The sequence below is a fragment of the Ruegeria sp. MALMAid1280 genome (assembly GCF_049195285.1).
Classification (GTDB): domain Bacteria; phylum Pseudomonadota; class Alphaproteobacteria; order Rhodobacterales; family Rhodobacteraceae; genus Ruegeria.
The window spans coordinates 447434-670267 of sequence record NZ_JBMIRT010000059.1; the positions used below are offsets into that span (position 1 = coordinate 447434).

At 59.1% G+C, this 222834-nt stretch carries 220 protein-coding genes, 4 tRNA genes, 3 pseudogenes and 1 riboswitch (2 of these 228 only partly in view); of the genes and pseudogenes, 119 read left to right on the forward strand and 108 right to left on the reverse strand.

Translation table 11 applies throughout. From position 1 onward, the window contains the following. The 11 genes from ACOQFT_RS19105 to ACOQFT_RS19155 form a co-directional block, all read right to left on the reverse strand. On the reverse strand, positions 1–304 hold the 5' portion of the coding sequence (locus tag ACOQFT_RS19105; RefSeq protein ID WP_421599448.1) for a LysM peptidoglycan-binding domain-containing protein. 362 nt of this gene lie to the left of the window's left edge; only the first 304 of its 666 coding nucleotides appear in the window; it begins with the start codon at positions 302–304; its stop codon lies beyond the left edge, outside the window. A 9-nt stretch (positions 305–313) separates the two neighbouring features. Beyond that, a complete protein-coding gene (locus ACOQFT_RS19110) occupies positions 314–508 on the reverse strand; it encodes a hypothetical protein (protein ID WP_421599449.1) in 195 nt (64 codons plus the stop codon). Positions 509–1734: 1226 nt separating this feature from the next. After that, positions 1735–2160, reverse strand: coding sequence for a phage tail protein (locus ACOQFT_RS19115; protein ID WP_421599450.1), 426 nt, complete (start codon positions 2158–2160; stop codon positions 1735–1737). Positions 2161–2166: 6 nt separating this feature from the next. Then, positions 2167–2355: a DUF6760 family protein gene (locus ACOQFT_RS19120; protein ID WP_421599451.1), complete on the reverse strand. Its 189-nt coding sequence runs from the start codon at positions 2353–2355 to the stop codon at positions 2167–2169. After that, a complete protein-coding gene (locus tag ACOQFT_RS19125) occupies positions 2352–2696 on the reverse strand; it encodes a hypothetical protein (protein WP_421599452.1) in 345 nt (114 codons plus the stop codon). Before ACOQFT_RS19125 ends, ACOQFT_RS19120 begins: the two co-directional genes overlap by 4 nt. A gap of 15 nt (positions 2697–2711) precedes the next feature. Continuing rightward, complete coding sequence (locus tag ACOQFT_RS19130; protein WP_421599453.1) at positions 2712–3155, reverse strand: phage tail protein; 444 nt, start codon at positions 3153–3155, stop codon at positions 2712–2714. Between the two features lie 27 nt (positions 3156–3182). Further along, complete coding sequence (locus ACOQFT_RS19135; RefSeq protein WP_421599454.1) at positions 3183–4709, reverse strand: phage tail sheath family protein; 1527 nt, start codon at positions 4707–4709, stop codon at positions 3183–3185. A gap of 12 nt (positions 4710–4721) precedes the next feature. Beyond that, positions 4722–5816, reverse strand: coding sequence for a hypothetical protein (locus ACOQFT_RS19140; RefSeq protein ID WP_421599455.1), 1095 nt, complete (start codon positions 5814–5816; stop codon positions 4722–4724). A 24-nt stretch (positions 5817–5840) separates the two neighbouring features. Then, positions 5841–6560, reverse strand: a complete 720-nt coding sequence (locus ACOQFT_RS19145) for a hypothetical protein (RefSeq protein WP_421599456.1) — start codon at positions 6558–6560, stop codon at positions 5841–5843. Continuing rightward, positions 6557–7147, reverse strand: a complete 591-nt coding sequence (locus ACOQFT_RS19150; RefSeq protein ID WP_421599457.1) for a DUF4255 domain-containing protein — start codon at positions 7145–7147, stop codon at positions 6557–6559. The genes ACOQFT_RS19145 and ACOQFT_RS19150 overlap by 4 nt, the downstream gene beginning before the upstream one ends. Next, entirely contained in the window at positions 7144–9576 is a 2433-nt protein-coding gene (locus tag ACOQFT_RS19155; RefSeq protein WP_421599458.1) for an ATP-binding protein, read from the reverse strand. Before ACOQFT_RS19155 ends, ACOQFT_RS19150 begins: the two co-directional genes overlap by 4 nt. A gap of 376 nt (positions 9577–9952) precedes the next feature. On the opposite strand from ACOQFT_RS19155, the gene ACOQFT_RS19160 reads away from it, so the two are divergent. After that, positions 9953–10537 (forward strand): DNA-binding response regulator, encoded by a 585-nt coding sequence (locus ACOQFT_RS19160; protein ID WP_421599459.1) that lies wholly within the window; start codon positions 9953–9955, stop codon positions 10535–10537. A 96-nt stretch (positions 10538–10633) separates the two neighbouring features. Then, positions 10634–11347, forward strand: a complete 714-nt coding sequence (locus ACOQFT_RS19165) for an IS6 family transposase (protein ID WP_421599460.1) — start codon at positions 10634–10636, stop codon at positions 11345–11347. 9 nt (positions 11348–11356) lie between these two features. On the opposite strand, the gene ACOQFT_RS19170 is transcribed toward ACOQFT_RS19165, so the two are convergent. Continuing rightward, positions 11357–11812, reverse strand: a complete 456-nt coding sequence (locus ACOQFT_RS19170) for an ABC transporter ATP-binding protein (protein WP_421599461.1) — start codon at positions 11810–11812, stop codon at positions 11357–11359. Positions 11813–11916: 104 nt separating this feature from the next. Continuing rightward, positions 11917–13031, reverse strand: a pseudogene (gene ald / locus ACOQFT_RS19175) (alanine dehydrogenase). Between the two features lie 184 nt (positions 13032–13215). Between ald and ACOQFT_RS19180 the strand changes: the two are divergent. Further along, a complete protein-coding gene (locus tag ACOQFT_RS19180; RefSeq protein WP_421599462.1) occupies positions 13216–14586 on the forward strand; it encodes an aminotransferase in 1371 nt (456 codons plus the stop codon). A 5-nt stretch (positions 14587–14591) separates the two neighbouring features. After that, complete coding sequence (gene aguB / locus ACOQFT_RS19185; RefSeq protein WP_421599463.1) at positions 14592–15473, forward strand: N-carbamoylputrescine amidase; 882 nt, start codon at positions 14592–14594, stop codon at positions 15471–15473. A gap of 83 nt (positions 15474–15556) precedes the next feature. On the opposite strand, the gene ACOQFT_RS19190 is transcribed toward aguB, so the two are convergent. Genes ACOQFT_RS19190 through ACOQFT_RS19205 form a run of 4 tightly spaced genes read right to left on the reverse strand, consistent with a single transcriptional unit; the run spans position 15557 to position 20542 of the window. After that, positions 15557–16663: an agmatine deiminase family protein gene (locus tag ACOQFT_RS19190; RefSeq protein WP_421600069.1), complete on the reverse strand. Its 1107-nt coding sequence runs from the start codon at positions 16661–16663 to the stop codon at positions 15557–15559. Positions 16664–16671: 8 nt separating this feature from the next. Further along, positions 16672–17601, reverse strand: coding sequence for an ABC transporter permease (locus tag ACOQFT_RS19195; RefSeq protein WP_421599464.1), 930 nt, complete (start codon positions 17599–17601; stop codon positions 16672–16674). Then, positions 17598–18605, reverse strand: a complete 1008-nt coding sequence (locus tag ACOQFT_RS19200; protein WP_421599465.1) for an ABC transporter permease — start codon at positions 18603–18605, stop codon at positions 17598–17600. The genes ACOQFT_RS19195 and ACOQFT_RS19200 overlap by 4 nt, the downstream gene beginning before the upstream one ends. 11 nt (positions 18606–18616) lie before the next feature. Beyond that, positions 18617–20542 carry an ABC transporter substrate-binding protein gene (locus ACOQFT_RS19205; protein WP_421599466.1) on the reverse strand — a complete coding sequence of 642 codons (1926 nt, stop codon included), beginning with the start codon at positions 20540–20542 and terminating at the stop codon, positions 18617–18619. On the opposite strand from ACOQFT_RS19205, the gene ACOQFT_RS19210 reads away from it, so the two are divergent. Together ACOQFT_RS19210 and ACOQFT_RS19215 are read left to right on the forward strand one after the other, a co-directional pair. Then, positions 20491–21432 carry an ABC transporter ATP-binding protein gene (locus ACOQFT_RS19210; RefSeq protein ID WP_421599467.1) on the forward strand — a complete coding sequence of 314 codons (942 nt, stop codon included), beginning with the start codon at positions 20491–20493 and terminating at the stop codon, positions 21430–21432. The two genes, ACOQFT_RS19205 and ACOQFT_RS19210, sit on opposite strands and share 52 nt — an antisense overlap. A 43-nt stretch (positions 21433–21475) precedes the next feature. Continuing rightward, positions 21476–22495: an ABC transporter ATP-binding protein gene (locus ACOQFT_RS19215; RefSeq protein WP_421599468.1), complete on the forward strand. Its 1020-nt coding sequence runs from the start codon at positions 21476–21478 to the stop codon at positions 22493–22495. Here ACOQFT_RS19215 and ACOQFT_RS19220 read toward each other — a convergent pair. Further along, positions 22441–23358, reverse strand: a complete 918-nt coding sequence (locus ACOQFT_RS19220; RefSeq protein WP_421599469.1) for a LysR family transcriptional regulator — start codon at positions 23356–23358, stop codon at positions 22441–22443. The two genes, ACOQFT_RS19215 and ACOQFT_RS19220, sit on opposite strands and share 55 nt — an antisense overlap. Positions 23359–23496: 138 nt before the next feature. Here ACOQFT_RS19220 and ACOQFT_RS19225 point away from each other — a divergent pair, with 138 nt between their 5' ends. Genes ACOQFT_RS19225 through ACOQFT_RS19235 form a run of 3 tightly spaced genes read left to right on the forward strand, consistent with a single transcriptional unit; the run spans position 23497 to position 26467 of the window. Continuing rightward, a complete protein-coding gene (locus ACOQFT_RS19225; RefSeq protein WP_421599470.1) occupies positions 23497–24477 on the forward strand; it encodes an agmatine deiminase family protein in 981 nt (326 codons plus the stop codon). Continuing rightward, positions 24474–25523 (forward strand): agmatine deiminase family protein, encoded by a 1050-nt coding sequence (locus ACOQFT_RS19230; RefSeq protein ID WP_421599471.1) that lies wholly within the window; start codon positions 24474–24476, stop codon positions 25521–25523. The genes ACOQFT_RS19225 and ACOQFT_RS19230 overlap by 4 nt, the downstream gene beginning before the upstream one ends. Positions 25524–25546: 23 nt before the next feature. Beyond that, entirely contained in the window at positions 25547–26467 is a 921-nt protein-coding gene (locus tag ACOQFT_RS19235) for a helix-turn-helix transcriptional regulator (RefSeq protein WP_421599472.1), read from the forward strand. A 3-nt stretch (positions 26468–26470) separates the two neighbouring features. Here the strand turns inward: ACOQFT_RS19235 and ACOQFT_RS19240 are convergent, their stop codons facing one another. The 4 genes from ACOQFT_RS19240 to ACOQFT_RS19255 form a co-directional block, all read right to left on the reverse strand. Further along, complete coding sequence (locus ACOQFT_RS19240) at positions 26471–28138, reverse strand: amidohydrolase (protein WP_421599473.1); 1668 nt, start codon at positions 28136–28138, stop codon at positions 26471–26473. 58 nt (positions 28139–28196) lie between these two features. Beyond that, positions 28197–29456, reverse strand: coding sequence for a M20 family metallo-hydrolase (locus ACOQFT_RS19245; RefSeq protein ID WP_421599474.1), 1260 nt, complete (start codon positions 29454–29456; stop codon positions 28197–28199). A gap of 144 nt (positions 29457–29600) precedes the next feature. Beyond that, positions 29601–30902, reverse strand: coding sequence for an NAD(P)/FAD-dependent oxidoreductase (locus tag ACOQFT_RS19250; RefSeq protein ID WP_421599475.1), 1302 nt, complete (start codon positions 30900–30902; stop codon positions 29601–29603). Next, positions 30895–32394: an aldehyde dehydrogenase family protein gene (locus tag ACOQFT_RS19255; RefSeq protein WP_421599476.1), complete on the reverse strand. Its 1500-nt coding sequence runs from the start codon at positions 32392–32394 to the stop codon at positions 30895–30897. The genes ACOQFT_RS19250 and ACOQFT_RS19255 overlap by 8 nt, the downstream gene beginning before the upstream one ends. Positions 32395–32714: 320 nt before the next feature. Between ACOQFT_RS19255 and ACOQFT_RS19260 the strand changes: the two are divergent. The 4 genes and pseudogenes from ACOQFT_RS19260 to ACOQFT_RS19275 all read left to right on the forward strand — a co-directional run. After that, positions 32715–33410 (forward strand): annotated as a pseudogene (locus ACOQFT_RS19260) (IS6 family transposase); the annotation flags it as partial. A gap of 8 nt (positions 33411–33418) precedes the next feature. Continuing rightward, positions 33419–34378 (forward strand): annotated as a pseudogene (locus ACOQFT_RS19265) (TAXI family TRAP transporter solute-binding subunit). Positions 34379–34614: 236 nt separating this feature from the next. Then, positions 34615–34821 (forward strand): hypothetical protein, encoded by a 207-nt coding sequence (locus tag ACOQFT_RS19270; RefSeq protein ID WP_421599477.1) that lies wholly within the window; start codon positions 34615–34617, stop codon positions 34819–34821. Positions 34822–35036: 215 nt separating this feature from the next. Continuing rightward, positions 35037–36449 carry an SPASM domain-containing protein gene (locus ACOQFT_RS19275; RefSeq protein ID WP_421599478.1) on the forward strand — a complete coding sequence of 471 codons (1413 nt, stop codon included), beginning with the start codon at positions 35037–35039 and terminating at the stop codon, positions 36447–36449. A gap of 20 nt (positions 36450–36469) precedes the next feature. Here the strand turns inward: ACOQFT_RS19275 and ACOQFT_RS19280 are convergent, their stop codons facing one another. Next, positions 36470–37429 (reverse strand): radical SAM protein, encoded by a 960-nt coding sequence (locus ACOQFT_RS19280; protein ID WP_421599479.1) that lies wholly within the window; start codon positions 37427–37429, stop codon positions 36470–36472. Positions 37430–37771: 342 nt separating this feature from the next. Between ACOQFT_RS19280 and ACOQFT_RS19285 the strand changes: the two genes are divergently transcribed. The 5 genes from ACOQFT_RS19285 to ACOQFT_RS19305 all read left to right on the forward strand — a co-directional run bounded on the left by ACOQFT_RS19285 (position 37772) and on the right by ACOQFT_RS19305 (position 43561). Next, positions 37772–39571, forward strand: coding sequence for a hypothetical protein (locus tag ACOQFT_RS19285; RefSeq protein ID WP_421599480.1), 1800 nt, complete (start codon positions 37772–37774; stop codon positions 39569–39571). Positions 39572–39652: 81 nt separating this feature from the next. Then, entirely contained in the window at positions 39653–39964 is a 312-nt protein-coding gene (locus tag ACOQFT_RS19290; RefSeq protein WP_421599481.1) for a hypothetical protein, read from the forward strand. Between the two features lie 5 nt (positions 39965–39969). Continuing rightward, positions 39970–41052 (forward strand): hypothetical protein, encoded by a 1083-nt coding sequence (locus tag ACOQFT_RS19295; protein WP_421599482.1) that lies wholly within the window; start codon positions 39970–39972, stop codon positions 41050–41052. Next, a complete protein-coding gene (locus ACOQFT_RS19300; RefSeq protein WP_421599483.1) occupies positions 41049–43112 on the forward strand; it encodes a glycosyltransferase in 2064 nt (687 codons plus the stop codon). The genes ACOQFT_RS19295 and ACOQFT_RS19300 overlap by 4 nt, the downstream gene beginning before the upstream one ends. Next, positions 43109–43561 carry a hypothetical protein gene (locus tag ACOQFT_RS19305; RefSeq protein WP_421599484.1) on the forward strand — a complete coding sequence of 151 codons (453 nt, stop codon included), beginning with the start codon at positions 43109–43111 and terminating at the stop codon, positions 43559–43561. Before ACOQFT_RS19300 ends, ACOQFT_RS19305 begins: the two co-directional genes overlap by 4 nt. A gap of 138 nt (positions 43562–43699) precedes the next feature. Here ACOQFT_RS19305 and ACOQFT_RS19310 read toward each other — a convergent pair whose 3' ends face one another. After that, positions 43700–44164 carry a putative molybdenum carrier protein gene (locus ACOQFT_RS19310; RefSeq protein WP_421599485.1) on the reverse strand — a complete coding sequence of 155 codons (465 nt, stop codon included), beginning with the start codon at positions 44162–44164 and terminating at the stop codon, positions 43700–43702. Positions 44165–44389: 225 nt separating this feature from the next. Here ACOQFT_RS19310 and ACOQFT_RS19315 point away from each other — a divergent pair, with 225 nt between their 5' ends. The 5 genes from ACOQFT_RS19315 to ACOQFT_RS19335 are packed head-to-tail and all read left to right on the forward strand — an operon-like array spanning position 44390 to position 49443. Further along, the gene (locus tag ACOQFT_RS19315) at positions 44390–45313 is read left to right on the forward strand and encodes a hypothetical protein (RefSeq protein ID WP_421599486.1); all 924 of its coding nucleotides are present in this window, start codon (positions 44390–44392) and stop codon (positions 45311–45313) included. Further along, complete coding sequence (locus tag ACOQFT_RS19320; protein ID WP_421599487.1) at positions 45310–46185, forward strand: HesA/MoeB/ThiF family protein; 876 nt, start codon at positions 45310–45312, stop codon at positions 46183–46185. The genes ACOQFT_RS19315 and ACOQFT_RS19320 overlap by 4 nt, the downstream gene beginning before the upstream one ends. After that, positions 46182–47366: a hypothetical protein gene (locus ACOQFT_RS19325; RefSeq protein WP_421599488.1), complete on the forward strand. Its 1185-nt coding sequence runs from the start codon at positions 46182–46184 to the stop codon at positions 47364–47366. The genes ACOQFT_RS19320 and ACOQFT_RS19325 overlap by 4 nt, the downstream gene beginning before the upstream one ends. Then, positions 47363–48469 (forward strand): hypothetical protein, encoded by a 1107-nt coding sequence (locus ACOQFT_RS19330; protein ID WP_421599489.1) that lies wholly within the window; start codon positions 47363–47365, stop codon positions 48467–48469. Before ACOQFT_RS19325 ends, ACOQFT_RS19330 begins: the two co-directional genes overlap by 4 nt. Continuing rightward, positions 48469–49443, forward strand: coding sequence for a hypothetical protein (locus ACOQFT_RS19335; protein WP_421599490.1), 975 nt, complete (start codon positions 48469–48471; stop codon positions 49441–49443). Before ACOQFT_RS19330 ends, ACOQFT_RS19335 begins: the two co-directional genes overlap by 1 nt. Here ACOQFT_RS19335 and ACOQFT_RS19340 read toward each other — a convergent pair. Together ACOQFT_RS19340 and ACOQFT_RS19345 are read right to left on the reverse strand one after the other, a co-directional pair. Beyond that, entirely contained in the window at positions 49440–49730 is a 291-nt protein-coding gene (locus tag ACOQFT_RS19340; RefSeq protein WP_421599491.1) for a YiaA/YiaB family inner membrane protein, read from the reverse strand. The genes ACOQFT_RS19335 and ACOQFT_RS19340 overlap by 4 nt on opposite strands. A 48-nt stretch (positions 49731–49778) precedes the next feature. Beyond that, entirely contained in the window at positions 49779–50480 is a 702-nt protein-coding gene (locus tag ACOQFT_RS19345; protein WP_170441523.1) for a PspA/IM30 family protein, read from the reverse strand. Positions 50481–50677: 197 nt separating this feature from the next. Between ACOQFT_RS19345 and ACOQFT_RS19350 the strand changes: the two genes are divergently transcribed. Then, positions 50678–51196: a TetR-like C-terminal domain-containing protein gene (locus ACOQFT_RS19350; RefSeq protein WP_421599492.1), complete on the forward strand. Its 519-nt coding sequence runs from the start codon at positions 50678–50680 to the stop codon at positions 51194–51196. 97 nt (positions 51197–51293) lie between these two features. Further along, positions 51294–52697: an MATE family efflux transporter gene (locus ACOQFT_RS19355; protein ID WP_421599493.1), complete on the forward strand. Its 1404-nt coding sequence runs from the start codon at positions 51294–51296 to the stop codon at positions 52695–52697. Between the two features lie 5 nt (positions 52698–52702). Here the strand turns inward: ACOQFT_RS19355 and ACOQFT_RS19360 are convergent, their stop codons facing one another. From ACOQFT_RS19360 to ACOQFT_RS19395, 8 genes are all read right to left on the reverse strand, one after another. Beyond that, positions 52703–53800 (reverse strand): M56 family metallopeptidase, encoded by a 1098-nt coding sequence (locus ACOQFT_RS19360; RefSeq protein ID WP_421599494.1) that lies wholly within the window; start codon positions 53798–53800, stop codon positions 52703–52705. Beyond that, complete coding sequence (locus tag ACOQFT_RS19365) at positions 53787–54182, reverse strand: BlaI/MecI/CopY family transcriptional regulator (RefSeq protein ID WP_170324448.1); 396 nt, start codon at positions 54180–54182, stop codon at positions 53787–53789. The genes ACOQFT_RS19360 and ACOQFT_RS19365 overlap by 14 nt, the downstream gene beginning before the upstream one ends. A 66-nt stretch (positions 54183–54248) precedes the next feature. Continuing rightward, positions 54249–54653: a DUF2160 domain-containing protein gene (locus ACOQFT_RS19370; RefSeq protein WP_421599495.1), complete on the reverse strand. Its 405-nt coding sequence runs from the start codon at positions 54651–54653 to the stop codon at positions 54249–54251. A gap of 8 nt (positions 54654–54661) precedes the next feature. Next, positions 54662–55459, reverse strand: coding sequence for a carbohydrate ABC transporter permease (locus tag ACOQFT_RS19375; protein WP_421599496.1), 798 nt, complete (start codon positions 55457–55459; stop codon positions 54662–54664). After that, positions 55456–56319 carry a carbohydrate ABC transporter permease gene (locus ACOQFT_RS19380; protein WP_421599497.1) on the reverse strand — a complete coding sequence of 288 codons (864 nt, stop codon included), beginning with the start codon at positions 56317–56319 and terminating at the stop codon, positions 55456–55458. Before ACOQFT_RS19380 ends, ACOQFT_RS19375 begins: the two co-directional genes overlap by 4 nt. After that, positions 56319–57392 carry an ABC transporter ATP-binding protein gene (locus ACOQFT_RS19385; protein ID WP_421599498.1) on the reverse strand — a complete coding sequence of 358 codons (1074 nt, stop codon included), beginning with the start codon at positions 57390–57392 and terminating at the stop codon, positions 56319–56321. Before ACOQFT_RS19385 ends, ACOQFT_RS19380 begins: the two co-directional genes overlap by 1 nt. Position 57393: 1 nt before the next feature. Further along, a complete protein-coding gene (locus ACOQFT_RS19390) occupies positions 57394–58443 on the reverse strand; it encodes an ABC transporter ATP-binding protein (protein WP_421599499.1) in 1050 nt (349 codons plus the stop codon). An 84-nt stretch (positions 58444–58527) separates the two neighbouring features. Next, complete coding sequence (locus ACOQFT_RS19395) at positions 58528–60267, reverse strand: ABC transporter substrate-binding protein (RefSeq protein ID WP_421599500.1); 1740 nt, start codon at positions 60265–60267, stop codon at positions 58528–58530. 243 nt (positions 60268–60510) lie between these two features. On the opposite strand from ACOQFT_RS19395, the gene ACOQFT_RS19400 reads away from it, so the two are divergent. From ACOQFT_RS19400 to ACOQFT_RS19430, 7 genes are read left to right on the forward strand one after another with little or no spacing between them, the layout of a single operon-like run. After that, on the forward strand, positions 60511–61872 hold the full coding sequence (locus ACOQFT_RS19400; RefSeq protein WP_421599501.1) for a V-type ATP synthase subunit B: 1362 nt from the start codon (positions 60511–60513) through the stop codon (positions 61870–61872). Next, complete coding sequence (locus tag ACOQFT_RS19405) at positions 61850–62455, forward strand: V-type ATP synthase subunit D (RefSeq protein WP_421599502.1); 606 nt, start codon at positions 61850–61852, stop codon at positions 62453–62455. The genes ACOQFT_RS19400 and ACOQFT_RS19405 overlap by 23 nt, the downstream gene beginning before the upstream one ends. After that, positions 62452–64248: a V-type ATP synthase subunit I gene (locus ACOQFT_RS19410; protein WP_421599503.1), complete on the forward strand. Its 1797-nt coding sequence runs from the start codon at positions 62452–62454 to the stop codon at positions 64246–64248. The genes ACOQFT_RS19405 and ACOQFT_RS19410 overlap by 4 nt, the downstream gene beginning before the upstream one ends. Further along, positions 64245–64688 carry an ATP synthase subunit C gene (locus ACOQFT_RS19415; protein WP_421599504.1) on the forward strand — a complete coding sequence of 148 codons (444 nt, stop codon included), beginning with the start codon at positions 64245–64247 and terminating at the stop codon, positions 64686–64688. Before ACOQFT_RS19410 ends, ACOQFT_RS19415 begins: the two co-directional genes overlap by 4 nt. Then, positions 64688–65365: a hypothetical protein gene (locus ACOQFT_RS19420; protein WP_421599505.1), complete on the forward strand. Its 678-nt coding sequence runs from the start codon at positions 64688–64690 to the stop codon at positions 65363–65365. The genes ACOQFT_RS19415 and ACOQFT_RS19420 overlap by 1 nt, the downstream gene beginning before the upstream one ends. A 1-nt stretch (position 65366) precedes the next feature. After that, complete coding sequence (locus tag ACOQFT_RS19425; protein ID WP_421599506.1) at positions 65367–66059, forward strand: hypothetical protein; 693 nt, start codon at positions 65367–65369, stop codon at positions 66057–66059. Next, the gene (locus tag ACOQFT_RS19430; protein WP_421599507.1) at positions 66056–67897 is read left to right on the forward strand and encodes a V-type ATP synthase subunit A; all 1842 of its coding nucleotides are present in this window, start codon (positions 66056–66058) and stop codon (positions 67895–67897) included. The genes ACOQFT_RS19425 and ACOQFT_RS19430 overlap by 4 nt, the downstream gene beginning before the upstream one ends. Positions 67898–67905: 8 nt before the next feature. Here ACOQFT_RS19430 and ACOQFT_RS19435 read toward each other — a convergent pair. From ACOQFT_RS19435 to ACOQFT_RS19460, 6 genes are all read right to left on the reverse strand, one after another. Continuing rightward, a tRNA-Glu gene (locus ACOQFT_RS19435) sits at positions 67906–67980 on the reverse strand. A 22-nt stretch (positions 67981–68002) separates the two neighbouring features. Next, positions 68003–68077 (reverse strand) — tRNA-Glu (locus ACOQFT_RS19440). Between the two features lie 98 nt (positions 68078–68175). Continuing rightward, positions 68176–69918, reverse strand: a complete 1743-nt coding sequence (recJ, locus tag ACOQFT_RS19445; RefSeq protein ID WP_421599508.1) for a single-stranded-DNA-specific exonuclease RecJ — start codon at positions 69916–69918, stop codon at positions 68176–68178. A 94-nt stretch (positions 69919–70012) separates the two neighbouring features. Further along, positions 70013–70996 carry a class II fructose-bisphosphatase gene (gene glpX, locus ACOQFT_RS19450; RefSeq protein ID WP_421599509.1) on the reverse strand — a complete coding sequence of 328 codons (984 nt, stop codon included), beginning with the start codon at positions 70994–70996 and terminating at the stop codon, positions 70013–70015. Positions 70997–71065: 69 nt separating this feature from the next. Continuing rightward, positions 71066–72352 (reverse strand): homoserine dehydrogenase, encoded by a 1287-nt coding sequence (locus ACOQFT_RS19455; protein WP_421599510.1) that lies wholly within the window; start codon positions 72350–72352, stop codon positions 71066–71068. A gap of 128 nt (positions 72353–72480) precedes the next feature. Then, positions 72481–72729 (reverse strand): hypothetical protein, encoded by a 249-nt coding sequence (locus tag ACOQFT_RS19460; protein ID WP_421599511.1) that lies wholly within the window; start codon positions 72727–72729, stop codon positions 72481–72483. 99 nt (positions 72730–72828) lie between these two features. Here ACOQFT_RS19460 and ACOQFT_RS19465 point away from each other — a divergent pair, with 99 nt between their 5' ends. Then, positions 72829–73416, forward strand: a complete 588-nt coding sequence (locus ACOQFT_RS19465; RefSeq protein ID WP_421599512.1) for a TetR/AcrR family transcriptional regulator — start codon at positions 72829–72831, stop codon at positions 73414–73416. Positions 73417–73421: 5 nt separating this feature from the next. Here ACOQFT_RS19465 and ACOQFT_RS19470 read toward each other — a convergent pair whose 3' ends face one another. Then, entirely contained in the window at positions 73422–74333 is a 912-nt protein-coding gene (locus ACOQFT_RS19470; RefSeq protein WP_421599513.1) for a pirin family protein, read from the reverse strand. Positions 74334–74489: 156 nt separating this feature from the next. Here ACOQFT_RS19470 and ACOQFT_RS19475 point away from each other — a divergent pair, with 156 nt between their 5' ends. Next, a complete protein-coding gene (locus ACOQFT_RS19475; protein ID WP_421599514.1) occupies positions 74490–74984 on the forward strand; it encodes a hypothetical protein in 495 nt (164 codons plus the stop codon). Here ACOQFT_RS19475 and ACOQFT_RS19480 read toward each other — a convergent pair. From ACOQFT_RS19480 to ACOQFT_RS19490, 3 genes are read right to left on the reverse strand one after another with little or no spacing between them, the layout of a single operon-like run. Beyond that, complete coding sequence (locus ACOQFT_RS19480) at positions 74932–75552, reverse strand: TadE/TadG family type IV pilus assembly protein (protein ID WP_421599515.1); 621 nt, start codon at positions 75550–75552, stop codon at positions 74932–74934. The genes ACOQFT_RS19475 and ACOQFT_RS19480 overlap by 53 nt on opposite strands. Then, positions 75553–76083, reverse strand: a complete 531-nt coding sequence (locus tag ACOQFT_RS19485; RefSeq protein WP_421599516.1) for a TadE/TadG family type IV pilus assembly protein — start codon at positions 76081–76083, stop codon at positions 75553–75555. Next, the gene (locus tag ACOQFT_RS19490) at positions 76080–77822 is read right to left on the reverse strand and encodes a pilus assembly protein TadG-related protein (protein WP_421599517.1); all 1743 of its coding nucleotides are present in this window, start codon (positions 77820–77822) and stop codon (positions 76080–76082) included. Before ACOQFT_RS19490 ends, ACOQFT_RS19485 begins: the two co-directional genes overlap by 4 nt. 329 nt (positions 77823–78151) lie before the next feature. Between ACOQFT_RS19490 and ACOQFT_RS19495 the strand changes: the two genes are divergently transcribed. The 4 genes from ACOQFT_RS19495 to rpoD all read left to right on the forward strand — a co-directional run bounded on the left by ACOQFT_RS19495 (position 78152) and on the right by rpoD (position 84144). Next, positions 78152–79582 (forward strand): Glu/Leu/Phe/Val family dehydrogenase, encoded by a 1431-nt coding sequence (locus ACOQFT_RS19495; protein ID WP_421599518.1) that lies wholly within the window; start codon positions 78152–78154, stop codon positions 79580–79582. 132 nt (positions 79583–79714) lie between these two features. Further along, positions 79715–80011 carry a hypothetical protein gene (locus ACOQFT_RS19500; protein ID WP_421599519.1) on the forward strand — a complete coding sequence of 99 codons (297 nt, stop codon included), beginning with the start codon at positions 79715–79717 and terminating at the stop codon, positions 80009–80011. A gap of 80 nt (positions 80012–80091) precedes the next feature. Then, on the forward strand, positions 80092–82041 hold the full coding sequence (gene dnaG / locus ACOQFT_RS19505; protein ID WP_421599520.1) for a DNA primase: 1950 nt from the start codon (positions 80092–80094) through the stop codon (positions 82039–82041). Positions 82042–82155: 114 nt separating this feature from the next. Continuing rightward, complete coding sequence (rpoD, locus tag ACOQFT_RS19510) at positions 82156–84144, forward strand: RNA polymerase sigma factor RpoD (protein ID WP_421599521.1); 1989 nt, start codon at positions 82156–82158, stop codon at positions 84142–84144. Positions 84145–84329: 185 nt separating this feature from the next. Here rpoD and ACOQFT_RS19515 read toward each other — a convergent pair whose 3' ends face one another. Continuing rightward, entirely contained in the window at positions 84330–85349 is a 1020-nt protein-coding gene (locus ACOQFT_RS19515) for a helix-turn-helix domain-containing protein (RefSeq protein ID WP_421599522.1), read from the reverse strand. Between the two features lie 327 nt (positions 85350–85676). On the opposite strand from ACOQFT_RS19515, the gene ACOQFT_RS19520 reads away from it, so the two are divergent. The 6 genes from ACOQFT_RS19520 to ribD all read left to right on the forward strand — a co-directional run bounded on the left by ACOQFT_RS19520 (position 85677) and on the right by ribD (position 89264). Continuing rightward, positions 85677–86114 (forward strand): thiol-disulfide oxidoreductase DCC family protein, encoded by a 438-nt coding sequence (locus ACOQFT_RS19520; protein ID WP_421599523.1) that lies wholly within the window; start codon positions 85677–85679, stop codon positions 86112–86114. Then, on the forward strand, positions 86115–86663 hold the full coding sequence (locus ACOQFT_RS19525) for a DUF4166 domain-containing protein (RefSeq protein ID WP_421599524.1): 549 nt from the start codon (positions 86115–86117) through the stop codon (positions 86661–86663). Between the two features lie 72 nt (positions 86664–86735). Further along, complete coding sequence (locus tag ACOQFT_RS19530; RefSeq protein WP_421599525.1) at positions 86736–87143, forward strand: hypothetical protein; 408 nt, start codon at positions 86736–86738, stop codon at positions 87141–87143. An 18-nt stretch (positions 87144–87161) separates the two neighbouring features. Next, positions 87162–87575, forward strand: a complete 414-nt coding sequence (locus ACOQFT_RS19535; protein WP_421599526.1) for a secondary thiamine-phosphate synthase enzyme YjbQ — start codon at positions 87162–87164, stop codon at positions 87573–87575. Between the two features lie 121 nt (positions 87576–87696). Next, positions 87697–88167, forward strand: a complete 471-nt coding sequence (gene nrdR, locus ACOQFT_RS19540; RefSeq protein WP_170324479.1) for a transcriptional regulator NrdR — start codon at positions 87697–87699, stop codon at positions 88165–88167. Continuing rightward, on the forward strand, positions 88164–89264 hold the full coding sequence (gene ribD / locus ACOQFT_RS19545) for a bifunctional diaminohydroxyphosphoribosylaminopyrimidine deaminase/5-amino-6-(5-phosphoribosylamino)uracil reductase RibD (protein ID WP_421599527.1): 1101 nt from the start codon (positions 88164–88166) through the stop codon (positions 89262–89264). The genes nrdR and ribD overlap by 4 nt, the downstream gene beginning before the upstream one ends. Here ribD and ACOQFT_RS19550 read toward each other — a convergent pair. The 3 genes from ACOQFT_RS19550 to ACOQFT_RS19560 form a co-directional block, all read right to left on the reverse strand. Further along, positions 89261–91261, reverse strand: a complete 2001-nt coding sequence (locus ACOQFT_RS19550) for a capsular polysaccharide biosynthesis protein (protein ID WP_421599528.1) — start codon at positions 91259–91261, stop codon at positions 89261–89263. The two genes, ribD and ACOQFT_RS19550, sit on opposite strands and share 4 nt — an antisense overlap. Further along, positions 91261–92358 carry a polysaccharide biosynthesis/export family protein gene (locus tag ACOQFT_RS19555; RefSeq protein ID WP_421599529.1) on the reverse strand — a complete coding sequence of 366 codons (1098 nt, stop codon included), beginning with the start codon at positions 92356–92358 and terminating at the stop codon, positions 91261–91263. The genes ACOQFT_RS19550 and ACOQFT_RS19555 overlap by 1 nt, the downstream gene beginning before the upstream one ends. 124 nt (positions 92359–92482) lie before the next feature. Then, positions 92483–93781 carry a capsule biosynthesis protein gene (locus ACOQFT_RS19560; RefSeq protein ID WP_421599530.1) on the reverse strand — a complete coding sequence of 433 codons (1299 nt, stop codon included), beginning with the start codon at positions 93779–93781 and terminating at the stop codon, positions 92483–92485. Positions 93782–93918: 137 nt separating this feature from the next. Between ACOQFT_RS19560 and ACOQFT_RS19565 the strand changes: the two genes are divergently transcribed. The 6 genes from ACOQFT_RS19565 to ACOQFT_RS19590 all read left to right on the forward strand — a co-directional run bounded on the left by ACOQFT_RS19565 (position 93919) and on the right by ACOQFT_RS19590 (position 98654). Beyond that, on the forward strand, positions 93919–94506 hold the full coding sequence (locus ACOQFT_RS19565) for a riboflavin synthase (protein ID WP_421599531.1): 588 nt from the start codon (positions 93919–93921) through the stop codon (positions 94504–94506). Between the two features lie 109 nt (positions 94507–94615). Continuing rightward, complete coding sequence (gene ribB, locus ACOQFT_RS19570) at positions 94616–95737, forward strand: 3,4-dihydroxy-2-butanone-4-phosphate synthase (RefSeq protein WP_421599532.1); 1122 nt, start codon at positions 94616–94618, stop codon at positions 95735–95737. A 2-nt stretch (positions 95738–95739) separates the two neighbouring features. After that, a complete protein-coding gene (locus ACOQFT_RS19575) occupies positions 95740–96291 on the forward strand; it encodes a 6,7-dimethyl-8-ribityllumazine synthase (protein WP_421599533.1) in 552 nt (183 codons plus the stop codon). Continuing rightward, on the forward strand, positions 96288–96770 hold the full coding sequence (gene nusB, locus ACOQFT_RS19580; protein ID WP_421599534.1) for a transcription antitermination factor NusB: 483 nt from the start codon (positions 96288–96290) through the stop codon (positions 96768–96770). Before ACOQFT_RS19575 ends, nusB begins: the two co-directional genes overlap by 4 nt. Before the next feature lie 59 nt (positions 96771–96829). Next, positions 96830–97126 (forward strand): hypothetical protein, encoded by a 297-nt coding sequence (locus ACOQFT_RS19585; protein ID WP_421599535.1) that lies wholly within the window; start codon positions 96830–96832, stop codon positions 97124–97126. 145 nt (positions 97127–97271) lie between these two features. Continuing rightward, positions 97272–98654, forward strand: coding sequence for a PIG-L family deacetylase (locus ACOQFT_RS19590; RefSeq protein ID WP_421599536.1), 1383 nt, complete (start codon positions 97272–97274; stop codon positions 98652–98654). A 207-nt stretch (positions 98655–98861) separates the two neighbouring features. On the opposite strand, the gene ACOQFT_RS19595 is transcribed toward ACOQFT_RS19590, so the two are convergent. Beyond that, complete coding sequence (locus tag ACOQFT_RS19595) at positions 98862–99287, reverse strand: SRPBCC family protein (RefSeq protein WP_421599537.1); 426 nt, start codon at positions 99285–99287, stop codon at positions 98862–98864. Then, positions 99284–99604 (reverse strand): ArsR/SmtB family transcription factor, encoded by a 321-nt coding sequence (locus tag ACOQFT_RS19600; RefSeq protein WP_421599538.1) that lies wholly within the window; start codon positions 99602–99604, stop codon positions 99284–99286. The genes ACOQFT_RS19595 and ACOQFT_RS19600 overlap by 4 nt, the downstream gene beginning before the upstream one ends. A 113-nt stretch (positions 99605–99717) precedes the next feature. On the opposite strand from ACOQFT_RS19600, the gene ACOQFT_RS19605 reads away from it, so the two are divergent. Continuing rightward, positions 99718–100149, forward strand: coding sequence for an MmcB family DNA repair protein (locus ACOQFT_RS19605; RefSeq protein ID WP_421599539.1), 432 nt, complete (start codon positions 99718–99720; stop codon positions 100147–100149). A 4-nt stretch (positions 100150–100153) separates the two neighbouring features. On the opposite strand, the gene ACOQFT_RS19610 is transcribed toward ACOQFT_RS19605, so the two are convergent. Further along, entirely contained in the window at positions 100154–100342 is a 189-nt protein-coding gene (locus ACOQFT_RS19610; protein WP_421599540.1) for a DUF6324 family protein, read from the reverse strand. Positions 100343–100419: 77 nt separating this feature from the next. Between ACOQFT_RS19610 and ACOQFT_RS19615 the strand changes: the two genes are divergently transcribed. Then, the gene (locus ACOQFT_RS19615; protein ID WP_421599541.1) at positions 100420–100902 is read left to right on the forward strand and encodes a GNAT family N-acetyltransferase; all 483 of its coding nucleotides are present in this window, start codon (positions 100420–100422) and stop codon (positions 100900–100902) included. A 47-nt stretch (positions 100903–100949) separates the two neighbouring features. Further along, a tRNA-His gene (locus ACOQFT_RS19620) sits at positions 100950–101026 on the forward strand. 102 nt (positions 101027–101128) lie between these two features. On the opposite strand, the gene ACOQFT_RS19625 is transcribed toward ACOQFT_RS19620, so the two are convergent. From ACOQFT_RS19625 to secG, 10 genes are all read right to left on the reverse strand, one after another. Next, positions 101129–101935, reverse strand: coding sequence for an ABC transporter permease (locus ACOQFT_RS19625; RefSeq protein WP_421599542.1), 807 nt, complete (start codon positions 101933–101935; stop codon positions 101129–101131). Further along, entirely contained in the window at positions 101932–102819 is an 888-nt protein-coding gene (locus ACOQFT_RS19630; RefSeq protein WP_170442937.1) for an ABC transporter permease subunit, read from the reverse strand. The genes ACOQFT_RS19625 and ACOQFT_RS19630 overlap by 4 nt, the downstream gene beginning before the upstream one ends. Before the next feature lie 69 nt (positions 102820–102888). Continuing rightward, positions 102889–103602 carry a transporter substrate-binding domain-containing protein gene (locus ACOQFT_RS19635; protein WP_421599543.1) on the reverse strand — a complete coding sequence of 238 codons (714 nt, stop codon included), beginning with the start codon at positions 103600–103602 and terminating at the stop codon, positions 102889–102891. Between the two features lie 33 nt (positions 103603–103635). Next, positions 103636–104412: an ABC transporter ATP-binding protein gene (locus ACOQFT_RS19640; protein WP_421599544.1), complete on the reverse strand. Its 777-nt coding sequence runs from the start codon at positions 104410–104412 to the stop codon at positions 103636–103638. Positions 104413–104558: 146 nt separating this feature from the next. Beyond that, on the reverse strand, positions 104559–105281 hold the full coding sequence (locus ACOQFT_RS19645; RefSeq protein ID WP_421600070.1) for a phosphate/phosphite/phosphonate ABC transporter substrate-binding protein: 723 nt from the start codon (positions 105279–105281) through the stop codon (positions 104559–104561). A gap of 5 nt (positions 105282–105286) precedes the next feature. Continuing rightward, positions 105287–105724: a TerB family tellurite resistance protein gene (locus ACOQFT_RS19650; protein WP_421599545.1), complete on the reverse strand. Its 438-nt coding sequence runs from the start codon at positions 105722–105724 to the stop codon at positions 105287–105289. 20 nt (positions 105725–105744) lie between these two features. Continuing rightward, a complete protein-coding gene (locus ACOQFT_RS19655; protein WP_170442938.1) occupies positions 105745–106194 on the reverse strand; it encodes a TerB family tellurite resistance protein in 450 nt (149 codons plus the stop codon). A gap of 122 nt (positions 106195–106316) precedes the next feature. Continuing rightward, positions 106317–107090: an isocitrate lyase/PEP mutase family protein gene (locus ACOQFT_RS19660; protein ID WP_421599546.1), complete on the reverse strand. Its 774-nt coding sequence runs from the start codon at positions 107088–107090 to the stop codon at positions 106317–106319. 103 nt (positions 107091–107193) lie between these two features. Further along, positions 107194–108837, reverse strand: a complete 1644-nt coding sequence (locus tag ACOQFT_RS19665) for a CTP synthase (RefSeq protein ID WP_421599547.1) — start codon at positions 108835–108837, stop codon at positions 107194–107196. 159 nt (positions 108838–108996) lie between these two features. Then, a complete protein-coding gene (secG, locus tag ACOQFT_RS19670) occupies positions 108997–109362 on the reverse strand; it encodes a preprotein translocase subunit SecG (protein WP_421600071.1) in 366 nt (121 codons plus the stop codon). Between the two features lie 151 nt (positions 109363–109513). On the opposite strand from secG, the gene nthA reads away from it, so the two are divergent. From nthA to ACOQFT_RS19695, 5 genes are all read left to right on the forward strand, one after another. Further along, complete coding sequence (nthA, locus tag ACOQFT_RS19675) at positions 109514–110128, forward strand: nitrile hydratase subunit alpha (protein ID WP_421599548.1); 615 nt, start codon at positions 109514–109516, stop codon at positions 110126–110128. Further along, a complete protein-coding gene (gene nthB, locus ACOQFT_RS19680) occupies positions 110125–110802 on the forward strand; it encodes a nitrile hydratase subunit beta (protein ID WP_421599549.1) in 678 nt (225 codons plus the stop codon). The genes nthA and nthB overlap by 4 nt, the downstream gene beginning before the upstream one ends. Further along, positions 110799–111137 (forward strand): nitrile hydratase accessory protein, encoded by a 339-nt coding sequence (locus ACOQFT_RS19685; RefSeq protein WP_421599550.1) that lies wholly within the window; start codon positions 110799–110801, stop codon positions 111135–111137. The genes nthB and ACOQFT_RS19685 overlap by 4 nt, the downstream gene beginning before the upstream one ends. Before the next feature lie 211 nt (positions 111138–111348). Continuing rightward, positions 111349–112644 carry an adenylosuccinate synthase gene (locus tag ACOQFT_RS19690; RefSeq protein WP_421599551.1) on the forward strand — a complete coding sequence of 432 codons (1296 nt, stop codon included), beginning with the start codon at positions 111349–111351 and terminating at the stop codon, positions 112642–112644. Continuing rightward, positions 112644–112889 (forward strand): DUF2842 domain-containing protein, encoded by a 246-nt coding sequence (locus tag ACOQFT_RS19695; RefSeq protein WP_421599552.1) that lies wholly within the window; start codon positions 112644–112646, stop codon positions 112887–112889. Before ACOQFT_RS19690 ends, ACOQFT_RS19695 begins: the two co-directional genes overlap by 1 nt. Before the next feature lie 17 nt (positions 112890–112906). On the opposite strand, the gene ACOQFT_RS19700 is transcribed toward ACOQFT_RS19695, so the two are convergent. Both ACOQFT_RS19700 and ACOQFT_RS19705 read right to left on the reverse strand, forming a co-directional pair. Continuing rightward, entirely contained in the window at positions 112907–113566 is a 660-nt protein-coding gene (locus ACOQFT_RS19700; RefSeq protein ID WP_421599553.1) for a GNAT family N-acetyltransferase, read from the reverse strand. Positions 113567–113592: 26 nt separating this feature from the next. Next, positions 113593–115200: a hypothetical protein gene (locus tag ACOQFT_RS19705; protein WP_421599554.1), complete on the reverse strand. Its 1608-nt coding sequence runs from the start codon at positions 115198–115200 to the stop codon at positions 113593–113595. A gap of 100 nt (positions 115201–115300) precedes the next feature. Here ACOQFT_RS19705 and ACOQFT_RS19710 point away from each other — a divergent pair, with 100 nt between their 5' ends. Further along, a complete protein-coding gene (locus ACOQFT_RS19710; protein ID WP_421599555.1) occupies positions 115301–116026 on the forward strand; it encodes a thiamine diphosphokinase in 726 nt (241 codons plus the stop codon). Here ACOQFT_RS19710 and ACOQFT_RS19715 read toward each other — a convergent pair. Genes ACOQFT_RS19715 through ACOQFT_RS19725 form a run of 3 tightly spaced genes read right to left on the reverse strand, consistent with a single transcriptional unit; the run spans position 116023 to position 118532 of the window. Continuing rightward, complete coding sequence (locus ACOQFT_RS19715; protein WP_421599556.1) at positions 116023–116433, reverse strand: GFA family protein; 411 nt, start codon at positions 116431–116433, stop codon at positions 116023–116025. The genes ACOQFT_RS19710 and ACOQFT_RS19715 overlap by 4 nt on opposite strands. Positions 116434–116455: 22 nt before the next feature. Beyond that, the gene (locus ACOQFT_RS19720) at positions 116456–117829 is read right to left on the reverse strand and encodes an L-serine ammonia-lyase (RefSeq protein ID WP_421599557.1); all 1374 of its coding nucleotides are present in this window, start codon (positions 117827–117829) and stop codon (positions 116456–116458) included. Between the two features lies 1 nt (position 117830). Beyond that, entirely contained in the window at positions 117831–118532 is a 702-nt protein-coding gene (locus tag ACOQFT_RS19725; RefSeq protein WP_421600072.1) for a glutathione S-transferase family protein, read from the reverse strand. 167 nt (positions 118533–118699) lie between these two features. Here ACOQFT_RS19725 and rpiA point away from each other — a divergent pair, with 167 nt between their 5' ends. From rpiA to ACOQFT_RS19755, 6 genes are all read left to right on the forward strand, one after another. Beyond that, positions 118700–119485 (forward strand): ribose-5-phosphate isomerase RpiA, encoded by a 786-nt coding sequence (rpiA, locus tag ACOQFT_RS19730; protein WP_421599558.1) that lies wholly within the window; start codon positions 118700–118702, stop codon positions 119483–119485. A 148-nt stretch (positions 119486–119633) separates the two neighbouring features. Further along, complete coding sequence (gene gor / locus ACOQFT_RS19735; RefSeq protein ID WP_421599559.1) at positions 119634–120992, forward strand: glutathione-disulfide reductase; 1359 nt, start codon at positions 119634–119636, stop codon at positions 120990–120992. Positions 120993–121064: 72 nt separating this feature from the next. Beyond that, the gene (gene hflK / locus ACOQFT_RS19740) at positions 121065–122207 is read left to right on the forward strand and encodes an FtsH protease activity modulator HflK (RefSeq protein ID WP_421599560.1); all 1143 of its coding nucleotides are present in this window, start codon (positions 121065–121067) and stop codon (positions 122205–122207) included. Next, positions 122207–123103, forward strand: coding sequence for a protease modulator HflC (hflC, locus tag ACOQFT_RS19745; RefSeq protein WP_421599561.1), 897 nt, complete (start codon positions 122207–122209; stop codon positions 123101–123103). The genes hflK and hflC overlap by 1 nt, the downstream gene beginning before the upstream one ends. Then, complete coding sequence (locus ACOQFT_RS19750) at positions 123103–123297, forward strand: DUF2065 domain-containing protein (RefSeq protein ID WP_421599562.1); 195 nt, start codon at positions 123103–123105, stop codon at positions 123295–123297. Before hflC ends, ACOQFT_RS19750 begins: the two co-directional genes overlap by 1 nt. Before the next feature lie 185 nt (positions 123298–123482). Further along, on the forward strand, positions 123483–124919 hold the full coding sequence (locus ACOQFT_RS19755) for a DegQ family serine endoprotease (RefSeq protein WP_421600073.1): 1437 nt from the start codon (positions 123483–123485) through the stop codon (positions 124917–124919). 211 nt (positions 124920–125130) lie between these two features. On the opposite strand, the gene ACOQFT_RS19760 is transcribed toward ACOQFT_RS19755, so the two are convergent. The 5 genes from ACOQFT_RS19760 to ACOQFT_RS19780 all read right to left on the reverse strand — a co-directional run bounded on the left by ACOQFT_RS19760 (position 125131) and on the right by ACOQFT_RS19780 (position 129426). Continuing rightward, positions 125131–125799 (reverse strand): Crp/Fnr family transcriptional regulator, encoded by a 669-nt coding sequence (locus ACOQFT_RS19760; protein ID WP_421599563.1) that lies wholly within the window; start codon positions 125797–125799, stop codon positions 125131–125133. A 153-nt stretch (positions 125800–125952) separates the two neighbouring features. After that, on the reverse strand, positions 125953–126558 hold the full coding sequence (locus ACOQFT_RS19765; RefSeq protein ID WP_421599564.1) for an inner membrane-spanning protein YciB: 606 nt from the start codon (positions 126556–126558) through the stop codon (positions 125953–125955). Positions 126559–126574: 16 nt separating this feature from the next. Further along, on the reverse strand, positions 126575–127477 hold the full coding sequence (locus ACOQFT_RS19770) for an EamA family transporter (RefSeq protein ID WP_421599565.1): 903 nt from the start codon (positions 127475–127477) through the stop codon (positions 126575–126577). A gap of 88 nt (positions 127478–127565) precedes the next feature. Beyond that, positions 127566–128729, reverse strand: coding sequence for a signal recognition particle-docking protein FtsY (gene ftsY / locus ACOQFT_RS19775; RefSeq protein WP_421599566.1), 1164 nt, complete (start codon positions 128727–128729; stop codon positions 127566–127568). Between the two features lie 58 nt (positions 128730–128787). Further along, positions 128788–129426, reverse strand: a complete 639-nt coding sequence (locus ACOQFT_RS19780) for a lysoplasmalogenase family protein (protein ID WP_421599567.1) — start codon at positions 129424–129426, stop codon at positions 128788–128790. Positions 129427–129553: 127 nt separating this feature from the next. Between ACOQFT_RS19780 and ACOQFT_RS19785 the strand changes: the two genes are divergently transcribed. Continuing rightward, positions 129554–129946: a hypothetical protein gene (locus ACOQFT_RS19785; RefSeq protein ID WP_421599568.1), complete on the forward strand. Its 393-nt coding sequence runs from the start codon at positions 129554–129556 to the stop codon at positions 129944–129946. A gap of 7 nt (positions 129947–129953) precedes the next feature. Here ACOQFT_RS19785 and xseA read toward each other — a convergent pair whose 3' ends face one another. After that, entirely contained in the window at positions 129954–131447 is a 1494-nt protein-coding gene (gene xseA, locus ACOQFT_RS19790; protein WP_421599569.1) for an exodeoxyribonuclease VII large subunit, read from the reverse strand. Between the two features lie 75 nt (positions 131448–131522). On the opposite strand from xseA, the gene purD reads away from it, so the two are divergent. Then, positions 131523–132785 (forward strand): phosphoribosylamine--glycine ligase, encoded by a 1263-nt coding sequence (gene purD / locus ACOQFT_RS19795; protein ID WP_421599570.1) that lies wholly within the window; start codon positions 131523–131525, stop codon positions 132783–132785. A gap of 92 nt (positions 132786–132877) precedes the next feature. On the opposite strand, the gene ACOQFT_RS19800 is transcribed toward purD, so the two are convergent. Beyond that, a complete protein-coding gene (locus ACOQFT_RS19800) occupies positions 132878–133624 on the reverse strand; it encodes an FG-GAP repeat domain-containing protein (RefSeq protein ID WP_421599571.1) in 747 nt (248 codons plus the stop codon). Further along, on the reverse strand, positions 133624–133947 hold the full coding sequence (locus tag ACOQFT_RS19805) for a 2Fe-2S iron-sulfur cluster-binding protein (RefSeq protein WP_170324526.1): 324 nt from the start codon (positions 133945–133947) through the stop codon (positions 133624–133626). The genes ACOQFT_RS19800 and ACOQFT_RS19805 overlap by 1 nt, the downstream gene beginning before the upstream one ends. Before the next feature lie 127 nt (positions 133948–134074). Between ACOQFT_RS19805 and ACOQFT_RS19810 the strand changes: the two genes are divergently transcribed. Both ACOQFT_RS19810 and ACOQFT_RS19815 read left to right on the forward strand, forming a co-directional pair. Then, entirely contained in the window at positions 134075–134455 is a 381-nt protein-coding gene (locus ACOQFT_RS19810) for an OB-fold nucleic acid binding domain-containing protein (protein ID WP_421599572.1), read from the forward strand. Positions 134456–134549: 94 nt separating this feature from the next. Then, on the forward strand, positions 134550–135491 hold the full coding sequence (locus ACOQFT_RS19815) for a hypothetical protein (protein ID WP_421599573.1): 942 nt from the start codon (positions 134550–134552) through the stop codon (positions 135489–135491). Positions 135492–135542: 51 nt separating this feature from the next. Here the strand turns inward: ACOQFT_RS19815 and ACOQFT_RS19820 are convergent, their stop codons facing one another. The 3 genes from ACOQFT_RS19820 to ACOQFT_RS19830 all read right to left on the reverse strand — a co-directional run bounded on the left by ACOQFT_RS19820 (position 135543) and on the right by ACOQFT_RS19830 (position 137004). Further along, entirely contained in the window at positions 135543–136232 is a 690-nt protein-coding gene (locus tag ACOQFT_RS19820) for a glutathione S-transferase N-terminal domain-containing protein (RefSeq protein ID WP_421599574.1), read from the reverse strand. Between the two features lie 242 nt (positions 136233–136474). Then, on the reverse strand, positions 136475–136777 hold the full coding sequence (locus ACOQFT_RS19825) for a hypothetical protein (protein WP_421599575.1): 303 nt from the start codon (positions 136775–136777) through the stop codon (positions 136475–136477). Positions 136778–136869: 92 nt separating this feature from the next. Continuing rightward, on the reverse strand, positions 136870–137004 hold the full coding sequence (locus ACOQFT_RS19830; protein ID WP_421599576.1) for a hypothetical protein: 135 nt from the start codon (positions 137002–137004) through the stop codon (positions 136870–136872). Positions 137005–137136: 132 nt separating this feature from the next. Next, positions 137137–137214, forward strand: a riboswitch (SAM riboswitch). A 65-nt stretch (positions 137215–137279) separates the two neighbouring features. Here ACOQFT_RS19830 and metZ point away from each other — a divergent pair. The 5 genes from metZ to ACOQFT_RS19855 all read left to right on the forward strand — a co-directional run bounded on the left by metZ (position 137280) and on the right by ACOQFT_RS19855 (position 143960). Beyond that, entirely contained in the window at positions 137280–138470 is a 1191-nt protein-coding gene (gene metZ, locus ACOQFT_RS19835; RefSeq protein ID WP_421599577.1) for an O-succinylhomoserine sulfhydrylase, read from the forward strand. A 170-nt stretch (positions 138471–138640) separates the two neighbouring features. Continuing rightward, entirely contained in the window at positions 138641–139744 is a 1104-nt protein-coding gene (gene folE2 / locus ACOQFT_RS19840) for a GTP cyclohydrolase FolE2 (RefSeq protein ID WP_170670995.1), read from the forward strand. A gap of 276 nt (positions 139745–140020) precedes the next feature. Beyond that, on the forward strand, positions 140021–140887 hold the full coding sequence (locus ACOQFT_RS19845) for a hypothetical protein (protein ID WP_421599578.1): 867 nt from the start codon (positions 140021–140023) through the stop codon (positions 140885–140887). Positions 140888–140937: 50 nt separating this feature from the next. Beyond that, complete coding sequence (locus ACOQFT_RS19850) at positions 140938–142386, forward strand: TrkH family potassium uptake protein (RefSeq protein ID WP_421599579.1); 1449 nt, start codon at positions 140938–140940, stop codon at positions 142384–142386. Continuing rightward, positions 142386–143960, forward strand: coding sequence for a thiamine pyrophosphate-binding protein (locus ACOQFT_RS19855; protein WP_421599580.1), 1575 nt, complete (start codon positions 142386–142388; stop codon positions 143958–143960). The genes ACOQFT_RS19850 and ACOQFT_RS19855 overlap by 1 nt, the downstream gene beginning before the upstream one ends. 51 nt (positions 143961–144011) lie before the next feature. Here ACOQFT_RS19855 and ACOQFT_RS19860 read toward each other — a convergent pair whose 3' ends face one another. After that, on the reverse strand, positions 144012–145751 hold the full coding sequence (locus tag ACOQFT_RS19860; RefSeq protein ID WP_421599581.1) for a serine protease: 1740 nt from the start codon (positions 145749–145751) through the stop codon (positions 144012–144014). Positions 145752–145956: 205 nt separating this feature from the next. Between ACOQFT_RS19860 and ACOQFT_RS19865 the strand changes: the two genes are divergently transcribed. After that, a complete protein-coding gene (locus ACOQFT_RS19865) occupies positions 145957–146886 on the forward strand; it encodes a glycine--tRNA ligase subunit alpha (RefSeq protein WP_421599582.1) in 930 nt (309 codons plus the stop codon). 8 nt (positions 146887–146894) lie between these two features. On the opposite strand, the gene ACOQFT_RS19870 is transcribed toward ACOQFT_RS19865, so the two are convergent. After that, positions 146895–147527, reverse strand: a complete 633-nt coding sequence (locus tag ACOQFT_RS19870) for a MarC family protein (RefSeq protein ID WP_421599583.1) — start codon at positions 147525–147527, stop codon at positions 146895–146897. Positions 147528–147618: 91 nt separating this feature from the next. Between ACOQFT_RS19870 and ACOQFT_RS19875 the strand changes: the two genes are divergently transcribed. From ACOQFT_RS19875 to glmM, 8 genes are all read left to right on the forward strand, one after another. After that, on the forward strand, positions 147619–148140 hold the full coding sequence (locus ACOQFT_RS19875) for a DUF6446 family protein (RefSeq protein WP_421599584.1): 522 nt from the start codon (positions 147619–147621) through the stop codon (positions 148138–148140). A 7-nt stretch (positions 148141–148147) separates the two neighbouring features. Continuing rightward, on the forward strand, positions 148148–149362 hold the full coding sequence (gltS, locus tag ACOQFT_RS19880) for a sodium/glutamate symporter (RefSeq protein ID WP_421599585.1): 1215 nt from the start codon (positions 148148–148150) through the stop codon (positions 149360–149362). Positions 149363–149371: 9 nt separating this feature from the next. Further along, positions 149372–151522: a glycine--tRNA ligase subunit beta gene (gene glyS / locus ACOQFT_RS19885; protein WP_421599586.1), complete on the forward strand. Its 2151-nt coding sequence runs from the start codon at positions 149372–149374 to the stop codon at positions 151520–151522. A gap of 64 nt (positions 151523–151586) precedes the next feature. Continuing rightward, positions 151587–154127 carry a putative PEP-binding protein gene (locus ACOQFT_RS19890; protein ID WP_421599587.1) on the forward strand — a complete coding sequence of 847 codons (2541 nt, stop codon included), beginning with the start codon at positions 151587–151589 and terminating at the stop codon, positions 154125–154127. A 186-nt stretch (positions 154128–154313) separates the two neighbouring features. Beyond that, positions 154314–154955: a cell wall hydrolase gene (locus ACOQFT_RS19895; RefSeq protein WP_421599588.1), complete on the forward strand. Its 642-nt coding sequence runs from the start codon at positions 154314–154316 to the stop codon at positions 154953–154955. Positions 154956–155213: 258 nt separating this feature from the next. Further along, positions 155214–156134 carry a dihydroneopterin aldolase gene (locus tag ACOQFT_RS19900; protein ID WP_421599589.1) on the forward strand — a complete coding sequence of 307 codons (921 nt, stop codon included), beginning with the start codon at positions 155214–155216 and terminating at the stop codon, positions 156132–156134. Beyond that, positions 156131–157129 (forward strand): dihydropteroate synthase, encoded by a 999-nt coding sequence (gene folP / locus ACOQFT_RS19905; protein WP_421599590.1) that lies wholly within the window; start codon positions 156131–156133, stop codon positions 157127–157129. The genes ACOQFT_RS19900 and folP overlap by 4 nt, the downstream gene beginning before the upstream one ends. Before the next feature lie 34 nt (positions 157130–157163). Further along, positions 157164–158507 carry a phosphoglucosamine mutase gene (glmM, locus tag ACOQFT_RS19910; RefSeq protein ID WP_421599591.1) on the forward strand — a complete coding sequence of 448 codons (1344 nt, stop codon included), beginning with the start codon at positions 157164–157166 and terminating at the stop codon, positions 158505–158507. Here glmM and ACOQFT_RS19915 read toward each other — a convergent pair. Further along, positions 158504–159406 carry a DMT family transporter gene (locus tag ACOQFT_RS19915; protein WP_421599592.1) on the reverse strand — a complete coding sequence of 301 codons (903 nt, stop codon included), beginning with the start codon at positions 159404–159406 and terminating at the stop codon, positions 158504–158506. The two genes, glmM and ACOQFT_RS19915, sit on opposite strands and share 4 nt — an antisense overlap. Before the next feature lie 77 nt (positions 159407–159483). Then, a complete protein-coding gene (ilvC, locus tag ACOQFT_RS19920; RefSeq protein WP_170441820.1) occupies positions 159484–160506 on the reverse strand; it encodes a ketol-acid reductoisomerase in 1023 nt (340 codons plus the stop codon). Between the two features lie 131 nt (positions 160507–160637). Here ilvC and ACOQFT_RS19925 point away from each other — a divergent pair, with 131 nt between their 5' ends. Beyond that, a complete protein-coding gene (locus tag ACOQFT_RS19925) occupies positions 160638–161093 on the forward strand; it encodes an Lrp/AsnC family transcriptional regulator (RefSeq protein WP_421599593.1) in 456 nt (151 codons plus the stop codon). Next, entirely contained in the window at positions 161090–161548 is a 459-nt protein-coding gene (locus ACOQFT_RS19930; protein WP_421599594.1) for an Lrp/AsnC family transcriptional regulator, read from the forward strand. The genes ACOQFT_RS19925 and ACOQFT_RS19930 overlap by 4 nt, the downstream gene beginning before the upstream one ends. 6 nt (positions 161549–161554) lie before the next feature. Here ACOQFT_RS19930 and ACOQFT_RS19935 read toward each other — a convergent pair whose 3' ends face one another. Next, positions 161555–162256, reverse strand: coding sequence for a GntR family transcriptional regulator (locus ACOQFT_RS19935; RefSeq protein ID WP_421600074.1), 702 nt, complete (start codon positions 162254–162256; stop codon positions 161555–161557). Between the two features lie 233 nt (positions 162257–162489). On the opposite strand from ACOQFT_RS19935, the gene ACOQFT_RS19940 reads away from it, so the two are divergent. Next, positions 162490–163617, forward strand: coding sequence for an aminotransferase class V-fold PLP-dependent enzyme (locus ACOQFT_RS19940; protein WP_421599595.1), 1128 nt, complete (start codon positions 162490–162492; stop codon positions 163615–163617). 22 nt (positions 163618–163639) lie between these two features. Here ACOQFT_RS19940 and ACOQFT_RS19945 read toward each other — a convergent pair whose 3' ends face one another. The 3 genes from ACOQFT_RS19945 to ACOQFT_RS19955 form a co-directional block, all read right to left on the reverse strand. Next, complete coding sequence (locus tag ACOQFT_RS19945) at positions 163640–164836, reverse strand: UbiH/UbiF family hydroxylase (protein WP_421599596.1); 1197 nt, start codon at positions 164834–164836, stop codon at positions 163640–163642. A gap of 76 nt (positions 164837–164912) precedes the next feature. Then, positions 164913–165161 (reverse strand): hypothetical protein, encoded by a 249-nt coding sequence (locus ACOQFT_RS19950; protein ID WP_170331034.1) that lies wholly within the window; start codon positions 165159–165161, stop codon positions 164913–164915. Between the two features lie 87 nt (positions 165162–165248). Continuing rightward, complete coding sequence (locus ACOQFT_RS19955; RefSeq protein ID WP_421599597.1) at positions 165249–165893, reverse strand: pyrimidine 5'-nucleotidase; 645 nt, start codon at positions 165891–165893, stop codon at positions 165249–165251. Between the two features lie 100 nt (positions 165894–165993). On the opposite strand from ACOQFT_RS19955, the gene ACOQFT_RS19960 reads away from it, so the two are divergent. After that, positions 165994–166641, forward strand: a complete 648-nt coding sequence (locus ACOQFT_RS19960) for a GntR family transcriptional regulator (RefSeq protein ID WP_421599598.1) — start codon at positions 165994–165996, stop codon at positions 166639–166641. A gap of 3 nt (positions 166642–166644) precedes the next feature. Here ACOQFT_RS19960 and ACOQFT_RS19965 read toward each other — a convergent pair whose 3' ends face one another. Continuing rightward, entirely contained in the window at positions 166645–168519 is a 1875-nt protein-coding gene (locus tag ACOQFT_RS19965; RefSeq protein WP_421599599.1) for a glycosyltransferase, read from the reverse strand. An 84-nt stretch (positions 168520–168603) separates the two neighbouring features. Beyond that, positions 168604–169770 carry a glutamine-hydrolyzing carbamoyl-phosphate synthase small subunit gene (gene carA, locus ACOQFT_RS19970; RefSeq protein WP_421599600.1) on the reverse strand — a complete coding sequence of 389 codons (1167 nt, stop codon included), beginning with the start codon at positions 169768–169770 and terminating at the stop codon, positions 168604–168606. Between the two features lie 183 nt (positions 169771–169953). Between carA and ACOQFT_RS19975 the strand changes: the two genes are divergently transcribed. Further along, a complete protein-coding gene (locus ACOQFT_RS19975; RefSeq protein WP_170441849.1) occupies positions 169954–170439 on the forward strand; it encodes a GatB/YqeY domain-containing protein in 486 nt (161 codons plus the stop codon). Between the two features lie 25 nt (positions 170440–170464). On the opposite strand, the gene ACOQFT_RS19980 is transcribed toward ACOQFT_RS19975, so the two are convergent. From ACOQFT_RS19980 to ctaD, 3 genes are all read right to left on the reverse strand, one after another. Further along, positions 170465–170956, reverse strand: coding sequence for a DUF2244 domain-containing protein (locus tag ACOQFT_RS19980; RefSeq protein ID WP_421599601.1), 492 nt, complete (start codon positions 170954–170956; stop codon positions 170465–170467). A 44-nt stretch (positions 170957–171000) separates the two neighbouring features. Beyond that, positions 171001–171600 carry a 2-hydroxychromene-2-carboxylate isomerase gene (locus ACOQFT_RS19985; protein ID WP_421599602.1) on the reverse strand — a complete coding sequence of 200 codons (600 nt, stop codon included), beginning with the start codon at positions 171598–171600 and terminating at the stop codon, positions 171001–171003. 142 nt (positions 171601–171742) lie between these two features. After that, entirely contained in the window at positions 171743–173401 is a 1659-nt protein-coding gene (ctaD, locus tag ACOQFT_RS19990; protein WP_421599604.1) for a cytochrome c oxidase subunit I, read from the reverse strand. A 304-nt stretch (positions 173402–173705) separates the two neighbouring features. On the opposite strand from ctaD, the gene ACOQFT_RS19995 reads away from it, so the two are divergent. Beyond that, positions 173706–174125: an HIT family protein gene (locus tag ACOQFT_RS19995; protein WP_421599605.1), complete on the forward strand. Its 420-nt coding sequence runs from the start codon at positions 173706–173708 to the stop codon at positions 174123–174125. Here the strand turns inward: ACOQFT_RS19995 and ACOQFT_RS20000 are convergent, their stop codons facing one another. Further along, positions 174126–174551 (reverse strand): MerR family transcriptional regulator, encoded by a 426-nt coding sequence (locus tag ACOQFT_RS20000; protein WP_421599606.1) that lies wholly within the window; start codon positions 174549–174551, stop codon positions 174126–174128. It lies immediately after the preceding gene. A gap of 81 nt (positions 174552–174632) precedes the next feature. On the opposite strand from ACOQFT_RS20000, the gene ACOQFT_RS20005 reads away from it, so the two are divergent. Then, on the forward strand, positions 174633–175565 hold the full coding sequence (locus ACOQFT_RS20005; RefSeq protein WP_421599607.1) for a cation diffusion facilitator family transporter: 933 nt from the start codon (positions 174633–174635) through the stop codon (positions 175563–175565). A gap of 288 nt (positions 175566–175853) precedes the next feature. On the opposite strand, the gene lipB is transcribed toward ACOQFT_RS20005, so the two are convergent. Both lipB and ACOQFT_RS20015 read right to left on the reverse strand, forming a co-directional pair. Then, positions 175854–176510, reverse strand: coding sequence for a lipoyl(octanoyl) transferase LipB (gene lipB, locus ACOQFT_RS20010; protein ID WP_421599608.1), 657 nt, complete (start codon positions 176508–176510; stop codon positions 175854–175856). Between the two features lie 39 nt (positions 176511–176549). Beyond that, a complete protein-coding gene (locus ACOQFT_RS20015) occupies positions 176550–177209 on the reverse strand; it encodes a DsbA family oxidoreductase (protein WP_421599609.1) in 660 nt (219 codons plus the stop codon). 142 nt (positions 177210–177351) lie between these two features. Between ACOQFT_RS20015 and ACOQFT_RS20020 the strand changes: the two genes are divergently transcribed. The 6 genes from ACOQFT_RS20020 to ACOQFT_RS20045 all read left to right on the forward strand — a co-directional run bounded on the left by ACOQFT_RS20020 (position 177352) and on the right by ACOQFT_RS20045 (position 183646). Further along, a tRNA-Leu gene (locus ACOQFT_RS20020) sits at positions 177352–177438 on the forward strand. Between the two features lie 114 nt (positions 177439–177552). Continuing rightward, positions 177553–178569: a glycosyltransferase family 2 protein gene (locus ACOQFT_RS20025; protein ID WP_421599610.1), complete on the forward strand. Its 1017-nt coding sequence runs from the start codon at positions 177553–177555 to the stop codon at positions 178567–178569. A 5-nt stretch (positions 178570–178574) separates the two neighbouring features. Beyond that, positions 178575–179510 carry a hypothetical protein gene (locus ACOQFT_RS20030; RefSeq protein ID WP_421599611.1) on the forward strand — a complete coding sequence of 312 codons (936 nt, stop codon included), beginning with the start codon at positions 178575–178577 and terminating at the stop codon, positions 179508–179510. After that, a complete protein-coding gene (locus tag ACOQFT_RS20035) occupies positions 179510–181495 on the forward strand; it encodes a hypothetical protein (protein WP_421599612.1) in 1986 nt (661 codons plus the stop codon). The genes ACOQFT_RS20030 and ACOQFT_RS20035 overlap by 1 nt, the downstream gene beginning before the upstream one ends. 137 nt (positions 181496–181632) lie before the next feature. After that, complete coding sequence (locus ACOQFT_RS20040; protein ID WP_421599613.1) at positions 181633–182631, forward strand: glycosyltransferase family 2 protein; 999 nt, start codon at positions 181633–181635, stop codon at positions 182629–182631. Between the two features lie 31 nt (positions 182632–182662). Further along, positions 182663–183646, forward strand: a complete 984-nt coding sequence (locus ACOQFT_RS20045) for a hypothetical protein (RefSeq protein WP_421599614.1) — start codon at positions 182663–182665, stop codon at positions 183644–183646. A gap of 3 nt (positions 183647–183649) precedes the next feature. Here the strand turns inward: ACOQFT_RS20045 and ACOQFT_RS20050 are convergent, their stop codons facing one another. Continuing rightward, positions 183650–183955: a DUF6476 family protein gene (locus tag ACOQFT_RS20050; RefSeq protein WP_421599615.1), complete on the reverse strand. Its 306-nt coding sequence runs from the start codon at positions 183953–183955 to the stop codon at positions 183650–183652. Between ACOQFT_RS20050 and ACOQFT_RS20055 the strand changes: the two genes are divergently transcribed. Continuing rightward, the gene (locus tag ACOQFT_RS20055; protein WP_421599616.1) at positions 183954–184988 is read left to right on the forward strand and encodes an RluA family pseudouridine synthase; all 1035 of its coding nucleotides are present in this window, start codon (positions 183954–183956) and stop codon (positions 184986–184988) included. The genes ACOQFT_RS20050 and ACOQFT_RS20055 overlap by 2 nt on opposite strands. A 146-nt stretch (positions 184989–185134) precedes the next feature. Further along, positions 185135–186031 (forward strand): RNA polymerase sigma factor RpoH, encoded by an 897-nt coding sequence (gene rpoH / locus ACOQFT_RS20060; protein WP_421599617.1) that lies wholly within the window; start codon positions 185135–185137, stop codon positions 186029–186031. 47 nt (positions 186032–186078) lie between these two features. On the opposite strand, the gene ACOQFT_RS20065 is transcribed toward rpoH, so the two are convergent. Together ACOQFT_RS20065 and ACOQFT_RS20070 are read right to left on the reverse strand one after the other, a co-directional pair. Next, positions 186079–187158, reverse strand: coding sequence for a fasciclin domain-containing protein (locus ACOQFT_RS20065; RefSeq protein ID WP_421599618.1), 1080 nt, complete (start codon positions 187156–187158; stop codon positions 186079–186081). Between the two features lie 206 nt (positions 187159–187364). Next, positions 187365–188543 carry a dipeptidase gene (locus ACOQFT_RS20070; RefSeq protein ID WP_421599619.1) on the reverse strand — a complete coding sequence of 393 codons (1179 nt, stop codon included), beginning with the start codon at positions 188541–188543 and terminating at the stop codon, positions 187365–187367. A gap of 153 nt (positions 188544–188696) precedes the next feature. Here ACOQFT_RS20070 and ACOQFT_RS20075 point away from each other — a divergent pair, with 153 nt between their 5' ends. The 4 genes from ACOQFT_RS20075 (at position 188697) to ACOQFT_RS20090 (ending at position 192118) form a co-directional block, all read left to right on the forward strand. After that, positions 188697–189671 (forward strand): Gfo/Idh/MocA family protein, encoded by a 975-nt coding sequence (locus ACOQFT_RS20075; RefSeq protein WP_421599620.1) that lies wholly within the window; start codon positions 188697–188699, stop codon positions 189669–189671. Between the two features lie 59 nt (positions 189672–189730). Then, the gene (locus ACOQFT_RS20080; protein ID WP_421599621.1) at positions 189731–190000 is read left to right on the forward strand and encodes a DksA/TraR family C4-type zinc finger protein; all 270 of its coding nucleotides are present in this window, start codon (positions 189731–189733) and stop codon (positions 189998–190000) included. A gap of 12 nt (positions 190001–190012) precedes the next feature. After that, complete coding sequence (locus tag ACOQFT_RS20085; RefSeq protein WP_421599622.1) at positions 190013–190888, forward strand: DMT family transporter; 876 nt, start codon at positions 190013–190015, stop codon at positions 190886–190888. A gap of 558 nt (positions 190889–191446) precedes the next feature. After that, positions 191447–192118 (forward strand): Crp/Fnr family transcriptional regulator, encoded by a 672-nt coding sequence (locus ACOQFT_RS20090; RefSeq protein ID WP_421599623.1) that lies wholly within the window; start codon positions 191447–191449, stop codon positions 192116–192118. Positions 192119–192175: 57 nt separating this feature from the next. On the opposite strand, the gene ACOQFT_RS20095 is transcribed toward ACOQFT_RS20090, so the two are convergent. The 3 genes from ACOQFT_RS20095 to ACOQFT_RS20105 form a co-directional block, all read right to left on the reverse strand. Then, a complete protein-coding gene (locus ACOQFT_RS20095; protein WP_421599624.1) occupies positions 192176–193996 on the reverse strand; it encodes a M3 family oligoendopeptidase in 1821 nt (606 codons plus the stop codon). Positions 193997–194078: 82 nt separating this feature from the next. Further along, positions 194079–195056: an alpha/beta fold hydrolase gene (locus ACOQFT_RS20100; RefSeq protein ID WP_421599625.1), complete on the reverse strand. Its 978-nt coding sequence runs from the start codon at positions 195054–195056 to the stop codon at positions 194079–194081. Further along, a complete protein-coding gene (locus tag ACOQFT_RS20105) occupies positions 195056–195346 on the reverse strand; it encodes an SCP2 sterol-binding domain-containing protein (protein ID WP_421599626.1) in 291 nt (96 codons plus the stop codon). Before ACOQFT_RS20105 ends, ACOQFT_RS20100 begins: the two co-directional genes overlap by 1 nt. Before the next feature lie 30 nt (positions 195347–195376). Here ACOQFT_RS20105 and ACOQFT_RS20110 point away from each other — a divergent pair, with 30 nt between their 5' ends. From ACOQFT_RS20110 to ACOQFT_RS20135, 6 genes are all read left to right on the forward strand, one after another. Next, positions 195377–195985 (forward strand): tetratricopeptide repeat protein, encoded by a 609-nt coding sequence (locus ACOQFT_RS20110; protein ID WP_421599627.1) that lies wholly within the window; start codon positions 195377–195379, stop codon positions 195983–195985. 21 nt (positions 195986–196006) lie between these two features. Further along, complete coding sequence (locus ACOQFT_RS20115) at positions 196007–198838, forward strand: helicase-related protein (protein WP_421599628.1); 2832 nt, start codon at positions 196007–196009, stop codon at positions 198836–198838. A 6-nt stretch (positions 198839–198844) separates the two neighbouring features. After that, positions 198845–199210, forward strand: coding sequence for an RNA-binding S4 domain-containing protein (locus ACOQFT_RS20120; RefSeq protein ID WP_170441931.1), 366 nt, complete (start codon positions 198845–198847; stop codon positions 199208–199210). Between the two features lie 66 nt (positions 199211–199276). Beyond that, a complete protein-coding gene (gene fdxA / locus ACOQFT_RS20125; protein ID WP_037307404.1) occupies positions 199277–199615 on the forward strand; it encodes a ferredoxin FdxA in 339 nt (112 codons plus the stop codon). A 285-nt stretch (positions 199616–199900) separates the two neighbouring features. After that, positions 199901–200410, forward strand: a complete 510-nt coding sequence (locus ACOQFT_RS20130) for a CarD family transcriptional regulator (RefSeq protein ID WP_170381457.1) — start codon at positions 199901–199903, stop codon at positions 200408–200410. Positions 200411–200522: 112 nt separating this feature from the next. Continuing rightward, complete coding sequence (locus ACOQFT_RS20135; RefSeq protein ID WP_421599629.1) at positions 200523–201293, forward strand: ion channel; 771 nt, start codon at positions 200523–200525, stop codon at positions 201291–201293. On the opposite strand, the gene cobS is transcribed toward ACOQFT_RS20135, so the two are convergent. Then, on the reverse strand, positions 201290–202054 hold the full coding sequence (cobS, locus tag ACOQFT_RS20140; RefSeq protein WP_421599630.1) for an adenosylcobinamide-GDP ribazoletransferase: 765 nt from the start codon (positions 202052–202054) through the stop codon (positions 201290–201292). The genes ACOQFT_RS20135 and cobS overlap by 4 nt on opposite strands. Positions 202055–202133: 79 nt before the next feature. On the opposite strand from cobS, the gene cobT reads away from it, so the two are divergent. Beyond that, positions 202134–203147: a nicotinate-nucleotide--dimethylbenzimidazole phosphoribosyltransferase gene (gene cobT, locus ACOQFT_RS20145; protein ID WP_421599631.1), complete on the forward strand. Its 1014-nt coding sequence runs from the start codon at positions 202134–202136 to the stop codon at positions 203145–203147. A gap of 29 nt (positions 203148–203176) precedes the next feature. Here the strand turns inward: cobT and ACOQFT_RS20150 are convergent, their stop codons facing one another. Then, positions 203177–205057, reverse strand: coding sequence for a monovalent cation:proton antiporter-2 (CPA2) family protein (locus ACOQFT_RS20150; RefSeq protein WP_421599632.1), 1881 nt, complete (start codon positions 205055–205057; stop codon positions 203177–203179). Between the two features lie 19 nt (positions 205058–205076). After that, on the reverse strand, positions 205077–205532 hold the full coding sequence (locus ACOQFT_RS20155) for an Lrp/AsnC family transcriptional regulator (protein ID WP_421599633.1): 456 nt from the start codon (positions 205530–205532) through the stop codon (positions 205077–205079). A gap of 145 nt (positions 205533–205677) precedes the next feature. Between ACOQFT_RS20155 and hppD the strand changes: the two genes are divergently transcribed. After that, entirely contained in the window at positions 205678–206775 is a 1098-nt protein-coding gene (gene hppD / locus ACOQFT_RS20160) for a 4-hydroxyphenylpyruvate dioxygenase (RefSeq protein ID WP_421599634.1), read from the forward strand. A 33-nt stretch (positions 206776–206808) separates the two neighbouring features. Here hppD and ACOQFT_RS20165 read toward each other — a convergent pair whose 3' ends face one another. Beyond that, positions 206809–208644: a hypothetical protein gene (locus ACOQFT_RS20165; RefSeq protein ID WP_421599635.1), complete on the reverse strand. Its 1836-nt coding sequence runs from the start codon at positions 208642–208644 to the stop codon at positions 206809–206811. A gap of 164 nt (positions 208645–208808) precedes the next feature. Between ACOQFT_RS20165 and ACOQFT_RS20170 the strand changes: the two genes are divergently transcribed. Next, positions 208809–209504, forward strand: coding sequence for an SIMPL domain-containing protein (locus ACOQFT_RS20170; RefSeq protein ID WP_421599636.1), 696 nt, complete (start codon positions 208809–208811; stop codon positions 209502–209504). On the opposite strand, the gene ACOQFT_RS20175 is transcribed toward ACOQFT_RS20170, so the two are convergent. The 3 genes from ACOQFT_RS20175 to ACOQFT_RS20185 all read right to left on the reverse strand — a co-directional run bounded on the left by ACOQFT_RS20175 (position 209460) and on the right by ACOQFT_RS20185 (position 212582). Continuing rightward, positions 209460–210218, reverse strand: a complete 759-nt coding sequence (locus tag ACOQFT_RS20175; protein WP_421599637.1) for a GNAT family N-acetyltransferase — start codon at positions 210216–210218, stop codon at positions 209460–209462. The genes ACOQFT_RS20170 and ACOQFT_RS20175 overlap by 45 nt on opposite strands. A 3-nt stretch (positions 210219–210221) precedes the next feature. After that, a complete protein-coding gene (locus ACOQFT_RS20180; RefSeq protein ID WP_421599638.1) occupies positions 210222–211514 on the reverse strand; it encodes an O-acetylhomoserine aminocarboxypropyltransferase/cysteine synthase family protein in 1293 nt (430 codons plus the stop codon). 72 nt (positions 211515–211586) lie between these two features. Then, complete coding sequence (locus ACOQFT_RS20185) at positions 211587–212582, reverse strand: hypothetical protein (RefSeq protein WP_421599639.1); 996 nt, start codon at positions 212580–212582, stop codon at positions 211587–211589. A 309-nt stretch (positions 212583–212891) separates the two neighbouring features. On the opposite strand from ACOQFT_RS20185, the gene ACOQFT_RS20190 reads away from it, so the two are divergent. The 3 genes from ACOQFT_RS20190 to ACOQFT_RS20200 all read left to right on the forward strand — a co-directional run bounded on the left by ACOQFT_RS20190 (position 212892) and on the right by ACOQFT_RS20200 (position 216021). Further along, positions 212892–214226, forward strand: coding sequence for an NAD(P)-dependent oxidoreductase (locus ACOQFT_RS20190; protein ID WP_421599640.1), 1335 nt, complete (start codon positions 212892–212894; stop codon positions 214224–214226). Positions 214227–214271: 45 nt separating this feature from the next. Then, entirely contained in the window at positions 214272–215576 is a 1305-nt protein-coding gene (preA, locus tag ACOQFT_RS20195; protein WP_421599641.1) for an NAD-dependent dihydropyrimidine dehydrogenase subunit PreA, read from the forward strand. A gap of 145 nt (positions 215577–215721) precedes the next feature. Continuing rightward, complete coding sequence (locus ACOQFT_RS20200; RefSeq protein WP_421599642.1) at positions 215722–216021, forward strand: hypothetical protein; 300 nt, start codon at positions 215722–215724, stop codon at positions 216019–216021. Here ACOQFT_RS20200 and ACOQFT_RS20205 read toward each other — a convergent pair. Together ACOQFT_RS20205 and ACOQFT_RS20210 are read right to left on the reverse strand one after the other, a co-directional pair. Beyond that, complete coding sequence (locus tag ACOQFT_RS20205) at positions 216018–217478, reverse strand: hypothetical protein (RefSeq protein WP_421599643.1); 1461 nt, start codon at positions 217476–217478, stop codon at positions 216018–216020. The genes ACOQFT_RS20200 and ACOQFT_RS20205 overlap by 4 nt on opposite strands. A 381-nt stretch (positions 217479–217859) precedes the next feature. Further along, positions 217860–218468 carry a TetR family transcriptional regulator C-terminal domain-containing protein gene (locus ACOQFT_RS20210; protein ID WP_421599644.1) on the reverse strand — a complete coding sequence of 203 codons (609 nt, stop codon included), beginning with the start codon at positions 218466–218468 and terminating at the stop codon, positions 217860–217862. Positions 218469–218639: 171 nt separating this feature from the next. Between ACOQFT_RS20210 and ACOQFT_RS20215 the strand changes: the two genes are divergently transcribed. The 5 genes from ACOQFT_RS20215 to ACOQFT_RS20235 all read left to right on the forward strand — a co-directional run. Beyond that, the gene (locus tag ACOQFT_RS20215; RefSeq protein WP_421599645.1) at positions 218640–219890 is read left to right on the forward strand and encodes a Zn-dependent hydrolase; all 1251 of its coding nucleotides are present in this window, start codon (positions 218640–218642) and stop codon (positions 219888–219890) included. A 92-nt stretch (positions 219891–219982) separates the two neighbouring features. Then, positions 219983–221437 carry a dihydropyrimidinase gene (gene hydA / locus ACOQFT_RS20220; RefSeq protein WP_421599646.1) on the forward strand — a complete coding sequence of 485 codons (1455 nt, stop codon included), beginning with the start codon at positions 219983–219985 and terminating at the stop codon, positions 221435–221437. 11 nt (positions 221438–221448) lie between these two features. Continuing rightward, positions 221449–221958: a hypothetical protein gene (locus ACOQFT_RS20225; protein ID WP_421599647.1), complete on the forward strand. Its 510-nt coding sequence runs from the start codon at positions 221449–221451 to the stop codon at positions 221956–221958. Positions 221959–221960: 2 nt separating this feature from the next. Next, positions 221961–222758, forward strand: coding sequence for an ABC transporter ATP-binding protein (locus ACOQFT_RS20230; protein ID WP_421599648.1), 798 nt, complete (start codon positions 221961–221963; stop codon positions 222756–222758). After that, positions 222751–222834 carry the 5' portion of an ABC transporter permease gene (locus ACOQFT_RS20235; RefSeq protein WP_421599649.1) on the forward strand. The gene runs 849 nt beyond the window's last position, so 84 of the gene's 933 nt are visible here — the first part of the coding sequence; the start codon lies at positions 222751–222753; its stop codon lies beyond the right edge, outside the window. Before ACOQFT_RS20230 ends, ACOQFT_RS20235 begins: the two co-directional genes overlap by 8 nt.

Consider the following 222834-nt stretch of genomic DNA (forward strand, 5'->3'; position numbering starts at 1 on the left):
ATACGGGTGGCGCGGCATGCAGATCGCCGTCAATCAGCAGGGCTTGCGCGAAGTCTCCGGTCAGACCGGTGACATCCTCTCCACCTCGGTCGGTATAGGTATCGAACAGCAAATCCATGGTCAGCACTTGCGCCTCGCCATGGACGAATTGCAGAACCGGGTTGTTCAGCCCCGGCAGGGAGGTCGCAGAGAAGTTGCTCGACATTTCAAGGTTGTATTCGGATGGATTGAACAGGACAGGAACACTCTCGCCTGAACGGCGGCCTTTCAGGAAGGTGATGGTGGCCTTGGCGAACTCTGGCATGTCGACTCCTCACATCATTCCGCGCCGTTGGCGTTCGATCCGGGCGCGGCGTTCGATCTGTCGGATCACCTCTTCGCTGACGCGGTCGAGATCAATCTGAGGCGGCTGCGGTTGCGGTGTGGACAGGGGCGTTGGAGGTGGGCGGGACTCTGGTATGTGAGACGTCACCGTCCTGTGGATCATCGCCGGGGGTGGCGGGGGCATGCTGTCCGCAGGGCTGGCCGCGCGATGCCGGTGCCAAAGCACGGAAGTCACCGCTTTCTGATTTAGAGTCTCCCGCTCAGGTTCTAATCGCTGCAGCGTCTTTCCGAGCCAACTGCGAAGGCTTGGAACCCTCGCCATCACAGGGCGGTTTGGCTGGGTTAGGGTAGTTTTGGAATGGTGAATATGAGCCAGCCGCAAATTGCTGTGCCGTTTCCATCGGGCAGGCGTCACGTTCTGAAACACAGTCAGGCGCGGTACGTCCCTTTTGGTGGTCAGAGCGCCAGGGCGCGCAGGCGCCGCGTCGCCGCGATGTAGGGATGAACTCAACGCCGTAGCGACGCGAAGGTGTGCGCGGTTTCGCGGCCAAGGTGTTTGGAAAAGAGTGGTCAATCGACGCAAAATTCTCATTGCGGCCGGTTGCGCCGCCAGCGGCGTGAGACCGGCGCGGTGAAGCGGTGCCAACCAAAGGATCTGGCGCCGCCTGTCTTGTGGCGATACCGAGGCGGGTACGAGGGAACTCCCGGCATAACGCCCTTTATCAGTTTCCCCGCGCTGCGGTCTTTGTCGGAGGATGCGGAGGGATCGAAGCATTGCGGGCTGCACCCAGTCGGCTGATCCCGCTGCAGTACTCTGCCGGTGCTCGAAGGTGATTTGCGCCCAGTCTGCTAAGCCGGAATGAACAGGGGATGTCAGTGGACTTCGGTTCGATGCAAGGCGCTCGGGACCGCTAAAGAGCAGCCGGTGGCCGTGCGGGTAGAACAACCTTTGGAAACTAAACCGAAACGGCGTTGGCGTTGGGAAGGAGTGCCAATCGCTTGCTGCACCTCTGGTTACTTCGGCCCGTCCGTGGTGTGGGGATTGCCGTCCGTAACTTCGAAAGATCATGCCTTCAAAGAACCGCGGGGCTGGAAAATACAGCCGTTGTTTTGGTGCGGTCAGTACGGCCCCTGATGATTTTGCCGCGCTTTCCAGAAGGTTTTGCGGCGTTCGCATAAGAACCTGTGTCGCACTCCAGAGCAGTAGTTGAACGTGCAGCCGGGGCGCGACCATTATTCGCGCACCTTCAATTGTGGTATAGTTCGGCGACTGCCCGGTGCAATTTTTGCGTGCCCGGCGAAAGATCAGAGCAAGCGGTTGGAACCGAAGATCAGGCAGCGCACGCTTGCGCAAAGAACCAGGCAGAGCACGGGTCCGGAAGGGTCGGGCGACTGGGGACCAACGGCGCCTCATTGCTGGCGCCTCAGACCGTGGTGAACAAGCTCGACGGTCTCTATGGCCACGGCGTTGCCGGTGGCGTCCAGATCGCTGCCAGTCCATTTGCTGGGGAATGCGTCAAGGCAAATCCAGCGCCAGACCTCACTGCCGGCGTCGTCCATCAGTGCAATCGATACCGTACGCCGCTCGACAAGCCCGTCGATCACGTCCTGATGCCAGTCCCACAGTTCGCCATCGACAAGACCTCGCTTGAGCATCAGCGGCGGATAAGTCGTCTGCACCACCAGTTGATGTTCGAAATCATTGACTCCACCCTCCCGATAGGGCTCGATCCGTGTGGTCCGTTCCAGACCGCCCACCGACTGAAAACCAGCCAGTTGGGTACCCTGAACCTCAAGCCGGAATCGGAAGCTGCGATATGGATCGGGACGCGTCATGGATCGTCATATCCCTGCAAACGGATTGTTCGGCGCGGGCTCAGAATCAAGCTTGCGGTTGATGCTGGAAATTTCACGGCACCATTGCCGGCGCTCGCGATGCTCCAGTTCCATCAGCTCTGTATGAGACCAATGGAAGTGATAGGCGATGAAGGCCATCTCTTCATAAAGCTGCGCGGTGGGGTAGAGCTTCATGTTTCCCCCACAATGCGGAACTCTTCTTGGGGCGTAGCAGCCTCGTCGGACGAGACATCATTTATCCGCTCGTAAAGATCCTGAAGGTAGCTCAAATCAGCCGCAAACAGCCCCTCGATCACCTTGGTGTTTACGTCCGGCACCGAGCCCAGTTTGGTCACTACTCGCGCCAGCACAATGACAATCAGATAGGCCTGGTTCTGCTGTACGCGGGTGTCCTTGAGCGGCAGGATTTCGTCAGCGGCAGTCGCAAGGCGCATGACCCCGCTTTTGTGAAGCTGCCCGTCGCCGTCGATATAGCCCTTGGGCAAAATGAATTCGACTTCGGTTCGAAACGCCATGTTATGTTCTCCGGTTTACTGGATACGGCGGATACCTTCGTTGCAAAGCTCCAACGTATCGATCGCGACCTCGTTGCCCTTGGCGTTAAAGTCGCTGGGATCGTATTTGCACGGCCAGGCCTTAAAGATTTCAAAGGCGGCCTTTTCTTCACCCGCCTCGTTCTGCACGCGGATGACGACCGTTCGCCTGGCTTCTTCAAGCAGGGTGTTGTCGTCCACCACCAACTGGTGCCAATCGGCCAGTTCGGTGCTGTCCGTAATCCCCCATTTCAGTGTGATGTTGCCGTATTTGTTCAGCCCGTTCAGCTTGCGGACTGTCGTGGGTTCGTCGCCCTCGCGATACTCAATGGGATCGGTCGAAAGATCGCCGATCATGACTTCCGCAAAGCCGGCCTGCTCGATACTGTCGATCTCAAGCCGGTAGCGAAAATTGCGAAGCGGGTCTTGGCGTTCAGCCATGGCGGTGACTCCTTTGTCAGGCAGGCATTAGGCCTTTGCTTCCTGCGTTTTCTGGAACACCCGGAAGATCACGAATTCAGCCGGGCGGACGGGGGCAATGCCGACTTCAATGATCAGCCGACCGTTGAGGATATCGTCGGAGGTCATGGTGTCTCGTCCGACGTTGACCAGAAACGCCTCTTCCTCACTGGCTCCGAACAGTGCGCCTTCACGCCACTGGGTTCTTAAGAATAGTGAGACGGTCTGGCGTATCCTTTCCCAAAGCCGCTGGTCGTTGTTTTCGAACACCACCCATTGGGTACCGTCATAAATTGAGCGTTCAATGAAGATGAACAGGCGGCGCACGCTGACATATTGCCAAAGCGGATTGCTCGACAGGGTGCGTGCCCCCCAAACCCGGATGCCCCGGCCCGGGAAGCGCCGGGTGACATTGACACCACGGGGGTTTAGCACCTCCTGCGTTCCATGATCGATGTCGTATTCCAGATCAAGCGCGCCTGAGACCACCACATTGGCTGGAGCCTTGAAGACCCCGCGAGTGTTGTCGGTCTGGGCGTAGATACCACAGACTGAACCGCCCGGAGGGATTGTAACCCGGGCCCCGGTCCGGGGATCGTTGGTACGAATCCAAGGATAGTAGAAGGCAGCGTATTGCGTGTCCTGGATCGTGGTACGGGGGTCGAGATTGTTCGCGTTGGCGAAATTCGACGGGGAGTCGAGCACCGCGAAACGGAACCGATTGCGCTCGCAATGTGTGATGACCGCCCTGGCGACATCCTCGCTGGCTCCTGGTGCGTGCACGATTGCCACCTCGCGATATGGGTCAAGATTAAGTGCAGCCAACCCCCTGCGATCTTCGGGTATGGGCGCACCGCCCTCAAACGCGTTGGTGCCAGGCAGATCACCCGGCGCGCCATCTGCAAGCTGCTGCGTAGTTGCAGCATTGGGCAGCGCCGCGCCGTCGTCGACAGCCAGTGTCACCAGAGATGAATTGCCATTGTTCACCCGTTTGTCCCAGTAGTTGGGGTGATCGGGGTCCAGGGTGAGGTCGTTGAAATCCTCGGTGATCAGGGGCGGCGGCAGGCTTTCGACATTGCCGTTGTCGTCAAATGTCGGCGGCTGTGTCAGGGGACGGTCCCAATAATATAGCCGCAGTCGAAAACCGATCGGCGCGCTTTGGACCTCTAGTGTACCGGGCTCCAGCCGCATGAAGATCCGGTTGGCCGCGTCACCCGGGCCCAGTGCCGTGACGCTGTAGGCGTCGATGGTGGCCGTGGCGCTTTGAGCATTACCACCGACGATGCGGGTTATGTAGCAGCGACGACCGCCGTTATCGAAGAAGCTCTTGACTGCGTAGGGCATGTATTTGCCGGCAGCGAAGACATCTCCGAACAGGCGCAGATAGTCATTGTAGCTTGTGACCAGCCGGGGGCGTACCGGGCCGCGTTCCGTTTCTCCCAGAAAGGCGGCCGTGCTTGTTGCGGCACCCGCGATAGGCTTGGGGCCGCGCTCGATCTCTTCGATATAGACGCCGGGGGCGAGATATTCGGGCATGGCGTTGGTTCCTTAGGTGGATTGCTGTTGGGTAGGGGTGGGGCAGGACGGGTCGGGCTCATTGTCTTTATCTTGGTCCTTCTCGTCCTCCTCCTCACACGTCGGAGGTTCCTTGCAGTCATCGTCCTTTTCGTCGGGCTTGTGACATTCGTCTTTCTTCGGCTTCGGATCGGGGTCTTCCTCGCAGTCGTCCCCGGGCTCGTCGTCAGACCTGCCGCCGTTTGTGCCGGGCTTGCAATCCTTGAGATACTGCTTGGCCTTGGCGCGTCTGTTCTCAGGCTTGCTGTCTTCACCCAGCTGTTTGCGTAATTCATCGATCCACGCGAGATTTGCTTCGGCTTCTGCTTTGGCCTTTCCGGCGTTACGCCAGTTGCAGGCGGCCTCGCCCAGCTTGTCCTTGTATTCATCCGGATCTATCAGCCAGGGATAGCCGGTAAGATCACAGCAGGGGTCCAGATCGACACAGCAGTACCAGCGCACAGGATCATAGCGGTCTTCCGTGCAGGTCTCGCAGGGCATTAGCCGGCTGTGTTGACGCAAGAGTTCGAAGAAGAAGATGTACAGCGCAAAGCCGTGATCTTCGCATTTGTCGAGCTTGCAGATTTCCTCGATCAGTTCGTCGTTGGTGTCCATGCGCTTCTTGAGCCAGCCGGTAATATCTTTCCAGGCATCAAGTTGGGCCTCAGCCTCGGTGAAGCAGTAAGCGGCGTCATCCAGCGCGATCTCACATTTGCCGAGCTTTTTACGCAGTTGCTTGCGCATATCGGCCAGCGGCTGGATGACAGTGCAACAGACGCATTCTTTAAGCATGTAGTCCCAGTCCGGATAGCAGTTCTGAAGATGCTCGCGGATTTTCTCCACCCGCTCGTGTTGCTTCCTCCAGCGCTGAACGAGCGCATCATATCCATTGGCCGGGTCTTTGTATTTCTGCAGGGCCGCATCCGCGCCTTTTGCGATGTCGGTCAACTTGGCCTGGGCGGTCTTATCGAACGCACCGGCCGCAGCGCTTGTATTCAGTTTCTCAACCTGGTCTTCGAGCGAGCCGCAAGTCTCATTTTCTTCATTCTTGCCGGAACCGGAATTGCTTTGGTTTGACTGGGTGTTCATCAGTTTTCGCTCCTAATCAAAGTGTCAGGGCCTGCTCGGCACGAGCAGCGGTACTAGTGGCGGGGCGCCGTCAGCGAGATCGATCGGCAGGCCAAAGCTGTACTGCTGACCGTCTCTTACTTGGCGCTTCAGCATCACGGCGGGCGCGTCGGGGGCTGTGATGCGAAACCAGAAATGGGCAGATGCGGTACCGGTCTGGCCCGGAGTCTGATCCGGCAACCGCAGCGGAAGAGCGAAGTCGCCCTGGGTGTCGGTGCGGGTGCGAAAGGGCAGCACATCATCAGGGTCCGGAGCGTCATTCGAGACCACAGCGCCCACATCGGCACCATTCACGGGCGCTCTATCGATAAGAACCACACCGCGCACTAAAGATGTCTCAATGGTAAAAGGCGCCGACGGGATCCGGTGCATTGGCACCTCAATCAAACGTTGGCTGTCCATCACGTCAGGTGAAGGGCGGTCGACCTCAATCCTTTGATCGAAATACCCCGCCTGTCGCGCCGTTATTTTCACACTGTAACGGGGCTCAACGGGCAGCATCGGGTCGCCGCCCGGAACAGCGCGCTCGACAAAGACCAACAGGCCAGAGAGGTTCCGCTTGGCAACTGCCCCATGGGCTTCGATTTGCGCGGTCACCGGGCCGCGCACGATCGCGCGGGTGAAACTGTCCAATGGCGCAATGGCGAACACCACCGTCTCAAGGGGTAGCGGCTCGTCTAGATGGATGATCCGCAAAACGTTCATGAAGAGGCCTCCTCAAGGCGTCCTGCGCTGCGTGTCACTTCGAGCACGCGCTGGCCGAACAGAGCCTCGTCCGCATCCACAAAGACGGGCGTGGCCAGATAGACTATGGAGGTGCGATAGGGTGTTTCCGGGAACAGGCTCCAGACGCGGCTGATTTCTTCCATAGAGACAGGATCGGGTGTGACGCGCACGGTTTGTCCCGGAAGTTTTGCACCGGTCAGAACCGGTGTTGCGTGCAGTGCCTGGATTATCTGACCAAGGGTTATTAGCTCGTTGGGCGAACTGCCGGGTGCGAGCCCAGGCTCGCGCGACACGCTGATGATATAGCGCAGATCGAACGGGATGGCTGCCGACGGTGGATTGCCCTCAGGTTCGCCGGTTCCGGGAGCGCCACGGCTTCGCAAGCCATCCAGATAGGGCGAATTGCGAAGATCCGCATTGGGTTCCAGATGGTACAGGAAAAGCGATGCCGTCGCAGAACCTGCCTGACTATCCGACGGCGGTCCGGTGAAAACTGTGCCCGAGACTGTTGCCTCCAACACGCTCCTAAGCGCCTCTGTCATCATTGCGATAGCGTTCGCGCTCATGCCAACCTCATATTTTTCAGACAGCCGTCTTCGGGCAGTGTGTTGCCGGCCGAGGTCATGCCTAGCTTCAAAAGCTGCAGCCGTGTGGCTCGCAGCACATGGGGCATCTCAATCTTCCCATCGCTGTCGCCTGCGGCCGGAGCGTCATCGGCGGCCAGAAATGCCGCGTGTACTGCGATCTGCTGAATATGCCCGCCTGTCAGTTGGAACCGTTCAGCAAGGAACTCAAAGTCAAGATCGGCCCAACCCGGCGCAGACGAGGGTGCCGCGCGCTTCCACATATCCAAACGCTGGGCTGCATCCGGCGCGGGGAAGTCCACGATGAAGCGCAGCCGCCGTACAAATGCGCTGTCCATATTTTGCTTGAAATTGGTGGTCAGGATGACGACGCCGCGAAACTCTTCGAGGCGTTGCAGAAGATAGGCGACTTCGACATTGGCATACCGGTCATGGGCGTCCTTGACCTCGGTGCGCTTGCCGAACAGCGCGTCGGCCTCATCGAATAACAGAACGGCGCTGGCGCGTTCGGCGTCCGCAAAGGCGGTGTTGAGATGCTTTTCCGTCTCGCCAATGTATTTTGAAACGGTCTTGGCCAAATCCACCTGAAACAGCTCGACCCCAAGATCGGCTGCGATAATCCGGGCGGCCATAGTCTTGCCGGTGCCACTCGGCCCCGCAAACAGCGCCGTGACCCCCTGACCTAAAGGCATGCGGGCGTCATATCCCCAATCATGGAGGACCTTCGCGGCGTGGCGCACCTGTTGCGGGATCTGCTTCAGGGATTGCAGTCGGTCCTGAGCCAGAACGATGTCATCCCACCTAAAATTGGGCTCAATGCGACGCACCAGCCCACCTTCGGGCGGTGCGCTTAGCATTCGCGCAGCAGCGCGCAGTTGTTCCAGTTCGGCGGGCTTGCCAGCCAGGTAGCGGCAAACCGCTGCTGCCAGCACCGGGTCGTCACGACGGGTGGCGGCCATTTCCTCGGCATCGGAGGTGGATATCTCAAAGCCATTGAGGCGCGCCGTTTCCTGCCAGTCGACGGCAGCCAAGGGTCGTTTCTCGGCGAATGGGCGGAGAATGTGGGCGACGCGACGGGCGGCGGGGGCCCAGGGATCCTTCAGATCAACCATCGCGCGGTCGGTTCGGGCCATCAGAAGATCCGCCAGTGGACCGCCCCCGGTCCGCGCTCCTTCGAACAGAGGTACCGCGTCGCTCAGCAACGCGATGCGGGCGATCTGGCCAGCCGCCTTGTTCAGCGCCTCATTGCTCTCGGCCTCAAGCTGGGTCAAATCCACCCGGAGCGTGCGGCGGCCAGATGCCTCTAGAACGCCAGCTGCCCAGTCTCCGGTCGGTCGTTCCCCGACCAATTGGATCAGCCCGCTGGCCTCGCTGGATATCGCCTGCAACAGCTCTTGCGTGGCACGGGTGTGTTGCACAGGCACGCCCGAGGCTGCTGTCATGCTCAGCGCGGGGCCAAGCGCGTCTTCGCGTATCGCGCCCTGGACCAGTGCGGCCACAAGCTCGCAGGGCACCCTTAAGGAAGATTCGGGACCAGTCCTGCTTTCAGCGCCGATCTCGGCCTCTACCAATCCAAGCTGGGCCAGCGGGCCAGAGCGCACGGCCTCCATGATCGCAACCGCATCTGCGCCGATGCCCGAGAGTAACCGTGCCAGAACCGCCTCTGAGGCATAGCCACGGGTCAGATCATTGTGCAGGTAGCCATAGGCGATCTGAAAGCGGCCATCGAGTTCCGGTGCCAGCGACAAAGCCAAAATGCGGCGATCCAGCACGCTCAAGCCAGCCTTGTCCGAGATCATCAAGGGATCATCTGCGCCGGATTGCGCTTCGCTGTCGGAAAGCATGTCCTGCAGACTGGTTCGGGTCTCGCCGGCTTCAGCTCCCAAGAGGGCGCGTACTTGACCTAGGCCAGCGGTCCAGCCGGGAATGGCGGTGCTGTCGGTCTCAGACCCCTGGGGCAGTTCGGTCAGATGCGATCGCACCAACAATTCTGCCCAGGTTAGAACTCTGCGGGGACGCGACCGGTCTGCAGAAGGGGTGCCGAGCATATGCGGATCTGACAGAGTATCGGACTTCGAGGCAGCAAGCGCTCCACCGAACAGTTCGGCCAATTTGCGCAGCAGATCGTGGTTGATCTCGCGGGTCCATAAAGCAGCCTCGTTGGTGGTGCCGTCGAGCCCGATTACGGCTCGGCAATTCGGCCGGCCTAGCCTCTCGAGCCAAGGATTGCCGTCATCGACCCGAGACCATGGCACAATGGCCACGTCGAACTGTTCGCTGTTGTCATCCGATGACAACTCGGCAAGAGAGTCTAGAAATTGCTCGTCCAGTTTGTCGTCGGACTGCATCAGGCGGTTCATGCTCTGCCAGAACATGTTAGCCTCGCGCCCGGCTATCACGATGCGGGTCACGCCGGAACTCCTTGGGCGGAGGATGGGTAAGATTTCAGCGTGCCACGAAGCGTGTTCTGGCGTTATTGACCGGAGGATCGACCCGGCGGTCTAGAAAGGGTCTAGTCCCTTCGCGGTTTGTGGATCTAGTCTTGCTTGCTGATGTACGCGTCGAAGGGCAGCACAGAGCGAACGCGGCAGCGTTCTTACAACCAGGTGTGGATATTTTCGCGCATTTTTAGTACCATTAAGGGCATCCGGGGATGGATTCTACCCGCCCAGTCAGCGTGACAAAAGGCGTCGCGTTACACCATAGAACCGTTCAAAACGAATAATTGGTATGAAACTCATAGTGTTTTCACATGTTCGTCTCTTTGGGGAGGCCTTAGAGGTGACATTGGGATCGCTACCTGAGGTTGGATCGGCGATTGCCTGTTCCGCGCTGGAGGAGTTCTCAGAAACCATCGGCACCGGCGAACCGGACCTGATCCTGTTTGACGTTACTCACAAAACAGCTCTGAACGAGGCGCGTTGCTGTGCCCAGATTTGCCCCGACGTGCCAGTCATTGCCTTGGCCGTGCCGGAAGTGCCCCGGCAGGTTATCGCCTGTGCCGAGGCGGGGTTTATCGCCTACATTCCGCGCCACGCCTCAGTGGAGGAGTTGCGCGGATTGATGCGGATGGCACTGCGCGGCGAGACGATCTGCCACCCAAGGATTATCACACGCCTTTTGATGGAGCTTAGATTGCGGCGCATCGGCGATGCTCAGGCCACGGCAGGTCCCCTCACCAAGCGGGAGACAGAGGTGCTCAGACTGATCGGGCGGGGCCAGTCGAACAAGGAGGTCGCGCGGACGCTCGGTATCAGCGTGTCGACCGTCAAGGCGCATGTGCATAGCGTGCTGTCAAAGCTGCGTGTTCAGAAGCGCAGCGAGGCCATTGCCCGTCTGCGCAGCGAGCCCTGGTTGGAGCATTCCGCCTGAACATTTCGGCGTCGATGCATAGGTTAACCTGAGACCGGTTCGAATGGTCTTGTCAGAAGAACTTTGGTTGAGACGGGCAGGGGGCTTTCTTAGCTTTTGCCCACGGCCAGACCTGCCTCTTTTAAGTACTTCAAAACCAATCCCGAGATCATCCGTCTAGCGGTGAAGCTATACATCCGATTCCCGCTCTCGCTTCGGAATGTTGAAGATCTGCTGCACGAGCGAGGCATCGACGTGAGCCACGAAACTGTCCGTTATTGGTGGAACAGGTTTGGCCCGGTGTTTGCTGCTGAGATCAGACGAAAGCGCGTTCAGCAGCTGCGTGCGTTCTCTAAATGGAAGTGGCACGTGGACGAGGTTTTCGTGAAGGTGAATGGCAAGCGGCATTATCTTTGGCGGGCTGTGGATCATGAAGGCGAGGTGCTAGAAGCCGTTGTCACCAAACGCCGAAACAAAGCTTCAGCACTGAAATTCTTTAAGAAATTGATGAAGCGACACGGCACGGCGGTCGAGATCGTGACCGACCGATTTGCATCCTACAAGGCGGCACTCAAAGAAATGGGAGCGCTAGAAAAACAACAGACGGGAAGGTGGCTCAACAATCGAGTTGAGAACTCCCACCTCCCATTCCGACGACGAGAACGCGCGATGCAGTGGTTCAGGCGGATGCGAAGTCTGCAGAAGTTCGCCGCTGTTCATTCTTCCGTCTACAACCACTCCAATCAGGAGCGATCTCTCACCAGCCGAGACACCTTCAAGCTGACACGCACCGCCGCTCTTGCCGAGTGGCGCGAACTTGGTGCGGCTTAAAGGGCAGTTCTATTGGCTTAGCTGAGACTGGTTCGAATTTGTCTGACAGCACCATTGTGAGGGCCGCCGATTGGCGAATTGGGACATTTGCACCAAATCCAGGATTTCAAGCGCAGTCTTTTGCGCCTGAGCAACATCCGTTTCTCTGCGGCGCAGGCCGAAAGCCACGTTTTCAACAACGGCCATGTGTGGAAACAGCGCATAGTGCTGAAACACGGTGTTGATGGGCCGCTTCTCCGGCGGCATCGATGAGATATCCTCGCCGTAAAGCCGCAGCTCACCCGAGGTGAGATCTTCAAACCCTGCGATTAACCGCAACAAGGTTGTCTTGCCGCATCCCGATGGCCCAAGCAGAGTGAAAAACTCGTTGTCGTTGATAGACAACGATTCATTCTTCAGGGCCTCTACCGGTGGTGAACCCGGATAGCTTTTGCAAATATCAATTGCCTGAATTGCTGGGGTCAAAGACTCATCTCTCATCTGGATTGGCAAAGCTGCTTGAGTTTGGCAGAGGGTGCGCGGCCCTTGAATCACCCTTTGTTGGTAGGGCTCAGAGGGCCGCATCTACCTCATGCGCATTTCAACGCTTCTCCTGGGTCGCAATATCCGTACTCAAGGGTGTCAGCGGCTGCTTTGTGCGTCAGCTTGCCATCGTGCACATTCAGACCCTGCAGAAGGAAGGGGTTATCTAATGCCGCGAGACCGTTATTCGCCAGCGCCAACCCGTGTTGCAGCGTGGCATTGTTCAATGCGTAGCTGGATGTTTTGGGAACCGCCACAGGCATGTTGGCGACGCAGTAGTGAACCTCGCCGTCAACAACGTAGGTCGGGTTCTCATGCGTCGTCGCCTTCGACGTTTCAAAGCACCCACCTTGATCAATGGCGACGTCGACCAGCGCCGCGCCTTCTTTCATCGTGGCCAGCATATCCCGTGTTACCAGGCGTGGTGCTGCCGCGCCGGGTATGAGAACCGCACCGACTACGGCATCTGCAGTCGCCACTGCATCGGCCAACGCCGCTTTGGTGGGATAGACAGTATGAACTCGCCCATCGAACAAGTCATCCAACTGACGAAGACGCTCTAGTGAGCGGTCAAAATTGTAACCTGAGCTCCCAACCCGACGGCCATCTTGGCAGCATTGGTGCCTACAACACCGCCGCCGATCACGACAATCTCGGCAGGTTTCACACCAGGCACGCCACCAAGTAGCAGACCCTCGCCATTGTTGTGCTTTTCCAGTGCGCTCGCTGCGGCTTGGATGGAAAGACGGCCAGCGACTTCGGACATCGGAGCAAGCAAAGGCAAGGTCGCATCGGCATCGGTTAAGGATTCATAAGCAATCGCCGTGCAACCCGATGAAAGCAAACCTTTGGTTTGCTCAGGATCAGGTGCCAGATGGAGATAGGTGTATAGGATTTGCCCTTCACGCAGTTGGCTATACTCGGACGCCTGGGGTTCCTTGACCTTCACGATCATGTCCGCGGTGGCAAAGATTTCTTCGGCTGTATCAGCGATTATGGCACCGGAAGCACGATAGGTCTCGTCACTTGCCCCGATGCCAACCCCGGCCAAGGATTGGACAATGACCTCATGGCCTGCGGCCACATACTCGCTGACCGCAGCGGGCGTCAGCCCTACACGATGTTCGTTTGCTTTGATTTCTGTAGGCACTCCCACCTTCATTATCGCCACCTTTGCTGAACGGATTCTTCCCCAGACACACTCTGTGGGTCATTGGGCAGCTACCTAGATGGAGGTCTCTGGTCGCGTCGATACCACGTGTGGGGGACTGTGTTGGGCACGGTCGTTAGCCGATGCTGATCTTAGAAATCAGCCGAATGGCGCACAAGCATTCATGGAGTCTACGATGACCACCCTCGATCGAAACGCCGCTTTTGAACAAGATCGCGCGCACCTCATCCATCCCTATACCGATTTCTCAACATTCTCGAAGGAAGGCAGCCAGATAATCGAATGCGCCGAAGGAATGCATGTGAGCGATACTGAGGGCAACCGCTTGTTGGATGGCATTGCCGGGCTGTGGTGCGTCAACATTGGGCATGGTCGCAAGGAGATGGCGGACACCATCGCCGAGCAGGTCATGAACATGCAGTACTACAACCCGTTTGGTCACAGCTCCAACGTTCCTGCGGCCAACCTGGGTGCGAAACTCGCAGAGCTTGCCCCGGGTGACTTGAACCATGTTTACTACACATGTGGCGGCTCAACAGCGAATGATGCCGCCATTCGGCTGGTTCATTTCTATTTCGATCAGAAGGGCCAGCATCGAAAGAAGAAGATTATTTCCCGTCAAAACGGCTATCACGGCGCAACCTATGTCGCCGCATCGCTCACCGGAATTCACGGGACAAAACACGGGTTCGACCGGATTGGAGAAGACTTCATAACCCACGTGTCTGAAGCCAATCTTTATGCCAAGCCGGATGGTTGGAGCGACGCTGATTACTGCGACTACCTCGTTCGCGAATTCGAGGCACGCATCCAGCAGCTGGGTCCCGACAATGTAGCAGCCTTTATTGCTGAACCCATCATGGGCGCTGGCGGTGTGCTGGTCGCACCTGAGGGGTACCACAAACGTATGTGGGAGGTCTGCAAGCGCTACGACATGCTTTACATCGCTGACGAGGTCGTGACTGCGTTTGGGCGGCTGGGTGAATGGTTCGCGTCAGAAACAATGTTTGACTACCAGCCAGATATCCTGGTCTGCGCCAAAGGCCTGACCTCTGGCTACATTCCTTTGGGCGCCACTCTGATTTCAACCAAGGTCTACGATGTTATAGCGAAACCACAATGCGAAGGCGGCCTGCTGTCGATGGGGCTGACTTACTTTGGGCATCCAGTCGCCTGTGCTGCGGCATTGAAAAACATCGAAATCATGGATCGTGAAAACCTGCTCGAAAACGTGCGCGAAGTCGGGCCTTACCTCCAAGAGACCGCAAAGTCGCTTCTGAACCTGCCGATTGTCGGAGATGTGCGCGGAAGCCACCTGATGATGGGAATAGACTTGGTAAGCGACAAGTCGAGCAAAGCACCGATGGATGCCGGTGCTAACGCCGGGCATCACGTGTTCCGCAAATGTATGGAGCGCGGCGTGATTGTTCGGCCGGTGGGCGACCGGATTGTGTTGTCGCCCCCACTGATTATTTCAAAAGAACAATGCGACGAGATAGTCGGCGCAATCAGCGAGAGCATCACTGAATTTCAGGCAGAAAGGTAATCGGCATGCGAAACATCACTCTCGCCGCCACGCAGATGTCCTGTAGTTGGGACGTTGACGACAACGTTGCCAGAGCCGAAGGACTCGTCCGGCAGGCCGCCGACGCTGGTGCGCAAGTCATTCTTTTGCAAGAGCTGTTCGAAACGCCGTACTTCTGTTTGGAACAGGATCTTCGATACTTTGAGATGGCGCGCACGCTTGAAGACAGCAAGGTGGTAAGCCACTTTGGTGCGCTGGCGAATGAGTTGGATGTGGTCCTTCCAGTGTCATATTACGAACGCGCTGGTCTGACACGGTACAACTCGCTAGCAGTGATTGACGCAGACGGCTCAGTTCTCACCAATTACCGCAAAACGCATATTCCGCAAGCTCCCGGATATGAGGAGAAATTCTACTTCAGTCCAGGCGACACCGGGTTCCAAGTTGTCGAAACTAGGTACGGTCGCGTTGGGTGCGGTGTTTGTTGGGATCAGTGGTTTCCAGAAACGGCTCGTAGCCTGGTATTGCAAGGTGCCGAAATTCTGATGTTCCCGACCGCGATCGGATCTGAGCCCAAGAATCCGGAACTCGACAGCAGTGAGCATTGGCGTCGGACAATGCAAGGGCACGCAGCGGCGAATATGGTGCCGCTTGTGGCCTCTAACCGTGTCGGCCATGAAACTCAGGGGAAGACGGAAGGTCAGTTTTATGGAACATCTTTTATTGCTGGATATACCGGTGAAATACTTGCGGACGCGGATCGCTCCACAGAAGCCGTGATCACCGCGAGCGTGGATCTGGATGCCGCCAATGCTTACCGCGACAATTGGGGTATTTTCCGGGATCGGAGACCAAATATGTACAAAGCTTTGCGCAGCTTGGATGGGATTACTGCGCAGGGCCAATAAGCGGCTACCACTCACAAACTCGCCAAAACTCAAAGGGACCGCAATGCGGTCCCCTTTTTTTCGGTTCGCTGGTCTGAAATGAATCAGACGGCTGGCACCTGTTGCGTAATACAGTGGACGCCGCCGCCACCGCCGCCGATCATCCTTCCCGAAACACCTTTGACTTGGTGACGCGGGAACACTTCGCGCAAAATCCCAAGCGGCTCATCGTCTTCCGACCGGCGCCCCGAGACGGGCACGATAATCGCACCATTGCAGACGTAGAAGTTCATGTGGACGACATCAAAACTGGTCAACGGAATCTCAACCACGTCTAGTTTCCGGCCTGTTGCATCAGTCGCGGATTCGAGGATGGCCCGAGCCTCCTGCGTGATTTGCATATTCGGATCGCTCGGATCGTCGGTTGTGTGCAGCAAGACCAGGCCAGGTGCTGCAAACGCCGCTATTCCATCAATGTGACCGTCGGTAATCGGGTCCGGTGTCAGACCCCGAGACAGCCACAAGACCTTCGTGACGCCGAGTTGGGCCCGTAGTTCGTCTTCGATTTCAGCCTTGGTCCAACCGGGGTTTCTGTTGCGATTCAGCAGGCACTCTTCGGTGGTCAGGACGGTTCCCTGCCCATCAAACGCAACTGCCCCTCCTTCAACCACCAGATTGCTCTGATACATCGGCATATCCAGCTTGGCAGCGAGTCTTCCTTTGACAAGCTGATCGTCACGATACGGAGGGAATTTCTTGCCCCACCCATTAAACGTGAACCCCGCAACGCGACGATCACCTGAAGCGTTTTTCAGGATCATCGGGCCGCTGTCGCGCGACCAGGCGTCGTTAAGCGGCATTTCGACCAGCTCGATCTGGCCGCTGAGCATGCTTCTGGCGATTTTGAGATCCTGCCTACGAACCGCCATCGTCACAGGTTCGAACTCGGCGATGGTATTTGCGGTTTCCGCCCATTCCCGTCGGGCATCCTCCAGATCACGGCGGTGCCAGTTCTGGGGGGATGGGAATTGCATCAAGGTCCGCTCGTGCTTTTCCCATTCAGCAGGGAAGTAATAGCCATCCGAGCCACCAGCCCCTTCGACGATTGTTGCGCCCGTCTGACTATAGTCCACTTGTTTGTCCTTCCTAGCCCAACTTGGCGACGCCAAACTTAAAGATGCGGTTGCGCCTAAAAAGAACCGCCTGTTCATGTGTTTCACTATACTCCGGCCTCCGATGCCCCGAGAGATGGATCCAAATGATCGCGCAAAGAGTCACCCAATAGGTTGAAACCAATGGCGACCAGCGCAATTGCGCCCCCTGGGAAAACGGCAAGCCACCAGGAAGCGGGTTGGTGAGTCAGGCTTTCGAAAATCATAACTCCCCATTCCGGAGTGGGCGCCTGTGCCCCCAATCCCAGAAAAGACAGGCCTGAGGCCGCCAAAATGACGAACCCCACATCCGTCGTTGCTTGCACGATCACAAGTGGCCACACCATCGGCAGCAGCGATGTGAAGATCAGGCGCGTATGCGAAGCTCCAAGGCAACGGCTGGCCGCGACAAATTCCTGTTCTTTTAGGGAAAGCACACGGCTGCGGATAAGTCGGGCGTACCAGGGCCAGAAAACCGCTGCCAAAGCGACGGTGGTTGAGACCATGCCGCCACCAAAGCTCGCGGCTATCGCCGCAGCCAAAATCAATGCCGGAAACGCCAGAAACAGATCTGTAACCCGCATCAACACCTCGTCGACCCATCCGCCGACGTAACCCGCTACCAGACCGACTGAAGTGCCGACTACAGATGCCACAGCTAAGACCGCAAACGAAACCGACAGCGATATCCATGATCCGGCAACGACCCGAGCAAGCATGTCTCGCCCGATCTTGTCCGTGCCCATCCAGTGTTCTCTGCTCGGCGGTTCGAGCCGCGCCATGATGTTCATCTTTAGCGGATCGAAGGCGGTGACATGTACGTCCAGAAGATAAGCGAAAAAGGCAGAAACCGAGACGACGACGATAAACGAGACGATGCAGACGGCTAGAAAGGCCTGACCAGAAGATGTTGCAAACCTGACAATCTGTGCTGCACGTTCGCTGCCCGGAAATCGCGTTCTTTGGCCTCGGCGGATCAAGTTGGTATCTGAGCTCATGAGAGTTTCACCCGCGGGTCGAGCAGCGAATAGCTGAGGTCGACCAAAAAGTTGATCAAGGTGTAGGCAATCGAAACGACAAGCGTGATTGCCATGATTGCGTTGTAGTCCGAAGACGCGATTGCGTTGGCTGTGTAACGGCCTAATCCCGGCCAATCGAAGATCAACTCAATGAACACTGCTCCTGAGATCAAGAGACCCGTGTTCAGACCAAAAATCGTCACAATCGGCAAAAGCGCGTTACGCAGAGCATGCCGCAAGTAAACGCGAACCGGCCGAATGCCTTTGGATCGCGCTGTTCGGATGAAATCCTGCGACAGAACCTCAAGCATTGTGGTGCGAACGACGCGGATCGTGATTGCCATTGAAGGGATGGCCAAAACGGTAACTGGAAGGATCATGTGCTTCAGCGCATCGACAAACAGGTCAAACCGACCGGCCAGAAGGCTGTCGAGTGTCATGAAACCCGTCACAAAATCCGGAGGTGTGACACCGGTTCCCAGACGACCCCCAAACGGCAAAAGGCCAAGCGTTGCGAAAAACAGCAGCTGGAAGACCAATGCCAACCAGAAATCCGGCACAGACAGGCCCAGTACGGCCACGCCGCGTACGCCAACGTCCGAAGGTGTGCCACTGCGCACGGCAGCCAGAACACCCAAGAGGACACCAAGAATAAGTGAGATGCAGGCCGCCATAGTGACTAGTTCCAGCGTTGCCGGAAAAAAGGTGACAATGTCTTCGGATATCGGACGGCGTGTGACAACAGAACGGCCAAAGTCACCTTCCATGACGTTGCCTAAATAGGTCAGAAATTGCGTGCCAATTGGGTCATCCAGTCCCAGGCGTTCCCTGACTGCTGCCACAGCGTCAGCATCGGCGCGGGCACCGGCGATCAGCCGCGCGGGATCGCCCGGCAAAAGGCGGGCGAGCGCGAATGTCATCAGTACGACTCCGCCGATCAGGATCGTTGTTGCGACTGCGCGGCGGAGAATGAAACGAAGCATTCGCTTACCTCTCAGTTGCCGCGCGACAGGTTGTACATATCCAGCGTCGCAACATAGATCGGATTGTTCTCAATGCCTTCGATGTCATTTCGCGACACGAATTGCGCGCGTTCCTGAAGGATCGGAAGCCAGGCAGGGTCCTCGGTTGTCAGAATATCTGCAAGGCGTTTGAACTTGGCCGCCATATCCTCGGTCATGACCTGATTGCGGAGCTCGTCGATCAACGCCGTCGCCTCATCATTGGCATAACGACCCGCATTGCCGTCATAAGTTGCTGCGTCTCCGCTAAACAGACCCCAGGCAAAGCTGTAAGGGTGATCGACGTTCGGCCACCAGGAGAAGTAGAAGAGATCCGGGCGCTCCTCAGCTTCACCTTCGCCGAAGAACACATCGAGATAGGCCGAGAAAGACAACTCCTGAAGTTTCAGGTCGATGCCAATCTCAGATAACCAGGCCTGCAGCAACTGACCTTCGATATCTCCGAAGCCCGCGTAATAGGCCATCGTGAGTTCGGTGCCTTCAGCGATGCCTGCCTCTTCAAGCAATGCCCGGGAGCGATCCAGATCGAATGGTAGCAATCGGTCATTGCCATCGAGCCCCTGCATTTGGGTGGGGAAGACCGATGTCGGCTTGTCTGCCGTGCCAAGGGTTACCTGTTCGATATATGCGTCGTGATCAAACGCATGGCTGATTGCTTGCCTTGCTTTTGGATCAGCAAGCTTACCATCTGTAGCAAACGCCACGTATTGAACCGTAAAGGTGGGGGCGTCGATCATTTTGAACCGCGGATCGTCACGCAGGGCCACCATGTCTTCCGGCTCCATCGCCAGCGTCATATCAGCCTCACCGGTCTCCAACAGTTGTCTGCGCGTCGCTGACACCGGCATCGTCTTGGTGATGACACGCTCGAAATGTGGATGATCCCATCCGCCACGATAGTCCGGGTTCGCAACAAAGGTGGCGTCTTGGCCTGGATTTAGGCTCTCCAGCTTATAAGGACCCGTACCGACAGGATTGGACTGAAGAAATTCCGAGCCCATGTCATCATCGCCCTTGGAATTGGCTTCTGCAGCAGTCGGGCTGGCTATCCAGAACCCGTATTGCGAGCTAACCTGTCTGTCGAAGAAGGGGCGCGGCTCTCCCAAATCAAAGCGGACGGTCCTGTCATCGACGACGACAATCTGTGTCTCGGGATCGTCAAGCTGCCAGGTTCCTGCGAGGCCGGCAGGATGCAGCACCATCCGGGTCACCGCTTTTTTCACGGCTTCTGCATTGAACGGCGTGCCATCGTGAAATGTCACGCCATCGACCAGCGTGAACGTCCAGCTTGTGTTGTCTTCATTGGCTTCCCAGGCCTCTGCCAGCGCAGGTTTGACCGAAAGAGTATCGCTTCCATCCAGGATCGTCAGGGTTTCGTAGATCGGGCGCAACCCATAAGCCCACTCGATATTCGTTGCCGGGTCCAGATTCTCGACCGTGGCATCGACCAGAACAACCAGCGTTTTGGGATCGCGCGCGCCAATGTCGGGTGCTTTTGCAGCGGTGTCCGCCCACACGCGACCTGTTGGGGCGAATGCCATCGCCGCCATTGAACACGCCCCGGCAAGGAATGATCGGCGTGGCAACCGGAACTGTGGCGAATGTCGTGTCGGTGTGGGTTTGGTCATGGCTGGCTCCCTAAAGTTCTTCCAACGAGCGGATGCATCGCGGTTTGTGTTTTTTGATAGAAGCCAGCGTCGCAGTTTGCCGTCCGACCTGTCGATACCACATAAGGGGCACATTCGCGTAACGCTGAAATGTATAAAAAGAGACGGCGGCCAAGATTCAATGCCGTCTTGACCGAGCTTTTCTGAACCGGATTCACGGCATAGGAACACCAATACGAATGGAACTATTGCGAGTAGATAACCTGTCCGTATCAGTCGGTAGCGGATCACACGCTGCACCCATCGTGGACAGGTTGTCATTTAAACTGAACCGTGGCCAATGTCTTGGTATCGTAGGAGAAAGCGGTTCAGGAAAAAGCACAGCTGCCATGGCAATCATGGGGCTGCTGGACCAGCGGTCTCTCAGTGTTTCCGGAGCTGTTGAATTTGACGGCCAAAATCTTCTACAGCTATCACAAAAGAAACTACGCGATCTGCAGGGTACTGAAATTGCGATGGTTTTCCAAGATCCCATGAGCAGCCTCAACCCTGTCTTGCGGATCGGAGACCAGATTATCGAATGTGTTCAGGCCCACCGCAAGCAACCTGCGAAAGAAGCACGGTCCCGCGCCGTCGAGGTGTTGTCCCAGGTGGGAATGCCCGACCCGGAGGGAATGCTCAAGCGCTATCCACATCAGCTTAGCGGTGGTCAGCGACAGCGCGTGATGATTGCGATGGCGATTGTATTCAAACCCCGATTGCTGATTGCAGATGAACCAACAACGGCACTGGACCTGACCATTCAGGCGCAAATCCTCGATTTGCTTAAGGCTCTCTCTCGGGACCTCGATATGGCGGTCGTTTTGATTACTCATGATCTGGGCGTCGTTTCGCAAATGAGCGACGAAGTTATCGTGCTTTATTCGGGCCGGGACGTGGAACGCGGGCCTACCGAACAGGTGCTTGAGACACCTCAACACCCATACACGATTGGTCTTCTCGGCGCGCATCCTTCACTGGATACGGATCAGGACCGGCTCACTCCGATCCCTGGCGCGCCTCCTTCAATTTGGGAGCGCCCTTCGGGGTGCGCGTTCCGGGATCGTTGCCGGGAAGCCGTAGACGCCTGTGCCGAAGCGACACCGCCACAAGTCATGATTGATAGAGTGATCATCTGGTAGCGTGCCACTTGCGCAGCGGGACGACACCTCAGAGGAAGACCGCATGACTAACCCAGCACTCAACATAGAAAACCTGTCGGTCGAGTTCGCGTCATCTGCGCCACGAGGGTTTTTTGAGGCACCTTCCACATTTCGAGCCCTCAATAACATCACTTTGTCCGTAAACCCCGGAGAAGTGCTCGGCTTGATCGGTGAGTCCGGCAGTGGAAAAACGACTTTGGGAAAAGCGATTGTTGGCCTTGTCGAGCAGTCGAGCGGGTCTTTGGTGATTAACGGTGAAGCTCTTGATACCACCAAGCCTGCTGACCGACGCAAATTGGCGCGACAGGTGCAGATGGTGTTCCAGGATCCATATTCCTCGCTGCATCCTCGAAAAACCGTTGGATATACGTTGGCCGAACCGTTTCGCATTCAGAAAACGGCAGATCGGAACAACGAAAAGGACCGTGTTCAGGCGTTGCTTGAGCGGGTTGGGCTGAATCCGCAGCACGCAGCGCGGTTTCCCCAACACTTCAGCGGCGGTCAGCGGCAGCGCATCGCGATCGCACGGGCCATTGCGAACAGCCCGTCGATCATTGTGGCAGATGAGCCGGTCAGTGCGCTTGATGTGTCAGTTCAGGCGCAAATCCTGAACCTTCTGGATGAACTGCGCACTCAGGAGAACATGGCAATGCTGTTCATCAGCCACGACCTTTCAGTTGTGCGCCATCTTTGCCAACGTATCGCCGTCATGTATCTGGGGGAGATTGTGGAAACTGGTCCATCCAAAGCTCTGTCTGCCAATCCCAAGCACCCTTATACAGCCGCGCTGATGTCGGCAGTGCCACGCGTTAAGGCCAAGAACAAGGCGCGATCAAAGCCGATTGTTTTGAAGGGCGATGTGCCTTCGCACGATGCTATACCGTCTGGTTGCCCGTTTCACACGCGCTGCTGGTTGTATGAGCAAAAAGGCCGTCCTGCGCGATGTCGTTCGGAGGTTCCAAAACTGGTTGATCAAGCCGACGATCGTCAGTCAGCTTGTTTTTTTCCCGAAGATGTGGCCGTGTGTGCCGAAGGGGCGTGAGCCATCAGCCAGTCCCACAAGGCCCGTACAGCGGGTCGTTGCAGGTCACGATCCTGGGTGACGATGTACATGACCCGGCCGGTTTCCAGTACGTGTTCGCCTGCCTTACACAACTGCCCCTTTTCCAACCACGGCGCTGCCAGATCGGGGTTTCCCAGATAGACGCCGAGACCTTGCGCGGCAGCATCCAGTGCATAAACGGGATCGGAGAAATTTAAACCCGCTGAGTAGTTTTCACGCGATAGTCCGGCACGAATGTACCAGGTTTGCCAATCATCCGGCTCTTCATCATGAATAAGGGGGGTGGTTTCAGGGGTGCTATGAAACGTCTCTAGTAGGCTTGGGGTGCATAGTGGAACACGCCGCTCTGAGAGAAATTGGGCCCCTATTTCATCCGGAATTTGCGGCGGTTCGTAACGAAATGAGATGTCATATTCCGTCTCGACCAGTTCGGCTGTCAGCTCGCCTGTATACAGCCATGGCTCCACTTCCGGATTTGATGATTTGAGTTCAGCCAATCTGGGCATGAACCAACTGGCGGCAACGACCGGCAGAATCTGCACGACCACTGTCCCTGGTTTTGAGTACGCATCAAGCCGCTGAACGCCCTGACGTACGGTTTCCAGCGCCTCCAAACTCGTTCGATACAGATCTCTACCGGCATCAGTAAGTTCGATGCCGCGCCCAACGCGGTGAAACAAGGGTTGCTCCAGATGTGTTTCCAACGTTCGAATCTGGTGGGAAATCGCGGACTGGGTCACGTTCAGCTCATCCGCTGCTTGCGAAAAGCTTCCCAGGCGCGCCGCCGCTTCAAATCCTACAAGCGATCCAAGCGGTGGGAGGAGGCGATAGGGATTATTCATGAGCTATACTAATGGATTTTCCAAGAATTACGAGTTTGTCCATCACTGTATCTAATGAATAGACTCCAAACAAGACACAGCCATTGAAGATCGGAGTCACACGTGCAGCGGCAAACACCAAAACAAGCCGGATTTCACATGCCAGCTGAATGGGCGGATCATGAACGGACATGGATGATGTGGCCATCACGCGCTGAAGTTTGGGACGACATCACTGAAACGCGCCGGAACTACGCAGACGTGGCCCACGCCATTCGCCAGTTTGAGCCGTTGACCATGTTGGTTCGTCAGAAAGACACCGTTGCAGCACGTGACCTGTTGGGCAGTGATATTGAACTGTTGGAGCACCCGATCAACGACAGCTGGGCACGTGACGCTGGTCCCTGCTTCCTTGTCGACGGAGAGGGCAACAAGGCCGGAACCTCATTCCGCTTCAACGCTTGGGGCGGCAAATATGTGCCGTTTGCGGGCGATGATACAGTCTCATCAACAATCCTCGAAAAGTCCGGAGTGCGTAAGTTCGTGTCGGACCTGATCGCCGAAGGCGGTGGGGTCAGCGTCGACGGTGAAGGCACGATTCTCACCACCAAAAGCTGTTTCCCGAACTTGAACCGCAATCCTGACTGGACACGGGCCGATATCGAATCCGAGCTGAAAGAGATGCTGGGTGGCGACAAGGTTATCTGGCTTCCGGGAAACGTTGAAGAAACGGAAACCGACGGGCACGTTGATGGCATCGCCGCCTTTCTGGCGCCGGGTGTGGTGCTGGTCGAAGGTGAAGGACCTGCAGATCACGAGTGGCATGACATCAATGTCGCCAACATTTCCGCACTTGAGACCCAGACCGACGCCAAAGGACGCCCGCTGTCACTGATACGTGTTCCGGATGCGGCGGATTTTGCAACGGATAACGAAAAGTTCTGCCGTTCATACGTGAATTCCTACATCTGCAACGGTGGCGTGGTGATGCCGAAATACGGCCTGCCAGAAGATGACATGGTCCGCGAAGTGTTCGAGCAATACCTGCCAGGCCGCCATGTTGCCCAAGTCGAAATCCCATCTATCGCCATCGGTGGTGGCGGCATTCATTGCATCACGCAACAGGAGCCAAAGTCATGAACAAGGAACTGCGCCAGACCCTGATCAGCAGTACACCCGGAGAGTTGGGCTTTGTGATGCCAGCCGAAACCGCACGTCATGCCGCTTGCTGGATGGCGTGGGTCCACGACGACCATCCCGACACCTGGGGGAAGGATATTGCAACGGTTCAGAATGCCTTTGTCGCGATTGCCAGCGCGATCTCCCAATTTGAGCCTGTGCGAGTGATCGCAGCACCCCATGCCTTCAAACTGGCCCGTCGCAAACTGCCAGGGCACATCGATGTGATCGCGCTGGATCAGGATGACCTGTGGTTCCGGGATACCGGGCCTTTGTTTGTGCAGAATGCAAATGGTCAGACCATCGGATCAAACCTGGTGTTCAATAACTGGGGCGGCAAGTTCCCGCTTGAGCCTGGTGACAGGGACGTAGGTGAAAAGCTGGTATCCAATCTTGGGCTTCCATATTTTCAGTCGCCCCTATGCGGCGAAGGAGGCGGGCTAATCAGCGATGGGCGCGGAACTGTGATCACCACGGAAACCTGTTTTCTCAACTCCAACCGCAACCCGGGAATGACCAAGGCAGATGTCGAACGCGAGCTGTTTCACGCGATCGGCGCACGCAAAGTCATCTGGTTGCCCGGCGATGAAAACGAATGGATCACGGATGGTCACATCGATGGTGTTCTGACCTTTACGCGGCCGGGTCATGTTCTGTTCGAGGACAACCCTGATAGCGAAAATCCTCATCAAAGGGTCTGTCGGGAAAACCTCAAAGCACTGCGTAGGCAAACCGACGCTAACGGAAATGAAATCGAAATTACGCTGATGAACGAGGCTTACCTTTATCATCACGAGAGCGAGTTCACCGCTACATCATATGTGAATTGCTACATTGCAAACGGCGGAGTGATTCTGCCCAGCTTTGGCACCCCCGAGACAGACGATGCGGCCGTCGAAACCTTCAGGAAAGCCTTTCCCGATCGCCAGATCGCTCAGGTCGATATCCGGGACATCTGCTGGAACGGTGGCGGCATTCACTGCATGACCCAGCAGCAGCCCGCTTGACGGTCAGGAAACGGAGGTTGGATATGCTCAGTCTGAAGGTCAACAATGATGCCATTGGAACTCAACCAGCGAATTCCGTGTCAGGAATTGATCGAGCCCTATCGGCTGAGACCTTAGCGGGCTTGGCTACGGTCATAGAAAAGGTTGGGCACGAGGGGTTCCTTGGGGCGCTTGCGGCCCTGTGCCAGTCGATCTCGGGCTATGACAGCACCTTTGTGACTGCGTTCTTTCCCTCACATTCGCCGGTCGAATTGTTCGACAACCTCGACGATCAATACTGTGACGCGACAATCAAGCCCTACCTTGATTTCGCTTACCTGCTCGACCCGTTTTACAACCTGTTTCAGCAGGGTTTCGGTGACGGGGTGATGGCTTTGAATGACTGCGCGCCGGATGATTTTCTGGTCTCAGAATACTACCAGACGTTCTACTCAGGCACCGGGTTGTTTGACGAATCCGTGCTATTCATCCGCTTTGATCAAGACACGTGCCTTGCGCTTTCATTGGGCAGTCGGGAAGAGGGTTTTCAGCTGTCAACGCCGGCACGCTCGGCGCTGGAAGAGTTGCTTCCCTGCATAGCAGCCCTTTGCCGTCGACATTGGCCCCGCTTGGATCCGGAAACCGTCATTGGTCACGGACGCATCGGGCAGCACCTCAACAAGTCCTTCGAGCGCTTTGCCACATCAATTCTTAGCGAACGTGAAGCAGAGATTGTGCGCCTTATTCTCAAGGGCCACTCGTCCAAATCCATTGCGCGCGAACTGGGCAACAGCCCCGAGACAGTAAAAGTCCACCGTAAGCGTATTCACGCAAAGCTGGGCATAGCCTCCCAGGGAGAGTTGTTTTCCCTGTTTCTCGAGGCGCTCTCCCGAACGCCTGCGAATGCAACAGAAGACCCGCTTGTTTACCTCGACCGCAAGCTGAATGATCCGTACGACGATTGAAGTCTATTCTTCAAAAAGACCAATGGCGTCAAAAACAGCCTCACCCTGAAGCAAAGTGGCTTCGATTTCGGCAGAGGGTATCTGGCTGACCGGTAATTCCAGGATGTTCTCGCTGATCACAACCAGATCGGCGTATTTCCCAACTTCAATGGACCCTGTTTTGTCATCATGTTGTAGCAGGTAAGCCGGATTGATGGTCATCGCTTCGATCGCTGTTTCAACGTCTGGAAAGCCATTCGTTTCGCGACTGACGGCTGCAGAGATTTTAATCAGCGGGTTTAGTTCGTCTGCATCCCAATCACTGCTCATGGTGACGGTGGCTCCGGCGTTCAGCAAATCTCCTGCAGGCAAAAGTCGATCTGTCCTGTCACCGATGAATTCTCCGATAAAGTCGATGTAATCATCTTCAAGCGCACTAGGTGGGATTTGGAAATCAGCAATGGCATTCAGTTCTGCAAATCGCGGATAGTCTGCCGGGTCTACCAAATAAAGATGCGTCAGTCGGTGCGGCCCTGAATCTTGGTTCGCATCGACGATGGCATCTAACGCCAACCGTGCGCCGTTATCGCCTGTTACATGAAAATGCAGTTGAAACCCTGCCGCGCTGAACTCATGAGCAACCTTATTCAAATACTCGCCTGGGAAATAGAGATAGCCAAGCTCGGGACCGGCGTCGTTCTCATATGGCTCAAGTAGAGCTCCGGTTCCTTGGCTAAGAATCCCATCAACATAAATCTTTGCTTGGTTGAATCGAACCAAACGGTCGGGGTCGTTGTGAAACAGGTCCCTTAGTTCGGAAAGTTGTTCTTCGAGAGGGCGGTCAGGATAGACGTAGAATGCATTTGACGCACGTACCGTCAGCTCTCCCACCTCTTCAGCCCAATCCCAAACACGGTGATGCCCCTGCGGCCAATACCCTCCAGCGTCGCTAACAGTTGTGATTCCGTTCAGGTTCAGCTCATTGGCGGCGGCAATAAAGCTATCATAGGCAAAATTCAGATGATCTTCGGTCGGCAGGAATGCCAAGGTGCGCAAGTTATGAGGCGCATTTTCCAGCACCACACCGTTTGGCGCGCCTTGATCGTTTCGTAGTATGATGTTGCCGTTCGCCTTGTCGCCAGAAACATCATACCCCGCCGCCTTCAGAGCTACTGTATTTGCCCAAGCTCCGTGACCGATGTCGTCCAGGATCAAAATGGGACGGTCCGGCAGCAGCGCGTCCAAAAACTCAACTGGGTTTGGGTGCAGGTCCAACAGGTTCGGTATGTTTACGCCCGAAGCGCGAACCCACTCGCCCGTGCTATCATTCTCGGCGCATTCCAAGACGCTGTCCCGATACCCGTTCAGACTGTCAAATGGTTCGAATTCGCAAAGAGCTGCGTTTACGCCTGCCTCAATCGCATGAAGATGGACGTCCTGAAAACCAGGCAAAACCATGCGCCCTTCTAGATCGATGATCGATGCGTCAGATCCGACAACGGCCATAACCTCAGCGTCTGTTCCGACGGCGACAATTATCCCGTTTTCGTCGATTCCGACCGCCTCAGCCCAATCGCGATTTTCGTTAACGGTGTAGACGTCGGCACCCGTGAGAACCAAGGGCTGCGAAAACGCGTTTCCCGCGGCCATTGGGGAGAGCAATGTGGTTGCGAGGATGAAAGCTCGGGTCATTGGGGATCCCATTCGTATTGCGGAGTCTTAAGGGTTTGCATCTCGAAGATTCGGCGTCTTACTCCTGCACTTGCAGGGCGTTCTGGTTCGCTTTGGCAAAGCGCAACGCCATATCCAGCAGGACATTGGCTCCGGCGGCGGTATGTTCTGGCTTTGTATACTCCAATTCATTGTGACTGATCCCGTCACGGCATGGAACGAAGATCATTGTAGTGGGTACGACCTGCGCCAGATTGAATGCATCATGTCCAGCCCCGGAAACAATTTCCATGGAAGGAAAGTTACGTTGTTTAGCTGCCTCGCGGACCCCGCTCACCATTTCCGGATCGAACTGAACCACGGGAGAATGCCAGCGACATTGTGCTTTCACCTCAAGCTTCGGGTGTTCGGACGCAATGTCACAAATCCCATTGAGAAATGCGTCTTGCATAGCAACCAGGTCAGCTTCTCTTGGGTGTCGCAGGTCAACGCTCAGACAAACTTGCCCCGGCACAACATTGATCGACCCTGGACGTGTCTCGACTTTGCCAATAGTTGCGCGCGCGTTTTCATCCTTCTGCCCGATCCGATAGACCAGTTCGACAACAGGCGCTAACGCGGGCACAGGATCGCGGCGACTATGCATCGGAACTGGCCCTGCATGCGTTTCCTCACCTGTCAGCGTGACATCGTACCAACGGATACCTTGTCCCCCGGTGACAACCCCGATTGCCTTGTCTTCCATTTCCAAAATTGGACCTTGCTCGATATGCAGTTCGACATACCGTTCAATCTGTTGAAATCCCGGGGGACACCCCTTGTCATACCCATGGTGCGCCGTTTCGTCAGCGACAGAAACGCCTTGATCATCTGTGGTTGCAAGAACACTCGGTAGATCAAGAACGCCGCAATACACTCCAGAGCCCATCATCGCAGGCTGAAACCGGGCACCTTCTTCATTGGTCCAAACGACAAGGTCGATCGGTGCCCGAGTCCTGATCTTGAAATCATCCAATGTCTCAAGAACCTCCAGGCCCGCGAGAACACCAAGCATACCATCGAACCTGCCGCCATTTGGCTGTGTGTCCAGATGCGATCCGATGGCGAGCGGGAGCGCATCGGGATCAGTGCCATCGCGGCGAATGAACAAGTTTCCGATCTTGTCAAACATTGCCCGATACCCGCGGGATTCACACCACGCAAGAAACAATTCCCGGCCATCAACATCGTCCTGTGACAAGGCAAGCCTGCGACTTCCATTATTCGGGATCTCACCAATTTCAGACATGTCCATTAACCGGGACCATAAGCGTTCGGGATTGATCGAAATTCTCGTCATTTTCACCATCTATTCGTGATTAGGCGGTCGGATATCCGGTGTGACCGCTTTCATTCTTTGCGTTTGTTCAAAGCCCAACAATCCCCCATGAGGGGTACTGTGCGACCGTTCTGAGTTGATAAGGAAGCGTTCGAACCAGAGGCGCTAGTGCAGTTTCAATCGCGGGTGCACGCGTTCTCGCAGAAGCTCACTTGCGATCAACAACGACCCGCGTACGTTTCCATGCAGGATGAGTTGATGTCGCCGGTACAGCATTTTGTATGCTCGTCTTGCGAACCAGCCGTCGATGGTCTGACTTCCCATCAAATTGCCCATCAATTGGCCAATCGTAGAGTGTCCGCCCAAGTTCACCAGTGAACCGCGATCCTGATATCGAAACGGTCGGGGCTTCGCGGAGGATAACAACACACGGCTCAGTTCCGTTGCCAGATGTTCGGCCTGCTGAGACGCCACTTGCGCCTTTGGCGGTAGGGGGCGGCCACAGCCTGCATCAACGAGACGGGCGCAGTCGCCCAGGGCCCAGATGCCTTCCGCATTCTCAACTTGTAGTGACTCGCAAACCGCAAGAAAGCCCGTGTTCATGCTTTCTTCTTCGAATAGCCTGTTCAAGGAATTCGGTGCACCAATTCCCGCAACCCATGCTGTTATGTCAGACTGAAGACATATATCCTTATCAAGATGAATTGCCCCTCCGGGAAGCACTTTTTGAACTTTACAAGAGGTGCGCACCTCTACGCCCAGTTCTTCAAGTCGGGTTTGCGCCTTCATTGACAGCTTTTCGTCAAGCACCGGAAGCAACCTTGGCGCGGCTTCGATCAGCCTGACTTTGACGTTTTTCTCAGGATCAAAGGCGTCGAACCCATATCGGGTGAGGTGCCGGATTGCCTGTGTGAGTTCGGCCGCCAATTCGACGCCAGTCGCACCCCCGCCAATTACGCTTATGTGGAGTTGCTTTTGCGCGGCATCTGGTGCGGTATCGATCCGCAGGCAGTGCTCGAATAGCGCATCTCGATACCGATGTGCCTGATGAAGCGTATCCAGGAAAAAGCAATTCTCCTCGATACCGGGAATGCCGAATGTGCGCGGCTCGCTTCCAAGTGCCATAACCAGATAGTCATAGTTCAGCGTACGATTGGGAATGGATTCACCAAACGTACCTTCGCGCCCAGATATCTCGACAGTCTTATCCTTCTGGTTGATGTGCAGCACGTCACCAGTTCGAAACCTGAAACCATGCATTTCCGCCAAAGAAAGATAGCTGATTTCGTCTCCGGAATGCCCACGTGTACCAGCGGCGACCTCATGAAACAAAGGTTTCCAGACATGGGTCATCTTTCGATCGACTAACGTCACCCGGTGCTCGGGCGTCCGACGGAGTTTTTTGGCCAGGCGAATGGCAAGTTCCAATCCGCCCGCACCGCCGCCTAAAATCAGGATTTCAGCCATCGAGCGTGACCCATACCGATTTCGTCTGGGTATTCTCCAAAAGGGCATCCATACATTTGTCGCGCCCTTGCCCGGATTCCTTCCAACCGCCCCAGGGTTGGGTCATGTCTCCGTTCATGTAGCCATTGATCCAGACCATCCCGCAATTCAGATCACGGGCGACCTTGTGCGCGTCGCCCAGGGTCTGCGTCCAAATCCCCGCGGCAAGCCCATATGCACTGTCATTGGCCAGTTCGAGCGCGTGATCGGGTCCTTCATGTTTGAGGATCGCGCCAACCGGGCCAAAGATCTCTTCCTTGGCTATCGTCATATCGGATGAAACGTCTGTGAAGAGTGTTGGCGATACAAAGCAAGCTTCGGGCGAGGCAGTATGCGATGATCCGCTGACGATGGCTGATGCACCTTCCTCAACAGCGCCTGAAACATAGCCAAGCACACGTTTCTGATGCGCACGATTCACCAAAGGACCCATCGTTGTCTTGAGGTCCAGAGGATCGCCCGGGCGAAAGCCCTCAGCGGCCTTCGTAAGGTGGTCGCAGAATTCATCATGTATTTCGCGCGCGACCAGAATTCGCGACCCTGCGGTACAGACTTCTCCTTGATTTCCGAAGATCCCAGCCGCCACAGATGCGGCGGTCTTTGCAAGGTCTGGGGCATCCTTGAGGATGATTTGAGGGGATTTCCCGCCGAGCTCTGCGGACACTTTCTTTAGGTTGGAACGCGCGGAGTACTCGTACATCAGGCGACCAACACCGGTTGAACCAGTGAATGCAATCTTGTCGACCTGCATGGACTGCGCCAGTGCTGCGCCCGCAACTGCTCCGCGGCCCGGAACCACGTTGAACACACCCTCTGGTCCGCCCGCTTCGAGAAACAGCTTGCCCAATAGAAGTGCTGTAAGCGATGTATCCTCAGCAGGCTTCAACACCACGCTGTTTCCTGCTGCAAGAGCAGGCGCGATCTTCCAAGCCGCCATCATCGTTGGATAATTCCACGGCGTGATGCAACCTATGACGCCAAGCGGTTGCCGCTGGATGTAATGGAGCGCATCGTTTGCTGTGACCGGGCAATCCCCGCCAATCTTGTCGACACATTCTGCCATAAAACGCATGGCCAGAATACTTCCCGGTACATCGATGTTGAGCATCTCGGAAATCGGCTTGCCCATTTCAAGCGTATCCAGCACAGCGAAAGTGTCGCCGCAGCTTTCAATCAAATTAGCAAATCTGTGGAGAATACGCACTCTGTCGCGCGGCGGCATTCTGGACCATGCGCCATCTTCAAACCGTTTGCGTGCGACGGTGACAGCACGAGTAACATCACTGACTGATGCACATTCAATGCTCGCGACCAGTTGCTGGTTAAACGGGTTCAGAGAAGGCAGGGTTTCGCCGGTATCCGACCTGCACCATTCCCCATCAATCAACAGTCTTGCTTCTGGAGTTTGAGTTGCTGCGAAGCTATGCCAGTCTTTGTCATTCGTATCGAGCACCTGCGAAACCTTTCTCGTGGAAAACCCTGAGTCGCAGGGACATTAAGCACAGGGTTTTGGTCCAACGAGTCCCACTTAAGGGGGATTACCATGCAAGCAGTGAACTTTCAGAAACACTGAAACTGAACCATTTTTCGGGGCTAGTGGGAGTTCATGGTTGCGTTTTCCCGAAATAACCGCACCCCTGCACCCCGGAACAAAAGCGATGGACATCGAATGGCATGGTGGGCAAGACACGCTAGTTTGATTGAAGCACTTGCAGCGGTCCTGTCAGAAGAACTTGTCTTGAGGCGGGCAGGGGTGTTGCGCAGCTTTTGCGCATGACCAATCCTGCCTCTTTCAAGTATTTCAAAACCAGCCCTGAGATCATCCGCCTTGCAGTGATGCTGTACATCCGTTTCCCGCTCTCGCTTCGGAATGTCGAAGACTTGTTGCACGAGCGAGGCATCGACGTGAGTCACGAAACTGTCCGATATTGGTGGAACAGGTTTGGCCCAATGTTCGCTGCTGAGATCCGAAGAAAGCGTATTCGGAAATTGAGAGCATACTCCAAATGGAAGTGGCACGTGGACGAGGTTTTCGTGAAGGTGAAAGGCAAGAGACACTAACTCTGGCGGGCCGTCGATCATGAGGGCGAAGTGTTGGAAGCAATCGTTACCAAACGTCGAAACAAGCCGGCGGCATTGAAATTCCTCAGGAAATTGATGAAGCGTCACGGTAAAGTGGTAGAAGTAGTCACCGATGGCTTCGCGTCGTATCGGGCTGCTCTCAGAGAGCTCGGAGCTACCAAAAAACAGCGGACGGGCAGGTGGCACAACAACCGCGTCGAGAACTCGCACCTGCCTTTCCGACGAAGAAAACGCGCGATGCAGCGTTTCAGGCGCATGCGAAGTTTACAGAAATTCGCCTCCGTCCATTCCTCCGTCTAAAATCACTTCAACCAGGAGCGATCGCTGACCAGCCGGGACGCCTTCAAGCTGACACGCACCGCCGCTCTTGCCGAGTGGCGTCAACTTTGTTCCGGATACGTTCGCAGTTTCCGCGGCACACTGAGACTGGTTCGAATTTGTCTGACAGCACCGCTGCGCAGGCCGAAGAGTTTGTGACCATCGGCACAGTTGGCGTAACGGGGGTATATTATCCCACCGGCGGATCAATCTACCGTCTGATGAACAAGAACCGCAAGGAAACCGGCGTGCGTTGCACGGTCGAGTCGACCGGCGGTTCGGTCTATAACATCAACACCATCCGCGAAGGTGAACTGGAATTTGGCGTTGCCCAGTCCGATTGGCAGTTCCACGCCTTGAATGGAACTTCAAAGTTTGAAGAAGCCGGACCTTTCGAAGACCTGCGTGCCGTGTTTTCCGTGCACGCGGAACCGTTCAACGTGATGGTTCGTGCAGCTTCGGGAACCGAGCATTTTGACGATCTGGCGGGCAAGCGGGTCAACATCGGCAATCCCGGCTCTTGTCAGCGTGGCACCATGGAGGTGCTTATGGCCGCCAAAGGCTGGACCAAAGACACGTTCGCCCTTGCCGCGGAGTTGAAATCTGCGGAGCAATCCAGTGCATTGTGTGACAACCAGATTGATGCGTTCATCATCACGGCCGGTCATCCCTCGGGCAACCTGACCGAGGCTGCTACCACATGCGACACCAAGCTGGTGCCCGTGACCGGTGAAGCTGTGACAGGTTCGATCGATGAGAACGCCTATTACCGTTCGGCTACAATACCCGGCGGCATGTATCGCGGCACTGATAAAGACGTCGAGACCTTTGGGGTCGGTGCGACGCTCGTCACATCGGCCAATGTTTCTGATGAGGCGGTCTATGCGTGATGGCTCAAGACTCGTTGCGACGATTTTCGCACCTTCCACCCAGCTTTTGCCAACCTGACCAAAGAGGAAATGGTAACGGCTGGGCTTTCCGCCCCAATCCATCCGGGCGCGCTGAAATATTATCAGGAAAAGGGACTGCTCGAATAGGCGAGAAAGGTTTCGGCAACTCTCGTCCAACATGTGCCGGGGTCGCGCTGATGCAACCTCAGTCGAGTGGCCCCGCTTAGTCAGCACCAAGCTCGAACAAGGAATGATATGGGTTAGAACGCAGCTAAAGCGGTCGAAGTAATTGATAGGGCGCCAAAAAAGTAATGTGGGTGCCAATAAGGATTCGTTGAATATGCAGAACGCGAGAGAGCAGACTTCCATCTGTCCCAAGACCCATGTCCTCCCTGACGGGCCTGATCGAGGCGCACCCCAACACGCGCATGATCAGGCGGACCATCGGGCAACATGCCAATCCGATGCTGCTGCGAACCAAGTTTGAGGTCTGGCGCGCAGAATTCCTGCGCCGGTGCGAGGTGGCTGCCGATGCAGAAAGGCGCGGGGCTCTGGTTCAGGTCGGTGGGCCGTTGGGGGGCAAACATTAATGATGGATTGGGTGAGGAGGTAAAAGTGCAAATGTCGGGGAAACTTGGCCTTGGCGCGGTGGCTCTGGGGAATCTCCAGGTTCAAACCGGGACTGCATTGGTTTGGTGGCTTTCGGGCTTAGGAGTATGAAATCCATGTGCTCGACCGCGTGGCGATTGCGGCGTTCAAGCGCGTACTTGATTTGGTGTCGCGGTATGTCACTATGGCAGGCGCAATGCCTACAACGCGCAACAAAACCAAAGTGCTAAACGACACAGACGGTGACGACTGTGCAGCGATCATCGAGTCGCTGTCGGAAAAGAACGCGATCTATCTCAGGCGGCGCAGACTTCTTGAAGGACCCGACGCACATGCAGCAGACCTGGTGACCGAATGCGCAGAAGCCATACATCAAGACAACAGTCAGGCCCTGATCGATCGGTTCGTCGCACAGGTTTCGGAAAACGCGACAGAGCACGAGATTTTGACGCTGTTGGTTGCCGGGTTGCTCGAGCTTCGGCAGGGCCACTGGCAGGCAACTGAAATGCTTGGGCGCGAGGTCGTCAGCCGCGATCACCATGACCTTATGGCGCAACGGCTTATTGATGCTGCCCGCGAAACCTCGGCGGATCTTGAAGCCGAAGCCGACCGCTGGCTGCGGACGCGGACATGCGGCGCGCCTTTTCGGGAAATGGAAACGCGGGTCAACGGTGAGGTTCATTTTTGCTGCTCGGCATGGCAGCCGGTTCCGATTGGCCGTCTTGAAACGGCAGATGAGGGCGGATTCTGGAATTCAGACCGGGCCCGCGAAATCAGACGGTCCGTCCGTGACGGCGACTTTTCGCATTGCAGCCGGTGGCATTGCCCGCAGATCGCCGGTCGAAGGCTTCCGGCCCGCACCCCGGAAACGCAAAGCCTGAAGCTTGAACTGGAAGAGGGCCCGGACCGGGTCATCCTGTCCCATGATCGGTCCTGCAACATCTCATGCCCCAGCTGCAGAACGCAGCTGATCAACCTGCCGCACAAAGAAACAGAGCGCTTGAACCAGGTGTTTGAAGACCACCTTTTACCGCTGGTCAGCAAAGCCACGAAAATCAAGGTGACCGGATCGGGTGATCCGTTTGGCAGCAGGCACTTCCGTCATCTTCTGGGGCGGTTGACGCAGTCGGGTCCGCCCGGGCGGCGTATCCAGCTTCATACCAACGGGTTGCTGGCCAATGAAAGGGCTTGGAACGATCTGGGACTATGGGACAAGGTTTCGTCGGTCTGGGTGTCGATAGATGCGGCGCAGGCCGACACGTACAGTGTGCTCCGCCGTGGTGGCGATTTCACCGCGTTAAGGAAGAACCTCCGCTTCCTCGGTGAGCTGAATGCGCGCGGAGACATCGATACATTGCGTCTGGACTTTGTCGTGCAGACCGCAAATTACAAAGAGATGCCAGCCTTCGTGGATCTTGCCAACGAAATGAACGCTGATGGTGTTTATTTCCTGCGACTGCGCAATTGGGGGCATGTCACCCCGCAGGAGTTCAAAACCCAGGATGTGTGCTCGTCCGACCACCCCGAGCACAAAGACCTGCTTGATGTGCTGGCCGATCCGCGCATGGCGTGGGGCGGTGTGGACCTTGGCAGCCTCAACTCGATCTGACAGGCCGCCCCGGCGCGGGCTTACAGCTCTTTTCGGATCAGGATGTCAGCCAGACAGGAACAGGAGTCGTTCGTGCATCGGATCGGGTCGCGGGGCAGGTCAACGTCCTCGCCCAGATATCCGATTACTCCGCCGACGCCACAGACACCCCGATAGACTTCGCCATTCCCTCGGACCCGCAGGGATTCGAGCCCGACATTGCAGTTGTACCCGCGCCATCGGTTCATGCCCCTGAGAATGAACTCATTCGGGGGTAATGTCTCGCACTGTCCGGACCGTGTGGTTGCGCGCATCAGAGAGCGCGGCTTTTCACCGACCGGCGCGTATTTCGAAGGCAGTCCTTTCGAAAGCACCTGCATCTGGTCATCGGTGTAATCGTACAGCTTTGCCCCGAATTCCTGCCGCAAGGGTTTTAACGAAATCGAAGCCGCCGGCAGCGCCGCGCGCAGTTCCTGGGCGTCTTCAAGGGTCTGGTCAAAGCGGTCCGGGTGCATCGTGACGTTGATATGGACGCTGATGCTGTCCTCCATCATTTTCGCCACTTGGATGAAATGGTTCAGCTCTGCGAACTCGGCGTGATAGGTCAGGATGACGCTGTTCAGACACCCGCTTATCTTTTCCCAGAACCGGGGTGTCCGCGACGCATTGCTGATCAGGCTGACTTTGAAATCAATTTCTGACGCCTGGCGCAACAGATCGATGATCCGAGGATGCATCGTGGGTTCGCCACCGGTGAACTGAAGCCAGACAATCTTGTCCCGCTCCTCAACATAGTGACGTTTCATCTGGTGATATAAGTGCAGGACGTCCTTGGTCTTTTGCCACCGGACCGTGCCGTCATGCAAAGACTTGGGGCAATAGCTGCACGCATAGCTGCACGCGTTCCCCAGCATCCAGTCTACCACGACGATTTGGGCATGAACGGGATCGGAATGATCGATCAGAGTAAACGCGTCGAGTTCGTTTTGAATATCTTCCATTTAAGTCCAGGTGTTTTCATCCAGGTTACCCAAACAGCCACCGAAAGCTCTGAAACAGCGTTCAAGTGGCGCTTGGCAATCGCCTCAGCCTAGCTTGAAAATGACGATGGGACAAAAAATATTGCTGAAACCCCGGTTCAGCGGGGCAGGGGGCAGCGATCCTGTCCTTGACACGAATGTGTTCACAATCGACCCGACGGTGTCGGTTGACTTGTCAGCGAGTGGTCAATTTTTTATACTCTAAGCCATATTTTTTTGCATTTTTGACGCGCCGGCCTGTGTTCTGTTTGACCGGGCTACAACAGCCTAGAGCTTATTTCACCGGCCAGTCGGGGGTAATTCATGACGAAGGCGAGCGGCCAGAGGGCTCGACCACAAGTTGCCAAGAAACGCGCTGCTCAGGCGCCGGGTATCTATGATTTCGTTCAATCCCCTGAGTGGCAGAAGGTCCTTGAAAAAGCGCGGATAGAGCAAGAGACCAACCGCGCTGCGCAGGATCAGCAGGCCAAAAAGACCGAGACGCCAAAAGCGGCCGACCGCAGCCAAGCGCAATCAACCACAGGTGAGCCTTCTCCGGTTGGGCAAAAGCCGTGGTCAGACCAGCTTGAAGAAGCCAGAAAGAAGAGAATTTCGGCAAGTGTGACGCGCACGGGTGAGTCGGAGGAAACCGGGTCCGATACGCCTGATGGCAGCAAAACAGCCGACGTTGGCGAAAAAACCGGGGGTATTTTCAAATCCCGGAGAAGCAAAAGCAGTTCCGCCGATCCGGATGCGGGGTTGAGTTTGCGGCTTTCAAAAGAAGAGATCGACTATCGCCTGTCCAAAAAGATTCTTCAAAAACTGGAAGATCAGCAACGCGGACGCCGCAAGGTCAGGTTGGGGTTAATCGCCCTTGGCTGCGCTATTGGTGCTATCGCATCATCTTCGGTGTTTTGGGTTCTTTCCGGATCAAGTCCGGGTGAAACGGCTGGGCCGGTCACTGCTGACGTCGAGATAGCTTCTCCGTTACAGGGTGAGGATTTTGTTCCATCGCAACCTGATCCGCCGATGGCCGCGCTGGGTGAGATCGTCATTTCAACGGATCTGGTGGGCCTGGCGCCGGGGGCAGATACCCCGGACAGCAGTTTGACAGAGGTCGAAGATCTGGACAGTTTCGCTTCGCTGACGCCCCCGGTTTCGCCAGAGGCAGCACAGCCCCCCCAACTGACAACACCAAGTGTCGCTCCAAGCGTTTTGGCCTACGTTCCGGCGCTAGAGCAGCCATTCTTGCCGGTGGGCGGTCCCGGCTATCTGCCAACACGAGAGGCGAACCCGAGTTTCCTGCCATATGAAATCGCACCAGAGTTTTTTGACCCTGCAATCACATTGGCGGCGGTCGCAGCGACAGGATTTGATCCTTTGGACATTGCGGCAGATGCGTTCACTCCACCGGTGCGGTCACCTGAACTTGCGGCTCAGCCCGTCTTGTACAGACAACCTGCGCTGTTGCCGCCCGCGGCCGAGTCCGGGTCATTGCCGGAACAGGTTCGGGCCATCCAGCCGGATTTGCCCGTATCGATCGATCCGATTGAAAACGCTTTGACGACCGTCGCGTTGGACCCCTCGGCGCACCTTGAAGACCCCGGAATTGGTCCGGAAGCACTGCAGACACCCAAGTTGACGCGGCGGGCAGAGCCATCAGGTACAGTGAGGCTCGTGACGCTGCCCAGTGCTGACGTCGAACCACCGCAAGCAAGTTCCCTCGCAGGAGGGGCGGCGTTCAGGCTGTATGCACCCAACAGGCTGCCGCAGGAAGCTGTAGATTCGGTTGTCGCCGACCTGACAACCACGGGTCATGAACTTAATGCGACGGCGCGTGTCGGGTTCCGGGTGTCGCAGTCCAACGTTCGGTTCTATCACAGGCAGGACGCTGCCAAAGCTGCGGCTCTGGCAAAAGACGCCGGTGCTTTGCTGCGCGACTTCACCGGGTCCAAAACAAAAACACCAAGCGGGGTGGTGGAGTTATATCTGGCCGGAGACGGCTTTAGCAGTTCCCCGGTCAAGCGCACGACGAAAAGAACCAGCCGCCGTGCGACGACAAACAACCCGGTCAATCAACTTAGAAGCCAGGTTCTGAAAAAACTTCGGGCAACAACGAACTAAAGACGCTATTCTTGGACTTAAGTGCAAAATTCTGAATCAAATGGTGAGTATGGTTAACTAGTATTGATAAGGTTTTTTTAAATGACTGATAGCAGACTCGTCGGCATTGTAACTGCGCTACTATTTCTAGCGTCGACAGAGGGCGCGCGTGCCGAGATCACGCTTGAGCATCTGATCGCTATTGATCAGCTACTATCAACCAACGACACAAGGGCGCTCAGGTCGTATCTTGATAGAAACCCCGAGTTGCTGACCGGCGAAGACGAACTGTCGCGGGAATTGCGCGACTTTTATGATGCCGCATCCGCCGGCAGCTTGGACTTCGGCTATACCGCCTCTGCGCCTGACGCTCAGACGGGGACGAACTCGCGCGCAAGTTCGCTGCAGCACTAGGCCCAATGCCCGTGTTCGACGCCCTCAATTGTCCTTCGCGCCCGAAGATCGCCTACATCATTGAACCACGGTTTTCTGGCGGCACGTCAGCGGCCGTCGCTGCCGAGCTTCGTGTGGCCGAGCAGTTCGGAGAGCTCGAGGTTCACGCGGTAACCTCAAGGACGTTTGGCGAGGATCAGTATATTGCACCGGTGCTGAGGCGTGTGCTTGACGATTTGAACATTCCGCTGATTTGGGATGCGCCTCGGGTCAGCGCGGACTATGTGATCCTGCACAATCCGGCATTCTTAAAGTTTCAGGATGCACTGAACACAAGGGTTTTTGCGCGGAACCTGATCGTGGTCACGCATGAGAACTTTCTGCGCCCGGGCGGCGAAGAAGGGTTCGACGTATTATCCTGCCTGAACCAGATTGAGGCCTCGGTGCTGTCGCTCAGGAAAACGCTTGCGCCGATTTCGCCGTACAATCGGAAAACCGTAAGCGATTGGTTGACCGGGTCCCGTATAGCGCGGCAATGGGAGGTTCTGGATGCAGACTGGTTCAACATCTGCGAGACCGAGATAGCGGCCCCCTGCGACATGCCCGGAGACCGCCGCGGAAGGCATTCTCGGCCCGGTTTTGAGAAATTTCCGGTTCTTGCCGATCTCGACAGGTGTTTTCCCGAACATGCGCAGAGAAACGTGATCCTGGGTGCCGACGCATTGCTGGATGCACGTGTTCTGCGCCCGCATTGGACCTTGCTGCCCTTCAACGCCATTCGCGTAGACGAGTTTTTTGAAATGATTGATTTTTTTGTCTATTTCACAGCGCCGACCTGGCAAGAAAGTTTCGGCCGCGTCATTGCCGAGGCGCTGGCTGCGGGCAAGGTGGTTCTTACCAATTCCGACATAGGGGAAACCTTTGGTGACGCAGTGCTCAGTTGCCACCCAAAGGAGGTAGACGGGATCATTTCTGACCTTATCGCGCAGCCGCACCGGTATCATGAACAGGCTGCCCGGTCGCAATCGGCGCTGGCGCGCTATTCCGCCGAGAATTTCAAGGCGCAGCTGTCCAATGTCATTTCGGTAGAAAGCGAGGTATCGGGATGATCTTCATTGAGGCCGGTTCGCGTTCCTTACGATCCTTCGACGCGCAATTGATCTTTGCCGAACAACTTGCCGCGCGCGGTTTCACCGCCTGCATCGATGCCGAGTATCTGCCGGAAAACGCAGGACGGGGCAGAGTTTACGAGGCGGCCAGATTTCTTGTCGACCCGGCAGAGCATCAGGCCGAGACCATATTCGTGCTTGGTGCCGAGGATATCGATGATCTGCTTCTTGCGTCCCTTCGGCATAAGCAGCTTGGTCCGGATGTGCCAGTGATCGCGACGGGACGGTTCCTGACCCAGCAAAGCTATGTCGGTGCAAAGGCGCGTCTGGCCTATGCGCTTGGTCGCGAAGCCACGGTGATCGACCTGACGGATTTTCAGCCGCGTTCGGTTTTGCCCTCGGCGATCAGCCCTCTGGTGGCTGACGTCCGGACAACGCCCCGGCCCACGCGTGAGATGCCGAATGTCACGGTCGTTTTGGGTTCCATGGAGTTGGACAACCCCGAGACGTTGCCCTGCTTGTCCCGGATGAGTAACCGGGGGGGGTATAATTTGCGGCTGATTGTCAGCGGGGCGCAGAACGAGGTAATCAACGCCTCGCCATTTCACGATTTGCCGACCAACCTGTATACCGATCTTTCGTCGCTGACTCTGGCGAACTCGACGGACATTCTTGTGATGTTCGGCCACGGTATTGCTGGTGTTCGTATGGCGGCGTTTGCGGTCGAGCTGATCGCGGCCGGGGGTGTTGCAATAGACTGCACCGATGACGAAGCTCTGGTGTCTTCGGGCGCGCCCGTCTTGCTTGGACCCAAAACTCCGTTTTCGCTGGATGGGTATCTGACGGGAAAGATACTTGGCAACACCTCGCAAATTGCTGAACAGGCCAGAATGTCTCAGTGGCTTCATACGGTGGACATTTCCCGTCTGGAAAGCGCCGCAGGTCTGACCCACGAAACACGCGAACCTGTACGAAACACGCAGAGAACCCTGTTCTTCCCAACAAATGGCGTTGGATTGGGGCACGCCCAGCGGTGCGCCGTGATTGCAAACACGCTGCCAGACGACATGTCATCGGTTTTTGCAGCCTTTCCCAGTTGCGTGCCACTTGTCCGCCGTGAAGGTATCGATTGCATCCCGCTGGTTTCGCGGATCGACATGACAGACAATCCCGACGGCAACGATATCCTGACATACCGTCGGCTTCGCGCTGCGTTGCAGGAAAATGACAGCCTGGTCTTTGACGGCGGCCATGTTTTCGATTCCGTCTACCGTGTGATCCTCGAGCGGAGCTTATCGGCGGTTTGGGTTCGGCGGGGCCTTTGGCCGGACGGGCGATCCCGGCAGACCATGCTGCGCCGAGAAAGCGTGTTCGACCGGGTCATCGTCCCTTCGGAAGCCTTTGAAGAGCTGAACGACGCCTACAGCTATGGTGATCACGTGCACTATGTCGGCCCGGTCTTTCGTCAGGTGGTTCAGTCCGCCGATGAACGCGACGCACTTAGGGCGCGTCTGGCAGAACGGTTCGGGCGCGAGTTCAAGCAACTGGTCGTCAGCATGTTGGGCGGCGGCGTGGCGTCTGACCGGTCGGCGCAGCTACAGGCGATATCCGGGATGTTCGAGGATCGGACGGACTGTCTGCACCTTGTCGTGACCTGGCCCGGCAGCAAGGTTCAGCCAGCCACGTTCGGGTGGACGAATACCCGCGTGGTTCAGACATTCGAGGCCACATCCCTGTGCCTGGCTGCGGATCTGGTCATTTCGGCGGCGGGGTATAATTCCGTCCTAGAGATACTATACCACAAAATCCCCGCGATCCTGATCCCGCAATCAGCCCCCTATCTGGACAATCAGGAGCGGCGCGCCCGCGCTTTGGCCGACCGCGACCTTTGCGCGATCATCACCGAAAAAGACCTCATGAAACTGGAACGGACAGTGTCGGACTGCCTGGATCACGATGAGGTGGAGTTCTACCGGTCTGCATTGGACAGGATTGAATTACCCGAGGCGGGAGCGTCGAGAGCAGCTGAAATCATAGCAGAGGTCAGGCACGGAAAATGACAGACATCTCTTGGTTCGAAATTCTTGGCAGGACATCGCCAAAGCGGCCGGTTCAACTGGATGCGTTGATCACGGGCAATCGCAAATCCAAGCCGTATGGGAAAGTTGTGTTCCCCGAAATGGACCTGACACCATCCACTGCCCTATGGGAGCGCGACAAGGGCGGCCCCACGTATATCGGTATTCGGGTGCTGAAACCTCTTGAGTCGGCACACAACGTCGCAAGACATCTTGCCGCCGCCGCATTGGAGCGGGAGGTTTTTCCGGTCATTCTAAGTCGCGTCGAATACAGCGGGTTCGAACAATTCGGTTTCCGTGTCGAGCGCGTGCCGGACGAACCGGCGGCGGCGCTGGCCGCCGAGGCGGAAATCAGAAAGTTCTGGGATCTTGCGATCATCATCGACGGGGATGAAATCGGTCTGTGGTCTCGTCAGAATAACGGGAGTTGAAGCGGGCAGGGCAGCGCGGGCTTTACGGTGCATCGCCCCGGCCACTGGATGCCGTCGGTTACTCAGTTGGGGTATGGTGGTCGACTTGCCTATTGCCGCCGGGGATGGATGGGCCGCACCTACTACGGTAATCGCGGATCAGGCTTCAAGCAGATCCAGATTTTGGTCCAGTATCGCGCGGGCCTGTGGTCCGATCTGCGGCGCCTCGGATGCTCGGGGGCCTGCGATGTTCAGAACCGTGGCGGGGGTGGATTGCAGCCATTCCCGGACCTTCCGTGCGCAGGTCGCCGTTCCGTCCCTGACATCGACCACCAAATGCGGTTTTCCGGCTTCTTCTGCGAAAGCGATGGTTTGCTGTGTTCCCGGGCTGGTCGACCCGTCAACAAAGATAAGCGTGGCATCGCTTGAGGCGACGTTGCACCGGGTTCTTTCAACAACTTTCTCGGAGTCCGTCTCGGCCAGCCCGGTGAAATGTTCCGGAATCCGGCCCGCTTCATTCGTGCGGCCCTTTGGAACCCAACCACCATGATCCAGCCCGTTGTGCCGGGCGAATTCCAATGCTGCCATATCCGCGCCGGTTTGCCCGCCCGAGACGATTTTCATTGCTTATGCCTTTTCTGAGCATAGCTTAACCGGCCTTTGCGTCACGGGGAACTGGTGGAATTCAGGACTTGCGTCTCATGGACGTTACCTCGTTCATTAGTGACGTGAAATAGCACGCCTCAAACCTTAGTTTTGTCACAATAAAACTCGTATCTGAAAAAGAGCAGAAATTATCGGGAACAGGATTTGTTAAGCGCCATTATCAGGGCTGCGTCGCAGCGATACATGGATGTTCGTCTGAACGCCTCGGGCGGGTATCGGGTTCGTATTGTCGAACGCCCGGGCCTGTGGATGTCTCCGGATGAGTTGGACAAGCTGGTCGCGGATCTGCGTCAGGTGGCCTCCAAAACGCTGCCCGCCGGAGAGTTGACCTATGGGGTCTTTGCGGGCGACCGCGACAGGCTGGGGCAATCGGTGATCACGCTGGTTTCGCGCCGGGATGATCAGACGCCGGTGGCTTTTAACGCTCTGGCCCTGATGGAGGTCGATCTGGGGCATCGGTCCGAGGAGGTACTGCATCTAGGTCTGGTCATGGTCGATCCGGATCTGCGCAGTCAGGGGCTCAGCTGGGTGCTGTATGGGCTGACTTGCGTGTTGATGCTGTTCCGCAATGGGATGCGGCCGCTGTGGATTTCGAATGTGACGCAGGTGCCTGCGGTCGTGGGGCTGGTCGGCAGCGGGTTCGCGCGGGTCTTTCCGGCGCCCGAGGGCGGCGTGCAAAACCGACGCAGCCTTCTGCATCTGCTGCTGGCGCGGGACATCATGCAGCATCACCGCCATGTCTTTGGAGTCGGCCCCGAGGCTATCTTCGACGAAGACCGTTTCGTCATTGCCAACGCCTATACGGGCGGTTCGGATCACCTGAAGAAGACCTTCGCCGACGCGCCCAAACACAGGAATCAGGTCGTGAACGACTATTGTCGGGATCAGCTGGACTACGATCGGGGCGACGACGTTTTGCAATTGGGGCAGATGGATACGCCAACTGCGCTGTCTTATGTCGGGCGCGAGGTGCCGCGTGGATCCTTCGCAGCCGTTGCACTGGCTGTTTTCGCGGCCGTGTTGCAGCGTCTGGCCATGCCGCTGTGGCAATGGGCGGACACGCAGCGGGATTTCGGCATTCTGCGCGCCAGGGAACAAGGTAAATGAGCACGTTTTCGTATCAGGAATTCACCACCCGCAATCTGGGCTTTGTCTCGCAGGCTGAACAGGACGCACTGCGCGACGCCTGCGTTTTTGTCTGTGGCACCGGTGGGATGGGGGGCAGTGCGATCATGACCCTGATCCGCGCCGGGGTAGGTCGTTTGATCCTTGCCGATCTGGACAGTTTCGAGGTGTCGAACCTGAACCGGCAACTGTTCGCGACGCTGGGGACGGTCGACCATGACAAGGCAATGGCGACCCGGGACCAGTGTTTGCAAATCAACCCCGAGGCTGAAATCGAAGTGCTGGGGGCCGACTGGTCGGACCACGCTGACCGTTTGGTCCAGACCGCAGATGTGGTCATCAACGGCACGGACGATCTAAGCGCCAGCCTGCTGCTGTATCGTACCGCGCGGATCAACAGGCGGAAGGTAATCGACGCCTATGCCTCGCCCTTGCCATCGGTTTACGTCACCGGACCGGGCGATCCGATGCCGGAGGAGCGTCTGGACTATCCCACGCAAGGCACCCTCTGGAACGCATTGACGCCGGAAATGCGCGATGCGGCGGCTGCTGCCGAGGCTGAATATGTGCTGACCCATTCCTCGTCCCGGCATCACGTGGATCTGTCCCTGGCGGGTGAGGTCATTGCCGGCACCCGCAGCCGGATGTCGTTTGCGCCGATGGTGATCATGGCAGGGACGTTGATGGGCGGCGAGGCACTGCAGGCCGTTCTGAGGCGCCCGCATGGCGCCGATTATCGCGGCTGGTTCCTGAACCCTCATACCGGCAAGGTCGAGCGTCCCATGCCGGGTTTTCTGGCAGCCCTGATGCGGCCGCTGGTTCGGAGACAGATGAACAGGTTGCTGGCGTCATGACCGATACGGCGGCATTTCTGGCAGACACCTGGGTGTCAGTCTGCGCCGCGCTGGGCGCGACGGTTGTAGTGCTGCATCTGGGCGATCTTGTGCATAGGCCGGAAATCGCCAGACGGTTTCGGTTTTGCTTGTGGGTGCTGGTGGTATTGATGCTGTCCCGGATCGGTCATTGGGGCGGATGGGGCTGGTTTTTCTCTGCGACTGCGGCGTGTTGCGCAGCTTTGTTGCCCTTGGCCGCCTTGGTTCTCGCCGAGGGCTTGCTGCGCCGTCATGCGCCTCCGATCCTGAAGCTGACTTGCGCCTGGGGTGCGGTCATTCTTGGGCTGTTGGGGCTGTTGCAATTCAGCAGCCTCGAGGTCTGGCGACTGACCGGGTTGCTGTTGTTCCAGTTGCTGGGTTTAAGCGGGGTCGCCATTTTCGTGCTGCGCCGCGACAGGGACAGCCTGTCCCCGACCGAGAACAGAACCGTCAACAGAATAAGCCTGTCCTTCCTGTTGATCCTGCCGTTTCTGGCAACAGACTACATGCGCGAGGCAGTGGTCGATGCCCCGGTCAGGCTGGGCGGCGTGGCCGTTCTTGTGCTGTGCTGGCTGTCGATCGGAATGAACCGTTCGGGGCTGAGGGGCCGGGATATCCTGCGCAGCTTCGGGATCGTGTTTCTTGTCACCGGGCTGTTGACCCTGACCTTATCCGGACTTGTCGCGATGGATATGCGCGCCGGGGTGCAGGTCATGACGGTCGTTGTTTCCACGCTGATCTTGCTGGCGATATGGCAGGCCGCGATTGCCCTGCGTATCGAGGACCGGCAACTGGTCGCCCTGCGTGAGATCGCCGAGGCCAAGGGGCAGGGACCGCAGGCCAGCCTGACCTTGCTGCGCCGCGCTGCGGGCGCTCCGGATGCGGTGCTGGTGAAAGAGGTCGATTTGTCAGGCATGAACCTTGGCGACCTGCGGTCCCGGTTCAGCGAAGCGCCGGTGCAACAGTTGGGAAGCACAGGGGACGAACAGGTCAATTGGCTGTTCTCACGGTTTGACGCCACACACGCCGTATTGCTGTCGGCTGATCCTCTGCGGCTGGTGATGCTCAGCAGCCCTGACATTGCGGGACTAGACAGCACGGGCGCGGCCCTGCATGCGGTCCAGCGGATGGCGTCTGTTCTGGTGGCCGAGGGGCAATCATGATCGAACTTCTTGAGCGGGATTTCCCGAGCTTCTTTGACGCTCCGTTTCACGCTTACGGGCCGGATGCCCCATACGTGTCGCCGATGAAGGTGGATCTGAAGCGGTTTCTCTCGGTCGGCAATCCGTTGTTTTCGGACGCCTCCGAATTCACCTATTTCACCGCTTTACGGCAAGGCAAACCGGTTGGTCGGATCACGGCGCATCTGCACCGGGCGTCGAATGATCTGCATCACGAGGCCCGGGGATGTTTTGGCTTCTTCGACTGCGCAAACGATGCCGAGGCTGCAACCGCCCTGCTGCAGGCAGCGGAAACCTGGGCCCGCGGAAAAGGCATGACGAGGCTGAGCGGCAACTTCAACCTGACCGCGATGCAACAGGCCGGGATCATGACCAGCGGGTTCGATCAGGCGCCCTTCACCGATCAGATCTGGGGGGCACCACACCTGCCGGGGTTGCTGAAGGCGAACGGGTATGAGCCCCATTTTCCCATGACAACGTTCGAGCGCCGTCTGGATGTGACGCCTGCGCCGCAGGTATTGCCCGACGCTCAGCGCGCGCACTTGCTGGACCAGGGGTTTTCCTTCGCACCGGTCACCCGCGCGACTATTGCCGAACGGCTTGAGGATGCCCGCGCGATCCTGAACCGCAGCTTCAAAGACAACCCGATGTTTGTTCCGGTCACGGCCGAAGAGTTCCATTTTCAGGCCAAAGACCTGAAATGGATCATGGACCCGCGTATTTCCAAGGTGGTGCACTATCAGGGCAAACCCGCCGGAGCGGTGATCGCGATCCCAGACCTCAACCCGTTGCTGCGCCGGATCGGGTCCCGGATGCGCCTGTCGCTGCCATGGCATTACCTGCAGTACAAAGCCCGCAGAGACCGCGCTGTGGTGATCTTTCAGGGCGTGATGCCAGAGTTTCAGGGCCGTTCGGTCAATCCACTGATGCTCAGCGAGATGACGCGCGACATGATTGCGGCAGGGTATAAGACGGTCGGCGGCACGTGGATCGCCGATGAAAACACTGCCAGCCTGCGGCAAACCGAAAAGGCCAGGGCGGTGCCGTTGCATCGGTTGCACCTGTTTTCCAAGGAGTTGTCGTGATGGACCGGGCGGAATTCGAAGCCGTTGTGGCGCAGGCGATGCTGGCGCCGTCGGCCCATAACACGCAACCGGCGCGCTGGGCGCTGCGCGATGGCGGCATCGACATTCTGGCCGACCTGTCCCGGCGTCTGCCCGTTGGTGATCCGACGGATCGTGACCTGGAAGTTTCGTGTGGAGCGGCGGTCGAAGGTACGGTTCTGGCTCTGGCCGCGCGTGGGGCGGGTGCCAGCGTGACTCTGACCGAAGGCACAGGGGGCACTCGCTTACGCCCCATTGCCCGGGTCGTTCCCGAAGGCGTGGCTGCCCCTGATGATGCCGCGCTGGCGGCAGAAATGTCCGGGCGCCTGACCCATCGGGCGGGTTTTTCACCTGCTTCGAAAGCTGCCCTCGACAATTGGGCGGATGCGCATATGACGCTGGTGACGGCTGCGGCGCAGATCGACTGGTTGGCCAAACAGATCGATATCGCCTCGGCCCGGATCGTGCGGCCAAAACCCTTCCGTGCTGAATTGCTGCAATGGATGCGGCTGCGCAAGGACGATCCGAAATACGATGCCGATGGTCTGAACCGGGATGTTTTGGTCATGGATGCAATTACGGCCAGGCTGGTGCCGGTCGTGCTGGGCGGCAAGGTCTATGACCTGTTGTCTGCGCTGGGTCTTGGTCCGCTGCTATCGGGCGAGGCTGCGCGCAGCAGCGACGCAAGCGCGATCGCCTTGTTTCACTGGCCTGCAGAGGGGGCAATGGTCGACGCGGGGCGGGCGTTTTATCGCACATGGCTGCAGGCCTCGGCCCGCGGGTTGGTCGGCTGGCCCGCGGCGGCGTTGGCAGATGATCCTGACACGCGCGCGGCGGTTTCGGATCGGTTCGGCGTCTCCGGCGATCGGGTGTTGTTCAACGCATTGCGGCTGGGGGTCGCCAACAAAGCCACCCCCAGCCGCGCGCGCCTTTCCCTGCGCGATGTGATCATTTAGGCGGCGATATTGTCGCCCACTTCCTTCAGCAGTTTCTCGGTCTTGGCATCTTCGATCCGGTTGTGCAGGCGTTGGGATTCTTCGCGGTCGCGCAGCGTCTTAGTGATCGAGACGGTGGTGTGTACCAGCATCAGCGCGGACATCGAGTAGAACCCTTTCGCGGCAAAGCTGGCCTCGAGGAAATAGATGCCGCCCGCCATCATCGCCGCCGCGACGATGAATGAGGCGATGGTGAACATGTTCCATGCGTTCGACTGGGGCAGGTTCAGGTTGTCTTCGGTATTCATTGGACTATTCCTTTCAGTTTTTCAGTGCGTTGAATTAGGTGTTTGATGTCAGCTCGATTTCGATTTTGCGGATTTCTGCGCCTTCTTTTTCAGTCGCTCCAGAACCTCATCCGCGTTGGATCGCAGGGGTTTGCCGCAACCGGCCTCGGCCAGTCGATCACGTACGTTTTCGGCTGATCCGGTGGTCTCCAACTCGGTCATGGCGCGGGCGGTGGCGTCCATTTCGCTTTGCCGTTCCTGCAGGCGTTGCAGGGTGTCTTCGGCCTCACGCAGTGTTGACAGACCGCTGTCGGGGGCCACCTGCTGCAGGCGCTGCGTTTTGTCCGTTGCCGTAGCCAGCCGCTGACCACGCTGCAGTTGCCGCAGCCGGGTTTCGGCCTCGCGCAGGACAGTGCGCAGCCGGGCGATTTCCGTATCGAACCGGGCCTGTGCCTGGGTGGACACGTCGCGCTCGGCCTCAAGGTGGGCGATGGCGTCGGCGGCGTCACGGGCCAGGTCGTCGCGGTTCTGTTGCAGGGCATCCAGCGTGCGGACCTCAAGGTCGGCGATTTGCTGGGTCAGCCGGTCATGCTGTTTCTTTTCCTGCTCGTTCTGAGCCATCGCGACGGCGACCGCCTTGCGAGACATCTGAACGGCATGGGCGCAATCCCGGATTTGCTGGCGCAGAATGGGCAGGGCGTGGCGGTCCGCGACAACGGTTGCCGCCTCATAGGCCTGGCCTCGTAACAAAGTGGCAAACAGTTTGAACATCTTGGGCTCCTCGTTTATGAACATTGTTCATGGAGTGACTGTGCGGTAATTTTGAACGTCGTTCAACACAAAAAATGAACGATGTTCAAATTTTAGGCGTAACGGAGGATTAAGTGGCTAAGAATAAAAGAGAAGTTTTGAGGGAAAACCTTCTGAATGCAGCAGAAGATAGGATAAAGGCGCACGGATTGGCGGCATTGCGGGCCCGAGATGTCACCAAAGATGCGGGATGCGCGCTGGGTAGCTTGTATAACGCCTACGAGGATCTGGACCTTTTGATTCTGGCGGTGAATTCGCGCACACTGGCGCGTTTGCATATGTCTTTGCAGGACGCTTCGGCCTCAAAAGAGGCGCCAGAGGAAAAGCTGTTGGCGCTTGCGCTGGCCTATCTTGAATTTGGCACCGAGAACCCGAACCTCTGGGCTGCTCTGTTTGATCACAGGATGCCGCCAGGCGTACCAGTGCCCGAGTGGCATCTGGAGGAACATGCAGGTCTGATTGCCGAGGTGATGCACCCGCTGTCGCAGTTGAGCCCGGGGCTGGATGACGCCACACTGGGCTTGCGCGCGCGTACCGTTTTCTCGGCGGTTCACGGCATCGTCAAGCTGTCGCTTGAAGGTCGGTTTGTCGCGTTGGATACCGATGCCGTTCGGACGGAACTGTCTGGATTTGTCCAGCAGTTTCTGCGCGGGTATCAGGCAGACAAGCAATACTAGAGCATCAACCGCATCAAAAAACCGCCCCGAGATTGCCGTTGCATCGCCGACGGAAACGCGGGCAATTTGACCTAAGGGGTAGGGGCTAGACCTATACATGGCAACACAATCCGAAGGCAAAGCAGTCTTTCTGACGGGCAGCCTGATGGGCCACGTCACCCGCATGTCATTGACAACCAGCATTGGCCTGATGGCGATTTTCGCGGTGGATTTCGTCGACATGATCTTCATTTCGATGCTGGGTAACGATGCGTTGGCCTCGGCGGTCGGCTATGCCGGAACGCTGTTGTTCTTCACCAACTCGATCAATGTCGGCCTGTCGATCGCAGCGGGCGCTTTGGTGGCGCGAGAGTTGGGGGCCGGGCGGCACGAGCAGGCCCGACACTTCGGAACCAGCGTGGCGGTTCTGGGCGCTCTGGTCGGGTTGGTCGTCTCTGTGGCCGTTCTGTTCAACCTGACATTTTGCCTGTCTCTGCTGGGCGCCGAGGGCGAGGTGCTGCGATTGGCCGCCCGATATGTCTCGATCATTCTGCCGACAATGTGGGTGATGGCGGTTGCGATGACCGGCATGGCGGTGTTGCGTGCCTATGGAGATGCGCGACGTTCGATGCAGGCCACGATTTATGGCGGGGTGGCAAACGCGGTGCTGGACCCGATCCTGATCTTTGCCGTCGGGCTGGGGCTGGACGGGGCGGCTATCGCTTCGGTCATCGCGCGGGTTTGCATGTTGATTGCAGCGGTCAGACCGGCGGCGCGTGTACATCGTGGATTCGCACGACCATCACTGAGGCAGTTGGCGGCGGATGTCCGGCCAGTCCGCGCGATCGCCGTGCCCGCAGTCCTGACCAATATCGCCACGCCCATCGGCAACGCCATTGTCATCCGTGAAATTGCGCAGTTCGGTACGGACGCCGTGGCCGGTATGGCGGTAATCGGGCGGCTGATGCCGGTGGCGTTTTCAGTTGTATTCGCTCTGTCCGGCGCCATCGGGCCAATTGTCGGGCAGAACTTCGGGGCAGCGCAGTATGACCGTGTGAAAGCCACCTTTCTGGCCGGGGTCAAGTTCACGGCCGTGTATGTCTGCCTGATGGCGGCCACTCTGTTCCTGCTGCGCGCACCGATTGCTGACCTGTTTCAGGCGCAAGGGCAGACACGGGCGCTGATCTATCTGTTTTGCGGTCCTCTTGCGCTGGCATCGTTCTTCAACGGCGTGATCTTTGTCGCGAATGCCAGTTTCAACAATCTGGGCTACCCGATTTATTCGACATTGGTGAATTGGGGGCGGCACACGCTGGGCACCTGGCCCTTTGCCGTTGCCGGGGCCTATATCGCTGGCGCACCCGGCGTGCTGCTGGGGCAAGCGTTGGGAGGAGTCATCTTTGCAGTGATCTGTTGGGATCTGGTCCGGCGGGTTGTTGCGAACCTCGAAGCACCACAACCTGCCGACCCGTTCGCCGGACAGACCCGCTTGCAGGCCTTGTTCGGGCGTCGCGGCTGGTAAGCGGGTCAGTTGCCCTGATTGCGCGCCTCTAACCGTTCGAGGTTGACCACGGTCGACAGCATCAGACGATCATGGCTCCAATCCTCGGTCTGCTGGACCGACGCGGCGGCCAACCCAAGGACAAGCGCAAACAGGATGGTCAGGCCGAGGAACATCAGCGGCATCGACGATTGCATCGCGGGCGCATCCGCCAGCGCAATCACCCGTTGCCGCAGAACGCGTTTCGCCTTGCCACCGGTGACCAGAGCCACGTTCAGAACACGCGGGCTGCCGCGCGTGACGGTACGGGCGCAATAGTCCAGCAGGCATTTGGTGTAATCGTGCGCATCGATGTTCTTGCGTGCCACGACCGACTGGTCACAGGCCAGTTCACGCAGGCGGTCGAACTGATACTTGAGCACCAGATAGGCGGGGTTCCAGAACAGCAGGGGGCGGAGTAGCTCGAACCCTAACTCCCACTCTACATCCCCGGCGCGCACGTGCTGAAGCTCATGCGCAAGGGCAAAGCGCAACTCACGCGGGGTGTCCAGCAAGTGGCTGGGCAACACGACATGACGCCGACGCAGACCCCGGACCGCGAAGGGCACGGAAATGCGGTCGGACAGGCGGATATCCACCTTTGCCGACCGGCGCCACAAAAAGCTGCTGTTGACCGTCTCGCGGATTGCCAGCCCGTCGCCGATCACGCGCAGGGCATAGATCAGCGATGCAAGCGCCATCAGTACAAGGATCGCGGATACAATCGAATGGTCTCCGCTGAACAATACCTCAACCCAGCGTTGGCGCGTGTTCAGCAGCGCCTCGAACTGGGTGGCGGGCATGGCGATGTCACCGCGCAGATAGGCCGCCACGGCGATGTCTCCGATCGCCAAGTTGCCTTTGGCCTGAGTAAATGCGGCCAGCGCAGATATTCCCAGTGCCAGCAAGGGGCTGATCACTATACATAAGCAAAGCGCCTTGAGTGTTCGCAACTGCGCCACAAACCCGTGGCTGAGTGACGTCCGGGACAGAAGCCCCCGCGCAGCCAGCCAGAGTATTGCAGCCAGGCCGAGGACAAGATTCCATTCCAGATACGCGTCGAGAACCGGTTTAACCGCTGTCATTTTGCAGTCTCCTCTCTACCAGTGCCCGAATTTCCTCCAGATCGGCTTCGCTGAGGCCCGCATCGTCAACCAGACGCGCGACCAGCGTGGCAGGCGTGTCGTCGAACAGGGTCCGCGACAGGTTCTGCAGCGACCGTGCCTGATACCTGTCCTTTTCCAGAAGCGGCGTATAGATCAGCGTCTTTCCGTCCTTGTGGCTTTCGACAAAACCTTTGTCGTCGAGAATCCTCAGGATGGTTGCACCGGACGTATAAGCCAGGTTGCGCTCTGGCGGCAGGCGATCAAGCACGTCACGGACCGAGCCCCGACCCAGCGCCCAGAGTTCGTTCATGAACTCAAGTTCCACTTCGGTCAGCAGGTTTGTTGTTTTCTTTTTTCGCATCGGTCTTTCGTGTCGCATTTTTTAGTATGCCTGACAGACAAGCATCCTTTCGCTGTTTCGCAAAGCTCAAACTTTCCAGAAGACGAAGATGCCCCAGCCAATCGACAGGAATAGGGGGATCCAGACGGGCTGGCCCACCAGTCCAAGCCAGGCAAGAAAGATATATGCCGACCCCAACAGGGTGATGAACAACCGGTCGCCCAGCGTGGTCGTCAGGCCCAGGACGCCGCGCCGTTCGATCCCGTCGCGATATTTGAAGCCTTCGAGCACGCCGATCAGGGCGATGGCCGAAAAGATGCCTACGAACACGGCCAGTGTCGCCGGAGTCCAGGCCATCCAGAAATCCGGCCACAGGGGGGCGGTCCAGGAAAAGCCCTTTTCCTCTTGCTGGCCGACACTACCCCATCCGGCCTGCGCTTGGGCAAAGGCCGTCGAGGGCAGGAAGGGGAGAGTGAGAAGAAGTTTACGCATATCGAACCTCACACACGACCCATCGCGAAACCGCGCGCGATGTAGTTGCGGACAAACCAGATGACGATGGCGCCGGGGATGATGGTAAGGGTCCCGGCTGCGGCCAGCAGGCCCAGCTCATACCCGGCGCTGGATGCGGTGCGGGTCATCACGGCGGCGATCGGTTTGGCCTCGACCGCGGTCAGGGTCTTGGCCAGCAGCATTTCCACCCATGAGAACATGAAGCAGAAGAACGCCGCGACGCCCACACCCGCCTTGATGTTGGGCAGGAAGATCGTCACGAAAAAGCGCGGGAAGGAATAGCCGTCGACATAAGCCGTTTCGTCCAGTTCCTTTGGGATGCCGCGCATGAAACCTTCCAGAATCCACACCGCCAGCGGCACGTTGAACAGCGTGTGCGCCAGCGCCACGGCCAGATAGGTGTCGAACAGACCGATTGAGGAATAAAGCTGGAAGAAAGGCAGGGCAAACACCGCAGCCGGGGCCATCCGGTTGGTCAGCAGCCAGAAGAACAGCTGCTTGTCGCCCAGAAACCGATAGCGCGAGAACGCATAGGCGGCGGGCAGGGCGACACAGACCGAAAGCACCGTGTTCAGCGTCACATAGGTGATCGAGTTGATATAGCCCCAGTACCATGTCGGGTCGGTGAAGATGGTAATATAGTTCTCCAGCGTAAAGGTCTGGGGGAACAGGGAAAAGCCCGACAGGATCTCGTTTGTAGTCTTGAAGGACATTGCCACCAGCCAATAGATCGGCAGCATCAGGAACGCGATGTAGAGGATCGGGATAAGGGTCCGCTTCTTCATTGCGCGTCATCCTTTGTCATCAGAGTGTAGAAGACCCAGCTAACCAGCAGCGTGATCGCGAAATAGATCAGGCTCATCGCGGCCGCAGGGCCGAGGTCGAACTGTCCCAGCGCGATCTTCACAAGGTCGATCGACAGCAGGGTGGTTGAGTTGCCGGGGCCGCCGCCGGTCAAGACAAATGGCTCGGTATAGATGTTGAAACTGTCCATAAAGCGCAGCAGCACGGCGATGGTCAGAACGGTTTTCATCTTGGGCAGTTGGATATACCGGAACACCGACCAGGGGCTGGCACCGTCGATCTTGGCGGCCTGATAATAGGCATCCGGGATCGACACGAGGCCCGCGTAGCACAGCAGCACCACCAGCGAGGTCCAGTGCCAGACATCCATGACGATGACCGTGATCCAAGCGGACAGAGGCTGTTGCGTCATGTCATAGTTGATGCCCAGAACGTCATTCAGGAAGTACCCAAGCAGGCCGATCTTGGGCAGGGTGAAGATATTCCACATCGACCCGACCACGTTCCAGGGGATCAGCATCGGCAGCGCCATCAGCACCAGACAGACCGGCACCCAAAAACCTTTGCGCGGCATTGAAAGCGCCACGATAATGCCCAAAGGCACCTCGATGATCAGGATCATTGCGGTGAACAGGAACTGCCGCCCCAGTGCAGCCTGAAACCGGTCAGATCGCAGGATCTGCTCGAACCATCCCAGACCTTCCCAGAAGAACTGGTTGTTGCCGAAGGTTTCCTGCACCGAGTAGTTGACCACTGTCATCATCGGCACCAGCGCATTGAATGCGACCAGCGCCAGAACGGGCAGGACAAAGAACCAGGCTTTTTGGTTTTCGGTTCTCATCAGCTGCGCTCCTCGGTTGCAATCCAGCCGTCGCGGTAGACGCGGGATTGTTCAGGTTTGAATTGCAGGAAAGCCTGCGAGCCCGGCTCGGGTACGCTGTGTTCGGTCACGGCCTTGAGGGCTGTGTTGCCGACCATGGCACTGACCACAAAATGACGACCGATGTCGGACACCTTAGTCACATGTGCCGGGATGCCGGTGTCACCAAAGCCCACATATTCGGGCCGGATACCCAGATCAGTGCGGCCTCCGTCGCCATGGGTCGGGCCTTCCAGCACGACTTCGTGGCCTTCGAACACCGCGCGGTCGCCTTTGGCCTCACACGGCAGGACATTCATGCCGGGTGACCCGATGAAATGACCGACGAAAGTGTGCTGAGGGCGTTCGAACAACTCAACTGGAGTACCGATTTGAACCACTTCGCCTTCTTGCATCACGACCACTTCGTCAGCGAAGGTCAGCGCCTCGGTCTGGTCGTGGGTCACGTAGATCATGGTGGCTTTAACGCGCTGGTGCAGCTCTTTCAGCTTGGACCGCAGTTTCCATTTCAGATGCGGGTCGATCACGGTCAGCGGCTCATCGAACATCACCGCATTCACGTCGTCGCGGACCAAACCGCGCCCCATCGAGATCTTCTGCTTGTTGTCCGGGCTAAGGCCGCTGGCGCGGGTGTTGAGCATATCCGTGACGTCCAGCATCTCGGCGATCTCACCGACGCGGCGTTCGATCGTTGCCGGGTCAACACCGCGGTTCTTCAACGGAAACGCCAGGTTCTCGCCCACGGTCATGGTGTCGTAGATCACCGGGAACTGGAACACCTGTGCGATGTTGCGTTGATCGGGGGGCAGGGCAGTCACGTCGCGGTCGTCAAACAGGATTTGCCCCTCAGACGGGGTCAGCAAGCCCGAGATGATGTTCAGCAGCGTAGATTTACCACATCCCGACGGGCCTAGCAGCGCATAGGCCCCACCATCGCGCCAAGTCACGTCGATTTCCTTCAGCGCATAATCCTCGGGGCCTTTCGGCGTAGGCATGTAGCTGTGTCGCAGGTTCGAAAGCTTGATTTGTGCCATGTCAGGCCACCCTTTGGCCGTCTTGGCCGAAGTACCGGCAATGTGCCGGGTTCATGTAAAAGCTGTGGTCCTCGCCCACCTGATACGGATGCACACCCGCAGCGAGCGAAACCCAAGCGTCCTCGCCGTGCTGGAAATGCGCGCTGGAATCCGAGCCCGACAGCTCGGTCACGATCACCCGCCCGGTCAGTTCTACGTCGGCATCCGTGGTACGGAACGGCGTCACCCGATGGGGTCGCACGGCGACCATGTAATCTCCGTCGGCCATGTCGGCGACAGCCCAGCCGCCTCCGCCAGCAAGTTGCGCCTGAGCGCCAGAAACGGTGATGCGGGCGACGTTGATCGGCGGGTCCGAGAACACACGCGCGGCGGCAATGTTTTCGGGATTGCGATAGATGTCGGCGGTAGGCCCGAACTGAGTAACGCGCCCGTCTTCCATCAGGGCGGTGTAGCCGCCCAGCAAAAGGGCCTCTTCGGGCTCCGAAGTGGCATAGACCACCACTGCGCCACGTCCGGCAAACAGGTCCGGCAGCTGCTCACGCAGTTCCTCGCGCAGCTTGTAGTCGAGGTTCGCCAGCGGTTCATCCAGGAACACCGCGCGGCTTTCCTTGGCAATCGCGCGGGCCAGCGCAGTCCGTTGTTGTTGTCCGCCCGACAGCTCGTGCGGGCGACGGTGCAGCATCGGGCGCAATTGCAGCAGGTCGGCGGCCTCTTCGACGCGGCCCTCGATCTCTGACTTCGCCATGCCCGCCACGCGCAGCGGCGAGGCGATGTTGTCGAATACGGTCATATGCGGGTAGTTCACAAAGAACTGGTGCACCAGGCTGATCTGCCGCTTTTGCGTGTTCAGCCGGGTCACGTCCTGCCCATCCATCAGAACCTTGCCCGAGGCGATCGGGTCCAGCCCGGCCATCATCTTGATCAGAGAGGTCTTGCCCGATCCCGTCGCGCCCAGCAGCACATTGAAATGGCCGGTCTGCAGCGTCAGGTTCGTGGGCTTGATATGGATGACATTGCCAACCCGTTTGGTGGCGTTTTGTAGTTCGATCATGTCCGTGGGTTCCGGTCCTTCAGTGCATCGCACTGGTCTTTTGGGGTGGGGATGCCGCAAACGGCACCCCCGGTTTTCACGGCGTTACTGAGACTGCCAGCGCTGAACCAGTTCGTCATAGTTGACGGTCTGGCCTTGCGGCTTTTCATTCTCAAGCTTGGCCTTGGGCGAACCCGCTTTTTCCAGCCAGAACTCCGGGTCCTGCGGATCGTTCAGGCGCGGACCACAGCCACCGTAGACACCGGCGCTTTCATCCGCGGCCTGCATACGGGCCATGGTGATGTCCATCTCTTCGGCCAGACGGTCCATCGCCTCTTGCGGGGTGAAGGCGCCCGAGTTCACGTCACCGATCTGCTGCCACCAGATCTGGGCCAGCTTCGGATAATCCGGCACGTTGATGCCGGTCGGCGACCATGCCACACGGTCAGGCGAGCGGTAGAACTCGACCAGACCACCCAGCTTGGGTGCGCGTTCAGTGAACGACTCGTGATTGACCGAGCTGTCGCGGATGAAGGTCAGACCCACGTGGGATTTCTTCACGTCGACAGTCTTGGACGTCACGAACTGGGCATAGAGCCAGGCCGCCTGAGCACGATCCGCGGGGGTCGATTTGAGGAAGGTCCACGAACCCACGTCCTGATAGCCAACCTTCTGGCCTTCTTCCCAGTAGGGTCCATGCGGGCTGGGCGCCATCCGCCACAGCGGCGTGCCTTCGTCATCCACGGTGTTGTTGCCTTCGGACTTCGGCTTGACCATGTCAGCGGTGAAGGCGGTGTACCAGAAGATCTGCTGGGCCACGTTGCCCTGGCTGAGTGCCGGTAGTGACTGGTAAAAGTCATACGACGCCGCACCCGGAGGTGCATAGGCCCGCAGCCATTCATCCCACTTGCGGATCGCGTAGACCGCAGCCGGGCCGTTTGCAGCACCACCGCGCGAGACGGACGCGCCAACGGGGTTACAGGTGCCCGCTTCCATGCGGATGCCCCATTCGTCGACCGGAACGCCGTTCGGCTCGCCTACGTCACCAGCACCGGCCATCGACAACCATGCGTCGGTCATACGCCAGCCAAGGTCAGGCGCACGCTTGCCGTAATCCATGTGGCCATAGATCGCGACGCCATCGACTTCTTTCACATCATTGGTGAAGAACTCGGCAATGTCCTCATAGGCTGACCAGTTGACTGGAACGCCCAAGTCATAGCCGTATTTCTCTTTGAATGCGGCCTTGTTGGCTTCGTCATCGAACCAGTCCTTGCGGAACCAGTACAGGTTCGCGAACTGCTGATCCGGCAGCTGGTACAGCTTGCCGTCCGGGCCGGTGGTGAACTGAATGCCCATGAAGTCATCCAGATCCAGCGTCGGCGAGGTTGTCGCCGCCCAGTCGCCCGCCATCATGTCGGTCAGCGGATAGGCCTGTTGCAGACGCGAGTGGGTTCCGATCAGGTCACTGTCGTTGACATAACCGTCATACAGGTTCCGGCTCGTTTGCAGTTGGGTCTGAACGGCCTGAACCACTTCGCCCTCACCAAGGATCTGGTGGTTGACCTTGATGCCGGTGATTTCCTCGAACGCCTTGGTCAGAACCTCGGATTCGTACGAATGGGTCGGAATGCCTTCGGACAGGACGTTGATTTCCATGCCAGCGTAAGGTTGTGCAGCTTCGATGAACCACTGCATTTCGGCCATCTGTTCGTCTTTCGACAGGGTCGATGGCTGGAATTCGTCGTCGATCCAGCGTTGTGCTGCGGCTTCGTCGGCCCAAGCGGACCCGTGCCCCGCAATGACGGCAGCCGCCGCCACTGCGGAAAGTAGATGTCTCCGCATCTGTCTCCTCCCAAAAATTATGGTTTCCGGCGCGAACCGGATGCCGGACAGCATCAGCGATTTCTTGCGTACGTGTCAAACTAAATTTTTAGTAATTGAGTTTCTGTAGGGGGGCACGACGGCAATGTATCCTCGGTTGTCAATTTGTGAATTCGTTGTAAGCTGCACTCGCGATTACAAAAAATGCCGCTGATTGACGTGGCGCCGATTGGCGGAATTCACCTGGACGTATGAGGATAGGCAATGTCCCAGAGTCTGTTGAAATACACACGCGTACTGGAAATTGTCGGGGATACGATCAAGGTCATGGTGCCGTTGGACGGGTCCGCTGATGCAGCCGTTCGCTTCAATGATCTGGCGGTGATCGAGACGGTCGATGGGCATAAAACCCTGGCGCAGGTGATCTTCATCGACCACGACGTGGTGACCTTGCAGGTGTTTTCCGGCACCAAGGGGATCTCGACCGAAGCCACTGCAACCTTCCTTGGCCACCCGATGCAGACGCCTTATTCGGCCAACATTCTGGGGCGCGTTTTTGATGGGGCGGGAGTGGCGATTGATGGCGGGCCGGACCTGTCGTCCGAGCCGCGGATTGATATCGGCGGGCCGACCGTGAACCCGGCCGAACGTGCGGTGCCCAACAAGATGATCCGGACCGATGTGCCGATGATCGACGTGTTCAACACATTGGTCGAAAGCCAGAAAATCCCGATCTTTTCCGTGTCGGGTGAGCCATTCAACGCCTTCCTCAGCCGAATCGGCATTCAGGCGGATGCCGATATCGTGGTGTTTGGCGGGCTGGGGCTGATCTTTGACGACTACCACACGTTTCGGACGTCTTTCGAGGATGCGGGCGTGTTCTCGCGCACGGTGATGTTCGTCAATCAGGCGATGGACCCTCTAGTCGAACGCCTGCTGGTGCCGGACATGGCGCTGGCTGTGGCCGAGAAATTCGCGGTGGAAGAGGGCAAGCGCGTGCTGGTTCTGATGACCGACATGACGGCCTTTGCAGACGCGATGAAAGAGGTCGGGATCAGTCAGGAACGCGTGCCCTCGCAGCGCGGCTATATGGGCGATCTCTATTCACAGCTGGCGCGTCGATACGAGAAAGCCTGTGATTACGCCAAGGGCGGATCGGTGACGGTGCTGACCGTGACGACGATGCCCGGCAATGACGTGACCCATCCGGTTCCGGACAACACGGGGTATATCACCGAAGGGCAGTTCTATTTGCACTCGGGTGTGATCGATCCGTTCGGCAGCCTCTCGCGCCTCAAGCAGAACGTGATCGGCAAGACAACCCGCGAAGATCACGGGCAGATCATGAACACGATGATCCGGTTCTATTCCGAAAGCCGTGATGCTGCACAGAAACAGGCGATGGCGTTTGATCTATCGGATTATGATCACCAGTTGCTGAAATTCGGCGCGCTGTTCCGCAAGCGGTTCATGGACATCAACGTCTCGATCCCGCTGGAAGAGGCGTTGGATTTGGGGTGGAAAACGTTGGCTGAATGCTTCCAGCCTGAACAACTGCTGATGAAGCAGGCTCTGGTCGACAAGTACTTTCCGAAGGATGCAAATGGCGCGGTTGCAGCTGAATAAATCGTCGCTGGCCCGCCAGCAGACGCAGCTGAAAAGCTATGAGCGGTTCCTGCCGTCGCTAGACCTGAAGCGCCAGCAGTTGATGGCGGAACGTGCCAAAGCGCGCGAGGATGTGCGGCGGCTTGAGGAAGAGGTCAAGGAGCTGGCGCGACAGGTCGGGGCGAAGCTGCCGATGCTGGCGCAACAAGGTGTCGATCTGGACGGGCTGGTTGAACTCAAGGACTATCAGGTCAAAGAGGTCAACGTTGTGGGTGTCAAAATGCCTGCGCTCGACCGGATCCAAGTTACGGTACGGCCTTACTCGTTTCTGGCCAAGCCCCATTGGGTCGACGCAGCCGCGCAGTTGCTGCATGACATGATCGAGGCACGCCTGCGGGTCAAATTGGCCGAGGAGCGGGTGAAGATTTTCGACAAGGCCGTCGCCACGATCACCCAGCGCGTCAACCTGTTTGAAAAGGTCCTGATCCCGCGGGCCAAGGCCAACATCAAGAAAATCCGCATCTACCTGAGCGATGAACAGATGCAGGCCGTCGTGCGCTCGAAAATCTCCAAGCGCAAACACGCGCAACAGGCGGTGTCATGAGTGTCGCGCGTCTCAAGAAACTGTCGTTGGTCGGACGCGCCGGGCAGAAGACCCAGACACTTGAGGCATTGCAGGAGCTGGGATGTATGCACGTCCTGCCGCTGGCACCGCCTCCGGCCGAGCCCGAAAAGATCAGCGAACGTGGTGCAAGAGAGGCTTATAAGGTATTGCGTTTCCTGACAGATGTGCCCGAGGCGCGCCGCCAGATACAGCGTGACCCGGATTTCGAAATGGACCAGTTCGTCAAGGACGTGCTGGACCTGATGCAACGCACGCGTGATATGACCGACCGGCGGGACTTTCTGGCGCATCGGATCGCTCAGGTGCGACCATGGGGAGACTTGGACTTCCCGCCCGATGACGTGTTGGCTGGCAATCGACTTTGGTTTTACCAGTTGCCAGTGAAGCACCGAGATGCGCTGTCGGACCTGACGCTGCCCTGGGCCATTCTGGAACAGGACCATCGGTTCATTTACGCTGTCCTTATCGCGCCTGACGAACCCGCCGACGACATCCTGCCGGTTCCGCGCACTCATACCGGGTCGCTGCCCATTCACGAGCTGGAGGCGCAGCTGGAAGAGGCCGAGATCGCCATCGAAGCGTTGGAGGCCGAACGGGTTGCGCAGACCCGCTATCTGACGCTGATGCGGCGGAATCTGTCTGTGGCCGAGAGCGCAGCGGAACTGGCACATGCGACCCAGAAGGTCCGCGACGAAGAGGCGATGTTTGCCCTGCAAGGCTGGGTGCCCGAAGATCGCATTGAGGCCGTGCTTGAGATGGCCAAAGCCAAGGATGCAGCCGTTCTGATCGAAGAACCGGGGCCGGATGACGCCCCGCCCACATTGTTGGAGCAACCGGAAAAACGAAATGCTGCTGTGGACTTGGCGCTGTTTTATCAAGTGCCCGGCTACAAGGATTGGGACCCGAGCGTCATCGTCGCGGCCTCGTTTGCCTTCTTTTTCGCGATGATCGTGACCGACGCGGGATACGGAGCCGTCATCCTGCTGGGGCTGCTGCTGTTCTGGAAACGGATGGGCGGAACGGTCGGGATGAGATCGTGGCGGCGGTACGGGCTGATCATCTCGGGCGCGACGATTGTGTACGGTATTCTGGTCGGCAGCTATTTCGGGGTGTCTCCGCCAGATGGGTCGATCTGGGCCAGGCTCAAGCTGCTGGATTTGAACAATTTCGGGGCCATGATGATGGTGTCGATCGTTGTCGGTGTTCTGCATCTGGTGCTGGCCAATGCTCTGGCCGCTCGGGCGGCATGGGGACAGAGGAAAGCAATTGCCAATCTGGGCTGGATCGCGGCGCTGATCGGCGGGTTTGTTCTGTGGCTCAGCTATATGAAAGGGTATTCCCCGACACTTGGGGCGGCGATCCTGATCGTGGGCGCTCTGGCGATCCTGCTGTTCTCCAGCGAGCGGGTGATCAAAAAGCCCACCGACTGGATTTGGCGCCTGATCGACGGGGTGCAGGGCCTGGCCGGGGCGATGGGCGCATTCGGAGATGTGCTGAGTTATATGCGCCTGTTCGCGCTGGGTCTGGCCTCGGCCTCACTTGCGATCACCTTCAACGATCTGGCCATGTCGGTGATCCACGCGCTGAAAGGGCCGGGCATTCTGTTCGGTCTGTTGATCCTGATCATCGGCCACATCCTGAACTTCGCCCTCGCATTGATGAGCGGCGTCGTCCACGGTTTGCGTCTCAATTACATCGAATTCTTTAAATGGGGTCTGCCGGACGAAGGCATCGTCTTTCGCCCGTTCGCCCGCAAGGAGGTTCAGGAATGAATGAGCTTGTTCTGACATTGGGTTGGCTGGGGATTTACGCGCCCATGGCGCTGGGCGCGGTCGCAAGCGCCATCGGCTGCTCGATTGCGGGGATGGCCAGTATCGGCGCCATGACCGAAACCGAGGGCGGCTATGGCCGGTTCGTCGGTGTTTCTGCCTTTCCGTCGACCATGGTGATTTACGGTATCGTTATCATGTTCACACTGAACCGTGACGTGACGCCGGAAAACGCAGGCGGGCTGTTCGGGATCGGTATCCTGTCGGGTATCGCACTCATGTATTGCGGAATCTGGCAGGGCCGTGCCTGTGCGGCGGCGATCAACGCGACCAAGGAGAAGCCTGAGATATTCGGTCTGTCGCTGGCACCCGCCGCGATCATCGAAGGCTTTGGCGTCTTTGCCTTTGTCTTTGCCCTGGTCATCAGCGCGGGGATCGGCTGATGGCACAGGATGGCATAATTTCGCACGGTGTTGATGCGCTGATCGATAAGCTGCGCAGCGACGGTGTGGCCGCCGGGCAGGCGGATGCGGACAAACTTCGCGCGGATGCCAAGGCCGAGGCCGCGAAGATTCTGGCCGACGCCAAGCGTGAAGCGGATGAGTATCAGAAAAAGGCCCGTAGCGAGTCTGACAGTTACCGCGCCGCAGGTGAGGAAGCGCTGAACACCGCCATGCGTGACGCGGTTCTGACCATGAAGGCCGATCTGACGGATCGGTTCCGCGAAGATGTCGAAAGGCTGGTCACTAAGGAAATGGGTGATCCGGATCTGCTGAAACAAATGATCCTCGAAGTGGTGGGCCGCGCCGCCGCTGAAGCGAAGCTGGACGGTAAGGTGCAGGTCATCCTGCCCGCCAAGGTCGCCACGCAAGAAGATATCAAGCAGAACGCAGACGACATCCAGTCGGGCAAGCTGACCAAATACGTGCTGGGTCTTACCGCCAGGATGCTGCGCGAGCAGGTCGAGCTGCACGCCTCGGATGATGCGCAGGACGGCATTCGGGTCCGGGCCGAGGATCAGGGCGTTGTGCTGGATCTGACCGACAAGGCCGTAGCCTCCTTGCTGATGGAGCACTTGCAACCGCGCTTTCGCGCGGTATTGGAAGGGGTGATCCGGTAACATGTCGGACCGCAACGCCTATATCGCGCTGATCAGCAGCCTGCCGGGCTCGGAACGGTTGTTTGTCGCCAAACAGCCGCCGCTGTCGCGGTTGCGGCTGGATCGCCGGTTGACCGCGCTGACATCTGAAGATGCGCGCGTTTTGAAGGTGTTGGAGCACGCTCTGAACTGGAGCGATTATGGCATGGACGTCACGGACGCTCAGGCCATTGAACGGTGCAAAGAGGCACTGGACGACATTCCGCAGCCGGCCTTGCGAAAGGTATTTGTGGAACGGCTGGACCTTCGTACGGCTGTCGCCGCGCTGCGTCTGCGCAAGCAAGGGGGCGGCCCGCCCACGACTACGTTTGGAATGGGGCGATGGAGCCGACACATTCCAGCCAATTGGACCGACCCGACCTTCAAGCTGGACGGGCCGATGCCCTGGATCAAAGAGGCCAAGCAGTTGCTGGATGCGGAAGATCCGCTGGGGTTGGAGCGTTTGCTCTTGTCGGTCAGTCACAAGCAACTGAAAAAGCACGCCGCCCGCCACCTGTTCGATTTCGAAGCCGTGGCGATTTACGTGCTGATCTGGAACATCTTCGATCGCTGGGCGCAAAGCAATGCGCAGGACGCGGCCACGCGATTTGAACATCTGGCACAACAGGCCATGGCCGGTGTTGCCGGGACAGACTTTGATGGAGCAAGCGCATGACGGCCCAAACCCCCACCACGCTGACCGCCACCGCCAGCGTCGTCTCGGTGCAGGAAGGGCTGGTGCAGATTCAGGTCAATCACGATGCTTCGGGGCGGCCGGGGCAGTTGGTCAAGAATGAGGTTGTGTTTATCCTTCCGACACGACCCGGTCCTGGTGGCCGTCAGGAACGTTTGAAGGCCGAAGTGCTGCGCGTGCGCGGTGATATCGCCGACGTGCAAGTATACGAAAGTACCGACGGGGTGGCCGTGGGCGACCCGGTCGAACAATCGGGTCAGTTGCTTTCGGTTGAGCTGGGGCCGGGTTTGCTGGGGCAGGTGTTCGACGGTCTGCAATCGCCGCTGCCCAAGGTAGCAGCCGAATTCGGTACCTTTCTGCCGCGCGGGGCGGATGTGGCCCCGCTGGACACGCAGGCCAAATGGTCGTTCACGCCTTCGGTCAAGGTCGGCGATACGGTCACGGCGGGCGACAGTATCGGAACCGTGCCCGAGGGTCATTTCAACCACAAGATCATGCTGCCGTTTAACTGGGTGGGCGACTACAAGGTGGTCTGGGTACAGAAAGGTGCCGCCACAATCCACGATATCGTGGCGCGGCTTGAGGATGAGCAGGGTGGTGAGCATACGCTGACCCTCTCTCAGAAATGGCCAGTGCGGCGCGCATTGCCGGAAAGCATTCTGAAACGCGCTTTGTCCGAGCGACTGTATCCGACAGAACCCGTCCTAACGTCTCAGCGATTGATCGACACATTTTTCCCCATTGCGCGCGGAGGCACGGCCTGTATTCCAGGGCCATTCGGGGCGGGTAAAACCGTTTTGCAGAACCTGATCGCGCGAAATGCCAAGGTGGATATCGTGATCGTCGTCGCCTGCGGTGAGCGCGCGGGTGAGGTGGTCGAGACAATTCATGAATTCCCCAAAATGACCGACCCGACCACCGGCAACAGCCTGATGGACCGGACAATCATCATCTGCAACACGTCCTCGATGCCGGTTGCCGCGCGCGAGGCGTCGATCTTCACCGGCATCACGCTGGGCGAGTATTACCGCCAGATGGGCTATGACGTGCTGTTGATCGCAGACAGCACCAGCCGCTGGGCGCAGGCGATGCGTGAAACCTCTGGCAAACTTGAGGAAATCCCCGGTGAGGAAGGTTTTCCCGCCTATCTGGAAAGCTCGATCAAGGGCCTGTACGAGCGCGCCGGTGCGATGAAAACCAATGATGGCGATCTGGGCAGCCTGACCCTGATCGGCACGGTGTCACCCGCGGGCGGCAACTTTGATGAGCCGGTCACGCAATCGACCCTGTCCACAGTAAAGTGTTTCCTCGGCCTGTCCTCGGAACGCGCCTACAAGCGGTTCTATCCTGCGGTCGACCCGATGCTCAGCTGGTCGCGCTATACCGATCAACTTTCGGACTGGTACGACAAAAACGCCGAACCGGGCTGGACCGGCAAGGTGCGCGAATTGCTGGATTTGATCGAAAAAGGAGAGCAGGTTGATCAGATGATGCAGGTGACCGGTGAAGAGGGTGTCACCATCGAAGATTTCGTGACCCAGCAAAAGGCGCTGTTCGTGGACATGGTCTATCTGCAACAAGATGCCTTCGACAAAGTGGACGCCACCGTTCCGCTTGAGCGTCAGAAGATGACTTTCAAACTGGTCTATGACGTGACCCGGTCGACGACCTCATTCGCCGACAAGACCGAGGTGCGGCAGGTGTTCACGCAGTTGACCGGTTTGATGAAGAACTTCCACTATGCGGCGGAAAATACGCCGGAATTCAAATCCATCTGGGGGCATATCACTGATCTGTGCCACGAGAAGTTTGGGGTGTAAGGAAAAAATGGCAGCCCGTAGGGGAATCGAACCCCTCTTTCCAGGTTGAAAACCTGGCGTCCTAACCGATAGACGAACGGGCCACTTGGTCCAAACAAGCACAAGTGGTAGCCCGTAGGGGAATCGAACCCCTCTTTCCAGGTTGAAAACCTGGCGTCCTAACCGATAGACGAACGGGCCACGCTAGCTTGTGGAGGGCCTTTTACGGTTTCACCGTGACCCCCGCAAGTCGAAAAACGCAAGCATGTGAAAGTTTTTTCACGGGCCCAAAATCGGGTTCAATTCGCTTGCGCTGCGTCCTCGAGCCTGAGTTGCACGCTCTGCCGCCCGCCCCATGTGTTCACCTCAAGCCGCCCGGCGAAATGGAACCGTGCGCCGCCGTGGTTGGACAGCTTTTCCCCCATCGGCCCGTCAAACGCCCCAAAGGCGATCGCGTCCAGGCCGCCGCCAACACCGTCAGCCAGGGACAGTTTCAGATGAGACTCGCCGACACGCTTGGCAAAGCGCACCTGCAGGTCGGGCAGGGCGTATCGCGGGGCCGGGGCGCTGGCCCCGAACGGGCCCGCCTTTTCGATCTGTTCGATCAGATCAATCGTGGCCGCGCCCGGCATCAGGGCGCCGTCCAGTTTCAGGTCGGCAGGCCCGCCTTCACCGGCGCCTTGTTTGGCCAGCAATTCGGACAGCCGCGCCATTGCCGGTTCCAATTGATCCCGCATCACCGTTAGACCAGCTGCCATCTTGTGACCGCCACCTTTGACCAACAGCCTTTCGGACGCCAGCCGCTGGATGGACGCCCCGAGATCAACGCCGGAGATCGATCGGCCCGAGCCTTTGCCCTCATCTCCGTCGAAGCCAATGACAATCGCTGGACGGTTTGCGCTTTCCTTCAACCGCGATGCGACAATGCCCACAACGCCCGGATGCCAGCCTTCGCCCGCAGCCCAAACCAGAGGCGCGTCCAGCCCACGTTCATCCGCCTGTTCCAAGGCGGCCGCACGTACTGCGTTTTCGATATCGCGACGCTCGGTGTTCAGTTCATCCAACCGCTGCGACAGCGCCTCGGCCTCGGTCATCGACTCTGTGCTGAGCAGCCGCGCGCCCAGATCAGCCTGACCGATTCTCCCTCCGGCATTCACACGCGGACCAAGCAGAAAACCCAAGTGGTAACTGTTGGGCGCCGAGTCCATGCGCGCCACGTCGGACAGGGCCACCAGACCCGGCCGTTGCCGTTGCGCCATGACCTTCAACCCCTGACGGACCAACGCCCGGTTCGCGCCGATCAGCGGCGCGACATCGGCAACCGTCGCCAGCGCCACAAGGTCAAGCAAGCCGATTAGGTCCGGCCCCTTCACACCTGCCTCTCGCAGTTGCCGCCCGGCCTCGACCAGCATCAGAAACACAACGCCAGCCGCGCAAAGATAACCCAGATCGCCGCTTTCATCCTGACGGTTCGGGTTCACCACGGCCACGCAATCGGGCAGGGTTTCGCCGCCCAGATGGTGGTCCAGCACGATCACATCCGCCCCCTTGGCGGCCGCGATTGGTTCGTGGCTGAGCGTCCCGCAATCGACGCAGATGATCAGGTCATGGTTCGCAGCCAGCTCCTGCATGGCTGGTACGTTTGGGCCATAGCCTTCATCAATCCTGTCGGGCACATAAAGCGTCGCCTGAAGACCCATTTGACGCAACCAGACCAGCAGCAAGGCGGCAGAGCTGCCTCCGTCGACGTCATAATCCGCAAAGACCGCAATCTGTTGCTTGTTTCGGACCGCTGTCAGAAACCTTGTTGCAGCGGTTTCCATGTCCTTCATTGATCGTGGATCGGGAAGCAGCTCTTTCAACTTGGGCTCCAGAAACCCGTCGGCTTCCATCGCGGGAACGCCGCGCCGTGCCAGCACCTGACATACGGCGCGAGGCAGACCTGCCTGCTGCACCAACATTTCCGTGGCCCGTTCCGTCTCGGCTGAAGGGCCCACCCAACGCCGTCCGTTCAGGGACTGCTCAACCCCCAGAAAACTCAATACCCTGCCTCCATAGGTCAAGGCCGGACACCATGTGGGCCCGGCCTCTTCATCTTTTTACAAATACTCGCGCCGAAGGCGGCGACGCAAGCGGTTAGGCGTTGTCGTGCGACCACATCGGCGTGCGGTAGGTCATGCGACGCACCGACCCGGTTTTCGAGCGCATCAGCAGAGTGGTCGTTTCCACCCAACCGGGCTCGCGCTTGATACGCGGAAGCAGCGAGCCGCCGGTCACGCCGGTTGCGGCAAAGATCACGTCTGCGGTGACCATCTCGTCGCGTGCATAGACGCGGTCCAGATCGGTGATGCCCGCTTTGGCGGCGCGGCCACGTTCGTCATCGTTGCGGAATAGCAGGCGGCCAAAGATCTGACCGCCCATGCATTTCAGCGCAGCTGCAGCCAGAACGCCCTCGGGCGCGCCACCCTGACCCATATACATGTCGATGCCGGTTTCTTCGCTTTCGGCGCAGTGCATAACGCCAGCCACGTCACCATCGGTGATCAGACGGATCGAAGCACCGGTTTCGCGCACTTCGGCGATCATCGCCTCGTGACGCGGGCGTTCCAGAATGCAAACGGTGATATCGGCAGGCGCGCAGCCCTTGGCCTTGGCCAGAGCTTCGACGCGTTCGCGCGGGCTCATGTCCAGATTGACGACACCCTCGGGGAAGCCGGGACCGATGGCCAGTTTGTCCATGTAAACGTCCGGCGCGTGCAGCATCGAGCCGCGCGGACCCATGGCAATCACGGTCAGCGCGTTGGGCATGTCCTTGGCGGTCAGCGTTGTGCCTTCCAGCGGGTCCAGCGCAATGTCCACGCCGGGGCCTTCGCCGGTGCCGACCTCTTCGCCGATATACAACATCGGCGCTTCGTCACGTTCACCTTCACCGATGACGACGACGCCCGCGATATCCAGCAGGTTCAGCTGTTCGCGCATCGCGTTCACGGCTGCCTGATCGGCGGCTTTCTCGTCACCGCGACCGACCAGAGAGGCCGACGCCAGTGCAGCCTGTTCTGCCACCCGCGCAAGGCCCAGAGACAGAAGGCGGTCGTTGAAATCTACTTTGGCAGCACTCATGTTCGGTATCCTCAGGTCAGTAAAGGCGTTTTGTTCGGGATAGCCTGCGTTTCATGCAGGCCGCAAGGGTCAAACCTCTTCAATCCGCAATGCAACGGGTTCTCCGGCCACCACGTTGGTCTCGCGAAGCCCTTCCAGAGCCACGTCCAGCGTGGCGCGCGTGGTCTTATGAGTGACGATCAGAACCGGTGCGGTGCTTTCGGAATGGCCGTATTGACGCATCCGGTCGATCGACACGCCCGCATCGCCCAGAATGGCCGCCACCTTGGCCAGCGCACCGGGTTTGTCGAACAGGGCAAGGCGCAGATAGTAAGGGGCGGGCAAGCCTGTCACGGCAGGCTGCGCGTCTTGCAGCGAGGTCGCCGGGCGGCCAAAGGTCGGGATTTGCAGTCCACGGGCCAAATCGCAAACGTCGCCCATCACGGCGCTGGCCGTGGGGCCTTCACCGGCGCCGGGGCCGCGCAGGACAACCTGCTCGACCGCGTCACCTTCGATCACCACCATGTTGGTGCCGCCTTCCAGTTGCCCAAGGGGCGAAGTACTGGGCACCAGACACGGCTGCATCCGCTGTTCCAGACCTCGGGCCGAGCGTTGCGCAACGCCCAGCAGCTTGATGCGATAGCCCATATCGTCGGCCTGATGGATGTCATCCAGACTGATCTGCTGAATGCCTTCGATCTGGATGCCGTCGAAATTCGGCTTGGTCCCAAACGCGATCGAGGACAGCAGCGCCAGCTTGTGCGCCGCGTCAATGCCGCCGACATCAAGGTTCGGGTCGGCCTCCAGATATCCCAGTTCGGCGCATTCCTCGAACAGGGCGTTATAGCCCAGCTCCTGCGATTGCATCCGGGTCAGGATATAGTTGCAGGTGCCGTTCATCACGCCCATGACGCGGGTGATCTCGTTTCCGGCCAGCCCTTCGGTCAGAGATTTGATGACCGGGATGCCGCCGGCCACGGCGGCCTCGAACCGGATCACGCGACCGGCAGCCTCGGCCTTTTCGGCCAGTTCCTGACCGTGGATCGCCAGCAACGCCTTGTTTGCGGTGACGACGTCCTTGCCGGTGGCCAGTGCCGCCTCGACCGAAGCTTTGGCTGGGCCGTTTTCACCACCGATCAGTTCGACGAAAACGTCGATATCATCGCGTTTTGCCAATGCCACCGGGTCCGTTTCCCAAGCATAGTCGGAAAGGTTCACGCCGCGATCTTTGCCAGTATCGCGCGCCGACACTGCGACGATTTCGACAGCCCGACCCGTACGCGCCTGCAATAGGTCTGCATGGCGGCGGACAATCTTCACGACACCCACGCCAACCGTTCCCAAGCCCGCAATTCCAAGCCGCAGCGCCTGTGTCATTCCGTGGGTTCCTTTCCGCTCGAAAACTTCGTCGTATCGGGCCTGTCGCCCGTTCAGCGCTGCCTTAGCGGGTTCGGCGCTAGGGTGCAATGCGTCGCGGCCCGGGCCGGGATCTGAATCGCCGGGGGTCAGTTGATTTCCGCAGCCTGAAGGTCTTGTGCCTTTTTCTCGAGCGCTTCACGCCGGGCAACAAGATCCTCTTCGACCTCGGCGGCCTCGTTCACCGGGTCAACTGGTGGGCCGAGGTTTTCCTGAATGGGGATAAGCGTGGGATAGCGGGACGATCTGACGTCGGGCTGCTCACGCCCCTCCAGTTCCGGAAAATCGGCGCAACCGGCACAGGCGAGCAGCAGGATTAGCAAAGGCAGGGGCTTCATTCAGAACCCTTTCAAGATCGATTGCAAATGTGATGCACCTTTTACAGCGTTGGTTCAAGCGGGGTTCTATCTGAACAAACGTTCAGATACGCTGCGGCAATGGCACGTACGCAAGGTTCACATTCCGATATCACCGGTCCGCGTATCCGAAAGGCAGCGCTGGGGCTGTTTGCTCGTCACGGCTATGCCGCCGTCTCCATGCGTCAGATCGCTGGTGAGGTCGGCGTGCAAGCGGGGGCGTTGTACAACTACACGCCCGACAAGCAGAGCCTGCTGTTCCATTTGATGCACGAACACATGCAGGACTTGCTGGCAGCCTATGACGCGTTGGATCAGCCGGGCGATGCGTCCGAGGCTTTGCTGCAGTTTGTCGGATTCCACATCCGCTTTCACCTTCAGCGCCCGGACGAGGTGTTCATCGCCTATATGGAACTGCGTAACCTGACACCCGAGAACTTTGCAGAGATCGAGGCGTTACGCCGCCGCTATGAAGACGCGCTTGAGGCGATCCTGCGCGCGGGGCAGGCGGCCGGGATGTTTGATATCGCCGACACCAAGATCGCGACATTGGCGGTGATCGCCATGCTGAACGGTGTGATGACGTGGTATCGCGCCGGCGGGCGTCTGTCGCTGGATGAGGTCGAACAAGTCTATTGGGACATGGTCCGCCGGTCGGTTTCGGCCTGATTGATCTAATGCGCAGGGCGAATGAAGGTGCCATTGCGCAGTTCGCGAAAGGCTTGCTCCAGCTCGGTTCGTGTATTCATCACGATGGGCCCGTGCCAGGCGACCGGCTCGTCAATCGGCGCGCCTGAGATCAGCAGGAACCGCACACCGTCAGGCCCGGCCTGAACCGTGATTTCATCCCCCGTGCCAAACCGGACCAGCGTCCGGTCGCCGGACATGTCGCGGATATTGACCTCTTGCCCGGCGACTTCCTTTTCCAGCAGGACCCCAGTGGGTTGCGAGGCATCGGCAAAGGCCGCCTGACCTTCGAACACATAGGCAAAAGCACGGCGGTAGGTGTCAATTTTAAAGGTCTTTTTGACCCCCGCCGGGACATAGACGTCCAGGTATTGCGGGTCGGCGGCGATCCCGTCGACCGGACCGGTCTTGCCCCAGAACTGACCCACGATCACGCGCACGGAGGTGCCGTCGTCATCAGTGATCTCCGGGATGTCCTTGCTCTGGACGTCCTGATAGCGCGGTGCGGTCATTTTCTGCGCCGAGGGCAGGTTACCCCACAGCTGAAAGCCATGCATCTGACCTGACGGATTTCCGGTCGGCATTTCCTGATGCAGAATTCCGGACCCAGCGGTCATCCACTGAACGTCTCCGGCGCCAAGCGTGCCGCTGTTGCCCAGCGAATCCGAGTGTTCGACCGAACCGGCCAGCACATAGGTGATCGTCTCGATCCCGCGATGAGGATGCCAGGGAAACCCGGCCTGATAGTCCTGCGGGCGCTCGTTGCGAAAGTCATCGAACAGCAGGAATGGGTCAAGCTCGGTCGGGTCTTGAAATCCGAACGCACGCTGTAGTTTGACGCCAGCGCCCTCAACAGCGGCGATGGCTTTCCGGGTTTCCAGAACGGGTCGTAGGGACATGTTGGCCTCCTGAAGCTCTGGTCACCATGTATTTTCGGCAGGGTCAGCGTCAATCGGCAGAAAAGAACGGGAAATGTGCAAAAATCAGCAGTAGTCGACCCCCTGTTTTTTCCCGCCAGAAGCCGCTAAACCCACAGGAAAACGACAGGGGTTCACATGCAACAAGACATTCTGGCCACCATTAAGCCGTCACCCGCCAGACGTTGGCTTGGCGTCGGGATGCTGAGCGTCGTCGGCATACTGGTCCTGTCGGTGGCACTGGCGCAGCCGCCCGAACCCCTTTGGCTGGTTTTTCTGCTGGTTGTTGGCGGCGCTGCGTTCTGGCTGGCATATTGCATGTGGTACGCAACAAACGACTGGATTGAGTTGACGCAGTCCGAACTCCGAACCGGGGCAGGGCACCTGATCGCAAAAGTGGAAGATATCGAGGCAGTTGACCGAGGAGTTTTTGCGTTCAAACCTTCGAACGGGTTTCTGTTGAAAACACGTGTTGGCGGAGAAAACAGCTGGGCGCCCGGACTATGGTGGCGTTTGGGGCGCCGGGTGGGCGTCGGCGGCATGACGGCTGCCGCCGAAACCAAATTCATGACGGACGTGCTTAGCTCGTTGGTGCTACATCCACAGGCCCTGCATCCCCTTGACAGAAAATAGGGGAGATATCGGGCGCTTTCACCAGATCAGTAAAGCGCGGCCGGGTGAATACGAAGTTGGTGAATTCATGATCTTTGGTCAACCAACCGGTTTTGAACAACGGGTTATAGTCGTTCAGCGTTTCAACAAGGATCAAAGTGTCCAGGTCCGCCATTGGCGGCAAATTTTCTTTTATCCTGTCGATGTTGGAGTTGTCCCATGTGCCGACAAACCCGCAGGTTGTGGACCAATGCACGTAGTGACGGTCATCGTCTTCTTGATACATGATGAATGACAAACGCATCTTAAGCGTCGAGTTGTTGTTCACCATCCGCCGCATCACAGTGTACATGGATTGTGCATAGGTATCGGTCAACTCGTCCGTTTCACGCGAGATAAGGTCTCCCACGGTGTATGCAGCTTTCAGGTTGGCGGTATTTTGGCGGAACCCGTCAAAGAACGTATACCCAAGCGTGATCGACCAGACGAAAATTGGGAAAACCACAATTCCTTCGAAGGCGAGGCCGCCATGTTCGCTGCGGGCGAAACGGGCCAGAAATTGCCGGAAACTTAAAAAATAACGTGTCATTTAAGGCTCCTGAACAAAGGCGGTGATCGCCGTTAGTGTGACCAGGCCATCGTCACTTTGCAAAGCGCGCCCCATCGCGGTGGTCGGGAAAATTGGATCAACTTTGGCGCAGGCGCGAAGTATCATCAGTGCGTTTGACGCACCCGCTTCGAAGTTCCGGGCCGGTTTGGCCTCTTCCTCTCTGTTGACGCAGTCCGGTTCCGCAGGGAAATTCAAGCCTGTGAACGCGTCCTGAAGGATCATTTCCAGCCTGAGATTGCGGGAACAGCTTGGGATAATTCCCGCTCTGTCGCAGATATCTTCCTTAATCGTGTCGTGGGTGATCACGGAATCTGTTCCCAGGCGAATATCGCGCACGACGATGTCTATTGAGCGTTCCAGCAACGACTGCTGAATCGTGACCATCGAGTATTCGACAGCGCCCATGATGAAGAAGAGATAGGCCGGAAAGATCAAGACAAACTCAACGGTCAACGACCCGTCTTCAGACCGCTTGAACCGAACGAGTTTCTTTAGAAGCTTGCGGATCATTGTGTCAGCCTCAGTCGTTTGATCGACGAGGCAATGGAGCGGAATGCCTCTTCGAGCGTAAGGTTCTCATCACCCAGATTGCCGGTACTGTTGACCTCATAAACCATGCTGGGCTTGGTGGCGCAGTTTTCGATCGTGGTCAGACCTGCGTCGGGCGCCTCGAAAGCAATGCCGTAAACCAGCACCCCTTTGTTTTTGATGGCAGAGCAAATGTCATTTGTACGCGTGTTCTTGGTACTTCTTGAAACCGACGAATAGGCATTTGAATACCAGTCGCTGAGTGCGCTGCCATCCCACGGATAAAAGTTGTTCAGTGCGTTCCAGCGGAGCGATGTGAGAGCGAAAAGCTCAGGGTAGGTCAGGCGAACGGCGGTACCGTCCTCACTATCCCTGTCCCCAAAGCGGTGATCCATGTTCCACCGTTCCTGACGAGACCAGTAGTACCTGTTCGGATTTGTTGACATGCGAACGCTGTATTCGCCTTGAACCGTCACCGTCTCCCATCTTTCAGTGTCCCAATTGTACCTGGATTCCTGTTGCGAGTAGTTGGGATTGTACCAAACAGGGGAATTCCCGCTGCGCAACGAACTTCTCAGTTTCCACTGACTGGTGTTGTATCCGTCGGTCATGACGATGATGACCTTCTGAACATCGGACGTGTATTCCTTGGGGCGGTTTGCGAATTCTTTCGGGACGACCGTCGGTGCATCCTCTGCGTCCGAGTCCGGGTCTTTTTTCTGATTTGCCAATTTGGAGATGATGGGCTGGAAAGCGGGATCCACCAGCGCCGCGGCCCATTTCATTCCAATGTCAATTGACGTGTTGCCGCTCGCAGTCAGCGCGTCAATCTGGCCATGAAGTTCCGAAATGTCGTTCGTCACCGGAGTGATCTCACTGCCGGGGCGGGTGGGGCAGGTTGGTCTGCGGTTGTGTTCCCACTGGTAGGCAGCGTTGTTCGATCTGTACCGGTCGAAATGCGCCGTACGTTCAAGCACCGTTGCGGGCTTCACGTTGTGTTCTTTGAATTGACTACCCGTGAAGTTCACGCAGTGAGAGTAGTTATGTTCATTGGATACCCCCGTGAAATTGCCCAGAATGTTCTCTCCGGCATTTACTTGTGTGGCGTAAGGAACAATCGAGATCGAAATCTTCTCGGGATTTTCCTTTTCGTACATTGTCGTCACAAATTCCTTGGCCGCTTCCCGCAGAACCTGAATCTTGTCCTTCCCAGCCTCGGCAGACGGATCGTCCATCGAGCCCGACATGTCGAGAACCAGCGAAATCTCGATCGCGCCCACGGATTCTTCCGCAGTGCTGGTTACCGAAGCCGTGAGTTCGGGGATGCCTGCAAAATACATGAAGGCCGTCTTGACGACCGTTTCCGCCTCGGCAGTCACCCGCCTTGAGCCGAAACCAGGCGTAACGGCAGGTTCTTTCGTCAACCGGCCTCTGACGCCGGACTTTTTGAAATAGTCTTTGACGACTTCCGCCGGGGGCAGTTCCTGATCCAGATCGGCGGCCGCCAGAACCGCACGGTCCAATGTCGCCTGCAGGTTCGCCCTGTCGCGCTCAAAGTGCATCATGTCGACGCCCATGCCGGTCAACGTGATGATTATGATGAAGCCCGTCAGTACGAAGATCGTGAACACGCCACCATCTTCGTCCCGGGCGAAACGACGAGCCGAAGGAGTGAAGCTCTTAAATCTCTTAGAGCCGTTTCTAAAAACGCGCATTATCATTTTGACGACCTCGCTGAGCAGACATCCAAACTGCCAAGGAAATATTAACTTTCAAAAATTAACGCCGAAACGTGGCGGGATTTAGGCAAAAAAGCCGCCGTCTTGACCGGTTTGCTGGGAAAAACGGGATAATTTGAGTGCGTTAGGTGCTTCTGTTGTCGTATGGGCGACAATTCCGGCAGAGCGATCCGGCGCTGGCGACTCAGGGGAAGGCTCGGAAGTTTTCCCTCGGGATTTGTCGGTTTTATTTTCGCTCAAATATTGATCGTTTACGTAGTGGGTGCGACAAAACGTCAGAACGTAAGTCGTTCGCTGGCACGGAGGATTATATGACGGCCATCAAAGAGCCCAGCTTTCGAGAGAGTGTGGATCTCATGTTCAAAAGGGCAGCGTCCCTGATGGATCTGCCTTCGGGGCTGGAGGAAAAGATCCGGGTTTGCAATGCCACCTACACCGTGCGCTTCGGTGTGCGCCTGCGGGGCGAAATTCATACCTTTACCGGCTATCGCTCGGTTCATTCCGAACACATGGAGCCGGTCAAGGGCGGTATTCGCTACGCCCTGGCGGTGAACCAGGACGAGGTCGAGGCGCTGGCGGCGCTGATGACCTACAAATGTGCTCTGGTCGAAACGCCGTTTGGCGGCTCGAAGGGTGGTCTGTGCATCGATCCCCGCCAATATGAAGAGCATGAGCTTGAGCAGATCACCCGGCGGTTCGCCTATGAACTGGCCAAGCGCGACCTGATCAACCCGTCTCAGAACGTGCCTGCGCCGGATATGGGCACGGGCGAGCGTGAGATGGCCTGGATTGCCGATCAGTATGCCCGCATGAACACCACCGACATCAACGCGCGCGCCAGTGTGACGGGCAAGCCGCTGAATGCCGGCGGTATCGCCGGGCGGGTTGAGGCGACCGGGCGGGGTATTCAATACGCTCTGCGCGAATTCTTCCGCCACCCCGAGGATGTGCAGAAGGCGGGCCTGTCTGGCAAGCTGGATGGAAAACGCATCATCGTGCAGGGGCTGGGCAACGTGGGTTACCACGCGGCAAAGTTCCTGAGCGAGGAGGACGGCTCGCGTATTGTCGGCATCATCGAATGGGACGGTGCGCTGTATAACCCCGATGGGATTGACGTTGAATCGGTGCATCAATGGATCGTGAAGCATGGCGGCGTCAGCAATTATCCGGACGCCACGCATTCGGCCGAAGGGGCCGAGGTTCTTGAATCGGAATGCGACATTCTGATCCCGGCGGCGCTTGAGGGTGTTATCAATCTGTCCAATGCCGAGCGGATCAAGGCGCCTCTGATCATCGAGGCGGCGAATGGCCCTGTTACAGCCGGGGCAGATGAGATTCTGCGCAAGAAAGGCACCGTGATCATCCCCGACATGTATGCAAACGCGGGCGGTGTGACGGTGTCCTACTTCGAATGGGTCAAGAACCTGAGCCATATCCGCTTTGGCCGGATGCAGCGCCGACAGGAAGAGGCGCGGCACGAGCTGATTGTCAGCGAGTTGGAGCGTCTGGACCGTTACCTGGGCGATGCGTGGTCGATGTCTCCGGACTTCAAGGCCAAGTACCTTCGCGGCGCGGATGAACTGGAGTTGGTGCGTTCGGGTCTGGATGACACCATGCGCATTGCCTATCAGTCCATGCGTGAGGTGTGGCACAGCCGCGACGATGTCGAGGACTTGCGGACGGCGGCCTATATCGTGGCCATCGACCGCGTTTCAAAAAGCTATCGCGCCAAGGGGCTTTGAGTTCTAGCTGGGGCGGGCGGGTCTGATCGGGCGTCCCAGCGCAACACGATAGCGAGAGGTGCAAAACGACAATGGCGGGCAAGCCCTGCCAAGGGTAAGCTGCCGCGAAAGAAACGATTCCGGGAGACCCCCATGTTGCGTACCGCCATCGTGGCCTTGTTGCTGGCCACACCTGTGGCTGCTCAGGAAACCAAAGAACAAAGCTGCCGGCATCAAGCCGATGTCGTTGCGGCGATTCAGCAAGCGCGCCTGGATAAGGTAAAGGAACGCGACGTTCCGCAGGCGGTGGCTGATACCAGCCCGACATGGCCCGACAACTACAACAATGCGATTCCTCTGATCACGCCCTGGGTCTATGAACAAAAGATGCGTGACGTCCGCAAAAAAGACCTTGGCGCCGCGTGGCTGGAACTATGCCTGCAGCAATAATCCACAGGACCGACATTTCCCTGTGGACAACCGCGCGTCATCCCCTTGGCGCGCGTTTTCATTTCTGTCAGGTTTGACCCATGTCCCTGCCCCCCGGTTTCCTTGATGAGCTGCGCACCCGGCTGAGCCTGTCTCAGGTCGTTGGGCGCAAAGTCATGTGGGATGCGCGCAAGTCCAATCAGGGCAAGGGCGACATGTGGGCGCCTTGCCCGTTTCATCATGAGAAAACGGCTTCGTTCCATGTCGACGATCAAAAGGGGTTCTACTACTGCTTTGGCTGTCATGCCAAAGGCGATGCGATCAGCTTTGTGAAAGAGACCGAGAATGTCTCGTTCATCGAGGCGGTCGAGATTCTGGCGCGCGAGGCCGGAATGCCGATGCCGGAACGCGACCCGAAGGCGCAGGAGAAACAGGATCGTCGCACCCAGCTGGCCGACGTGATGGAGCAGGCGGTCCAGTTCTTCCGCCTGCAACTCAAGACCGGGGCAGGGGGCACTGCTCGCGACTATCTGACCCGCCGCGGGTTGGACGCGCAGGCGTTGGAACGGTGGGAGATCGGATTTGCCCCGGACGGCTGGCAGGCGCTGTGGGATCATCTGCGCGGCAAGAATGTGGCCGAGGATTTGATCCTCGGGGCCGGGTTGGCGAAGCCTTCAAACAAGGGCAAAAAGCCCTATGACACGTTCCGCAACCGGATCATGTACCCGATCCGCGACCCGCGCGGGCGCTGCATCGCTTTTGGTGGTCGGGCAATGGACCCGAATGACAACGCCAAATACCTGAACTCGCCCGAAACCGAGCTGTTCGACAAGGGCCGCAGCCTTTACAATCACGGCCCCGCACGGCAGGCGGCAGGGAAGGGACAACCCCTGATCGTGGCCGAAGGGTATATGGACGTGATCGCGCTGGCCGAAGCCGGATTTGGTGCGTCGGTTGCGCCTTTGGGGACGGCGATCACCGAGCATCAGTTGCAACTGCTGTGGCGTATCTCGGACGAGCCGATCATCGCGCTGGATGGCGATACGGCGGGCCTGCGCGCCGCGATGCGGGCCGTTGATCTGGCTTTGCCGCTGCTGGAGGCAGGAAAATCTCTGCGCTTTGCTCTGATGCCCGAGGGCAAGGACCCGGATGACCTGTTGCGTGCCGAAGGGGCGGGGGCGGTGCAGGCCGTGCTGGACGGGGCTATCCCGATGGTCAAGCTGCTGTGGCAGCGCGAAACCGAAGGCAAGGTGTTCGACAGCCCCGAGCGCAAGGCGGCACTGGACAAGGTGCTCCGCGATAAGATCAAGCTGATCCGTGATCCCTCGATCCGCTCGCATTACGGGCAAGAAATCAAAGACCTGCGCTGGCAGCTGTTCCGCCCGCAACGGCAACCTCAGAACCGCCCATGGCAGTCGCGCGGCAAGTGGCAGCCGCAGAAACAACCTGCAACGCCCGGCGCGCGCTCCTCATTCCTGGCGTCATCCGAGGGGGCGGATATCCAGCTGCGTGAAGCGGCGATTCTGGCAATCGCGGCATTGAACCCGCAGGTCGTCGTGCAGTTCGAACACCAGCTGGAAGAGATGGAGTGCCGTGACCCCGATCACGCGTCCCTGCGCCACGCCATTCTGCGCCATGCGATCGATGACCCGGATCACCTGCAGGACCACATTGCTGAAACTTTGGGGCCGGAAGCCCTTGAAAACCTGCTGGCCCTTCGCCATGTCGCAGTAATCCCCTGTGTGTATAAGCCAGGCGACGTTGAAAAGGCCGAGATGACGCTGGCCGAGGAACTCGCAAAGATCAAAGCGCTCCGGGGGTTGGATGCTGAGATTGCCGAAGCTGCAGAGGAACTGTCCGATCTGGCCGATGAGGCGCTGACATATCGGCTGGCCCAGGCCGCCGAAGAGCGTAATCGCACAAGCCGCAGCCAGAATGAGGACAGGGCCGTTTTCGACATCGCCGACAATGGCGCGCGAATCAACCGCGACGAGAAAGACGCGTTCAAGGCAATCACGTCCGGGATCAATTTTGAACGGAAACGCCGCTAAACTGGTGTTTTCGTAAGGCACTGGAAAAGAAAAACAGGTAAACGGGTGGCCGAATCACTTCTACGCGCTAATGATTCGGTACAAACGAATCACCCATCCCTGCAGGAGCATTGAATGGCCGCCAAAGACACGACCGAAGATCGCAAATCCGACGAGCAGGAACAGGAAATCTCGCTGGACATGAGCCAGGCCCAGGTCAAGAAGATGATCGCCGAGGCCCGTGAGAAAGGGTATATCACCTACGACCAGCTCAATCAGGTTCTGCCGCCGGATCAGGTCAGCTCGGAACAGATCGAAGACGTTATGTCGATGCTGTCCGAGATGGGCATCAACATCATCGAAGATGAAGAGGCCGAAGAGGAAGAGAATAAGGGCTCGACCGAACTAACCACCACCGAAAGCAACCGCGAGGTTGCTCTGGCCGGGGCCGCCGCCGAAAAGCTGGATCGCACCGATGACCCCGTGCGCATGTATCTGCGCGAGATGGGTTCGGTTGAACTGCTGAGCCGCGAAGGCGAGATTGCCATCGCCAAGCGGATTGAGGCCGGTCGCAATACCATGATCGCCGGTCTGTGCGAAAGCCCGCTGACCTTCCAGGCGATCACCATCTGGCACGACGAATTGCTGTCCGAAGATATTCTGCTGCGCGACGTCATCGATCTGGAGGCCACGTTCGGCAACCAGATGGACGAAGACGGCGATGTTGAAGAACCTGTCGTCGACACCTCGAACGTGCAGGCAGCGAAGCCGGCAAAGGACACTGGCCCCGAGCTGGATGCCGATGGCAATCCGATTGCCAATGACGATGATGACGACGACGAGGATCAGGCCAACATGTCGCTGGCCGCGATGGAAGCGGCCCTGAAAGATCAGGTTCTGACCACGCTGGAACGCATCTCGACCGACTTCTCGATGCTGTCGGAAATGCAGGACAGCCGGATCTCGGCCACGCTGAACGAGGATGGATCGTTCAGCGAAAAGGACGAAGAGACCTATCAGAAGCTGCGCGCCGAGATTGTCGAACTGGTGAACGGGCTGCACCTGCACAACAACCGGATCGAGGCGTTGATCGACCAGCTTTATGGCATTAACCGCCGCATCATGTCGCTGGACAGCGCGATGGTGAAACTGGCCGACCAGGCTCGGATCAACCGTCGTGAGTTCATTGACGCGTATCGTGGCCGCGAACTGGACCCGAACTGGTTGGCCGAAATGGCCGAAAAGCCGGGCCGGGGCTGGCAGATGTTCATTGAACGCTCGACCGCCAAGGTCGAGGAACTGCGCAACGATATGGCGCAGGTCGGCCAGTATGTCGGTTTGGACATCCCTGAATTCCGCCGCATCGTGCAGCAGGTTCAGAAGGGCGAGAAAGAGGCGCGGCAGGCCAAGAAGGAAATGGTCGAAGCCAACCTGCGTCTGGTGATTTCAATCGCCAAAAAGTACACGAACCGCGGCCTGCAATTCCTTGATCTTATTCAGGAAGGTAACATTGGTCTGATGAAGGCGGTGGACAAGTTCGAATACCGCCGCGGCTACAAGTTCTCGACCTATGCGACCTGGTGGATCAGGCAGGCGATCACGCGGTCCATTGCGGACCAGGCGCGGACCATCCGTATTCCGGTGCACATGATCGAAACGATCAACAAGCTGGTCCGGACCGGCCGCCAGATGCTGCATGAGATCGGCCGCGAGCCGACGCCGGAAGAACTGGCCGAAAAGCTGCAGATGCCGCTGGAAAAGGTTCGCAAGGTGATGAAAATCGCCAAAGAGCCGATCTCGCTCGAAACGCCGATTGGCGACGAGGAAGACAGCCAGCTGGGCGATTTCATCGAGGACAAGAATGCCGTGCTGCCGCTGGATAGCGCCATTCAGGAAAACCTCAAGGAAACCACGACGCGGGTTCTGGCCTCGCTCACCCCGCGTGAGGAACGGGTTCTGCGGATGCGGTTCGGCATTGGCATGAATACCGACCATACGCTGGAAGAGGTCGGCCAGCAGTTCAGCGTGACCCGCGAACGCATCCGCCAGATCGAGGCGAAGGCGCTGCGCAAGCTCAAGCACCCCAGCCGATCGCGAAAGCTGCGATCCTTCCTGGATCAATAAAGTCAAAGGCGCCTCAGATGAGGCGCCTTTTTTCTTGCGACCGGTCCTTTCAGGTTGACCAGTTCAACGATCAATTTGGCGGCAACTCACAAGTCTTTGCCCCAAGGCGTCTTTATATCCTTTGTGTCCACTCATGGGACAGGCCGGGGCGAGGTGGCAACGCCGATGACCCCCGGCCACTCGCTTCAGGGGCTTTTCGGAAAATTCAGACGGCCGCGAAAGGTGCTGGGGGCCTGGCCGGTCCAGCGCTTGAAGGCGGTCGAAAATGCGGGCTGATCCGAATAGCCCAGCGAAAAGGCGATCTCGGACAGGGGCATCCCGTTGGTGATGAAGGTCTGCGCCAGATCGCAGCGCAGATCATCGACGATATCGCGATAGCTCACCCCCTCATCCTTGAGACGCCGGGCAAAGGTGCGCGGGCTCATCCCCAGATTGGCAGCGGCTTCGTCGGCATTGATGACCGTGCCGGGCAGGGACCGAGTGATCAGCCCTTCGACCTGCGCGCGCAGCTTTTGTTTGGGTGAACGCCGTTCGGCCAATACGCGTTCTCCGTATTCCAGAAGATGCGCCCGCAGGTTCGGGTCATAGGTCGGAACCGGCAAATCCAGCGCCGAAGGTGCAACTGCGATCTCAAGCCGTTCGGCACCGAAAACAACAGGGCACCCCGCAAGCTTTTGAAAGCTATCCTTTTTGTCACCTACCTCGTGCTGAAACCTGATTTCGATGGGAAAGAAATTTGTTTGCGTCAAGGCGCGCATCCGGGCCAGCCCGGTGAACAGCAGGAACTCGGTCCTGCGGTGGTACCGGGCAAAACTGGCGTCTTTCCAATCGGCCTCGATGGTGGCGAAATTGCCGGCAAGCCGGAGGCTGAACATCAACGCAGGGTCAATGATCTTGTGAAACCGGGATGTATTTTCCATCACCTGCCGCAGGTCGCGCGAGTATTTGCTGATATAGGCAGTCAGGCTTGAGGCGGATCTGAACTGCAGCCCGGTCTGAGCCGCAAAGGTGATGTCCCCCAACGCGTCGCAGGCATAGCGTACGAACATGGCTTCCTGGTGGGCTGTATAGGCGATTGCCGACGGAGCGATGGTTTCCCGGGTCAGGTTGCATTTTTCAAGGATGTGGTCTGACACTTCGGTGCCATTGGTTCTTTGATCAAGCGCTTGGGTTAGCAACTGGATGCGGGCGATATCAACTTCCATGACATTTTCCACCGTTTTTTTTCAATGCACTCACACGCCAAAGCGACGGGATGCGCGGCCTCTGTCCAAAGCAAATGTCTGTTGTCTGGAATTCGAAAGGTTTTGGCGCATGAAAACAAGACCCAGGTGTGGATATTCTTTATTTTTGATCCGTTGTCGGGTCAGCGCCTTGCCGGGGATGGGAGGCAGAGCCCTGGACCGCCCTCCGACCGGTGGCTCCCCGGCACGTTCTTACGATCTGCGATTGGCCGGACGTCCTCTTGTCGCATTGTCCGGCCGGGGTCGGGGTGAAAGGGTTGAGCCCGAGAGCCATCGGACCTGAAAGACATGCCGACCCCTGTTTTTGCAAACTTCAAGGACATGCAGGATGCCATTGTATTTGATGGGGAATGTGTCCTGTGCTCGGGGTTCTTTCACTTTATGCTGGCGCGGGACAAAGCGCAGCGCTTCAGGTTCGCAACGGCGCAATCGCCATTTGGCCAACGGCTATACCGCGAGCTTGGCCTGCCAACGCAGGATTTCGAAACCAATCTGGTCATCGTGAATGGCAGAGTGCATCAACGTCTGGATGCTTTTGCCGCCGCGATGAAAAACTTGCCGGGGGGCTGGCCGGTTCTGTCCCTGTGCCGGTTCTTGCCCGGATGGATCAAGGACCCGCTTTATCACTCGATTGCGCGCAACAGATACAAGATCTTCGGGCGCACGCAGACCTGTATGGTCCCGGATCCCGCGCTGCGTGCGCGGTTCCTGCCCGAGGGGTTCTGAGTGCGCCCCGATCCCTTCCTGCAATCCCTGCCCGCCGGGGCTGACGTGCCCACGGCCATACGGCGCCTGCACGAGGCGCCGGGCCAGTACGCTGGACGGTGCAGCATTGTTGGGGGAAGGGGGTGGCTGGTTGCACTGGCCTTGCGTCTTGGGCATTTTCCCCGCGATGCCGAGGACATTCCGGTGCAGATCAAAATCGACCGGGACGGGCCTGAATGGCGATGGGCACGGGATTTTGACGGTCACATCACGCGGTCCCGTCTGACTTTTGATCACGGTGCCGCATGTGTTCGTGAACAAATGGGGTGGCTGTCCTTTTGGCTGGTGCCCGAAATCTCTGACGGTTGCCTGCTGATCCACATCCGACGTCTCAGCGTGTTGGGTCTGCGCTGTCCCGCCTTTCTGTTGCCGCGCTCTTCAACCGTGGAATGGCAGGACGAAACAGGGCGTTTTTGTTTTGACGTGTCGGCTGATATGCCGATGATGGGACCGCTGATCCGGTATCGCGGCTGGCTGACGCCGGTTCACGAACCGTCGCGTCCGGACTGAATTCATCGTGAAGCGGCGTTGTCAGATTTTAAAGTAAGCTAGGTCAATACCTACCTCGAAACAGGAAAGAGTATGATTATGAAAAAGGTCATGACTTATGCAGTATTTGCAGCGCTTGTACTGAGCACTCCGGCCTCGGCTTTCAATGGTCGCCTGGGATATCAGACGGTTGCGCTAAACAGCACGGAATTTGAAGTGATCCCCAGAGGGCGCACCGACGTGGACGGGTATTGGTGTGCCGCGGCTGATTTTGCACGCAGAACGTTAGGGGCAGGCTGGCAGCAGCGTATCTATGTCAAACGCGGATACGGCCCCAGCGAGGCGACGGGCCGCAAAACGGCCGTGCAGTTCTCGCTCACCCCGCCTGGGGGGGCTTCGCAACAAAGCAGTGGTATTTTCTCATCGGGATTTAAGCCGGGGTTCAGCATGTCCGTTTCGGCCGCCAATGGCCGGTGCACCGTGCGTCCCTTCCATCGCTGATAGGGGGACGGCCGCCTGATGCAGACCGAGTTTACGATTTCGACGCGGGGCCCGGGCCTGTACGAACTCACCCCGGACGTGCATCGGTGGCTGAGTCCGATTGGGGGCGACGGGTTGCTGACCTTATTCGTGCGGCACACCTCTTGTTCTCTGGTCATTCAGGAAAACGCAGACCCCGAAGTGCAGACGGATTTACACGCCTTTTTCGACCGGCTGGTGCCGCCGTCGGATCATCCGGCGATGGCGTACCTGCGGCACACTTATGAAGGCCCGGATGACATGCCTGCCCATATCAAGGCCGCGCTTTTGCCGGTGTCGCTGTCGATCCCGGTTGTGTCCGGACGTCCGGTTTTGGGTACGTGGCAGGGGGTTTACCTGTTCGAACATCGCGCCGCGCCGCACCATCGAAAGGTTGCGGCGCATTTCGCGTAGATTCACGATATAGCGGTGAAAAATTCCGACTACCCAAATCCTAGCGGCTACCCTATAGTTGTGGATAAGTAAGCGGCATTGCTTACAAAAAGAGGCCGAACAAGGGACGAGGAGACGGCGGATGCGCTGCCCGTTTTGCGGAAATATCGACACTCAGGTCAAAGATTCACGCCCGGCAGAGGATCACGTTGCGATCCGCCGACGCAGGTTTTGTCCCGCATGTGGGGGGCGGTTCACCACCTATGAACGCGTGCAGCTGCGCGATCTGGTGGTGATCAAAACCAATGGAAAACGCGAGGATTTTGACCGGGACAAGCTGGAACGCTCGATCCGGATTTCGATGCAGAAACGCCCGATTGAGCCGGATCGGATCGACCAGATGATCTCTGGCATCGTTCGGCGTCTGGAAAGCATGGGCGAGACCGACATCCCCTCCAGCAAGATCGGCGAGATCGTCATGGAAGCTCTGGCGCGGATCGACACCGTGGCTTATGTTCGCTTTGCGAGTGTGTACAAGAATTTCCAGGCGGCCGATGATTTCGAGGAGTTTGTCCACGAACTGCGCCCGCCGCAGCCTTCGACGGACGAGTGAGCGAAACTGATAAGCGATATATGGCGCTGGCCTTGTCATTGGGTCAGCGCGGTCAGGGTACGTGTTGGCCCAACCCGGCTGTGGGATGTGTAATTGTGCGCGACGGTCGGATCGTGGGGCGCGGCTGGACACAGCCGGGTGGCCGCCCGCATGGCGAAACTCAGGCGCTGGCACAGGCTGGTGAGGCTGCGCGCGGGGCGACCGCTTATGTCTCGTTGGAGCCCTGTTCCCATCACGGCCAGACACCCCCTTGCGCCGAGGCGCTTATCAAGGCCGGAGTGTCGCGGGTGGTTTCGGCAATCGAAGACAGTGACCCGCGGGTGGCGGGGCAGGGCTTTGCCATGCTGCGCGAGGCGGGGATTGAGGTCACCACCGGTGTTCTGGCCGAGCAGGCCGCGCGGGACCACGCCGGGTTCTTTCTGAAGACGGAACAGGGGCGGCCATTTGTGACGCTAAAGTTGGCCAGCAGTTTCGACGGGCGTATTGCTACGTCCAGCGGTCATAGCCAGTGGATTACCGGACCAAAGGCGCGGCGGGTGGTACACGCCATGCGCGCGCGCCATGATGCGGTGATGGTCGGGGCAGGGACGGCGCGGGCGGATGACCCGTCGCTGACGGTCCGCGATCTGGGGGTTGAGGCGCAGCCAGTACGGGTCGTCGTCTCACGCCACCTGGACATCCCGCTGATGGGGCAACTGGCCCGCACGGCGTCGCAGATACCGGTCTGGCTGTGTCATGGCCCGTCCCCGGATCCCGAGCGGGCCCGCGCCTGGCAAGGGTTGGGCGCACGTCTGATCCCCTGCGCCCTGCAGGAGCATCACATAGATGCAGCCGACTTGTTGCAGCAACTGGGGCAGGCGGGGCTGACGCGGGTGTTCTGCGAAGGTGGATCGGCGCTCGCCGCGTCCTTGTTGGCCGATGATCTTGTGGATGAACTGGTAGGCTTCAGCGCAGGTCTGACAATCGGGGCCGAGGGGCTGTCGGCCATCGGATCGCTTGGCTTGGAAACGCTGGACGCGGCGCCGCGGTTCGAGTTGATCGAAGCCCGCGCCATCGGGCCGGACGTTCTGCATCGTTGGGCGCGGTCGCTGCGCTAGCGGCGGCGCCACAGATGCGCCTGCGTGGCAAGCGCACCCTGTAGTTTAGACAACAGCCTCAAGGGCGGCCCGCCTTTACGCTCATACCCTTCGGTCAGGCGTTGTACGGCAACCTCGACGGGGCAGGGTTGTCCGGTGACCGGGTCCAGATAGCGTGGATAGTCGATCAGGGCGGCATGAACCAACCCCAGCATCGAAGGCCGCGCCCCCCGCCGCACCGGGACCGTTCCCAGATCCTGCGTCAGGCCCCAGCCAGCATAAAAAGGCGCGCCAAGCGTGGTGACGCGCACCCCGCGCAACAGGGCCTCGAACCCAAGCAGAGAAGTCATGGTCCAGACCTCCTGCACCTGCGACAGCAGGACGGCAGGGTCGGTGTTGCTGGCGATAATGTCGGCAAGGCTTTCGTCTTCGATCTCGCCTTCGCGCAGCCCGGCCTCGACGTCCGGATGCGGTTTGTAGATCAGGATCGCATTCGGGTTCGCCTCGCGCGCTGCGCGCAGCAGGTCGGTATTGGTGCGCACCGTGGTCGTGCCCAACAGGATCGAGGCGTCGTCGTGCACCTGACCTGGCACCAGTATGCGGTGCCCCTCGGGCAGATCGGGGGCTTCGCCGCCGGTGTTGTATTTGCTGAGCTGGCCCGCAAGGATCTGCGCCACCAGACGTTCGGCTCGCATTTCCTGATCCGGGCGCAGGGTCTCGCGCGTGGCGATCAGCTCTTCCAGCCTGCTGGGATGTGTCGGGTCGTAATAGATGCCAAGATCATCAGTTGCCAGCGACAAGGGCAGCACCAGACTGGCGCCTAACCCCCGAGACCGCAGAAACCCGTCCTCGATCCTGATGGCGTCTTCGGCCCCACGAGAATGGCTGGCCCAGACCATATGCGGGCGGTCGGACGCCTCTGGCGGTTCAGACGTGAACCTGATCTTTTTCTCGCGCCCGAACATCTGTTGCAGGTGCTTGCGTTTCCATAGGCGCATTCCGGATGCGGTCCACCCCTTGTGATCCTGCCGCCATGCGCGCGTTTGCGCCTCAAGTGTGTCCAGAACGGTTTCCAGTTCGCACAGCCGGTTCCCGAACGGGTCATACCATGTGGGATAGAGGATCATCGCCGCCGCAAACAATTGCGGCCGGGTCAGGTTGCGCTGGCGGCGTGGAAAGTGTTCTTCGTCCTGTGTCAGACCCCAGCCAGCATAAAAGGGATGGCCAAAGACACGCGGTTTGTGCCCGGCCATTATGGCCTCGAACCCGAATTGCGAAGACAGAGTATAGACGCCCGTAGCGCCTTCCAGCAGGGTCCAGGGGCTGATCCGCGTGTCGATGATCGAGACCCTGTCGGACAGGTCCTGATCCGAGAAATATCCGCCTCGGTGCCCGGCGACGGTTTCCGGGTGCGTCTTGATCAGAATGCGGGTGCCGGGGTTTTCCTCTTGCGCCATGACCAGCATCTCGCGAAACCGCGCGTGGTCGCCCTTGCTGGCGATCACCGAGGCATCATCATGCGCCTGATCCACCACCAGAACATAGCCGGGGCCGGGTGGCGGCAGGGTGGGGTCGACGGCTGAATACTTGCTCAGGTGCAGTTCGCGCACCCGATCGATGCCATATCTGGCCCGGTTCAGCAGCGCGGTATCGTCCAGCGGATGGGTTGCCAGCAATGTCTCAAGATCGGAGCGTTGTGCCGGATCGAAATGCATGCCTGATCGGTCGAGCAGCAGGCCCAGCGGGGGCTCTCCAGCCCGTCCTGGATGCAGCGAACGCAAAAAAGCATCCTCGACCCGCAGGATTGGGGCATTGCGTCGGGTGGCGATGTTTTCGCCGCGATGGGCCGTCGGGCTGTTGCCCCAAACGCCGACGACATCCCCTTCATCGGGAAGGCCAAGATGAATGTCATAACCAGAGAGGTTCAGAATGCGCCGGATGCGGCGCTGGGTCAGAAATCCGCTGTTATAGACATACAGCCGGGTACGCTGAATCCCGGCTGTTGCGTCGGATTGCATCAGCCGCCCGTCAGTGTGGTGACATTTGCAAGCGGCGTCAGGCCACCTGCGATCAGTGAGATCGACTTGCTCCACTGGGCATACGGCGCTTCGGTGACATAGATCGTGTCATCGTCCCGAATGACGAAATCGCGGGCAATGAACAACCCGTTGGGGGCGGTGAGGTTCAGCAGGTAGATCATGCGTTGGTCGCCCTGCAGGTCCTGACGGCCCATGACCGAGCGGGCGATGTCCTGCCGTTCCCTGCGCAGAATGAAGATACCGGTTGGGTCCGAGGACAGGGATTGCAGCCCGCCGACCTGCGCCAGAGCCTCAAGCGCGGAAAGGTCCTGGGTGTCGAATGCCACGCGGGATTGGCCGGTTGCGCCCAGAGCGATGTAGGATCTGCTGTCCGCCTCGACCAGAATGCGATCACCGCCGCGCAGCGCGACGTCCAGCCTGGGGTTTTGGAACAGGTCGTCATACCAGACGGTTCCGCGTTCGTTGCCGCGGATCAGTGTCACAAGTGCGATGTCCGAACCAACGGCGACTCCTCCAGCTTGAGAAAGCATTCCAAGCAAGGTTCTGCTGGGCCGTTCGATCGGATAAACGCCGGGCGCGCCGATTTCCCCAGACAGCGAAACAGTTGACCCGTTGCCTGCGGTGCGGCGCACTTCGACTTGCGGGTCGGGGGTCTGGTCCTGCAATTTGCTGGTGATCAACTGGCGCAGTTGCTCGGGCGTGTTGCCGGCGGCACGGATGCGTCCGGCATAAGGCACGAAGATGAAACCGTCGCTGTCCACCTGTACCTGCTCAAGCGCAGTGGCTGCGCTGAGTTCGCCTGACAGCAGGCCATCATCGACGTTTTCCCAGATCGTCAGGCCCAGAACGTCGCCGGCCCGCACCGTGTCGGCGGTCAGGTTCGGCGCGCTGCTGAAGGCGGCGGAAAACCCGTATTTCGGGACAGCAGAGGTCGCCTTCGTAACCCGATCATCAACCTCGACCACAAAGGCATTGCCGCCATTCGCGGTCGAACCCGACAAAATTTCGGATTTGTTGGGACCCGCTTTGGGAAGTTGGCACGCGGCCAACAAGCCAATTGCGGCCACAAGGGACATCCCCCTTATCCATCGGATTGGAAAGCGCTGCACTGCCGGTTATCCTCAGTCGTCTTTGTGTAGTCTTTTGTTTGGCGCAGGCTACCCGTTTCGCACGACAACTTCTAGCGCCAAGCGGTCGATTTCACTCAACCACTTTCAACTGTGGCGTCAGCGCCTCTTTGTGGGACAGGACCGATTGATAGGGGTCCTTGGCATCAAGCATCATGTCTGCCACGCCCCGCAACAATTGCCGCCGCCCGCGATGCGAATAAAAGCCACCGGGCACTTGGCTGGTTTTCAAAAGGAACCGGCGATAGCTTTGATAGGCCCCCCGATCCGGGGGCATAGGGTCGGCAAAGAACGTGGCCAGCGGCTGACGGGACACGAATTCGGGCTTGTCATAAACCGACCGGCCAAAAATGCGCAGCGGTATGCCGCGCCACAGAACCTGCTGCCCGGCGGTCGAATTGACCGTGACGGTCGAATTGGCCGCATCCAGCAGTTTTGCAAGTTTTCCGCCGGGAACATAGTGCACACGATCCGCGATGCCATGCGCCTTTGCCAATTGGCGCACGCGGCGGTGCAGGGGCTCGCGGTGGTTTTCCAGCGGGTGTTCCTTGACCACCAGCCGGTGATGCGCCGGGGCGCCGTCGGCGAAGCCCTGAAAAACGTCCTCTAGAAAGTCCGACATGCAGGAATAATCCGAATGGGCCTGAACCGAACTGTCGTGCCCCAGTTGCAACAAAACCAGATGGTAGGGATGGCCGTTGCCTAGCACCCGCGCTGTCGCCCAACGGCGTTGAATTCGGTGAAACGGCATCAGGGCCAAGCGTTTGAAATACAGCCTGAATTCCTTTGCGACGGGCAGGTCCCGGTGTCGCCGAAAATTGCGGTAGCTCTGGTTCAGGAACAGCACGAACCAGTGATACAATGCGCCATAGAAGATGTGTTGCCGCATATCCCCCCAATGTGATGGCGGAGGCGGCATTTGCGCAATGGACTGATCCAGTGCGTGCCGCATCTGCGCGACGTTCAGCGACATTAGGTGCGAGTTACCGTTCGAGCCGAACCGCTCATACGTCACCCACCACGGGCGCAAATAGCCTTCCTCGAAGACATGGACAGTGACGCCCTTGGTCTGCGCAGCCTGTACGGCCTGGGCATGAACCGGGCGTGTGTCGCCATAAAGGACGATATCGGTGATGCCTCGTTCGTCGATCAGGTCCGACAACCGGTCCGGCCAGTGCTCGGGCGCGTCGCGAAAGGGGATGTAGGTTGATTTGTCGAACCAGAACACCTGATCGCCAGCGTTGAAGCCAACGCGCCAGACCTCAGCCCCGGTGGATCGCAGCATCCTGCCAAGCCTGCTGAAGAACGGGCCATGCGGCCCCTGCAAAAACAGGAAGACACGGCGTTTCGGGACTGTTTCGGGTGATGGCATCAATGCTGCTCTGGCCGTTTGTTGATGAAATTATGCCCGTTTCGGGTTTTCGCGGCAAGGTGGGGCTTGCCCGTAAGGCTGGTTGGGCTTACCTCGGCGGGGAACATTGGACCAGGTCAGGAATAAGGGTTAGCGGAATGTTTACAGGGATCGTTACCGATGTGGGCACCGTCACCGAGCTGGATCAACAGGGCGATCTGCGGGCCCGGATCAAGACGGGCTATGACACGGCGGGTATCGATATAGGCGCTTCAATTGCCAGCGATGGGGTCTGCCTGACCGTGATCGCGTTGGGCGATGACTGGTACGACGTCCAGATCAGCGCCGAGACGGTTTCGAAAACCAATCTGGACAGCTGGCAGGTCGGCAAGCTTGTCAATCTGGAGCGCGCGCTGAAAGTTGGTGACGAACTTGGCGGGCATATCGTGTCAGGGCACGTGGATGGCGTGGCCGAAGTCGTCGCCGTTCAGGACGAGGGCGACAGCACCCGTGTCACCCTTCGCGCGCCGAATGATCTGGCAAGGTTCATTGCGCCCAAGGGGTCGGTTGCATTGAACGGCACCTCGCTGACTGTCAACGATGTGGATGGCTGCGACTTCGGGATCAACTTCATTCCGCACACCAAAGAGGTCACGACCTGGGGGGATGTCTCGGTCGGCGATAAGGTGAACCTTGAGATCGATACGCTGGCCCGCTACGTCGCGCGTCTGGCCGAGATGTCCTGAGTTGCGCTGCAACGTCGCGTCCTGACCGGGCCTTGCCGTCTGCGGGCTGGCCTTTGGGCGCGTCGTGGTCTATCCACCCGTTCAAACCTGCTCTGCGAAAGGCTGCCTCATGAGCTTTGAAACCCCCGGACCCGTCGAAGCGCAACTGCGCGACGCGATCAGCCCGATCGAAGAGATCATCGAAGAGGCGCGCAAAGGCCGGATGTATATTCTGGTCGACCACGAAGATCGCGAGAATGAGGGCGATCTGGTGATCGCCGCGGAATTCGCCGATGCCGAGGCGATCAATTTCATGGCCACCCACGGGCGCGGCCTGATTTGCTTGCCGATGACCGCTGAGCGTGTGGACACTTTGGGCCTGCCGATGATGGCGGTGAACAACTCGTCCCGCCACGAAACTGCGTTCACCGTGTCGATTGAGGCGCGTGAAGGCGTCTCGACCGGTATCTCTGCCGCCGACCGTGCGCTGACCGTGGCAACCGCGATCAACGAACAGAACACGATGGCCCATATCGCCACTCCTGGCCATGTCTTCCCCCTGCGCGCCAAGCGGGGTGGGGTTCTGGTGCGCGCGGGACATACCGAGGCAGCCGTGGACATCTCGCGCCTTGCCGGGCTGAAACCCTCGGGCGTGATCTGTGAGATCATGAAAGCCGACGGCACCATGGCGCGCCTGCCCGATCTGGTAGAGTTCGCCAAAGAGCACGACATGAAGATCGGCACGATCAGCGACCTGATTACCTATCGGTCGCGCAATGACAATCTGGTGGTCGAAACCTCGCGCGAGACCGTGACGTCGGAATATGGCGGCGAATGGGAAATGCGCCTGTTTACTGACCAGACACATGGCATCGAACATGTAGTCATGGTCAAAGGTGACATCACCACGCCCGAGCCGGTCCTGACCCGGACACACGCCCTGCATGAAGCGCCGGACATTCTGGGTCTTGGTCCCAAGTCGTCCCGCGAATTGCCCCGCGCGATGGAAAAGATCGCCGAGGAAGGCCGCGGCGTGGTCTGCCTGTTTCGCCAACCGCGCAACTCGCTGTACGCGGCCGAGGACGAAGGCCCCCGTACGATCAAGCAAACTGGCCTGGGCGCGCAGATCCTGTCCAAGATGGGCATTCAGGAACTGGTGCTGCTGACCGACTCGCCGGAAACCGTATATCTGGGGCTCGACGCGTTTGGCCTGTCCATCGTCGGCACCCGCTCTATTCTCAAGGAAGACTGATCGTGGCTGAACAAGACAAACATGGCGTCCTGCCGACCCCGACCTTCGACAAACCGGTGAAACTGTTGCTGGTTGTGGCCCCGTTCTACCGCGCCATTGCCGATAACATGGTCGCCGGTGCCAAGGCCGAGATCGAGGCCGCAGGAGGCGCCTGCGACGTGGTCGAGGTGCCCGGCGCGCTGGAAATCCCCACCGCCATCGCCATGGCCGACCGTCAGTGTAACTACGACGGCTATGTCGCGCTGGGCTGCGTCATACGTGGGGAGACCACGCATTATGAAACCGTCTGCAACGACTCCAGCCGTGCCATTCAGCTAATGGGTCTGCAGGGCCTGCTGATCGGAAACGGTATCTTGACCGTCGAGAATGACGATCAGGCCGAAGTCCGCGCAAATCCCGAAAAGATGAATAAAGGCGGCGGAGCAGCCGCTGCGGCCTTGCATCTGATCGCGCTCAGCCGTAAGTGGGGCGCTTCGAAAAAGGGCGTCGGCTTCAAGCCCCCGTCCGAGTCCATCCTTGTGGCGGGCGACAGCAACGGACCCACGACAGCATGACCCAGACAGACGCGCCGAAACCGGCCAACCAGAAACGCCTGATGAAATCCGCCGCCCGGCTTTACGCCGTGCAGGCACTGTTCCAGATGGAGCAGTCGGGCCAGACGACCGAACAGGTTGTGAACGAGTTTCTGGATCACCGTTTTGGCGCCGTCTATGAGGGTGACGAAATGCTGGATGGCGATACTCGCGTCTTCCGCAAGCTGGTTGAGGATGCAGTGAACTATCAGGCCCCGATTGACCAGATGACCGACCGCGCGCTGGTCGCCAAATGGCCCATCGCACGCATCGACCCGACCCTGCGCGCCACCTTCCGCGCGGCAGGGGCGGAACTGACCCAAAGCGACACGCCGCCCAAAGTGGTCATCACCGAATTCGTCGACGTTGCCCGGGCCTTCTTCCCCGAAGGCAAGGAACCGAAATTCGTCAACGCAGTTCTGGATCACATGGCACGCGAGGCCCAGCCCGAGGCGTTCTGACGCCTTTACGCGGGACTTATATGCGCTAAACTGAATGTCAGAGCGCAAGGAGAGTCGCCATGCCCAAACTGATCCGGCTGTATATCACTCAGGTTGCCTGGGGATTTGTGATTTCCGCGGTGTTTGTCGGAGTCCTTTTGGCCCTGAATGTCGCCAACCTGCGCCATCTGATTACAAGTTCGGAAATGGGTCTGATCGCGCTTGGCATGATCTGGTTCATGAACGGGATCGTATTCGCCGGGGTGCAGTTTGCCTATGCGATCATGAGCATGGCCGAAAAGCCACAGGGTCCGCGCCGCGGCACGCCGGTAGCCGTCAAATCCCAGCCTGTGACGGTCAAGGTGGAGAATTGCTGATATAGATTTCAGCGCAGCCGGGTTGAGGATCAGTTCGCGTTACCGGCCTTTTAGCACCGATCGCGTGCAAACCGCTTGAATGTCAGAACATGTTGCCATCTGATGCCGGTTAAACACGTCAACCGGCAACAAAAGAGCATACACTGTGAACACCAGTTCTTACGAAGAGGTCATCGCCTCTCGGGCCTTTCGCGAGGATCTTGAGGACCTGAACCTTGCCATTGCTGATGGGTTAAAGAGAGCAGGTGAACCTGTCGCTATCAATGGAAACGTTTGCTACGGTCACCTGCAGCAAGATTTCCATCTGGGCGATCTTGTGCCCGGGATGGAACCCAAGCGGCGGGCTCTGCACCTGTTGGCGCAGGACAGTTCCTGTTTTGTCGAGGTCGGCGTTGCCGGGGGACATGCAGCCTTGCTTGCGTTGCACTCCAATCCTGCGCTCAAGTTCATCGGAATTGATCTCGGGCAGCGGCTCAAGGCGTCCTGGCCGCCGGTGGACATTTATGTTCCGATCGTCTTCAAATGGCTGGAAGACAGGTTTCCTGGGCGTGTCAAACTATACATGTCGGATGCCATCGAAGGTTTGCGTCAAGCCGCTGCGGAACAGCCATTTGGTCCGATTGACCTGGTGCACCTGGATGCCCTGAAGAAAACCAGAAGCGCAGAGGTCGAAGCCATTTGGCCAGGGCTGGCGGGACAGTGCTATCTGTTGCAGGGCGACAATAAGAACGGCCATGTCCAGGCCAGTTCCGAGAAAATGATCACAGAGGGGCGGGCCCGCCGGGTTACCGCTTGGCAGTTTCAGGATATCCAAAGCACCAACTACGATGTGTTGACGATCGGGCCGGATATTGTCACGGGCAATGTCAGTCTGGAAAGCCTGATGGGCCAACGGATATTGCTTTGCGTGTGCCATCAGGATGACGAGACATTGTTTTGTGGCTCGACCCTGTCACGCCTGAAGGGCAAGGCGGATGTGACGGTCGCCAGCTTCTTTAGACCAGCGCCCAACCGCCGTGATACGAACACGCGCGAGGCGGCCATGCAGCGTGTATGTGATGCGGTTGGGGCCCGGAGAATTCAGTTTCCCTTTGCTGTCGAAAACGACCACAGGAGGTTGCGGCGCTTTATCAAGATGCCGTCGCAGCCGGTGGAAAACCCGCCTGAAGTACTGCGCCCTTTGGGCCGCCACCCTCTGTTCGGGCTGCTGAGTGGATCGGCCTTCGCCCTGATGCAGCAGGTCAAGCCGTCAACCATTATCACCCACAACAACGTGGGCGAATACGGTCATATCGAACATGTCTTGCTGCATCATGCGGTCCTGCAGGCGGCACGACGGTATCAGGACGCAAATGTTCTTAGCTTTGGTGTCGGTCTGGCCGATGCGGACCTCGTCGTGCCGTCCTGGCCCGAGCAGAAGAACCGGTTGTTCGACGAATACATGCCGCAGTGGAAGGGGCGGAACCTGTATGATTTCGCCCTGTCGGACGAGGGGTTTGTCAAACAAGACCTTTCGGACGACGATTAGAGGGGAATGTGGCGGGACCACCAGTCAACCGTGCGGTGTGATTCCCGAGGACCTGTATGTACAGGTGGGCGCCAGGTAATCAGGCCAGGACCTGAACAGAGCCAGCCCCCTCGGAATTGCTTAAGGCCACCAGAATGCTACCAGTCACAAGAAGGGCAGAACCCGCCACGCGCCTACCTAGGGGTTGCGGCGGGTTTGCACAAGGGGTCAGGCATCAACAGTTTCGTGCAAAGCGGTGCGCATCCGGCCAAAGTGTTCGTCCCAGCCCTTGTCCAGTGACAGGATCAGGCCAAAGGCATCAGCACCTTGCGGCAGGCCCTCGTGTTGCAAGGCCAGCCGGGTGCCTCCGGCGACCGGTTCCAGCGTCCACTTAACTACGCTGACAGCCTCGCCCATGGGTTTGACGGTGAAGGTGTATTCCAGATATTTCGGTGGGCGGGAGACGCGCACTTCGCCCCAGATCAGCAGATCGCCACTGGTGGTCCCGAACATCTCGAGCTTTTGCCCCGCTGCCAGAGGACGTTCGGGTTTGTGGAACCACTCGGCCAGCCGGTCGGGGTCGGTCAGATAGGCCCAGACGGTTTCCGGTTCGGCCCGCAGAAAGATCGTTTTTTGCAGAACGGCTTGGGTCATGTGTCTTTCCTTTCAATGGCTTCTTTCAGGTTGTTCAGGCGTTCGTCCCAGAACTGGTCAAAAAAGCTGAGCCAGTCCAGGACAGGGGCCATCCCCTTGGGTTCCAATCGATTTATCCGTTCTCGCCCGCGCGGTTCGACCGTGATCAGCCCACCATCCGACAAAACGGTCAGGTGTTTTTTGACGGCTGCGCGGGTCATGTCGAACCGCTCGGTCAGCTGCGCGATGGTCATGTCTTGTATGGCGAGCAGCTGTACGATGTCCCGGCGGGTCGGGTCAGCAAGTGCGCGAAAAGCGTTCTGAATTTGTGACTGCATATGCCCCACCTCATTTGATACCTTTCGGTATCATATAATGAGAAACCAAAAGGTATCATGTCAAGTGTGAAGTCGCCCTTGATTTTTGTTCACGAATTGTTCACATTTTTCAAATGACACTAGATCTTCAACCCGGACAACGACTGGCGCGTGGCGTCGCCCGCCATCTGCTGACGCATGGCTTTGTTTCGGTTGAAGAATTCGTGCCGGCCCGGGGATTGCGCGTCGATGTCATGGGGCTGGGCCCCAAGGGTGAACTGTGGGTGGTCGAATGCAAATCCAGCCGTGCGGATTATCAGTCAGATTCCAAGTGGCAGGGCTATCTTGAGTGGTGTGACCGTTTTTTCTGGGCCGTCGACACCGACTTTCCGACGGATCTGTTACCTGCGGAAACCGGCCTGATCATCGCTGACGCCTATGATGCCGAGATTGTGCGTATGGCGCCGGAAGACAAGCTTGCCCCGGCGCGGCGCAAGAAGATGGTTCAGAAATTTGCCTGTGACGCTGCCCGCAGGCTGCAGACGCTGCGGGATCCCCGAATCTGAAGGATCAGCTTTTGACCGCCCGGGCGGCTTGCGCGGCCGCGCGAATTTCGTCCGCGATTTCCTCGGCTTCTTCGGGATCGAAATCCAACGGAATTTCGATGCCATCTGCCTCGATGAACAGCCGTATCATGCCCTGATCGGTGGGACCGATCTGCAGGTTGGCCTGAATGTCGCGTTCGGTGTTGATGCCCATGTTCGCCTCCGGGACTGAGCGTTCGTGCTAGCGCGCAAAGGGTTGAGAATCAAGCTGCCTTTGCGGTCAGATACATCATGGAGAATGTCCGGATCAGACCTTTTCACGCCACAGATGCGCCCTGGCTGGTAGAGCAGCACCACCGGCTTTATATGCGTGACGAAGGGTTCGACGCCTCGTTTGCGGCTCTGGTTCGGCGCGTTCTGGACGATTTTACCGCCGATCACGATTCGACGCGCGAGCGGGGTTGGATCGCGGAACGCGAAGGGCAAAGGCTGGGCAGTATCTTCTGCGTCGCGCTGGATGATCAAACCGCAAAACTGCGGCTTTTCCTGTTGCTGCCCGAGGTTCGGGGGCAGGGGTTGGGAAAGCGGATGTTGAACACCTGCACGGGCTTTGCACGAAGCGTCGGCTACACGGAAATGCGGTTGTGGACCCATGAAAGCCACAGGGCGGCCTGTGCGTTGTATCGGGCGAGCGGGTGGCAGTTGTTGGACAGCAAACCGGTGCATTCCTTCGGGGTCGATCTTGTCGAACAAAGCTGGAAAATTCGGCTTTAATCCTCTTGCATTCCCCCGGCACGTTCGGTAAATCGCCCCTCACGAGTGCCGCCTTAGCTCAGTTGGTTAGAGCGCTGGATTGTGGATCCAGAGGTCCCCTGTTCAAGCCAGGGAGGCGGTACCATCTCTCTCAAACAGCATCATATACAACGCGAACAACGCGTATTTGTCAGTTGTTTCGTTTTTCGGATTTGCTGGGCCGAATAGACGGCTGGCGCGCCTGTGATCAGCGCGCCAGGTTCAGCCTCAGCTTCATTTTGCTCCGCTTTGCTACGGGCAAGTGCCGGTTCAGCCGCTTGTTGACCATGCCAAATCCCCAGATGACAACCAAAGTCAGCAGGATGAAGTAGAAGGCCAGAATCGGGTAGGGGATGAACGGGTTGAACGTCTTGTCCGCGAAATAGCCCGCGTAATACAGCGCATCACCTCGTTGCTGCCACACCGGGAAGGCCGAAAAGAACACCAGCGTGGTGGCGTGGAACAGGAAGATTGCCTCGTTCGTGTATGCGGGCCATGCCAGCCGCAGCATGGTTGGCCAGATGATGCGACGGAATCGGTACCAGCCGGTCATGCCATAGGCATCCGCAGCCTCGATATCGCCTTTGGGGATCGACCGCAGCGCGCCATAGAAGATCTCACCCGAATAGGCTGCGGTATTGAAGAACAGCACGATCAGGGCACCCAGCCAAGCGGACGTCAGCGCGTCGAGGAGCGGAAAGGACTGCTTCAGCGACAGGAAGAGGAAATAGGCAAAAAAGAACTGAATGAACAGCGGCGAGCCCCGGAATATGAAGATGAACCATTCCGACGGTTTGCGCAGCCATTTGTTCGTGGAAGCCTTGCCCAATGCCAGCGCTGTGGCCAGGAAGAATCCGGTCGCCAGCGCCATGATCCCGAAATATATGTTCCAGATCATCCCCGAGCCGATCAGGGTGAAATGCTCGCACAGGGTGAAATCGCTTCGGGGCAGAAGGCGCTCACCAATTCCGATCGAACGCAGGCCGTAGTCTTGAATCGTTTGCAAGCAGCTCATGCGGTGGTCTCCTTGCGCAGCAGCTCTCCGCCCGAGGTCGCCTGACCGTGAGACAGACGGCGCATCAGGCGTTCAAGGCCAATCTCAGATACGCGGGTCATGCCCAGATAGAACACCAACAGGGCGAGGAAGTACCACATGCGCCAGTCGCCATGCGGGTATTGGGTGAATTTTGGGTTCTTGTAGCCGCCCAGTTCACGCGCCCAATAGACGATGTCCTCGATGCCCAGCAGGAACAGCAGCGGCGTGGCCTTGATCAGCACCATCCACAGGTTCGACAGGCCGGGCAGGGCATAGACCCACATTTGCGGCACCAGGATGCGCCAGAAGGTCTGGCGGCGGGTCATACCGTAGGCCTCGGCCGTTTCCAGCTGGGCGTGTGGCACGGCGCGCATCCCGCCGAACAGGACATTGGCCGCGAAGGCGCCGAAAACGATAGAGAATGTGACAACAGCCAGAAAGAAACCGTAGGTTTCATGCACCCATTCCGGCGCGCTGCCCAGCGGCAGCTTGGCGGCCTGGCAGACGATAAAGTCATTGCCCTGCCGGATAGGGTCAGTCCATTCCGGGCATAGGATCTTGTGGCGGGTCCATTCGAACGCCTGATCCAGCGCAATCACGAAGAACATGAAGAAGGCGATGTCCGGCACGCCACGCACGATAGCGATATAGCCCTTGCCCAGCAGGCTGAGCGGTGGGAAATGCGACCGGGCTGCCATGGCCCCCAAAAAGCCAAAGCCCAATGCCACCGGGGCGGTGATGGCAAGCAGCAGCAGGACCTTGAAGAAGGACAGGTAGAACACCCAATGCACACCGTTGGTCAGATAGCAGGAAAACCAACGGAACGTGCCGAGCGTTTCGGGATCAGTACAGAACGAGAAAATGGCGGGCCTCTTTGACTGGCAAGGGCTCAGAGGCGGCGCGCCCTAGGGGCAGGCACGCCGCAGAATTTATCAGAAGGTCGAGGACACTTCCCACTTGGTGATCATCTCGTTCAGGCTGCCGTCGTCCTTCATGGACTGGATGGCTGCGTTGAACTTTTCTTTCAACTCACCGTCGGATTCACGAATACCCATGCCGACGCCGCCGCCCAGCGGTACTTCGTCACCGACAAAAGCCATGCCCGAGCCATCCTCGGAGAAGGGCACAAGGAAGGACTTGTCCGCCAGAACCGCGTCTGCTTCGCCATCGCGTACAGCGGCGAGGGTTTCTTCGGGGCTTGCGTATTCGACCAGAGTTGCGCCCGATTCAGCAATGTAATCCGCCTGAATGGTGCCGGTCTGTGCCGCGATCACGCCACCGGCAAGATCAACGTCATCGGACATCGCCAGATAGGCCGACGGATCCGGCGGCGTGTAGTTCTGAGTGAAGTCGATGACTTCGTCACGCTCGTCAGTGATCGACATGCCCGCGATGATGGCGTCGTAGTTGCCCGACACCAGATTAGGAATGATCGAATCCCAGTCGTTCTTGACCCATTCGCAGTCCAGATTGGCGCGCTTGCACAGCTCATCGCCCAGTTCGCGCTCGAACCCGTCGATTTCGCCTGCGTCGTTGACGAAGTTCCATGGTGCATAGGCGCCTTCGGTGCCCAGACGGATGGTGTCCGCCATGGCCATGCCGGCGGTCAAAGCCAGAGCCGCAGTAGTCAGAATCAGTTTTTTCATTGGATACTCCCCTGTTTGTTTTCTGATCCGAAGTTAAGCCGCCTTTGTGGCGGATAGGAAGCCCCGAAGTCGCACGGATTCGGGGGAAGTAAAGATATCTTCCGGCAGGCCCTCTTCTTCGATCAGGCCCTGATGCAGGAACACGACGTGGCTGGAGATATCAGCAGCCATTTTCATGTCGTGGGTCACGATGATCATGGTGCGGCCTTCGGCAGCCAGATCCTTGATCACCTTGATGACTTCCTGCTCAAGCTCGGGGTCCAGCGCCGAGGTGGGTTCGTCGAACAGCAGCGCCTCGGGTTCCATGCACAGGCCGCGGGCGATGGCGGCGCGTTGCTGCTGGCCGCCGGACAGCTGCGCCGGAAAGACGTCACATTTGTCGCCAATGCCAACTTTTTCCAGGTATTTGCGGGCGCTGTCTTCAACCTCTTTCGGGTCGCGGCCCAGTACGGTGACGGGGGCCTCCATCACGTTTTGCAGAATGGTCATGTGGGACCAAAGGTTGAACTGCTGAAACACCATCGACAGATTGGTGCGGATACGCATCACCTGTTTCGGGTCGGCAGGACGGCGGTGGTGTGCGTTGCCGGACCAGCGCACCGGCTCGCCCTTGAACAGAATCTCGCCCTGTTGGCTGTCTTCCAGCAGGTTGCAGCAACGCAGCAGGGTGGATTTGCCTGAACCGGACGACCCGATCAGCGAAACAACGTCCCCGCGTCTGGCTGTAATATCGACGCCCTTCAGCACTTCCAGATTGCCGAAACTTTTGTGGAGATTGTTGATTTCGATGACGGGAGTGGAATCTGTCACGGATGGCCCATGTGTTGTCGGTGTTGGTGCGGTACTAGGGCTTAAAAATCGGGGCAATGCAATGCGCAATTGACATCATCGGGGGCTGAAACGGCCAAATTGACCATAGGTATTGACCAAATCGGTCAGCAAGCAAGCCCGGTTGTCTAAACCTGAGACGGATTAGGAACCGACAGGTAGTCACCCGCCGGGATGTCGATCAGGCCGCGAAGGTGCAGCAATTCGCGATCCGGCTGTGTCATGCCGCCAATCGCGGCGCGAACGGCACGGGCGATTGCGGCGGCATCATGGTCCGTGGCGGTGATATAGGGCAGGGCGGGTGTCGGAGGTGTGGTTCCAGATTCGCGCAGTACCGCGCCAAGGTTGGTGTGTGCCTTGAGCAGTTCCCAAGTCAGCGCGTCCAGAGCGGCGAAATCTGCCCTTCCTTCTGCGACCGTGTTTGCCGATTGCACGTGGCCGCCGGTTGCGATGATGGCATTGGGCTGCTGGTCGCGCGCTTCCAGATGAACCATCGGTGCCGCCCAGCCCGATTGTGACAGCTTTTCGTTATAGGCAAAGGTGCCCTTCGCCAGTTGACCAAGATCGCGGGGGTCATCCCGACGGGAAACAAAAATGGATCGGTAATAGCCGGGCCGGCAGCCTGCCAACCCGTAGTCGGGCGTTCCGACCAATTGCACTTTGCCGTGCAGGTGGGTGCGATAGGGCATCCCGCAGGTTTGAGCAAAGGTCAGTTCGGGATTTAGCCAGACATCCCAGACATCCGCATCGCGGGTCAGGTGGTCAGGACCATAGCCAAGGTGGTCCCGAATCAATGTCCAGAACCGGTCATTCACCGGTTGCAGCGCGGGCATGTCATACATGCCCAGCATCGCAATCACGATTTGGCAACCTTTTGACGGGCCAGAGCGGAATCGACGTCGCTGACGCCCAGCAGGCTGACCACCAGCCGCAAAAGCGAATCCTCCTCGCCGGTGCGTTGCCCGTCGGCCAGCGCAACCGACCACATCGCCTGCACAACGGCGAGCCGGTCGTCATAGGCAATGGCTTCCTTGATCGCGCGGGTAAAGCGGACGGTGTCAGGCGCCTCGGCCTCAAGATCTTCGGCCCGGGCGCGCAAGGCAGCGGCCTCGAACGGGGACAGGCCATAGCGTTCGGCCGAAATCTTGTCGATTCGGGCCATTTCGGTATCGGCATAATCGTTGTCGGACCGCGCAATACGCACCAGCAGAGCCGTCAGGGCAAGGCGGGCGTCGTCATCGGCAAGCGGGTCGGGGGCGGGCTGCGTCAGCCGGGCCAGAAAATCACTGAACATGTGTTAGATATAGAGGGGGTCTAACGCTCTTCCAAGCGCCTTTGCACCCGTTCGCGCGCCGTCTGGCTGTCGTTGAAACTCAACCCCATGGCAATGCGCGCCTCTTCCACGATATTCATCTCGCCTTCGTCGGAATTGCCATCGGCCAGAACGACCTCCCACAAGGCATCCAGCGCGGCCAGACGTTCGTGCAGATCGGTGGTTTCGCGGATCAGCTTGCCGAACGTATCGGTTTCTGGTGCTGCGGCGTGCAGCCTTTCACAGGTGGCGCGGACCTTGGCGGCCTCGATCGCGTTATGCTGATACAGCCGGGCAAGGATACGGTCGATCAGGCTGATTTCTTCAAGCTTGTAATCCCGATCCGCCTGCGCCACGCGCACCATCAGCGCACCCAGCGCCAGCTCGGCGTCCGGGTCGGGCAGGTTGTCGTGTTGCGGTGGGCGAAAAGCCTGTAAAAACTTCTTCAACATGCCGCGAGGATATTCCATATTTTGTAGCCCGCCAAGCACCGACTACCGGCTATTGCTGCGAATACCGGGCGGTTTCCCCAAAGCGGCAAAAACACGCTGAGCGCGATACTTAGGCGATGGGATCAACCGGTCTGAAAGGCCAGTTTTGCCTGCTCCTGGAGCCATCCCAGCATCTGCCGATATGGGACCGGACCATGGCTGATCCGCGCCACGCCCAACCCGGCCAGTGTGGCCGTGTCAGGGGTGCCGGGCAGGGCGATGATGTTGACCGGCAGGGCGGTCGATTCGCACAGACGAGCGATCATGGCTTCGTCTTTCAGGCCCGGCGCAAAGAACCCGCTGGCTCCTGCATCGGCATAGGCTTTGGCCCGGGCAATCGCCTCGTCCAGCATAGCGTCAGAGTGGGTTTCGGGCTTGGCTTTCAGGAAGATATCCGTGCGCGCGTTGATGAAGGCCGGGATACCGGCTGCATCGCAGCCTTCGCGCATGGCGCTAACCCGCGCTTCCTGCGTTTCAATGGCATACAGGTCGCTGGTGCCTACGATCTGATCTTCGAAGTTGAAGCCGACAACGCCGGTCTCCAGCGCGCGTTGGACGTTGGCTGCGACACCCAGTACATCCTCGGCATAGGCCCCTTCGAAATCCAGCGTCACCGGCAGATCAACCGCCGCGACAATCCGGCGGGCGTTGTCCAGCGCGGTCTCCATCGGGATGTTCTGACCATCGCCAAACCCCTGTGCCATCGCGACCGGAGCACTGCCGGTGGCAATCGCTTTGGCCCCCGCATCGCGCACGGCCCCGGCGCTGCCCGCGTCCCAGATGTTGTAAAGAATGACCGGTTCGCCCTTTTTGTGTAGGGCTGCGAAAGCTTCCGCTTGGGTGGTTTGATTGGTCATGGCCGGTCTCCTGTCACTGGGTCGAGGACAGTTAACCGTGGAAAAGGCGGGCGCGTATAGGTTTTTTTGCACCCGCCGTCACAATGAGGTGACTGGCCTGCGATCAGACCAGACGCGAGCTTTCTTTCGCGGCGCGCACGAAGTCCCGGAACAGAGGGTGCGGATCGAACGGTTTGGATTTGAGTTCGGGGTGGTATTGCACACCAATGAACCACGGATGATCCGACCATTCGACGATTTCCGGCAGACGCCCGTCCGGCGACATGCCCGAGAAGTTCAGGCCAGCTTTCTCCAGCTTTTCGCGGTATTTGATGTCCACCTCATAGCGGTGGCGGTGGCGTTCCTCGATCTGAGTTCCGCCGTACACCTCAGCCACTTTCGAGCCCTCGGCCAGAACCGCGTCATAGGCGCCCAGGCGCATGGTGCCGCCCTTGTCATCGCCCACTTTGCGTTCAACCCGGTGGTTGCCCTGCACCCACTCTTTCAGGTGGTAGACGACCGGTTCAAACCGCTTTTTCCCGGCTTCGTGGTCGAATTCCTCGGACCCGGCCTCGGCAATGCCTGCTGCATTGCGGGCGGCTTCGATCACTGCCATCTGCATGCCCAGACAGATGCCCAGATAGGGCACCTTGTGCTCGCGCGCATATTGAGCGGCCTTGATCTTGCCTTCGGTGCCACGCTCGCCAAACCCGCCGGGGACGAGAATGGCGTGGAATCCTTCGAGATAGGGGGCGGCGTCTTCGGTATCGAAGACCTCGGCATCGACCCATTCGATCTTGACGCGGACCCGGTTGGCCATGCCGCCATGGGTCAGTGCCTCGGCAATCGACTTATAGGCGTCTTCCAACTGGGTGTACTTGCCAACGATGGCGACCTTCACTTCGCCCTCGGCATTGTGGATTCGGTCGCTGACGTCTTCCCATTTGGCCAGATCGGGCTTGGGGGCAGGGCTGATCTGGAACGCGTCCAGAACCGCCTGATCCAGACCTTCGCGGTGATAGGCCAACGGGGCGTCGTAGATGGTGGACAGGTCCTGCGCGGCGATCACGCTATCGGGGCGCACGTTACAGAACAGCGCCAGTTTCTCGCGCTCTTTCTTCGGGATCGGCCCCTCTGACCGGCAAACCAGAATATCGGGGGCCAGACCGATCGAGCGCAGCTCTTTCACCGAGTGCTGGGTCGGCTTGGTTTTCAGCTCACCGGACGCCTTGATGTAGGGCAGCAGCGTCAGGTGCATGAACATGCACTGACCGCGCGGCTTGTCCTGGCTGAACTGACGGATGGCCTCAAAAAAGGGCAGGCCCTCGATATCGCCAACGGTGCCGCCGATTTCACACAGCATGAAATCGACCTCATCCTCGCCAATGGCGATGAAATCCTTGATCTCGTTGGTGACGTGCGGGATCACCTGAATGGTCTTGCCAAGGTAGTCTCCGCGGCGTTCCTTCTCAAGCACATTGGAATAAATCCGCCCCGAGCTGACCGAGTCGGTCTTGCGCGCAGCCACACCGGTGAAACGCTCATAGTGACCCAGGTCCAGATCAGTCTCGGCGCCATCATCGGTGACGAACACTTCGCCATGTTCAAAAGGTGACATCGTGCCCGGATCGACGTTCAGATAGGGGTCCAGCTTGCGCAGACGCACCGAATATCCCCGGGCCTGCAACAGCGCGCCCAGAGCCGCCGATGCCAGTCCTTTGCCCAAGGACGAAACCACACCACCAGTGATGAAAATAAAACGCGCCATGTTTTTCGGCTGCTCCCGTGAGACGTCAAAATCAGCTGCCCGACGGCTTGAAAAAACCGCAGCATCACGGGACTTCACGTATAAAGGATTCGCGCGCATAGCGCAAGAGAACCGCAAGATGCTGTTGCAGCTGTCTTTTAGATTTCTAAGTGTAGTGGATCAGTCCGCTTGCGGGATCAGCGGCGCGTTGTCGCCCTGAGCCGGAGGCAGAAGATCATCGGTCGACGGAACGGCCGGAGTGCTTTCCTCGGTCTCGGCCGGGGCCGGAGCACCCAGACGGTCGATCACCGAACTGCCCGAGGATTTCTGAGCCGCCAAAATGGTCAACGTGATTGAGGTGACGATAAAACACGCCGCCAAAATCCAGGTCACCTTGCCCAATGCCGTCGCTGCTGCGCGTCCGGTCATGGCGCCACCGCCACCACCGCCCATACCCAGGCCACCGCCTTCGGACCGCTGCATCAGGACAACGGCGATCAGGCCCAGAGCCAAGAGAAGATGGATGATGAGAACGACGTTTTCCATGGTGGTCCTGTACAGCGTGGCGTGTATCGCGTGGTACTTATGCAAGTTTGCCAGCGGGGGCAAGGGATGAGTTGCCATCAAGATCCCTGATATGCGGCATCACGGCAAAGAGACTGGACAGGTGGGCAAAAGGTGACGCAGGCTGCGTCCCATGCCGCATGATGATCCCGACCACCCGCACGCTTTGTTGCCGCCCGATCCTGCGCTGCGGGTCAAGGCGCTTGAAACGATTCTGACCCGCAAGGGGCTGATCGACCCGGCCGCTTTGGATGAGATCATCGACACCTATCAGAACAGGATCGGCCCTCAGAACGGTGCGCGTGTGGTTGCAAAGGCGTGGATCGATCCGGACTTCAGAAATGCACTGCTTGCCGACGCAACGCCGGTTGTCGCGGAACTTGGTTTCTATGGCCGTCAAGGCGAACATATCGTTGTTGTGGAAAACACACCTGAGCTGCACAACATGGTCGTCTGCACCCTGTGCAGCTGTTACCCGTGGCCTTTGCTGGGTATCCCGCCGGGCTGGTACAAGTCCGACGCCTACCGGGCCCGTGCAGTGCGAGAGCCGCGCAAGGTTCTGGCCGAATTCGGAATCACGCTGCCGCCCGAGACAGCCGTTCGCGTCTGGGATTCGACCGCGGAAATCCGTTATCTGGTGCTGCCCATGCGTCCCGAGGGTACCGAGGGGTTAGGCGAGGACGCTCTGGCAGCCCTCGTCACCCGTGACAGCATGATCGGCACCGGCTTGCCCAAGGCGCCCTCATGACCCGCGTGCACGACATGGGCGGCCGCTTCGGAGATGGTGCAGTGAAACCCGAGGCCGAAGATTCTCCGGTTTTTGCCGAGGATTGGCACGGACGGGCGCTGGCGGTGACGCTGGCTGCCGGATTTCTGGGGCAATGGAATATAGACGTCTCGCGCCATGCGCGCGAAAGATTGTCGCCCAGGGACTACGCACGGTTTTCCTATTACGAAAAGTGGATGGCCGGACTGGCCGACCTGCTGGTGAAACAGGGCGTGCTGACGCTGGATGACCTGCGCGGAGAAACCGCGGACGCGGATCACCCGCTGGCCTCGCACAAGCTTAAGGCCGAGAACGTGGCGACCGCGCTGGCCAAAGGCGGCCCGGCCGATCGCCCGTCGAATGTCGCTGTGCAGTTCGAGGCCGGGCAAACCGTCCGCACGGTGCGTCCCACCGCCAACCGACTGATTGATGGCGGTCACACGCGTCTGCCGATTTACGCATCCGGTGCGACGGGGAAGATCATGCGGCTGCATGGCACACATGTGCTGCCGGACTCAAACGCGCATGGATTTGGCGAGGCTCCAGAGCCGCTCTATGCGGTGGTTTTCCCTGCTTCGGAATTGTGGGCGGACCCGGAAAACCCCAAGGACGAGGTCGTTCTGGACCTCTGGCAAAGCTATCTGGTGCCAGCATGAGCGATTGCCCAGCCTATTCTGCGCCCGAACCGGTTTTTGCCGAACCTTGGCACGCTCAGGTGTTCGCGGTGACTGTGGCTTTGAACGAGGCCGGGCGTTTCGATTGGGCGGACTGGGCCTTACGGTTTTCGCAGACGCTGAAGCGCCACGGGCTGGAACGCGACCTCGATGGTGGTAATGATTATTTCCAAGCGTGGCTGGAAACTCTCGAGCGGTTGCTGGACGAGCAAGGCTCGGCGGTCTCTGGCGAAGTCACCCAGTATAGTAATGCGTGGGAAAAGGCTTACCTGACAACGCCTCATGGTCAGCCAGTGCGTTTGGCCGCAAGCGAGTAGGGGGCGCTACCCCCGCCGCCCGTTCCGGGCGACTCCCCCGGGATATTTGGAGCCAGATGAACAAGGGATCCGCGCTTCATCTGGCCAAAAATATCCCGCCGGAGGCAGCGCGCGCAGCGCAGTTCCTATCTGCGGCGAATTACCGGTTTCCCTGTCGCTTTGTCCTCGTTATACGAGCCGAGTTTGATAACTCAGCGCAAAAGGACCGGATATGGCCAATGTGGTTGTTGTCGGCGCCCAGTGGGGTGACGAAGGAAAAGGCAAGATCGTCGACTGGCTCAGCGAGCGGGCGGACGTGATCGCGCGTTTTCAGGGCGGGCACAATGCCGGTCATACGCTGGTCATTGATGGTGAGGTCTACAAGCTGCACGCGGTGCCGTCGGGTGTTGTGCGGGGTGGCAAGCTGAGCGTCATCGGCAACGGCGTTGTGCTGGACCCGTGGCATCTGATCAAGGAAATCGCGACCATCCGTGCGCAGGGTGTCGATATCTCGCCCGAGACGCTGATGATCGCCGAAAATACACCACTGATCCTGCCGATCCATGGCGAATTGGATCGCGCACGCGAAGAGGCTGCCAGCAAAGGCACCAAGATCGGAACCACAGGTCGCGGCATTGGCCCGGCTTACGAGGACAAGGTTGGCCGCCGTTCCGTGCGCGTTGCCGATCTGGCCGACGAGGCCACGCTTGAGGCCCGTGTGGATCGTGCGCTGCAGCACCATGACCCGCTGCGCAAGGGCCTGGGGATCGAGCCGGTAGATCGGGACGCGCTGATTGCGCAACTGAAAGAGATTGCATCGGAAATCCTGCCCTTCGCCGCGCCTGTTTGGAAAGTGCTGAACGAAAAGCGCAAGGCCGGCAAACGCATCCTGTTCGAAGGGGCGCAGGGCGCATTGCTGGACATCGATTTTGGCACGTACCCCTTTGTGACCTCGTCCAACGTGATCGCTGGCCAAGCGGCAACAGGCGTAGGTATTGGTCCGGGGTCGATTGATTTCGTCCTGGGTATCGTCAAAGCTTATACCACCCGTGTGGGTGAGGGTCCGTTCCCGACCGAGTTGGACGATGCGGACGGCCAACGCCTTGGTGAGCGTGGGCATGAGTTCGGCACCACCACCGGACGCAAGCGCCGCTGCGGTTGGTTCGACGCGTGCCTGGTGCGCCAGACATGTGCAACCAGCGGCGTGAACGGCATCTCTCTGACCAAGCTGGACGTTCTGGACGGCTTCGAAACGCTGAAGATCTGCACGGGCTATGAGCTGGACGGTGAACGTCTGGACTATCTTCCTACCGCGGCCGACCAACAGGCGCGCTGCACACCGATCTACGAGGAAATGCCGGGGTGGAGCGAATCCACCGAAGGCGCGCGCAGCTGGGCCGACCTGCCGGCCAACGCAATCAAATATGTGCGCCGCGTCGAAGAATTGATCGAATGCCCCGTGGCCCTTCTGTCCACCAGCCCGGAGCGGGACGACACCATTCTGGTGACCGACCCGTTTGCTGACTGATGAGCGACGACGGAAAGACCGGCCTCAGCTACAAGGCCCGGCGCCGCTGGTCGCTGGTGCTGCTGTTGATTGGGTTGCCGGTCTATATCGTGGCGGTGGTGACAATCGTGAACTGGCTTGACCGCCCACAGATGATCTGGCTGGAATTGCTGGTTTACGTCGCTTTAGGCATTGTCTGGGCGCTGCCGTTCAAGTTCATCTTCAAGGGCGTTGGCAAGGAAGACCCGGATCAGCCGTCGGAATAACAGGACGGGGCGACTGATTAGGTCAGTTCACCCCGGATGCCGATCCGGCCCGGGCCAACTGAGGATGGCGCGGGCCAGGGCGCGTTCAAAGTGGCCTGAATCTGCCCCGTGACCAGATTCAGATCAGCGTCGTGTTTTGCGTCCAGTCGGCGCATTTTCTGGTTGTTGGCCAGGCACAGCATGTGCACTTCGCGAATTCCACGGTTCCTGGCCGCAGTGATGATCCGCGACAGCAAGGCATCCCCGATACCGCGATCCTGCCACGCGGTTTCGACCGTAAAGGCGGCCTCGGCCACATGCACCCGGCTGTCTGGCAACACACGCAGTTCGCCAACGCCGCGCAAACAGGAATCCGGAAAGGCACCAAAGATCAAGGCAGCATTGTCAAAAAACCCGGGCAGAAAAAACTGAACATGTGCGGCACTGACCGGAGCACTAATTCGTGATGCCAAAGCTTCGGTATTTAGGCTGTTTATTTTGGATTTACCATATACGCCGAAGCCGTCGAATTGGCAGTTCATACACGGCGTGGCCCTTGTTTGAATGGGATCGAAATAAACAGTCACCTTACGCCAGACCTTACCATTTTCTGCGCCGCAGCATAGTGAGCGAACCTGCAAAAGGAGAGAGGCGATGCCTGTGTGCATAAAAATGGGCCGAAGAAACCTTCGGCCCATCGTCAACTGATTTGCAAAGGGAGTAATTACCCGGCGGCGCGCTCGTCATCAGGGCGGAAGCCGATCTGGGTCGAAGCAGCGAACCGTCCACCGCCTGCTTTTTCGATCTTGCCGTCCCGCAGCAACTGACCGAATGAACGCAGGCTTTCCTCACGATTGAATTCATCCTGCTTGAGCGAGCGGATTTTGTTCATCAACTGCGGACGCGAGAACTGCTCCTGACCTTCGATGAAGGACAGATAGGCCGCCGCTGCCTCAAGCAGGTCCGGCAGCGATTGCGCGCCTTGTTCCTGAGCGAACAGGGCAAATCCACTTTCTTCCGTGGCAGCCTCTTCACCCTCGGTCTCGGATGTTACACGGCGAGGGGTCACCGGTCCGGCATCTTCGCTCTGGTTGTCGATACGCTGCTCGGCTACCAGTTTGAGCGGCGCCGCCTCGTCACTGGCAGGGCGGGCGCTGGTCACCTGAACTTCCGGACGGCGAGGGCTGACAACCGAGGACAGATCGCCACGGTAGTCCTGATCATCGTCGTCCTGATCAGCCTCACCTTTTTCGCTGCGTTCGGCTTCGGTGACCGCAACCGCCGCGCGCAACTGGGTGTAAGCTTCGCGCTTGTTGCTTGTGTCCGGGTCGTCCAGATGTTCGCCGACCTTGTCCATCAGGCGCGACACATCGTGATCCAGGTCCGATGCTTTGGCCTCTGTCGTTTCGGCGCGACCGGCCAGCATGGATTCCAGGCTGGAGATCTCATCCAGCAGGTGAATCTCGTCGTCTTCGGTCATGATGCCTTCAGCAACTGTCGCGCTAGCGTCTTCGTCAGCACCGGCATCGCTGAGGATGTTGGTGACCTCATCGCCATCGGGCTCGTTCTCGTCAGTTTCGTCGAGATCCGAAAACAGGATATCGGCCGAGGCGGCCTCGTCTTCAGCCTCTTCCTCGATTGCGGCGACCTGGGTCTCGGCCTCGTGATCCTGGGCTTCGTGTTCGATATCCAGGGCCGGAGCGGCGAATTCCTCGACCTCTTCGATCTGAGGCATTTCCGGTTCAGCCTCGGACGTTTCGTCAGTCGCGTCCGCCTCTTCGGGGCTTTCAAAGTCCGTCGGGTTCAGAGAACCGGCTGCAAAAGCCGCCGCGACCGCATCAGACGGACCAGCTGTGCTTTTCATCAGGGTCGTCTCTTCATCCTCGGTGTAGATGACCGAGTTTTCCTCGGAATGGGACACGACCGCCCGGATGCGTTGCAGTTTGGCGGCAATGCTGTCTTCGGCTGGGGCTGGCGTACCCTCGACGGCTTCGGCATCGGCGTAGACAGGGGGCGTGGGGGGCGATGGAGGAGGAGTATTGACTACGTTCAGATCCGGCGCGTTGGGTACGGGTTCGTCCGTGGCGCGGATCAACAGGCCGGCGTCGCTTTGGCTAGCTTCGACCTTGCGGAGCTTGTCACGCTGCGCGATTTTTGTCAGCGTTTCTGTATCAGGCTGCGGAGGTTCAGAACCGAAATAACGATCGTCGGCGGCAAGATCGCGAAAGTACTCGGTAATCGCTTTCATCGTCTCGAAGGAATCGTCAAATCCTTCCAAAGTGCACGAGAAGGTTCCATAAGAGACGGTTAAAACCTTGTTATTCTGTACCATCAGACGCACGTCCTCTACAAACTACAAGAGCCATTCACCCGACGGCGGGCACACCTATGGCTCGAAACTCTCAGCATGAACCTATCATTTTGTGGTCTCAATGTGTCCAAATCCGGAAAAAATGTCCAATCTTCGAAAAAATAATCAAATTGTGCGGTCTGAGGCGCCAATTGCGCTGGTTGGGGGCGGTGAAATTGGCCCTGATGACCTGAATCAGACGCTGATTCGCGTCAGCACGGTCGTGGCCGCGGATGGTGGGGCGATTCCCATGATGGATTCGGGACGGATGCCGGACGCGGTGATCGGTGACTTTGATTCGCTGAGCGGCGCCTATCTTGACCGGATTCCCACGGACCGTTTGTTTCCGATACGAGAACAAGACAGCACGGATTTCGACAAGGCTCTGCGCAGCATCGATGCGCCCCTGGTATTGGGGGTCGGGTTTCTCGGCGGTCGGCTGGATCATCAGATGGCGGTTCTTAACACGCTGGTTCGATTGCAGGATCGGCCGTGTATCCTGTTGGGAGAGCACGAGGTCGTTTTCCACGTGCCGCCGCAGATCAGGCTGAAGCTCACGCCAGGAGATGTGGTTTCATTGTTTCCATTTCAGCGCGTAGTTGGCCGCAGCAAAGGGCTGGAATGGCCGATCGACGATCTGGTGCTGGAACCGAACGGCCGCGTTGGCACGTCCAACCGGGCGTTGTCTGATGTGGAATTGACTGTAGATGGACCCGGCCTGGTGGTGATGATGCCGCGCGACGCTTTGGATCATGTCATGCAGGCGTTTCTGTCAGGTCAGACTGGGGGGTGGCCCGCCCGCGCCTAGGGCAGGGGCTGGACCTTGGTGTAGTCGGGCCCGATACAGGTGGGCAGGCCGTCGCCCAATTTCAGCCACCGCAGTTTTTCCTCATGCGCCACGTGCAGCGTGGGTTCCAACTGGTTCGGATCCTCCAGCGTCGCCACGTACAGATGCATTACGTCCGACATGGATTGCGAACGGAACGAGATCGGCGTGCCGCAGTACGGGCAAAAGCTGCGCTCGACCCCGGGCGAGGAGTTGAAGGTTTTCGGCGCGTCACCGGTCCAACGCCACTGGCCATCGCGCACGCCGAAATAGGTGGTCATCGGTGCCGCACATTGCCGCCTGCAACTGTCGCAATGGCAGGTGACACAGGACAGGACCGGAGGGTCGACCTCGTACCGGATGGTGCCGCACAGACAATGACCCCGCATGGTATCCCCTTCGGTTGTGGCGTCAGCAATTGGGTACGTTCACCGCCAGACCGCCCAGTGACGTTTCCTTGTACCTTTCGTGCATATCATGCCCGGTCTGGCGCATGGTTTCGATGGCCGCGTCCAGCGGCACGAAATGCTGGCCGTCGCCGCGCAGCGCCAGCGACGCAGCCGACACCGCTTTGATAGCCGCCAGCCCGTTGCGTTCGATACAGGGTATTTGCACCAGACCTTTGACCGGGTCGCAGGTCATGCCCAGGTGATGCTCCAGCGCGATCTCGGCGGCGTTTTCCACCTGTTCAGGTGTGCCGCCCATCACGGCGCACAGACCGGCTGCGGCCATCGCCGAGGCGCTGCCGACCTCGGCCTGACACCCGGCCTCGGCGCCCGAGATAGAGGCGTTGTACTTGACCAAACCGCCGATGGCAGCAGCGGTCAGCAGGAAATCCTCGACATGGCTTTCCGAGGCCCCCGGCACGTGGTCGAGGTAATAGCGCAGCACCGCCGGCAGCGTGCCCGCCGCGCCATTGGTTGGCGCAGTGACGACCTGACCGCCGGCGGCGTTTTCCTCGTTCACCGCCATGGCATAGACGCTCATCCAGTCATTGATCGTGTGCGGCGCGTTCAGGTTCATGCCCCGCTCGGCCAGCAGAGCTTGGTGAATGCCTTTGGCGCGACGGCGCACGTTCAGACCGCCGGGCAGGATGCCGTCGGTCTTCAGGCCGCGTTCGATGCAATTGTTCATGACTTCCCAAAGGCGCGCAGTACCCTTTGCGAAACTGATGGGGCAGCCGCGCGCGACTTCGTTCTCGCGCTTCATTTGGGCGATGCTTTTGCCGCTGGCATTCGCCATTTCCAACATTTCCGCCGCCGAGTGGAACGGGTAGGGCACGGGCGGGCCGTCATTGGTGTCCTTGCCCTCGGCCAGTTCCTCTTCGGTCAGGACAAAGCCGCCGCCGACCGAATAATAGACCTGTCGCAGGATCACGTCGCCCTGCGCGTCGGTTGCCATCAGGATCATGCCGTTGGCGTGGCCGGGCAGGTTGTGATCATAGTCAAAGATCAGGTCGGTCTTGGGGTTGAAATCCAGGGTCGGCAGGCCCTCGGGCGTGACCGAATGCGTTACGGCGATCTCGGCCAGTGCGGCCTCGGCCTTGTCGTTGTCATAGGTGTCGGGCACGAAACCGGCCAGGCCGAGGATGGTGGCGCGGTCGGTCGCATGGCCAACTCCGGTAAAGGCTAATGAGCCGTGCAGCGATCCGCGCAGGCCCGAGAATTCGAACGGCGAGGCGCGCATCAGGTCCAGAAACCGGGCGGCCGCAACCATCGGCCCCATGGTATGAGACGAAGACGGGCCAATGCCCACTTTGAACATATCGAAGACAGATAGAAACATGTCAGGTAGCTGAGCCTTCTTGAGGAGTAGCGTAACTCGGGGATGTGAATGGTGTAACCCCCAATCCTTCGGCCGCGATGGCGGACTGGGTTGCGGGACGGGTTTCAAGCTGTGTCAGGATCGCTTGCAGATGAGGGATATCCGACAGCTGATACCAGCTGCGGTCGGCGCTGGCAGGGTACAGCGCCATCCACCGCATCTGACAGGCCAGATAGTAGGTCAGAACCGAGGGCTGCTCCGGGTGCAGCCAGGTTGGCGCGTTTTTTGCCTCGGCTTGCAATACCTGCAGATGTCGGCGCAGGCGTGGGCGGATGCCGTCGCGCAGGGTCTCGGCCTGTGCGGCGTCGATGTATTTCTCGGCGTAGAACAGAATGCGCAGATCGGCGTGCAGCGTGTTCGATGCAAAGAACAGCCATTTCAGAAACGCCGCCCGATCCGGTGCTTCGGGGGATGGTGCCAGTTGCCCGTGCGTGTCGGCCAGCCACAACAGGATGGCCGCCGTTTCAAAGATCGACCCCTGCGGTGTGTCCAGTACCGGAATCAGCCCGTTCGGGTTCAACTGCCGGTAGGCCGCACTGTCCTGCTCGTTCTGGCGGCGGTCCACCAGCACGGCCTCATAGGGCAGGCCCATCTCTTCCAGCGCCAGTCTGATCACCAGAGAGGCGTTGTCGGGGGCATAATGCAGGCGATAGGGCGCGGTCATGAAGTCTATGTATAATGCCGGGGCCACCGCGAAAGCCTCGATTGCGACGTTTCCAATCGGAAACGCGTATTTTCGATAGATGTTTGCGCTGCGGTGGGGCGAATTGGCTCTCGCAGTCGGCGGTTGCATTCCGTATAAACCCTGCAGCAATACAGGGAAACGCTGCCATGACCCGAGATATGTCCCCCATTAACAAGGCCAAATATGTCGCCGCGCGCCGTGCCGCCGATATGGTGCAGGACGGGATGCGCGTTGGCTTGGGTACCGGATCGACCGCCGCTTGGATGGTGCGCCGTCTGGGTGAAAGGGTGCAGACCGAGGGGCTGCGGGTCAAAGGGGTTCCGACCTCGATCCGCACCGCGCAACTGGCCCGCGAAGTCGGGATCGAGGTGGTCTCGCTGGATCAGGCCGGGTGGCTGGACCTGACCATCGACGGCGCGGATGAGTTCGACGGTGAACTGAACCTGATCAAAGGTGGCGGCGGCGCGCATCTGCAGGAAAAGATCGTCGCCACGGCCAGCGATCAGATGGTGGTGATCGCCGATGCGGGCAAAGAGGTTGAGACGCTGGGTGCCTTTCCGCTACCGGTCGAAGTGATCCCTTTTGGCTGGCAGACCACGCGGACCCTGATCGAAGAGGCGCTGGACACGATGGATGTCCTGGGCAACTCGGCAATGTTGCGGATGAACGGCGAAGCGCCTTTTGTGACCGACGAAGGCAACCACATTCTTGACCTGCATCTGCAGCGAATCGGTAACGTGCGCCAACTGGCTCTGGTGCTCAATCAGGTGCCCGGAGTGGTCGAAAACGGGCTGTTCATCGACATCTGTGACAAAGTTGTGATCGGCCACGGCGATGGGCGGATCGAGCTGCGCGATATCAACGCGGGCACCACCGAACTGGACCAACTGGTAGAGGGCGGAGACAACCTGTTCTCGGATCTGGCGGATTGAGGCTGGCGACTGGCGCCAGTGCAGAAGCGTGAAACACAACTGGTGGCAGTGCCTTAAGTGAAGTTTACACACCGACAAGGGTTGGCAGCGCGTTTTTCGACCCCAGATAATCACCGAATTTTGGCCTGACGAAATAAAGGAACTCAGGATGAGCTTTGACTATGATCTGTTCGTCATCGGAGGCGGCTCGGGCGGGGTTCGCGCGGCGCGTGTGGCGGCTGGTGAAAACGGTGCCAAGGTGGCGCTGGCGGAAGAGGACCGCTATGGCGGGACCTGCGTTATCCGGGGATGTGTGCCGAAAAAGCTGATGGTCTTTGCCAGCGAATTCTCAGGCATGGTGGGTGATGCACAGGCTTATGGATGGGACATTCAACCCGGTGCGTTGGATTGGAAAACGTTTCACGGCAAGCTGGTGGCGGAACTGGACCGGCTGGAAGGCATCTATCGCAATATCCTGAAGAACAACGGCGTCGAGAGCTTTGATCAGCGTGCGCGTATTGTGGACGCGCATACGGTCGAACTGGCCGATGGCACCCGCAAGACGGCCAAGCACATTCTGGTTGCGACCGGTGGCCGTCCGGTTGTGCCCGAGTTTCCGGGCTCGGAACTGGCGATCACGTCGAACGAGATTTTCCATCTGGAGAAGCTGCCGGAAAGCATCCTGATCGTCGGTGGCGGTTATATCGCCAGCGAATTCGCCGGGATCATGAACGGGATGGGAGTCAAGACGACTCAGTTCTATCGCGGCGCGCAGATTCTGCGCGGGTTCGATGAAGAAGCACGTGGCCTGATCAGCGAAGAGATGTGCCAGAACGGCATCGATCTGCACCTTGGTACAAACGTGCTTGAGATGAAAAAGCAGGGCGACAAGATTTGGGTCAAAGCCACCAACGGAACCGAACGGGTCTTCGATGTGGTGATGTACGCCACCGGCCGTGCACCGAACGCGGACAATCTGGGCCTTGAGGACGTGGGTGTCGAACGCGGTCGCAAGGGCGAGATCGTGGTGGACGAATACAGCCAGACCGGTGTGCCTTCGATCTATGCCATCGGCGACGTAACCGACCGGGTGAACCTGACCCCGGTTGCGATCCGCGAGGGCATGGCGTTCGTTGAGACAGTCTTCAAAGGCAACCCGACGCCGGTGGATCATGAGCTGATCCCCACCGCGATCTTCACACAGCCGGAGTTCGGCACCGTGGGCCTCAGCGAGGAAGAGGCGGCAGCGCAGGAGCCGATCGAAGTCTATGCGACCTCGTTCAAACCGATGCAGAAGGCCTTTGCAGGCGGAACGCAACGTGTGCTGATGAAGCTGATCGTCAGCCAGGCCACCCGCAAGGTACTGGGCTGCCACATCGTTGCGCCGGGCGCGGGTGAGATGATCCAACTGGCCGGAATCGCCGTCAAAATGGGTGCGACCAAGGAAGATTTCGACCGCACTGTTGCCGTTCACCCGGTCATGGCCGAGGAACTGGTAACACTGCGGCAACCTGTGCGCACTGCTTGATTTGCAACTGCGCGCACACAAGTTACAAGGGAAACCGTGATCACACGGTCCAACACAAGGGAATAGATACATATGGCGGGCAACAGCGGTGGCCCCTGGGGGGGCGGAGGCTCATCCGGTGGCGGAGGAAATCGGGGTAACAATGGGGACGGGCGCAAGCCCCCCGAAGGCGAAGGCCCGCAGATCCCCGAGATCGACGAGCTGATGAAAAAGGGCCAGGAACAGCTGCGCGTCCTGATGGGCGGTCGTGGCGGTTCGGGTCGTGGTGGCGGTCAGGGTGCCGGTGGGGGTGGTCCCATCTTTACCAAAGGCACCGTGCTGATCGGTGTGGTCGTCGCGGCGGTGCTTTGGGGTGCGGCCAGCTTCTATACAGTCAAGCCCGAAGAACAGTCGGTTGAGCTGTTCTTGGGTGAGTTCTCGGCCGTCGGCAATCCGGGTCTGAACTTTGCCCCGTGGCCCTTTGTGACCGCTGAGGTCATCCCGGTCACCCGCGAACAGACCGAGGACATGGGCGGTGCACGCGGCACCGATGATGGCCTGATGCTGACCGGCGACGAAAACGTGGTCGATATCGACTATCAGGTCGTTTGGAACATCAACGACCCGGCCAAGTTCCTGTTCAACCTGCGGGACCCGCGCCAGACGATCCGCGCCGTGTCGGAATCGGCCATGCGTGAGATCATTGCGCAAAGCGAACTGGCCCCTATCCTGAACCGGGACCGTGGCATCATCGCGGATCGCCTTCAGGAATTGATCCAGTCGACGATGGATAGCTACGATTCCGGAATCAACATCGTCCGTGTGAACTTCGACAAGGCCGACCCGCCGCAGGACGTGATCGCCGCCTTCCGCGACGTTCAGGCCGCTGCGCAGGAGCGTGACCGGCTGCAAAACGTAGCCGACGCCTACGCCAACCGCGTTCTGGCCGAAGCCCGTGGTGAAGCCGCGCAGGTTCTGGAAGAGGCCGAAGCCTATCGCGCCCAACAGATCAACAGCGCGCAAGGTGAAGCCAGCCGTTTCAGTGCGGTTCTGGAAGAATACGCCAAAGCGCCTGACGTGACCCGCAAGCGCCTCTATCTGGAACGGATGGAGCAGGTTCTGGGTGACGTCGACAAGATCATTCTGGACGAGAACTCGACTGGTCAGGGGCAGGGCGTCGTGCCCTATTTGCCGCTGAACGAGCTGCGCCGCAATCAGGCCGAGGAGAGCAACTGATGCGTAAGTCACCCCTTATCCTCATCTTCGTCGTGATTCTCGGCGTGGTCGGCCTGTCCTCGATCTTTATCGTGGACGAGCGTGAACGTGCGCTGGTTCTGCAATTCGGCCGCGTAGTTGCGGTCAAGGAAGAGCCGGGTCTGGCCTTCAAGATTCCTGTGATTCAGGAAGTTGTCCGCTACGACGACCGCATCCTGTCGATCGACGTACAGCCGCTGGAGGTGACGCCTCTGGACGACCGTCGTCTGGTGGTTGACGCCTTTGCGCGCTACCGGATTTCCGATCTGAACCGCTTCCGTCAGGCTGTTGGTGTCGGCGGGATTCCGGTTGCCGAGGATCGTTTGGACCGCATCCTGCGCGCGGAAACCCGCGAAGTGCTGGGTTCGGTGTCGTCGCGCGATATCCTCAGTTCGGACCGTGCCGCGCTGATGCTGCGCATACGCAACAGCGCAATTGCCGAAGCGCAGGCGCTGGGCGTGAACGTGATCGACGTGCGTCTGAAAGCCACTGATCTGCCGCAGGCGAACCTTGAGGCAACCTTTGACCGGATGAAGGCCGAACGGGAACGCGAAGCAACCGACGAACGCGCCCGTGGTAACGAAGCCGCGCAGCGTGTGCGTGCGCAAGCAGACCGGACCGTGGTTGAACTGGTGTCGGATGCCAATCGTGAGGCAGAGATCATTCGTGGTGAGGCAGACGCCGAACGCAATGCGATCTTCGCCGAAGCCTATGGTGCGGATCCGGAGTTCTTCGAGTTCTATCGCTCGCTGTCCGCTTACGAGAATGCATTGCAGGGCAACAACAGTTCGTTGATTCTGAGCCCGGATTCCGAGTTCTTCAACTATCTGGCTTCGCCGACAGGTCGGCGGGCTCCGCCTGTTGTGGCAGTTGAATAATGGGCATGATCCTTCTGGCCTTCGGGCTGGTACTGATTGTCGAGGGGCTGGCCTACGCGCTGGCCCCTTCGCTTATTGAACGTATGCTTGAGGCGCTGCGGTCCTTGCCGGAACAGGCGCGACGGCTGGTAGGGCTGCTTTGCGTGGTCAGCGGGCTGGTGCTGCTATGGGGCGCGTATCAGGTCGGGTTTTGAGACGGTGATTTCACTTGCCGGTGATTTCCCCGCGATCCCGAGTTGCGGGTCTGAACAAACTGACTACATTGGTTGCTAAGAAAGGTTGCCGAGGGGCGGCCACAGAAGAATTGTCGACAAGGAGTTCCCAAGTGCAGGCACAAGCACGAAGTATTTCCGTCCGGCAGGACGATAGTGTTGGTATTATGCGGCTGATGTGGCTGGCTTTTGCGGGGATGCTGCTTGTTCTGGCCCAGACCGCCGCCGCGCAGGCGCGGGGCGAAAGCTTGGCGCCGCTGGCCGAGCAGATCAGCCCGGCGGTGGTCAATATCACCACCACTACGCTGATCGAAGGGCAGACAGGCCCGCAAGGGATCGTGCCTGAGGGCTCTCCGTTCGAAGACTTCTTCCGCGAGTTTCAGGACCGCAACGGCGATGACGACAACCGTCCACGTCGCAGCAACGCGCTGGGTTCGGGATTTGTGATCTCCGAGGACGGTTATATCGTCACCAACAATCACGTCATCGCTGAAGCCGATGAAATCCTTGTGGAATTCTTTCCAGGCGACGGGCAGCCAAAAAAGGAACTGCCCGCCAAGGTGATCGGCACGGATGAGAAAACCGATATCGCGCTGCTCAAGGTCGAGGCCACGGGGCCGCTGCAATATGTGAAATTCGGTGACAGCGACATTGCGCGCGTGGGCGATTGGGTGATCGCCATGGGCAACCCGCTGGGGCAGGGGTTCTCTGTCTCGGCCGGGATCGTTTCAGCCCGCAATCGGGCGCTCAGCGGATCGTATGACGATTACATCCAGACCGATGCGGCCATCAACCGGGGCAACTCGGGTGGTCCGCTGTTCAACATGAACGGCGAGGTGATCGGCGTGAACACCGCGATCCTGTCGCCTAACGGTGGCTCGATCGGAATTGGCTTTTCGATGGCGTCCAATGTGGTGGTCAAGGTTGTCGACCAACTGCGTGAATTCGGCGAAACCCGCCGTGGTTGGCTTGGCGTGCGCATTCAGGACGTGACCGAGGATATGGCCGAAGCGATGGGCCTGGACAAGCCCGGCGGCGCGTTGATCAGTGACGTGCCGGATGGTCCGGCGAAAGAGGCCGGTCTGCTGGCCGGTGACGTGATCCTCAGCTTTGACGGCGTCGAGGTCGAAGACACTCGTGGTCTGGTCCGTCAGGTTGGCGAAACCACCGTGGGTAAATCGGTTCGCGTGGTTGTCCACCGCGAAGGCGGTACCCAGACCGTTCTGGTGACGCTGGGCCGTCGTGAGGACGCAGAGCGCGCCGAGGACGGTGATGAGGACACGCCGGAGGTTCCGGCCGAGGAAAACGCCGACATTCTGGGCCTGACCATATCGCCGCTGACCGATGCGTTGCGCACGGATATGGGTCTGGATGCGGATGCTGATGGGCTGGTGGTGAGCGCCGTTGACGAAGCATCGGAAGCCTTTTCCAAGGGTTTGCGTGCTGGCGACCTGATCACTGAGGCCGGTCAGCAGAAGGTCAGCTCGATCGAAGACCTTGAGGCGCGCATGGACGAGGCGCGCGAGGCGGGGCGTAAATCTCTGCTGCTGCTGGTGCGCCGTGGCGGCGAACCCCGCTTTGTGGCGCTGAGCCTGGGGGAATAACCCAAAGGCGGAAACAATCAAAAAGGCCGGAGCAGATGCTCCGGCCTTATTTGTGCTGGGAGGTATGAGCCACGCACCGGGGAAGGCGCGTGGCCCTGATACAGGGAGAGGTCAGTGGACAGATATCGGGGATGATTCTCTGACCTCCTACGGTAACAGTTATGACGATAGGCTTAACGCTACCTTTGGTCTGTGAAGCAGGTCACATGGGTCAGATCAGATCGGATTCGGCCAATTCCCGCAGGGCCGCGAAGTCTTGGATCATCAGCCCGCCGCGCGACGCCTCAACCACATTGTCGCGCTTCCAGGTAGAGATGGTCTTGGACACCGCTTCCCGCGTGGCGCCCACGAACTCGGCCAGCTCGCTTTGCGACAGGGTGATCCGGGTGGACGGGTCATCCTGCAGTTCGGACAGGTGCAGCAGTTTGCGGGCCAGACGGATCGGCATCGGCAGAAAAACCTGCTCGTTCAGTTGTGATCCCATCCACCGCATCCGCAGGCCGGCCAGACGGATCAGGTCCACCGCAAGGTCGGGGTGCTGCCGGATCTGAGCCATCACATCGCCCTGCCGGACCCGCAACACGCGGGACTGTTCAGCGGCTGCGATAGTGGCGGTGCGGGGGCCACTGTCGAACAGGGCAATCTCGCCAAAGATCTCTCCGGGCCGCATGAGGGTCAGCGATAGTTTTCGGCCGCTCATGGCCAGAAAGGACACTTCGAGCGTGCCTTCGAGAATGGCGTAAAGGGCGTCGCCTTCATCGCCTTGCTCGAACAGAACCTCGCCACGCTCCAGACAGATTTCGGTCGCCTGCGCGGAGAGCATGGCTTTCAGTCTGTCTGATGCCTCGGACAGAAAGCCGCTGTCTGGAAAAGCCGTCATGAGTTTCAGGTGCTCCGGCTGTGAGTGGTGTCACAACTTTCCACAGCTTTGCCGTTTAGCCAAGGATTTTTGTCGGTTTGGTCCGGCGTTACGTCCGGGAACAGCGCAGAATTGCGTTACCGCCTGAGGTGAAAAGGGATCGTCCCTGTTCCCCTATTGGTGGTCAGGATCATCCATGTAGCTTTGCAGCAGATTGAATTGCAGCATCAGAAACACCATCAGCGCGATGGGGAAACCGAATGTCTCGATCTTGACCCAGAGGTCGGTCGACATCGTGCGCCAGACGAATTCGTTGGCCACGGCCAGTACCGTGAAACAGCCGCACAGGCGTCGGGTCAGGATCATCCACCCCTCGTGTTGCATCGGCAGCATCTCGTCCAGGACATAAGCGAGGTAGGACTTGCGCTGCAACAGGCCGATGCCCAGGATCACCGAAAAGAACCCGTAGACCAGCGTGGTCTTCATCTTGAAGAACCGCTCGTCATTGAACCAGGCGGTCAGGCCGCCGAAGAAAATGACCATGAAAGCGGTGAAAATCTGAATCCGGCTGAGCTTGCCCGTCAGGTACCAGAGAACGCCCATGGCGCCCAGCATCAGCGGCACAAACAGGATGGTGGCGACGATAAAGCCGGAATATTCAGTACCACCGATCAGAAAGCTGTCGTCGCGCAGGCGCAGGTAGATGAAGAAGAAGGCCAGCGGGGGGCCAAGCTCCAGCACTTGTTTCAGAAACGGGTTGATCTCTTTTTTGCCTGTCATAACGGTTTCCTGCTGCTTACCCGCCCATTTCAACTATTACGGCGCCGAGTGCAATCAATGCCATCAATCCGATCCGTCTGGGGCCGACGGTTTCTTTCAGGACCAGCCAGCCGATCAGCGCGGCAAACACCGTTGAGGTTTCCCGCAGGACGGCGGCCTCGCCGACCTTGTCGAGCCTTGTGGCCAGCATGATCGCCCCGAAAGACAAGGGGGCGATGATGCCGCCTGCCAAGCCGCGCAACATCAGCGGGCCGATGGCCGGTCGACTGATCATGGCGCGCCATCTGAGAAAGGCGTAGACCGGCATTGCCGCCCCGTCGATCATGAAGAACCAGGCCAGAAAGGTGAACGGATCGGCGGTGGCGCGGATGCCATAGGCGTCATAGGTGGTATAGAGCGCCACAAACAGGCCGGTTGCGACGGCCAGAACCAGAGCAATGCCCAGCGTTTCGCGGTTGGTTTCGAGAAAGCGCAGGTTATAGGCCGCGAGGCCGAAGATACCGGCCAGCAGCGTGGCAACGCCCAGCCATTGGATCACCGAGAAGGTTTCACCGAACAGCAAATAAGCTCCGATCACGGTGAACAGGGGGCCGGTGCCCCGTACGACCGGGTAGACCACGGTGTAGGAGCCTTTGGTATAGGCCATGGCCTGAAGGATCTTGTAGCCGATATGGATCACCCAGACCGTGGCGAAGATCGGCCACATGTAAGGTTCGGGCCAGGGAACGATGAAAAACGCGAAGGGCGCGGCCAAAAGGCAATAGCTGGCGTCGATGGCGCCACGGGACATCCAGGGATCGTGGCGGCCTTTTTGAAGGGCGCCAAAGACCGCGTGCAGGAAGGCCGCCATCAGGGCCAGCCCAAGTGCAAGTTGGTGGCCTGCTTCGGTGCCTTCGAGTGAGATCAGCCAGTCGCTCAAGTGTCAGGTCTTTATGCTGGGTGGAGAGGCTGGGGGTTTTCAACCCTCAGACCCCCGGAAGGTAATTTTAACCAGATGAAGGGGCGGATCAGCTTTGGCCCAGACCGGTGAGGGCGGCGGCGAACTCTTCGGGGTCGAAGGGGGCGAGGTCGTCGATTTGTTCGCCGACACCAATGGCGTGGATGGGCAGACCGAACTTGTCCGCCAGCGCGACCAACACGCCGCCCTTGGCAGTGCCGTCGAGTTTGGTCATCACGAGGCCGGACACATCTGCCAGATTGCGGAAGGTTTCCACCTGACTCAGCGCGTTCTGGCCGGTGGTGGCGTCCAGCACCAGCAGAGTGTTGTGCGGTGCGGTGTCGTCGACCTTGCGGATGACGCGGACGATCTTGGCCAGTTCCTCCATCAGGTCGGCGCGGTTTTGCAGGCGGCCGGCTGTGTCGATCATCAGAAGGTCAGCACCGTCCTGCTGGGCTTTGGTCAGGGCGTCGAAAGCGAGGCTGGCAGGATCTGAGCCTTCGGGGGCTGTCAGGACAGGCACGCCAGCGCGTTCACCCCAGACTTGCAGCTGTTCGACAGCGGCGGCGCGGAAGGTGTCTCCGGCGGCGATCACGACCTTTTTGCCGGCGGATTTGAACTGACTGGCCAGCTTGCCGATTGTGGTGGTCTTGCCTGATCCGTTGACGCCGACGACCAACACCACCTGCGGGCGTTTGGGGTAGACGGGAAGGGGTTTGGCAACGGGTTCCATCACGCGGGCGACTTCCTGCGCCAGCAGTTGTTTGATTTCCTGGGTTGAGAGTTTGCGGCCATAGCGCCCCTCGGCCATATTCGCGGTGACGCGCAGGGCGGTGTCGACGCCCATGTCCGATGCGATCAGCAGCTCTTCGAGCTGTTCCAGCATGTCGTCGTCCAGCGTACGGCGTATGGCGGTCTTGGCCTCGCTGCGACCGAACAGGCGACCCAACACGCCTTTGGATGGCGCGGCCTCGGGCGGGGGCGGGGCAGGGGTCGGATCGACGGGCGCGGGCTCGGGGACCTCGACCGGTTGTGGTGCTGGCGTGGGGTCCGGCACTTCGGGAACCGGTTGCGGGACTTCCGGCACAGGTTCGGGCTGCGGCTCGGGCTCGGGAATGATCGGATCAGGGGCGGTTGTTTCCTCGCCGCCATCTTCGACGATAGCCTCAAGCCCCTGTTCGAGGCGGGACGAGGATTTGAACAGCTTGTCCTTGAGCTTTGAGAAAAACGCCATCTTTGGTCTCCGCAGGTGTTCCCTTCACCTAATGCGGATTTGCGGCAGTTGCAAAGGGTCAGAGAAACGCGACCAGCAAACCGGCCTGCGCCCCCCAATAAAGCGGCCAAACCAGATAAGGCGTGATCTTCAGGGCGGGGTGGTCTTCCGGCAGCAAGAACTTTTCAGTTGCCAGGGTCAGGTCGGACGCGATGAAAGCCAGGGCCGCGGGCAGCGCCCACCGCAGAGCGCCGGTTTCAGGCAGGGCCAGAACGGTTATGCCCATCCCCAGAATGATCGGGATATAAGCCAGAACGGGGATTTTGAGGTCCCCTGCGCGTGGTGCGAGCAGTGTGGCGGCAACGATCCCAAGGATGATGAGCGACCAGAAAATCACGGGCCTGTCGAAAATCAATGCTTGGTCGCTGGCGGGGTGGGTCAGGAACAGGGCGATATAGGCCAGATGTCCCGCAGCGAAAGCTCCGATGCCCGCCATGAAGGTGCTGTCAGTCTCGCGCGACAACAGCGCATCGCCAAGGGCGCACAAGCTCAGCGCCAGAACCAGTAGAAGCGGTGCTGCGCCCAGTAATGCGATCACGGCCAGCAGAGCGACGGAAAGGGTTTTGAGTAGCGACCGCAAGGCGGTGGCTGGACGTGGCGATAGGGGCAGATAGGCCAGAGCACAGATAGCTGCGAGCCAGAACAATGCGGTTGTCATGAATTCTTCCCCCGTTTTTTTGCAGCATGTTACGGGTCGCCGGTTCACCTCAACCGGTGACGTCGAGGCAGGTGGTTTTGCGGAAATGGCAATGGCACCGGACAACCGCATCTGACACAATGCGACCATGTTCAGATACCTAGCGATTCTGCTGCTGCCTGCGTTTTCAGCCTCGGCCCAAACGGCCCTGACGGCGTCGGATTTCGATGAGTATACGCGCGGAAAAACCCTGTTTTATGGCTTTCAGGGAAAGATCTACGGGGTCGAGCGTTACCTGCCCAATCGCCGAGTCATCTGGTCGTTCCTGGATGGCAACTGCAAAGAGGGCGTCTGGTATGAGCAGGACGAACAGATTTGTTTCATCTACGAAGATCGTCTGGCCCCGCAATGCTGGGTCTTCACCCGTTCAGGGAGTGGTCTGATCGCGCAGTTCGAGGGTGATCCGGCGGAGACGGAGCTTTATGAAGCGGAAGATATCGGAGAAGAGATGCTCTGCTACGGGCCGGAAGTCGGCGTGTAGGGCGCACTCAGAAGAGTGAGCCCTGATCCGGTGCGTCTTTCTTGGTGGTTTTCTTGGGGGACGGTCGCGGGCCCGCGGGTTGGCCGGTGGTCAGCACGCCATCAGCGAACTCGATTTGGAGTGAGTTGTGTTTCTCGGCCTGCTTTTTCGTCGTCAGCACCTGATCATCGGCGCGCACAACGGCATAGCCGCGCTGCAAAGTGGCCTTGTAGCTGAGCGTTTCGCGCAGGCGGTCGGTTGCGGTCAGCTGTTGCCGCATCCGATCCAGTCGCGTTGTCTGCGCCGCGTTCATCCGCTCGGCCAGCCGGGTGATGGTCTGTTGCTGCACCTCGATCTCACGCTGAATGGGACGCAGCGACAGACGTGATGACAGGTTGCGCACCGCTTCCTGGCGGCTTGTCACGAGGTTGCGCAGGGTTGACGGACGCAGATGGGCCGACAGTTTCACCACTTGCAGGTGGCGGTTTTGCACGCCGCGTTCCAGCGCAGGCGTCAGGCGATCTGCAATCAAATCAAGCCGTTGGCGCGGAGTGTTCAACAAGCTGTCCGGGCGCGGTAAGGCACGGGACAGGTCGCGCAACCGTTGGGATCGCCGTTGCACCGCATCTGTCGCTGCGCGGGACAGGCGCGCGCCTTGCTCTCCGGTCCAGGCCAGCAGTTCCATCCGCACGGGTACGGCCAGTTCGGCGGCGGCGGTTGGGGTTGGTGCGCGGCGGTCTGAGACATAGTCGATCAGTGTCGTATCGGTTTCATGGCCCACGGCCGAGATCAGCGGAATATCCGAGGATGCCGCGGCGCGCGCGACGATTTCTTCATTGAAGCCCCACAGGTCTTCTATCGAGCCACCACCCCGTGCGACGATGATCAGGTCCGGGCGGGGCAGGGCTCCGCCGGGGGTCAGTTGATTGAAGCCCTGGATGGCATTGGCGACCTCGGGGGCGCAGTTCGATCCCTGAACGGCCACCGGCCAGATCAAAACCTTGCGCGGAAAACGATCACGCAGCCGGTGCAGAATATCCCGGATCACCGCGCCCGAAGGAGAGGTCACAACGCCGATAATCTGCGGCAGGTAAGGCAGGGGCTTTTTGCGTTCAGGTGCAAACAGCCCCTCGGCCTCAAGCTGTTTCTTGCGTTTCTCCAGCAGCGCCATCAGCGCGCCTTGTCCGGCAACCGCCACCTCATCGACGTTCAGGTTGTATTTGGACTGCGCGCCGAAAGCAGTGAGCCGACCGGTGACGACAACCTCAAGCCCTTCCTCCGGCACAACGGACAGGCCCGAGATCTGACCCTTCCACGTGGTACAGGCCAGCACGTTTCGGTCGTCCTTGATGTCATAATACAAATGCCCCGAGCGCGCCTTGAACACGCGCCCGACTTCTCCGCGCACACGGATTCGCCCGAACGTGCCTTCGAGCGTCCGTTTCACCTCGCCCGAGATGTCCGAAACTGTGTATTCAGGGGTGTTTTGGCCGGGAATGGGGTCGTCAAGCAGGTCGGACATTTCAGCGCCTTGTGTCAAATGCCTGCCCAGCTTAGAACGCCCGCAAGGCAAGGCCAAGCAGATCGGAGAGCAATCATGAATATCCTCATTCTCGGTAGTGGTGGGCGCGAACATAGCCTGGCCTGGGCGGTGATGCAGAACCCCAAATGCGACCGCCTGATCGTGGCGCCGGGCAATGCCGGGATCGCGCAGATTGCCGATTGCGCGGCGCTGGATATCGAGAATGGCGGGGCGGTCGTCAGCTTTGCCGAGGCAAACGCGATTGATTTCGTGATCGTTGGCCCCGAGGCCCCTCTGGCTGCCGGTGTGGCAGATCGTCTGCGCGAGGCGGGCGTGCTGGTGTTCGGTCCCTCGGCAGCAGCGGCACAGTTGGAGGCTTCGAAAAGCTTCACCAAAGAGATTTGCGATGCGTCCGGCGCGCCAACGGCGGCTTACGCGCGGTTCACCGAGGCCGAGCCAGCGAAAGACTACATCCGCGCGCAAGGTGCCCCGATTGTGGTCAAAGCCGACGGTCTGGCTGCGGGCAAAGGCGTGATCGTGGCGATGGATGAGCAAACCGCGTTGGACGCCATCGACGATATGTTCGGCGGTGCGTTTGGCGGGGCAGGGGCCGAAGTGGTCATTGAAGAATTCATGGAGGGTGAAGAGGCCTCACTGTTCGTGCTGTGCGATGGCGAGGACATCCTGTCCGTTGGCACCGCGCAGGACCACAAGCGTGTGGGCGAAGGCGACACGGGCCTGAACACGGGCGGCATGGGCGCCTATTCCCCGGCGCCGGTTCTAAGCGCCGAGATCGAAGCGCGCGCGATGGAAGAAATTATCAAGCCCACCGTGGCCGAGATGAAACGGCGCGGGATGCCGTTTCAGGGCGTTCTCTATGCCGGTCTGATGATCAAGGGCGGCCAGCCGCGTCTTGTGGAATACAACGTACGCTTTGGCGATCCGGAATGTCAGGTTTTGATGTTGCGTCTGGGCGCGCAGGCAATGGACCTGATGCACGCGGCCGCCGAAGGCCGGTTGGGCGAAGCACAAGTGAACTGGGCAGACGATTACGCCCTGACTGTTGTGATGGCGGCGAACGGGTATCCGGGGTCGTATCAGAAAGGCAGCGTGATCAAAGGGCTGGCGAATTTGCCTGAGGATAGCGGGAACATGGTTTTCCACGCCGGAACCAAAGCCTCTGACGGGCAGGTATTGGCCTCGGGTGGTCGTGTCCTGAACGTCACCGCGCGGGGCGGGACACTGCAGGAAGCGCGGGATCGCGCCTATGCAATGGTGGACGGTGTCGATTGGCCGGATGGGTTCTTCCGTCGCGATATCGGCTGGCGGGCGCTCTGATTCCAAAGGCTCCCGCGCCCTGACGCCGCATCAAAGATGCAACACCAAAGGCCTTGGGCCGGGCAGCCCGCTGGCGCGGGCTGTGGTCGGGTTTAGTCCGAGCAGTTCAAGGCCTGTTTCATTGCTTTGCTGCTAAACAGGGACAAGGTCCGTGTTTTCCAACCCGTATCGTGGCTGACGCTGACGATCTGTTGCCAGTCGGCGCTGACCACGATCATTTCAGGACCAGAGCCGCAATCTCTGATCCCACCGGTGATAAAGTCTTCACCGATGCGATGGTTGGTCAGGCCGGGCAAGGAGGTGATCTCGGCCAGGTCACCATCCCGGAAGCGCCAGATGCGCAGGGTCTTGGCCAGATGAGGCCGATCAATATAGGCAATTTCCACATAACCGTCGCCGTCCAGATCAGCAGCGCCAATCGGGGACAGCCAGCGAAAGCGGGTGCCGATTTGAGGCGTGGCAGCGACTTTCCTCCCGCCTCTGTCATAGATCGCCAGTTGAGCGCCTGTCTGAATGTGGGATTCGATGACGATGACCTCTTGCGTGCCATCCAGATCGATATCTATCAGTCTTGGCGCAAGGTCTTCAAACACTCGATCCGAGGGCAGCCGGATGGTGAGCGTGCTGCCTTGGACCGTCAGTTCCAGCGCGCCGTACTCGATGTTGTCGCCCAAGACCCCGTGCGCATAGCGTGTGGTGGGTTCTGTAAAGCGGGCGCTTGTGATTGTTTCGGCAATCGCAAGTGCTCCTCCCGCCAGCCACAAGCTCAACGCCAGCAGCGCGCCGCGTGCCTGACATTGCCACAGGCGGGCGGGCAGGCGCGGCGCTTTGGAGATCATCAGATCTGTTTTTCGGGCATCTGCACGACCAGACCGTCCAGCTCATCCGTGACCTTGATCTGGCAGGTCAGGCGTGAACGCGCTGGGTCGGGCTCGTAGGCAAAGTCCAGCATGTCCTCTTCCATGTCGTCCTTGGCCGGAACTTTCTCGACCCAGTCGGGGTGGAGGTAGACATGGCAGGTCGAGCACGCACAGGCGCCGCCGCAATCGGCCTCGATGCCGGGGATGTTGTTGTCACGGGCGCCTTCCATGACGGTCAGTCCGTTGGCGACCTCGACTGTGTGTTCGGTACCGCTGTGCTCGACATAGGTGATCTTTGCCATTGCGTGCGTCTTCCTTTTTCGATTGTCGAATTCTTCCTTAGTGAAGGCATTTAGGTCTTTCCAGCCTCATTTGCGACTCATCACGCCGCGTCTGGACTTTCCTGTCATTTGTTCTATCTTTGTTCTCATGCTTGTTACCTCTGTTCGCCCCGCGGTTTCAAACCGGGACTGGCCGCGCCCGCCTGCCTGCCTGCCCGCCGAGCGGCTGGACGACCCGCCCGAGGGCGCGCGCGTTGCCGTGGCCGGGCTGGTGATCCTGCGACAAAGGCCGGGGACGGCCAAAGGGGTGATCTTTGTCACGCTTGAAGATGAGACCGGCATCGTCAACGTGGTGATCTGGCGTAAAATCTATGAGCAATTTCGGCGCGCGGTGATCTCGGGGCGATTGCTGCGCGTGACGGGGCGGATGCAGAAAGCCGACGCGGTCATCCATGTGATCGCGGAAGAGATCGAGGATATCTCGGGGATGCTGGATGTGCTGGTGCGGGGCGCGGCAACAACCGGGTAAAACTCTGCGCGCAAGCGGTGTGAAACTCATGCGCCGTCACGATTTCGCCAAAGTTGAGTGCATTCTGAAATGCGTAGTTCAGGGAAGTTAATTTATGCAAAACAAATATTTGTACCGCATTTATCGTTTGCGGCGGCTGATACTCACCAGTCTGATTGCACTGTTCGTGCCATGGGCCATTGGTTGGCAATTGTTCGGGCCATCCGCATTACTTGAAAGCCCAGGTGCAAGTGTAGGTGTCGCCGTTATCTGCACGTCGATTATTCTGAGCCTGGTGCTGGTTTACCCTCGAGTGTGGTGGGAAACGGTGACGACCGCGTTTGTCTTCGGGCTCGGGCTGATGTTCCTGCCGGTCATAGAAGCGATACCTGAACTGGCGCCAACTGCCAATCGCGGTGCAGTTACGGCATGGCTCATATTCGGAGTCGTCTTTGGCAATATATTCCTGTGGTTGGGCCTGAACTGGTTGCCCGGGACCTTAATTAACGTTCCACTCGGGCTGCGCGAGTGGAAGTCACGTATCCGATACGACATGCCAGCGGACCGGGCGTTCCAAGTCCTCAAAACAACTCCGGACAGTTTTGATGGGAAATACAAAACCGGCCCGGTGGGCAATGATGGGCTGTTCACGGTTTCCTCAATAATAAATACGATCAACCCGGACACCTGGGGCCCTGAGAGCGAAGAGCTTCTCTATAAATGCAAGATCGAACAGGAAGGCGAGAACAGCCAGGTGATCTCAAGCTATTATACGATCGAGGGTGAGGCCCGCGTGGACGTTGAACGTCTGAACGTGCGTGCCGCCGGGCAAGGCGCGATTTGTGAAACGTGCACAGTCAAAAGTCGCCGAAACATCTATGAAGATCTTGGTTTTTGGCTGCAGGACTACGGTGCAGATCATAAGTACAGCAGGTTGGAACGGTCAGAGGGGCGCCCTTCGGTCGCTTTGGTGGACTTGCCCTACATTACGCCGCTGGTCGGGTTGGCCCGGTTCTTTGAGCAATTCAACGAGAACCCTCCGGGGGCGCAGCGGTAGCCCACTCCAACGACAAGGTATGCGCGTCAAAGTCAGAGTATCGGGAAAGTTTCACCGCTTAAACAGATTGCTCTGCGACTGCTTGTCCCGATGATCCCCGCGCAACTCGGCGTGTAGCGCGCGACCGGCCTGAACGCCGGGGCGGGCGCTGACGGCCTCAAGCCAGCGGGTGAAATGGGGTTTGTCGTCCAGTACCTGCTGCTGGCCCTCCCACAGGCCGGCCCAGCCCCAGATCGACATGTCCGCGATGGAATAGAAATCACCCGCGACGTATTCGTTTTCGGCCAGCCGCCGGTCGAGCACGCCGTATAGACGCCCGACCTCGGCGCGATAGCGGTCTTGTGCGTAGGGCAGGTCCTGCGGCGGGTCCAACTGTGGGGCGTATTTCAGGAAGTGATGCGCCTGACCTGCCATCGGGCCGACGCCGCCCATCTGCCACATCAGCCACTCTTCGACGGCGATCCGGTCGCGCTCGGTTTTGCCGTAAAACCGCCCGGTCTTGCGGGCGAGATACATCAGGATCGCGCCGCTTTCGAAAACCGAAACCGGCGCTCCATCCGGACCATCGGGATCGACGATGGCGGGCATCCGGTTGTTCGGGGAAATCCGCAGGAATTCGGGGTCGAACTGATCGCCCTTGCCGATGTTGATCAGGTGGGTGGTGTAGGGCAGCTCCATCTCTTCCAGCGCGATGGATGCCTTCCAGCCGTTCGGCGTGGGCCAGAAATACAGGTCGATCATGATGCCTCCTCAGCTTGAAGGGATCATGAGGCTTTCTGTGCAAACGGCAAGAGAGCTTTGGGGTGGGACACCGCAAAAAGCCGTGACCAGCGGAGCGTGGATGTCTTGGGGATACCGTCGCGCAGCAGGGCGTCATAAACGCGCAAAACGCCGGGGCGGGTATAGCTGGACCAGTGGCAAATGCGGCACTGCGGGTCACCGACCGGGAAGATCGTACGCTACAGTTGGTTCAGCGTATGGGCTCAATCGAGCTGTAGCGTGACCGCGTTTGGCGCCTGCAAGCCGATGCCGAAGCTCCGGTCGCCGCGTTGTGGCGGTAGGATCATCCATTCAAACAGGAAATCGAACAGGTCGTTTTCGCGGCTGATCACGTCGATGAACTCGGCCATATGACCTGCAGGCGTGTCCAGCGCGCCCAGCGTGCGGCTTAAATAGACCGCCCCGGACATTGAGATGATGCGGTTCAGCGATCCGGGCGCAACAAGGTGCAGGGCCTTGAGCGCGATGCCCAGCCCTTCGCCCTCAGGGCCCGATCCGAAGCGCAACTATTGCGGCCAGCTTGGGCAATGCCAGGGCATCTGCGTGAGATGCAGTGACAGAATATGCCGGTGCGGGCAGGCTTTGGCATCGTCGGGCGTTACTTGTATCCGTGCGTCATGAGGATGACCGGCGCAACCGTGTCGTGGGTCCGACGCAACGTACCAAGCAAAGATCGCGTGCTGCGGTGCAGGGCGAATGTGTCGCCGATGGCGTTGATCCTGATTACCGGCATTGCTCTGCCTCATACAAGATGTTGTGGTGCCGATGTGACACAACGCTATGACGCCTTGGTGAATGGACGGTTACAGAACCGTGACGATGCCGTTGCAAGGGTTGACGCATCCGCAACCGCGGCGTAAGGGCAACAACACCACGTGGCGATTTGTTACCGGATTGCGGGCCACGCTAAACAACACCGCTAAAAGGTCAGGATGAAAGGCCCCTTTCGCTTGACCGCGTCTGGGGTTTTTTTGATGCCCTTGCCAGACAAGGGTCGAGAGGAATGACATGAGCGAGAGCTGGAACAAACGCACCCAAGCCGTCCATGGCGGTATTCGTCGCAGCCAATACAATGAAGTGTCCGAGGCGATCTTTCTGACGCAGGGCTTCGTCTATGAAAATGCCGAACAGGCCGAGGCGCGGTTCATCGAAACCGGCCCGGATGAGTTCATCTATGCTCGCTACGGCAACCCGACCGTGTCGATGTTCGAACAGCGTATCGCGGCGCTGGAAGGGGGCGAGGACGCTTTTGCCGCCGCGTCCGGCATGGCGGCGGTCAACGGTGCGCTGACCTCGATCCTGAAGGCCGGGGATCACGTTGTGTCCGCCAAGGCCTTGTTCGGGTCGTGCCTGTATATTCTGGAAAACATCCTGACCCGTTATGGGGTTGAGGTGACCTTTGTCGACGGCACTGATCTGGACGCGTGGAAAGCGGCGATCCGTCCGCATACTAAGGCAGTGTTCTTTGAATCCATGTCGAATCCGACGCTTGAAGTGATCGACATCGCTGCGGTTGCCAAGTTGGCGCACGCTGCCGGCGCATTGGTGGTGGTGGACAACGTCTTTTCCACCCCGGTCTTTTCGCGCGCGATCGAGCAGGGCGCCGATGTGGTCGTCTATTCCGCCACCAAACATATCGACGGGCAGGGGCGCGCGCTTGGCGGCGTCGTGATCGGCACCAAGGAATTCATCCGCAGCACGCTTGAACCCTACATGAAGCATACAGGTGGTGCACTCAGCCCCTTCAACGCCTGGATCATGCTCAAGGGTCTGGAAACGATGGCTTTACGGGTCAATGCGCAAGCCGAGACGGCGCAGACCGTGGCAGAGGCGCTGGAAGGTCACCCCGCGCTGGAGCGGACGCTGTATCCGGGGCTGAAGACCCACGCGCAGAATGCACTGGTTCAGACGCAGCTGGGCGGCAAGGGCGGTACGGTTCTGTCGCTGGACATCAAGGGCGGCAAGGACGCGGCGTTTGCGTTTCTGAATGCGATGACGATCCCGGTGATCTCGAACAATCTGGGCGACGCCAAGTCGATTGCGACGCATCCGGCCACAACAACGCATCAGCGGCTGAGCGATGAACAAAAGGATGAGCTGGGCATCACACCGGGTCTGATCCGCCTGTCCATCGGTCTTGAGGACGCAGGCGACCTGCTTGCCGATATCAGCCGCGCATTGGACGTTTCCCAACAATAACGGCGCCCTTTTACCTGTTACAGCCGTTTCGAACTTGACGATGAGGGGCACAAATCGCGTGTCCCTCACGTAAATTCGATCCGGGCTGTGTTTCGACGCGTATACAGTTACACTGGAAAACGCGCCGAAGCTGTATATAGTCCGGCGACCAACCCGAGGAGCCCCGATCGATGAACGTGCACCCCCGCAGCATTGATGACGCACCTGACCATGATGAGGCCGCCGCCGCGCTGAAAACGCTGCGCAAATGGGCCGAAACCGCGACCGAGGCCGAGATCAGCCAGCTTGATCCCGCCATTGCGCGTCTTGTGCCGGGGCTGGTTCCGACGAATTACCCGTCGCTGTCGCGGGAATATCCCGAAGGGTTTGAGGTTGATGACGCCTATCGCGCAACATTGCCCGATCTTCAGAACGGCCCGTCCAGCCTGATCCGCGGGGCGAAACAGCAGATTCAGCACGTGGGGATATCGAATTTCCGCCTGCCGATCCGGTTCCACCGCAAGCACGGTGACGACCTGACGCTGGAGACATCCGTTACCGGCACGGTCAGCCTTGAAGCTGAAAAGAAGGGCATCAACATGTCCCGGATCATGCGCTCGTTCTACAAACATGCCGAGCGCACGTTCAGCTTTGAGGTCATGGAGGCCGCGCTGAACGACTATATGACCGATCTGGACAGTTTTGATGCGCGTATCCAGATGCGGTTTTCCTATCCGGATCGTGTGAAAAGTCTGCGCTCGGGGCTAGAGGGATACCAGTATTACGACATCGCGCTGGAACTGGTCGAACAGAATGGCGTGCGCCAGAAGATCATGCACCTGGACTATGTCTATTCCTCGACCTGCCCGTGCTCGCTGGAGCTGAGCGAACATGCGCGGTCTACGCGCGGTCAGCTGGCGACGCCGCATTCGCAGCGGTCCGTCGCGCGGATTTCGGTCGTTGTTGATTGTGAGGCCGATTGCCTGTGGTTCGAGGACCTGATCGCGCTTTGCCGCCGCGCGGTGCCGACAGAAACGCAGGTTATGGTCAAGCGCGAGGACGAACAGGCATTTGCCGAATTGAACGCAGCTAATCCGATCTTTGTCGAGGACGCCGCCCGCCTTTTCTGTGCCGAGCTTCTGGCCGATCACCATATCGGAGATTTCCGCGTTGTTGCCAGCCATCAGGAAAGCCTGCACAGCCACGATGCGGTATCCGTTCTGACCGAAGGTCCGACCTTTGTCTCGGCCAGCCTGGATCCGCGCTTGTTCTCGACCCTCTTTCACATCGGGTGACTGAAGCGGAGCGACTGAAGTCTCGAAAATAGACAAAATGGCGAACTTTCGCCGCACCGCAGCAAAAAAAGCTGCGGCCGCATTTTCTTTGACGTAGTGTAAAGGAGATTGCAGCCGTGGTTTGCGCGTTTGTCAGCCGTCACGCCACACTGAAAGGAAGCCGAGACGTGAGACACGCCGGGACTTCGAACCTTGGCAATCCGCCTGAGACATCAGGGCGGAGCGGGGTGCTTCTTTCCTTTGAAGGTTGCATCGTTTTCACAGGAGAAACGACTAATGAATCCGATTACCCAGCCGCTGGAATTTCAGGCGGCAGCCATCCGTATGGCCGGCTACGCGGTTAGCAACCAACTGAAGATCATGCAAATTCTGGCTACTTCGGCCATGGAGTTGCCATTTGCGCCGGTACATGCTCTGCACGCGTCATCCGCGCTTCCGGCGCCTGCTGCTGCAAAGCCCGAGTTCAAGTCCAAAGCGACCGCAGTCAAGCCCAAACCGGCGGCGGCACCCAAGGCCAAGCCGGTCGCACGTGCCAAAGCGGTGGTGAAGCCAAAGGCCGAATCGCCTAAACCTGACGCGGCCAAAAAGGCGGCCGCTCCGGCCAAGGCAACTGCTGCTCCTGCGGCATCAAAGCCCGCAAACGCAGCAAAACCGCAAGAGTCCAAGCCGACAGTTGCCGCGCCCAAGCCCGCAAGTCGTGCGGCGACAGCAAAGCCTGCAGTTGCCAAGCCTGCACCCAAGGCACAGGCTCCCAAGCCCGTCGCGGAAAAAACAGCCGCCAAACCCGCGGCGCCCAAGGCCACGGCAAAAGCTGCATCGCCTAAACCGGCGGCCCCCACGACCGTAAAGAAGACTGCGGCACCTAAGGCTCCGGCAAAATCTGTTGCCGCCAAGCCTGCCGCGCCCAAGGTACAGGCAGCGAACATCGCAGCCCCGAAGGCTGAGGTTGCCAAGCCGGTTACACCTGCGGCCAAACCTGCGGCACCAATTGCTAAACCTGCGGCACCGGTGGTCAAACCCGCCACACAGGCGCAGGCCAAACAAGTCGCACCCAAGGCCGAAACTGCAGCGCAGCAACGCCAGACGCGTGCGCCGTCGAAGCCGCCCGCGATGCCCACACCCGCCAGCAAAACGGACGAGTAAACGGGACATCCGCTTGACACGGTCGTGCAGGCGCGCCAACGCTGCGCCTCATGACGGACATGCGCCCGGTTGGATATGTGATTGGCCTGTTGGTCGCCATTCTTGGGGCGACCATGATGCTACCCATGCTTGCGGATCTCATCGAAGGTCGGGGCGAGTGGCACGTATTTCTGGAAAGCGGTGTCATCACCATGCTGACCGGCGTTGTCCTGTCCATCAGTTGTTCGAACGGGGTGGGCGAAGGTCTGACGATCCGTCAGACCTTTTTGCTGACCACCGGCGTCTGGGTGGCGCTGCCGCTTTTCGGCGCCATCCCGTTCTTGTTCGGTGAGACCGAACTGCGCTTTGTCGATGCCTATTTCGAGGCCATGTCAGGGCTGACCACCACCGGCTCAACCGTTATTTCCGGGCTTGACGATCTGCCACAGGGTTTGCTGCTGTGGCGTGGGGTCCTGCAATGGCTGGGCGGGATCGGCATCATTGTTGTCGCGATGGTATTCCTGCCCGAGCTTCGGGTCGGGGGTATGCAGATTTTCCGCTCGGAAGGGTTTGAAACGATGGGGAAAATCCTGCCTCGCGCGCAGGAGATCGCGGGCCAGATTTCCCTGATCTACGTCTTTCTGACCTTTGTCTGCGCCCTGGTTTACGCCGGCCTGGGGATGAGCTTTTTTGACGCTATCGTGCACGCCATGACGACCATCGCCACGGGCGGGTTTGCGAATTACGATTCCTCCTTTGCGGTGTTCTCGGGGCCAACCGAATACGCGGCTGCGGTCTTCATGATCCTCGCGGCCCTGCCGTTTGTGCGCTACGTTCAATTCGCCAATGGCAATACGAATTCACTGTGGCAGGATAGCCAGATCAAGACTTTTCTGGCGACGATTCTGGTTCTGGTCGTTGTCATGGCGGTGTTCCTGATCTCGGTCTTTCCACATCATTGGGAACAAGCGTTCCGCGAGTCGCTGTTCAACATCACCTCGATCATTTCTGGTACGGGCTATGCCAGCGTCAACTATATGACCTGGGGCAATTTCCCGGTCATGCTGTTCTTTCTGATCGGCCTGATCGGGGGCTGTGCGGGCTCGACCGCCTGTTCGATCAAGGTGTTCCGCTATCAGCTGTTGTTTGCCTCGATCAAAACCCAGATTCAGCGCATCCGCTCGCCGCATGGCGTGTTTGCGCCGCGCTATGACGGGCGAACGATCGGGCCGGATGTTCTGACCTCGGTCATGAGCTTCTTCATGTTCTTCGTGCTCTCAATGGGCGTGCTGGCCTGGGCGCTGGCGCTGACGGGGCTGGACTTCATAACGTCGGTCTCAGGTGCGGCCACGGCGCTGGCCAATGTGGGGCCGGGGCTGGGCGATCAGATCGGCCCGGCGGGCAATTTCGCCAATCTCAACGACACAGCCAAGTGGCTGCTGTCCATTGGTATGCTGGTCGGGAGGCTGGAACTGCTGGCCGTCTACGCGCTGTTTACTGCCCAATTCTGGAGAAGTTGATGAGAAGACCTCTGGGTGCCCAGATTTCACATATGTTGAGGGACCGGGGCGTTGACGTGATTTTCGGCGTCCCAGGCGTTCACAACCAGGAAATGTATCGGGGCATCGAAGAGGCGGGTATCACGCATGTTCTGGCCCGTCATGAACAGGGGGCAGGGTTTATGGCCGACGGCTATGCCCGTGCAACCGGCAGGCCCGGCGTGGCGTATGTGATCACCGGGCCGGGGCTGTGCAACATCATGACGCCAATGGGGCAGGCCTACTCGGATTCAGTGCCGATGCTGGTGCTGTCATCCTGTCTGGACGAGACGGACGCCGTACAGGGCCAGTTGCACCAGATGAAGGATCAGCGCGGTGCCGCCGAAACCGTGGCGGACTGGTCTCGTCAAGCCAATACCGCACAGGCGGCCTATGGGCTGGTCGAGCGCGCCTTTGAGGAATTCGAACTCTCCCGCCCGCGCCCCAAGCATATTCAGGTGCCAATTGCCCAGCTTGAGGCCGAGGCCGATCCGGCGCCATTTCCCAATCAGCCCGGTCTGCGGTCCAAGGTGGTGCCGCCTGATCTGGCGCCGCTCATGTCCTTGCTGAATATCTCGCGCCGACCGCTGTTCATTCTGGGCGGAGGGGCGCGGTCAAACTTGTGGCGGCAAATTCTGACACAGTTGGGGGCCGCGTGTTTCACCACCTTTGCAGGCCGCGGGATGGCGGGGCTTGGCTATGCGCTGGATTTCGGCGCCACGCTGCCGCGTCCGGGAAGTGCTGACGTGATTGGTTCTGCTGATCTTGTGGTTGCGGTGGGGGCAGAGCTGGGTGAGGTTGACCTGTGGCGCGACATGCTGGGGCATTCCTCTCATCTGGTGCGGGTCGATCTGGATCCGCAGGTTCTGTCCGACCATCACCGCGCGGGGATCAAGCTGCAGTTAGATGGTGAGAGCTTTGCCCATGCCCTGTGGGCGTCGATTGACGCCGTTAAACCGGCAACGGGCTGGACGTCGGAAGAGGTCGCCGAAGCCCGCAAACGCTGGCGGGCGGAATCCGATGCCGAACGTCCCGGAATCGTGCCGGTGCTGGATGCCTTGCGCGACGCAATGCCCGCCGACACGATGATCTATTCCGATATGACCCAGTTCGCTTATGTCGCAAAAGAATTCTGGGACATGGCCTACCCCTACCACTGGCACCACCCGACCGGGTTCGGCACGCTGGGCTATGCGCTGCCTGCCGGGATCGGGGGCGCGGTTGCGCGCCGGGGTAAACCCACGGCCGTGATCGCGGGGGATTACGGGTTTCACTACACAATGATGGAGCTGGGCGCAGCGGTTGAGTTGGGCCTGTCTCTGCCGATCATCCTGTGGGACAACGGTAAGCTGAAAGAGATCGAAGGCAGCATGGTCCGCAGCCAGATCGCCCCCAACGCTGTGGTGGCGCGCAACCCTGATTTCTGCAAGCTGGCCGAGGCCTTCGGGGCCCTGTCCGCTGCACCGGGAAATCTGGAAGAGATGCAGGCCGCCGTGCAAGCCGCGTTTCATGCCCCGGTTCCGACACTGATCCAGGTGACCCCGGACATCGCCTAGCAAGAAAAAACGCCGCCCGAAGGGGCGGCGTTCATCGTATTGAAGATCAGTTTAGTCCCAGCAATGCACCAGCACGGTCATTCCGTTGGCCCGTCTGCTGAGCTCATTGGGCGAAATCTCGGCGGTCGATTGGCCGGGCTGACCAGATAAACCGGCCTTTTCCAAAGCTTCATTCAAGCGGTCTGTTGTCGCCGCCAGACTGACCGAAGCGGGCAGGGTGCGCCCCTCGGACGGGGTGGGCAGCAACATTCCGACAACCTGACCGTTGTCGTCAAAAACCGGGCCGCCCGCGTCGCCGGGTTGCGCCGCCAATGCCAGGCGTTTCACGCCTTCTTCACCATCCAGCCCCCGCACATCGGTGATCTGGCCATAGGTCAAGGTCGGTGCGCCCAACGCGCCCTGATACGAGAAACCCGACACCGCGACCTCGGACTGAATGCGCGGTTTGTCGGCGCTGAACTCGGCGATGCCGATTGGCACAAGACTGCGGCGAGGGCGCAGCACGGCCACGCCAAGATTGGTATCTGCCCAGGCCACCTGAACCTCCTGATCGTCGTTCAGCGTGATCCGGGTGCAGCTTTCTGTTGCCTCGGACACGGTCAGAACTGTGCCGTTTGCATCGGTGAAGAAGCCGGACCGGGACAGGCGCGGCCTGCGCACTTGCAGACCCGAAACCAGATCGATCCGCTGATCGGTATCCGCTCCGGCACCGGCGTCCAGTACGGCGTCATTTGTGGTGAAGCTGGCCTTGATCGCGGCCAAAACGCGCGCGCGGCGGGCCTCATCGCCTTCGGGCCAGACCAACGTAAAGCCCTTGATCTGGTCGCCTTTCAGCGCCGCTTCCGTGTAGGACACGATCCCGTTGCCGCGACCCTCCAGCGTGAAACGATCCCCACGCAGCTGTCGCGGACCGTCCAGAGGCACAATCTCCAGCGATTGCATCACCTCAAAAAGTGCGCGCAGGGTGGATTTGTTGCCCTGCTGGCTGATCAACAGCGCCTTGGCGTTCAGATCGCTGGTGCCTTTGAAATGCGCAAAAGGGGCCTCGTAGCGGTCAAAGCCGATGACACCCAGGGGCAGGTCCAGATCGATGCCGGCCTGCGTGTCGGAATGGCGCGCCATGCCGACACTGATCAGCGGGGCGTTATAGTCGTCCATCAATGCCGTGCGCTGCGCCGTTGTCAGCACTCCGGTGGGCTCATAGCCGTTGAACCGTTGCCAGTCCCCCATCGAACGGCGGGTGCCCGCACCAAACGCGCCATCGATGGTCGAATTGTAAAACCCTGCGGCCTGCAGGGCGGTTTGCAGATCCTTGCGCTCTTGCGCAGACAAGACGCGTTCGGATTGCAGGGCCTGCGACCGTGTCTCATCCGAGGGCTGCGGGGTCAGCCCGGCGGCTGATTGATCAGGCTGCGGTGTCGGCTCGACCGGCGGGGTCACCGTGCTCTGATCCACAGAGCTTGAACCAACGGGCCAGAATTGCTGAGCCAAAGAATTCGAGAACGCGATGTAGCTGTCTGCCGGAATCTGCCCCTCGGCCCGGTAAACGCGCAAAACCTGCTCGGCGTCGCTGCGCAAATATGGACCGATTACAATGGCATACCAGCCAGAGTTCAGGCGGAACCCGTTCACGTCGGGCAGTACGTTCGCATAGGCCTGCGCGCGTTCCTGCGCCTGGCGCAGCGTCGGGCGGGCTTCGACCTGTACCCAGACGCCTGCCTCCTGCTGTGCAAAAACGGCGCGCGTGCCGAAGAGAAATAAAAACAAAATTGCAGTGATTACTCGTGTCATTGTCTGCCCGTATCCGCGGTGTTTTGGCTTTGCCGCAGACTAAGCGATTTGAGACGCGGAAAGCCATGCCCGGAGTACGGGGAATTTCCAGTGTGGCTGTGCAGTGACAGCCGGGACCCATTGGCCCGTTGACGCCCCTTGGCCCCTTGCATAGGAAGGACAAAACCGACCGGAACCGGGCGCAGACGTGCCCAAAGGGAATGTCATGACCGAACCGTCCAGCGCACCACGTTCATTTCAGGAAATTATCCTGCGTCTCCAGTCCTATTGGGCCTCGAAAGGCTGTGCCATCCTTCAACCGTACGACATGGAGGTTGGGGCGGGGACATTCCACCCGGCTACCACGCTGCGCGCTTTGGGGTCCAAGGCATGGGCTGCGGCCTATGTGCAGCCGTCGCGTCGTCCGACCGATGGACGGTATGGTGAAAACCCGAACCGGTTGCAGCACTATTATCAGTATCAGGTGCTGATCAAACCCAGCCCGCCCGATCTGCAGGAGTTGTATCTGGGCTCTCTGGAAGCCATCGGTATCGACATGAATCTGCACGACATCCGGTTTGTCGAGGATGACTGGGAAAGCCCGACTCTGGGTGCCTGGGGTCTGGGCTGGGAGGTTTGGTGTGACGGAATGGAAGTCAGCCAGTTCACATATTTCCAACAGGTCGGCGGCCATGACTGCGCGCCGGTCTCGGGCGAGCTGACCTATGGTCTGGAACGTCTGGCGATGTATGTGCTGGGCATCGACCACGTGATGGACATGCCGTTCAACGATCCTCAGTCACCGAGCCCGCTGAGCTATGGCGACATCTTCAAGCAGACCGAAGAGGAATACGCCCGCTGGAACTTTGACGTGGCCAACACCGAAGTTCTGCTGCGCCATTTCGAAGAGGCCGAGGCCGAATGCGCCACCATTCTGGCGCAGGAACATGACGACCCCAAAACCGGCAAGCGCATCGTCATGGCGCACCCTGCCTATGACCAGTGCATCAAGGCCAGCCACGTGTTCAACCTGCTGGACGCGCGTGGTGTGATCTCGGTGACAGAGCGGCAAGCTTATATCGGACGGGTTCGGGCGCTGGCCAAGCAATGTGCGGATGCGTTCCTGCTGACCGAGGCCGCCGGGTTTGAGGCCTGATGGGGGGCTCAGGCCAATCCGGGCAACAGCACTTTCATGCCATCCGCGATCATGCTGATTGCGATGGCGGACAGGATCATGCCCATAAAGCGGCTCATGATCACGCGGGCGTTTTCGGACAGCCGCTTGGACAAGGCCGAAGCGTTCCAGAACGTGATGAACAGCAAAAACAGAACGGCCAGAAACACGCCGGCATAGATGATGGCGTCCACCGGTTTGGATATGTGGTGCGCATAAAGGATCAGCGTCGTGATCGTGCCGGGCCCGACCAGGATCGGAAAGGCCAGCGGGTAAAAGGCGACGGTCGCCGGTTCGGGGTAGGATTGTTTTTCCCCCTCGGTTCCGTGATGCGAGGCGCTTTCGCTGCCGTTCAGCATGTTCAGGCCGATCATCAAGACAACCAATCCGCCCGCGACACGCAGGTCGTCCACGCTGATCCCGAAAAGGCCAAGCGTCTGGTTGCCAATCGCAGCAAACGCGCCGCCAAGGATCAGGCAGTAGGTCGCCGTCTTCGCAGCCACCTTGCGCTGGTCGGCGGGGGTCAGGCCGTCGGTGACGCTCAGGAAAACGGGCAGGTTGGTGATCGGGTTCATGATCGCAAACAGCGCGCCGAAGAACCCAACGGCAAGGGTCATGTCCATTCCAAAAACCTCGTTCCGGCCTGTATCAGTTTGGAAACTGGCCCATTTCCCATGAAGTTGAAAGAGGCCGTGTGATCAGGATGTCGAAAAGATGACCGGAAAACTGCTTGCAATCATTCTCGTCCTATCTGCGGTCGTGGCCGGTGTCGGCATGTATTACCTACAGGTCTATGGATTTTATTACGATGTCGAACCTCAGCCGGGGCAGGATGTGTCCTTGTTGGCCGAAGGGGCAGTGGACCCGCAGCCAATCCCGTATTCAGCGTTTCAGGCAATTGACGCCGACAGCTCTCCGATCCGATACCGGGCGTGTTTTGAAACCGATTTGACGGCCCAGGATCTGGCGACATTCCAGCGGGTGGAAAACCCCGAACCGCTGACCGCGCCGGGGTGGTTTGACTGCTACGATGCGGTGGCCATCGCCGAGGCCCTTAGGTCGGGGCAGGCCCAGGCGTTCATGGGGGCCAAGAACATTCATTACGGCGTCGACCGCGTCGTTGCGATCACCACGGATGGTAAGGGTTATGTCTGGCACGCGCTGAACAATTGCGGCGAAAAGGCCTATGACGGAACGGTTGTCGGCGAGGAATGTCCGCCCCGGCCCGAAAGCTGAGAGTGTTATGACCGACGCAGCGATCCACATTCCCGGTTTTCTGACCGCCACGCTTGGCATTGCGGTCTACCTGATCGGGGCTGAGATCAACGCGCGGGTCGCTCTTTTGCGTCAGTTCAATATCCCCGAGCCTGTCACCGGCGGGTTGCTGGCTTCTTTTGTTTTGCTGTTTCTCTATCTCATGGCGGGGCTTGAGCTGGTTTTCGACCTGGCCTCGCGCGATTTCCTGCTGATTGTGTTCTTTGCCGGGATCGGATTGAACGCGCGGTTGGCTGATCTGGTTTCCGGCGGCAAGCCATTGTTCCTGCTTCTCATTTTGACCATGGTGACAATCGTTGCGCAGAATGCCGTTGGGGCTGTCGGGGCTATTGCCTTTGGATACCCATCCCAGGCAGGGGTTCTCTTTGGCTCTGCCTCTCTGATCGGTGGGCACGGCACCGCCATCGCCTGGGCCCCCGAGGTTGGCGCGGTCACTGGATTGGACGGCGCGACCGAACTCGGCGTGGCTGTGGCGACGCTTGGTCTTGTGCTGGCTGCGCTGGTGGGTGGGCCGATTGCCCGCTTGCTGGTTGAAGGCAAGAACCTGACCCCGGATCGCCCGGACGAAGAGCACACGGTCGGGTTGCCGGATGATGCCGACGAGGCCGAAACCAGAATCGATCACCTGACCATCATGCGCGTGTTGCTTTACCTGAATCTGGCGATCATCCTTGGCTATATGTTGAACGGGGTGATCGAGGCGACGGGGCTGAAATTGCCTCTGTTCGTGCCCTGTCTGATCATGGGGATCGTCATTGCCAATATCCGTACGGCCTTGGCCCCCAACGCGCCGCCAGTGTCGCGAACGCCCTCACTGGCGCTGATTTCGGAATTCTCGCTGGGCGCGTTCTTAGCGATGTCGCTGATGAGCCTGCAGCTCTGGACCATTGCCGAATTGGGACTGGCCATCGTCGTCATCATGGCTGCGCAGACCCTGTTTGCCGTGGCGTTCGTGATTTGGGTGCTGTTCCCGGTGATGGGCGGCAACTACCGCGCCGCCGTTCTGTCTGCCGGGTTTGGCGGCTTTGCCCTGGGTGCGACGCCGACCGCAATTGCCAATATGACCGCAGTTACCAAGCGATATGGCCCGTCACCTATTGCCTTTATCGTGCTGCCCCTTGTATCCGCCTTCTTTGTGGACATCGCCAATGCCATCGTCATTCAGACGATCGTCAATTTCTAAGGACCGAGTATGCCCGACCTGTTGATCGAACTGTTTTCCGAAGAAATCCCCGCCCGTATGCAAACCCGCGCGGGCGAGGACCTGAAAAAGCGGATTACCGATGGTCTGGTCGAGGCCGGCCTGACCTATGCCGGGGCCGCTGCCCTGACGACGCCGCGCCGCCTGACCCTGGCGATCGAAGGCCTGCTGTCCGAGAGCCCGACCATCCGTGAGGAACGCAAAGGCCCCAAGGTTGGCGCGCCGGACAAGGCCATCGAAGGTTTCCTGCGTGGCGCTGGCCTGACCCTCGATCAATTGGAAGAGCGCGATACGCCCAAAGGCGCAGTCTATTTTGCCACCATCGAGAAAGCCGGGCGCCCGGCGGCCGAGATCGTGGCCGAAGTGCTTGAGACCACCATTCGCAACTTCTCCTGGCCCAAGTCGATGCGCTGGGGCAGTGGCCCGCTGCGCTGGGTTCGTCCGCTGCATTCGATCCTGTGCATCCTGAGCGATGAGGCGGGCGCGCAGGTGGTGCCGCTTGAGGTTGATGGTATCTCGTCCGGTGACACCACCGCAGGCCACCGCTTCATGGCGCCCGACCGGTTCTCGGTCACGTCGTTCGACGACTACGCCGCCAAGCTGAAGCGCGCCTTTGTGGTGCTGAACCCCGCCGACCGGGCCGAGCATATCTGGAACGACGCGCAGAACATGGCTTTTGCCGCGGGGCTGGAAGTGGTCGAGGACAAGGGCCTGCTGGCCGAGGTTGCTGGTCTGGTCGAATGGCCTGTGGTTCTGATGGGGCAAATCGACGAGGAATTCCTGGAGTTGCCGCCCGAGGTGCTGCAGACCTCGATGAAAGAGCACCAGAAGTTCTTTTCCGTGAAAAACCCTAGAACGGGCCGGATCGAACGCTTCATCACCGTCGCCAACCGCGAAACCGCCGACAATGGCGCGACCATTTTGGCCGGGAACCAAAAAGTGCTGTCTGCCCGTCTGGCCGATGCGAAGTTTTTCTGGGAGAACGACCTGCGCGTCGCCAAGTCGGACATTGCCCAATGGACCCGCGCGCTGGAGAATGTGACCTTCCACAACAAGCTGGGCACGCAGGCCGAACGCATCGACCGCATCGCCGCGCTGGCCCGCGAGCTGGCCCTGGTGACGGGTGCCGACGCCGATCAGGCCGGGAAAGCCGCGCGTCTGGCCAAGGCCGATCTGAACTCGGAAATGGTCTATGAATTCCCGGAACTTCAGGGACTTATGGGGCGGTATTACATCGATGCGGCAGGCGAAGACGCCGCCGTGGCCGCCGTGGCGCAGGAGCATTACTCACCGCTGGGGCCGTCGGATGACGTGCCCACCGCGCCGCTCTCGGTGACTGTGGCGCTGGCAGACAAGCTGGATACGCTGACCGGGTTCTGGGCGATTGATGAGAAACCGACCGGCTCGAAAGATCCGTTTGCCCTGCGCCGCGCGGCGCTGGGGGTTATCCGGTTGGTGCTGACGAATGAAATGCGGATGCCGCTATTGAAGCTTTTTGGAGTTGGGGTCGGACGCGTTGAGTATGAACGTGCATATCGGGACGCGTATTCGCGTGGACAGGAAAACGAAGTCGGAGAATTGTCCGAATGGCTTGGAGATGGTCAGGATGAAACTAGTCGAGACCTCCTCTCCTTCTTCCACGACCGCCTCAAGGTCTTCCTCCGCGATGAGGGCATCCGCCACGACATCATCGACGCCTGCATCGCGATGGAGGGGAATGACGACCTCAACCTGTTGGTCAAACGCGCCCGTGCGCTGAATGCGGTGATTGCGACCGAGGATGGGGAAAACCTTGTGCAGGGCTTCAAGCGCGCCAATAACATCCTGACCCAGGCCGAGGAGAAGGACGGCGTCGAATACTCCTATGGCGCGGATGTGAAATTCGCCGAGACGGACAGTGAAAAAGCGCTGTTTGCCGCTCTGGACGGGACGCAGGGTAAGATCAACACGGCCTTGGCGGCCGAGGATTTCCCGTCGGCCATGTCGGCCATGGCCGCCCTGCGCGGTCCGGTGGATGCGTTTTTCGAGGACGTTCAGGTCAACACCGACAACGACATCCTGCGCCGCAACCGCCTGAACCTGCTGAGCCAAATCCGTCAGGTCTGCTGCAGCGTGGCTGACCTCAGCAAGATCGAAGGCTAAGCGAGATCGCCCTTGCGCCATTGGTGCAGGGGCTTATGCTGCGTGCAAATCAAAAGGTGCCGCAGTGCAGAATAATCCGCATACCACTCTGATCACGACCGAGGCGCCCGTATCCGCCCATACCCATGGTGGACGGGCCAAATGTCTGCAACGCCTGGTGCGTTTGAAGCTTCCGGTACCGAAAACGGTGGCGTTGTCTTTTGATGCCGTGCATCGGATTGCGGAAGGGCAGGTGCCCGATATCGCGGCAATCCTTGATCAGTTCGATCAGACCGCATTGCTGTGTGTGCGGCCCAGTTCCGAAGATCCCGATTGGGGTGGCCCCGGCGCGATCCTGAACATCGGCATGAATGATGCGCGTTATTTGGACCTGTCGAATTCGATTGGGGCCGAGGCCGCCGCGGCGCTGTATCTGCGCTTTGTTCAAAGCTTCGCCATCCACGTGGCTCGTCTGGATGCGGATGTGTTCGATGATATCGACGCGGACGGGCGCGCAGGGCTGCGCATGTCGTTGCGCGCCTATGAGGATGAAACCGACGAAGCGTTCCCTCAGGATCGGGGTGAGCAATTGATCGCAGTCTTGCGGTCGATGGCACGAGCGTGGGATGGAACCTCTGCCCGGTTGCTGCGTCAGGCCAAGGGCGCGCCCGCGGATGCAGGGCTGGGGCTGGTCATTCAAGAGATGGTCCCCGGCGTCGGGCAGGGCGAATGTGGATCGGGCGTGCTGCAACTGATCGACTCGACTACCGGCTTGCCGCAGATCACCGGCCGCTACCTGAGCCAGAGCCAGGGGCGGGATGCGCTGGGTGAGGATGTGGCCGCGCTCTACTTGGAAAAGGACCCGCGCGGGAAGTCGCTTGAAGAGGTGGCGCCCGAGGCCTTTGCCAACCTCAAATCCCATGCTGCGTTGATGCGCTCCAAGCTGCGCGAGGAAATGCAGGTCGAGTTCGTGATCGAAAACGGCCATGTTCACATTCTGGACGGCGTGCGGGTGCAGCGCAGTGCGCGCGCCGCGCTGCGGATTGCGGTCCGGCTGGCCGAAGATGGCATCATTTTGCCGCAAGAGGCGGTGATGCGGGTCGATCCGCATTCGCTGAACGAGATGCTTCACCGGCAGGTTCACCCCGAAGCGCGCCGTGATGTTCTGACCACCGGTATCGCCGCCAGCCCCGGGGCTGCGACGGGCAAGATCGTTTTCACCGCCGCCGAGGCGCAAGCCAGTGCCGCGCGCGGTGAGCCCTGTATACTGGTGCGTCGCGAGACCTCTCCGGAAGACGTGCGCGGGATGCACGCGGCCGTGGCGGTGCTGACTGAAAAGGGCGGTATGACCAGCCACGCCGCCGTGATTGGGCGCGGATTGGGTTTGCCTTGTATCGTTGGCGCGTCCGAGATGCGGTTTCAGACCAAGAAAAGGCTGCTGACCGCGCCGGATGGGCGTGTGTTCAAAACCGGCGACACGCTGACGATTGACGGAAGCTCGGGGCAGGTGCTGGCGGGGCAGCCCGCCATGCTTGAGGCCGCGTTGGATGACTGTTTCCAGACGCTGATGGGCTGGGCCGATGATGAGCGTGACATCGCCATCCGTGCCAATGCCGACACGCCCGCCGATGCGCAGACGGCGCGGAACTTTCTGGCGCAGGGAATCGGCCTGTGCCGGACCGAGCATATGTTCTTTGACCCCGGCCGCCTGATCGTGATGCGCGAGATGATCTTTGCGCAGACGTCCTCGGGCCGGGCGGCGGTGCTGGAGCGTCTGCTGCCGATGCAGCGTGAGGACTTCGTGCAATTGTTCCGGATCATGGAAGGGCAGCCGGTCTGCATCCGCCTGTTCGACCCACCTCTGCACGAATTCCTTCCGACCACGCGCAGCGGACAGCGCGAATTGGCCGAGGCTCTGGACCTACCGGTCTCGGACGTCGAGCGGCGCGTGGCGGCGATGACCGAATACAACCCAATGCTGGGTCTGCGCGGTGTGCGTCTGGGTGTGACCGTGCCTGAAATCTACGACATGCAGGCCCGCGCCATCTTTGAAGCAACGCTTGAGGCAAGCAAGGACGGCGCCCCGGTGGTGCCCGAGGTGATGATCCCGCTGGTGTCCGCCAAGCGAGAGGTGGAACTGGTCAGGTCCCGCATCGATTCGGTCGCGGCAGCAGTGGCGAGTGAACGCGGGAAGGAGTTCGAATACAGGTTGGGTGTCATGGTCGAAACCCCGCGTGCCTGTTTGCGGGCGGATGAGATCGCACCGCAGACCTCGTTCCTGAGTTTCGGCACCAACGACCTGACCCAGATGACCTATGGCCTGTCGCGCGACGATGCGGGTCGGTTCATGTCGGCCTATGTGCGTCAGGGCGTGTTTGTCGAGGATCCCTTCCATGTGCTCGATCCGGATGGGGTGGGGGAATTGCTGAAACTTGGGGCCGAGCGTGGGCGGCAGGCGCAGCCGGATGTCACCCTTTCCGTATGCGGTGAACACGGTGGTAACCCCGAATCAATCGCCATTTGCCGCGATCTGGGGTTTGATTATGTGTCATGCTCTCCGTTTCGGGTGCCGGTCGCTCGGCTGGCTTCCGCTCAACTGGCGATTTCGTCCAGACTTGGGGGTTGACACTCACCAATTGCCCTAGGATTAGTGGTTTTCAGGCAACCTTGTGCTGGAATTAATTTTCCTCACGGGCGATTTTCCACTTGCGTTTTCTTCTGATCTGGACGTCTCGGCCGGACTGCGCTAAATGCCTCGTCGCGCCCGCCGGGGGAGGGTACGGCGCGATTTGTGCCTGTGCGAGGTTATCTGATGCTACGATACATACTGGCTGCTGCCACAATGGCGGCAACCTTGCTGCCGAGTGTGTCTTTCGCTGAAAGGGAAGCCACCGATACTGCCAAACGCGAACTTGTCACGCGGAGCGAACTGCCCGGTCAGAACTTTCGCGACTATCTGAATCTGTTCAAGCCCCGCAAAGAGCTTGAGCCAGTAAAAGTCTCGTATTCGAAGGCCTGGCTGGACCAACAGCCCAAGGCCGCCGGGAATGAAGGCTTTAAATGTCTGGCCGAGGCGCTGTACTTTGAAGCGCGCGGCGAAAGCGTGCGCGGTCAGTTCGCCGTGGCCGAGGTCATTCTGAACCGTGTCAAAAGCAGCCGGTTTCCGAACTCGTTGTGCGGCGTGATCAAGCAGGGAACCGGCAAGAAGTACCAGTGCCAGTTCACCTATACCTGTGACGGTCACAAGGAAGTGATCCGCGAGAAAAAGGCATATGAGCGTGTTTCCAAGGTCGCGCGGGCTGCAATTGACGGTGTCGCCAAGGAACTGACCGAAGGCGCCACGCATTACCACACCACCGCTGTGAACCCGTCCTGGTCGCGCGTCTATAAGGAAACAGCGCGGATTGGTGTGCATATCTTCTACAGGCACAATTACCGAACAGCGAGCAACTAAATGGCGCTTCGCGCCGCCAGAAAAGTGGCGCGGGGTGTCGAACTTGGCCGATCATGGATCCAGGGGCCAGACCGGCCAACGCCCGATCCGGTCGGCCGAATCTCAAATGCCGGGGCAGGGCGTATTGGGTTGCATGATCCGGATCGCTTTCCCTGGCGCCGCATTCGGTATCTGGAATGGCGTTTGAGGCGGTGTTATACGCCCGTGCATCCCATAGTGTTGGCTGATCAGCCGACCAAGTCCGAAAAGGTCCTTTGCATGAGCTCTGAAATCCGTCTTGCCTTTGCGCATCCGTCCGAGCGGTCCGAAGCGACCGCCACGCGCGGTCCGCTGGATCGCATCTCGCTCAGGGATCATATCGTCGAGGTCGAGATCGGTGCCTTTCAGGCCGAGCGCGGCACAACACAGCGCATCTGCTTCAACATCGTGGTCGAGGTGCGGCCGCTGACCGATCCGATTGACGACGACGTGGACCGCATCCTGTCCTACGACCGCGTGACCGAGGCGATTGCCCACGAACTGGCGGCCGAGCGCCTGAACCTGCTGGAAACTCTGGCGGATCGTGTGGCCGAGCGCATCTTGCTTGAGCCTCAGGCCGTAAGGGTCTTTGTTCGCATTGAAAAGCTGGACCGCGGTCCCGGTGCTCTGGGCGTCGAGATCGTGCGTGGCAAGGACACGATCCACCACGATCTGGTTGAGGAAGAACGCCCTCATCCGCGGTTGGTATTCCTGTCGAATGAGGCGATTGCCTCGTCCAATCTGACCGGATGGATTGACCAGTTGGGGAGCCGCCAGCGTCCTCTGATCCTGTGCGTGGGGGCTGCGGATATGGATATGCCGCAGACAGGCCATGCGATGACGCAGCGCCGGATCGACCTGCTGGCGATTGAACAGAATGCCTGGGTTCTGGCCGCGCGGGATCATCGCTGTGTGGTGGTGTCGACGCGGACCGAATTGGATTGGGCGATGAAGAACGGTCAGATTTGTGTCTGGGCCCCGTCCAAGATCGTGCTGGATGCGGTTGACGGCCCCTCTGCCGCACCTTCGGATGCCGTCGCCCTGGCAGCGTGGTTCGCGGCCACCTTTGAAGCCAGCGAAATGATGGTGATCGGCGGTGCCTTGCCGACCGCGCCGAAGACGCCCCTGCGCGCCATTCCCGTGGATCAGGCGCAACTGTGACCGAATACTTCCGACCGCTGGTGCAGTATGGCCCGGCCCGTCCGGGCGGGGCGGTGCCACTTGCCGGTCAGACCCTGTGGTTCACACATGCTGAACGGCTATCCCGAACCGAAGCCCCGGCGGTTGTTTCCGCGCAGGATATCCCCGACGACGTGCTTGCACGCCTGACCGGGCCGCGCGCCGAGATCGCCGGGCTTGCGATGGACCGGCCGCAGATCATGGGCATCCTGAACACGACACCGGACAGCTTTTCCGATGGCGGCGTGCACAACTCGGTCGAGGTAGCCGCAGCCGCGGCCGAACAGATGGTGGCGCATGGGGCCAGCATTCTGGATATCGGTGGCGAGTCGACGCGTCCGGGGGCCTCGTACGTGCCGGAAGACGAAGAAACTGCGCGCACCCAACCTGTTATCGAGGCTATCCGTGCCAATACCCAGGCGCTGATCTCCATTGACACCCGTAAGGCCAGCGTAGCACGGGCGGCGTGGAACGCAGGGGCCGGGTTGATTAACGACGTCTCCGGCTTCACCTTTGACCCGCAGCTTGCGCCGTTTTGCGCCCAGGTTGATGCCCCGGTCTGTGTAATGCATATGCAGGGCGATCCGGCCACGATGCAGGACGATCCGCAATATGATGACGTGCTGTTGGATGTGTACGATTTCCTTGACGGGACGGTGGCTCAGTTAGAGCAACTGGGCCTGAATCGCGACCGGATCGTAGTTGATCCGGGCATCGGGTTTGGCAAGACGCAGGCACACAATCTGACCCTTCTGCAAAATCTCAGCCTGTTCCACGGGATCGGCTGTCCGATCCTGCTGGGCGTGTCGCGCAAGGGGCTCATTGGGCAAATCGGCCAGGAACCGCGCAAGGATGCCCGCGCGCCGGGATCAATTGCCGTGGCTTTGGCAGGATTGTCCCAGGGCGTGCAAATCCTGCGCGTTCATGACGTGCCCGAGACCGCTCAGGCCTTGCGTCTGTGGGCCGCCGTCCGGTAATCCGGTCGCAGGCAAGAATTTACGGAGTGACACGATGCGCAAGCTGTTCGGAACTGACGGGGTGCGGGGCACCGCCAATACCCATCCGATAACGGCCGAGATGGCCCTGCGCATCGGGGCCGCTGTTGGGCGGTATTTCCGGAAGGATCATTCTGAAGCGCACCGGGTGGTGATTGGCAAGGACACGCGCCTGTCGGGATATATGCTGGAAAACGCGCTGACGGCGGGGCTGACCTCGACCGGGATGAACGTGCTGTTGCTGGGTCCGGTGCCGACGCCGGCAGTGGGTTTGATGACCCGGTCAATGCGGGCTGATCTGGGTGTGATGATTTCGGCCAGTCACAACCCGGCCGAGGATAATGGCATCAAGTTCTTTGGCCCCGACGGCTACAAGCTGTCCGATCAGGCAGAGCTGGAAATCGAACGTCTGATCGAAGAGGGCGTCAGCCCTGCGCAGGCGCAAAATATCGGACGCGCGCGACGGGTGGACGATGCGCGGTTCCGCTATGGTGAGCGGGTCAAGTCCTCGCTGTCCCGCGACCTGCGCCTGGACGGGCTGAAAGTGGTGGTCGATTGCGCCAATGGCGCCGCACACCGCACCGCGCCCGAGGTTCTGTGGGAACTGGGCGCCGAGGTCATTCCGGTCGGGATTGCGCCAAACGGTAAGAATATCAACCTGAACTGCGGCTCGACCAAACCTCAGTTGGCCGCCGAGACGGTGGTGGCCCATGGCGCGGATGTTGGGATTTGCCTGGACGGCGATGCCGACCGCGTCGTGATGGTAGATGAACACGGACAAGTGGCTGACGGTGACCAACTTATGGCGTTGCTGGCGACCAGCTGGGCCAAGGCCGATCGCCTTGCAGGCGGCGCTCTGGTAGCGACGGTCATGTCCAACCTCGGGCTGGAACGGCACCTAGCCGCGCTGGGGCTACGGCTGGAGCGGACGGCGGTTGGCGACCGCTATGTTGTCGAACGGATGCGCGAAGGCGGGTTCAATCTGGGCGGTGAGCAGTCGGGTCACATCGTCATGAGCGACTATGCCACCACCGGTGACGGTTTGATGGCCGGTCTGCATTTTCTGGCCGAGATGGTGCATTCGGGCCGCAAGGCATCCGAGCTGTCGGTTCAGTTCGAAACCGTTCCACAGCTTCTTAAGAACGTGCGTTACGGCGAGGGGCAGACACCTTTGGAAACTGCCAGCGTACAGGCTGCCATCGCCGATGCAGAGGCGCGCCTTAACGGACACGGACGTCTTCTGATCCGCAAGTCGGGAACAGAACCCCTGATCCGTGTGATGGCGGAATGTGAGGACGATACCCTGTTGACGCAGGTTGTGGATGGCATCGTGGCCGAGGTCGAAGCTGTCGCCGGTTAACGCCCGATCAGCATCTTGCGCAGGCTGAACCACTGGCTGATCGCCAGCCCGGTCAGGATCATGATCAACGCGATGTAAAACCGCAGGGGCAGGGCTTCGGACAGAATCCAGGCGCCAAAGATCATCGACCATATCGGTACCTGATAATTGACCAGCGTCAGGAAAACGGACCCGGCGCTGCGAATGATCGAAACGCGCAGCAAAGTGGCAAAGGCGGTGGGTAGAAGGCCCAGCGCTATGATCGCCAGGCCGGGGCGGGTGCTCTCCCAACGGGGAAGGCCTTCGGTCACCAGCATGATTGGCAGCAAAAGCACCGCGCCAACGACCAGAGACAACGCGGCCAAGGCGACGGGATCAACCGGTGGGCAGCGCCGGGTAAAGATCGAGGCGCACGAATAGCACAGGGCCGCTCCGATACAGGCCAGTTGCGCCAAGGGTTCCGCCCCCTGTCCGATCTGCGCGAGCCCCGGGCCGATCAGCACCAATGCTCCGCAAAAACCCAGCGAGACTCCAAGGAATCTGCGCAGGTTCAACGGTTCGTCGGAAAAGAAATGCGCCAGGGGCAGCACCATCAGTGGAATGGCTGCCATCGACAGACCTGCAAAAGCCGATGCCACGTATTGCTGCCCCCAACTGAGCAGCATGAAGGGCAGCGCTGTGGACAGCACGCCAATGATGGCGATGTAACCCCAGAGTTTCGGGTTGCCCGACGGCAGCTTGCGCCCCGTCAACGCCATCATCCCCAGCAAGGTCAACGCGCCAAGGGTGGTGCGTGCGGTGGCGACGGTGACCGGCCCGTACCCCTCCAGCGCCATGGCGACAACCATGAACGTCCCGCCCCAGATGAGGCCCAGAGTAATAACGCCGCTCCAATCGCGGGATGTGGGTTGGTCAATCATGGTGCGCCTTGGGAATTGGGGCTGTTGTGACAAAAAAGGCGGCCGATTGGCCGCCCTTTCGTAAAGAACCGTCAGGATCAGTTCTTTTCCTGATCGACCAGCTTGCCAGCAGAAATCCACGGCATCATGTCGCGCAGTTTCTTACCAACCTGCTCGATCTGATGCTCGTCGTTGTGGCGGCGGGCCGCTTTGATGGTCGGCTGACCAACGGCGTTCTCCAGCATGAAGTCACGCACGAACTTGCCGGTTTGGATGTCCGAAAGGGTCTCTTTCATCGCCTTCTTGGTCTGCTCGTAGGGCAGAATGCGTGGGCCGGTGACATACTGGCCATATTCCGCAGTGTTCGAGATCGAGTAGTCCATGTTGGCGATGCCGCCTTCATAGATCAGATCAACGATCAGCTTGGTCTCGTGCAGACACTCGAAATAGGCCATTTCAGGTGCATAGCCTGCCTCGACCAGAGTTTCGAAACCGCAGCGGATCAGCTCAACAATACCACCGCACAGAACGGCCTGCTCGCCGAACAGGTCGGTTTCGCATTCTTCTCGGAAATTGGTCTCGATGATGCCCGAGCGACCGCCACCGATGGCCGAGCAATAGGACAGGCCGATTTCAAGCGCTTTGCCAGTTGCGTCGCTGTCGACAGCGACCAGACAGGGCACGCCGCCGCCTTTGACATATTCGCCACGCACGGTGTGGCCGGGTCCTTTTGGAGCCATCATGATGACGTCGACGCCTTCTTTCGGCTCGATCAGGCCAAAGTGGACGTTCAGGCCGTGGGCGAAGGCAATGGCCGAGCCGGGCTTGATGTTGTCATGCACGTATTTCTTGTAGGTCTCTGCCTGCAGTTCGTCGGGCATGGTGAACATGATGACGTCGCACCAGGCTGCCGCTTCGGCGATACCCATGACCTGCAGACCTTCGGCTTCGGCTTTCTTGGCGGATGCCGAGCCTTCGCGCAGAGCGACAACCAGGTTTTTCGCACCCGAGTCGCGCAGGTTCAGCGCGTGGGCGTGGCCTTGCGAGCCATAGCCCAGGATGGCCACTTTTTTGTCTTTGATCAGGTTGATGTCGCAATCGCGATCGTAATAGACGCGCATGATTCCGGTCCTTTCTGTTGCGGTTGCTGTGCTTTTAGTTCGGTGTGGCGCGGTTGGCGAGCGTTGAAGCATTGAGTATTTGTAAAAAAGGTGAAAAGTTATTCGTCGAAACTTAAAACTGCGAAGAAATCATGCTTGATGATGTGGACCGGCGCATTCTGCGCCATTTGCAGGCCGAGCCGACCCTTTCGATGGCCGAACTGGCAGAACGGTGCGGGATCAGTCAGGGCGTGTGCTGGCGCCGCGTAGAAAAGATGCAGGCCTCAGGCGTCATTCAGGGGCAGGAGGCCGTGATTGACTGGGCTGCGCTTGGATATGCCGTCGAGGTCTCGCTGCGCGTGACGCTGGACAAGACCCAGCCTCGCGCCTTCGATGAGTTCACGACCGCCGCGCGGGAGGTGTCCGAAGTGATTGAGATTCAGACCTTTCTGGGGCGTGTAGATGTGCGTCTTTCGGTTTTGGCGCGCGACATGTCCCATTATCAGAAAATATACCGTGACCGCATTCTGACCCTGCCGCATATCGCCGATATCGAGGCGTTGATGCATATTGCGCGGGTAAAGCGAAACGAGGTTCTGCCCGTATGATTGAGCTCGATGAAACCGACCGCCAGATCCTGCGCGCACTGGTGCAGGACGCCACACAAAGTGCCGGAGCGCTGGGTCGTAAACTGGGATTGTCCCAGCCCGCGACGTGGCGTCGTATCAGGCGGCTGGAAACGGCAGGTGTTATCAGGGGCCGTCGCCTGCGTCTGAATGCCGAGACGCTGGGGTTCGGCGTGACGGTTTTTCTGGGTGTCAAGCTGGCACGCAAGGGCCAGATCAGTCTGGAAGACTTCGAGCGCGCGGTCAGCGCTATCCCCGAGGTTCAGACGGTCGAGCATGTCCTTGGCCTGTACGACTATCGGCTGCGGGTTGTCGCCCGCGACCTGTCCGACTTTGAACGCGTTCTGCGGCGGCGGATCATGACCCTGCCCGGCGCCGGGGACGTCGAAGCCAACGTCCTTCTCAGCGAAGAGCGGTTGCCAGGTCCGATTGGTTAGGTGGATTTAATAACTGGTGCGAATGCAATATCCGGGATGGTGTGTCATGCGCGCGAAGGTCATCGGCTCACCATCTTTCCAGGTCGTACGCTCAAGCTGAATCATCGAGGTGCCGGCAGTGGTGCCCATGAATTCGGCCAGACGCCCGTCGGCGGAAATCGCGCAAAAGGCAATCTCGGCCTCGGTGAAGGGCGCGACATTCAGCAGCCATTCATGCGGGCCCTGCGAATTGAGGTCGGCATGTTCGACTTCAGGCACGGTGTTGATGTTGATCCAGCGCTCTTCCAATTGAAAGGGGCGGTTGTCGGCGTAGTGCATACAGATCACGTGCAGCACACGCGCGTCCGGAGAAACGCTGAGCTGTGACGCCAGCCACCCGGGGCTGGGTACGACTTTCCGCTCGACCAGCGCATAGCGATAGGTTGAATTCTGGTTCTCGACGACCTGTCGCGCCAGCGAGAGCTCCAGTTTCGCGTGTTTGCTGGGTTCTTTTTTGACCCGTGTTCCGCTTTTGCGTTTACGCTCCACGAACCCCTGATCGGCTAATTCCCGCAAAGCGCGGTTTACGGTCGCGCGCGCGCAATTGAATTCTTCGGCAAGCTGCGTTTCCGTTGGCAGCAATGATCCCTGAGGCCAGATCCGGCTTTCAATGCGGCGTTTAACTTCGTCCCGTACAACCTGAAAACTGATCCGCTTTTGAGCATTCACGAGAAGCAATACCTTTCTTCTTCAAAGTGAGTGTATCTGTTCAGAAACACCTCTGGGTGTAAAGAGGGGCTGACACTATTTGGCGTCAAGTAGGGGGGCTTATGGTGCAGTTTCCGTTGATTTTTTCACGGGGAAATAAGGTTCCCTTGCGTCAATTGTCGGCGCAAGAAAACTGCTTTACCAATTTCGGCAGAAGATTCACTTTGCCCGAGTACTGTTTGAAAGGACAAATCATGCCGGCGCTTTTGGATAGCATTGACCCCAACGGGCTCGAGGAATTCTCGGTTGTATTCACCGACCGTTCCCTGAACCACATGTCAGCCCGGTTTCAGACCGTCATGCGCGATATCTCAACGATGCTGATAGATGTCTACGGCGCTGAAGGCATTGCCATAATTCCGGGTGGTGGGACCTATGCAATGGAGGCTGTGGCCCGCCAGTTCGCGCGCAATGCCAACGTTCTGGTGGTGCGGAATGGGTGGTTTTCCTACCGTTGGAGCCAGATCATCGAATCCGCGGATTTGACGGCGTCGGCTACAGTGCTCAAGGCGCGGCAAACTGGCAACTCCAACCCGTCCCCGTTTGCGCCAGCACCGATCGAAGAGGTGGTATCAACTATTCGTGAGCAGCGCCCGGATGTGGTGTTCGCGCCGCATGTCGAAACCGCGGCGGGTCTGATTCTGCCGGATGACTACGTGATGGCCATGGCGGACGCTGCGCATGAGGTTGGCGCGCTGATGGTGCTGGATTGCATCGCCTCGGGCTGCGCCTGGGTCGATATGAAGGCAACGGGCGTGGACGTCCTGATCTCGGCCCCGCAGAAAGGCTGGAGCGCGTCGCCCTGTGCCGGTCTGGTTATGTTGTCTGAACGGGCTGAGGCGCGGTTGGAAGAGACCACATCCGACAGTTTTGCAGTCGACTTGAAGAAATGGCGTCAGATCATGCAGGCCTATGAGAATGGCGGCCATGCCTATCATGCCACCATGCCGACCGACGCGCTGCAAGCGTTCCGGGACACAATGGCCGAGACCCGCGATTACGGCTTCGAAAAGCTGCGTGATGCGCAATGGGCATTGGGCAACGGCGTGCGGGCAATGCTGAAGGACAAGGGCATTGTGTCAGTGGCCGCCGATGGGTTCGGCGCGCCGGGAGTTGTGGTCAGCTATACCTCGGACCCCGAGGTTCAGAACGGTAAGAAATTCGCCGCGCTGGGAATGCAGATCGCCGCTGGCGTACCGCTGCAATGTGACGAACCCGAAGGATTCAGCACTTTCCGTCTGGGCCTGTTCGGGCTGGACAAGCTGTACGATGTAGATGGCACAATCGCGCGGCTCAAGCGCGTGCTGGATCAGGTATTGTGATCGTCTGAGTGATCTGGGGGCCTCAGCGCACGCCGAGGCCCATCTGCATCAAGGTCTTGCGCACGGGCGGCAGGGAATAGAGCGCGTTCAGCCCCATCGCCCGCGCATCGCGCAGCGGCCGTGCCTCGATCATCGAGGCGCGGTTCAGAAGGTCGATGCCTTTGACGCGCAATTCGATCTCGGTGTGACGGGCCTTGTGGTAGGCATCCAGCATCTGTACGTCACCCAGACCTTCGGGGCGGGCCTGCGCCAAATCCAGCAGGCTGCGCAAATCACCCAGCGACATGTTCAGCCCCTGCGCGCCGATGGGCGGCACCACATGGGCGGCTTCGGCCATCAGGGCAATCCGTTCACCCGACAGCCGTTCCGCCGACTGGCTGATGATCGGCCAGATTGTCCGGCGTGAGGCCAGTTTCAACGGTCCGAACAACCCACAGGAACGCTCGGTCATCAGAGCCTCAAAAGCCTCGGGTTCGGTGTTCAGCAGCTCAACCGCACGCGGTCCGCGCTCCATCCAGACAATCGCGGATGAGGGCTGGCCTTGCCAGTCGGGCAGGGGGACCAGAGTGAACGGCCCACCCGAGCGGTGGATCTCGGTCGAGACATTCTCGTGCGGAATCGGGTGCGTCACGGCAAAAGCCAGCGCCTTCTGACCGTAGCGTGTGGTGTGCACGTTGATCCCCGCGGCCTCGCGCATGGGGGAATTGCGCCCGTCGGCAGCGATCACCAGTTTGCAGCGGATGCGGCTGCCGTCGCTTAGGCCCACACGCGCCTCGGCGGTGCGGGTGAACAGGCTGACAGTGCCGGTGCCGGGGCGGAAATCGACATTGGGCAGTTCGGCCAGACGGGCCACCAATTCACGCCGCAGCAACCAGTTGGGCAGGTTCCAGCCAAAGGGCTGGTCCGAAATATCAGCGGCGTTGAAATCGCGTATTACACGGGGTTCGGGCACGTCGCCGCCCGCATCGACAATGCGCATGATCTGCAAGGGGGCGGCGTGTTCATCCAGCCGCTGCCACAGCCCGCATTGCTCCAAAAGCCCGTGCGCAGGCTGCAGAAACGCCGTGGTCCGCAGATCGGACCCGTCCACGTCACGTTCAGTGATGGGCGGAGTGGGGTCGACGCAGACAACGTCGAACGCTGCAGTTCCAAACACCGCCGCAGCGGTCAGTCCGGCGATTCCCCCGCCGGAAATCAGGATGTCACAGCTGTCTGTCATGGCCTTGGTCTCCGAGGTTTGGGCAGAAACTAGTTCGGTTCCAAGGTGGGTGCCAAGTGACATCCTGTCCCGCTTGTCAGCCGCGCGAAATCAGAATGAGGAGGATGAACATCATCGGCACCATCATCACGGCCGGGATATAAAGCCCCGGCAGGCCAAACAGCAGGGCCGAGCACCCCCACATGCTGACGATCGCAGCGGCCGTATAATACCAGTCTTCGGCCTCGCCATTGGCGGCGTCTTTTGCCAGCCAGCCGAAAACGGGGATTGCAAACAACAGGCGCTGCCAAATGGGCAGGCGCCGAGGCATCTCGATCGCGCTCATGGGGTTCTCCGGTTCTGTTCGTCGCTGAGGCGCATATAGGGGCGATGCTGCACCTGCAAAATGTGCAGATCGTCGCAGCGTGACAGCCTATCGCAGACGGGCCAGAAATGCGGTCAGATCGTCGGTGTGGTGGTGGATATGGTCGGCTTCGTGCGGCTCGGGCGCGACGTGAACCGTGCGCATTCCCATCGCGTGCGGAGCGGCCAGATTGCGCGGGTCATCCTCGAACATTGCGGCCCTGGTCGTGTCGATTCCATCCTGGGCGAAGATCTTCTCGAATGCGGCTCTTTCCGGCTTTGGCCGATAGCCCGCGTGCTCGACGCCATAGATCGCGTCGAACAGGCCGCTAAGTCCGCGCGCGTCCAGAACGCGTTCGGCATAGGGCGCGCTGCCGTTGGTGTAGACGATGCGGCGGCCGGGCAGGGACCGGATATGACCGGCCAGTTCTGCGTCGGGGTCCATGTGGCTCATGTCTACCTGATGAACCGCGTGCAGATAAGGATCGGGGTCAAGATCGTGCTCGGCCATCAGCCCTGCCAATGTGGTACCGTATTGCCGCCAATAATGCGAGCGTAGCCGATCCGCCTCGGCCCGGTCGACGCCGATGGCCTGGACTACGTAGTCCGTCATCAGCACCTCGATCTGGTCGAACAGACGCATGTGAGGCGGATAGAGCGTATTGTCCAGATCGAACACCCATTGGGTGACGTGGGAAAAGGCAGGTTTGACCATGGTTTTGGTTTAGAGCGCGGGGCACCGGTTTTCAATGCTGCTCTTGATCCGGAGGGCAAGTGACGGATAGACATGTTCGAACGAGGAGACAAACCACCCAATGCCCCAATCCAGACAGCCCAACAAAGACGCCTACAGCCTAATTCTCGAAGCGATCGACTTGGGCGTTTACAAGCCCGGCGACCGTCTGGTCGAAAGCGAGTTGGCTGAGCGGTTCGGGGTGTCGCGTACGCCGATCCGTGAGGCGCTGCAACGGCTGGAAACGCAATCCCTGCTGGAACGCGACGGGCGGTCCTTGATTGTCGCCTCGCTGGACCACAACCAGATGGCCGAGCTGTACGTGGTGCGGCGTGAGCTGGAGGGGCTTGCCGCGAAACTGGCCGCCAGGCACGCCACCGAAGAAGAAGTCAAGGTGTTGCAGGATATGGTTGCCGCTGATGACGCGCTTGTCGATGACCCGGTGGCCTTGTCACGGGCGAACCGGCGGTTCCACGAACAGATTCATCTGGCCTCGCACAACCGTTATCTGGTGCAGCAATTGGACCTTGTGCATCGTACAATGGCGCTGATGGCTACGACATCGCTGGCGGCGCAGGGCCGGGGCGAAATCGCGCAGAGCGAACACAAGGGGATCGTCGAGGCGATCGCAGCCCGCGATGAAGAGGCGGCTGGACGAGCCCTCAAGGATCACATTTCGGTCGCCTTCACAACGCGCCTGAAACAGGATGCCATCCGTCGCGAGAGCTGACCGTCAGTGCGGCAGGCCCTCTTCGCTGGCCTGGCCGTGTTGTGTTTTGTCCCAGAAGAATGGGTCCAATAGCAGTTCCCACAGGGCCTTGTATGCAGCCAGAACGCCCAGCGGAAAATACAGCGGCATTGTCGGCACCCAAGCGAGCAGAAAACGCCGTTCGCGCGCGGACACTGCGATTACTCCGACCAGAGTATTGACGGCCTCTGCAAGCAGGAACAGGCCGAACAATGCGGTAAGTCCGGCACCCGAGAGGATCGGATCAAGCGGGCTGGGCAGGCCAAAGGTCGTCAACCAGAACAGCCACAGGACCGGAGCCAGCACGAACTGCCCGACGGTCCCAAGAAAGAACGCTTGCAGGCCGAGAAATCGCCAGGGGCCGAGATCGCTCAGCAATCGCAGTGGTGACCGCATGTGAACAAGGTAGGTGACCATGAACCCCTTGAGCCAGCGAGAGCGTTGCCGCACCCACGGCCAGGCGCGAAAATTCGCCTCTTCAAACGTGGCGGTATCGACCATTTCCGTACGGTACCCGGCCCGGCTGAGCCGCACGCCCAGATCGGCATCTTCGGTGACGTTGTGGGCATCCCACCCGCCCAGCTCCAGCAGCTTGTCACGGCGGAAAAAGAACGTGGTTCCACCCAAGGGCACCACCAGCCCAAGTCGCGCGATGCCTTGCAGGATCACCCGAAACCAGCTGTTGTATTCGATGGTAAAGCAGCGTGATCGCCAGTTGGTGCGGGGGTTGTAATAGTCCAGAACGCCTTGCAGGCAGACCACATCCTCGTCCGTCCGTGCAAAGTGCCGGACAACCCGTTCGATCTGGTCCGGCTGTGGTGCGTCCTCGGCATCCCAGACGCCCAGAATATCGCCGCGGCAAAAATCCAGCGCAAAGTTCATTGCGCGGGGTTTGGTGGTCAGACCGTTCAGGGCGGGCACCTCGACGGTTCTGATCCAGCTGGGCAAATGGGCTTGCGCCAATGTGGACCGCGTCACTTCATCGGTTTCTTCCAGCACGAGAATGACATCCAGCAGCGCCTTGGGGTAAGTCAGCCGCCGCAGTCGGCGGATCAGGGCGCCGGCAATTTCTCTCTCTTTATAGAGCGGCACCATGATGGAGACACAGGGTAATGCCAATGGCGGGCTGGGGGGTGGTGTTTTGCTACGGCGTGTCCGGTGATGCCAGATGTAGTTCAGGAGGCCAGCCAAGCGCAGACACAGAAACAGGATCAGGCTGATCACGGCAGCTGCGACCAGTACGGCAAACCCGGTCATTGGAAAGGCGGCAAACAATGTCATAAGGCCCGCGAGCGCGACCGCAGGCCCAACACGGGATCGCGGGGTCCAGGACCGGCAGCTCTGGTCAAGGTCCACCCGGGCTTCGGCGGCCTCGGCAAGAGGGGTAGAGAACACGCGCGCGATTGCGTCGTCGATCTGATCTGCGACGGCGAGCACGGGGATGATTGTGTAGCCGGTATCCTCCAGTTCGGTTTGCACGTCCGGGAACAGATCGGGCCGCGCCGTGCAGACCAATAGAATGGGCCCCAACTGCCGCCACGGGATGACATTATGTGCCAGCCAGAAGTCAACGGGCTTGATCCGGCACAGATTGGAGGGTGGGGGCAAGCTGTCCAGATCGGCTATCTGCAGGCCGGTTTGCTCGGACAAGGCGTTCAGCACGTCCTGACGGTTGACCCAGCCCTCGGCCACCAGAATTTCACCTAGCGGCGCCTGCTGCCAGGATTGCAGAAACAGTGCTTCGTCCAGCTGTGCCTTTGTGATCAAGCCACGGTCGACAAGACAAGCCCCCAAAGGCTTGCGTTCCTGAGCAGGTATCGGCGCGGCGTGCGCGAAATGCTGCAGGTTCAGTTCGACCATAACGAAACAACCCTGACGCGATTAGCAGGCATCAGGGTTGCTCAATTAAGGTTAACAGCGGGTTAACTCTGATCAAAACGCTGTTTATGCGGTGGCTTTCTTGTCCGCCATCGCGGCTGCAAAGCGTTCGAACAGATAGAAACTGTCTTGCGGGCCGGGCGAGGCTTCGGGGTGGTACTGAACCGAATAGACCGGGCGGTCGGACATACGGATGCCGCAGTTCGAGCCGTCAAACAGCGACCGGTGAGTCTCAACCACGCCCTCGGGCAGAGACTGCGCGTCCACCGCAAAACCGTGGTTCATCGAGGTGATCTCGACCTTGCCGGTCTCCATATCCTTGACCGGGTGGTTGGCGCCGTGGTGGCCGTGGTTCATCTTGACGGTCTGACCGCCCAAGGCCAACGCCAGCATCTGGTGGCCTAGGCAGATGCCAAAGACGGGCAGGTCGGTAGTGTCCAGAACCTCTTTGATCATCGGAACGGCGTATTCACCAGTGGCCGCCGGGTCGCCAGGGCCGTTGGACAGGAAGACGCCGTCAGGATTGTGCGCCAGAACTTCCGCCGCTGTCGCAGTGGCGGGCAGCACAGTTACGTCACAACCAGCCGAGGCGAGGCAGCGCAGAATGTTGCGCTTGGCGCCGAAATCCACGGCAACAACCTTATGTGCGGGGGCGTCCTGACGGGTATAGCCATCGGGCCATGCCCAACGCATCTCGTCCCAGCGATAGCTTTGGGCGCAGGTGACCTCTTTGGCGAGATCCATACCTTCCAGCCCCGCAAAGCCGCGTGCGGCGGCGACCAAAGCCTCAATGTCGAAATTGCCCTCGGGGTCATGGGCCAGCGCTACATGCGGCGCGCCTTGCTGACGGATGGCGCGGGTCAGGCGACGGGTGTCGACGCCGCCGATGGCGATGCGGCCACGACGGGTCAACCAGGTCTTCAGCTCTTCGGCCGAGCGCCAGTTCGACGGCTCGGTCGGGTCCCATTTGACCACCATCCCGGCGGCCACAGGATCACCGGTTTCGTCATCCTCGGGGTTCACGCCGACATTGCCGATATGCGGGAAGGTGAAGGTGACGATCTGCCCGGCGTAGGACGGATCGGTCATGATTTCCTGATAGCCGGTCATGGCGGTGTTAAAGCACAGTTCGGCCACAGTCTGACCGGTGGCGCCGAAGCCCATCCCGTAGAACAGTGTACCGTCGGCCAATGCCAGACATGCGGTGGGCTTGGACGGGGCGTTCTGGACCATCGGGCGACTCTCCTGCTGGGTAAATCGGCGCATAACTAAGGGGGTTGCGGCGCTGGGTCAAGTCTGTTGAAATTTTGCGCTATTGTGTAAAATCAATGAGTTAGCAATATTCACTTCCGGTTGTATCGCGCTTTTTGTTTCGATATGGTCGGGGTTCCTTTTCCATGGGGATGGACAGATCATATGGATATGCGATCACGGGTGAACTCTGCCCTGAAGCAAGCAATGAAAGACAAAGATGCCGAGCGTTTGTCGACGCTGCGGTTGATTAACGCTGCAATCAAAGACCGCGACATCGCTTCGCGGGCCTCTGACAATGAAGAGGCCAAAGGCTGCGGCGACGCCGAGGTTCTTGAAATCCTTGGGAAAATGACCAAACAGCGCAAGGAAAGCGCCCGCGCCTATGAAGAGGGCGGACGGCTGGACCTGGCCGAGCGGGAACTGCGCGAGGTCGAGGTTATCGAGGAATTCCTGCCCAAGCAGTTGGATGACGACGAGGTCTCCAAAGCCATTCAGACGGCGATTACTGCCACCGGAGCGGGTTCGATCCGCGACATGGGCAAGGTCATGGGCGAGCTCAAGACCCGCTACACCGGCCAGATGGATTTCGGCAAGGTCGGCCCGATGGTCAAGGACCACCTGTGCGCCGCGTCGAACGGCGGCTGCTGAAAACATTCAAATGTTGTGACTGCATTTACTGCGCGACCGGTTCGCGCAGTTTTTGTTTCAGGTCGTCGTATAGAGCGATACGCTCGTCCTCGGACAGGAACGCTCCGATTTCCACTTCGCGCCCATCTCCGGTCAACGTGACATAGTTTGGAACGGGTCCGCCGTGTTTGTGCATCTCGGGCCGGGCCCAATAGCGGTTGCAGGTCCATTCTTGCTGGCCCGAACGTGGGTCATGGTGGATTAGATGCGCCTTCGTGCCGGTCAGGGTCAGAATCTCGAATACGCTGCGGGCGCGATAGTTGGTCAGGATGGCCAGCCACAGGCCCAGAACGGTCAGCAACAGGAAGGGCAGCAGCCCCCACAGGATCACCGATCCCAACACCGCCAGCAATGGAATCAGCCCAAACAGAAACACCGACAGGATCACGATCATCGCCCCGCGCCGCGGCAACGAGTTATGCGGCCAAAGGCGCAGCTCCTGTTCGGTTTCCGAGGTCTGATTCCATCGGTAGGGCATGGTTGAAAGCTAGCGCAACAAGGGTGCGTGTCGAAGGGAAATGATCAGGTCACATGGCCGACGCGCGACCATGACAGCGCGTCGTCCAGCCGGTCATCACCCCAGAAAACTTCGCCGTTGACGACAAGGCTTGGGGCTCCGAAAACCCCGAGTTTCGCGGCATGTTCCGTTTCGGCCTCAAGTGCTGCGACGGTATCGGGGCTGCGGGCGCGGGCCAGCACCAGACGCGGGTCCTGCTGGCACCTGTGCAGCGCTTCGGTGATGGCGGATTCGCTGCCAGCTTCGTTATTTTCCTCGAACCAGATGCGATACAGCGTCTGGGTGAAATTCTTGCCCCAGCCGTCTCCCATGCCCAGCAAGGCGACCTGATTGGCCAGCGCCAGGTCCGAGATCGGGTAAGGTGCGGGCAAGTTGGCGTGGATGCGGTACTTTGCAGCCCGGCGCTCGATATCCCGCCACATATATGCGGATTTCACCGGCTTGCCGGCAAACGGGATATTCTGCTGGTCCTTCATCACGCTGCGCACATTGAACGGTCGCCATTTCACCGTGACGTCGTGTTCCGCGCTCCAGTCGTCCAGACGCATGATCGTCAGGAAGCTGTAGGTGCTGCCTATAGAATACCAAAAATCAATTTCGGGCATGTGATACCCCCGGGTTGCCGGATGTCCAAACTCTGACAGGATAGCCGATTTTGGCGGTTCTGGCGACTTTTGGGCTGTAATCCAGAGCGGTAACGAAAAAACCCCGCCGATTCGGCGGGGTTTTCTTTGGGGTTGGCAGGGATCAGTGCGCGTGGCCTTTGTCCCAGTCTTCCTGCTTGGGCAGCTGCTCGAACGTGTGCTCGGGCGGCGGCGAGGGCAGGGTCCATTCCAGCGTATCCGCATATTCGTTCCATGGGTTCGGGCGGGTCTCTTTCGCGCCACGCAGCAGGGCGTAGATCACGATGCTGAAGAACAGCAGGAACGAGGCGAACGAGATGAACGCGCCGATTGACGAAACAAGGTTCCATTGGGCGAATGCCTCGGGGTAGTCGATATAGCGGCGTGGCATGCCCTGACGGCCCAGGAAGTGCTGCGGGAAGAAGGTCAGGTTGGCGCCGATGAAGAACAGCCAGAAGTGAACCTTGCCCCAGAATTCCGAGTACTGACGACCGGTCATCTTCGAGAAGTAGAAGTACACACCCGCAAAGATCGCAAAGACGGCACCCAAGCTCATCACATAGTGGAAATGCGCAACCACGTAGTAGGTGTCGTGATAGGCGCGGTCGATACCGGCCTGCGACAGCACCACACCGGTCACACCGCCAACGGTGAACAGGAACAGGAAGCCGAAGGCGAACAGCATCGGTGTCTTGAACTCGATGGACCCGCCCCACATAGTCGCGATCCATGAGAAGACCTTAACGCCTGTGGGTACCGCGATGACCATCGTTGCCAGCATGAAGTAGGCCTGCTGACGCAGCGACATGCCAACGGTGTACATATGGTGCGCCCACACGACAAAGCCCAGCACACCGATTGCGATGATCGCCCAGACCATCGGCAGGTAGCCGAAGATCGGCTTGCGAGAGAAGGTCGCGATGACGTGGCTGATGATGCCGAAACCGGGCAGGATCACGATATACACTTCCGGGTGGCCGAAGAACCACAGGATGTGCTGATACAGGATCGGATCGCCACCACCGGCCGGATCAAAGAAAGTGAAGCCAAAGTTGCGGTCCATCAGCAACATGGTGATCGCGCCCGCCAGAACCGGCAGCGACAGCAGAATCAGCCACGAGGTGACGAAGATCGACCAGCTGAACAGCGGCACCTTGAACAGGGTCATGCCGGGGGCACGCATGTTCAGGAAGGTGGTGATCATGTTGATCGCGCCGAGGATCGAGGAGGCGCCCGATACGTGCACGGCAAAGATCGCAAGGTCCATGGACATGCCGCCCTCGGTCGTGGACAGCGGCGGGTACAGAACCCAGCCCACGCCTGAACCGGCCTGGTCATTGCCGCCCGGCGCGAGCAGCGACGCAACGCCCAGCGAGGTACCGGCGACGTACAGCCAGAAGGACAGGTTGTTCATCCGCGGGAACGCCATATCCGGCGCACCGATCTGCAACGGCATGAAATAGTTGCCAAATCCGCCGAACAGGGCGGGAATGACAACGAAGAACATCATCAGAACACCGTGATAGGTGATCATCACGTTCCACAGATGTCCGTTGGGGGTACATGGGTCAGCCATGAAGCCTTCCAGGCACATGTACTGAACACCGGGGTGCATCAGCTCGAGCCGCATGTAAACGGTCATCAGAACCGAGATCAGACCGACAATGGCCGAAACGATCAGGTAGAGAATCCCGATGTCCTTGTGGTTGGTCGACATGAACCAGCGCGTGAAAAAGCTGCGCTGGTCTTCATGGTCGTGACCATGAATGGCTGCGTCTGCCATTATAGGTGCCTCCTGTTGCAACTGACCGCGCAGCCAGACCTCTCCGGCGCGCGGTATTATTGCTGGTTTTAGAATGCGAAAGAGGCACCTTCAATGGCCGAGTTTGATCTGGATCAAGATTAATTGTCGCGGGGCGGAGGAAAACCCGCGAAATCCTGGCCGTGAACAGGGCATATCTGGCGATTGCTTCTGTTATTTCAAGGGGCGGCAAACGATCATTCGCGCGGCTTGGCAGAGTTCCGCCTTGACCCACGGGGTTGCGGGCCGCAGAACTACGCACAATACCCGAAATCGGAGACTTGATATGGACGCTTACGATCCCGACAACATCTTCGCCAAGATCCTGCGCGGAGAGATTCCCTCGACCCGTGTGTACGAGGATGACGATACGCTGGCCTTCATGGATATCATGCCACGGTCGGACGGGCATCTGCTGGTGATCCCCAAAACGCCCTGCCGAAACCTGCTGGATGCGTCGCCCGAACAGTTGGTCGCAGTGGTTGCAACAACGCAGAAACTGGCGAACGCGGCGGTCAAGGCCTTTGACGCCGACGGAGTCACCGTCCAGCAATTCAACGAGGCCGCGGGCGGGCAGGAGGTCTTCCACCTGCATTTCCACATCCTGCCTCGTTACGAGGGCGTGTCGCTGCGTGCCCCGGGGCAGATGGGTGACTTCGACCTGATCGCGCAGCACGCGGACAAGATCAAAGCGGCACTGGCCTGATCAGTCTTTGCTGTCATGCGGCCCCAGACATGCGCTGTGGTCGCCAAACGCGTGGAGCACGGCGCAAACGTGGTTGTGCCCGCCATCGCAGGCTGCGGTAATGCGGGTCAGTTCGGCCTCGAGCTTTCGCAGTTGCGTGATCCTATCCCGCAGGTCAATCAGTTGCCGTTCGGCAATCTCGTGCGCCCGGTCCAGATCCGAACCGCGTGCCCCTTCCAAAGACAGCAACGCTTCGACATCGGCCAAGGGAAGGCCGAGATCGCGCCCATGACGAATGAACCGAAGGCGGTTCAGGGCGGTTTCATCATACCGACGCTGGTTTCCGGCCGTTCGGTGCGGCTTGGGCAGCAGGCCTTTTTCTTCGTAGAACCGAATTGTGGGCACCTTGACACCAGTGCGGTTAGACAGTTCTCCGATCGAGTACATTTTTCGTATTTCGCCTCTTGAACCTCTAGTGGCTAGAGGAATTACATGGGGTGGGTAACCGAAACAAGGAACTCCGGTAAAATGCCACATGATCACCACGGGCACACTCACATTGACCCCACGAAAGGCGATAAGCGCGTTGCCGGCGCGATAGCGGTCAATATGCTGCTGACCTTTGCGCAGGTCATCGGCGGCATCCTCTCGGGGTCGCTGGCGTTGATCGCGGATGCGCTGCACAATTTCTCGGACGCCATCGCGCTGATCATCGCGTTCTTTGCCCGCAAGATCGCCCGCCGCCCCGCCGATCCGCGCATGAGCTTTGGCTATGGGCGCGCCGAGGTGGTTGCGGCGCTGATCAACTATACGACGCTGATCGTCCTGTCGGTTTATCTGATGTACGAAGGGATCATGCGGTTCTTCCAGCCTGAACCCGTCAATGGATGGATGGTGGTCTGGATCGCAGCCCTTGCTTTGATCGTGGACCTGATCACCGCCGCGCTGACCTATACGATGGCGAAGGACAGCATGAACATTCGCGCAGCCTTCATTCACAACGTGGCCGACGCGCTGGGATCGGTGGCCGTCATCATTGCGGGTGCCGCCGTGATCCTCTTCGGCTGGACATGGGTCGATCCGGCAGTCACGATCCTGATCGCGGTCTACATCCTGTGGCACGTCAAATCCGAGATCCGTGAAACCATTCGGGTTCTGATGCTGGGCGCGCCGTCCGATCTGATCCCCGAAGATGTCGCCTCCGCCATCGAGGCGACAGACGGCGTTGCCGGCGTTCATCACATCCACCTCTGGAGCATGCAGGAGCGCGAGCCAGCCCTGACTGCGCATCTCGAGATCGCTGCCCTGCGCTGGGCGGATGCAGACTCCATACGGCTTGCTGTGAAGGAAACGCTGAAATCCGGGTTTGGAATTGGTCACGTGACGCTGGAACTGGAACGGGCGGAACAGGCCTGCACGGCACCGCCCCGGTTTGGGCATGACGATTTGCATCGGGCCTAAAATGAAATTGCCGTTCCGATTTGGGGTCGGAACGGCAGACTCGTAACCAAACACTTTTCCGAATACCCAGAATATCCGGGATCACCGGTTTAACACACCACTCACTCTAGAACGGTAAGAATAGAGTACCCGTTAACGCGCGATTTGTATTCTCCGGAGTGAGCTTTCACCGAATAAAACCCAAAACTTTTGGGCAAAATGGTAGATTGCGTTCAGGTTCGGAAACAAAAATCCCAGCGGGAAAAGATTGTTAATCCCGATTTTGGCTGTCAGCGATTCGTTGTCGGGTCAGGCTTTGACCGGCTGGAAGCAATCCGAGAAAGTTTTTTTCAAGGCGACATCGACATCCGCCATTGTCACCGGCAGGCCCAGATCGACCAGCGAGGTGACCCCATGCTCGGTGATACCGCAGGGGACGATGCCCGAGAAATGCTCGAGATCCGGTTCGACATTGATCGAGATGCCGTGAAAGCTGATCCATTTGCGCAGGCGCAGACCGATGGCGGCGATCTTGTCTTCGGCGGGCTGGCCGGTGACGGTCAGAGGCTTGTCATCCCGGCGCACCCAGACGCCGACGCGGCCGTCGCGGATTTCACCCTGCACGTTGAATTCTGCCAACGCGGCGATCACCCAGTTTTCCAACTTTTTGACAAAGCCCCGCACGTCCTTGCCGCGCTTGTTCAGGTCCAGCATGACATAGGCAACGCGCTGGCCGGGGCCGTGATAGGTGTATTCCCCGCCGCGTTTGGCCTCATAGACCGGGAAGCGGTCTGGGTCGGTCAGGTCCTCGATCCGGGCCGAGGTTCCTGCGGTATAAAGCGGCGGATGTTCCAACAACCACACGCACTCGTCCGCTTCGCCCGCAGCGATTGCAGCCACCCGCGCCTCCATAAAGGCGACGGCCTCGGTATAGTCGGTTAACCCGTCGGTGATCTTCCACTCCATGACGGTTCCATATCGCGCGGATGTGCTAAGGGAAAGGGGTCACGCGGCTTCGGCCAGGCAGCGTTGCAGAACCTGAGCGTAGGTGTCCGTACCCTGCGCCCCAGTCAACAGATATTTGCCGCCGAACACCATCGACGGAACGCCCGAGATACCCCGACTGGTCCAGAACTCCTGCTTTTGGCGCACTGTGGCGACATGCGCACCGGATTCGAGTGCGGATCGCGCGACGTCTGCGTCCAGCCCGGCCGCCGTAACCGTATCAAGCAGGATATCAGTTTGTGAGACGTCTTTCTGGTTGGTGAAATACGCTTGGAACAATGCCAGCTTCAGCGGATGCTGCCGACCCTGAGACTCAGCCCAATCCAGCAATTGGTGCGCTGCAAAGGTGTTCACCATTCTACTGTCATCGTCGAAGTTGAACGCAAACCCCAGTTCTGCGCCCAGCTGCGTCAATCGATCACGTGCCTGCTGGCTTTGTTCGGCGGTTGTTCCGTATTTCTCCATGATATGCTCGCGCAGGTTCTGGCCTTCGGGCGGCATGGCGGGGTTCAGTTCGAACGGATGCCACCTGAGGCGCGCCAGCACGTTTTCCTGCTTCAGCGCCAGATCAAGCTGTCTAAACCCAACAATGCACCAGGGGCAGACAACGTCCGAAATAATGTCGATCTGAACGACGGGGCGAGGATCGGGGGTGGTCATGTCCGGACTCCTGACGGGTGATGGGGGGTGATGTGCAGCTATAGATATGGGCGCGGGCGGGGAATTCAAACCGGCGTGTTTTTTGCCTCTTCACATCCCGATCATCAGCGTCTATACGCCCCTCTACCAAGTCACTGGCAGTGCGGTCGTGGCGGAATTGGTAGACGCGCAGCGTTGAGGTCGCTGTGGGGTAACACCCGTGGAAGTTCGAGTCTTCTCGACCGCACCATTCTTATCAGAAAATCTGGCGATTGGCCCGTTCGGGGCGGGTAGAGTTGCACCAGTTTGCCGTGGATTATCTTTGTCGTGATTTCCTGTCTCGCCCACGCCCTCGGGGTTGTGTATGACGAACATCAATACAGATCGGGAAGTGTTGATGTCGCAGGCCATTACCGTATTCACCACGATGAAGAACGAAGGCCCCTATATGCTGGAATGGGTCGCGTTCCACAAAACGTTGGGGGTCGATCACTTTGTGATCTTTACCAATAACTGCGACGACGGCACCGATGATATTGCCCGCCGATTGCAGGATCTGGGGCTGGCCACCCATGTCTCGAACGAGGTCAAAGAGGGCGGCAACCCGCAACATCAGATGTTGCGGCGGGCGCGGCGTCAGCCCAAGGTCAAGGAAGCCGACTGGCTGCTGTGTCTGGATGTGGATGAGTTCTGGAATATTCGCCATGGCGACAATAGCTTTGACGCTCTGATTTCTGAGGTCGAGAACCGCGCGGGTCAGCCGGTGGATGCGATCTCATTCGCGTGGAAGCTGTTTGGAAGCTCGGGGAATATCAGCTTTGAAGACCGGCCGGTGACCGAAGTCTTCGAGATGGGGGATCAGGAGTTTCCCTATCACTCGGGCCGGGCCTACGGTCTGAAAACCCTGTTCCGCAACAACGGCAAGTTCACCCGGTTCGGACCGCATCGTCCGAAAGGGATTGAAGAGGGCAAGGAAAGCGAGGTCGCCTGGTCCGACGCTGGCGGTAATCTGTTCCCGGTGGAAAAGGTGGGGTGGCGGGCCTGGCCGGGGTTTGACCACTCGCTTGGACGTCTGCACCACTACTCGGTCCGGTCGCTGGATGGATTTCTGATCAAGCGCGACCGGGGGCGGACGAACCATATCAAGGTGGATCAGGGGCAATCCTACTGGCAGGACATGAATGCCAACAAAGAGGCCGACGCCTCGATTCAACCGATTGCCCGGCGTGCGGCACCGCTTCTGGAAGAGTTGAAGGCAGATCCGGTGCTGAGCGACTTACACAGGCAGGCCTGCGACTGGCACCGCGCCAAAATCGCCGAAATCAAAATGCGCCCGGATTGGGTGGATTTCCGGATGTGGCTGGCGGATAATCTCATCTGAGGATCATGGCAGACGACCTTTCGAAAGAGCAGCTGAAACCAGAACACCCCGACCGCAAGACGGGGTACGAGCGTATTCTGACCGATCCCGCGCCGCCGTGGTTCGTCGAACTTTACCCCGGCGGTGACGGCACCGGGTTCCTGCAAAAGCTCGAACGCCATTCAGTGCTTTTCCATCAACGCTCTGCGTCACAACTGGTTGTCAGCTTTGACAATATCGCCAACGCCAACGATCTGTCCTTTGCGCGCGAACCCTGGGGTTGGAAGTTTTTCCGCGATGAGGGGTGGTCGCATATGGGGGTCTTTGCGCGCTCCAAGGCGTGGTATCGCGACCTCGAGATCATCTCTTATTTCCAGAACCGCGCGGCCGAGGGGTTTTTTGACGCATTCGATCAGGTCGTCTTTGCCGGTGCCTCGATGGGCGGGTTCGGGGCGCTGGCTTTCTCTGAACTGGTGCCTGGTGCAAATGTCATCGCGTTCAACCCGCAGACCACGCTGGATGAACGACTGGTGCCGTGGGAGACCCGGTATCGCTTTGGCCAGGTGCAGGACTGGGACCTGCCTTTGGGCGACGCGGCGCAAACGGTGAAGATGGCAGGCAAGGCCTATGTGTTCTATGATCCGTTTTTTGACCTCGACAGGCAGCAGGTCACGCGGTTGCAGGGCGAAAACGTGGTATTGCTCAAGACGTGGTTTTCGAACCACTTCGCAGCCCCGATGCTGCGCAAGCTGGATATTCTCAAACCGGTGATGCTGAAGGCGATGGACGGATCGCTGCAGCCAGAGGAATTTTATCGGATGATGCGAGCGCGCCGTGGCCTGCCGATGGTCATGCGCGCCATCGCGGCGCAGGCAGGTGAGCGGCATCCCCAACTGGTCCGACAGGCCCGCCAGAGGTTCCGGGCGTTGCGTCGCGCTGCACTGGCCGAGAACTCTCAGTGATGCCTGCAAAAGGGGTGTTCATCGGACAGCGCAAGGACCGCATGGGCGCACGTCTGTTGATGATGCTGACCTGCATCCGTCTGGCCGAGGATTTCGGCACAACCTACAGGGTGAACTGGTTTCCGCAAGGATCAGACGCGCCCGAACTGGATCAGCCACAGGAGTTGTTCGCGCGGGACTGGATGGATGCGCGCTTTCTCAGCGGTAAGGAATTCGACCGGCTTGCCAAAAAGGCCCTGCCGATCTGGGCCTTTCAGGGGGACAAGACCCCGGATCGTCTGGTTGCGCATCTCGACGCGGGCCGCTCGGTTCTGGTCGAGGAAGGGTTCGAAGTGCTGGCCTTCCCGTGGGAGGATATCGAGGCGATCCGCCCGCGATACCGGGATTTCATCCATCAGATCGGTTTCACGGACAAGATCCGCGCCATCATGGCCCGCGCGGATGAAAAGTTATCGGGGCAGGGCGTGTCGGCCTATCACATCCGCCGCGGAGACATTCTGAACGGATTGCCCTGGAAGCACACGACCTGGCCCGCAAAGATCGAACCGGAAGAGTTGTACGAGGCGCATCTGGAGAAAACCGCCGGTCAAGCGGCCATCATGTTCTCGGATCAACCCGAACTGATCGCCCGGTTCCAGAAGCGTTTCCCTAAGCTGTTGCGGATGTCGGACATCGCGGATGTTTCGGACATGACGCGGGCGCAGCGCGACTTTCTTGAGCTGTATACGATGTCACGGGCCGAGCAGGTGGTGGCGCCGTACATATCGGCGTTTTCAATGGCCGCTGCCCGAATCTCGGGGCGGCAACGATTGGTGTTCAAGGATGTCTTGGCCGAAGAAGAAATCTCGCGGGCCAATCATCACGTGGTTGATCGTGTGTCCAAAGGACCCGGCGCCTTTCTGAACCCGTCTGAGGCGGCACATATCTTTGCCAAGGCCGCGCAGTATCTGAGCGCGCGCGATGAAATAGATACAGCCTACGATCTGGCCCAACCCATTCTGGAGGCCGGGGCCGACAACGCCTTCATGCCGCTTTTGCAGGCGATAAACTGTTTCTACCTGTCCAAGTGGAAAGAATGCGAAAAGCTTGCCGCAGCCGGCTTGGACAACAAAAACCTGTGGTCCGAGGACTATGCGGTCTTGCTTGCGTTGCGCGCTGCCACGCTGGGGGCGCAAAAGAAACGGTGGTCGGCCAGCCGTTACCTGGCGCGGGCGTTCTGGGGCAAGCCTTTGCGTCCGGATGTGGCGGTGTTGGCGTCCCGAATGTTGTACCGCGATCAGATTTCCGCCCGGCTGTTTCCGCCGACGGACTGGCAGGTGCAGAGACAGGTGCGGCGGCGGCGCTTCCCACCGTTCAACAACCTGTATCTGGTGCAGCACAAGGTACTGGTCAGGCAGCCTTGCAATTTCGATTTCGTCCTAATGGACTGGTCCGATCTGGCCCTGGATCAAAAAGCCCGCAGAATTCTTGACGATCGCGCCCGGTTGGAGCGTTTGAGCGAGGGGTTCGACACCCTCGAAGGTATCACCGATGATGATCCGGGTGTTCTGGGGGGCAGAACTATGCTGCATTGGCATTTGGGTGCTGTCAGCTTGTCACAGGCCATTGATGAAATGCGAAAAATCACGTCGGGTTGGCCGGAAAACCCGCTTTATCACAAAAGGCTGTCGACGCTTTATGAGGCGGATGGCGATTTGCCCCGTGCCCGGATGACACTGGCCGAGGCATTGGCCTGCGATCCCGGAAACCCCTTTCTGGTGTTTGCGATGGGGAAGTTTCTGGAACGGAATGAAGCCGCCGAGCAAGGGCAAAACCAGATCGTTCAGGCGGCTGACCTCGATGACAACTCGGCGGTCATTCAGGGTGAAGCCGGGCAGATTTACCTGCGGCGCGGCAAAAAGGGCAAGGCGCGGCCCTATCTGCAAAAGGCGAATGACCTGTTTCCGCCGTTCAAGCGTTTTGCAAACCAGTTGGCCCGGACCTGATGAGAATGGCACAGGCGTTCAAAACGATGCTGGATACCTCTTGGCTGTTGCGCCGGGTAAGCCTAGTCTGTGGCCCGAGCGAAAACCGCAGGATTATGGGCGCAAGTTCAATAAGCGGTATAATACGAGGCGAGTAAGTGTCTGACCACGATCCCCGATATATCAGCGTGACCCCGATGAAAAACGAGGGTCCCTTTGTGCTGGAGTGGGTGGCCCATTGCCGTGCGATCGGTATCGATCAGATTGTCGTGATGACCAATGACTGCACAGACGGTACGGATACGCTGCTGCAGCGGCTGGATGAAAGGGGCATCCTGATCCATGTCGACAACAATGCACGCCGCCAGAGCAACCCACAGAAACGGGCATACAGGAAATTCCTGAAGATGGAGATCGCGCGACCCCAGGATTGGGTGCTGGTGATCGACGCTGACGAACACATCAACATCAAAACCGGTGACAACACGCTGCGGGCGCTGACTGATGCCGTGCCGGATGCGAAAATGATATCGATGACATGGCGTCTGTTCGGGAATGCGGGTGTCGTACGGTACGAAGACCGGTTCCTGTCGGATCAGTTCCGGCGCGCGGCGCCGCAGCAAAAACCTCGCCCGCCGCAGGCTTGGGGTTTCAAGACGATGTTCCGGCGCGAGCTTTGGGACACACTGGGGGTTCACCGGCCAAAGCGACCCACGGTCGAAACAATGGAAGAGTGCCATTGGTACAATGGATCGGGGCGGTTGATGCCGGACCGATACTTTACCGGCAGCTGGCGTTCTGCGCGGGATTCCGTTGGCTATGATCTGGTGCAGATCAACCACTATGCGCTGAAATCCTGCGAAAGCTATCTGGTCAAGAAACTGCGCGGTCGTGCCCACCATACGGGGGAAAGCCTTGGCATGGAGTATTGGGACATGATGAACCATAACGCCGAGGAAGACGGTTCAATCGATGCCATCCTCGACCGCAAGCGCGAGCAGTATTACGAATTGCTCGCGGACCCCGAGACAGCCCGGTTGCACCATATGTCCTGTGACCTGCACAGACAGAAGATTGCGCAACTGCGCGAACAGCCTGAGATGCAGGAGTTGATGCAGCGGATGACGGCGGATTTTGCGACCAGTCTAAACGAATGAGCGGGACCACATCTGAAACAGGAGGCGTCTGATGCTCTGGCTGCATTTGGGTATGCCCAAGACCGGCACGACTGCGCTTCAGGGTTATGTGCAGCAGAACGGGGCTCTGCTTGCCGATGTGGGGCTGCGCTATATGGAAACCGGACGGCGGCGCCATGAAGGGCAGGGGCGTCTTGCGATCAGTCACAACATCATTGCCTTCCACATGAACCAGACCAATCAGCCGATGGACATGTTTCGCGAGGCTATGGCTATCGAATACGAAGCGCACAGAGATCAGGCCTGTCTGGTGTCGTCCGAGATGTTCTACAACTGCGATCTGACCAAGCTGGCGCAAGTCTTTGCGGAAATCCCCTCGCGCGAGTTGCGGATCACCTACTATTGCCGCAGGTATTCTGATTTTCTTGAGGCGGATTACAAGCAGCGCGCCAAGAACGGCCGATTGGGGGGCAGTGCAACCGACTATGTCCGCAACTTGTTGGACAGGATCAAGGCTGACCCCGGTATCTACAGTTTCTCGGCGAAAATGGATCGAATCCGTCAGGCGTTTCCGGGGGTCGCCGTTTCGCCGCTCCTGTATGATCGTTCTCAGATGGTGCAGGGGAACGTGATCGATGATTTCATGTCGCATATCGGTGTGTCTTTGCCCGATGGCTGGGTGGCTGATCGGCCCTCGAACCCGTCGCAGTCCCGGGCCGCCAGCGAGGCCTTTGGCATTGTGACGCGGGCGCTAGGCCGGCAGGCAAGCCGCCGCCTGCGTAGGCGCGTGGTCGAAGAACCGGTCATGATCCGACGTTTTGACGTTTTGGAACCGGCTGAACGGGCCTGGCTGGACGAATTCGTCGCCCGCCACGATGTGCCTTTCCAGCAGGAGTTTTTCCCCGAACGGCCCCAGTTGTTTGCCCCTGTTGAACTGAGCGAAGACGATCAGAAATTCCGCCGCGACACGGCGCAGGAATATGACGCCCTGCGTCGCGCGTCCGAGATCGTGTTCCGCATGGCGCTGGAAAACTGAGTATCAGGGCTCGATGGCGATTTCCTGACGCTGGCGGCCGGTTGTCTTGTCAAAGATCAGAATGCGGTTGTCGTCCGTCACCACCGCGTACCAATTGTTGCCGATGGTCACGGCCTGCGCCTTAGCGCCGTTGGGCAGTTCGACCTGATCGGGCAGGGTGGGGGTTCTGTCCGATAGCCGGATGACAATCAGTGCGAATGTCACTAGAACCCCGCCAATCATCACCGCGGTCAGCAGCATGACCATCCTCCGCAGCAGGCGAAGCTGTGGCGTTTCCTGCGGTTCTTGGGGTTCGGAAGGGACAGTCATGGGCACTCGCCAGATAGAATTTCAGATCGCGGCCGATCCGCCGCCACGCCTTGATAAGGCGCTTTCGCGCGATGTGCCAGCCGAGGAAAATCTGTCGCGCACGCGGCTGACCAAGTTGATCGACGAAGGTGCAGTCCTGATCAATGGCGCTGAGGCGCGCGACCCCAAGGCCAAAGTTGCCGAAGGCGCCTCAGTGACGATCACCGTGGGTGAAGCTGAAGACAGCCATATCGGCCCCGAAAACATCCCGCTGGAGGTCGTCTTCGAGGACGCCGACCTGATCGTCATCAACAAACCGGCGGGCATGGTTGTACATCCCGCGCCAGGTTCGCCGAACGGGACGCTGGTGAATGCGCTGCTGCACCATTGTGGCGATGACCTGTCTGGGGTGGGCGGAGTAAAACGTCCAGGTATCGTGCACCGCATCGATAAGGAAACCAGCGGTCTTCTGGTCGTTGCCAAATCGGACGCGGCACATCACGGACTTGCGGCCCAGTTCGAGGCGCACACGGTCGAGCGATACTACCGCGCGATTTGCTACGGCGTGCCCGATGCCAACGACCCCCGTCTGCGCGGGGTAAAAGGCGTCAGCTTTGAGCCCGGCAACATCATGCGCCTGACCACGCAATTGGCCCGGCACAAAACCGACCGGCAACGACAGGCGGTGCTGTTTCACGGAGGTCGCCACGCGGTGACGCGGGCGCGCGTGGTTGAAGCATTCGGTAACCCGACAGGGCTGGCGTTGATCGAATGCTGGCTGGAAACCGGCCGCACGCATCAGATTCGTGTTCACATGGCCCATGCCGGGCATGGTCTGGTGGGCGACCCGGTTTATGGGGGTAAGCGCAAACTGGCGGCCAAAGCGTTCAGTGTTGCGACCGCCGAGGCTGTCCGCGCCTTTCCGCGCCAGGCGCTTCATGCTGCCGTTTTGGGCTTTGAACACCCGGTAACGAGTGAAAACCTGCGTTTTGAGGCCGAACTGCCGGACGACATGCAGAAACTGATTGAACAGCTGCGCGTGCCGCTGACATAATGCGCAAAGTTACGTGAATAAGGCTTTCTTAGGTTTCCTTTATCTAACGTTAATTCCAAACTGTTAACGGTACCTCTTGAACGAGTCGGTACGGATTCCCATATCCTATGTTAACGACTTAAACATTTGTCGGAGGGACATGAAACATGGCAAATTACGCAAATCTTCCCGCACCGACGCCGGAAGGCGGACTGAACCGCTATATGCAGGAGATTCGCAAGTTTCCCCTGCTGGAGCCGGAAGAAGAATACATGCTGGCCAAGCGTTGGGTTGAAGAACAAGATACTGAAGCCGCACATAAAATGGTCACTTCGCATCTGCGATTGGCTGCCAAGATCGCCATGGGCTATCGCGGCTACGGCTTACCTCAGGCCGAGGTGATTTCCGAGGCCAATGTGGGGCTGATGCAGGCGGTCAAAAAGTTCGACCCGGAAAAGGGCTTCCGGTTGGCGACCTATGCAATGTGGTGGATTCGTGCCTCGATCCAGGAATACGTCCTGCGGTCATGGTCGATGGTGAAACTGGGCACGACATCGGCGCAGAAAAAGCTGTTCTTTAACCTGCGCAAAGCCAAGGCCCGCATCGGCGCTCTGGAAGAGGGTGATCTGCGCCCAGAGAACGTCAAACAGATCGCCGAAGATCTGGGCGTGACCGAAGAGGAAGTCATCAGCATGAACCGCCGGATGTCCGGTGGCGATGCCTCGCTGAACGCGACCGTTGGGTCCGAAGGCGAAGGCACGATGCAGTGGCAGGACTGGCTTGAGGATGAAGATGCCGACCAGGCCGGTGACTATGAGGCGCGCGATGAACTGGACGCGCGGCGCGAGTTGCTGGCTGCGGCGCTGGACGTGCTGAACGATCGGGAAAAGGACATCCTGACTCAGCGCCGTCTGATGGATCAGCCCGTCACACTGGAAGAGCTGAGCACGCAGTACAATGTAAGCCGCGAGCGCATTCGCCAGATCGAGGTTCGCGCCTTCGAGAAGCTGCAGAAAAAGATGCGTGAACTGGCGCGTGAAAAAGGAATGCTGGGTACGGCCTGAGACCTGCCCAAGCTGAGAAAGCCCGCCTTGAATGGCGGGCTTTTTTGTTACGCGAAGACAAAATCGCTTTCGGACAACTGCTCGGCCCGCACCCCAATCAGGTCTATGCTGTCGCCATCCGCCAACGCGATCGTTGTGCTGTAGAACCCGCCCGAGATGTTGTCTTCGATGTCCTCGAAGCTGTGAATGCCGTCATAGGCGCTGAGGTCGATCTTGTCCTTGCCGACCTTGAAGTCGAGGATAAGGTCCTCTCCGTCGCCATCGTCAAAGAAGAAGGTATCGTGCCCGCGTCCGCCGATCAGAAAATCATCTCCGGCTCCGCTATCTATCAGATCCTTGCCGCGACCGCCAAAGATGGAATCATCGCCTTCGTCACCGCGCAGGATGTCCTTGCCGCGACCACCGAACATGATGTCATGTCCGCTGCCGCCCAAGGCAACATCATTGCCGCGCCCGGCGATGATGAAGTCATTGCCACCACCGCCATGGACAAAGTCATGACCGCGTCCGGTAAAGTGAAACTCGTCCGAGTCGTCGCCAAGGATGAAATCCGTGTTCTTCTGCCCCAGAATGCCGGTAACCGAGACTGGCAGCAGCACGCCGTCAAGGACGTGGATGATCCCGTTCGAGGCCTCGACGTCGAAGGCAATCAGCCCTGGATCCGCAATGCCGGGGTCCGCGTCTTCGAGGCTTGGAGGGGTGCTCAGCAGGTTCAGTTCCAGACTTTTTCCCAATAAGGTTTCGATCTGGGCGCCGTCCCCAAGGCCGACAACGGCTTCTTTGGTGAATGATCCGTCGACGACGTGATATTTGAGGATGTTGGTCAGCAAGGGCAGGGGATCACCGCCGCCCAGCAGGGTCAGCGCCTTCACGATGTACCCAAGTGCCCCGGCCTCATCCGAGCCGCCATAGCCCAAGGCCTGCGCCAGGGCCACGAAGGCTGCGTCGGTTGGTGCGAATACGGTCAGGTCAACCGCGTCGCTGTCCAGTGTTCCAGCAAGTCCTGCCGCGATAACGGCTTCGCGGAGGATGTCGAAATCGTCTCCATTGTTGTCGAATGTTCCCGGATTTCCGCTGATTTGAATAACGCGTTCCGTGATCGTTGGTCCGTCTGTCATGTCTGGCATTTCGGTTCATCTCCCACCCTGTTTGTCGCCATTGGTTGGGGAAAGGCCTGCAAGGGCACAACTTCCCACCGGCGATACAATTGGTACGGGGGTGGTCGGAATACGGATCACGAAATTCGGATGTCGCGATTTGAATCGGACGTTAAGCCGCTCATTCTTGCGCAAAATCCGAACGTGAAATCATGCGGTTGTGGCGCAGGTTTCATCTAGTGCAATTGTTGCCTGAAAACGCGCACCATGTTTTCACCCATCACCTTGCGAACCTGCGTTTCGGTCAGACCCTGCGCCAGCAAGGCCGATGTCAAGGCGGCCAGCTCCGAGGTGTCAAACGCCGTTTCGACCGAACCATCATAGTCCGATCCCAGTGACACGTGATCCTCTCCCACGGTTTCAATCGCAGCTTTGATCATCTTGGCGATACCCGTCGGAGTGATGTCGCCGCAGGTCACATCCGCCCAATACCCCATGCCGATGACGCCTCCGGTTGCGGCGATCTCCTGCATCAGGTTGTCCGGAAAGTTGCGTTTGATCGGGCAGAACCCGTGCAGGCCGCCGTGGCTGACAATCAGGGGGACGTCGGTCATGGCGATCACTTCCCGGGCGACCTGTGGGCTGGAGTGCGCAAGGTCGATGACCACAGGGCGCTGAGCCAGTTCGGACACCACCTGACGGCCGAAATCGGTCAGGCCAGTGCCGCCAAACCCATGCAGCGACCCGCCCAGTTCGTTGTCGAAAAAGTGGTGCAGGCCAAAGACGCGGTGCCCGGCATCGAACAGCGTGTCCAGATTGCTCAGTTCCCCTTCCAACGCATGTGCGCCTTCGATGCCAAGAATGCCACCGACAACCGGTTGGCCCGCGGCTCGGGCGGACAATACAGCGTCCAGATCGGCCTGGGTTTTCACAACCTTCAAGCGCCCATCCGAGGCAGCCTCGAACTGGTGCAGCTTTTCGGCCTGATAGACAGCGCGTTCCTTCAGACTATCCCAGGTGCGCAGGGGCCAAAGCTGTCCGATTGCAAGAAGAGTGATGTTGTCGAACGCCTCGGCCGAATTGGCCTCATAGTTCTGCCCGGCGGGGGATTTGGTCACGGCAGTAAAGACCTGCAAGGCGACATTGCCTTCGATCAGGCGGGGGATATCAACCTGACCCCGTGCGCCGCGCTCGGTCAGATCACGGCTCCACAACAGCGGGTCTGCGTGCAGGTCGCCGACAATCAGGGTCTCGTGCAAGGCGGCGGCGTCACCGGATACGTCAAAGGGGGTATGATTGATCACATTGTTGCGCTTTGCTTCGATGTAGGGCGGTAGAACCCCGAAAAACACCACTGCGCCGATGATCACGGCAAGCACAAGCAGTCCACCTATCCATTTGAAGACCCTCTTCATTCTCACTCCCTCTCGACTGATGAGGGCAGATTAGGGCGGTACGGTGCAGATAAAAGCCTGACTTAACGTCGGTGGGTTGCTAGAAGGACGGAAAAAGGGTTGTTAGCGATAACCGTCGAATTACATCCTTATTCACCCATGTCGGAGGGACATATGCAACAACCAGTTCAATGGGGTGTTCTGGGCGCCGCCAAATTTGCGCGCCAGTTCATGGCGCCGGCGATCCATGCGGCCAATGGGGCACGTCTGGCAGGGCTGGCGACGTCAAGCGCAGACAAGGCCAAACCGTTCCAGGCCTTTTGCCCCGACCTGACGATCTTTAACAGCTACGAGGCGATGCTGGCCGATCCTCAGATCGAAGCCGTCTACATCCCGCTGCCCAATCACCTGCATGTGGAATGGGCCCTCAAGGCGCTGGACGCAGGCAAGCATGTGCTGTGTGAAAAGCCCATGGCCATGACTGCGACCGAGTTCGCGCCGCTGATCAAAAAGCGGGATGAGACCGGGTTGCTGGCGGCCGAGGCCTATATGATCGTGCATCACCCGCAGTGGCAGTTGGTGCGAAAGCTGATTGCGGACGGGGCCATCGGTAGGCTGGTGCATGTGACCGGTGCGTTCAGTTTTGACAATCGCGCGGATACCACGAACATCCGCAACCGAGCAGAAACCGGTGGCGGAGGGCTGCGGGATATCGGCGTCTACGTGATCGGCGGCGCACGGTTTGCGACGGGGCAGGAACCGGTGCAGGTCGACTCCGCGATCCGGTGGGAGGACGGGATCGACACCTTTACCGAGATCCGCGCGCAATTCCCGGATTTCACCTATTCCAGTTATGTCTCGATCCGGATGCACCCGCATCAGGAAATGGTGTTTCATGGCGAAGGCGGTGTGATCCGTCTGACCGCGCCATTCAACGCGCGGGTCTTTGGCGAAGCGCGGGTTGAGCTGCACCGCCCGGGGCTTGAGCTTCAAGTCACGCGCTTTCCGGGCGACGACCATTACAAACTGCAGGTTGAGGCGTTTTGCCGTTCGGTACGCGAAGGGGCAGACTATCCGTGCCCGCTGGAATTCTCGCGCGGGACGCAGGAAATGATTGATCGGGTTTTGAAAGGGGCCGTGCCTCTCTGACTTGCCACGTCCCGCGCAGCCGGGCTAATCTGGCGGGCACCTGATCAGGAGAGAGGCCCATGGCAGGCGGTTGGGCGCGCGATGGCGCGGTAAGTGAACAGATTGAGGCGTCCATATCGGACGAACTGGCCCGGATGCAGGCGCAAAAGCGCCCCGTTGGGGAAAGCCTGACCCATTGCGCCGAGTGCGAAGAGCCGATTCCCGAAAAACGACGGCTGGCCTTGCCGGGCGTCAAGCTGTGCCTCGATTGCCAGCAAGAGCGCGATGGGACCTACAAAAATCGCGCAGGTATCAATCGGCGCGGCTCCAAAGACAGTCAGCTGAAATAAGCGGGCAGAGGGATGCCCAAAACCAACCTTCTGCAAAACGGTCTGGTTCTTGGGTTTCTCGCCGCATTCCTGTGGGGCACGCACAGCGTCATTGTCCGTTATCTAACCAGCGATCTGGGTGGGCTGCAAATCGCCGTTACGCGCCTGTTTATCGCGGCTCTGGCGATCTATTGCATGCTGCGGGTGATGCGGGTTTCCGTGTCGATCCGGCTGGGGGACTGGAACTTTCGACTGGCCGTTTTGTCCACCGTAGTCAACTATATCCTGTTCCATATCGGGCTCGAGCATACCGGTGCCGCAAATGCGATGGTGTTAGAGAACACAGCACCGTTCTTTGTTCTGGTATTCCTGTATTTCATTGCCGACACGCCGGTCACACGCACCGACGTTCTGGCCACCGGTTTGGCCATTCTGGGTGTTTTTCTGACCGTTTACCAAGATTTTCAGGGGGGCGGAGAACCCTTGTTCGGCGATCTTCTGGAAATCGGGGCGGGGCTCAGCTGGGCGGTGTTTCTGGTCTCCAGCAGCCGGGCGATGCGCAACTCGGAATCGACGGGAGAACGGTTGAATTTCCTGTTCGGCATCTTCACGTGCGCGGGCGTGCTGTTGCTGCCTCTGGCCATGTTCTCACTGCAGGTGCCAACGGTCAATGACGTGGTGTTCCTGCTTTTGTTGGGGGTGTTGCCAACCGCGCTGGCCTACTATCTTTGGTATGAGGCTGCCGCGCGGGTGTCGACGCTGACCGCGACGCTGATGTTTGCTGCATCCGTCGTGTTCACCTTCATCAACTCGGCCCTGTTTCTGGGGGCCGCAATCACACCGATTGCAGCCCTCGGAGCCGTGTTGATCGTGGCCGCCGTATTCCTGACGACCAATGGCCAAAAGTGATCCCCCTTCCATTGCACCCAGTTCGTCGATGAAACCCGTTATCATCGATAGGCCCTTGTCCCGGAATTTCGGATTACTTGCGTTCAGGCCGAACGGCGCCAGCAGTTTCCTGTGATGCTTCGATATCAGTAGAGACGCCCATGTCAGGATGCCGGGCGCGGTAAGTGAACAGATAGAGGTGTCCAAGTCCGAGAGACCGCCCCGGATGCGGTCACAAAAGTGCCTCGCGGGGGAAATTCTGACCCATTGCGCCGAGTGTTAAATGCCGATTCCCGATAAACGGCGACTGGTCGGTCTTATTGTGCGTTATGTTGTGCTTGGACTGCCGAAAGAAACGTGATGGCGCAGCACGATTCCGGGGTCAAGAATAACGGCAACGGTCAAAGGGTAGCTAACTGAAATAGCTGTACTATGGGGCATTTATTGTTCAGTTTTTTTGCGATCACATTCCGGGTTGTGAATTTATTCCAAGATTACAATTGCTTAAAAATTGATCCATATCAAACTGATATTTGTTTGCTTCCATTAGCAGGGTTTTGTTCTCAGCCGGAAGCCGCCATGTTTGACTTTAGTCAAGATTATCAACAGCCCAGTCCATTGTTAGAGCAACTGTCGCCGAAAGTGCGCAAATGCTTGTTATCTCGTTCTCAAAAGAAGTCTTTTACTCGAGGCCAGACGATTTGTTTGCAAGATGAACCGTGTCGATCTTTGAAGATCGTATTGGAGGGGTGGGTCAAGCTTTACCGGGTTTCGCCGTCGGGCCATGAGGCAATGTTGGCGATGCTAACAAGCGGGCAGAGTTTCGATGAAATCTGGGCGTTGCGTGGTGCACCAAGCGCAGCCAATGTCGAGGCCGTCTCGGATTGCGAAATTCTGTTTCTTGATATCTCGGCTGTGTGCGCCTGTCACAACGCAATGCATGAAATCGCCGTGGCTGTGCTGTCCGCGGCATCCTCCCATTTGCATGAAATGATGCACGAGGTGGAAGAACTGAAGGTTCTGACCGGCTATGAACGCTTGTGCAATTTTCTGGTTCGGTTGTCCGGCAAACAGGGCGGTCAAAGCAGGCTTGAGTTGCCATTCGACAAGGTCGTTCTGGCTTCGATGCTTGGGATGAAGCCAGAAAGCCTGTCTCGTGCGTTTGGCAAGCTGCGTCATATCGGCGTTGAGAGTGAATACAAATCCGTCATTATTCATGATCTCGAGCGGCTCAGGAGCGTTGTCGCATAACAAAACGCGCCCGAAGCGTATACGGGCGCGTTGTAGATTTGCCTGAGAATCTGGGGTTTATTCTTCCATCGCTTCCAGTTCGTCGATGAAGCCTGAGATCATCGACAGGCCCTTGTCCCAGAATTTGGGATCACTTGCGTCCAGCCCGAACGGTGCCAGCAGTTCCTTGTGATGCTTCGATCCACCTGCACGCAGCATCTCGAAATACTTGTCCTCGAACCCTTCCGATCCGCTTGCGTAAACCGAATACAGCGCGTTCACCAAGCCGTCTCCAAACGCATAGGCATAGACGTAGAAGGGCGAGTGCACGAAGTGCGGAATATAGGCCCAGAAGGTCTCATACCCTTCCATGAATTCGAACGCCGGGCCAAGGCTTTCGGCCTGAACGCTCATCCACAGGGCGTTGATGTCGTCCGGGGTCAGCTCACCTTCGCGGCGGGCGGCGTGCAGTTTGCATTCAAAGTCGTAAAAGGCGATCTGGCGCACCACCGTGTTGATCATGTCCTCGACTTTACCGGCCAGCAGAACCTTGCGCTGTTCCGGAGTTTCGGCCTGATCCAGCATTTTGCGGAAGGTCAGCATCTCGCCAAAAACGCTTGCGGTTTCGGCCAGTGTCAGCGGAGTCGAGGACAGCATCTCGCCCTGATCGGCGGCCAGTACCTGGTGGACGCCGTGGCCCAGCTCGTGCGCCAGGGTCATCACGTCGCGCGGTTTGCCCAGATAGTTGAGCATCACATAGGGATGCACGTCTGTCACGGTCGGATGCGCGAACGCGCCCGGAGCCTTGCCCGGTTTCACCGCAGCATCGATCCAGCCTTTTGAGAAGAACGGCGCCGCGATTTCTGCCATGCGGGGATCGAAGGCGTTGTAGGCGTCCATCACGGTCTTTTCGGCCTCATCCCAGCCGACGACGCGGGTGTCTTCCATCGGCAGCGGCGCGTTGCGGTCCCAGACCTGCATCACGTCCAGCCCCAGCCATTTGCGTTTCAGCTCGTAATAACGATGGCTGAGCTTGGGGTAGGCTGCCACGACGGCCTCGCGCAGGGCTTCGACCACCTCGGGTTCGACGTCGTTTGACAGGTGGCGACCGGTCTGCGCGGTTGGCATGTTTCGCCAGCGATCGACGATTTCTTTTTCCTTGGCCTGCGTGTTGTGGACACGGGCGAAAGTCTTGATGTTGTCCCGAAACACGGCAGCCAACTCGCGCGAGGCAGCTTCACGTTTGCTGCGATCCTGTTCCGTCAGCAGGTTCAGGGTGCCTTCGATATTCAGCTCTTCGCCGTCGACCTCAAAGGTCAGCCCGGCAATGGTTTCGTCGAACAGGCGTTCCCATGCATCGCCGACTACACCCAGATCATGCAGGAATTTTTCCAGCTCATCGGACAGTTGATAAGGCTTCATCGCGCGAATGCGGCGGAAGACCGGCTCATACCGCGCCAGATCGGCATTGGCGTCGAAATGCGCCTTCAGCGCGTCATCGTCGATGCGGTTGATTTCCAGTGTGAAGAACACCAGCGGTGTGGTGAAGACCGTGATCTTTTCCTGCATGTCCGACAGGAACTTGGCGCGCTCGGCATCGGTGGTCAGCTGGTAATAGCGCAGGCCCGCGAACGACATGATGCGCCCGGCAATCGAGTTGATCTTTTCGTTGCGCTGGACGCAGGTCAGAAGGCCAGCAACATCCAGACCCGCCAGCTTGCCTTCGTAATCGGCTGCAAAAGACGCGCATTCGCCCTCCAACCAGTCCAGATCGCGGTCCAGTTCCGGCGCTTCTTCCGAACTGTAGAGGTCGGTCAGATCCCATTCTGGCAGGTTGCCAAGATCGCCGGCGCCTCCAACTGCGTTTGCATCTCGGACGGGAAAGGGAAGGTCGCGCATGGATCACCTCGGAATATCTGCTTTCGCAAACATCTAGGCGTGGGCGGCCCGGATCACAAGCCGCCATTGCGTGAGGACTTCTTCAGCTCGAGAGGGCAGGCGCAGGTGCAGCGTCCGATTGCGCGGCCAGAAAATGCCGCGCCAGCTGATCATAGACGGGGCCGCGTACCTCGGGCGGCTCCATCAGTACCTCGTGTTCGCCGTCGGGGATTTCGACCAGCGTACCGTTGGGCCAGTCCGCCATCCGCGCGCGGATGGCTTTGCGGTCAACGATTTGTTCGTGACTGCCGAGGAAGGCCAGAGCGGGTGTGGCAGGGGCGGTCTGCTCCATCAGCCAGGCGCATTCGTCCAGCGCCTCGCGCAGCCAGATCGTGGAAGGTGCGCCAAGCGCCAGATCAGGGTGCGCCGTCAGTTGATCCTTCATCATCTGGTACATCGCCGGATCACGCGTCAGCACATTGCCGTCAAAGGGTTGTGAGGCAACATAGCTTTCCAGCGAAGTGGTCGGGGGCGTCTTTTCCCCCAAGCCGATCCGCGGCCCCCAATACGCGGTCAACCGGCTGAGCGGTTTCATGATCGGAGTGAAGAAGATGCCCCACATCGGGCCGGTAAAGGCGCAGGCGGCAAAGCAATGCCGTTCCAGAACCGCGCGCAGGCCGATTGCGCCGCCCATCGAGTGGCCAACCACATACCAGGGTTTCGGCAGCGCCAGCTTTTCGGCAAGGTCAAGCGTGGCCTTCACATCGTGTTGATAGTCGGTGAACTGTTCGACATGGCCGACGCGCGGGTCATCCAGCAGACGGTCCGCCAGCCCCTGACCGCGCCAGTCGACGGCCAGACAAGCAAAGCCTCGACCAACGAATTCAGCGGCAGCATCGCCGTATTTCTCGATATATTCCGTACGGCCCGGGAATATCATCACCGTGCCGCTTGCTTCGCCCTCGGGGCGCCAGTGGCCCACGCGGATGCGGATATTGTCCGTGGTTGTCACCCAATGGGCAGCACCACCGGCGGGTCCGCCGGCCACGTCTTCAAAGAAAGGGGCCGGCGAGATCTGCATCAGGCCAGCACCGAAGCGAGTTTCATGGCAACACCCATGTCTCCGTCCACACTCAGCTTGCCTGACATGAACGCACCGGTGGGGTTCAGGTCGCCGCTGAGGATCTGTTCAAACGTGTCCGCATCGGCGCTCAGGGTAACGTCGGTCTCTTCATCGCTGACGCGTGCGCCGTTTGCGTCCAGAACGATAGCGCCCAGATCAGCGATGGCAAACTTGGCCGAAGCGTCAAAGTCGCCGCCGGTCAGTTTTTCGTTCAGCGCCGCTGCGGCTTTTTCAAGAGTTTCGCTCATGGTGTTCCTCATATTGTTTCTGCGCCGTGAATGGACATCCCCGGTCGCAACGCTACACTGAACATTGTTATGGGCATTGCAAACATCAATCTCAAACGTACCGTCGCGGCAATTTTTGTCACGGTCATGTTTTCCACCAGTTCCGCCGCGCAACAGGCGGATCTGCGGGATGAGGCGGCGCTGCTGCAGCAACTGGCGCTGGCGACACCGGAACAGGCGATTGGATTGGATCGGCAGCTCAAGGCGCTGTGGGCGCAATCCGGCTCGGCCTCTGCGGATTTGCTGTTGGAACGCGGGCGCGAGGCGCTGGAGGATGGCGATACTCTGGCCGCCATCGAGCATCTGACGGCGTTGACCGATCACGCGCCCGGATTTGCCGAAGGCTGGCATCTGCGGGCCTCGGCGTTTTTCGGGGTGGATCGCTTTGGCATGGCCGCAGCCGATCTGGAACATGCGCTGACGCTGAACCCGAATAACTACGAGGCGATCTATGGCCTTGGCCTGATCTTCGAGATTATCGAACAGCCCGACAAAGCGCTGGACGCATATGAGCGCGCGCTGTCTATACATCCTCATCATGAAGAAGTAACCAATGCGGTGAATCGACTGAAGCCTCAGGTCGAGGGCTCGGCCCTCTAAGAGCCTGGGCAGGGGGCAAAGGTGAGCGGGTCATCCCGAATCGTGGCCGTACTTGGCCCGACCAACACAGGTAAAACCCATTACGCGATCGAGCGGATGCTGGGGTATCGGACCGGTGTGATCGGCCTGCCGCTGCGTTTGCTTGCGCGCGAGGTCTATGACAAGATCGTCGCCATTCGCGGGCCATCCGTTGTGGCGCTGGTCACGGGCGAAGAGCGGATCGTGCCGCCGCGCACCCAGTATTGGGTCTGCACGGTCGAGGCGATGCCCGAGGGCATGGGCGCGGATTTCGTGGCCATCGACGAAATCCAGCTGTGCGCCGATCCCGAACGCGGCCACGTCTTCACTGACCGCCTGCTGCGTTCGCGGGGCACCAATGAGACGCTGTTTCTGGGCTCAGATACAATGCGCGGTCCCATCGCCGCCTTGGTGCCCGAAGCTCAGTTCGTGCGCCGTGAACGGATGTCGCAACTGGTCTATGCGGGTTCAAAAAAAATCAGCCGTATGCCGCCGCGCAGTGCGATTGTCGGGTTCTCGGTCGATAGTGTCTACGCCATCGCCGAGCTGCTGCGCCGCCAAAAGGGCGGGGCGGCCGTGGTCATGGGCGCGCTCAGCCCGCGCACGCGGAATGCGCAGGTCGATCTGTATCAGAATGGCGAGGTTGACTATCTGGTCGCGACTGACGCCATCGGCATGGGGTTGAACCTGGATGTCGACCACGTCGCCTTTTCCTCGCTGACCAAATTCGATGGTCGCCGAATGCGTCCTCTGGCCCCGAACGAACTGGCTCAGATCGCTGGTCGCGCCGGGCGCGGGATGTCCGACGGCACCTTTGGCGTGACCGGAGAGGCCCCGCCGCTGGACGAAGGCGTGGCGCAGGCCATCATGGACAGCCGGTTCACGCCGATGAAAAAGCTGAACTGGCGAAATGCTGCTTTGCGGTTTGGCTCGGTTGAGGCGCTGATCGACTCGCTTGAAGTCAGCCCGAATGACGAACACCTGATCAAGGCGCGTCCCGCCGACGATCTGAACGTGCTGAAATCGCTGTCGCAAGTGACCGAAGTCGCAGCTCGTGCCAGCAACCCGCAATCCATCCGTTTGCTTTGGGATGTGTGCAGAATCCCAGATTTTCGCGGCATCAGCCATGCCGAACACGCCAGTCTGCTCGAAGTGATCTATGGCCACCTGCATGAACGCGGCTCGATCCCGGATGATTTCATGGCGCGGCAAATCCGGCGGATTGACCGCACCGATGGGGATATTGATGCACTCTCCAAAAGGTTGGCATATATTCGCACTTGGACATATGTTGCGCAGCGAAACGACTGGGTGCGTGACGAATCACATTGGCGTGACGAAACGCGCACTGTAGAAGACAGGCTGTCGGACGCATTACATGACCGACTGACGCAAAGATTTGTGGACCGGCGTACATCCGTATTGCTGCGCCGGCTCAAACAGAAGGAGGCCCTTTTGGCCGAAGTAAATGACAAGGGTGAAGTGACCGTCGAAGGCGAATTCGTCGGTCGTCTGGAAGGGTTCCGGTTCATTCCGGACAAAAGCGCGCAAGGAACCGAGGCGAAGGCTCTGAAAACGGCTTCCGTGCAAGCGCTCGCGCCGCAATTCCATCTGCGCGCCGATCGCTTCTACAACGCGCCCGATACCGAAATTGATTTCACCGATCAGGGTGGCCTGATGTGGGGCGAATACGCCGTCGGCAAACTGGTTGCCGGGACCGAACCTCTCAAGCCGATGGTCGAGGTTTTCGTGGACGAGGCCGCAGGCCCGGATGTCGAACAGAAAGTGCAACGCCGCCTGCAGCACTTTATCGACCGCAAGGTCGCTGCGCTGTTCGAACCGCTGCTGAACCTGTCGCGCGACGAGGAACTGTCCGGCCTCGCCAAAGGGTTCGCCTTCCGCATGGTCGAAGCATTGGGCGTTCTGCCCCGTGCTGGCGTTGCGCAAGAGGTCAAGGATCTGGATCAGGACGCCCGCGGCGCGCTGCGCAAGCATGGTATTCGGTTCGGCCAGTTCACCATCTTCATGCCGCTGCTGCTGAAACCCGCACCGACGCGTCTGCGGCTGGTTCTGTGGGCGCTGGCCAACGGGTTGCAGGAATTCCCCGACTCGCCGCCTCCGGGTCTGGTCACCGTTCCGGTCGCCAAGGGCGCGCCAGAGGGGTATGACACCATGTGCGGGTACCGGGATGCGGGCGACCGTTCGATCCGGATCGACATGCTGGAACGTCTGGCCGACATGCTGCGCGCCGAAGACAGCCGTGGTGGCTTTGAAGCCAAGCCTGATATGCTGTCGATCACCGGCATGACGCTGGAACAGTTCGCTGATCTGATGCAGGGGCTGGGCTATAACGCCGAGCGCGGCGAGCGTAAAAAGGTGAAACCAGCGCCTGTCGCCGCGCCTGAAGTAACCCCGACAGAGCAACCCACCGCTGAAGCGACCGAGCAACCGTCAGCTGAAGAAACACCGGCGGCCGAGGCTGCAACAGAAGAGGCTGTTGCACCCGCCGAGGCGCCAGCCGAGGCCACCGAAAGCACCGAGGCGGCAGCCGAGGCTCCGGCAGCGGAAGAACCCGAGGTCGAAGTCTTCTTCACCTTCACTTGGGGTCGTCAGCGTCAAGCCAACCGAGGCCCGCGTCGTGAACAGCGGCAGGCGCAGGGCAAGGGCAAGCCGCGCGGCAAGCCTCAGGACGGGCGCGGCAAACCGCAGGGTAAGAAAGGGGGCAAGCCGCAAGGTGCCAAGTCCTTCTCGTCTCGTCCGCCCAAGAAGGAAAAGGCTATCGATCCCGATAACCCGTTCGCAGCTGCGCTGATGGGTTTGAAAGACGGTAACTGATCGCCAATGGCCGAGGCCAAGCTGCGGATCGACAAATGGTTGTGGCAGGCGCGGTTCTTCAAGACCCGTAGCCTGGCCGCCAAACAGGTCAGCGGCGGCCACGTCCGCTTGAACGGAAACCGGGTCCTGAAACCGGCGCAGGCCGTAGGACCCGGAGATGTTCTGACCTTCCCGCAGGGCCGCATCGTGCGGGTGGTTCGGGTCGAAAAGCTCGGCGAACGCCGCGGCCCGGCCCCCGAGGCGCAGACGTTGTATGTTGATTTGACGGAAAAACGGGACGCACCGCCCAAAAATCCGGGTTTCGAGGGAAAAGGTCGTCCGACCAAGAAAGATCGGCGCGCGCTTGATCTTTCTCGTACCAAAGAGGGCTGATCTTCCCTTGAAGACAGTGCAATACTGGATTAGCTAATCGCCCAAAGCGCAAACGGGAATCCGACCATGACATACGTCGTCACTGAAAACTGCATCGCCTGCAAATACACCGACTGTGTCGAGGTGTGCCCGGTCGACTGTTTCTATGAAGGCGAGAACACGCTGGTCATTCACCCCGACGAATGCATCGACTGTGGCGTGTGCGAACCCGAATGCCCCGCCGACGCCATCCGCCCCGACACCGAGCCGGGCATGGATCAGTGGGTCGAGTTCAACCGGAAATTCTCAGAACAATGGCCGGTGATCGTGACCAAGAAAGACCCGCTTCCCGAAGCCGAGGAACGCGACGGTGAAGAGGGCAAGATGGAGAAGTATTTCTCGGAAGCGCCCGGCGAAGGCGGCTGAGCGATTCGCTCTCTGAACTCGTTCGTTCAGGTATAGAAGCAGAGTGCATCGCCTTGAAAAACATAAGGTTTCACGGCAGAAAAAGGGCGTGACCTTTCAGATGCCGTATTTTTGTGATATAATCGTAAGCTGAATGTTGAATGAGATGGGGATGTGCTCCGGAAGTATGACTGCTTTGGAGTTCTGATTTTATGACAGACCAGCCGCCTGGCGGAGCTGAGAAACGGCTCCGGCGTGGGTGTTTTGTCGTTCCGTATCTCGCTCTGTAACCAAGGATGAACCTGTATGTCTAAGTCGAAAAAGCTTGAGTTCCGCCCGAACGACTATGTTGTTTACCCCGCGCATGGCGTGGGCCAGATCATTTCGATCGAAGAACAGGAAGTCGCGGGATATTCGCTCGAGCTGTTCGTCATCTCTTTTGAAAAAGACAAGATGACCCTGCGGGTGCCGACCAACAAGGTCACCGAGTCTGGTCTTCGGTCGCTCAGCTCGCCTGATGTTATCAGCCAGGCGATGAAAACGCTCAAGGGTAAGGCCAAGGTCAAGCGCGCCATGTGGTCCCGCCGGGCGCAGGAGTACGAACAAAAGATCAACTCGGGCGATCTGATTTCGATTGCCGAAGTGGTCCGCGACCTGCACCGCACCGACGATCAGCGCGAACAGAGCTATTCCGAGCGTCAACTGTACGAAGCCGCGCTTGAACGTCTGACCCGCGAAGTGGCCGCCGTATCCGGCGCCGGTGAGGTTTCGGCCGCCAAGCAGGTGGATGAGGTTCTGACCTCGCGCGCTGCCTGATCGTTGCCGATCCTGAATTTCGGGCCGCTCCTGCCGGGGGCGGCCTTTTTCGTTTCCGGTCTTGGTGGAAACTGCGTTGGCCGCTAACTTTCCTGTAACCAGAGGCGGATACATGGCCGGGATAAAGCAAACCGTTAAGTTTCTGTACGTCGCGCATGAGCCGGTTTCGATCTGGTTCCGCTATGGTCTGATCCTGTTTGACGCGGCCTCGATCGTGTTTTTCGTGGCCACGGCGAACATCCCGCATGGTCCGGGGATCACCATCGCCAGCCTGTGCGTCGGGTTTTTGATCTTGCTGGATTTTCTGGCCCGGATGTGGATCGCAAAGGACCGCTGGAAGCTGCTGCGCAAGGTCTACACGCTTGCCGATATCGTCGTGATCGCCTCGTTGCTGCTTGATCCGTTCTTACCCGGAAACCTGGCCTTCGTGCGGATCTTGCGGGCTTTGCGGCTGATCCATTCCTATCACCTGCTGCGCGACCTGCGGCGCGACAGTCAGTTTTTTCGAACACACGAGGATGCCGTAATTGCCGCAATCAACCTGATGGTGTTCGTGTTCGCGACCTCGACGGCGGTTCTGGTGTTCTTCATCCCCGACAACAGCCAGACCGCCTATATCGATGCGCTCTATTTCACCATGGCGACGCTGACGACGACCGGGTTCGGCGATATCACTTTGTCCACGCCGGGTGGTAAGTTGTTTTCGGTGTTCATCATGGTGGTCGGCGTGGCACTGTTCGTGCGATTGGCGCAGGCGATCTTCATGCCGCAGAAAGTGCGTCACAAATGTCCAAGTTGCGGGCTTTACAGACACGACCCGGATGCAGTGCATTGCAAGCACTGCGGTGCGACCCTGAGGATCGAAACAGGTGGTACAACCTAAAGGGCCGTTGCGGCTGCAGTCAGAAAGGCCAGTTCGGCCAATTGTTGCGTCGCACCCAGAATGTCGCCGGTCTGACCGCCGATCTTGGCCTTTGTCACCAGCGCGAGTACCGAGATACTCAGTGCCGCAAGGATAACGGGCAAGACGGTACCTGATCCGATCAGGGTCGCCGCGCAGATAATGGCCAACGCAAGCCCGACCGCTACTGTTGCGCTGCGTGGCCCGCCGACCGAATGGCTCAGGCCACTGTTGCGGGCATTGGGCAGGGCGTTCATCATAACGGGCATGAACGCTCGGGACACGATGCACGCGGCGAGGACCGCACCGTAGGCTCCGGCCGTCAGCAGAGCGGCGATCAGGGCGACGCGCACCAATTGGGTGAAGATCAGCGCCAGAACCCCGTAGGTTCCGATATGGCTGTCCTTCATAATCTCCAGCCGGCGTTCCCGCGTGAATCCGCCCCAAAGCCCATCTGCGGTGTCCGCCAGCCCGTCTTCGTGCATGGCGCCGGTGGAAACGACCAGAGTGATGGTGACCAGCACGGCCGCGACCATCGCGGGCAGACCCGACGTCATCGAGACCCAGCCAACGGCGCAAGCCAGCAGGCCCACCACCAGCCCGACGATGGGGAACGCCCAGGCGGAATCGGCCTGACGGGAAAAGGTTTTCTCGGGCAGATGAGGCACTGGCAGGCGCGTCAGCAGCACCAGCGCCAGCGGAATATCCCATGCGGAAATCAGGGTGTTGTCGTTTTTATGCACTCCCGCGCCTTTCGGGGTCTTGTTGGATCGGACGCTTCGGTTAAACACACAGCACCACTCTGATGCAACGAGGCTTTCGATGCTGCCTGAACTTAAAGACCTGAAAACACTCCGTGATACCCTGAACCAGGCGCCCGGTCCGGACGAGATCGCGCTGCATGGGGCGGCTGAACGCAATGGACAGCTGACCAAGCCGCCGGGGGCGCTGGGTCGGCTTGAGGATTTGGCGATCTGGTATGCGGGATGGCGCGGGGATGCCCGTCCGCAGATTACCGCTCCGCAGGTGATAGTGTTTGCGGGCAATCATGGTGTCACGGTGCAGGGCGTCTCGGCCTTTCCGCCGGAAGTGACCGTGCAGATGGTGATGAACTTTGAACATGGTGGCGCGGCGATCAATCAGCTGGCCAAGGCCGCTGGCGCGACGATGGATGTGCACGCACTGAATCTGGACACGCCCACCGCCGATTTCACCGCAGGCCCGGCCATGTCCGAGGGCGAGCTGCTGCAGGCGCTGCGCACCGGGTGGAACGCAGTGGACCCCAAAGCCGACCTGCTGGTTGTCGGAGAGATGGGGATCGGAAACACAACTCCGGCCGCAGCAATCGCCTGTGCGCTGTTTTGCGGGGACGCTGCTGACTGGACCGGGCGCGGCACTGGTGTGGATGACGCCGGGCTTGTCAACAAAACCCGCGTGGTGGCCGAAGGTGTGGCGTTGCACGCAGGGGCGGGCGACGGGCTGGACGTTCTGCGCTGCCTCGGTGGGCGCGAGATTGCCGCCATGGCCGGAGCCATCGCTGCGGCGCGCGTTCTGCGCATTCCGGTCATTTTGGACGGGTTCATCTGCTCGGCGGCCGCGGCCTGTCTGGCGGACGTTTCGGACGGCGCGCTTGATCACACCGTTGCCGGGCACCAGAGCGCGGAAGGCGCGCATGGCGCCGTTCTGGCAAAGCTTGGCAAGGAACCGTTGCTGAGCCTCGGCCTGCGCTTGGGCGAAGGCTCGGGCGGGGCACTGGCGATCAACATCCTGAAAAGCGCGGTGGCCTGTCATTCGGGCATGGCCACTTTTGCCGAAGCCGGAGTTTCAGACGGGTAACCTGAACGGCCTGATCCGCAAAGACAGGGTCAGGCCGATTTCTGGGCGTGCTTCTCGGCCAGTTCCAGAAGCTCTGTTTCCAGATCTTTCTCGAACTGTTGCGCGCGTTCGATGTATTTTTTGTTTTCCGCCGTCGGCATCCCGGGGATCCACAGCTCGGCCAGTTCGCGGATCGATGCGCGGTCGTGGTGGTAGAAGGTCTGCTCGGCCTGCGCGGCCTCATATTCGCTGAGACCGATATTCTCGAGCACATAACGCCCGGCCCGCAGGGAGCTGTCGAACATCTCGCGCACGATGTCGTTCGCGCCTGCCTGATACAGCTCGTACACATGGGTACGGTCATGGGCGCGGGCGATGATGTGCAGGTCCGGGCGCTGACGTCGGGCAAAGCTGACGATCCGTGTCACCTGTTTGCGGTCGTCCATAGCAGCGACAAGCACGGTCGCTTTCTCAAGCCCTGCGGCGCGCAGCAACTCGGGCCGGGTTGGATCGCCCAGAAACCCTTTGACGCCAAAGCGGCGCATTAACTGGATCGTTTCGATGTTGTGGTCCAGAACGATGGTTTTGATTCCGCTGGCACGGACCAGACGATTCACGATCTGACCAAAGCGTCCGATACCTGCAATGATTACCGGGCCTTGTTCGTCAATCGTATCCGGTTCCGGCTGCGGGCCACTGTCCCGAATTCGGCGGGACATCAGGTCGTAGATGATGAACAGCAGCGGCGTGATCAGCATGGTCAGGGCGATGATCATCAGCAGTTTCTGCGACAGGTCGGACGGGATGACGTTCTGCTGGGTCGAGAAGGCCAGCAGGACAAAACCGAACTCACCCGCCTGTGCCAGTCCCAATGTGAACAGCCAATGATCGCGACCACGCAAATTGAAGGCGCGTCCGACGAGAAACAGGATGACCCCTTTGAACAGGATAACCAGAAGGGCCAGCCCAATCAGTTCCAGCGGATCATCGAAGAAATAAGCGACATCAATCCCGGCACCGACCGTGATGAAAAATAGGCCCAGGAACAGGCCCTTGAACGGTTCAAGGTCGCTTTCCATTTCATGGCGGAATTCCGAGCTGGCCAGAACTACACCCGCCAGAAACGCGCCCAGGGCAGGGGACAGGCCGACAAGCGTCATCAGGAAGGAGATGCCGACAACAATCATCAGCGCCAAAGCGGTATACATCTCGCGCAGGCGCGTCGCGTGGATAAAGCGAAACAGGGGCCGCGTCAGGTAGACACCGGCAAGGATCACGAAAGCAATCGCGCCGATGGTCACCAAGGTGACAGCCCAACCCGGCAGGCCTTCGACCAGCGACAGGCTGTGATGGCCAGCGTCGTGCAGGTCTTTCACACCCCGGTCGATTGACCCGTCGCTTTTCAGATGCGGTATGGAAGGCAGCGCCAGCAACGGCAGCAGCGCCAGAATGGGGATCACCGCGATGTCCTGCGTCAGCAGCACCGAGAACGTGGCGCGGCCGCCATTGGTCTGCATCAGCCCCTTTTCGGAAAGCGTTTGCAGCACGATCGCGGTCGAGGACAACGACAGGGTCAACCCAACCGCCAATGCAACAGACCAGGGGTGGTTTGCGTACATGGCGACGCAGGCGATGGCGACGGTAGACAAGCCGACCTGCAGCCCCCCCAGCCCCAGCAACCTGTCCCGCATATCCCACAGCGCGCGGGGCTCAAGCTCCAGTCCGATCAGGAACAGCATCATGACCACACCGAACTCGGCCACATGCTGCAGGCTTTCGGTTTCCGCACCGACAAGTCCGAACACGGGGCCGATGACGATGCCTGCGGCCAGATACCCCAACACGGACCCCAACCCCAGACGTGCCGACAGGGGCACGGCGATCACGGCGGCTGCCAGATAGATCGAGGCCTGATAGAGGAAATCGTCCATGTCGGTCCTTTCGGTCAGGTCAGGTGGGCAAAGGGGCGTCGCGTTTGAGCTGGTCCATCACGATCTGGCTTTGCACCCGTGCCACGGCAGGATGCGGCAGTATCACCTGATGAAGCAAGCGGTTGAGCGCAGATAGATCGTCGCAATAGACGCGCAAGAGGTAATCTGCCTCACCGGTCATCGTCCAGGCGCTGGTAATCTCGGGGAGCGAATGAACCATGCGGGCAAAACTCTCCGATTGCTCGGGGCCGTGGGTGCCCAGATGCACCTGAACGAACCCCTGCACGTGCAGCCCCAGCTTTAGCGGGTCCAGCCGTGCGGTATATCCGGTAATGTAGCCTTCGGCCTCCAGCCTCTGTCGCCGCCGCCCGGCCTGACTGGGGGACAGGTTCAACATTTCGCCCAGTTGGTGCGCGGTCAGATGGGCATCCTTCTGCAAGGCGGACAGCAGGCGCGTGTCGGTGATATCCAGCATGTGCGGGCTTTCTTCATTGATGCTCGAAATAATGCGGGTTTTGCGCGTTTTCTATCAGGTTACACGAAAACAATGCGCAGAAACAGCGCCGATTAAGGCGTATTTTGGAATCAGCAAAGAAATTCCTGTTTTAAGGAGGCACGCCATGGGCCCTTTCCCTCACAACACCCCGAAATCTGTCATCAGCAAGGAAAATCCGGTCGGCACCGACGGGTTTGAATTTGTGGAATTTGCGCATCCTGAGCCGCAGGAACTGCGTGATCTGTTCGCCAAAATGGGGTTTGAACAGGTTGGCTATCATACGGACAGGCCCGCGGTTGAACTGTGGCAGCAGGGCGACGTGACCTACATTCTGAATGCCGACCCCGAAAGCTTTGCCGCGCGGTTTGTTGCCGAGCACGGCCCCTGCGCATCGGCGATGGGCTGGCGCGTGGCGGACGCGAAAAAGGCCTATGACCATGCGGTGTCCAAAGGCGCCGAACCCTATGACGCGGCAGACAAGACCATGGATGTTCCGGCAATCAAGGGCATCGGCGGGTCGCTAATCTATTTCATCGACCAATACCACGACACATCACCCTATAACCATGAGTTCACCTGGACCAAACAATCCAAGCCGCGCGGTGATGGGTTCTATTACCTCGATCACCTGACGCACAACGTCTATACCGGGAATATGGACACGTGGTTTAAGTTCTACGAGACCCTGTTCAATTTCCGCGAAATCCGCTTTTTTGACATTCAGGGCAAGTATACCGGCCTCTACAGCCGTGCCCTGACGTCGCCCTGTGGCCGTATTCGTATTCCGATCAATGAAGATCGGGGTGAGACCGGGCAAATCGTGTCTTACCTGAACAAATACAAGGGTGAGGGCATTCAGCATATCGCCGTGGGCAGCGAGGATATCTATGCCTCGACTGATGCGATTGCCGAGAAAGGGTTGAAATTCATGCCCGGGCCAAACGAGGCCTATTACGAGATGTCCAAGGATCGCGTCACCGACCACGAAGAGCCGCTGGACCGGATGATGAAACACGGCATCCTGATCGATGGAGAAGGCGTTCTGGATGGGGGCGAGACCAGAATTCTGCTGCAGATCTTCTCGAAAACCGTGATCGGCCCGATCTTTTTCGAGTTCATTCAGCGCAAGGGCGATGATGGGTTTGGCGAGGGGAACTTCCAGGCCCTATTCGAATCCATTGAGCGCGAGCAGATCGAAAGCGGCGAAATTTCAGCGGCTTGATGTTGCAAACTAAAGCGGGCGTACTCGCCCGCTTTAACCCCGCGGCATCTTCAGTGTCACGTTCCGGCCTTTTTTCTGATAGCGCAGCTCGGTGTCACCGATTGCGATGACCTTGCCGCCGTCCAGCCTGTCACCCACTTTCAGTTTCTTGTAGCGGCCGCTGGGCATGCGCACCAGCGCCCGGCGATTGGCGGGCGTGCCGTAGACGCCGATCAGGTTCAGCTTGCGCAGGTTCAACGCATTATCGAGCGTCGCTTGCCGCGCAACCGAGGCTGACGACGGGATCTTGGGCGCCACGGCTTTGGGCTGGAAAGACCCGGCTTCGAGCTGATCAATACCAGCGGCCGAACCCAAGCTGGCAGTTTGGGTGCTGGATGACGGAACAAGACCCGCAGGGCGCGTCTTGGGGCGTGGAACGCGCAGTCCTCCTATTACAGTGGGTGTTTCTTCAACCTCTTGCCGTTCCAGGGACGCAGGACGAACTTTGGGACGCAGCGCCGCCAGTTCCGCGCGAGACCGTCCGCCCAATTGCTGACGCTCGAACCGTTCGACCAGGTCGCTGGGCCGCGGTTTGGGGCGCAACCCGGCCAACCGGTCAGACTGGGTTTCAGGGCTCGGCTCCTGCTCGAACCGGACAGGGGGTTCAGGCGGTGCCTTCGACGGACGTCCGAGGTGAACGACAATCCCGTCCGGGTTCAACGTACCATCGGCGCTGGGGGTAACCAGCCCGCGGTCATCCAGATCGAACCGCGACCCGGCAACGCTGGGCAGAGCGACCCGATCAAAGGGTACGTCGGTGGCAAAGCTTTCGACCGACGGCAGGGCAATCGCATCATTGGACAGATTGGAATTGTCGACCGAGGCCAGATACAGCTCGTCCTGCGAGGGCAGAACTGGCGGTGTCAGCGGTTCGGGTTCGGTGATCTCGATGTCGGGCAGTGCCGGAATGTCCTGCGGTTCGGGAGTGCGATCGATCACTTCGACCTGCGTTGGCGCCACGTTCAGCGCTTCGAGGATTGCGGAATCTGTGGGCGAAAGCCCGGGCTCATCGACGGCTTCATCCGGTGCACTCTGGGCCGTCTCGGTGGGCGGTTCCGGGGCTTCCGGCGTGGTGTCACTGACCTGAGTGTCAGGCGCGGGCAGGGTGGTTTCGACCCGCGCCGTTTCCGGCTTGTCATCCCCATCCGATGCGATCAGAGCCCATGCCCCCAGCGCCACTGCGATGGCCAGCGCAGCCGCTGCCGGTGCAACGTATCGTTTGGCACGTGCATCAAAGCTTGGCTTAAGGGCTGCGCTGTCGGACGGCGCTCGAAACACATCCGGAGCCGTCGTGTCCGCGATGGCGTGGACGTTTGGCGCGGGGGTATCCGCTCCTTTCGCTACTGCTGGGCTTTCGCTTTCTTTGTCCAAAAACAGCGGCTCAGACGGGAACAGGGACGGATCGGTGTCTGCTGTGAACTGAACCGGAATGAACCCGTGCTCGGTCGCAAAGTCTCGTGCTTCGCCCAGCGTCTGTTTCGTGATGGCCGCAATATAGGTGGTGGTGCCGGCCGTCGCGGATTCAAAAACCAGTTCCTCGACCGAATAGGGCGTTGCATCGGCCAGCGTGGATTGGACCTGTTTGGCGGTTTGTTCCGGTGTTTCCCCGCCGGTCTCCGCCGACAGGAACCGAACCTGATCCGCCGGAATCACGACCTTGCAGTTCAAGTTGTTTTCCAGCGCAAACGCCTTGTCCCGCAAGGCATGAAGCTGCGCGTTCAGGTCCGGCGCATCCAGCGCAACCTCACCAATGCAGAACCAGTCGCCGTCCGACTGGTGGTGCACAGATATTCCGGTCGCAGAAAAAGACAGCGCAAATGCGGGTTTCATATTCCCGAGGAACCATAATTGTCAGCATCAATGCAAACGACATCTCGTCCGCAGGACGACATTAAAGCAGGTTCCCGCCGAGGGAAAGAAAAAGCCGGACATTCCCCTTGTTTGACCACGCCCCGCATCCCCATGTTGGTGCTGTAGAAATTGGAGGGAAGACCTTGAAGAAAATCGCTTTTCTGGCCGCCATGCTGGCCGTGACAGCCGCAGGCATGGCCCATGCGGAAGAACGTCGCATCACGGTGGATGCGGCCGGAACCGTTCAGGCCGCACCCGATATGGCGACCATTACCCTGGGCGTGACGAACGAAGATGCCGAGGCGTCGAATGCCATGCAGGCGACCTCTGACGCCGTCGCGCAGATTCTGAAGCGGCTGGAGGATATGGGTATCGAATCCCGCGACGTACAAACCCGCGACCTGTCGCTGTCGCCGGTGTGGTCAGGGCGCAATAGCCCCAGCGGCGAACGGCCCGAGATTTCCGGGTTTGTCGCTTCGAACAACGTCCAGGTGCGTGTGCGTGATCTGACCAAGCTGGGCTCGATCATGGATGCGGTCATTCAGGACGGTGCCAATGATTTTGGCGGGCTGAGCTTTGGCGTGCAGGACCCCGCGCCGCTGCAAGCAGAGGCACGCGCCAAGGCCGTGGCCGAGGCCACCGCCAAGGCCGAGCAACTGGCGCAGGCGGCCAATGTGACTCTGGGGCAGGTTCAGACGATCAGCGAACAGGCTGGCGGTATTCGTCCCGCGCCGCAGATGCGCGCGATGAGCATGGCCGAGGCGGGCGGCGTTCCGGTCGCGGGCGGCGAGATATCAGTCTCGGTCAACGTGATGATGGAATTCGGGATTGCCGACTGATCCAGAGGTTTTGGCACGGGCTTGCAGAGACTGCCGCTGCTGGCCCGTCTGGTCGAAATTGTCCGGCGACAGCCAGGCCTCGAACGCGGTCTTGATGCGCGGCCATTCGCTGTCGAGGATCGAATACCACGCCGTATCCCGGTTGCGGCCCTTGTAGTGGGTCGCCTGCCGGAAAATGCCCTCGAAGGTAAAGCCCAGCCGCGCGGCCGCATTGCGGGACACCTCGTTCAGCGCGTCGCATTTCCACTCGTACCGGCGATAGCCCAGTTCGTCGAACACACGGCGCATCATCAGGTACATGGTCTCGGTCGATTGCAGACTGCGCTGCAACAGGGGTGAGAAGTGGATATGGCCCACTTCGATTGCCCCTGGCGCGGGTGCGATCCGCAGGAACGAAGCCACGCCGACCGGCGTTTCATCACTGTCGAGCACCGTGTGGAACATCGGATCGGCATCCATGCAGGTCGCGCGGGCCCATTCAACAAAATCGTGTTCAGAGTCGAACGGCCCATAGGGCAGATAGGTCCAGTTGCGACCGTCCGTATCGTTGGCAAACGCCCGGTACAGTCCGGGCGCGTGCCGGTTCACATCCAGCGGCACGACGGAGCAATAGCGGCCTTCCATTGGTGTATAAGGCGGCGTCGGGCGAGGGAACTCGCCCGAAACCGGTTGGCCGATGGGTTGGCCCAGATCGTTGGTGTCGTGCCCGCTCATCCCTCAGGCCGATGCTTTGGCCAGCGCCTGATCCAGATCGGCGATCAGGTCGTCGGCGTCTTCGATGCCGATGGACACACGCACGACGCCGGGGCCAGCACCCGCAGCCTCTTGCTGTTCCGGGGTCAGTTGGCGGTGGGTGGTTGAGGCCGAATGGATGATCAGAGATCGGGCATCGCCAAGGTTGGCGACATGGCTGAAGATCTCAAGCGAATTCACCAGCTTGACGCAGGCGTCATAGCCGCCCTTGACAGCAAAAGTGAACAGCGCGCCGGCACCTTTCTTGTACTGCGCCTGAACCCGGTCGTGATAGGGTGACGAAGGCAGGCCTGCATAAGTGACATAGTCCACGCGGTCATCGGACTCGAGCCAGGCGGCGATCTTCTGGGCGTTTTCGACGTGGCGTTCCATCCGCAGGGACAGGGTCTCGATCCCCATCAGCGTGTAATGTGCCGCCTGCGGGTTCATGGTCATACCCAGATCGCGTAAACCGATGGCAATGCCGTGGAAGGTAAAGGCCAGCGGGCCGAAGGTTTCGTGGAATTTCAGGCCGTGGTAGGCCGCCTCCGGTTCGCTGAGCGAGGGGAACTTGTCATTCGCGGACCAGTCGAACTTGCCCGAATCCACGATGCAGCCGCCGGTGACGGTGCCGTTGCCGGTCAGGTATTTTGTGGTCGAATGCACGACCAGAGTCGCACCCTGTTCGATGGGTCGGCACAGGTAGGGCGTGGCCGATGTGTTGTCGACGATCAGCGGAATGCCAGCGCCGTCGGTGATATCTGCGAGGGCGCGGATGTCGGTGACATAGCCGCCAGGGTTGGCGATGGATTCGCAGAACACCGCGCGGGTGTTTTCGTCGATGGCGTCTTTCACGGCGTCCAGATCGTCAGTGTCCACGAATTTGGCCGACCAGCCGAAACGTTTGATGGTCTGGCTGAACTGCGTGACCGTACCGCCATACAGGCGGGTCGAGGCCACCACATTGCAGCCCGGACCCATCAGCGGGAACAGCGCCATGATCTGTGCTGCGTGCCCTGAGGAGCAGCAAACTGCGCCTACGCCGCCCTCAAGCGTGGCGATACGTTCCTGCAGAACGGCCACGGTCGGGTTGGTCAGGCGGGAATAGATGAAGCCAACCTCTTGCAGGTTGAACAGGGCCGCGGCGTGATCGGCGTCACGGAACACGTAAGCCGTGGTCTGGTAGATCGGAGTCTGACGTGCACCTGTCGCCGGGTCGGGCCGCGCGCCCGCGTGAATCTGCAGTGTGTCGAAACCGTAGGTGGGGCCGTCAGACATCGTCGAAATCTCCTGTTGGACTGTGTGTTGCTGAATCTCTAGGCGATCCGGCGCGCGCGCACAACAATCCTGTCAGCGCATCCACAGGCCCTTGCTGCGGATTGTATTGCGAATGACCTGCTCGCGATGGGGTAGGTTTTCACGGTCGAACAGGTCGCGGATCTTGTGGCCCTTGCGTTGCAGAACCAGCTTTTTGATGGGCTCATAGCCCTTGAGTACCTTCTTGATCCGGTTCGGGGCCGCCACGGTTTCCAATACCTCGACCACGTGGTCGCTTTCCCGTGCATAGAGCAGGGGGAACAGGCGATAGTGGCAGCTGACCGATCCGTCCAGCAGGCCTGGGGGCAGGGTGTCGCGCCCACCGCCGAAAGAATGAATGACCAGCGGCAGAGCGGCCTGATCCAGCCAGGGGTCAAGGTTCTGCCCGGCCAGTTCGGGAATCTCTTCATCCCGGATCGTGCGGGCATAGTTCAGAAACCGCTCTCCGAACTTGCGCGGGCAGGAATAGAAGAAAAAACCGGCGTTGAAATACAGATACCGTCGCCAGTAATCCAACGGCTGGCTGGTATCCTGCGAGCTTTCGAAATCCAGCCCAAATCGGCGGTACAAAGCGTGCCAGATGCCATCGAAGCCGGGGCCATAGAGCGTAGGTTTGGGCCAAGTGCCCTCGACTTTTTGCGAGGCGCCGGGGCGGTCGAAATCAAACGGCACCGAGGTCAGGTCGCCGGTGATCAGCGTGTCGCTGTCGAAAAACACGAACGGCTCGCCCTCGGGCAGCGCCAGCAGGGCCTCGATCTTGTTGCCATAGGGATAGCTGTCGCCAAAGACGCGAGAGTCAAAGGGCAGAATCTCGGCATCCAGTTGCTGCAGGGCTTTCAGAACGTCTTCGTTTCGGATGCTCGGGTCCTGACGCCAGCGTGGTCCGGGTTGTGGCACGGCCACAAACAGCCTGCCCGTGAAGTTCGGTGAGCTATGGCGCAGAGAGGCTGCGAACAGCAGGGCCTCATATTGCAGCCGGTTGTTTTGCCCGATGATGACGATATTGAACTTCGTAGGGCTGGCCTGCATCAGGTGACTTTCACGTATCTGGCCGTCGTTCGGCGCTGCTCGTTGTGTTTGACCTACAGCACGCAGCAAGGCCCGTCAAAACCAGATGCGGGGAATCTTTTGTTTCCATGCAGCCAGAGGCCGTTTCGGCACATCTCATGTGTCGCACGTTTTCGAAACGCAATAAAAACAGGCGGTTTTGTCCGAGAAATTGGGGTAATCCAGTCGATTTCTGCGGTTTTTGATGATTTTCTAAATTTTACCAATTGATAAAAAATCAGATTGTGGCAAGCTGAGAGCATAACAAACATATCTACAGGGAGTAGAGCGATGGCACAGGGCCAGATTGCCCCCGGCATTGTCTCCGGGCGGCTTTCCAGCGATGAGCTGACCTCGAATTTTACCGATCTGCATCCGCCTTTGGCTGCGCATGAGGCCGCCGTGGCGGCGGATCGGTGCTATTTCTGCTATGACGCGCCATGTGTGACGGCCTGTCCGACGGATATCGATATCCCGTTGTTCATGCGTCAGATTCAGGCCGGGCAACCCGAGGCCGCAGGCGAAACCATTCTGGCGCAGAACATTCTGGGCGGCATGTGCGCCCGCGTTTGTCCGACCGAGACACTGTGCGAAGAGGCCTGCGTTCGTGAAACTGCCGAGGGGGCTCCGGTCGAGATCGGTCGCCTGCAACGCTATGCGACTGACAGTGTCATGGCTGCGGGGGGGCACCCGTTCGAGCGTGCCACGCCGACTGGCAAAACTGTTGCCGTGATCGGGGCAGGGCCTGCGGGTCTGGCCTGCGCGCACCGTCTGGCCATGTTTGGGCATGACGTGGTGATCCACGAAAGCAAACCCAAGCCCGGCGGTCTGAACGAATATGGCATTGCCGCCTATAAATCGACCAATGACTTTGCGCAGGCCGAGGTGGACTGGCTGCTGAATATCGGCGGCATCACGATCGAGACCGGGTCGGTTCTGGGCGAGGGCGTTTCGCTGGATGGTCTGGTCGAAAACTACGACGCTGTTTTCTTGTCCATCGGTCTGGCCGGGGTGAATGCCTTGCGCTCAGAAGGGGCCGAGAAGGACGGCGTGCGCTTTGCTGTCGACTTCATCTCGGATGTGCGTCAGGCATCTGATCTGGCGGATCTGCCGGTGGGTCGCAATGTCGTCGTCATCGGTGGCGGCATGACTGCCGTGGACGCGGCGGTGAAATCGAAACTGCTGGGCGCCGAGCACGTGACCATCGCTTATCGGCGCGGACGCGACGCAATGGGCGCCAGCCGGTATGAACAGGATCTGGCGGCCTCGCATGGTGTGAAAATCATGACCAATGTGCAACCCGTTGCCGTGCACGGAAACGGTGCGGCGGCCGAGATCGAATTGGAGTATACTACCAGTCACAACGGTCAGCTTTCGGGTACCGGAGAAATGGTACGCGTGCCTGCAGATCAGGTCTTCAAGGCGATCGGTCAGACACTGGAAGGCGCGCCCGAAGGGCTGAAGCTGGACGGAAACAAAATCGCCGTGACCGAGGCGGGGCGTACGTCGATGGCCGGTGTCTGGGCCGGGGGCGACTGCGCCGCTGGTGGCGAAGACCTGACCGTGACTGCCGTGGCCGAAGGCCGCGACGCCGCGATGGATATCCACGCGAGCCTGACCGCGTGAAACTCAAAGACAAAGATGCTGAATTGCATCAGGGAGGCCGGATAAATGGCTGATTTGAAAACGAACTTTCTGGGTATCGAAAGCCCGAACCCGTACTGGCTGGCCTCGGCGCCGCCGACCGACAAGGAATACAACGTCCGCCGCGCCTTTGAGGCCGGATGGGGCGGTGTTGTGTGGAAAACGCTGGGATCCGAGGGGCCTCCGGTCGTGAACGTGAACGGGCCGCGCTATGGCGCAATCTATGGCGCTGATCGCCGGTTGCTGGGTCTGAACAACATCGAACTGATCACTGACCGCCCGCTTGAGGTGAACCTTGAGGAGATGGAGCGGGTCAAGGCCGATTATCCGGATCGCGCTCTGATCGCCTCGATCATGGTCCCGTGCGAGGAGGAGGCGTGGAAAGCCATCCTGCCGCGTGTGGCTGAGACAGGCGCGGACGGGATCGAGCTTAACTTCGGCTGTCCGCACGGGATGAGCGAGCGCGGCATGGGCTCGGCCGTAGGTCAGGTGCCGGAGTACATTGAGATGGTCACCCGCTGGTGCAAGCAATACTATGACCGCCCGGTCATCGTGAAGCTGACGCCCAACATCACCGACATCCGAAAGCCTGCCGAAGCCGCCAAGAATGGCGGTGCCGACGCGGTATCGCTGATCAACACCATCAACTCGATCACCAGCGTCAATCTGGACACGTTCAGCCCCGAGCCGTCGATTGATGGCAAGGGCAGTCACGGCGGCTATTGCGGTCCGGCGGTGAAGCCGATTGCCTTGTCGATGGTGTCCGAGATTTCGCGGGCTCAGGCGACGCATGGACTGCCGATTTCCGGTATCGGTGGCGTGACCACGTGGCGCGATGCGGCAGAGTTCATGGCTTTGGGGTGCGGCACCGTTCAGGTCTGCACCGCGGCCATGACCTATGGGTTCAAGATCATCGATGAACTGACCGCTGGCCTGTCCAAGTGGATGGATGAAAAGGGCTATAAGGACGTCTCGGAAGTCGTCGGTCTCGCCGTTCCCAACGTCACCGATTGGCAGTATCTGAACCTGAACTACGTGGCCAAGGCGAAAATCGATCAGGACCAGTGCATCAAATGCGGCCGCTGCTACGCCGCCTGCGAGGACACCAGCCACCAGGCGATTTCGATGTCCGAGGACCGGGTGTTCGAAGTCATGGATGACGAATGCGTCGCCTGCAACCTGTGCGTGGATGTCTGCCCCGTCGACGGGTGCATCTCGATGGAACAGATGCCGGCCGGAGAGGTCGATCCGCGTACCGGTTTGGAGGTGCAGCCCGACTATGCCAACTGGACGACACATCCGAACAATCCGATGGCGAAGGCCGCCGAGTAATGTAGCTGTTGGAAACAGGAAAGGGGCCGGTTAGCGCCAGCCTCTGACGAAAAATGTTGAAGCTCGCCCCTAAATTGGGCGAGCTTCTTACTTCGGGTTTTCAAGTTTCGGCCAATATGACTGCTGCCACTACTGGAGTAACTTGATGATCACATACGAAAAATCTTTTGCCGAAACCTTGGCTGCTGCCACGACCGAAGAGGAGCGAATTGCTGTCAGCAAACACATGGCAAACTTCTTTTCAGCTTTGGGCAAAGCTCTCAATTCAGGCCGAATCGTCGATCCCGACACAAAGGAGCTCAACAAGGCTCCTAAAAGGGCGAAATCCCGCTCTGCAATGAAGAACGACAAAATCTTGGCTTGGATCGAAGTTCATCCCATCCATGAAGAAGTCGTTTTGAGGGACATCGAACGTGCACTTCGTCTGGAGGGTGTTCAAGCTTAAAGAAAGTCCCGTTCATAAATGCGCCCGCGAGCAAGCCCGAGCTTCATCGCGGGCGTTTCTTTTGAGCCGTATCCGACCCAGTTGTGATGGAAGCGGTAGATCTCGGTCAGCTTCACCATGATCTCGGGTTTGTAGAGATAATACTTGTCCCAGGCCTTTCGAGCATTGGTTTCCGAGACCTGCGGCCGGGCCGCGAACCGGAGGTTGCTCCGGAACTTGTTGAAATAGGAACCCACGCTGCGGAGGGTGGCCAAACGCAGCAGTCGGGCGGTTGCTCGATAATCCCGCCCAGGACGGTCTGTGAGCAGCTCTACGCGCCGGTCCGGCTCTGATTTTGTATGGTATGGCCAGTGGAACCCCATCCTGAGATCCTGGCCGATGATCGAGGCAGCAATTTCGGTATCTACCAGGTCGGCATAGTCCTCATCAGAGAGCTTGTTAATCTGTGAGACACTCAATCCTGTCTGCCCCGCCAAAACGCTGCGCCCGGCGGACCAGGCGGCATTTCGCAGGTCGTTGTTCATCTTCTTGTTGAAGAACACCAGGGCGATGTCAGCCCTGTCCTGCTTGATCAAATCCGCCATCCCTGCGCAGAATGCAGTCTTCAGCCCGGCATCACCATCCGTCACAAATGCGAACTTGCCCTCCGCGTCTCCGATCATGTCTCGAAGGCGCAAGGCATGTGCAAACTGCATGATGTCGTAGCGCACCAGAGCCCCGCTGTGCGGGAGCTGATAGAGCTCTTCTTCCTTGATCGGCTTCTGCTTCTGGAGCTTCGAAATGTAGTCCTCGAACTCGGTCTTGGACCAAAGCCTGCCATGCTCCCGGAAGCACTTTGACAGAAGGTCATCTCCGACCAATGCTGTCTCGGCCTCGACTTTCTCATGACTGGCCTTGTCGTCAAATTGCAGGGCAGCCTCCATGATGTATCCGCTTCGGGCATGGGCGGTGCAGAGATGCTGAACGATGATCTGGGTGCGCTCGCGTTTGGTGGGCCATTTCATCTTGAGCGACTGGGAGTCTGTTGCGAAACGCGAACCGACTTTCATCCAATCGATACCATCGAAGACCTCGCGCTCGGCCCGGAAGGCGCGGACTTGATCGTAGATGAAGTCGATCTTCCGGTAGATGTCGTGATACGACACCTGTGCGATGGAACACATCTTCAGGAATGGGACGCCATTGGCCATCATACGATAGAGAAGAGGGTTCTTGTCACTGCGCTTCTGGCGTCGTGTCGCCCGGCCGATGGAAAAGGTCTTCTTGCAGCATCTGCATTGATGTCTGGGGTCGCCGCCAGCGGTCTTTCCGAAACTGCGGTATTGATCCGGGTGCGCCGCGAGTGATTTTCCCAGGTTCTCGCACTCAGGATTCCTGCACCCCGGCGCAATCGGATCGACTTGTTGCAAATCCTTGAGTCTGTTGTATTCTTCGAAAATCGCTTTGTTGTACTTCAAGCGGTGATTGGTGCTGCAGGTCGGACACGTGAAAAATTCACTGTGACGACTGTCGGCAACTAAGCCGCGAATTGCTCCGGGCTGTGCAGCTGGGCTACTCAAAGGCCGCTTGTTGGGATCTGGGGAAAGCCGAGGCTCACGCATCGTGGGTTCCGACAGAAATTAACATCAACGCCCTCGAATGGAAGCGGCAGTCTGCGTTTAAGGCCAAGGTCTGTCGAAGATATCTTCGAGAGGTCGTTCATTCGGATGTCCTCCAGATTCCCCCAAAAGGGGCCGTTCAAGAGGATTTCTAAAGGGTAGATTGGCCACTTTGTGGCCAACCGAAGTCTTTATTTCAACATTCACCGTCAGGGGCTGGCCGGTTAGCGGCCCCTTTTTCTATGGTGTCAGCAATTTCCGATAAAGCGTGTCGATAAACGGCTCGGCACCCTCATATGGATCCTCATCACCCAGAATGGCCCTCACCTGCACATCAAAATCGGCATAGTGTTGCGTCAGCGCCCAGATCGAAAAGATCAGGTGGTAGGGGTGAACCTGCGCGATTTTACCGTCGTTCATCCATTGTTTCAGAATCGCGGTTTTCTCATCCACCAGCTGTTTCAGATCCTGCGACAGCGCATCGTGAATACGCGGCGCGCCCTGAACCAGTTCATTGGCAAACAGACGGCTTTCACGCGGCAATTCGCGGCTCATCTGCAGCTTGCGGTGGATGTAGGAAAGGATTTCCTGCATCGGATCGCCGGCCTCATCCAGATCGTGCAACGGGGCAAGCCAGACGTCCAGAAGGCCGGATAGAAGAGCGGCGTGAATCGCCTCTTTCGACGGGAAGTAATACAGCAGGTTTGGTTTGCTCAGTCCGGCTTCGGTTGCGATCTGGTCGACGGTCGAGCCGCGAAACCCGTGAGCCGAAAACACATTCAGGGCAGCGTCCAGAATTGCTGCTCGATTCTTTTTCTGAATTCTGGTTGGGGCGCGGTCTTTGGGCATGTTTTCAGGTTGTCTCTTTTTCCGGCAAGCAGGCGCCGTTTATGCCAAAATTATCGACGGCGTCTCGCAATTTCTTGACTGATGACCAACCCGTGATAGCGTGAGTTTGACCAGATGGTCAAATCAAGACTCGAAAAGCGAGCCAAATCGCAAGCAACAGGGAAGAAGAAAATGGCAGCTCCGGCGCAGAACCTCAGGATCAATGGCGACAGGTTGTGGGACAGTCTGATGGAGATGGCCAAGATCGGCCCCGGTGTGGCGGGTGGCAATAATCGCCAGACCCTGACGGATGAGGATGCGGAAGGGAGGGCCCTGTTTCAGAAATGGTGTGAAGATGCGGGCTGTACCATGGGTTTGGACCAGATGGGTAACATGTTTGCCCGCCGCGAAGGTGCCGACCCCGAGGCGCTGCCGGTCTATGTCGGCTCGCACCTGGACACGCAGCCGACAGGTGGAAAGTATGACGGTGTGTTGGGCGTTCTGGGCGGGTTGGAAATTCTCCGCACTCTGAACGATCTGGGAATCAAGACCAAACATCCGATTGTCGCCACCAACTGGACCAACGAAGAGGGCACGCGTTACGCGCCGGCGATGTTGTCCTCAGGCGTGTTTGCCGGTGTGCACACTCAGGATTGGGCCTATGACCGCGAGGATGCCGAGGGCAAGAAATTCGGCGACGAGTTGCAGCGCATCGGTTGGCGGGGTGATGAACTGGTAGGTGCCCGCAAGATGCACGCTTTCTTTGAGCTACACATCGAACAGGGGCCGATCCTTGAAGCCGAGGGCAAGGATATCGGCGTTGTCACCCATGGGCAGGGCCTGAGCTGGACACAGATCACGGTGACCGGCAAGGATGCCCATACCGGCTCGACCCCGATGCCGATGCGCAAGAATGCGGGTCTGGCGATGGCGCGGATTTTGGAGAAAGTGGATGAGATCGCGTGGTCACATGCGCCGCATGCCGTGGGCGCGGCGGGGCATATCGACGTCTATCCGAACTCACGCAATGTGATCCCGGGCAAGGTGGTATTCACGGTCGATTTCCGGTCACCCGATCTGGACGTGATCACGGATATGGAGAACCGCTTGCGTGCCGCGGCCGAGGTTATTGTCGAAGAAATGGGCCTGCAGATCGAATTCGAGAAGGTCGGCGGTTTTGATCCGGTAAAATTCGATGATGGTTGCGTGGCAGCGGTGCGGGATGCGGCCGAGCGGCTGGGCTATTCGCATGCCAACATCATTTCGGGCGCCGGACATGACGCGTGCTGGATCAACCGCGTGGCGCCAACAGCGATGGTCATGTGCCCCTGTGTGGACGGGTTGAGCCACAACGAGGCCGAGGAGATCAGCAAGGAATGGGCTGCGGCCGGGGCGGATGTTCTGTTTCACGCGGTCGTCGAGACGGCTGAGATCGTGGAATAGGGGGCTCTGCCCCCGTCGCCCGCCGGGCGACTCCCCCGGGATATTTTTGGCCAGATGAAGCAAGCGGCGCAGACCGCAACAGGGAGATTAAAATGAGCACTGTCATCAAGAACGGGACCGTCGTGACCGCCGATTTGTCTTACAAGGCGGATGTGATGGTCGAAGGTGGGGTGATCACCGAGATCGGAATGGATCTGAAAGGAGACAAGGAGCTGGACGCGACGGGCTGTTTTGTCATGCCGGGCGGGATCGACCCGCATACGCATCTTGAGATGCCGTTCATGGGCACTTACTCCAGCGATGATTTCGAAAGCGGAACGCGTGCGGCTTTGGCCGGGGGCACCACGATGGTGGTGGACTTCGCGCTGCCGAACCCCGGTGAAGGGCTGTTGGATGCGCTGAAACGCTGGGACAATAAGTCGACGCGGGCGAATTGCGACTACTCGTTCCACATGGCTGTGACATGGTGGGGCGAGCAGGTGTTCGATGACATCAAGACGGTGATCGAGACCCGCGGCATCAACACGTTCAAGCATTTCATGGCTTATAAGGGCGCGCTGATGGTCAATGATGATGAGCTTTTTGCCTCATTCAAGCGTCTGGCAGAGCTGGGTGGTATTGCCATGGTCCACGCCGAGAATGGCGACGTTGTAGCCGAGTTGCAGGCCAAGCTGATGGCCGAAGGCAACACTGGCCCCGAAGCCCATGCCTATTCGCGCCCGCCGCAGGTGGAAGGTGAGGCCACCAACCGCGCCATCATGATCGCCGACATGGCGGGCGTGCCGCTTTATGTGGTGCATACATCCTGCGAAGAGGCGCATGAGGCCATTCGTCGGGCCAAGATGCAGGGTAAGCGGGTGTGGGGAGAGCCTCTGATCCAGCACCTGACGCTGGATGAGAGCGAGTATTTCCATCACGATTGGGACCACGCGGCGCGGCGGGTCATGAGCCCCCCGTTCCGGAACAAGCAGCACCAGGACAGTCTGTGGAGCGGTCTGCAATCCGGGACGCTGAGTGTTGTTGCGACCGACCATTGTGCCTTTACCTCCGACCAGAAACGATTTGGTGTAGGGGATTTCACCAAGATTCCGAACGGCACTGGTGGCCTGGAAGATCGGATGCCGATGCTGTGGACCCATGGTGTGAATACCGGGCGTCTGACGCCGCAGGAATTTGTTGCAGTAACTTCAACAAACATCGCCAAAATATTGAATTGCTATCCTAAAAAAGGTGCGATCCTCGTGGGCGCGGATGCCGATATCGTTGTGTGGGACCCTGAGAAAACCAAGACGATCAGCGCTGATGCCCAGCAGTCCTCGATTGATTACAACGTCTTCGAAGGCAAAGAGGTCAAAGGCTTGCCGCGCTTTACCCTGACAAGGGGCCATGTGGCGGTGCATGACGGTGAAATCCGCACTCAGGAAGGGCATGGTGAGTTTGTGGCGCGCGAACCCAACGGTCACGTGAACAAGGCGCTGAGCACCTGGAAAGAGCTGACGGATCCGCGTCCGGTTAAACGGACGGGCATCCCGGCGACGGGGGTTTGACGGGCTGAGCTGTGACATTTCGCATTCGTCCCATAACATCGCCCTGGAAACTGGCCGGGCGCATCGCACTGGTGGTTTTTGTTAGCTGCTTTGTGTGCAATGCGATATTTTGGGCAGTGCCTTATTTTCAGCTTTTTGGGACGCGGTGCAGGGATTTGTGCCCTCAATCCATTGAGGAATTGATCAAAGGAATAGGCGTTTTTGGGTTTGGTGCCAGTGTGGTTTCCGTTCCTGTGGCGGTGCTCGTCATGACGCCCCTTGTTCAGCTAAGTAATTCAAGTTTCAAATCGAGCTTGCAAGAGACACCGGCTTTCTTATTGGCGGTTTTTGTCTCGTCAGTAATTACAATGGGAGTGGGTGCATTTTTGCTTGTTGCAGTAGTAGGTGTCCCGAAGCCCCTGAAGTATCTGATTGCTTTATCTCCAGTTGTGTTTTCGATTTTGGGGTTAACCTTTGTTGTGGCGCTTTCCTTGCTGACCATCGAAAAAATGCTGAAAACGCGGAAGAAAAAGAAAGTTTGACAGTGGACGTACACTCACAGCAGCAATCCAGCGTGATCGAAGCTGCGCATCTCGACCTCACCTTCCAAACCAATGATGGGCCGGTCCATGCACTGAAAGACGTAAACCTGACCATCAACAAAGGCGAGTTCGTCAGTTTCATTGGCCCCTCGGGCTGTGGCAAGACCACCTTTCTGCGCTGTATCGCGGCGCTTGAAACCCCGACCGGAGGAGCACTGACCGTCAACGGCCTGACCCCGGACGAGGCGCGGCGGAACCGGGCTTATGGCTATGTGTTTCAGGCGGCGGGTTTGTATCCGTGGCGGACCATTGCCAAGAACATCAAATTGCCGCTTGAGATCATGGGCTATTCAGCCGCCGAACAAAACGAACGCGTAAGCAAGGTTCTGGAACTCGTTGATCTTGCTGGGTTTGGTGGCAAGTTCCCGTGGCAGCTGTCGGGCGGGATGCAGCAACGGGCCAGCATTGCGCGAGCGCTGGCGTTCGATGCCGATATCCTGCTGATGGACGAACCCTTCGGCGCTCTGGACGAAATCGTGCGCGATCACCTGAACGAACAGCTTTTGGCGCTGTGGGCGCGGACGGGCAAGACCATCGGCTTCGTGACCCACTCGATCCCCGAGGCGGTGTATCTGAGCACCAAGATCGTGGTGATGAGCCCGCGACCCGGGCGGATTACAGACGTGATCGACAGTCCTCTTCCGAAAGAGCGGCCCCTGGATATCCGTGACACTCCGGAATTCATCGAAGTGGCCCATCGCGTGCGCGAAGGTCTGCGGGCGGGGCATGCGGATGACTAGTGCCAGTATCAGAGCTGTTTGCGCTGTCCTGACTGTTGTCGGCGTCATTATTCTGTTCTGGTACGCCGCCAGCGTG

Excerpts from the sequence above, each read along its gene's own strand:
- ACOQFT_RS19110 (WP_421599449.1), bottom strand. The coding sequence starts at position 508 with ATGCCCCCGCCACCCCCGGCGATGATCCACAGGACGGTGACGTCTCAC.
- ACOQFT_RS19115 (WP_421599450.1), bottom strand. The coding sequence starts at position 2,160 with ATGACGCGTCCCGATCCATATCGCAGCTTCCGATTCCGGCTTGAGGTT.
- ACOQFT_RS19120 (WP_421599451.1), bottom strand. The coding sequence starts at position 2,355 with ATGAAGCTCTACCCCACCGCGCAGCTTTATGAAGAGATGGCCTTCATC.
- ACOQFT_RS19125 (WP_421599452.1), bottom strand. The coding sequence starts at position 2,696 with ATGGCGTTTCGAACCGAAGTCGAATTCATTTTGCCCAAGGGCTATATC.
- ACOQFT_RS19130 (WP_421599453.1), bottom strand. The coding sequence starts at position 3,155 with ATGGCTGAACGCCAAGACCCGCTTCGCAATTTTCGCTACCGGCTTGAG.
- ACOQFT_RS19135 (WP_421599454.1), bottom strand. The coding sequence starts at position 4,709 with ATGCCCGAATATCTCGCCCCCGGCGTCTATATCGAAGAGATCGAGCGC.
- ACOQFT_RS19140 (WP_421599455.1), bottom strand. The coding sequence starts at position 5,816 with ATGAACACCCAGTCAAACCAAAGCAATTCCGGTTCCGGCAAGAATGAA.
- ACOQFT_RS19145 (WP_421599456.1), bottom strand. The coding sequence starts at position 6,560 with ATGAACGTTTTGCGGATCATCCATCTAGACGAGCCGCTACCCCTTGAG.
- ACOQFT_RS19150 (WP_421599457.1), bottom strand. The coding sequence starts at position 7,147 with ATGAGCGCGAACGCTATCGCAATGATGACAGAGGCGCTTAGGAGCGTG.
- ACOQFT_RS19180 (WP_421599462.1), top strand. The coding sequence starts at position 13,216 with ATGACCACCCTCGATCGAAACGCCGCTTTTGAACAAGATCGCGCGCAC.
- aguB (WP_421599463.1), top strand. The coding sequence starts at position 14,592 with ATGCGAAACATCACTCTCGCCGCCACGCAGATGTCCTGTAGTTGGGAC.
- ACOQFT_RS19190 (WP_421600069.1), bottom strand. The coding sequence starts at position 16,663 with ATGAACAGGCGGTTCTTTTTAGGCGCAACCGCATCTTTAAGTTTGGCG.
- ACOQFT_RS19195 (WP_421599464.1), bottom strand. The coding sequence starts at position 17,601 with ATGAGCTCAGATACCAACTTGATCCGCCGAGGCCAAAGAACGCGATTT.
- ACOQFT_RS19200 (WP_421599465.1), bottom strand. The coding sequence starts at position 18,605 with ATGCTTCGTTTCATTCTCCGCCGCGCAGTCGCAACAACGATCCTGATC.
- ACOQFT_RS19210 (WP_421599467.1), top strand. The coding sequence starts at position 20,491 with ATGGAACTATTGCGAGTAGATAACCTGTCCGTATCAGTCGGTAGCGGA.
- ACOQFT_RS19215 (WP_421599468.1), top strand. The coding sequence starts at position 21,476 with ATGACTAACCCAGCACTCAACATAGAAAACCTGTCGGTCGAGTTCGCG.
- ACOQFT_RS19220 (WP_421599469.1), bottom strand. The coding sequence starts at position 23,358 with ATGAATAATCCCTATCGCCTCCTCCCACCGCTTGGATCGCTTGTAGGA.
- ACOQFT_RS19225 (WP_421599470.1), top strand. The coding sequence starts at position 23,497 with ATGCCAGCTGAATGGGCGGATCATGAACGGACATGGATGATGTGGCCA.
- ACOQFT_RS19230 (WP_421599471.1), top strand. The coding sequence starts at position 24,474 with ATGAACAAGGAACTGCGCCAGACCCTGATCAGCAGTACACCCGGAGAG.
- ACOQFT_RS19235 (WP_421599472.1), top strand. The coding sequence starts at position 25,547 with ATGCTCAGTCTGAAGGTCAACAATGATGCCATTGGAACTCAACCAGCG.
- ACOQFT_RS19240 (WP_421599473.1), bottom strand. The coding sequence starts at position 28,138 with ATGACCCGAGCTTTCATCCTCGCAACCACATTGCTCTCCCCAATGGCC.
- ACOQFT_RS19245 (WP_421599474.1), bottom strand. The coding sequence starts at position 29,456 with ATGACGAGAATTTCGATCAATCCCGAACGCTTATGGTCCCGGTTAATG.
- ACOQFT_RS19250 (WP_421599475.1), bottom strand. The coding sequence starts at position 30,902 with ATGGCTGAAATCCTGATTTTAGGCGGCGGTGCGGGCGGATTGGAACTT.
- ACOQFT_RS19270 (WP_421599477.1), top strand. The coding sequence starts at position 34,615 with ATGTCCTCCCTGACGGGCCTGATCGAGGCGCACCCCAACACGCGCATG.
- ACOQFT_RS19275 (WP_421599478.1), top strand. The coding sequence starts at position 35,037 with ATGCCTACAACGCGCAACAAAACCAAAGTGCTAAACGACACAGACGGT.
- ACOQFT_RS19280 (WP_421599479.1), bottom strand. The coding sequence starts at position 37,429 with ATGGAAGATATTCAAAACGAACTCGACGCGTTTACTCTGATCGATCAT.
- ACOQFT_RS19285 (WP_421599480.1), top strand. The coding sequence starts at position 37,772 with ATGACGAAGGCGAGCGGCCAGAGGGCTCGACCACAAGTTGCCAAGAAA.
- ACOQFT_RS19290 (WP_421599481.1), top strand. The coding sequence starts at position 39,653 with ATGACTGATAGCAGACTCGTCGGCATTGTAACTGCGCTACTATTTCTA.
- ACOQFT_RS19295 (WP_421599482.1), top strand. The coding sequence starts at position 39,970 with ATGCCCGTGTTCGACGCCCTCAATTGTCCTTCGCGCCCGAAGATCGCC.
- ACOQFT_RS19300 (WP_421599483.1), top strand. The coding sequence starts at position 41,049 with ATGATCTTCATTGAGGCCGGTTCGCGTTCCTTACGATCCTTCGACGCG.
- ACOQFT_RS19305 (WP_421599484.1), top strand. The coding sequence starts at position 43,109 with ATGACAGACATCTCTTGGTTCGAAATTCTTGGCAGGACATCGCCAAAG.
- ACOQFT_RS19310 (WP_421599485.1), bottom strand. The coding sequence starts at position 44,164 with ATGAAAATCGTCTCGGGCGGGCAAACCGGCGCGGATATGGCAGCATTG.
- ACOQFT_RS19315 (WP_421599486.1), top strand. The coding sequence starts at position 44,390 with ATGGATGTTCGTCTGAACGCCTCGGGCGGGTATCGGGTTCGTATTGTC.
- ACOQFT_RS19320 (WP_421599487.1), top strand. The coding sequence starts at position 45,310 with ATGAGCACGTTTTCGTATCAGGAATTCACCACCCGCAATCTGGGCTTT.
- ACOQFT_RS19325 (WP_421599488.1), top strand. The coding sequence starts at position 46,182 with ATGACCGATACGGCGGCATTTCTGGCAGACACCTGGGTGTCAGTCTGC.
- ACOQFT_RS19330 (WP_421599489.1), top strand. The coding sequence starts at position 47,363 with ATGATCGAACTTCTTGAGCGGGATTTCCCGAGCTTCTTTGACGCTCCG.
- ACOQFT_RS19335 (WP_421599490.1), top strand. The coding sequence starts at position 48,469 with ATGGACCGGGCGGAATTCGAAGCCGTTGTGGCGCAGGCGATGCTGGCG.
- ACOQFT_RS19340 (WP_421599491.1), bottom strand. The coding sequence starts at position 49,730 with ATGAATACCGAAGACAACCTGAACCTGCCCCAGTCGAACGCATGGAAC.
- ACOQFT_RS19345 (WP_170441523.1), bottom strand. The coding sequence starts at position 50,480 with ATGTTCAAACTGTTTGCCACTTTGTTACGAGGCCAGGCCTATGAGGCG.
- ACOQFT_RS19355 (WP_421599493.1), top strand. The coding sequence starts at position 51,294 with ATGGCAACACAATCCGAAGGCAAAGCAGTCTTTCTGACGGGCAGCCTG.
- ACOQFT_RS19360 (WP_421599494.1), bottom strand. The coding sequence starts at position 53,800 with ATGACAGCGGTTAAACCGGTTCTCGACGCGTATCTGGAATGGAATCTT.
- ACOQFT_RS19365 (WP_170324448.1), bottom strand. The coding sequence starts at position 54,182 with ATGCGAAAAAAGAAAACAACAAACCTGCTGACCGAAGTGGAACTTGAG.
- ACOQFT_RS19370 (WP_421599495.1), bottom strand. The coding sequence starts at position 54,653 with ATGCGTAAACTTCTTCTCACTCTCCCCTTCCTGCCCTCGACGGCCTTT.
- ACOQFT_RS19375 (WP_421599496.1), bottom strand. The coding sequence starts at position 55,459 with ATGAAGAAGCGGACCCTTATCCCGATCCTCTACATCGCGTTCCTGATG.
- ACOQFT_RS19380 (WP_421599497.1), bottom strand. The coding sequence starts at position 56,319 with ATGAGAACCGAAAACCAAAAAGCCTGGTTCTTTGTCCTGCCCGTTCTG.
- ACOQFT_RS19385 (WP_421599498.1), bottom strand. The coding sequence starts at position 57,392 with ATGGCACAAATCAAGCTTTCGAACCTGCGACACAGCTACATGCCTACG.
- ACOQFT_RS19390 (WP_421599499.1), bottom strand. The coding sequence starts at position 58,443 with ATGATCGAACTACAAAACGCCACCAAACGGGTTGGCAATGTCATCCAT.
- ACOQFT_RS19395 (WP_421599500.1), bottom strand. The coding sequence starts at position 60,267 with ATGCGGAGACATCTACTTTCCGCAGTGGCGGCGGCTGCCGTCATTGCG.
- ACOQFT_RS19400 (WP_421599501.1), top strand. The coding sequence starts at position 60,511 with ATGTCCCAGAGTCTGTTGAAATACACACGCGTACTGGAAATTGTCGGG.
- ACOQFT_RS19405 (WP_421599502.1), top strand. The coding sequence starts at position 61,850 with ATGGCGCGGTTGCAGCTGAATAAATCGTCGCTGGCCCGCCAGCAGACG.
- ACOQFT_RS19410 (WP_421599503.1), top strand. The coding sequence starts at position 62,452 with ATGAGTGTCGCGCGTCTCAAGAAACTGTCGTTGGTCGGACGCGCCGGG.
- ACOQFT_RS19415 (WP_421599504.1), top strand. The coding sequence starts at position 64,245 with ATGAATGAGCTTGTTCTGACATTGGGTTGGCTGGGGATTTACGCGCCC.
- ACOQFT_RS19420 (WP_421599505.1), top strand. The coding sequence starts at position 64,688 with ATGGCACAGGATGGCATAATTTCGCACGGTGTTGATGCGCTGATCGAT.
- ACOQFT_RS19425 (WP_421599506.1), top strand. The coding sequence starts at position 65,367 with ATGTCGGACCGCAACGCCTATATCGCGCTGATCAGCAGCCTGCCGGGC.
- ACOQFT_RS19430 (WP_421599507.1), top strand. The coding sequence starts at position 66,056 with ATGACGGCCCAAACCCCCACCACGCTGACCGCCACCGCCAGCGTCGTC.
- glpX (WP_421599509.1), bottom strand. The coding sequence starts at position 70,996 with ATGAGTGCTGCCAAAGTAGATTTCAACGACCGCCTTCTGTCTCTGGGC.
- ACOQFT_RS19455 (WP_421599510.1), bottom strand. The coding sequence starts at position 72,352 with ATGACACAGGCGCTGCGGCTTGGAATTGCGGGCTTGGGAACGGTTGGC.
- ACOQFT_RS19460 (WP_421599511.1), bottom strand. The coding sequence starts at position 72,729 with ATGAAGCCCCTGCCTTTGCTAATCCTGCTGCTCGCCTGTGCCGGTTGC.
- ACOQFT_RS19465 (WP_421599512.1), top strand. The coding sequence starts at position 72,829 with ATGGCACGTACGCAAGGTTCACATTCCGATATCACCGGTCCGCGTATC.
- ACOQFT_RS19470 (WP_421599513.1), bottom strand. The coding sequence starts at position 74,333 with ATGTCCCTACGACCCGTTCTGGAAACCCGGAAAGCCATCGCCGCTGTT.
- ACOQFT_RS19475 (WP_421599514.1), top strand. The coding sequence starts at position 74,490 with ATGCAACAAGACATTCTGGCCACCATTAAGCCGTCACCCGCCAGACGT.
- ACOQFT_RS19480 (WP_421599515.1), bottom strand. The coding sequence starts at position 75,552 with ATGACACGTTATTTTTTAAGTTTCCGGCAATTTCTGGCCCGTTTCGCC.
- ACOQFT_RS19485 (WP_421599516.1), bottom strand. The coding sequence starts at position 76,083 with ATGATCCGCAAGCTTCTAAAGAAACTCGTTCGGTTCAAGCGGTCTGAA.
- ACOQFT_RS19490 (WP_421599517.1), bottom strand. The coding sequence starts at position 77,822 with ATGATAATGCGCGTTTTTAGAAACGGCTCTAAGAGATTTAAGAGCTTC.
- ACOQFT_RS19495 (WP_421599518.1), top strand. The coding sequence starts at position 78,152 with ATGACGGCCATCAAAGAGCCCAGCTTTCGAGAGAGTGTGGATCTCATG.
- ACOQFT_RS19500 (WP_421599519.1), top strand. The coding sequence starts at position 79,715 with ATGTTGCGTACCGCCATCGTGGCCTTGTTGCTGGCCACACCTGTGGCT.
- dnaG (WP_421599520.1), top strand. The coding sequence starts at position 80,092 with ATGTCCCTGCCCCCCGGTTTCCTTGATGAGCTGCGCACCCGGCTGAGC.
- rpoD (WP_421599521.1), top strand. The coding sequence starts at position 82,156 with ATGGCCGCCAAAGACACGACCGAAGATCGCAAATCCGACGAGCAGGAA.
- ACOQFT_RS19515 (WP_421599522.1), bottom strand. The coding sequence starts at position 85,349 with ATGGAAGTTGATATCGCCCGCATCCAGTTGCTAACCCAAGCGCTTGAT.
- ACOQFT_RS19520 (WP_421599523.1), top strand. The coding sequence starts at position 85,677 with ATGCCGACCCCTGTTTTTGCAAACTTCAAGGACATGCAGGATGCCATT.
- ACOQFT_RS19530 (WP_421599525.1), top strand. The coding sequence starts at position 86,736 with ATGATTATGAAAAAGGTCATGACTTATGCAGTATTTGCAGCGCTTGTA.
- ACOQFT_RS19535 (WP_421599526.1), top strand. The coding sequence starts at position 87,162 with ATGCAGACCGAGTTTACGATTTCGACGCGGGGCCCGGGCCTGTACGAA.
- nrdR (WP_170324479.1), top strand. The coding sequence starts at position 87,697 with ATGCGCTGCCCGTTTTGCGGAAATATCGACACTCAGGTCAAAGATTCA.
- ACOQFT_RS19550 (WP_421599528.1), bottom strand. The coding sequence starts at position 91,261 with ATGCAATCCGACGCAACAGCCGGGATTCAGCGTACCCGGCTGTATGTC.
- ACOQFT_RS19555 (WP_421599529.1), bottom strand. The coding sequence starts at position 92,358 with ATGTCCCTTGTGGCCGCAATTGGCTTGTTGGCCGCGTGCCAACTTCCC.
- ACOQFT_RS19560 (WP_421599530.1), bottom strand. The coding sequence starts at position 93,781 with ATGCCATCACCCGAAACAGTCCCGAAACGCCGTGTCTTCCTGTTTTTG.
- ACOQFT_RS19565 (WP_421599531.1), top strand. The coding sequence starts at position 93,919 with ATGTTTACAGGGATCGTTACCGATGTGGGCACCGTCACCGAGCTGGAT.
- ribB (WP_421599532.1), top strand. The coding sequence starts at position 94,616 with ATGAGCTTTGAAACCCCCGGACCCGTCGAAGCGCAACTGCGCGACGCG.
- nusB (WP_421599534.1), top strand. The coding sequence starts at position 96,288 with ATGACCCAGACAGACGCGCCGAAACCGGCCAACCAGAAACGCCTGATG.
- ACOQFT_RS19585 (WP_421599535.1), top strand. The coding sequence starts at position 96,830 with ATGCCCAAACTGATCCGGCTGTATATCACTCAGGTTGCCTGGGGATTT.
- ACOQFT_RS19595 (WP_421599537.1), bottom strand. The coding sequence starts at position 99,287 with ATGACCCAAGCCGTTCTGCAAAAAACGATCTTTCTGCGGGCCGAACCG.
- ACOQFT_RS19600 (WP_421599538.1), bottom strand. The coding sequence starts at position 99,604 with ATGCAGTCACAAATTCAGAACGCTTTTCGCGCACTTGCTGACCCGACC.
- ACOQFT_RS19605 (WP_421599539.1), top strand. The coding sequence starts at position 99,718 with ATGACACTAGATCTTCAACCCGGACAACGACTGGCGCGTGGCGTCGCC.
- ACOQFT_RS19610 (WP_421599540.1), bottom strand. The coding sequence starts at position 100,342 with ATGGGCATCAACACCGAACGCGACATTCAGGCCAACCTGCAGATCGGT.
- ACOQFT_RS19615 (WP_421599541.1), top strand. The coding sequence starts at position 100,420 with ATGGAGAATGTCCGGATCAGACCTTTTCACGCCACAGATGCGCCCTGG.
- ACOQFT_RS19625 (WP_421599542.1), bottom strand. The coding sequence starts at position 101,935 with ATGAGCTGCTTGCAAACGATTCAAGACTACGGCCTGCGTTCGATCGGA.
- ACOQFT_RS19635 (WP_421599543.1), bottom strand. The coding sequence starts at position 103,602 with ATGAAAAAACTGATTCTGACTACTGCGGCTCTGGCTTTGACCGCCGGC.
- ACOQFT_RS19645 (WP_421600070.1), bottom strand. The coding sequence starts at position 105,281 with ATGCTGGGCATGTATGACATGCCCGCGCTGCAACCGGTGAATGACCGG.
- ACOQFT_RS19650 (WP_421599545.1), bottom strand. The coding sequence starts at position 105,724 with ATGTTCAGTGATTTTCTGGCCCGGCTGACGCAGCCCGCCCCCGACCCG.
- ACOQFT_RS19655 (WP_170442938.1), bottom strand. The coding sequence starts at position 106,194 with ATGTTGAAGAAGTTTTTACAGGCTTTTCGCCCACCGCAACACGACAAC.
- ACOQFT_RS19660 (WP_421599546.1), bottom strand. The coding sequence starts at position 107,090 with ATGACCAATCAAACCACCCAAGCGGAAGCTTTCGCAGCCCTACACAAA.
- ACOQFT_RS19665 (WP_421599547.1), bottom strand. The coding sequence starts at position 108,837 with ATGGCGCGTTTTATTTTCATCACTGGTGGTGTGGTTTCGTCCTTGGGC.
- secG (WP_421600071.1), bottom strand. The coding sequence starts at position 109,362 with ATGGAAAACGTCGTTCTCATCATCCATCTTCTCTTGGCTCTGGGCCTG.
- nthA (WP_421599548.1), top strand. The coding sequence starts at position 109,514 with ATGCCGCATGATGATCCCGACCACCCGCACGCTTTGTTGCCGCCCGAT.
- nthB (WP_421599549.1), top strand. The coding sequence starts at position 110,125 with ATGACCCGCGTGCACGACATGGGCGGCCGCTTCGGAGATGGTGCAGTG.
- ACOQFT_RS19685 (WP_421599550.1), top strand. The coding sequence starts at position 110,799 with ATGAGCGATTGCCCAGCCTATTCTGCGCCCGAACCGGTTTTTGCCGAA.
- ACOQFT_RS19690 (WP_421599551.1), top strand. The coding sequence starts at position 111,349 with ATGGCCAATGTGGTTGTTGTCGGCGCCCAGTGGGGTGACGAAGGAAAA.
- ACOQFT_RS19695 (WP_421599552.1), top strand. The coding sequence starts at position 112,644 with ATGAGCGACGACGGAAAGACCGGCCTCAGCTACAAGGCCCGGCGCCGC.
- ACOQFT_RS19700 (WP_421599553.1), bottom strand. The coding sequence starts at position 113,566 with ATGGGCCGAAGGTTTCTTCGGCCCATTTTTATGCACACAGGCATCGCC.
- ACOQFT_RS19705 (WP_421599554.1), bottom strand. The coding sequence starts at position 115,200 with ATGGTACAGAATAACAAGGTTTTAACCGTCTCTTATGGAACCTTCTCG.
- ACOQFT_RS19710 (WP_421599555.1), top strand. The coding sequence starts at position 115,301 with ATGTGTCCAAATCCGGAAAAAATGTCCAATCTTCGAAAAAATAATCAA.
- ACOQFT_RS19715 (WP_421599556.1), bottom strand. The coding sequence starts at position 116,433 with ATGCGGGGTCATTGTCTGTGCGGCACCATCCGGTACGAGGTCGACCCT.
- ACOQFT_RS19720 (WP_421599557.1), bottom strand. The coding sequence starts at position 117,829 with ATGTTTCTATCTGTCTTCGATATGTTCAAAGTGGGCATTGGCCCGTCT.
- ACOQFT_RS19725 (WP_421600072.1), bottom strand. The coding sequence starts at position 118,532 with ATGACCGCGCCCTATCGCCTGCATTATGCCCCCGACAACGCCTCTCTG.
- rpiA (WP_421599558.1), top strand. The coding sequence starts at position 118,700 with ATGACCCGAGATATGTCCCCCATTAACAAGGCCAAATATGTCGCCGCG.
- gor (WP_421599559.1), top strand. The coding sequence starts at position 119,634 with ATGAGCTTTGACTATGATCTGTTCGTCATCGGAGGCGGCTCGGGCGGG.
- hflK (WP_421599560.1), top strand. The coding sequence starts at position 121,065 with ATGGCGGGCAACAGCGGTGGCCCCTGGGGGGGCGGAGGCTCATCCGGT.
- hflC (WP_421599561.1), top strand. The coding sequence starts at position 122,207 with ATGCGTAAGTCACCCCTTATCCTCATCTTCGTCGTGATTCTCGGCGTG.
- ACOQFT_RS19750 (WP_421599562.1), top strand. The coding sequence starts at position 123,103 with ATGGGCATGATCCTTCTGGCCTTCGGGCTGGTACTGATTGTCGAGGGG.
- ACOQFT_RS19755 (WP_421600073.1), top strand. The coding sequence starts at position 123,483 with ATGCGGCTGATGTGGCTGGCTTTTGCGGGGATGCTGCTTGTTCTGGCC.
- ACOQFT_RS19760 (WP_421599563.1), bottom strand. The coding sequence starts at position 125,799 with ATGACGGCTTTTCCAGACAGCGGCTTTCTGTCCGAGGCATCAGACAGA.
- ACOQFT_RS19765 (WP_421599564.1), bottom strand. The coding sequence starts at position 126,558 with ATGACAGGCAAAAAAGAGATCAACCCGTTTCTGAAACAAGTGCTGGAG.
- ftsY (WP_421599566.1), bottom strand. The coding sequence starts at position 128,729 with ATGGCGTTTTTCTCAAAGCTCAAGGACAAGCTGTTCAAATCCTCGTCC.
- ACOQFT_RS19780 (WP_421599567.1), bottom strand. The coding sequence starts at position 129,426 with ATGACAACCGCATTGTTCTGGCTCGCAGCTATCTGTGCTCTGGCCTAT.
- ACOQFT_RS19785 (WP_421599568.1), top strand. The coding sequence starts at position 129,554 with ATGTTCAGATACCTAGCGATTCTGCTGCTGCCTGCGTTTTCAGCCTCG.
- xseA (WP_421599569.1), bottom strand. The coding sequence starts at position 131,447 with ATGTCCGACCTGCTTGACGACCCCATTCCCGGCCAAAACACCCCTGAA.
- purD (WP_421599570.1), top strand. The coding sequence starts at position 131,523 with ATGAATATCCTCATTCTCGGTAGTGGTGGGCGCGAACATAGCCTGGCC.
- ACOQFT_RS19800 (WP_421599571.1), bottom strand. The coding sequence starts at position 133,624 with ATGATCTCCAAAGCGCCGCGCCTGCCCGCCCGCCTGTGGCAATGTCAG.
- ACOQFT_RS19805 (WP_170324526.1), bottom strand. The coding sequence starts at position 133,947 with ATGGCAAAGATCACCTATGTCGAGCACAGCGGTACCGAACACACAGTC.
- ACOQFT_RS19810 (WP_421599572.1), top strand. The coding sequence starts at position 134,075 with ATGCTTGTTACCTCTGTTCGCCCCGCGGTTTCAAACCGGGACTGGCCG.
- ACOQFT_RS19815 (WP_421599573.1), top strand. The coding sequence starts at position 134,550 with ATGCAAAACAAATATTTGTACCGCATTTATCGTTTGCGGCGGCTGATA.
- ACOQFT_RS19820 (WP_421599574.1), bottom strand. The coding sequence starts at position 136,232 with ATGATCGACCTGTATTTCTGGCCCACGCCGAACGGCTGGAAGGCATCC.
- ACOQFT_RS19830 (WP_421599576.1), bottom strand. The coding sequence starts at position 137,004 with ATGCCGGTAATCAGGATCAACGCCATCGGCGACACATTCGCCCTGCAC.
- metZ (WP_421599577.1), top strand. The coding sequence starts at position 137,280 with ATGAGCGAGAGCTGGAACAAACGCACCCAAGCCGTCCATGGCGGTATT.
- folE2 (WP_170670995.1), top strand. The coding sequence starts at position 138,641 with ATGAACGTGCACCCCCGCAGCATTGATGACGCACCTGACCATGATGAG.
- ACOQFT_RS19845 (WP_421599578.1), top strand. The coding sequence starts at position 140,021 with ATGAATCCGATTACCCAGCCGCTGGAATTTCAGGCGGCAGCCATCCGT.
- ACOQFT_RS19850 (WP_421599579.1), top strand. The coding sequence starts at position 140,938 with ATGACGGACATGCGCCCGGTTGGATATGTGATTGGCCTGTTGGTCGCC.
- ACOQFT_RS19855 (WP_421599580.1), top strand. The coding sequence starts at position 142,386 with ATGAGAAGACCTCTGGGTGCCCAGATTTCACATATGTTGAGGGACCGG.
- ACOQFT_RS19860 (WP_421599581.1), bottom strand. The coding sequence starts at position 145,751 with ATGACACGAGTAATCACTGCAATTTTGTTTTTATTTCTCTTCGGCACG.
- ACOQFT_RS19865 (WP_421599582.1), top strand. The coding sequence starts at position 145,957 with ATGACCGAACCGTCCAGCGCACCACGTTCATTTCAGGAAATTATCCTG.
- ACOQFT_RS19870 (WP_421599583.1), bottom strand. The coding sequence starts at position 147,527 with ATGGACATGACCCTTGCCGTTGGGTTCTTCGGCGCGCTGTTTGCGATC.
- ACOQFT_RS19875 (WP_421599584.1), top strand. The coding sequence starts at position 147,619 with ATGACCGGAAAACTGCTTGCAATCATTCTCGTCCTATCTGCGGTCGTG.
- gltS (WP_421599585.1), top strand. The coding sequence starts at position 148,148 with ATGACCGACGCAGCGATCCACATTCCCGGTTTTCTGACCGCCACGCTT.
- glyS (WP_421599586.1), top strand. The coding sequence starts at position 149,372 with ATGCCCGACCTGTTGATCGAACTGTTTTCCGAAGAAATCCCCGCCCGT.
- ACOQFT_RS19895 (WP_421599588.1), top strand. The coding sequence starts at position 154,314 with ATGCTACGATACATACTGGCTGCTGCCACAATGGCGGCAACCTTGCTG.
- ACOQFT_RS19900 (WP_421599589.1), top strand. The coding sequence starts at position 155,214 with ATGAGCTCTGAAATCCGTCTTGCCTTTGCGCATCCGTCCGAGCGGTCC.
- glmM (WP_421599591.1), top strand. The coding sequence starts at position 157,164 with ATGCGCAAGCTGTTCGGAACTGACGGGGTGCGGGGCACCGCCAATACC.
- ACOQFT_RS19915 (WP_421599592.1), bottom strand. The coding sequence starts at position 159,406 with ATGATTGACCAACCCACATCCCGCGATTGGAGCGGCGTTATTACTCTG.
- ilvC (WP_170441820.1), bottom strand. The coding sequence starts at position 160,506 with ATGCGCGTCTATTACGATCGCGATTGCGACATCAACCTGATCAAAGAC.
- ACOQFT_RS19925 (WP_421599593.1), top strand. The coding sequence starts at position 160,638 with ATGCTTGATGATGTGGACCGGCGCATTCTGCGCCATTTGCAGGCCGAG.
- ACOQFT_RS19930 (WP_421599594.1), top strand. The coding sequence starts at position 161,090 with ATGATTGAGCTCGATGAAACCGACCGCCAGATCCTGCGCGCACTGGTG.
- ACOQFT_RS19940 (WP_421599595.1), top strand. The coding sequence starts at position 162,490 with ATGCCGGCGCTTTTGGATAGCATTGACCCCAACGGGCTCGAGGAATTC.
- ACOQFT_RS19945 (WP_421599596.1), bottom strand. The coding sequence starts at position 164,836 with ATGACAGACAGCTGTGACATCCTGATTTCCGGCGGGGGAATCGCCGGA.
- ACOQFT_RS19950 (WP_170331034.1), bottom strand. The coding sequence starts at position 165,161 with ATGAGCGCGATCGAGATGCCTCGGCGCCTGCCCATTTGGCAGCGCCTG.
- ACOQFT_RS19955 (WP_421599597.1), bottom strand. The coding sequence starts at position 165,893 with ATGGTCAAACCTGCCTTTTCCCACGTCACCCAATGGGTGTTCGATCTG.
- ACOQFT_RS19960 (WP_421599598.1), top strand. The coding sequence starts at position 165,994 with ATGCCCCAATCCAGACAGCCCAACAAAGACGCCTACAGCCTAATTCTC.
- ACOQFT_RS19965 (WP_421599599.1), bottom strand. The coding sequence starts at position 168,519 with ATGGTCGAACTGAACCTGCAGCATTTCGCGCACGCCGCGCCGATACCT.
- carA (WP_421599600.1), bottom strand. The coding sequence starts at position 169,770 with ATGGTCCAGAACGCCCCGTCCAAGCCCACCGCATGTCTGGCATTGGCC.
- ACOQFT_RS19975 (WP_170441849.1), top strand. The coding sequence starts at position 169,954 with ATGGATATGCGATCACGGGTGAACTCTGCCCTGAAGCAAGCAATGAAA.
- ACOQFT_RS19980 (WP_421599601.1), bottom strand. The coding sequence starts at position 170,956 with ATGCCCTACCGATGGAATCAGACCTCGGAAACCGAACAGGAGCTGCGC.
- ACOQFT_RS19985 (WP_421599602.1), bottom strand. The coding sequence starts at position 171,600 with ATGCCCGAAATTGATTTTTGGTATTCTATAGGCAGCACCTACAGCTTC.
- ctaD (WP_421599604.1), bottom strand. The coding sequence starts at position 173,401 with ATGGCAGACGCAGCCATTCATGGTCACGACCATGAAGACCAGCGCAGC.
- ACOQFT_RS19995 (WP_421599605.1), top strand. The coding sequence starts at position 173,706 with ATGGACGCTTACGATCCCGACAACATCTTCGCCAAGATCCTGCGCGGA.
- ACOQFT_RS20000 (WP_421599606.1), bottom strand. The coding sequence starts at position 174,551 with ATGTACTCGATCGGAGAACTGTCTAACCGCACTGGTGTCAAGGTGCCC.
- ACOQFT_RS20005 (WP_421599607.1), top strand. The coding sequence starts at position 174,633 with ATGCCACATGATCACCACGGGCACACTCACATTGACCCCACGAAAGGC.
- lipB (WP_421599608.1), bottom strand. The coding sequence starts at position 176,510 with ATGGAGTGGAAGATCACCGACGGGTTAACCGACTATACCGAGGCCGTC.
- ACOQFT_RS20015 (WP_421599609.1), bottom strand. The coding sequence starts at position 177,209 with ATGACCACCCCCGATCCTCGCCCCGTCGTTCAGATCGACATTATTTCG.
- ACOQFT_RS20025 (WP_421599610.1), top strand. The coding sequence starts at position 177,553 with ATGACGAACATCAATACAGATCGGGAAGTGTTGATGTCGCAGGCCATT.
- ACOQFT_RS20030 (WP_421599611.1), top strand. The coding sequence starts at position 178,575 with ATGGCAGACGACCTTTCGAAAGAGCAGCTGAAACCAGAACACCCCGAC.
- ACOQFT_RS20035 (WP_421599612.1), top strand. The coding sequence starts at position 179,510 with ATGCCTGCAAAAGGGGTGTTCATCGGACAGCGCAAGGACCGCATGGGC.
- ACOQFT_RS20045 (WP_421599614.1), top strand. The coding sequence starts at position 182,663 with ATGCTCTGGCTGCATTTGGGTATGCCCAAGACCGGCACGACTGCGCTT.
- ACOQFT_RS20055 (WP_421599616.1), top strand. The coding sequence starts at position 183,954 with ATGGGCACTCGCCAGATAGAATTTCAGATCGCGGCCGATCCGCCGCCA.
- ACOQFT_RS20050 (WP_421599615.1), bottom strand. The coding sequence starts at position 183,955 with ATGACTGTCCCTTCCGAACCCCAAGAACCGCAGGAAACGCCACAGCTT.
- rpoH (WP_421599617.1), top strand. The coding sequence starts at position 185,135 with ATGGCAAATTACGCAAATCTTCCCGCACCGACGCCGGAAGGCGGACTG.
- ACOQFT_RS20065 (WP_421599618.1), bottom strand. The coding sequence starts at position 187,158 with ATGCCAGACATGACAGACGGACCAACGATCACGGAACGCGTTATTCAA.
- ACOQFT_RS20070 (WP_421599619.1), bottom strand. The coding sequence starts at position 188,543 with ATGAAGAGGGTCTTCAAATGGATAGGTGGACTGCTTGTGCTTGCCGTG.
- ACOQFT_RS20075 (WP_421599620.1), top strand. The coding sequence starts at position 188,697 with ATGCAACAACCAGTTCAATGGGGTGTTCTGGGCGCCGCCAAATTTGCG.
- ACOQFT_RS20080 (WP_421599621.1), top strand. The coding sequence starts at position 189,731 with ATGGCAGGCGGTTGGGCGCGCGATGGCGCGGTAAGTGAACAGATTGAG.
- ACOQFT_RS20085 (WP_421599622.1), top strand. The coding sequence starts at position 190,013 with ATGCCCAAAACCAACCTTCTGCAAAACGGTCTGGTTCTTGGGTTTCTC.
- ACOQFT_RS20090 (WP_421599623.1), top strand. The coding sequence starts at position 191,447 with ATGTTTGACTTTAGTCAAGATTATCAACAGCCCAGTCCATTGTTAGAG.
- ACOQFT_RS20095 (WP_421599624.1), bottom strand. The coding sequence starts at position 193,996 with ATGCGCGACCTTCCCTTTCCCGTCCGAGATGCAAACGCAGTTGGAGGC.
- ACOQFT_RS20100 (WP_421599625.1), bottom strand. The coding sequence starts at position 195,056 with ATGCAGATCTCGCCGGCCCCTTTCTTTGAAGACGTGGCCGGCGGACCC.
- ACOQFT_RS20105 (WP_421599626.1), bottom strand. The coding sequence starts at position 195,346 with ATGAGCGAAACTCTTGAAAAAGCCGCAGCGGCGCTGAACGAAAAACTG.
- ACOQFT_RS20110 (WP_421599627.1), top strand. The coding sequence starts at position 195,377 with ATGGACATCCCCGGTCGCAACGCTACACTGAACATTGTTATGGGCATT.
- ACOQFT_RS20120 (WP_170441931.1), top strand. The coding sequence starts at position 198,845 with ATGGCCGAGGCCAAGCTGCGGATCGACAAATGGTTGTGGCAGGCGCGG.
- fdxA (WP_037307404.1), top strand. The coding sequence starts at position 199,277 with ATGACATACGTCGTCACTGAAAACTGCATCGCCTGCAAATACACCGAC.
- ACOQFT_RS20130 (WP_170381457.1), top strand. The coding sequence starts at position 199,901 with ATGTCTAAGTCGAAAAAGCTTGAGTTCCGCCCGAACGACTATGTTGTT.
- ACOQFT_RS20135 (WP_421599629.1), top strand. The coding sequence starts at position 200,523 with ATGGCCGGGATAAAGCAAACCGTTAAGTTTCTGTACGTCGCGCATGAG.
- cobT (WP_421599631.1), top strand. The coding sequence starts at position 202,134 with ATGCTGCCTGAACTTAAAGACCTGAAAACACTCCGTGATACCCTGAAC.
- ACOQFT_RS20150 (WP_421599632.1), bottom strand. The coding sequence starts at position 205,057 with ATGGACGATTTCCTCTATCAGGCCTCGATCTATCTGGCAGCCGCCGTG.
- ACOQFT_RS20155 (WP_421599633.1), bottom strand. The coding sequence starts at position 205,532 with ATGCTGGATATCACCGACACGCGCCTGCTGTCCGCCTTGCAGAAGGAT.
- hppD (WP_421599634.1), top strand. The coding sequence starts at position 205,678 with ATGGGCCCTTTCCCTCACAACACCCCGAAATCTGTCATCAGCAAGGAA.
- ACOQFT_RS20165 (WP_421599635.1), bottom strand. The coding sequence starts at position 208,644 with ATGAAACCCGCATTTGCGCTGTCTTTTTCTGCGACCGGAATATCTGTG.
- ACOQFT_RS20175 (WP_421599637.1), bottom strand. The coding sequence starts at position 210,218 with ATGAGCGGGCACGACACCAACGATCTGGGCCAACCCATCGGCCAACCG.
- ACOQFT_RS20180 (WP_421599638.1), bottom strand. The coding sequence starts at position 211,514 with ATGTCTGACGGCCCCACCTACGGTTTCGACACACTGCAGATTCACGCG.
- ACOQFT_RS20185 (WP_421599639.1), bottom strand. The coding sequence starts at position 212,582 with ATGCAGGCCAGCCCTACGAAGTTCAATATCGTCATCATCGGGCAAAAC.
- ACOQFT_RS20190 (WP_421599640.1), top strand. The coding sequence starts at position 212,892 with ATGGCACAGGGCCAGATTGCCCCCGGCATTGTCTCCGGGCGGCTTTCC.
- preA (WP_421599641.1), top strand. The coding sequence starts at position 214,272 with ATGGCTGATTTGAAAACGAACTTTCTGGGTATCGAAAGCCCGAACCCG.
- ACOQFT_RS20200 (WP_421599642.1), top strand. The coding sequence starts at position 215,722 with ATGATCACATACGAAAAATCTTTTGCCGAAACCTTGGCTGCTGCCACG.
- ACOQFT_RS20210 (WP_421599644.1), bottom strand. The coding sequence starts at position 218,468 with ATGCCCAAAGACCGCGCCCCAACCAGAATTCAGAAAAAGAATCGAGCA.
- ACOQFT_RS20215 (WP_421599645.1), top strand. The coding sequence starts at position 218,640 with ATGGCAGCTCCGGCGCAGAACCTCAGGATCAATGGCGACAGGTTGTGG.
- hydA (WP_421599646.1), top strand. The coding sequence starts at position 219,983 with ATGAGCACTGTCATCAAGAACGGGACCGTCGTGACCGCCGATTTGTCT.